Origin of the sequence: Paenibacillus sp. SN-8-1 (genome assembly GCF_050995535.1) — a bacterium.
GTDB lineage: Bacteria > Bacillota > Bacilli > Paenibacillales > Paenibacillaceae > Fontibacillus.
Genome location: NZ_CP194782.1, coordinates 2,785,344 through 3,016,029 on the forward strand (window position 1 = coordinate 2,785,344; position 230,686 = coordinate 3,016,029).

The 230,686-nt window shown below is 46.6% G+C and carries 240 protein-coding genes and 1 riboswitch (2 of these 241 only partly in view); of the genes, 24 read left to right on the forward strand and 216 right to left on the reverse strand.

The annotated features are described in order from the left end of the window. From ACRRNK_RS13235 to ACRRNK_RS13300, 14 genes are all read right to left on the reverse strand, one after another. Positions 1–1,152 carry the 5' portion of an ABC transporter ATP-binding protein gene (locus tag ACRRNK_RS13235; RefSeq protein WP_433946892.1) on the reverse strand. 633 nt of this gene lie to the left of the window's left edge, so only the first 1,152 of its 1,785 coding nucleotides appear in the window; it begins with the start codon at positions 1,150–1,152; its stop codon lies beyond the left edge, outside the window. A gap of 112 nt (positions 1,153–1,264) precedes the next feature. Next, positions 1,265–1,981 carry an MgtC/SapB family protein gene (locus ACRRNK_RS13240; RefSeq protein ID WP_433946893.1) on the reverse strand — a complete coding sequence of 239 codons (717 nt, stop codon included), beginning with the start codon at positions 1,979–1,981 and terminating at the stop codon, positions 1,265–1,267. Between the two features lie 145 nt (positions 1,982–2,126). Beyond that, positions 2,127–2,753 (reverse strand): FMN-dependent NADH-azoreductase, encoded by a 627-nt coding sequence (locus ACRRNK_RS13245; protein WP_433943209.1) that lies wholly within the window; start codon positions 2,751–2,753, stop codon positions 2,127–2,129. Positions 2,754–3,023: 270 nt separating this feature from the next. Further along, on the reverse strand, positions 3,024–5,315 hold the full coding sequence (gene metE / locus ACRRNK_RS13250) for a 5-methyltetrahydropteroyltriglutamate--homocysteine S-methyltransferase (RefSeq protein ID WP_433943210.1): 2,292 nt from the start codon (positions 5,313–5,315) through the stop codon (positions 3,024–3,026). 135 nt (positions 5,316–5,450) lie between these two features. Next, positions 5,451–5,651: riboswitch (cobalamin riboswitch) on the reverse strand. A gap of 61 nt (positions 5,652–5,712) precedes the next feature. Then, the gene (locus ACRRNK_RS13255) at positions 5,713–6,939 is read right to left on the reverse strand and encodes a voltage-gated chloride channel family protein (protein ID WP_433946894.1); all 1,227 of its coding nucleotides are present in this window, start codon (positions 6,937–6,939) and stop codon (positions 5,713–5,715) included. Positions 6,940–7,091: 152 nt separating this feature from the next. Further along, positions 7,092–7,460 carry a helix-turn-helix transcriptional regulator gene (locus tag ACRRNK_RS13260; protein ID WP_433943211.1) on the reverse strand — a complete coding sequence of 123 codons (369 nt, stop codon included), beginning with the start codon at positions 7,458–7,460 and terminating at the stop codon, positions 7,092–7,094. Between the two features lie 675 nt (positions 7,461–8,135). Next, positions 8,136–11,528: a DUF5704 domain-containing protein gene (locus ACRRNK_RS13265; protein ID WP_433943212.1), complete on the reverse strand. Its 3,393-nt coding sequence runs from the start codon at positions 11,526–11,528 to the stop codon at positions 8,136–8,138. Between the two features lie 31 nt (positions 11,529–11,559). Beyond that, positions 11,560–12,819, reverse strand: coding sequence for an S-layer homology domain-containing protein (locus ACRRNK_RS13270; protein WP_433943213.1), 1,260 nt, complete (start codon positions 12,817–12,819; stop codon positions 11,560–11,562). A gap of 190 nt (positions 12,820–13,009) precedes the next feature. Next, complete coding sequence (locus ACRRNK_RS13275) at positions 13,010–13,666, reverse strand: response regulator (protein ID WP_433943214.1); 657 nt, start codon at positions 13,664–13,666, stop codon at positions 13,010–13,012. Then, positions 13,641–14,501, reverse strand: a complete 861-nt coding sequence (locus tag ACRRNK_RS13280; RefSeq protein WP_433943215.1) for a sensor histidine kinase — start codon at positions 14,499–14,501, stop codon at positions 13,641–13,643. Before ACRRNK_RS13280 ends, ACRRNK_RS13275 begins: the two co-directional genes overlap by 26 nt. A gap of 197 nt (positions 14,502–14,698) precedes the next feature. After that, positions 14,699–16,159, reverse strand: a complete 1,461-nt coding sequence (nagE, locus tag ACRRNK_RS13285; RefSeq protein ID WP_433943216.1) for an N-acetylglucosamine-specific PTS transporter subunit IIBC — start codon at positions 16,157–16,159, stop codon at positions 14,699–14,701. A 28-nt stretch (positions 16,160–16,187) separates the two neighbouring features. Next, positions 16,188–16,688: a PTS sugar transporter subunit IIA gene (locus tag ACRRNK_RS13290; RefSeq protein ID WP_433943217.1), complete on the reverse strand. Its 501-nt coding sequence runs from the start codon at positions 16,686–16,688 to the stop codon at positions 16,188–16,190. Between the two features lie 31 nt (positions 16,689–16,719). Then, entirely contained in the window at positions 16,720–17,580 is an 861-nt protein-coding gene (locus ACRRNK_RS13295; protein ID WP_433943218.1) for a PRD domain-containing protein, read from the reverse strand. A gap of 180 nt (positions 17,581–17,760) precedes the next feature. Further along, the gene (locus tag ACRRNK_RS13300; protein WP_433943219.1) at positions 17,761–19,095 is read right to left on the reverse strand and encodes a PQQ-binding-like beta-propeller repeat protein; all 1,335 of its coding nucleotides are present in this window, start codon (positions 19,093–19,095) and stop codon (positions 17,761–17,763) included. Between the two features lie 108 nt (positions 19,096–19,203). On the opposite strand from ACRRNK_RS13300, the gene ACRRNK_RS13305 reads away from it, so the two are divergent. After that, positions 19,204–21,348 (forward strand): YhgE/Pip family protein, encoded by a 2,145-nt coding sequence (locus ACRRNK_RS13305; RefSeq protein ID WP_433943220.1) that lies wholly within the window; start codon positions 19,204–19,206, stop codon positions 21,346–21,348. A gap of 86 nt (positions 21,349–21,434) precedes the next feature. On the opposite strand, the gene ACRRNK_RS13310 is transcribed toward ACRRNK_RS13305, so the two are convergent. The 12 genes from ACRRNK_RS13310 to ACRRNK_RS13365 form a co-directional block, all read right to left on the reverse strand. Continuing rightward, complete coding sequence (locus tag ACRRNK_RS13310) at positions 21,435–21,950, reverse strand: general stress protein (protein WP_433943221.1); 516 nt, start codon at positions 21,948–21,950, stop codon at positions 21,435–21,437. A 75-nt stretch (positions 21,951–22,025) separates the two neighbouring features. Further along, a complete protein-coding gene (gene hrpB, locus ACRRNK_RS13315) occupies positions 22,026–24,560 on the reverse strand; it encodes an ATP-dependent helicase HrpB (RefSeq protein ID WP_433943222.1) in 2,535 nt (844 codons plus the stop codon). Positions 24,561–24,718: 158 nt separating this feature from the next. Then, complete coding sequence (locus ACRRNK_RS13320; protein ID WP_433943223.1) at positions 24,719–25,084, reverse strand: DnaJ family domain-containing protein; 366 nt, start codon at positions 25,082–25,084, stop codon at positions 24,719–24,721. 31 nt (positions 25,085–25,115) lie between these two features. Next, positions 25,116–25,922, reverse strand: coding sequence for an SDR family oxidoreductase (locus ACRRNK_RS13325; RefSeq protein ID WP_433943224.1), 807 nt, complete (start codon positions 25,920–25,922; stop codon positions 25,116–25,118). A gap of 149 nt (positions 25,923–26,071) precedes the next feature. Next, a complete protein-coding gene (locus ACRRNK_RS13330) occupies positions 26,072–26,896 on the reverse strand; it encodes a hypothetical protein (RefSeq protein ID WP_433943225.1) in 825 nt (274 codons plus the stop codon). A gap of 10 nt (positions 26,897–26,906) precedes the next feature. After that, positions 26,907–27,659 carry a vWA domain-containing protein gene (locus ACRRNK_RS13335; RefSeq protein ID WP_433943226.1) on the reverse strand — a complete coding sequence of 251 codons (753 nt, stop codon included), beginning with the start codon at positions 27,657–27,659 and terminating at the stop codon, positions 26,907–26,909. A 42-nt stretch (positions 27,660–27,701) separates the two neighbouring features. Continuing rightward, positions 27,702–29,690, reverse strand: a complete 1,989-nt coding sequence (locus ACRRNK_RS13340; protein WP_433943227.1) for a hypothetical protein — start codon at positions 29,688–29,690, stop codon at positions 27,702–27,704. A gap of 41 nt (positions 29,691–29,731) precedes the next feature. Beyond that, positions 29,732–30,010, reverse strand: a complete 279-nt coding sequence (locus ACRRNK_RS13345) for a WXG100 family type VII secretion target (RefSeq protein ID WP_433943228.1) — start codon at positions 30,008–30,010, stop codon at positions 29,732–29,734. Between the two features lie 38 nt (positions 30,011–30,048). Further along, positions 30,049–30,807, reverse strand: a complete 759-nt coding sequence (locus ACRRNK_RS13350; protein WP_433943229.1) for a WXG100 family type VII secretion target — start codon at positions 30,805–30,807, stop codon at positions 30,049–30,051. 2 nt (positions 30,808–30,809) lie between these two features. Further along, positions 30,810–31,640 carry a hypothetical protein gene (locus tag ACRRNK_RS13355; RefSeq protein ID WP_433943230.1) on the reverse strand — a complete coding sequence of 277 codons (831 nt, stop codon included), beginning with the start codon at positions 31,638–31,640 and terminating at the stop codon, positions 30,810–30,812. Next, entirely contained in the window at positions 31,641–35,615 is a 3,975-nt protein-coding gene (gene essC, locus ACRRNK_RS13360; RefSeq protein WP_433943231.1) for a type VII secretion protein EssC, read from the reverse strand. It abuts the gene before it with no gap. A 30-nt stretch (positions 35,616–35,645) separates the two neighbouring features. After that, positions 35,646–35,927: a hypothetical protein gene (locus tag ACRRNK_RS13365; RefSeq protein WP_433943232.1), complete on the reverse strand. Its 282-nt coding sequence runs from the start codon at positions 35,925–35,927 to the stop codon at positions 35,646–35,648. A 354-nt stretch (positions 35,928–36,281) separates the two neighbouring features. Here ACRRNK_RS13365 and ACRRNK_RS13370 point away from each other — a divergent pair, with 354 nt between their 5' ends. Further along, the gene (locus ACRRNK_RS13370) at positions 36,282–36,521 is read left to right on the forward strand and encodes a hypothetical protein (protein WP_127199767.1); all 240 of its coding nucleotides are present in this window, start codon (positions 36,282–36,284) and stop codon (positions 36,519–36,521) included. 67 nt (positions 36,522–36,588) lie between these two features. On the opposite strand, the gene ACRRNK_RS13375 is transcribed toward ACRRNK_RS13370, so the two are convergent. From ACRRNK_RS13375 to ACRRNK_RS13405, 7 genes are all read right to left on the reverse strand, one after another. Then, positions 36,589–36,729 (reverse strand): hypothetical protein, encoded by a 141-nt coding sequence (locus ACRRNK_RS13375; protein WP_433943233.1) that lies wholly within the window; start codon positions 36,727–36,729, stop codon positions 36,589–36,591. Positions 36,730–36,842: 113 nt separating this feature from the next. Then, complete coding sequence (locus ACRRNK_RS13380) at positions 36,843–37,406, reverse strand: ferric reductase-like transmembrane domain-containing protein (RefSeq protein ID WP_433943234.1); 564 nt, start codon at positions 37,404–37,406, stop codon at positions 36,843–36,845. 35 nt (positions 37,407–37,441) lie between these two features. Further along, positions 37,442–38,452 (reverse strand): FAD:protein FMN transferase, encoded by a 1,011-nt coding sequence (locus tag ACRRNK_RS13385; RefSeq protein ID WP_433943235.1) that lies wholly within the window; start codon positions 38,450–38,452, stop codon positions 37,442–37,444. Then, positions 38,449–38,874 carry a hypothetical protein gene (locus tag ACRRNK_RS13390; protein WP_433943236.1) on the reverse strand — a complete coding sequence of 142 codons (426 nt, stop codon included), beginning with the start codon at positions 38,872–38,874 and terminating at the stop codon, positions 38,449–38,451. The genes ACRRNK_RS13385 and ACRRNK_RS13390 overlap by 4 nt, the downstream gene beginning before the upstream one ends. 213 nt (positions 38,875–39,087) lie before the next feature. Next, the gene (locus ACRRNK_RS13395) at positions 39,088–40,299 is read right to left on the reverse strand and encodes an MFS transporter (protein ID WP_433943237.1); all 1,212 of its coding nucleotides are present in this window, start codon (positions 40,297–40,299) and stop codon (positions 39,088–39,090) included. A 367-nt stretch (positions 40,300–40,666) separates the two neighbouring features. Next, entirely contained in the window at positions 40,667–41,170 is a 504-nt protein-coding gene (locus ACRRNK_RS13400; protein ID WP_433943238.1) for a DUF3939 domain-containing protein, read from the reverse strand. 121 nt (positions 41,171–41,291) lie between these two features. Then, positions 41,292–41,888: a metalloregulator ArsR/SmtB family transcription factor gene (locus ACRRNK_RS13405; RefSeq protein WP_433943239.1), complete on the reverse strand. Its 597-nt coding sequence runs from the start codon at positions 41,886–41,888 to the stop codon at positions 41,292–41,294. Positions 41,889–42,074: 186 nt separating this feature from the next. Here ACRRNK_RS13405 and ACRRNK_RS13410 point away from each other — a divergent pair, with 186 nt between their 5' ends. Beyond that, positions 42,075–43,067 carry a YpdA family putative bacillithiol disulfide reductase gene (locus tag ACRRNK_RS13410; RefSeq protein WP_433943240.1) on the forward strand — a complete coding sequence of 331 codons (993 nt, stop codon included), beginning with the start codon at positions 42,075–42,077 and terminating at the stop codon, positions 43,065–43,067. A 5-nt stretch (positions 43,068–43,072) separates the two neighbouring features. Further along, positions 43,073–43,525, forward strand: coding sequence for a DUF441 domain-containing protein (locus ACRRNK_RS13415; protein ID WP_433946895.1), 453 nt, complete (start codon positions 43,073–43,075; stop codon positions 43,523–43,525). Positions 43,526–43,601: 76 nt separating this feature from the next. On the opposite strand, the gene ACRRNK_RS13420 is transcribed toward ACRRNK_RS13415, so the two are convergent. Then, positions 43,602–45,347: an ABC transporter ATP-binding protein gene (locus ACRRNK_RS13420; RefSeq protein WP_433943241.1), complete on the reverse strand. Its 1,746-nt coding sequence runs from the start codon at positions 45,345–45,347 to the stop codon at positions 43,602–43,604. Between the two features lie 124 nt (positions 45,348–45,471). Between ACRRNK_RS13420 and ACRRNK_RS13425 the strand changes: the two genes are divergently transcribed. Then, a complete protein-coding gene (locus ACRRNK_RS13425) occupies positions 45,472–45,990 on the forward strand; it encodes an ADP-heptose synthase (RefSeq protein ID WP_433943242.1) in 519 nt (172 codons plus the stop codon). Positions 45,991–46,039: 49 nt separating this feature from the next. Here ACRRNK_RS13425 and ACRRNK_RS13430 read toward each other — a convergent pair whose 3' ends face one another. Then, positions 46,040–46,348 (reverse strand): HesB/YadR/YfhF family protein, encoded by a 309-nt coding sequence (locus tag ACRRNK_RS13430; protein WP_433946896.1) that lies wholly within the window; start codon positions 46,346–46,348, stop codon positions 46,040–46,042. Positions 46,349–46,857: 509 nt separating this feature from the next. Here ACRRNK_RS13430 and ACRRNK_RS13435 point away from each other — a divergent pair. From ACRRNK_RS13435 to ACRRNK_RS13450, 4 genes are all read left to right on the forward strand, one after another. After that, positions 46,858–48,615, forward strand: coding sequence for an ABC transporter ATP-binding protein (locus ACRRNK_RS13435; RefSeq protein WP_433943243.1), 1,758 nt, complete (start codon positions 46,858–46,860; stop codon positions 48,613–48,615). Continuing rightward, positions 48,616–50,694, forward strand: coding sequence for an ABC transporter ATP-binding protein (locus ACRRNK_RS13440; RefSeq protein ID WP_433943244.1), 2,079 nt, complete (start codon positions 48,616–48,618; stop codon positions 50,692–50,694). 101 nt (positions 50,695–50,795) lie between these two features. After that, on the forward strand, positions 50,796–51,485 hold the full coding sequence (locus ACRRNK_RS13445; protein WP_433943245.1) for a helix-turn-helix domain-containing protein: 690 nt from the start codon (positions 50,796–50,798) through the stop codon (positions 51,483–51,485). Further along, positions 51,419–52,360, forward strand: coding sequence for an IS3 family transposase (locus ACRRNK_RS13450; RefSeq protein ID WP_433946783.1), 942 nt, complete (start codon positions 51,419–51,421; stop codon positions 52,358–52,360). The genes ACRRNK_RS13445 and ACRRNK_RS13450 overlap by 67 nt, the downstream gene beginning before the upstream one ends. A gap of 111 nt (positions 52,361–52,471) precedes the next feature. Here ACRRNK_RS13450 and ACRRNK_RS13455 read toward each other — a convergent pair whose 3' ends face one another. From ACRRNK_RS13455 to ACRRNK_RS13465, 3 genes are all read right to left on the reverse strand, one after another. Next, positions 52,472–53,341 (reverse strand): S-layer homology domain-containing protein, encoded by an 870-nt coding sequence (locus ACRRNK_RS13455; RefSeq protein ID WP_433943246.1) that lies wholly within the window; start codon positions 53,339–53,341, stop codon positions 52,472–52,474. Between the two features lie 50 nt (positions 53,342–53,391). After that, positions 53,392–53,844 carry a hypothetical protein gene (locus ACRRNK_RS13460; protein WP_433943247.1) on the reverse strand — a complete coding sequence of 151 codons (453 nt, stop codon included), beginning with the start codon at positions 53,842–53,844 and terminating at the stop codon, positions 53,392–53,394. Between the two features lie 178 nt (positions 53,845–54,022). Further along, on the reverse strand, positions 54,023–55,099 hold the full coding sequence (locus ACRRNK_RS13465) for a branched-chain amino acid aminotransferase (RefSeq protein ID WP_433943248.1): 1,077 nt from the start codon (positions 55,097–55,099) through the stop codon (positions 54,023–54,025). A 123-nt stretch (positions 55,100–55,222) separates the two neighbouring features. Here ACRRNK_RS13465 and ACRRNK_RS13470 point away from each other — a divergent pair, with 123 nt between their 5' ends. After that, complete coding sequence (locus ACRRNK_RS13470; RefSeq protein WP_433943249.1) at positions 55,223–56,122, forward strand: LysR family transcriptional regulator; 900 nt, start codon at positions 55,223–55,225, stop codon at positions 56,120–56,122. A gap of 106 nt (positions 56,123–56,228) precedes the next feature. Here the strand turns inward: ACRRNK_RS13470 and ACRRNK_RS13475 are convergent, their stop codons facing one another. From ACRRNK_RS13475 to ACRRNK_RS13485, 3 genes are all read right to left on the reverse strand, one after another. Further along, positions 56,229–56,405 (reverse strand): hypothetical protein, encoded by a 177-nt coding sequence (locus tag ACRRNK_RS13475; protein ID WP_433943250.1) that lies wholly within the window; start codon positions 56,403–56,405, stop codon positions 56,229–56,231. A gap of 288 nt (positions 56,406–56,693) precedes the next feature. Next, entirely contained in the window at positions 56,694–57,026 is a 333-nt protein-coding gene (locus ACRRNK_RS13480; RefSeq protein ID WP_433943251.1) for a four-helix bundle copper-binding protein, read from the reverse strand. A gap of 101 nt (positions 57,027–57,127) precedes the next feature. Further along, positions 57,128–58,219 carry a CobW family GTP-binding protein gene (locus ACRRNK_RS13485; protein ID WP_433943252.1) on the reverse strand — a complete coding sequence of 364 codons (1,092 nt, stop codon included), beginning with the start codon at positions 58,217–58,219 and terminating at the stop codon, positions 57,128–57,130. Positions 58,220–58,412: 193 nt separating this feature from the next. Between ACRRNK_RS13485 and ACRRNK_RS13490 the strand changes: the two genes are divergently transcribed. Next, positions 58,413–58,928 (forward strand): MogA/MoaB family molybdenum cofactor biosynthesis protein, encoded by a 516-nt coding sequence (locus ACRRNK_RS13490; RefSeq protein ID WP_433943253.1) that lies wholly within the window; start codon positions 58,413–58,415, stop codon positions 58,926–58,928. A gap of 59 nt (positions 58,929–58,987) precedes the next feature. Here ACRRNK_RS13490 and ACRRNK_RS13495 read toward each other — a convergent pair whose 3' ends face one another. The 9 genes from ACRRNK_RS13495 to ACRRNK_RS13535 all read right to left on the reverse strand — a co-directional run bounded on the left by ACRRNK_RS13495 (position 58,988) and on the right by ACRRNK_RS13535 (position 66,746). Then, complete coding sequence (locus ACRRNK_RS13495) at positions 58,988–59,506, reverse strand: hypothetical protein (protein ID WP_433943254.1); 519 nt, start codon at positions 59,504–59,506, stop codon at positions 58,988–58,990. 126 nt (positions 59,507–59,632) lie between these two features. Continuing rightward, the gene (locus tag ACRRNK_RS13500; RefSeq protein ID WP_433943255.1) at positions 59,633–60,631 is read right to left on the reverse strand and encodes an acrylyl-CoA reductase family protein; all 999 of its coding nucleotides are present in this window, start codon (positions 60,629–60,631) and stop codon (positions 59,633–59,635) included. A gap of 138 nt (positions 60,632–60,769) precedes the next feature. Next, the gene (locus tag ACRRNK_RS13505; protein ID WP_433943256.1) at positions 60,770–62,227 is read right to left on the reverse strand and encodes a nicotinate phosphoribosyltransferase; all 1,458 of its coding nucleotides are present in this window, start codon (positions 62,225–62,227) and stop codon (positions 60,770–60,772) included. Positions 62,228–62,270: 43 nt separating this feature from the next. Then, positions 62,271–62,819, reverse strand: a complete 549-nt coding sequence (locus ACRRNK_RS13510) for a cysteine hydrolase family protein (protein ID WP_433943257.1) — start codon at positions 62,817–62,819, stop codon at positions 62,271–62,273. Positions 62,820–62,859: 40 nt separating this feature from the next. Beyond that, positions 62,860–63,639: an NUDIX domain-containing protein gene (locus ACRRNK_RS13515; RefSeq protein ID WP_433943258.1), complete on the reverse strand. Its 780-nt coding sequence runs from the start codon at positions 63,637–63,639 to the stop codon at positions 62,860–62,862. 94 nt (positions 63,640–63,733) lie between these two features. Continuing rightward, entirely contained in the window at positions 63,734–64,150 is a 417-nt protein-coding gene (locus tag ACRRNK_RS13520; protein ID WP_433943259.1) for a PaaI family thioesterase, read from the reverse strand. Between the two features lie 96 nt (positions 64,151–64,246). After that, complete coding sequence (locus ACRRNK_RS13525) at positions 64,247–64,699, reverse strand: RicAFT regulatory complex protein RicA family protein (protein WP_433943260.1); 453 nt, start codon at positions 64,697–64,699, stop codon at positions 64,247–64,249. Positions 64,700–64,716: 17 nt separating this feature from the next. Beyond that, positions 64,717–66,297 (reverse strand): tRNA (N6-isopentenyl adenosine(37)-C2)-methylthiotransferase MiaB, encoded by a 1,581-nt coding sequence (gene miaB / locus ACRRNK_RS13530; protein WP_433943261.1) that lies wholly within the window; start codon positions 66,295–66,297, stop codon positions 64,717–64,719. Between the two features lie 242 nt (positions 66,298–66,539). After that, the gene (locus ACRRNK_RS13535; RefSeq protein ID WP_433943262.1) at positions 66,540–66,746 is read right to left on the reverse strand and encodes a DUF1657 domain-containing protein; all 207 of its coding nucleotides are present in this window, start codon (positions 66,744–66,746) and stop codon (positions 66,540–66,542) included. A 173-nt stretch (positions 66,747–66,919) separates the two neighbouring features. Here ACRRNK_RS13535 and ACRRNK_RS13540 point away from each other — a divergent pair, with 173 nt between their 5' ends. From ACRRNK_RS13540 to spoVAD, 3 genes are read left to right on the forward strand one after another with little or no spacing between them, the layout of a single operon-like run. Next, the gene (locus ACRRNK_RS13540; RefSeq protein WP_433943263.1) at positions 66,920–67,780 is read left to right on the forward strand and encodes a DUF421 domain-containing protein; all 861 of its coding nucleotides are present in this window, start codon (positions 66,920–66,922) and stop codon (positions 67,778–67,780) included. A gap of 12 nt (positions 67,781–67,792) precedes the next feature. Then, the gene (gene spoVAC / locus ACRRNK_RS13545) at positions 67,793–68,299 is read left to right on the forward strand and encodes a stage V sporulation protein AC (protein ID WP_433943264.1); all 507 of its coding nucleotides are present in this window, start codon (positions 67,793–67,795) and stop codon (positions 68,297–68,299) included. A gap of 1 nt (position 68,300) precedes the next feature. Then, positions 68,301–69,320, forward strand: a complete 1,020-nt coding sequence (gene spoVAD / locus ACRRNK_RS13550) for a stage V sporulation protein AD (protein ID WP_433943265.1) — start codon at positions 68,301–68,303, stop codon at positions 69,318–69,320. Positions 69,321–69,827: 507 nt separating this feature from the next. On the opposite strand, the gene pduL is transcribed toward spoVAD, so the two are convergent. From pduL to sucC, 96 genes are all read right to left on the reverse strand, one after another. Next, on the reverse strand, positions 69,828–70,400 hold the full coding sequence (gene pduL / locus ACRRNK_RS13555) for a phosphate propanoyltransferase (protein ID WP_433943266.1): 573 nt from the start codon (positions 70,398–70,400) through the stop codon (positions 69,828–69,830). 117 nt (positions 70,401–70,517) lie between these two features. Beyond that, complete coding sequence (locus tag ACRRNK_RS13560; protein ID WP_433943267.1) at positions 70,518–71,384, reverse strand: 2-oxoacid:ferredoxin oxidoreductase subunit beta; 867 nt, start codon at positions 71,382–71,384, stop codon at positions 70,518–70,520. Between the two features lies 1 nt (position 71,385). Next, on the reverse strand, positions 71,386–73,161 hold the full coding sequence (locus ACRRNK_RS13565) for a 2-oxoacid:acceptor oxidoreductase subunit alpha (protein WP_433943268.1): 1,776 nt from the start codon (positions 73,159–73,161) through the stop codon (positions 71,386–71,388). Positions 73,162–73,377: 216 nt separating this feature from the next. Then, positions 73,378–74,337, reverse strand: coding sequence for a dipeptidase (locus tag ACRRNK_RS13570; protein WP_433943269.1), 960 nt, complete (start codon positions 74,335–74,337; stop codon positions 73,378–73,380). A gap of 105 nt (positions 74,338–74,442) precedes the next feature. Beyond that, positions 74,443–74,703, reverse strand: a complete 261-nt coding sequence (locus tag ACRRNK_RS13575) for a stage V sporulation protein S (protein WP_006286829.1) — start codon at positions 74,701–74,703, stop codon at positions 74,443–74,445. Between the two features lie 125 nt (positions 74,704–74,828). Beyond that, positions 74,829–75,623, reverse strand: a complete 795-nt coding sequence (locus ACRRNK_RS13580) for a TIGR00282 family metallophosphoesterase (protein ID WP_433943270.1) — start codon at positions 75,621–75,623, stop codon at positions 74,829–74,831. Between the two features lie 103 nt (positions 75,624–75,726). After that, positions 75,727–77,268: a ribonuclease Y gene (gene rny / locus ACRRNK_RS13585; RefSeq protein ID WP_127199730.1), complete on the reverse strand. Its 1,542-nt coding sequence runs from the start codon at positions 77,266–77,268 to the stop codon at positions 75,727–75,729. A gap of 312 nt (positions 77,269–77,580) precedes the next feature. Beyond that, positions 77,581–78,408 carry a regulatory protein RecX gene (locus ACRRNK_RS13590; protein WP_433943271.1) on the reverse strand — a complete coding sequence of 276 codons (828 nt, stop codon included), beginning with the start codon at positions 78,406–78,408 and terminating at the stop codon, positions 77,581–77,583. Between the two features lie 78 nt (positions 78,409–78,486). Continuing rightward, positions 78,487–79,548 carry a recombinase RecA gene (gene recA / locus ACRRNK_RS13595; RefSeq protein WP_433943272.1) on the reverse strand — a complete coding sequence of 354 codons (1,062 nt, stop codon included), beginning with the start codon at positions 79,546–79,548 and terminating at the stop codon, positions 78,487–78,489. A 275-nt stretch (positions 79,549–79,823) separates the two neighbouring features. After that, positions 79,824–81,092: a competence/damage-inducible protein A gene (locus ACRRNK_RS13600; protein ID WP_433943273.1), complete on the reverse strand. Its 1,269-nt coding sequence runs from the start codon at positions 81,090–81,092 to the stop codon at positions 79,824–79,826. A gap of 56 nt (positions 81,093–81,148) precedes the next feature. Then, on the reverse strand, positions 81,149–81,742 hold the full coding sequence (pgsA, locus tag ACRRNK_RS13605) for a CDP-diacylglycerol--glycerol-3-phosphate 3-phosphatidyltransferase (RefSeq protein WP_433943274.1): 594 nt from the start codon (positions 81,740–81,742) through the stop codon (positions 81,149–81,151). 228 nt (positions 81,743–81,970) lie between these two features. Continuing rightward, entirely contained in the window at positions 81,971–82,462 is a 492-nt protein-coding gene (locus ACRRNK_RS13610; protein ID WP_127199725.1) for a YajQ family cyclic di-GMP-binding protein, read from the reverse strand. 207 nt (positions 82,463–82,669) lie between these two features. Further along, positions 82,670–83,746, reverse strand: coding sequence for a helix-turn-helix domain-containing protein (locus tag ACRRNK_RS13615; protein WP_433943275.1), 1,077 nt, complete (start codon positions 83,744–83,746; stop codon positions 82,670–82,672). 30 nt (positions 83,747–83,776) lie between these two features. Further along, positions 83,777–84,544, reverse strand: coding sequence for a DUF3388 domain-containing protein (locus tag ACRRNK_RS13620; protein ID WP_433943276.1), 768 nt, complete (start codon positions 84,542–84,544; stop codon positions 83,777–83,779). Positions 84,545–84,766: 222 nt separating this feature from the next. Then, positions 84,767–85,021 carry a DUF3243 domain-containing protein gene (locus ACRRNK_RS13625; RefSeq protein ID WP_127199722.1) on the reverse strand — a complete coding sequence of 85 codons (255 nt, stop codon included), beginning with the start codon at positions 85,019–85,021 and terminating at the stop codon, positions 84,767–84,769. Between the two features lie 96 nt (positions 85,022–85,117). Beyond that, positions 85,118–85,885 carry an elongation factor P 5-aminopentanone reductase gene (gene ymfI / locus ACRRNK_RS13630; protein ID WP_433943277.1) on the reverse strand — a complete coding sequence of 256 codons (768 nt, stop codon included), beginning with the start codon at positions 85,883–85,885 and terminating at the stop codon, positions 85,118–85,120. Continuing rightward, positions 85,882–87,165 carry an EF-P 5-aminopentanol modification-associated protein YfmH gene (gene yfmH, locus ACRRNK_RS13635; protein WP_433943278.1) on the reverse strand — a complete coding sequence of 428 codons (1,284 nt, stop codon included), beginning with the start codon at positions 87,163–87,165 and terminating at the stop codon, positions 85,882–85,884. Before yfmH ends, ymfI begins: the two co-directional genes overlap by 4 nt. 3 nt (positions 87,166–87,168) lie before the next feature. After that, complete coding sequence (gene yfmF / locus ACRRNK_RS13640; RefSeq protein WP_433943279.1) at positions 87,169–88,449, reverse strand: EF-P 5-aminopentanol modification-associated protein YfmF; 1,281 nt, start codon at positions 88,447–88,449, stop codon at positions 87,169–87,171. 153 nt (positions 88,450–88,602) lie between these two features. Then, the gene (gene sleB / locus ACRRNK_RS13645) at positions 88,603–89,484 is read right to left on the reverse strand and encodes a spore cortex-lytic enzyme (RefSeq protein ID WP_433943280.1); all 882 of its coding nucleotides are present in this window, start codon (positions 89,482–89,484) and stop codon (positions 88,603–88,605) included. 151 nt (positions 89,485–89,635) lie between these two features. Then, positions 89,636–92,251 (reverse strand): DNA translocase FtsK, encoded by a 2,616-nt coding sequence (locus tag ACRRNK_RS13650; RefSeq protein WP_433943281.1) that lies wholly within the window; start codon positions 92,249–92,251, stop codon positions 89,636–89,638. Positions 92,252–92,317: 66 nt separating this feature from the next. After that, entirely contained in the window at positions 92,318–92,548 is a 231-nt protein-coding gene (locus ACRRNK_RS13655; RefSeq protein WP_433943282.1) for a YlzJ-like family protein, read from the reverse strand. Then, positions 92,545–93,306, reverse strand: coding sequence for a ClpP family protease (locus tag ACRRNK_RS13660; RefSeq protein WP_433946897.1), 762 nt, complete (start codon positions 93,304–93,306; stop codon positions 92,545–92,547). The genes ACRRNK_RS13655 and ACRRNK_RS13660 overlap by 4 nt, the downstream gene beginning before the upstream one ends. A gap of 192 nt (positions 93,307–93,498) precedes the next feature. Then, the gene (locus tag ACRRNK_RS13665; RefSeq protein WP_433943283.1) at positions 93,499–95,178 is read right to left on the reverse strand and encodes a ribonuclease J; all 1,680 of its coding nucleotides are present in this window, start codon (positions 95,176–95,178) and stop codon (positions 93,499–93,501) included. Positions 95,179–95,475: 297 nt separating this feature from the next. Beyond that, positions 95,476–96,339, reverse strand: a complete 864-nt coding sequence (dapA, locus tag ACRRNK_RS13670; RefSeq protein ID WP_433943284.1) for a 4-hydroxy-tetrahydrodipicolinate synthase — start codon at positions 96,337–96,339, stop codon at positions 95,476–95,478. Positions 96,340–96,399: 60 nt separating this feature from the next. Then, a complete protein-coding gene (gene dapG, locus ACRRNK_RS13675) occupies positions 96,400–97,617 on the reverse strand; it encodes an aspartate kinase (RefSeq protein WP_433943285.1) in 1,218 nt (405 codons plus the stop codon). Positions 97,618–97,692: 75 nt separating this feature from the next. Next, positions 97,693–98,733, reverse strand: coding sequence for an aspartate-semialdehyde dehydrogenase (locus tag ACRRNK_RS13680; protein WP_433943286.1), 1,041 nt, complete (start codon positions 98,731–98,733; stop codon positions 97,693–97,695). Positions 98,734–98,792: 59 nt separating this feature from the next. After that, entirely contained in the window at positions 98,793–99,389 is a 597-nt protein-coding gene (locus tag ACRRNK_RS13685) for a dipicolinate synthase subunit B (RefSeq protein WP_433943287.1), read from the reverse strand. Further along, positions 99,386–100,285, reverse strand: a complete 900-nt coding sequence (gene dpsA, locus ACRRNK_RS13690; protein ID WP_433943288.1) for a dipicolinate synthase subunit DpsA — start codon at positions 100,283–100,285, stop codon at positions 99,386–99,388. Before dpsA ends, ACRRNK_RS13685 begins: the two co-directional genes overlap by 4 nt. A 135-nt stretch (positions 100,286–100,420) precedes the next feature. Continuing rightward, on the reverse strand, positions 100,421–100,870 hold the full coding sequence (dut, locus tag ACRRNK_RS13695) for a dUTP diphosphatase (protein WP_433943289.1): 450 nt from the start codon (positions 100,868–100,870) through the stop codon (positions 100,421–100,423). Further along, the gene (locus ACRRNK_RS13700; RefSeq protein ID WP_433943290.1) at positions 100,848–102,113 is read right to left on the reverse strand and encodes a M16 family metallopeptidase; all 1,266 of its coding nucleotides are present in this window, start codon (positions 102,111–102,113) and stop codon (positions 100,848–100,850) included. The genes dut and ACRRNK_RS13700 overlap by 23 nt, the downstream gene beginning before the upstream one ends. 101 nt (positions 102,114–102,214) lie before the next feature. Continuing rightward, positions 102,215–103,219 carry a polysaccharide deacetylase family protein gene (locus ACRRNK_RS13705; protein ID WP_433943291.1) on the reverse strand — a complete coding sequence of 335 codons (1,005 nt, stop codon included), beginning with the start codon at positions 103,217–103,219 and terminating at the stop codon, positions 102,215–102,217. 163 nt (positions 103,220–103,382) lie between these two features. Then, entirely contained in the window at positions 103,383–105,479 is a 2,097-nt protein-coding gene (gene pnp, locus ACRRNK_RS13710) for a polyribonucleotide nucleotidyltransferase (protein ID WP_433943292.1), read from the reverse strand. A 242-nt stretch (positions 105,480–105,721) separates the two neighbouring features. Then, entirely contained in the window at positions 105,722–105,991 is a 270-nt protein-coding gene (gene rpsO / locus ACRRNK_RS13715) for a 30S ribosomal protein S15 (RefSeq protein WP_127199705.1), read from the reverse strand. A gap of 159 nt (positions 105,992–106,150) precedes the next feature. Then, complete coding sequence (locus ACRRNK_RS13720) at positions 106,151–107,098, reverse strand: bifunctional riboflavin kinase/FAD synthetase (RefSeq protein ID WP_433946898.1); 948 nt, start codon at positions 107,096–107,098, stop codon at positions 106,151–106,153. Between the two features lie 43 nt (positions 107,099–107,141). Then, positions 107,142–108,062, reverse strand: coding sequence for a tRNA pseudouridine(55) synthase TruB (gene truB / locus ACRRNK_RS13725; RefSeq protein WP_433943293.1), 921 nt, complete (start codon positions 108,060–108,062; stop codon positions 107,142–107,144). After that, positions 108,059–109,036, reverse strand: coding sequence for a DHH family phosphoesterase (locus tag ACRRNK_RS13730; RefSeq protein ID WP_433946899.1), 978 nt, complete (start codon positions 109,034–109,036; stop codon positions 108,059–108,061). The genes truB and ACRRNK_RS13730 overlap by 4 nt, the downstream gene beginning before the upstream one ends. Positions 109,037–109,049: 13 nt before the next feature. Beyond that, entirely contained in the window at positions 109,050–109,397 is a 348-nt protein-coding gene (gene rbfA / locus ACRRNK_RS13735) for a 30S ribosome-binding factor RbfA (protein ID WP_433943294.1), read from the reverse strand. A gap of 15 nt (positions 109,398–109,412) precedes the next feature. Then, complete coding sequence (infB, locus tag ACRRNK_RS13740) at positions 109,413–111,983, reverse strand: translation initiation factor IF-2 (RefSeq protein WP_433943295.1); 2,571 nt, start codon at positions 111,981–111,983, stop codon at positions 109,413–109,415. Beyond that, a complete protein-coding gene (locus tag ACRRNK_RS13745) occupies positions 111,976–112,299 on the reverse strand; it encodes a L7Ae/L30e/S12e/Gadd45 family ribosomal protein (RefSeq protein WP_127199699.1) in 324 nt (107 codons plus the stop codon). Before ACRRNK_RS13745 ends, infB begins: the two co-directional genes overlap by 8 nt. Continuing rightward, positions 112,292–112,606, reverse strand: a complete 315-nt coding sequence (rnpM, locus tag ACRRNK_RS13750) for an RNase P modulator RnpM (RefSeq protein WP_433943296.1) — start codon at positions 112,604–112,606, stop codon at positions 112,292–112,294. The genes ACRRNK_RS13745 and rnpM overlap by 8 nt, the downstream gene beginning before the upstream one ends. Before the next feature lie 21 nt (positions 112,607–112,627). Then, the gene (nusA, locus tag ACRRNK_RS13755) at positions 112,628–113,725 is read right to left on the reverse strand and encodes a transcription termination factor NusA (protein ID WP_433943297.1); all 1,098 of its coding nucleotides are present in this window, start codon (positions 113,723–113,725) and stop codon (positions 112,628–112,630) included. 45 nt (positions 113,726–113,770) lie between these two features. Then, the gene (rimP, locus tag ACRRNK_RS13760; RefSeq protein ID WP_251375619.1) at positions 113,771–114,232 is read right to left on the reverse strand and encodes a ribosome maturation factor RimP; all 462 of its coding nucleotides are present in this window, start codon (positions 114,230–114,232) and stop codon (positions 113,771–113,773) included. A gap of 233 nt (positions 114,233–114,465) precedes the next feature. Beyond that, complete coding sequence (locus tag ACRRNK_RS13765) at positions 114,466–118,782, reverse strand: PolC-type DNA polymerase III (RefSeq protein WP_433943298.1); 4,317 nt, start codon at positions 118,780–118,782, stop codon at positions 114,466–114,468. 231 nt (positions 118,783–119,013) lie between these two features. After that, positions 119,014–120,465 carry a proline--tRNA ligase gene (proS, locus tag ACRRNK_RS13770; protein WP_433943299.1) on the reverse strand — a complete coding sequence of 484 codons (1,452 nt, stop codon included), beginning with the start codon at positions 120,463–120,465 and terminating at the stop codon, positions 119,014–119,016. A 93-nt stretch (positions 120,466–120,558) separates the two neighbouring features. After that, entirely contained in the window at positions 120,559–121,830 is a 1,272-nt protein-coding gene (gene rseP / locus ACRRNK_RS13775) for an RIP metalloprotease RseP (protein ID WP_433943300.1), read from the reverse strand. A gap of 116 nt (positions 121,831–121,946) precedes the next feature. Then, entirely contained in the window at positions 121,947–123,086 is a 1,140-nt protein-coding gene (locus ACRRNK_RS13780) for a 1-deoxy-D-xylulose-5-phosphate reductoisomerase (protein WP_433943301.1), read from the reverse strand. Positions 123,087–123,125: 39 nt separating this feature from the next. Then, positions 123,126–123,929 (reverse strand): phosphatidate cytidylyltransferase, encoded by an 804-nt coding sequence (locus ACRRNK_RS13785; RefSeq protein ID WP_433943302.1) that lies wholly within the window; start codon positions 123,927–123,929, stop codon positions 123,126–123,128. Positions 123,930–123,950: 21 nt separating this feature from the next. Then, complete coding sequence (locus tag ACRRNK_RS13790) at positions 123,951–124,718, reverse strand: isoprenyl transferase (RefSeq protein WP_433943303.1); 768 nt, start codon at positions 124,716–124,718, stop codon at positions 123,951–123,953. A gap of 69 nt (positions 124,719–124,787) precedes the next feature. Then, a complete protein-coding gene (frr, locus tag ACRRNK_RS13795) occupies positions 124,788–125,342 on the reverse strand; it encodes a ribosome recycling factor (protein WP_433943304.1) in 555 nt (184 codons plus the stop codon). Next, on the reverse strand, positions 125,342–126,070 hold the full coding sequence (pyrH, locus tag ACRRNK_RS13800; protein ID WP_068619280.1) for a UMP kinase: 729 nt from the start codon (positions 126,068–126,070) through the stop codon (positions 125,342–125,344). The genes frr and pyrH overlap by 1 nt, the downstream gene beginning before the upstream one ends. A gap of 179 nt (positions 126,071–126,249) precedes the next feature. Continuing rightward, positions 126,250–126,900, reverse strand: a complete 651-nt coding sequence (gene tsf / locus ACRRNK_RS13805) for a translation elongation factor Ts (protein ID WP_433943305.1) — start codon at positions 126,898–126,900, stop codon at positions 126,250–126,252. Positions 126,901–127,025: 125 nt separating this feature from the next. Continuing rightward, positions 127,026–127,724: a 30S ribosomal protein S2 gene (gene rpsB, locus ACRRNK_RS13810; RefSeq protein WP_127199687.1), complete on the reverse strand. Its 699-nt coding sequence runs from the start codon at positions 127,722–127,724 to the stop codon at positions 127,026–127,028. 192 nt (positions 127,725–127,916) lie between these two features. Next, complete coding sequence (locus ACRRNK_RS13815; protein WP_433943306.1) at positions 127,917–128,552, reverse strand: hypothetical protein; 636 nt, start codon at positions 128,550–128,552, stop codon at positions 127,917–127,919. Further along, positions 128,549–129,103, reverse strand: coding sequence for a DUF6115 domain-containing protein (locus ACRRNK_RS13820; protein WP_433943307.1), 555 nt, complete (start codon positions 129,101–129,103; stop codon positions 128,549–128,551). The genes ACRRNK_RS13815 and ACRRNK_RS13820 overlap by 4 nt, the downstream gene beginning before the upstream one ends. A 98-nt stretch (positions 129,104–129,201) precedes the next feature. Then, on the reverse strand, positions 129,202–129,516 hold the full coding sequence (locus ACRRNK_RS13825; RefSeq protein ID WP_433943308.1) for a hypothetical protein: 315 nt from the start codon (positions 129,514–129,516) through the stop codon (positions 129,202–129,204). Between the two features lie 30 nt (positions 129,517–129,546). Beyond that, positions 129,547–130,953: a DUF342 domain-containing protein gene (locus ACRRNK_RS13830; RefSeq protein ID WP_433943309.1), complete on the reverse strand. Its 1,407-nt coding sequence runs from the start codon at positions 130,951–130,953 to the stop codon at positions 129,547–129,549. A 36-nt stretch (positions 130,954–130,989) separates the two neighbouring features. Beyond that, on the reverse strand, positions 130,990–131,778 hold the full coding sequence (locus ACRRNK_RS13835) for a FliA/WhiG family RNA polymerase sigma factor (RefSeq protein ID WP_433943310.1): 789 nt from the start codon (positions 131,776–131,778) through the stop codon (positions 130,990–130,992). 14 nt (positions 131,779–131,792) lie between these two features. After that, on the reverse strand, positions 131,793–132,092 hold the full coding sequence (locus ACRRNK_RS13840; protein WP_433943311.1) for a hypothetical protein: 300 nt from the start codon (positions 132,090–132,092) through the stop codon (positions 131,793–131,795). 122 nt (positions 132,093–132,214) lie between these two features. Continuing rightward, positions 132,215–132,712 carry a chemotaxis protein CheD gene (locus tag ACRRNK_RS13845; RefSeq protein WP_433943312.1) on the reverse strand — a complete coding sequence of 166 codons (498 nt, stop codon included), beginning with the start codon at positions 132,710–132,712 and terminating at the stop codon, positions 132,215–132,217. Then, positions 132,705–133,298, reverse strand: coding sequence for a chemotaxis protein CheC (locus ACRRNK_RS13850; RefSeq protein WP_433946900.1), 594 nt, complete (start codon positions 133,296–133,298; stop codon positions 132,705–132,707). Before ACRRNK_RS13850 ends, ACRRNK_RS13845 begins: the two co-directional genes overlap by 8 nt. A 36-nt stretch (positions 133,299–133,334) precedes the next feature. After that, the gene (locus ACRRNK_RS13855) at positions 133,335–133,796 is read right to left on the reverse strand and encodes a chemotaxis protein CheW (RefSeq protein WP_433943313.1); all 462 of its coding nucleotides are present in this window, start codon (positions 133,794–133,796) and stop codon (positions 133,335–133,337) included. Between the two features lie 49 nt (positions 133,797–133,845). Next, positions 133,846–135,915, reverse strand: a complete 2,070-nt coding sequence (locus ACRRNK_RS13860) for a chemotaxis protein CheW (RefSeq protein ID WP_433943314.1) — start codon at positions 135,913–135,915, stop codon at positions 133,846–133,848. A 31-nt stretch (positions 135,916–135,946) separates the two neighbouring features. Continuing rightward, complete coding sequence (locus ACRRNK_RS13865) at positions 135,947–137,410, reverse strand: protein-glutamate methylesterase/protein-glutamine glutaminase (RefSeq protein WP_433943315.1); 1,464 nt, start codon at positions 137,408–137,410, stop codon at positions 135,947–135,949. 30 nt (positions 137,411–137,440) lie between these two features. Continuing rightward, positions 137,441–138,325, reverse strand: a complete 885-nt coding sequence (locus ACRRNK_RS13870; protein ID WP_433943316.1) for a MinD/ParA family protein — start codon at positions 138,323–138,325, stop codon at positions 137,441–137,443. After that, positions 138,322–139,698, reverse strand: a complete 1,377-nt coding sequence (flhF, locus tag ACRRNK_RS13875) for a flagellar biosynthesis protein FlhF (RefSeq protein ID WP_433943317.1) — start codon at positions 139,696–139,698, stop codon at positions 138,322–138,324. The genes ACRRNK_RS13870 and flhF overlap by 4 nt, the downstream gene beginning before the upstream one ends. Further along, on the reverse strand, positions 139,695–141,728 hold the full coding sequence (gene flhA / locus ACRRNK_RS13880; RefSeq protein WP_433943318.1) for a flagellar biosynthesis protein FlhA: 2,034 nt from the start codon (positions 141,726–141,728) through the stop codon (positions 139,695–139,697). The genes flhF and flhA overlap by 4 nt, the downstream gene beginning before the upstream one ends. Before the next feature lie 24 nt (positions 141,729–141,752). Then, positions 141,753–142,841 (reverse strand): flagellar biosynthesis protein FlhB, encoded by a 1,089-nt coding sequence (gene flhB, locus ACRRNK_RS13885; protein WP_433943319.1) that lies wholly within the window; start codon positions 142,839–142,841, stop codon positions 141,753–141,755. A 16-nt stretch (positions 142,842–142,857) separates the two neighbouring features. After that, positions 142,858–143,646, reverse strand: coding sequence for a flagellar biosynthetic protein FliR (fliR, locus tag ACRRNK_RS13890; RefSeq protein ID WP_433946901.1), 789 nt, complete (start codon positions 143,644–143,646; stop codon positions 142,858–142,860). Positions 143,647–143,657: 11 nt separating this feature from the next. After that, positions 143,658–143,927, reverse strand: coding sequence for a flagellar biosynthesis protein FliQ (gene fliQ, locus ACRRNK_RS13895; protein ID WP_127199671.1), 270 nt, complete (start codon positions 143,925–143,927; stop codon positions 143,658–143,660). A gap of 55 nt (positions 143,928–143,982) precedes the next feature. Further along, positions 143,983–144,741: a flagellar type III secretion system pore protein FliP gene (gene fliP / locus ACRRNK_RS13900; RefSeq protein ID WP_433943320.1), complete on the reverse strand. Its 759-nt coding sequence runs from the start codon at positions 144,739–144,741 to the stop codon at positions 143,983–143,985. An 8-nt stretch (positions 144,742–144,749) separates the two neighbouring features. Then, positions 144,750–145,268: a flagellar biosynthetic protein FliO gene (locus ACRRNK_RS13905; protein WP_433943321.1), complete on the reverse strand. Its 519-nt coding sequence runs from the start codon at positions 145,266–145,268 to the stop codon at positions 144,750–144,752. 9 nt (positions 145,269–145,277) lie between these two features. Then, positions 145,278–145,643 carry a response regulator gene (locus tag ACRRNK_RS13910; RefSeq protein WP_068619324.1) on the reverse strand — a complete coding sequence of 122 codons (366 nt, stop codon included), beginning with the start codon at positions 145,641–145,643 and terminating at the stop codon, positions 145,278–145,280. A 25-nt stretch (positions 145,644–145,668) separates the two neighbouring features. Continuing rightward, on the reverse strand, positions 145,669–146,949 hold the full coding sequence (gene fliY, locus ACRRNK_RS13915) for a flagellar motor switch phosphatase FliY (RefSeq protein ID WP_433943322.1): 1,281 nt from the start codon (positions 146,947–146,949) through the stop codon (positions 145,669–145,671). After that, the gene (gene fliM / locus ACRRNK_RS13920; RefSeq protein ID WP_433943323.1) at positions 146,939–147,937 is read right to left on the reverse strand and encodes a flagellar motor switch protein FliM; all 999 of its coding nucleotides are present in this window, start codon (positions 147,935–147,937) and stop codon (positions 146,939–146,941) included. Before fliM ends, fliY begins: the two co-directional genes overlap by 11 nt. 43 nt (positions 147,938–147,980) lie before the next feature. Beyond that, positions 147,981–148,442, reverse strand: a complete 462-nt coding sequence (locus ACRRNK_RS13925) for a flagellar basal body-associated FliL family protein (protein WP_433943324.1) — start codon at positions 148,440–148,442, stop codon at positions 147,981–147,983. Further along, a complete protein-coding gene (locus ACRRNK_RS13930) occupies positions 148,439–148,663 on the reverse strand; it encodes a flagellar FlbD family protein (RefSeq protein WP_433943325.1) in 225 nt (74 codons plus the stop codon). The genes ACRRNK_RS13925 and ACRRNK_RS13930 overlap by 4 nt, the downstream gene beginning before the upstream one ends. A 54-nt stretch (positions 148,664–148,717) precedes the next feature. Then, positions 148,718–149,533 carry a flagellar basal body rod protein FlgG gene (gene flgG, locus ACRRNK_RS13935; RefSeq protein WP_433943326.1) on the reverse strand — a complete coding sequence of 272 codons (816 nt, stop codon included), beginning with the start codon at positions 149,531–149,533 and terminating at the stop codon, positions 148,718–148,720. 96 nt (positions 149,534–149,629) lie between these two features. Further along, the gene (locus ACRRNK_RS13940) at positions 149,630–150,013 is read right to left on the reverse strand and encodes a TIGR02530 family flagellar biosynthesis protein (RefSeq protein ID WP_433943327.1); all 384 of its coding nucleotides are present in this window, start codon (positions 150,011–150,013) and stop codon (positions 149,630–149,632) included. Next, the gene (locus ACRRNK_RS13945; RefSeq protein ID WP_433943328.1) at positions 150,010–150,519 is read right to left on the reverse strand and encodes a flagellar hook capping FlgD N-terminal domain-containing protein; all 510 of its coding nucleotides are present in this window, start codon (positions 150,517–150,519) and stop codon (positions 150,010–150,012) included. Before ACRRNK_RS13945 ends, ACRRNK_RS13940 begins: the two co-directional genes overlap by 4 nt. A 38-nt stretch (positions 150,520–150,557) precedes the next feature. Continuing rightward, positions 150,558–152,051, reverse strand: a complete 1,494-nt coding sequence (locus tag ACRRNK_RS13950) for a flagellar hook-length control protein FliK (RefSeq protein ID WP_433943329.1) — start codon at positions 152,049–152,051, stop codon at positions 150,558–150,560. A 38-nt stretch (positions 152,052–152,089) separates the two neighbouring features. Next, a complete protein-coding gene (locus ACRRNK_RS13955) occupies positions 152,090–153,004 on the reverse strand; it encodes a MotE family protein (protein WP_433943330.1) in 915 nt (304 codons plus the stop codon). A 36-nt stretch (positions 153,005–153,040) separates the two neighbouring features. Then, positions 153,041–153,484, reverse strand: coding sequence for a flagellar export protein FliJ (gene fliJ / locus ACRRNK_RS13960; RefSeq protein WP_433943331.1), 444 nt, complete (start codon positions 153,482–153,484; stop codon positions 153,041–153,043). Between the two features lie 9 nt (positions 153,485–153,493). Continuing rightward, positions 153,494–154,813, reverse strand: coding sequence for a flagellar protein export ATPase FliI (gene fliI, locus ACRRNK_RS13965; protein ID WP_433943332.1), 1,320 nt, complete (start codon positions 154,811–154,813; stop codon positions 153,494–153,496). Beyond that, on the reverse strand, positions 154,800–155,654 hold the full coding sequence (locus ACRRNK_RS13970) for a FliH/SctL family protein (protein WP_433943333.1): 855 nt from the start codon (positions 155,652–155,654) through the stop codon (positions 154,800–154,802). The genes fliI and ACRRNK_RS13970 overlap by 14 nt, the downstream gene beginning before the upstream one ends. Beyond that, on the reverse strand, positions 155,647–156,663 hold the full coding sequence (gene fliG, locus ACRRNK_RS13975) for a flagellar motor switch protein FliG (protein ID WP_433943334.1): 1,017 nt from the start codon (positions 156,661–156,663) through the stop codon (positions 155,647–155,649). Before fliG ends, ACRRNK_RS13970 begins: the two co-directional genes overlap by 8 nt. An 11-nt stretch (positions 156,664–156,674) precedes the next feature. Then, positions 156,675–158,270 (reverse strand): flagellar basal-body MS-ring/collar protein FliF, encoded by a 1,596-nt coding sequence (fliF, locus tag ACRRNK_RS13980; RefSeq protein WP_433943335.1) that lies wholly within the window; start codon positions 158,268–158,270, stop codon positions 156,675–156,677. Between the two features lie 35 nt (positions 158,271–158,305). Then, complete coding sequence (gene fliE, locus ACRRNK_RS13985) at positions 158,306–158,614, reverse strand: flagellar hook-basal body complex protein FliE (protein ID WP_433943336.1); 309 nt, start codon at positions 158,612–158,614, stop codon at positions 158,306–158,308. Between the two features lie 30 nt (positions 158,615–158,644). Continuing rightward, on the reverse strand, positions 158,645–159,097 hold the full coding sequence (flgC, locus tag ACRRNK_RS13990; RefSeq protein WP_433943337.1) for a flagellar basal body rod protein FlgC: 453 nt from the start codon (positions 159,095–159,097) through the stop codon (positions 158,645–158,647). 2 nt (positions 159,098–159,099) lie between these two features. Then, positions 159,100–159,510 (reverse strand): flagellar basal body rod protein FlgB, encoded by a 411-nt coding sequence (gene flgB / locus ACRRNK_RS13995; protein WP_433943338.1) that lies wholly within the window; start codon positions 159,508–159,510, stop codon positions 159,100–159,102. A 378-nt stretch (positions 159,511–159,888) separates the two neighbouring features. Beyond that, positions 159,889–161,295: an ATP-dependent protease ATPase subunit HslU gene (hslU, locus tag ACRRNK_RS14000; protein WP_433943339.1), complete on the reverse strand. Its 1,407-nt coding sequence runs from the start codon at positions 161,293–161,295 to the stop codon at positions 159,889–159,891. A 30-nt stretch (positions 161,296–161,325) separates the two neighbouring features. Further along, the gene (gene hslV, locus ACRRNK_RS14005) at positions 161,326–161,868 is read right to left on the reverse strand and encodes an ATP-dependent protease subunit HslV (protein WP_433943340.1); all 543 of its coding nucleotides are present in this window, start codon (positions 161,866–161,868) and stop codon (positions 161,326–161,328) included. Positions 161,869–161,964: 96 nt separating this feature from the next. Next, the gene (gene trmFO, locus ACRRNK_RS14010; RefSeq protein ID WP_433943341.1) at positions 161,965–163,290 is read right to left on the reverse strand and encodes a methylenetetrahydrofolate--tRNA-(uracil(54)-C(5))-methyltransferase (FADH(2)-oxidizing) TrmFO; all 1,326 of its coding nucleotides are present in this window, start codon (positions 163,288–163,290) and stop codon (positions 161,965–161,967) included. Between the two features lie 40 nt (positions 163,291–163,330). Further along, on the reverse strand, positions 163,331–165,430 hold the full coding sequence (topA, locus tag ACRRNK_RS14015) for a type I DNA topoisomerase (RefSeq protein WP_433943342.1): 2,100 nt from the start codon (positions 165,428–165,430) through the stop codon (positions 163,331–163,333). Between the two features lie 88 nt (positions 165,431–165,518). Next, on the reverse strand, positions 165,519–166,601 hold the full coding sequence (gene dprA, locus ACRRNK_RS14020; RefSeq protein ID WP_433946902.1) for a DNA-processing protein DprA: 1,083 nt from the start codon (positions 166,599–166,601) through the stop codon (positions 165,519–165,521). Positions 166,602–166,820: 219 nt separating this feature from the next. Further along, on the reverse strand, positions 166,821–167,750 hold the full coding sequence (gene sucD, locus ACRRNK_RS14025) for a succinate--CoA ligase subunit alpha (RefSeq protein ID WP_433943343.1): 930 nt from the start codon (positions 167,748–167,750) through the stop codon (positions 166,821–166,823). 27 nt (positions 167,751–167,777) lie between these two features. Then, entirely contained in the window at positions 167,778–168,938 is a 1,161-nt protein-coding gene (gene sucC, locus ACRRNK_RS14030) for an ADP-forming succinate--CoA ligase subunit beta (protein ID WP_127199646.1), read from the reverse strand. 496 nt (positions 168,939–169,434) lie between these two features. Between sucC and ACRRNK_RS14035 the strand changes: the two genes are divergently transcribed. The 3 genes from ACRRNK_RS14035 to ACRRNK_RS14045 all read left to right on the forward strand — a co-directional run bounded on the left by ACRRNK_RS14035 (position 169,435) and on the right by ACRRNK_RS14045 (position 171,605). Continuing rightward, entirely contained in the window at positions 169,435–169,923 is a 489-nt protein-coding gene (locus ACRRNK_RS14035) for an RDD family protein (RefSeq protein ID WP_433946903.1), read from the forward strand. Positions 169,924–170,077: 154 nt separating this feature from the next. After that, positions 170,078–171,139, forward strand: a complete 1,062-nt coding sequence (locus tag ACRRNK_RS14040; RefSeq protein ID WP_433943344.1) for a YifB family Mg chelatase-like AAA ATPase — start codon at positions 170,078–170,080, stop codon at positions 171,137–171,139. Positions 171,140–171,227: 88 nt separating this feature from the next. After that, positions 171,228–171,605 (forward strand): helix-turn-helix domain-containing protein, encoded by a 378-nt coding sequence (locus tag ACRRNK_RS14045; protein ID WP_433943345.1) that lies wholly within the window; start codon positions 171,228–171,230, stop codon positions 171,603–171,605. Here ACRRNK_RS14045 and ACRRNK_RS14050 read toward each other — a convergent pair. The 4 genes from ACRRNK_RS14050 to ACRRNK_RS14065 all read right to left on the reverse strand — a co-directional run bounded on the left by ACRRNK_RS14050 (position 171,602) and on the right by ACRRNK_RS14065 (position 172,914). Beyond that, positions 171,602–171,883 carry a hypothetical protein gene (locus ACRRNK_RS14050; RefSeq protein ID WP_433943346.1) on the reverse strand — a complete coding sequence of 94 codons (282 nt, stop codon included), beginning with the start codon at positions 171,881–171,883 and terminating at the stop codon, positions 171,602–171,604. The two genes, ACRRNK_RS14045 and ACRRNK_RS14050, sit on opposite strands and share 4 nt — an antisense overlap. Then, complete coding sequence (locus tag ACRRNK_RS14055) at positions 171,873–172,076, reverse strand: hypothetical protein (RefSeq protein WP_433943347.1); 204 nt, start codon at positions 172,074–172,076, stop codon at positions 171,873–171,875. Before ACRRNK_RS14055 ends, ACRRNK_RS14050 begins: the two co-directional genes overlap by 11 nt. A 111-nt stretch (positions 172,077–172,187) precedes the next feature. Continuing rightward, positions 172,188–172,616 carry a type II toxin-antitoxin system HicB family antitoxin gene (locus ACRRNK_RS14060; protein ID WP_433943348.1) on the reverse strand — a complete coding sequence of 143 codons (429 nt, stop codon included), beginning with the start codon at positions 172,614–172,616 and terminating at the stop codon, positions 172,188–172,190. An 82-nt stretch (positions 172,617–172,698) separates the two neighbouring features. Then, a complete protein-coding gene (locus tag ACRRNK_RS14065) occupies positions 172,699–172,914 on the reverse strand; it encodes a type II toxin-antitoxin system HicA family toxin (RefSeq protein WP_433943349.1) in 216 nt (71 codons plus the stop codon). Between the two features lie 133 nt (positions 172,915–173,047). On the opposite strand from ACRRNK_RS14065, the gene ACRRNK_RS14070 reads away from it, so the two are divergent. Beyond that, the gene (locus ACRRNK_RS14070; protein ID WP_433943350.1) at positions 173,048–173,281 is read left to right on the forward strand and encodes a hypothetical protein; all 234 of its coding nucleotides are present in this window, start codon (positions 173,048–173,050) and stop codon (positions 173,279–173,281) included. Between the two features lie 100 nt (positions 173,282–173,381). On the opposite strand, the gene ACRRNK_RS14075 is transcribed toward ACRRNK_RS14070, so the two are convergent. From ACRRNK_RS14075 to ACRRNK_RS14370, 60 genes are all read right to left on the reverse strand, one after another. Beyond that, positions 173,382–175,913, reverse strand: coding sequence for a hypothetical protein (locus ACRRNK_RS14075; protein WP_433943351.1), 2,532 nt, complete (start codon positions 175,911–175,913; stop codon positions 173,382–173,384). 52 nt (positions 175,914–175,965) lie between these two features. Then, on the reverse strand, positions 175,966–176,466 hold the full coding sequence (locus tag ACRRNK_RS14080) for a hypothetical protein (RefSeq protein WP_433943352.1): 501 nt from the start codon (positions 176,464–176,466) through the stop codon (positions 175,966–175,968). A gap of 355 nt (positions 176,467–176,821) precedes the next feature. Continuing rightward, a complete protein-coding gene (locus ACRRNK_RS14085; RefSeq protein ID WP_433943353.1) occupies positions 176,822–177,010 on the reverse strand; it encodes a hypothetical protein in 189 nt (62 codons plus the stop codon). A 105-nt stretch (positions 177,011–177,115) separates the two neighbouring features. After that, entirely contained in the window at positions 177,116–177,223 is a 108-nt protein-coding gene (locus ACRRNK_RS14090; protein ID WP_433943354.1) for a YjcZ family sporulation protein, read from the reverse strand. Positions 177,224–177,376: 153 nt separating this feature from the next. Beyond that, positions 177,377–177,640 carry a holin gene (locus tag ACRRNK_RS14095; protein WP_433946904.1) on the reverse strand — a complete coding sequence of 88 codons (264 nt, stop codon included), beginning with the start codon at positions 177,638–177,640 and terminating at the stop codon, positions 177,377–177,379. A 25-nt stretch (positions 177,641–177,665) separates the two neighbouring features. Then, on the reverse strand, positions 177,666–178,592 hold the full coding sequence (locus tag ACRRNK_RS14100; RefSeq protein ID WP_433943355.1) for a peptidoglycan recognition protein family protein: 927 nt from the start codon (positions 178,590–178,592) through the stop codon (positions 177,666–177,668). Positions 178,593–178,607: 15 nt separating this feature from the next. Next, positions 178,608–178,985 carry a hypothetical protein gene (locus tag ACRRNK_RS14105; protein WP_433943356.1) on the reverse strand — a complete coding sequence of 126 codons (378 nt, stop codon included), beginning with the start codon at positions 178,983–178,985 and terminating at the stop codon, positions 178,608–178,610. Between the two features lie 107 nt (positions 178,986–179,092). Next, positions 179,093–182,434, reverse strand: coding sequence for a peptidase G2 autoproteolytic cleavage domain-containing protein (locus tag ACRRNK_RS14110; protein WP_433943357.1), 3,342 nt, complete (start codon positions 182,432–182,434; stop codon positions 179,093–179,095). Next, entirely contained in the window at positions 182,424–182,915 is a 492-nt protein-coding gene (locus tag ACRRNK_RS14115; RefSeq protein WP_433943358.1) for a hypothetical protein, read from the reverse strand. The genes ACRRNK_RS14110 and ACRRNK_RS14115 overlap by 11 nt, the downstream gene beginning before the upstream one ends. A 50-nt stretch (positions 182,916–182,965) precedes the next feature. Then, positions 182,966–183,784 carry a baseplate J/gp47 family protein gene (locus ACRRNK_RS14120; protein ID WP_433943359.1) on the reverse strand — a complete coding sequence of 273 codons (819 nt, stop codon included), beginning with the start codon at positions 183,782–183,784 and terminating at the stop codon, positions 182,966–182,968. Beyond that, positions 183,781–184,227 (reverse strand): DUF2634 domain-containing protein, encoded by a 447-nt coding sequence (locus tag ACRRNK_RS14125; RefSeq protein ID WP_433943360.1) that lies wholly within the window; start codon positions 184,225–184,227, stop codon positions 183,781–183,783. The genes ACRRNK_RS14120 and ACRRNK_RS14125 overlap by 4 nt, the downstream gene beginning before the upstream one ends. A 5-nt stretch (positions 184,228–184,232) precedes the next feature. Next, positions 184,233–184,553 carry a hypothetical protein gene (locus tag ACRRNK_RS14130; RefSeq protein ID WP_433943361.1) on the reverse strand — a complete coding sequence of 107 codons (321 nt, stop codon included), beginning with the start codon at positions 184,551–184,553 and terminating at the stop codon, positions 184,233–184,235. Positions 184,554–184,555: 2 nt separating this feature from the next. After that, positions 184,556–185,533, reverse strand: a complete 978-nt coding sequence (locus ACRRNK_RS14135) for an XkdQ/YqbQ family protein (RefSeq protein ID WP_433943362.1) — start codon at positions 185,531–185,533, stop codon at positions 184,556–184,558. Beyond that, positions 185,534–186,178, reverse strand: a complete 645-nt coding sequence (locus ACRRNK_RS14140) for a hypothetical protein (protein WP_433943363.1) — start codon at positions 186,176–186,178, stop codon at positions 185,534–185,536. A gap of 3 nt (positions 186,179–186,181) precedes the next feature. Then, complete coding sequence (locus ACRRNK_RS14145; protein ID WP_433943364.1) at positions 186,182–189,502, reverse strand: tail tape measure protein; 3,321 nt, start codon at positions 189,500–189,502, stop codon at positions 186,182–186,184. Between the two features lie 159 nt (positions 189,503–189,661). Continuing rightward, on the reverse strand, positions 189,662–190,072 hold the full coding sequence (locus tag ACRRNK_RS14150; RefSeq protein ID WP_433943365.1) for a hypothetical protein: 411 nt from the start codon (positions 190,070–190,072) through the stop codon (positions 189,662–189,664). Between the two features lie 67 nt (positions 190,073–190,139). Beyond that, positions 190,140–190,583, reverse strand: a complete 444-nt coding sequence (locus ACRRNK_RS14155) for a phage tail tube protein (protein WP_433943366.1) — start codon at positions 190,581–190,583, stop codon at positions 190,140–190,142. A gap of 3 nt (positions 190,584–190,586) precedes the next feature. Next, on the reverse strand, positions 190,587–191,939 hold the full coding sequence (locus tag ACRRNK_RS14160; protein WP_433943367.1) for a phage tail sheath subtilisin-like domain-containing protein: 1,353 nt from the start codon (positions 191,937–191,939) through the stop codon (positions 190,587–190,589). After that, positions 191,920–192,177, reverse strand: coding sequence for a hypothetical protein (locus ACRRNK_RS14165; protein WP_433943368.1), 258 nt, complete (start codon positions 192,175–192,177; stop codon positions 191,920–191,922). The genes ACRRNK_RS14160 and ACRRNK_RS14165 overlap by 20 nt, the downstream gene beginning before the upstream one ends. Then, a complete protein-coding gene (locus ACRRNK_RS14170) occupies positions 192,174–192,644 on the reverse strand; it encodes a hypothetical protein (RefSeq protein ID WP_433943369.1) in 471 nt (156 codons plus the stop codon). The genes ACRRNK_RS14165 and ACRRNK_RS14170 overlap by 4 nt, the downstream gene beginning before the upstream one ends. Then, a complete protein-coding gene (locus tag ACRRNK_RS14175) occupies positions 192,641–193,165 on the reverse strand; it encodes an HK97 gp10 family phage protein (protein WP_433943370.1) in 525 nt (174 codons plus the stop codon). The genes ACRRNK_RS14170 and ACRRNK_RS14175 overlap by 4 nt, the downstream gene beginning before the upstream one ends. After that, complete coding sequence (locus ACRRNK_RS14180; protein ID WP_433943371.1) at positions 193,152–193,478, reverse strand: hypothetical protein; 327 nt, start codon at positions 193,476–193,478, stop codon at positions 193,152–193,154. Before ACRRNK_RS14180 ends, ACRRNK_RS14175 begins: the two co-directional genes overlap by 14 nt. Further along, positions 193,475–193,861: a hypothetical protein gene (locus ACRRNK_RS14185; RefSeq protein ID WP_433943372.1), complete on the reverse strand. Its 387-nt coding sequence runs from the start codon at positions 193,859–193,861 to the stop codon at positions 193,475–193,477. Before ACRRNK_RS14185 ends, ACRRNK_RS14180 begins: the two co-directional genes overlap by 4 nt. Further along, the gene (locus tag ACRRNK_RS14190; RefSeq protein ID WP_433943373.1) at positions 193,830–194,084 is read right to left on the reverse strand and encodes a hypothetical protein; all 255 of its coding nucleotides are present in this window, start codon (positions 194,082–194,084) and stop codon (positions 193,830–193,832) included. The genes ACRRNK_RS14185 and ACRRNK_RS14190 overlap by 32 nt, the downstream gene beginning before the upstream one ends. Continuing rightward, entirely contained in the window at positions 194,084–195,031 is a 948-nt protein-coding gene (locus ACRRNK_RS14195; RefSeq protein ID WP_433943374.1) for a major capsid protein, read from the reverse strand. Before ACRRNK_RS14195 ends, ACRRNK_RS14190 begins: the two co-directional genes overlap by 1 nt. A 23-nt stretch (positions 195,032–195,054) precedes the next feature. Next, a complete protein-coding gene (locus ACRRNK_RS14200) occupies positions 195,055–196,281 on the reverse strand; it encodes an XkdF-like putative serine protease domain-containing protein (RefSeq protein ID WP_433943375.1) in 1,227 nt (408 codons plus the stop codon). Positions 196,282–196,344: 63 nt separating this feature from the next. After that, positions 196,345–196,626 (reverse strand): hypothetical protein, encoded by a 282-nt coding sequence (locus ACRRNK_RS14205; protein WP_433943376.1) that lies wholly within the window; start codon positions 196,624–196,626, stop codon positions 196,345–196,347. 73 nt (positions 196,627–196,699) lie between these two features. Beyond that, complete coding sequence (locus tag ACRRNK_RS14210; protein WP_433943377.1) at positions 196,700–197,530, reverse strand: phage minor head protein; 831 nt, start codon at positions 197,528–197,530, stop codon at positions 196,700–196,702. Continuing rightward, positions 197,523–199,001: a phage portal protein gene (locus ACRRNK_RS14215; protein WP_433943378.1), complete on the reverse strand. Its 1,479-nt coding sequence runs from the start codon at positions 198,999–199,001 to the stop codon at positions 197,523–197,525. The genes ACRRNK_RS14210 and ACRRNK_RS14215 overlap by 8 nt, the downstream gene beginning before the upstream one ends. A 3-nt stretch (positions 199,002–199,004) precedes the next feature. Continuing rightward, a complete protein-coding gene (locus ACRRNK_RS14220) occupies positions 199,005–200,693 on the reverse strand; it encodes a DNA packaging protein (RefSeq protein WP_433943379.1) in 1,689 nt (562 codons plus the stop codon). Then, positions 200,687–201,541 carry a phage terminase small subunit-related protein gene (locus tag ACRRNK_RS14225; RefSeq protein ID WP_433943380.1) on the reverse strand — a complete coding sequence of 285 codons (855 nt, stop codon included), beginning with the start codon at positions 201,539–201,541 and terminating at the stop codon, positions 200,687–200,689. Before ACRRNK_RS14225 ends, ACRRNK_RS14220 begins: the two co-directional genes overlap by 7 nt. Before the next feature lie 49 nt (positions 201,542–201,590). Then, positions 201,591–201,821 (reverse strand): hypothetical protein, encoded by a 231-nt coding sequence (locus ACRRNK_RS14230; RefSeq protein ID WP_433943381.1) that lies wholly within the window; start codon positions 201,819–201,821, stop codon positions 201,591–201,593. A gap of 89 nt (positions 201,822–201,910) precedes the next feature. Continuing rightward, a complete protein-coding gene (locus ACRRNK_RS14235; protein WP_433943382.1) occupies positions 201,911–202,126 on the reverse strand; it encodes a hypothetical protein in 216 nt (71 codons plus the stop codon). A gap of 135 nt (positions 202,127–202,261) precedes the next feature. Beyond that, on the reverse strand, positions 202,262–203,560 hold the full coding sequence (locus tag ACRRNK_RS14240; RefSeq protein WP_433943383.1) for a site-specific DNA-methyltransferase: 1,299 nt from the start codon (positions 203,558–203,560) through the stop codon (positions 202,262–202,264). Positions 203,561–203,732: 172 nt separating this feature from the next. After that, the gene (locus ACRRNK_RS14245) at positions 203,733–204,866 is read right to left on the reverse strand and encodes an SEC-C domain-containing protein (RefSeq protein WP_433943384.1); all 1,134 of its coding nucleotides are present in this window, start codon (positions 204,864–204,866) and stop codon (positions 203,733–203,735) included. Between the two features lie 554 nt (positions 204,867–205,420). After that, positions 205,421–206,410 (reverse strand): AlbA family DNA-binding domain-containing protein, encoded by a 990-nt coding sequence (locus ACRRNK_RS14250; protein ID WP_433943385.1) that lies wholly within the window; start codon positions 206,408–206,410, stop codon positions 205,421–205,423. Positions 206,411–206,630: 220 nt separating this feature from the next. Further along, positions 206,631–207,464, reverse strand: coding sequence for a hypothetical protein (locus tag ACRRNK_RS14255; protein WP_433943386.1), 834 nt, complete (start codon positions 207,462–207,464; stop codon positions 206,631–206,633). 168 nt (positions 207,465–207,632) lie between these two features. Further along, the gene (locus tag ACRRNK_RS14260) at positions 207,633–208,124 is read right to left on the reverse strand and encodes a hypothetical protein (protein ID WP_433943387.1); all 492 of its coding nucleotides are present in this window, start codon (positions 208,122–208,124) and stop codon (positions 207,633–207,635) included. A 666-nt stretch (positions 208,125–208,790) separates the two neighbouring features. Beyond that, positions 208,791–209,606 (reverse strand): hypothetical protein, encoded by an 816-nt coding sequence (locus ACRRNK_RS14265; RefSeq protein ID WP_433943388.1) that lies wholly within the window; start codon positions 209,604–209,606, stop codon positions 208,791–208,793. A gap of 5 nt (positions 209,607–209,611) precedes the next feature. Next, complete coding sequence (locus ACRRNK_RS14270) at positions 209,612–210,160, reverse strand: hypothetical protein (protein WP_433943389.1); 549 nt, start codon at positions 210,158–210,160, stop codon at positions 209,612–209,614. Continuing rightward, positions 210,157–210,288, reverse strand: coding sequence for a hypothetical protein (locus ACRRNK_RS14275; protein ID WP_433943390.1), 132 nt, complete (start codon positions 210,286–210,288; stop codon positions 210,157–210,159). Before ACRRNK_RS14275 ends, ACRRNK_RS14270 begins: the two co-directional genes overlap by 4 nt. Before the next feature lie 131 nt (positions 210,289–210,419). Further along, entirely contained in the window at positions 210,420–210,608 is a 189-nt protein-coding gene (locus tag ACRRNK_RS14280; protein WP_433943391.1) for a hypothetical protein, read from the reverse strand. Continuing rightward, complete coding sequence (locus ACRRNK_RS14285) at positions 210,605–210,763, reverse strand: DUF6906 family protein (RefSeq protein ID WP_433943392.1); 159 nt, start codon at positions 210,761–210,763, stop codon at positions 210,605–210,607. Before ACRRNK_RS14285 ends, ACRRNK_RS14280 begins: the two co-directional genes overlap by 4 nt. Before the next feature lie 12 nt (positions 210,764–210,775). Next, positions 210,776–212,206, reverse strand: a complete 1,431-nt coding sequence (dnaB, locus tag ACRRNK_RS14290) for a replicative DNA helicase (RefSeq protein WP_433943393.1) — start codon at positions 212,204–212,206, stop codon at positions 210,776–210,778. Continuing rightward, positions 212,184–212,519 (reverse strand): hypothetical protein, encoded by a 336-nt coding sequence (locus ACRRNK_RS14295; protein ID WP_433943394.1) that lies wholly within the window; start codon positions 212,517–212,519, stop codon positions 212,184–212,186. Before ACRRNK_RS14295 ends, dnaB begins: the two co-directional genes overlap by 23 nt. Then, positions 212,497–213,264 (reverse strand): hypothetical protein, encoded by a 768-nt coding sequence (locus tag ACRRNK_RS14300; RefSeq protein ID WP_433943395.1) that lies wholly within the window; start codon positions 213,262–213,264, stop codon positions 212,497–212,499. The genes ACRRNK_RS14295 and ACRRNK_RS14300 overlap by 23 nt, the downstream gene beginning before the upstream one ends. A gap of 186 nt (positions 213,265–213,450) precedes the next feature. Next, a complete protein-coding gene (locus ACRRNK_RS14305; RefSeq protein ID WP_433943396.1) occupies positions 213,451–213,732 on the reverse strand; it encodes a hypothetical protein in 282 nt (93 codons plus the stop codon). Positions 213,733–213,934: 202 nt separating this feature from the next. Continuing rightward, positions 213,935–214,642: an MBL fold metallo-hydrolase gene (locus ACRRNK_RS14310; protein ID WP_433943397.1), complete on the reverse strand. Its 708-nt coding sequence runs from the start codon at positions 214,640–214,642 to the stop codon at positions 213,935–213,937. Beyond that, a complete protein-coding gene (locus ACRRNK_RS14315; protein ID WP_433943398.1) occupies positions 214,642–215,688 on the reverse strand; it encodes a recombinational DNA repair protein (RecE pathway) in 1,047 nt (348 codons plus the stop codon). The genes ACRRNK_RS14310 and ACRRNK_RS14315 overlap by 1 nt, the downstream gene beginning before the upstream one ends. Before the next feature lie 12 nt (positions 215,689–215,700). Next, complete coding sequence (locus ACRRNK_RS14320) at positions 215,701–217,683, reverse strand: hypothetical protein (protein ID WP_433943399.1); 1,983 nt, start codon at positions 217,681–217,683, stop codon at positions 215,701–215,703. After that, the gene (locus ACRRNK_RS14325; protein ID WP_433943400.1) at positions 217,680–217,916 is read right to left on the reverse strand and encodes a hypothetical protein; all 237 of its coding nucleotides are present in this window, start codon (positions 217,914–217,916) and stop codon (positions 217,680–217,682) included. Before ACRRNK_RS14325 ends, ACRRNK_RS14320 begins: the two co-directional genes overlap by 4 nt. A gap of 60 nt (positions 217,917–217,976) precedes the next feature. Next, a complete protein-coding gene (locus ACRRNK_RS14330; RefSeq protein WP_433943401.1) occupies positions 217,977–218,234 on the reverse strand; it encodes a hypothetical protein in 258 nt (85 codons plus the stop codon). A gap of 117 nt (positions 218,235–218,351) precedes the next feature. Then, the gene (locus ACRRNK_RS14335) at positions 218,352–218,606 is read right to left on the reverse strand and encodes an AbrB/MazE/SpoVT family DNA-binding domain-containing protein (protein ID WP_433943402.1); all 255 of its coding nucleotides are present in this window, start codon (positions 218,604–218,606) and stop codon (positions 218,352–218,354) included. 34 nt (positions 218,607–218,640) lie between these two features. After that, positions 218,641–218,919, reverse strand: coding sequence for a hypothetical protein (locus ACRRNK_RS14340; protein ID WP_433946905.1), 279 nt, complete (start codon positions 218,917–218,919; stop codon positions 218,641–218,643). After that, positions 218,919–219,200: a hypothetical protein gene (locus ACRRNK_RS14345; RefSeq protein ID WP_433943403.1), complete on the reverse strand. Its 282-nt coding sequence runs from the start codon at positions 219,198–219,200 to the stop codon at positions 218,919–218,921. Before ACRRNK_RS14345 ends, ACRRNK_RS14340 begins: the two co-directional genes overlap by 1 nt. Before the next feature lie 9 nt (positions 219,201–219,209). Further along, positions 219,210–219,725, reverse strand: coding sequence for an XRE family transcriptional regulator (locus ACRRNK_RS14350; RefSeq protein ID WP_433943404.1), 516 nt, complete (start codon positions 219,723–219,725; stop codon positions 219,210–219,212). Positions 219,726–219,819: 94 nt separating this feature from the next. After that, a complete protein-coding gene (locus tag ACRRNK_RS14355; RefSeq protein ID WP_433943405.1) occupies positions 219,820–220,065 on the reverse strand; it encodes a hypothetical protein in 246 nt (81 codons plus the stop codon). 1 nt (position 220,066) lies between these two features. Beyond that, positions 220,067–220,213 (reverse strand): hypothetical protein, encoded by a 147-nt coding sequence (locus ACRRNK_RS14360; protein ID WP_433943406.1) that lies wholly within the window; start codon positions 220,211–220,213, stop codon positions 220,067–220,069. A gap of 18 nt (positions 220,214–220,231) precedes the next feature. Beyond that, on the reverse strand, positions 220,232–220,375 hold the full coding sequence (locus ACRRNK_RS14365) for a hypothetical protein (RefSeq protein ID WP_433943407.1): 144 nt from the start codon (positions 220,373–220,375) through the stop codon (positions 220,232–220,234). Then, positions 220,376–220,633 (reverse strand): helix-turn-helix domain-containing protein, encoded by a 258-nt coding sequence (locus tag ACRRNK_RS14370; protein ID WP_433943408.1) that lies wholly within the window; start codon positions 220,631–220,633, stop codon positions 220,376–220,378. Between the two features lie 164 nt (positions 220,634–220,797). Between ACRRNK_RS14370 and ACRRNK_RS14375 the strand changes: the two genes are divergently transcribed. The 6 genes from ACRRNK_RS14375 to ACRRNK_RS14400 all read left to right on the forward strand — a co-directional run bounded on the left by ACRRNK_RS14375 (position 220,798) and on the right by ACRRNK_RS14400 (position 225,816). Continuing rightward, positions 220,798–221,205 carry a helix-turn-helix domain-containing protein gene (locus ACRRNK_RS14375; RefSeq protein WP_433943409.1) on the forward strand — a complete coding sequence of 136 codons (408 nt, stop codon included), beginning with the start codon at positions 220,798–220,800 and terminating at the stop codon, positions 221,203–221,205. Positions 221,206–221,246: 41 nt separating this feature from the next. Further along, the gene (locus ACRRNK_RS14380) at positions 221,247–221,621 is read left to right on the forward strand and encodes a hypothetical protein (protein ID WP_433943410.1); all 375 of its coding nucleotides are present in this window, start codon (positions 221,247–221,249) and stop codon (positions 221,619–221,621) included. A gap of 154 nt (positions 221,622–221,775) precedes the next feature. Further along, positions 221,776–222,645 (forward strand): ImmA/IrrE family metallo-endopeptidase, encoded by an 870-nt coding sequence (locus ACRRNK_RS14385; RefSeq protein ID WP_433943411.1) that lies wholly within the window; start codon positions 221,776–221,778, stop codon positions 222,643–222,645. Between the two features lie 24 nt (positions 222,646–222,669). Then, positions 222,670–224,313, forward strand: coding sequence for a recombinase family protein (locus ACRRNK_RS14390; protein WP_433943412.1), 1,644 nt, complete (start codon positions 222,670–222,672; stop codon positions 224,311–224,313). A 161-nt stretch (positions 224,314–224,474) separates the two neighbouring features. Next, positions 224,475–224,783, forward strand: a complete 309-nt coding sequence (locus tag ACRRNK_RS14395; RefSeq protein WP_433943413.1) for a hypothetical protein — start codon at positions 224,475–224,477, stop codon at positions 224,781–224,783. Between the two features lie 340 nt (positions 224,784–225,123). Next, positions 225,124–225,816, forward strand: coding sequence for a SurA N-terminal domain-containing protein (locus ACRRNK_RS14400; protein WP_433943414.1), 693 nt, complete (start codon positions 225,124–225,126; stop codon positions 225,814–225,816). Between the two features lie 103 nt (positions 225,817–225,919). Here ACRRNK_RS14400 and ACRRNK_RS14405 read toward each other — a convergent pair whose 3' ends face one another. The 6 genes from ACRRNK_RS14405 to ACRRNK_RS14430 form a co-directional block, all read right to left on the reverse strand. Then, positions 225,920–226,423, reverse strand: a complete 504-nt coding sequence (locus tag ACRRNK_RS14405) for a DinB family protein (protein WP_433943415.1) — start codon at positions 226,421–226,423, stop codon at positions 225,920–225,922. Positions 226,424–226,455: 32 nt separating this feature from the next. Continuing rightward, positions 226,456–226,854 carry a YraN family protein gene (locus tag ACRRNK_RS14410; protein WP_433943416.1) on the reverse strand — a complete coding sequence of 133 codons (399 nt, stop codon included), beginning with the start codon at positions 226,852–226,854 and terminating at the stop codon, positions 226,456–226,458. Then, the gene (locus tag ACRRNK_RS14415) at positions 226,844–227,149 is read right to left on the reverse strand and encodes an EscU/YscU/HrcU family type III secretion system export apparatus switch protein (protein WP_433943417.1); all 306 of its coding nucleotides are present in this window, start codon (positions 227,147–227,149) and stop codon (positions 226,844–226,846) included. Before ACRRNK_RS14415 ends, ACRRNK_RS14410 begins: the two co-directional genes overlap by 11 nt. Continuing rightward, the gene (locus ACRRNK_RS14420; RefSeq protein ID WP_433943418.1) at positions 227,146–229,317 is read right to left on the reverse strand and encodes a flagellar hook-length control protein FliK; all 2,172 of its coding nucleotides are present in this window, start codon (positions 229,315–229,317) and stop codon (positions 227,146–227,148) included. The genes ACRRNK_RS14415 and ACRRNK_RS14420 overlap by 4 nt, the downstream gene beginning before the upstream one ends. 168 nt (positions 229,318–229,485) lie before the next feature. Beyond that, positions 229,486–230,106: a ribonuclease HII gene (locus ACRRNK_RS14425; protein WP_433943419.1), complete on the reverse strand. Its 621-nt coding sequence runs from the start codon at positions 230,104–230,106 to the stop codon at positions 229,486–229,488. Beyond that, on the reverse strand, positions 230,103–230,686 hold the 3' portion of the coding sequence (locus ACRRNK_RS14430; protein ID WP_433943420.1) for a polysaccharide deacetylase family protein. 580 nt of this gene lie beyond the right edge of the window; 584 of the gene's 1,164 nt are visible here — the last part of the coding sequence; its start codon lies beyond the right edge, outside the window — the gene reads right to left on this strand; it ends in the stop codon at positions 230,103–230,105. Before ACRRNK_RS14430 ends, ACRRNK_RS14425 begins: the two co-directional genes overlap by 4 nt.

Consider the following 230,686-nt stretch of genomic DNA (forward strand, 5'->3'; position numbering starts at 1 on the left):
AGAGAAAAGGGTTGTCTTACCGCTTCCGCTCGGTCCCACAATAGCAGTGACTTTACCCGGCTCCATCTCAAAAGAAATCTGATGAAGAATCTGCTCCTCACGGTTATAGCTAAAGGACACGTTCTCAATACGAATGGGCTGATTCGCTGCAAAAGACTCTGATCCCCCTGCATATTCTTCCTCTTCCGCATTCAGCGTCTCAATCATACGCTCAGTGGCTCCCTTGGCCTTCTGGAATTGAGTGAAGAAAGTTGTCAGCTGCGTCATAGGCATCACGATCTGAATAAGGTACAGGATATATGCGACCAGTTCCCCGGCAGTGAATACACCACTGGATACCTGCATCCCCCCGTAACCGATAATAATAACCAGCAGCATCATAAGAACAAGAGACATCACGGGACCAATCCAGGCACTTACCTTCCCTTCCCGAACACCGAAGCGGAAGAGGCTTGTAATCCCCTCTTTTCCTTTTATATATTCCTTGCTTTCGGCATTGGATGCCTTAACTAACCTGATCTCGGAGAGTACCTGATTGATTGTTGCCGCGAACTTAGCCGTCTCATCCTGCATACCTAAGGAGATCTTATACATCTGGCGTCCCAGTGGAACAAGGATAAGCGCCGCTATGGGGATCACTGTGAACATGATCAGGGTCATCCGCCAGTTCAGATACAGCAGAACTGCTATAGAACCTACAATGGAGATGACTCCACTAAAAAATGCAGTTGCATGATCGGAAATCAGAGTTTTCAGTATCAGCGTATCATTCGTCATCCGGCTGCTGGTCTCCCCGGTCCGATTATGGTCGTAGTAGGATACCGGCAGGACAAGCAGCTTCTTCCACAGGCGGTCACGCAGGGAAGCCACCACCTTCTGACCGGCATAGTTGAGCAGATAGATCGATACTCCACCCGCGATTGTCTGAGAAATAAAAGCCGCGGCTATAAGCACAATCTGTGTGGAGCTTATCGAAGACAAGGAGAAGCCATCAACCAGAGTCTTCGTGAACATAGGTATAACAAGACCGACCAACGTGGAGATGACACTCAGGACAATCGCGAAGGCGAGTGCAGGAATCGAAGGCCGAGTTTCACGAATTAAGGTGAACAGCGAACCTGATTTGGAGGTTTTCTTGTTATTTAGCAGCATATCATTCATAAGTTTCTCTTCCTTCCTTACCGCTTCTTCGGCACTACCAAATATCCGTAAGAGAATAATAACTTATAAATGTGAACTGAACTTAAACCTGAACGATTTAGGGCTACAGCTGCTCGATCTCTACACTGTGCACATGGTCAATCTTTTTGATAAAATAATAAATCTCCGTAGTGTATTCCTTCTCAGGAGCTGCAATCACCATATCAATTCGCTGCCTGCCATCGTCGAGGTCTTTGATTCTCAAACGGCGAATCTTGTGAACGGGTCCCGCGGAAGGCTGGCCGGGTATTCTCTTCCGTTCAATGTGACGAATTAAATCGGTCATATAATCATTCGTCTCCATCACAATCTTCACAGAGACATCTCGTTGATTGAGCTTCTCAGGCCCAATCGATTTAATAAGGTAGGGTACAAAATTAACGGCGATGATTAGCAGTACAACCGCTACTACAGCTTCAATATAGAATCCTGCCCCGATCGCAATTCCAAGTCCGGAAGCCGCCCAGATCATTGCGGCCGAAGTAAGTCCCGAAATAGCGTCATTACTCCTTCTTAAAATCACACCGGCTCCCAGAAAACCTATACCGCTGACGATTTGCGCGGCAAGCCGCATCGGATCCATGTTCGGATGATTCGGTCCAGCAAAGCGGGCAAAGGACTCAATCGATACAAGGGTGACCAGACAGCTTGCGACGCAGATCACCATACTTGTCTTAATGCCTAGCGGCTTCTGCTTCAGCTGCCTGTCGATTCCGATGAACAGACCGAATAGAAGCGCGAGACACATTTTAATAACCATTTCAAGTTCCATCATGTGCATTCCCTTCGTATGTATAGTGTGAGTATAATTGTAATTCTCCTTTTTTGGCAAATTAACACGTATCCATCAAATTTGAAACACAAAAAAAGAGCCTTACGGCTCTTCTTTAGCTTAGTAATACAATATGAAGCTGGAACAAATATTATTAGAATTTAGCCGCGAGTTCAGCAGCTCTCTTCACGCCATCTTCAATGATAGAAGCGGCACGGTCTGGGAACTGGTTGTGACCTTCTACAACTACCACCTCAGGATTAGTAATTCCCCAGAAAGCAAGTGTAGTCTTCACATAGTTAAGGGACATTTCCATAGCACTCATTGGAGCTTCGGAGTATACACCGCCGCGGGCCTGAAGCAGAGCAACTTGCTTGTTGTTAACAAGGCCAACAGGACCTTCAGCTGTATATTTGAACGTCTTGCCTGCTTGGTTCAGGTAGAACAGATAAGTCAGAAGCTGAGCCGGAATCGTGAAGTTCCAGAGCGGGAACGCGAATACGACTTTATCAGCACCAAGAAATTGATCCAGGTAAGTATTAGCCAGATCAGCCAGACGCTGTTCTTCAGGCGTTGTTTCGATACCGTTACCAAGCTTGTACAAGCCTGTCATCATGTCGTTATCGAAGTATGGCAGATCTGCTTCGAACAAGTTAAGTTCAGTAACCAGATCGTCCGGGTGAGTTTCTTTATAAGTCTTCAAAAAGCTCTCATACAATTTCACAGTCACGGCTTGCTCAGCCGGTCTGTTGTTTGCTTTCACAAATAATACGTGTGCCATTAGGAAAAACCTCCTGTAGTTGTTTATTTAATCAGAGAAAGAACTTATATAATGTAACTTTCTTTAGTATAGTATCTGTTATTTTTATTTTTGTCAACTTCTTATTTAAGCCGCCATCATAATCAACCAACTGGAATGGTATCGGAGCACCCTCTTTGGTAATTTGCCCTTAACACCGAAGTGTATTCACACTTAATCTTCAATTGCGACTTCAATGTAAAATAGCACAGCTCTAACGAGCTGTGCTTTGTCCTACAGTATAACTGATGCCTATACGTTAACCTTCACATGGGCTTCACGGAATTTCTCGGCAGCTGCGACCATGTTGCGGAGTGAATCCACAGTCTCCTGAACACCTCTTGTCTTGAGTCCGCAGTCCGGATTAATCCAGAATAATTTCGGATCCAGCACCTGAAGCGCGCGTTCAATCATAGAGACCATTTCGTCCACCGAAGGGACACGCGGGCTGTGAATATCATACACTCCAAGACCAATACCAAGCGGGTAAGTATGTTCCTCGAAGCTGTGAACCAATTCGCCGTGGCTCCGGGACGTTTCAATGGAGATGACATCTGCATCAAGAGCTGTAATGGAATCGATAATGTCATGGAATTCACAGTAGCACATATGGGTATGGATTTGGGTTGTATCACGGACAGTAGAAGTGCTGAGACGGAATGCCAATACCGCCCACTCCAGGTAATTGTCCCAATCTGCTCTCTTCAGGGGCAGACCTTCTCTCAAGGCAGGCTCATCCACTTGAATCATCTCAATACCCGCACGCTCAAGTGCTTCCACTTCCTGGCGCAAGGCAAGAGCAATTTGATATGAAACGTTCTCACGGCTGAGATCGCTGCGGACAAAGGACCAGTTCAGAATTGTGATCGGACCGGTAAGCATTCCTTTTACAGGCTTCTTCGTTAAAGATTGCGCATATACCGTCTCTTCTACTGTCATCGGCTCGATAAAGTCAACATCACCATAAATAATCGGCGGCTTCACACAACGGGAACCATAGGATTGAACCCAGCCTCCGCTAGTGAACGCAAATCCGGCGAGCTTCTCTCCGAAGAATTCTACCATATCTGTGCGTTCGAACTCTCCGTGTACCAGTACATCGATGCCAATCTCCTCTTGCTTGCTGATCCAGTCACGGATTTGCTCTTTAACGAACTCTCCATACTGGCTGCCGGACCATTCTCCTTTGCGCCACTTCTGACGCGCGGCCCGAATTTCTGTTGTCTGTGGAAAGCTTCCGATCGTTGTAGTTGGCAGGAAAGGGAGCTTCCACTTCTTCTCTTGAGCCACTTGTCTAATGGAGAAATCATGCTCGCGATGAGACGGCTGTTCAGCGATATGCTCTACGAGACTTCTGACATTCTGACGGTTTCTAGCTGGAGAAGCAGATAGAGCTGACAAGGCTTCACGGCTCTCAAGGAACTCACTGGCCACCTGTTCGCCATTTGCTTGCTTCGTCAACAGGACGAGTTCATTCAGCTTCTCTTCCGCAAAAGCTAGCGCATTCTTCAGAACAGGCTCTAGCTTGGTCTCTGTGCGGACAGTGACTGGCACGTGCAGAAGACTGCTTGATGGCTGCACAACAACTTCAGCACCACCTACGAGCTTCACAATATCACTGAGAAGAGCCGACTGGGCATCAAGGTCGGCACGCCAAATATTTCGGCCGTCTATTACTCCGGCTCCCAAGGTCTTACCCTGCGGGAAACCATACTGCCGCAGAGCTTCCAGGTTACGTCCTTCGTCATGTACGAAATCTAGTCCGATGCCCTGTACTGGCAGCGCAACTACCTCAGAGTAGAATTCTACGGAACCGAAGTAGGTTTGCAGTTGAACTGAGAGATTCGTTAACTCCGAATTAATAGCTTCATAAATGTACTTGATATGCTTCAAATCCTGCTCATTAACCGATGTTACAAGGATAGGTTCGTCAATTTGTACCCACTTTACGCCTTCCTGCTCAAGTTCTTTGAGTACACGGACGTATAAAGGAAGGAAGGAGTCTATCACTTCGGTAAGCTTCGAAGGTTCATAGCCTTTAGAGAGTTTGAGGAACGTATATAGACCAACAAGCACAGGACGCCCCTCAATACCTAGCTTCTCCTTAGCTTCACGGTATGCAGCAAGAGGACGGTTCACTGTGAGCTCAGGTGTAACCCCTGATAACTCAGGAACGATATAGTGATAGTTCGTATTGAACCATTTCGTCATTTCACTAGCTGTTGCTTCTTTATTTCCACGTGCAACTCCGTAGTAAGTTGTTAGAGGGACTTCTCCACCTTCATAGCTAAAGCGGGTAGGAATGACTCCAAACATGGAAGCCGTGTCCAAAATATGATCATAGTAGGTGAAATCATTTACAGGAATAATCTCAATCCCTTTATCTCTCTGCAACTTCAAATTACCAAGGCGGATAACTTCGAGCTGTTGATGAAGCTCATCTTCTTGAATTTTACCTGCCCAAAATGCTTCAATCGCTTTCTTCCACTCCCGATTCTCTCCAATACGTGGGAAACCAAGGTTACCGCTTCTTACGTTACTCATTTCCTACCCCCATCACGAATTTGTAGTTAAACATAATTAAAAAGAGCCTTCTCTAACCTCGGTAGGTTAAAGAAGGCCCCGTAAGTGCACGTAAGGGTGGCAATCTCTAACACCTCCCTATCTCCCGTAGGTACATCAGTGCTGTCAGAACAGGCAGGTCTCCTGGCTTCAGGATCAACGTCATTACAGCCTTCCCAGCTTAAGTTAGTTAAGCCAGTGGCATGGATCGTAATTAACTCCTCTGATACAGTGGCGGGACCGCGCCGGCTTCACACCGGACTTCCCTATTAAGTCTGAGCCCTTCTGGGCTGAGACACCTGTTCCCACTTTATACAATTATGTTTATAGGAATAATTATACATCAAGAGTAATAATAATACAATTGAATTTTCACGGCTCATTTCTTTTTTAAATTCGCAAGAGTCTCTCGTCCGGCGATAACGAATAGCTTCGACTTGGATGCTCCAAGCTGCTGGGACGTATATATTCCCGTATGGCCGGAGAATAAATAACCAATTACGCAAGCCATCAGCATATAGACGGCTGCCTGCGAGCCGAATAATTCAATCCCCATAATAAAACAGGCAAGCGGTGTATTCGCAGCTCCACTAAATACGGCTATGAACCCTAGAGCCGCGAAGAAGCCAACTGGCTCATGGAGCCATATCCCAAGCGTACTGCCAAGTGTGGCACCGATCACGAACAATGGCGTAACCTCTCCGCCCAGGAAACCCGCTCCCAGGGTAAAGGCCGTAAAAAGAAGTTTTATCAGAAACGCAAAGTCCGGCACGTCCCCGGAAAAGGCACGTTCAATCAAAGGAATTCCCAGTCCCAAGTAGTCTCTTGTCCCGAAAATGAACACAAGGAGAATGATGACCACACCTCCAACAAAACTACGCACAGAAGGATGTGCGATAAGCTTTGTGTATGTTCCCTTGAGGTAATGGGTCAACGAACTGAACAGAAGGGCCGTCAGACCAAAGGCAATCGAAGCCGCCATTACTTTGAGTATGGTCGCCAATGACAGATCAGGAACCGCGCCCATTTGAAATTGAACATGATGAATTCCCCATGCCGTAGTGACCACATTCCCTACCACGCTGGCAATAAAACAAGGAAGAAGAGCTTCATACCGCAGCATTCCAATTACCAGCACTTCAAGAGCAAATACGGTTCCGGCAAGCGGTGTGCCGAAGACCGAACCAAAGCCACCACTTATGCCGCACATTAGAATAATCCGCGTGTCTGCCGCATCCAGCCTCAGAAGCTTGCCTAGACGCGCTGCAAGGCTGCCCCCCATCTGAATCGCAGTTCCTTCCCTACCTGCGGAGCCGCCGAATAAATGGGTGATTATTGTACCCCCAAGTACCAAGGGAGCCATTCGCAGCGGAATGCTCTCCCTACCCTGGTGAATGGTCTCCAGGATCAGGTTATTGCCTTTGCCGGAATTCTTCCCGATCGTCAGATATAAGTAACTCATAAAGGCTCCGCCCAGCGGAAGCAAATACAGCAGCCAAGCATGGTTCATCCTGCTGTCTGTTGCCCATTCCAGGCCTGCCAGGAAGAGTGCCGAAGCACTTCCTGACAATACCCCTACTGCACCGGCAATCAATATCCACTTCATCAAAAAAATAACCAAAGCAGCCTGCAAATGCCTGCTTGAGAATCCATGTATCCGGTCACGGATCAGGGAGAGTTTGTTCACGTTCACGATGAATTTCCCCTTACTTAATACAATAGACATAGCAGATAATGCCTGGTCTTATTTTTATATTTCTAACTATAACCGAAATTGTCGTGCTCTGCTTTATGCAGGATGCCTAGACATCTGTCTAGATCAACCTTTACCTGCTTGCGATAGAGCTCGGCCTTTTCTTTGCCATCACTCGTAAAGTGATATAGGACAATCTCCTGAAAATCAACGCTGGGGTCATTTCCCTTCAGTTTCTTGGTTCTGTACAGAACCCCTTCTTGTACTAACTCATGAAGTGCCCGGTAAATCTCACTTTGCGGCGGCAAATAGCCATGAGGTTTGAATTCAGCCTTAAGATCCTCAAGCATTTGATACCCGTATCCTCTTCGTTCTTCTACCATTTTGATCAAGTATAATTTCAAAAATGCCCGCTGTGCAATCATAAATGCCATATTCTTAACCTCCCGGTCTATTTTTTGTTCTCTTTCTACTTCTATTATATGAAAATTTCATAATAGTGGTCAATTCACCATTTTTAACTAGATGGTGTAGATGGATATATGGAGATGTTGGGGGCGTGTGGGTGTAGATAGGTACGTGTATTTTTGGGGGTTTATTATTGTGAATTTTTCATATGTTGAAATTTTAATTATTTGGTGCGTTTATGGTTAGGTTTGCGGTATATGGTTATTTTTTAGGCATTTCTCGGTTGGTGGGTTGATGGATTTTCTCAGACCTATGAGCAGGTTGTTGATTTTGTTGATTTTGTTGATTTTGTTGATTTTGTTGATTTGTTGGTTTCATTTGGTGGGTTGGTGGAGTTGCATGAGCTGGACTGAGTTACAGGAGCTATGAATGAGTTGCAGGAGTTGCGTGGGTTGCGAGGTTTGCGAGGGTTGGTGGAATTTATTACGAAGCATAGTGTTGATCGCAAAGAGACTCAAAACTGTAAGATTTAGTTAGATATTGCCTGCTTTTCGGCACAGGTAACCTGATTAGCAGCCTTTATTCTATTAGAATAGGCTTAACTGGGCGGCTTTTTAAAACAAGCCCAGCCCCAACTTTTGAGAAGGGGGCTGGGCAGAGGTTATCTCCACGGGGCATAATCGGGAATAATTCGATTTTCATTAATGCGTTACGCTTGATCTGAAGTCGTCACGACTTGATTTGTCAGTATGATAGAATACGACATCCCCATCTTGAAGAGTATAGGTGCGCCCATAAGGATTCATGAAGTTATTATTGAACCCCTCAAGTTTCCATTGATTCATTAATGGAGCATGAATATATTGCAGATGGGGCTCCTTCAAATTCCCTTGATCGATAGTCTCCAGGTTGAAATTAACAATAAAATACCCATTTTTCAAAAACACGGGACTTCGGTCCGTTAAACCTTGATGGGTTCTACCATACTCAGCCAGATTCGTACCTGCAACTACCCCATAGATATCTGCTGGCAAGCTATACTCTCCATACCATTTCTGGATAGAGGCGTTTGCTCTTTGCACGTCTACACCATAGGGAATGCCCTCCTTAGGTCCAACAAAAGTGCGAACAGCTTCAGGCAGCTGTAATAGTTTTAATCCGCCAACCGGAGTCTTTTTCATGGAAAGCTTGTCGATATAGCTCTGTAAAAACGTGTCCCGGCTAATCTCTCCAACTTGGCCAAAATTATAATACTGATCATACTTGTACAATGCCGTATCCTGTAATTCCTCCAAAGGGATATTTCGGAGTCTGTCATTCAGAACTACATACCGCTGATCCGTATCCTCAGCTGATCCAATTCGGACAAAACCCTTGTCACCCGCTTTATAATAAATATCAATCGGGGTGCGTATCTTCCCGTCCTCGCTCGTATAATAAAAACTTGGAGTAATACGAATGGAGTCTTGAACATCATACATATTCCCTTTTGTCTTTAGGTCGAATTTAAAGTGATACCCTGTCTTGACCGCAACATTCTTGTATCCCGGATCCGGATGGCTACCAGGATGTATCGGCAGCGTGTACGGGTGAATATTTCCCCTCTGCGCCCCATCAATCCCTTGAAGACCAGCCCAATAGGAGCGCCCGGAAGATGTAGAGGTCATTTTATGAGTCCGGAATACGGTCTCCCATAAATAATCCGCTATATCGGTCACATGAAAATCATACATTCTTCCAATAACCTCAATAGGGATGGTATCGACAGCTGCATGATTAGTTAGATTCATATTCGCATTAGACTGCTCTCCAAACGAAGATGGCGCATTTTCGGCTATGCTGCGAAACTCCACGTCGTAATTTCCTTCATTTACCCAGACTGGTATAAAAAAGGTGGTGTAATCCTGTGTTATAGGGATATCCACCCAGGTACCTTTGTATATGTATTGTGTTCGGTCTGCATTGTATACATCGAACGGAAACTTCACCTGCTTATAACGTAAATACTTCGCATAGTCACGATTCCCATAACCCGGATTGTTCGTGTGCTGACCCGAGGTAGGTATGTGAATTACAAAAGGTCTATCCAGAATTACTGCTGATCGACCCTGAGCTGGCTTCGTTTTCTGATTATGCTCGGCATCATCCGATACAGAGGAATAATTCACTACTGGCGTATGTACAGTTACGTTGTTTATATTGCTTATTGGAAACTCTTTATCGCTGCTTCCGTTCAAGCTTTCGGGAAGAAGATCATAATACAAGCTACCTGTACTTGGTGTGTCGGCACTATTTACCAAGGAGCTGCTGATCAATTGTTGATCTTCATAGAGCATTTTGTCCGGGATCCGCGTTGGCGCCGGGATTGAAGTTGGAGCTGGGCCTGAGCTGCTTACCGTATTGTCATACATAATCGTTAATCCATTAAAGGTCAGCCTATCGTTCTTCACATCCGGAGGCATCGTTTGGGCTTCTCCTAGCCCTTTCAATATCGCCGTATGGTTCGGAATTTCCAGCGGAGCGTAACCACTGGTAGCCAGGACTGGCGGTGTGAAACTAATCGTACCTGTGTCCTTAGGGAATACATGATCGTTCACATCACTGCTGTTATCCACGTCAATATCAGGAGGCGTATAACCTTGAGGTGTCATATATACATTGCCGCCCGGTAGAGCATAGTTCTGCATTTCAGCATGATTAATGCCGTACACCTCCAGCTGCTTGATCTCCCAATACGAATAATGCCGTGGTTCCAGGTTGAAGCTGTATGGTATGGTCACAGTATCAGACTTATCGAGATCCGGATGCTTGACAGGCTTCCCATCTGGATCGGTGGTGTCCGGCTGCTTCTCTTTCCAAGTGCGTGTATACGTCACGTCTACCTTGCAGCGGTAATCAATCGTACCCTTCATGTTGGCAAAAGTATGCTGGAACAAGTAGTTCATTCCCCACGCTTGACCATACAGGTTCTCACTGGTTGGAATGGCCTTCACTGCGTCAAAATGCCGGCCATTCGCCGCATCATCCCCTAGAATCTCGCCCTTTGCATTCGGGTTCATGAACGAAGTAACCGGGCTTGCTGCAGCATAAGGTGGATTGATGGTTGGGATACAGGAGCCAATAGAAGGTTGATTAGTGATTTTGGTATCTACGGTAACAACCTCCTCAGTATGGAGCCAATACTTGTCCTTCTTCCAATCAACGCTGATAATAGAACTCCCCTTGGAGACCCCGGTAACAACCCCGGCGGCACTTACCGTGGCTATGCTTGGATTACTGGACTTCCACACCACGTCACTTCGAGTCGTTACGTCTGCTGGAGTGCCGTAGGCTTTCTTCGCTTCCGAGGTAGCTACGGTTGCTGTAAAATTAGCGACTTCATTCACTGTGATCTTGGCCTTGCCGGTCATGGCTATCTTTTTCTTCTCTACATAGTTGGCACGCCAGGTGACGTGAACCTGTGTGGTGTATCCTACGCTCCACTTGTTGCCGGAGAATTTTTCGTGCTTGTTCCAGATATACGCATCAGGTGGGCTGGAGCTTTCGATGTCACCGCCAATGACCGATGTAATAATCAGGTTGGCGCTGTCTGGGATATGCAAAGCTCGTGTGGTACTGGTTTTGTTTTCAAGAGGAGTCTCATTATTGGCCCCAATGATTTTAGGATCCGTCATTAATGAAGAAGCTCTTTGTACCCCATCTAATAATTTATAATCCTCCTTTGGTAGATACTCTGGCTTTGTCATATTAATCTTGTTTTCGAATAAAGGACCTTTCTCCGGATAGGGAGAGGCAGGCGAACCTACCGAGTTATATAGCACCGTGCCCCGATACGTTTCTGCGACCCACTTTTTGTCATCACGTTGGTAGATATAAACGCCTGGATTTGCGAGTGAATCCACTTGCCCTTCCCGGATCCAGGTTTGTTCCGCTTTCCCTCCCTCCGTGATTGTCTCTTTCATAGGCTTTACGTCTGGTAGCGTGGCACTAACGTAGCCGCCCGCATTGGCGATTAGAGAACCGATCCACAGAAGATTAGGAAGTAGGATTACACAACTCAAGCCAATCATGATATTTCGTCGTAAACGACCCATCTAGTAGCTCCTTAATTATTGATCTCATAGTCTAATCTAATTTGTAAATACTGAACGATTTACCCTCGCTAACTGTAATGGATGCGCCATTATGCGTATCGTAGATAGGAAGATTTGACCTCACAAACCCATTTCCCCAGAACTTGACTTCAACACCTTTCTTAAAGAATTTATCTTTAGCAATCGTCCCCATAAGATATGGCATTGTTTTAATTCCATATTTATCTATGGTCCCACTTTTAAAGCCAGTCAGAGTCAGGTATGTAGAGGTAGTTGAGTTAAGGTAGGTCATTACATCCATATTTTCAATATTGGATGTGAACGCATACTCGACAAAGACTTCGTATCGGTCTTTTTGCATCTTAAAAGCTGAATCATAGCTTTTATCGACAAACATTTTACCGTAAAGGTTTTTTACATCATTTGCCTTCGATGCGTTGACCAGAATAAAGCGGTTTACCTTGGTCTTAGCAACATTATTTCTAAGAGTAACAGGCACGTTCCGTATACTTGTAAAAGTAGCTTCCCTGACATCATCATATTTACTGTACTTAAACCCCAAACTTATCGCATTCGTCCCGGTCAGCCCCACTTCCCGCATTTCTTTCAGATCCTGAAACGCATCGGCCTTCTTGTCCTGAATCGACTCGAAGCGGCGCAGGATTACCGCAGCCTCCGCCCTCGTGGTGGTCTGGGCTGGGCCGAAGCGGCCGTCCGGGTATCCACCCATAAGTCCGGTTCCGAGCGCAACCGACACATATGGATAATCGGCCTTATTCAGACCGCCCTTGTAATACTCCGCGACCGGCACAAGAGTATCCGCAGTATCGGACAAAGCCTTCTTGAAGTCGTCGTCCTTGGCCGCCAACCCCGACGCCACCCACTTGGCCAGCTCTCTGCGTGTCAACGGTGCGTTCGGATTGAATCCATTTGGATAGTCGCCTGGCGAGATAAAGCCCTTGCTCACCGCAATATTGACCTCATCTTGGCTCCAACCGGGTATGTTACCAAAACCGGTTCTCCCAGCATCATGAGCATTGTTCGATGCTCGTGCCAGGATGGCTGCGAACTCTGCCCGGCTGATCGTGGCATTCGGATTGAATTTCCCACTTTCATCCCCTTTCATGTATCCTTTTGCTGCCACGTACATAATATCCGACTTCGCCCAAGCAGGTAGTTGATCTTTGAAATTAATTACTCCCTCTGCTGATGCTGACCCTGAAGCACCGAACAAACACCCCGCAGCGACCACACTTGCCATTAATGTGTTCATCATAGACTTACTTGTCATATAACCTTCACTCCCCCACTTTGTATGTATTGCTTCCCCTCACCACTTGGATGGTAAAATCTAGAATATAGTCCTATTAACTTCTATGGAATAGGTATACAGTCCTCCTTTATTATGTAAAAACACAAAAAAAGCCGCCACCTTATACCTAAGGCAACGACTTGATGCTTTCAAGTCTCTAATATCCGTATTAATGATCAGTGCGCTTTGTATCTACCCAGCCCTGCTCCAGTGCATATCTGGTCAGCTGCACCCGATTCTCCAATTGTAACTTATGTAAAATATTTTTCAAGTGATTTTTAACAGTCTGATCAGAAATTAGCAGTTCTCCCGCAATCTCCCTATTAGTCATCCCTTTAGCAACCCAATTGAGAATCTCCCTTTCACGACCGGTGAGCGGATGATCCTGCGTCTCCTGCTTTGGAGCAGAAGGGAACTCCTTAAGAATCTGATGGGCCAGTTCGCTGGAAAGCGGGGCCTCATCAATCATGATCGAACGCAGGTACTCCACCCATGTTGAAGGTGACAGATTCTTCAGCAGAAAGCCTTGCGCCCCCTGCTTCAGTGCTTCAAATAGATGCGCAGCATCATCGGAGACCGTAATCAGCACAATTTTGACATACGGAAATCTAAGCTTAATAATCCGGGTAGCTTCCAATCCATCCATCCCCGGCATATGTATATCCATCACAATCAAATCCGGCATGAATTTCTCAGTCAATTCGATGGCTTCTGCCCCGCTCGAGGCAACCCCTATGACTTCAAAGGACGGGTCCTCCGCCAAAATATCACAGATACCTTCTCTTGCATAAGCATGATCATCAACGACCAATACGCGGGCTTTCAATGCCAAGTCCCTCCCTGCTCTCAATCATAACTATCGTCATTCCGTCTTCTGAGCCAACAGACAATGCCCAGCCCATCTCTTCAGCTCGCTCTCTCATAATCTTCAGCCCGTATTTATCCCGTACATCTGTATACATGTAGGCACCAAAGCCTGGCCCGTTATCCTTCACGCTCACCGTCCAGAATGGTCTACTCCCCTCACCTAGTAAAGTGATGTGGCTGGCAGGAGCATGCTTCTTCGCATTAACTAAGGCTTCACGAATACATGCAAGCAGTTCAACCTGTTCTTTAGGCGTAAATTCTGTATCATCCAGGGTCCATTTCATTTGAACTTGAACCTGAATCTCATCCACCATTTGAGTAATCCGATGACGTAATGTCTTCTTCCCGTCAGGACTTGCCGCCGGCGGATATTTCAGATTGGAGATCGATTGCCGCACATACCGGTTAACTTCGTGCACCGTCTTCCGCAGCTCATCCAGATTCAGTTCGGCTCCTGTCTGACTCTGACGGCGCTCCGCTTTGTCAATTTTGACTGATAACAGAAATAAGGACTGTGCAATTCCATCATGCAGTTCTCTGGCCAGCTGCTCCCTTGCGACGAGCTCTGCCTTCTGAGCGCGCTCTTCATTCAACTCATTCTGCACCCGTTCGAGCATGGTGAACAATCGATACAGCAGTGTGATACTTACCACGAACAAAATGATCGGGGTTATAAAGTTCCCTAGCCCCATAGATATATATGAAATAAGAAATTGATGTCTTACAAACTCCCAAAGTCCCACAATTATTGAGGGTACGATCAGAATCATCCACTTAATTTGCCGATATGACACTTTATCCTTCGCCTCTTTCTCCAAAGAAGTATGCTCACGTCCGAATATACGCCAAGAATTATGCCGAAGCAAGGCAAATAAATGAACCTTCTGGGTAGATTATATGAATTCTAGAGTAAGAGTTAATTTAGATTCAAATGAAAACAGGACGGATAAATATCCGCCCTGAGCTTGTAACTTCTCACTTCTTATTCGGTTCACATCAATTTCTTGATGTCATCTTTGATGGATTCAGACTGAGGTCCGAATACGACCTGGACAACTCCTCTGCCCTGACGCATAACACCCGATGCTCCAAGATTTTTGAGTGCGGGATCATTCACGGCTTTATCGTCTTTCACAACCAGACGCAGTCGCGTGATACATGCATCAATGGATTGAATGTTATCTGAACCACCGATGTTAGCTAGAATCTTCGCAGCTTTACTGTCCCCTGCTGCAACAGCACTGCTGCCGTTGCCAACTGCAGGTTGATCGTCAGCAATAAAATCATCTTCACGTCCTGGTGTCTTCAGGTTCAACTTCACAATAAGAACGCGGAAGAGGAAGTAATACACCACAGCAAACACAAGACCTACAGGAATCAAGAGCAGCGGCTTCGTCGCCAATTGATAGTTGATGGCATAGTCGATGAAACCCGCGGAGAAACCAAATCCAAGCTTAACCCCCAGCGCATACATTACATAACCCGCTACCCCTGACAATATGGCATGGATACCATACAAGACAGGTGCCACGAACATAAAAGCGAACTCGAGCGGTTCTGTAATCCCTGTCAAGAAAGAAGCAAGGGCTGCACCAATGAAGATCGAAGCGACAGCTTTCTTTCTCTCCGGCTTGGCAGTGTGAATAATCGCAAATGCGGCTGCTGGAAGAGCGAACATCATGATCGGGAAGAATCCAGTCATGAACATCCCCGCGGTTTTATCCCCGGCGAAGAAACGATAAAGGTCACCATGGATGACTTTACCCGCAGCATCTGTGAAGTCACCAATTTGGAACCAAACAATAGAGTTAATGATGTGATGAAGACCGAATGGAACGAGTAACCGGTTCGCAATCATGTGGATGGCACTACCGATACCTCCCAGACCGACAATCCAGTTGCCGAATGTATCCAGAGCGGCTTGCACGGGTCCCCAGATCAGACCAAATATAATCCCGGTAATTACCATGGTCAGTGCGGTAACCATAGGTACAAACCGTTTGCCTCCAAAGAATCCAAGCCAATCCGGCAGTTTGATATTGTGGTACTTCTTATACAGGAATGCAGCGATACAACCCACAATGATACCGCCTAATACACCCATGTCCAGCTTCGCATCTTTACTCATCAGCGTATCAAAGACAAGTGGCACTTTAGTAAGCACACGTACCAGGATCAGATAGCCAATCGCTGCGGACAGAGCTGCAACAGCATCTCCCGCGAGTCCGATAGCCACCCCGATCGCAAAGATCAGTGGCAAATTATCAAATATTGTAGTTCCACCCGCATCCAGGAACGGGGCAATATACTTGTTAATGAACTCCCCTGCAGAGCCCATGTGGAAATCTTTGACGTAGTCAATGTTACCGAACCGCATAAGAATCGCGGCTGCTGGAAGAGTTGCGACTGGGAGCATCAAGGATTTCCCAATTTTTTGTAGAAATGACAACATCACTTTTCACCCTTTCAAATATATTGGCCTAAGCCTTAAATATCGCCGTAAGAATGACATCTTTGCCGGATTGGACCGGGCCGAGGTTGGTCTCGATGCCTGATGTCAATTCTTCAGCGTTTGTTACTATGACTGGGGTAATAACCGGGTAACCTGCTCCCTTGATCTTTTCGATGTCGAATTCAATCAAAGTCTGCCCTGCTTTCACAGAATCACCTGTCTGTACATGACTTATGAAACCTTCTCCCTTTAGGGACACGGTGTTGATTCCAATGTGAAATAACAGCTGTAATCCGGACGGGTGCTCCAGCATGACGGCATGCTTGGATTTAATGACATGGGAGACTGTGCCGTCAAATGGGGCAGTGAGCTTACCCTCGCTAGGCATAATGGCAATTCCTTTACCCATGAATCCTCCCGCGAAAGCATCGTCCGGTACAGTTTCAAGGGCTACAGCTTCTCCAGTCACAGGGGCATATATTTCAACATTCTTCTGCTCAGCTGGTTTCTTTCTCCATTTAGAAAACATAATCAATCCCCTACCTTTTTATTTAGTGTGTTCAATTCGTGGTCCGGTATAGGCGATATAGGTGCATGGCAATATAACAGATTTCTTCTTCAGGCACAGGCTTGCCGAGCTCACTTTCCATTACTTTTCCCAATCGCTTGGCTAATAAATACTCTTCCCTGTACTCAAGCCTGATATGGTTCACAAAAGGATTATCCACCTTAGTATCCTGCAGGATTCTTTCCAGAGAATACCTTAGATGAAGCATCAATCTCACATGACTCATGCTCCCCTGTCTAAAAGTGACTTTCTTCTCTTGCTGAATCAGCTCCAGCAGCTGATTAACGATATTGGAAGCTTTGACAAGCTGACCAACCGGCACATTGCTTACAGCCGAATACACATGGTAAGTAAGAAAGCCAACTTCGTCCTCAGGGACATGAACTGAGAATGCCTCACTGATCATCTCAGCCGCTTTGGAAGCGATTTCAAATTCTTCGGGAAAACATAGCTTTGTCTCTTGTAAGAAGGGATTAATAATATCCATTCCGTTGCGAAGCCGATAGACCGTGAATTGAATATGGCTTGGCAGGGCTAGATAAATTTTATCGTTAAGCTTTCCAGGCTTACTTGCTGAAATATACGAAATGATCTCATCGGTAATATGCATTACCTTAGGATCAAAGTCCTCCATCAAGCTTTCATATTGACTCCACTGTTCACGATCCTCCAGCTTGAAGCGCTTCTCAATTCTCGGATCGTTTGCCTCAATCGTACCTGATCCTTTCACTGCAAAACCAATACCCTTCCCCAATAGAACGTATTCTTTGCCGTTCGTCCCCCCCTGAGCCATAACGACATTGTTACCGATTACACGTTGGACTTGGAGTAGTTCCACTTCTTTCATTTCCATTGGCCCCCTCCTTATTATGAAAAATCAAAAAGAGCCAAGGAAAAGCAACCATATTAAATAGGTTAACTTTCCTTGGCTCATGCCCGTTACGGTAACACGCCATAAAGTGTTTTCATTTATGAGCCAATCATAAATCAATCACTTTTAACCGTCAACAGGAAAATTCTGAATACACCTTTCTCATTTAAGATTCCCAGGTATAGCTACCCCTATTAGTTTATTATCCGCCTGAACGACTGCCATACCCTGTTCAAATTCGGTCGGTCCATAATTTCGGGCTCCTGATCTAATGGCAAAAGCCTCTTTGCCCGCAGACAGCTCAAAAGCGCGGAAGATCCCGTCCGTCTGACCGATATATACTCCATTCCCAAAGACATCAATCTGAGCAGCAGGGTTATCATTTCCATAGCTCACCGTATGCTGATCAGACAAGTTGATTGATTTCAGTATGGAGTATGGCAGCTCTGAACGCTCCTGATAAAATATCAGATTTTTGTACACCTTCATCAATGGGTTCTCCAAATCATGATTCGATCCCGTAATTCTATATTCAGGCTGGTCCGAAATGCTCGAATACTTGGTTAGATCATATTGTACCCATTCATGATTGTTATACGCATATAATTTATTACCCTCAATCATGGCATTATCCGTATAACCACGAATATAAGAAGCCGGATTATTCGACCACTGATACAGATAGTTCGCTTTCTCTTTGCCTGTCTTCAGGTCAAATTCTTTAAGTGTCAATTCAGCTTTCGGCTCCTCAAAAAGATTCGGTTCATACACAGAATAAACCGATCCATTCTTGACCTGGATAGGGAGGTGCTGTTGGCTTTGCTCCCAGAGCTTTGTACCCGTTGCCGCATCAAAAGCTTTAAGTGTCACCGTGAAATTAGCGATCCCGGCATACGTCCGAAAAACAACGCCATCTTGTTCAGTAAGCTCCTTAGAACCGGTTAATGCAAATGTGTCATGATACTCCCAATTCAACGCTCCATTCTTGGCATTAAATGCAAATATATCGATCCCTCTCAGGATGTAAAGAGTATCTTGGATGGAGACCAGCCTTTCCGCTTTCGTAACGGTCCTGCTCGATACCCATTTGATCGTCCCGTCCGTATTCAGCGCATAGACCCTTCCATCTTCATAGGTGCCATACAAAGTACCTTGATTGTATTCGATTCCTGGGCTAAGCTCGCTTCCAAAACTCCAGGTTATCCTGCCGTTTGTGATATCTCGAGCGATCAGCTTTCCTTGATCCACAACAAAGACTTGTCCCTCACCAGTGGCCATACGAGACTGGGCCCCCTGATCTTTTTCTGTGAGAGATGTGGACAGAGACACCGTCCAGGCTGGATAAATGAAATCCGTGGATGAAGGCTCAGTCCACTGAGTAAAGGATAGTGGAGCTTTCTCCGCTGACACGGAAGATGACCCTACCCATAGAGTTGAAGTTCCGACAGCAAGCAAGGCCAACGCGGCTGAACTTATGAATTTAACAAGTTTATTCATCTTTTGATCTCCTTTATCTGGCCTATTTAGCTGCACTTTAGTCAGCCAGAATGATCTATACCCAAACCAGTCATACTAAAGCAAAATTCTGTTAGGCGGTAATTGAAGATGACGAAGCTAGGTTCCATTTATATTCAAGATATTCGAAATATTGCAACCAACTGGGCAGCATCCGTCGTTATCCTTGGTCTCATCCTTCTTCCGTCTCTTTATGCCTGGTTCAATATTGAGGCCTCCTGGGACCCGTATAGTTCGACTCAAGGCATTCAAATTGCGGTTACGAATCTCGATCAGGGGACGCAAATTCAGGGCAAGCAAATAAATCTCGGACTTGAAATCAAGAAGTCTCTGGAGGCTAACCCCAAAATTGGCTGGACCTTCGTCTCCCATGAAGCCGCTCAAAGCGGACTTAAGCATGGCAATTATTACGCGGCGATTGAGATTCCTCCGGAATTCTCACAGCACATTGCGAGCGTACTCACTCCAAATCCAGTAAAAGCAGAAATTCGTTATACCGTAAACGAAAAGATCAATGCCGTCGCTCCAAAGATCACATCCAAAGGAGCCAGTTCAATTACCCAGGAAGTAAATCGTAATTTCGTTAAAACGGCAAACGGCGCTATTTTCAAAATATTCAATGAGATCGGGGTGGAACTTAAGCAGCAGCTTCCTCTGCTCAATAAAATGAAGGGGCTGCTCTACAAGCTAGAGATGCTATTTCCAGAAATCAATAAGGCCGCTGACATTGCAGTTAAGGACCTTAAAGAGAGCAATCGGATAGTAAAAGAAGTCCAGTCCCGAATCCCAGCAGCAGCTGAGCTCGCCGCCAAAGGAACTGAGTTCAGTACCGATTTGATTCAATTTCTGGATCAAAGCAGCTCGGCTTTAGCCAATGCGGCTCCCCATATCAAACAGAGTCTGATTCAAATCAGACAGTCGCTTGAGACTGCCGAGCTCGGTATCACAGCGGCAGAGAGCTTGGCGGATAATAAATCTCCAGAAGCTATACAATCAGAACTGGCTCGTGCACAGCAGAGTTTAGCTGAGGCCGCGGCAGCTGCCAGTACATTTCAATCCCTGATTAACAATCTTAATACTGTTGCCCCATCAAGTTCTCTAACCGGGATATCCACTCAAATGAAGGGAATCGCCGCAAAAATAGAAACACTTCAGAACACGCTGTTACAAGCTTCCAAACAAGGCGCCGAGCCAAACAGCTCACTACTGGACACCACTAAGAAAATGGTTAGCACAGTTGGTTCTGACCTGGATCGGATGATCGACAGCTATGATCGTGAAATTCTCCCGGGTCTGCAAGAAGCCCTCGCTCAGGCAAAGCATACGGCTGCCCAAACCCGTACAGCACTGACGGAGGCACAGCGTTCACTTCCTAAGGTCCAGCAGATTCTAAATGATGCATCTAAGGGACTCACACTTGGCTTGACAGAAGCCGAGCATATAAGAGGGCAGCTGCCTGAAGCAGAAGCTAATGTCAGATCGATCGGAGACAGACTGCGCGCTTTTGAAAAGGAAGGTCATCTGGAAGATCTCATTAAGCTGCTTCAGCTCAATTATCAGAAGGAAAGTGAATTCTTCGCCGAGCCCGTGATTCTGGTGGAAAATAGGTTATTTCCAATTCCAAACTACGGCTCCGCCATGTCTCCATTCTTCACCACCTTATCCCTCTGGGTGGGAGGCCTGCTGCTCGTATCCATGCTGACAGTTGAGGTTCACTCCGATGAAGAGTATTCAAGCTACCAAGTGTACTTTGGCCGATTTCTTACATTTGGTACGCTGGGCTTGCTGCAATCGGTTTTTGTATCCACAGGAGACCTCTTTATACTTGGTACTTATGCCAAAGAAAAACTCCTCTTCATCCTGTTCAGCTTGCTGATCAGCCTGGTATTTATGCTCATGATCTACACCTTGGTCTCCGTATTCGGTAACGTTGGAAAAGCCTTGGCCATTGTGCTGCTGGTGCTGCAGCTGGCCGGCTCCGGCGGAACCTTCCCAATCCAGGTCACGCCGCCCTTCTTCCAGATGATCTACCCATTCCTACCATTCACTTATGGAATCGGTCTTCTTAGGGAAGCTGTGGGCGGAATCGTTCCCGAGCTTGTGATCCGCGATATCCTCCTGCTCATCCTCTATGGGGCGCTTGCTCTCCTGCTTGGTCTGGCACTTAAACCAGGCATCAATCGAATTGCCGCGCCCCTGGTTCAGAAAGCTCGAAAAAGTGGGCTTATTCATTAACAAGCAAAGAGAGTCCGCCGAAACTCAGCTGGACTCTCTTTGCTTGTTATGAGTACCGGTTAAACCGGATTATTCGTGTAGTCAGATTAGAGTCTTGGATTCGTATCTGAATAACGGGATGCGTTCAAAGACCGATTAGTCCGGAATGTATCATAGACGGCAGGTGTGCGATCATCTTCATCTACCAGAACAAGGATCTTCCCATTATCTACATAAGCTCCGTATTCGTTCGCTTCGTCCTCAGGAATACCGAGGCCAATCAATCCGCCAACCAGACCGCCGGCTCCTGCGCCGACTGCGGCGCCCGTAAGTGTGGCAGCAATTGGGCCAGCTGCGAGAATAGGGCCAACACCCGGAATCGCAAGAAGTCCAAGCCCTGCAAGCAGTCCTGTTACACCGCCGACAACACCACCTGTTGCCGCGCCTGTAGCCACGCCCTCTGGTGCTTTGGAACCTGTCTCATCCGAGATTGCCGCCTGATCATCGCGGTTCTTGGTAATGACTGAGATTTCATCAGCACGGAATCCCTGGTTCTGAAGAGACTCAATCGCTGCGGTTGCCTCACGGTCGGTATCAAATACACCCACTATTTTCTTAGCCATAACAATTACCTCCTTTGATTGACTGTTCCCTCCATCATTACCCCGATCAGGAAGCAATTAACCATAGGACCCATCTTATTTCCGGTCACCCGGGGGACGAACCCGCTTTGTAGCTGTGGCTTCCAGTGGGTTATCAGGCCAGTAGTGCTTGGGATAACGGCCTTTCAGATCTTTTTTTACATCAAAATAGGTACTCTCCCAAAAGCTCCGCAAGTCAGAAGTAACCTGAACCGGGCGCGAAGCCGGGGACAGAATATGCAGGGTAACCGCTGCACGCCCATAGGCTAGACGAGGAGTATCCATGAGGCCGAATAATTCCTGAAGCCGTACGGAGATATAGGGAGCCTGGGGACCCTCATAATTTACAGGTATCCTGGAACCGCTCGGGACGGTGATATGGGTTGGAGCTTGCTGTTCCAGCTCCTGCTTCTGACTCCAATTCAGCAGATGATCCAGAATTTGATAAAGCTTCAGTGATCTGAAATCCGACTTTCTCTTAAAGCCTTCAAGATAAGGAGACAACCACTGCCCTGCGCTCTGCTGAAGTGTGACGTCCGACACATCCGGCCACTCCCCGCCGCAGCACTCTCTCATAAACTGGATTCTTGCTTGAAGCTGCCTGGATTTCACATCCCAGGGAAGCAGGTGAAGCCCGTCTGCTCTAATGGTCTCCAATAGAGCCAACTGAATTTGTTCTTCCGTAGGCCTTATATTAGGTGTCTCCTTAAACACAATAGCTCCTAGCTTAAGCATGCTCTTGGCCCTTACCGTGCCTGTTCCTTCATCCCATTTAATCTCAACCTCTTCATTCATTTCCTTCCTGTAATGTTGCTCTAGCTGGCTCTCCGTTAACGGAGCAGCAAGCAAAATCCTCGCTTCTGTACCTTCATCATCCACTTCTGCAGCGACAATATATCTCTCCTGAGACAGCTGTTCTCCGTTAAGCATCTCTGCTCCCCGGCCGCTTCGCAGCAAGTAACGTCCATCCATTCTCCGCTGACCTATCCGGTCTGGGAAGGCGAAGGAAAGCAGCAAGCCGCACAGCTGGTCCGCAGCTTCGATTGTTGGTTCGTGCTGTACACTGCCGGTGGCGTCAGGAAGTCTGGAAATCCACTGTCTGCCCTGACTCAGTAGACGCTCGACATCAGCTCTATGCGCTCCGCCAAGGTCCGTGCGGCCCGTTCCCTCACGGGCTGCCCTGGTCATTACTACAAGTCTTGCCCGCAGGTCAATGTTCAGGACGCCTGAGGAATACCTTGGAAAGATGTCTCTTTCTTCAAGAAGTGCGGCCATAAGGCAGGCCAGACCGCCCTGTCCCATCCGTGACGACTCTAGGATCATATGCGAAAGCCTGGGATGCAGGCCGAGTCCAGCCATCTGCTGACCATGTTCCGTTATATTCCCGTCTGAGTCCAGGGCTCGAAGCTGGTTAAGCAGCCGCTGCGCCTGACGAAATGCCGCCATTCCAGGCAGATCCAGCCACTGCAGCTCAGCAGGGTCCTTCACTCCCCATACAGCCAGTTCCAATACTAACCCTGAAAGATCAGCCTCAAGAATCTCAGGGGTTGTCCTTTCAGGCAGCTGACGATCCTCTTGCTCAGTCCATAGCCTGTAACAAACACCTGGAGCTGTTCGTCCTGCCCGTCCTCTCCGCTGGTCGGCCGAGTCCCTGGCGGCCCGTATTGTAACCAGCCTACCCATGCCCGTTCGGGGAGAGAACTGCTGTGTCCGTCTGAGTCCGCTGTCAATAACAACCCGGATGCCCTCTACCGTCAAGCTGGATTCAGCGATTGAGGTAGCCAGCACGATCTTGCGATGCCCTGCTCGAGGTGCCCGGATTGCCTCAAGCTGATCTTGCTGAGACATGCTTCCATAGAGAGGCACTACATCAACATTTGGAGCGAGACCCTGCAGCAGACTCATCTGAACCCGGCGTATCTCCCGAATTCCGGGAAGAAACGCAAGAATGCTTCCCTCGTGCCTGGCCAAGGCTGAACGAATGGCACCAGCCATCAATTGTTCGAGCGGCTGATTGCTCGTCTCTGTTAAATATTGGGTCTCAACCGGAAAAGTCCTCCCCTGGCTTTGCAGTACAGGAGCATCGTTCATCAGGCGGGCAACCGGTTCCGCGGCCAGGGTAGCCGACATGACCAATATACGCAGGTCCTCTCTAAGAATCCCCTGACTTTGCAGAGATAGAGCCAGACCCAGGTCCGCTTGAAGGCTTCGTTCATGATATTCGTCGAATATCACAAGTCCGATTCCCTCAAGTGAAGGGTCTGCCTGCAGCATCCGGGTAAGAATACCTTCCGTAACCACCGTAATCCGTGTTCGGGGGCTTGTTCTGCTGTCCATGCGAATTTTGTAGCCTACCGTTTCCCCTACTTCCTCTCCAAGCTGAGCGGCCATAAAAGCAGCAGCAGATCTGGCCGCTAATCGCCGGGGTTCTAGCATGATAATGCCCTGATCTTCCAGCCAGGGCTCCCCTAATAGGGCAAGTGGTGTACGGGTCGTCTTCCCCGCCCCGGGTTCAGCCAGTAGAACTGCACAATTGCTCGTATTCAGAGTTTCTTTCAAATCCGGAATAATCTCATCTATAGGCAAACTCATTAATTACACTTCCCCTTGCAATGCTTTCTTGGCCAATGGCTGCTATTGTGACCTAATCATAAATGGAGGATATTTCTCTGTCAAAACTCATACAAAAAAGAGGCCGCTAATCGTGCCCGCCGGCATGACTAGTGACCTCTCCGATATTAAGAATGTAATTATTTGAACCTTTCACTTAGAACCGGTTCATATTGCTGGAATGCCGTGTTCTCTGCCAGCCTCCGCTCTGCAATCATCATTCGCAGCTTAACGGTCTTCTCATTCAACTGCTTATACAAGCGCTGCTTCTCATTCGGGTCACCGCAAGCTTGCAGTAGATCCTCCAGCTGCAGACACTCACCTCTCAAGGTTAACTCTTCAGGGACATAACCTGCATTTTTCATCACTTTGTACGCAATACGAAGATCTTCAGGGATATGTGAGAGGTCCTCTAGTTGCAAAGGCTCGCCCTTGCCGGGTAAATCCTCTAGCTCCCCCCTGTCGATTGCTTCCGTTATTCTCTGTTCAGCCAGCCAGGTGAACATGCAGCTCCACAGCTCCTCTCTAAATTTAAGGTTACAGTAATGATTCTGCTCCATCAATAACGATTCTTGCTCCAGTAATATGCTTCGATTCTGACGAGGCCAAGAAAGCGACCAGGTCAGCAACATCCTCCGGTTGTCCGGGTCCATCAGCCAGAGGCTGACTTCCTTCAGGGTATTCGACTGGTATAACGATTTCTTTCAGCTCTTCGCTTGGCTCCGAGGTCTGGTCAATATTGGTGGCAATGGCACCAGGACAGATCACATTCACTCTGATTTTGAATTTGGCCAGCTCAAGTGCAGCCATCTTCGCAAAACCAACCTGTCCGGCTTTAGTCGTGCTGTATGCAGACATACCGAACCCGGCAAACCGGTCACTTCCGTTAATAGAACTTGTGATGATGATACTGCCCTCCCCTTTTTCTTTCAAATAAGGGAGCGTATACTTCACGGTCAAGAAGGTACCATTCAGATTAATGCGCAGCGTTCTTTCCCAATCCTCAAAACTCATTTCTCCAATGGGTGCCAGCACACCATTAATGCCCGCATTAGCAAAAACAATGTCGATTCCTCCAAAATAGGAGGCAGCATCATGCACCGCCTTCTCCATCCGCTCCGGATCCGAGACGTCTACATCAAATGAGCGGGAGACACCCCGAAAAATATTGTTGATTTCATGCTCCGTTGAACTGGTGCGGTCATTCTGCAGATCAAACAACGCCACTTTAGCCCCTTCTTGAGCAAGCCTTATTGCTGCTGCTTTCCCAATTCCAGAGCCCGCACCTGTTACTATAGCTGTTTTTCCTTGAAAACGTTGTCGATTGATCTGATTATTGGGCATGATTTATACACTCCTTCTCTCTATTTATAGGATTTGACTTAGTTAGCATTCTGTTCTAAACAAGATTACCCATAAAATGATACTGTTTAATCAAAAAGTCATTTATTTCTAGATAAAAAAAACGCCAAATAAATTTGGCGTTGCTTGCATCACGTATCCCATGATAACTCAAGCCAAGAGGCGTCATCCTCCAGATGCGCTTCTTTTGCTTGATTTACAAAGATTCGATTCAATATAGAGATCATTTCGGGTGGATCCTCACAGCGGTCGAGTATCTTAAATCCATCCGTGTAGATCATAATTCGATGCTTCTCGTTCTGCTGCGTAAAATCTTCCGTATACACATGGGGAGAGCCTCCTACGGCTCCATGTCGAACGGACCAGCGCTCTTTGGTGACAAACGAACCGGGCTCTGTTATTAGCTCTTCGTTATCTACCCATCTCCTGAGCCGGCAGTCCCCTTGCCAAGCCAGCCATATCCTGCCCTGGGTCCGTCCAGGTTCAGGCAGGTCGATTCTTCCGCACAAATACATGGTTTCTGCTCCACGAGAGCGTTTCTCCTCAAGTACATCCTTTAGGAGAAGCGGCATATCGGAGGGTATTTCTAAATTGTCAACGGTCTCCGACGCGTCTGGAACAAGGTCGCACAAGAACTGCTCAAACCCCTGTCCGGAAAGCTCCTTGGTATGGCCTAACCAGTTAAACATGCGCTGGCCGAGGAAGCTCGCGGCAAAATCCCCGCGATAGGACAAAGACACACCATCACAAATGACAAACCTGCAGGTATGACCCTCGACCCCTACTGCCAGAAAATCCTGACTGGCCTCCCCGGATTCGATTGTTTCATCCGAAGGGCTGTATGTATACCGACAGGTGAACCGGCTGGTAACCTTCTCGGATAAGGGATAGACGTAATTCTGATGACTTGTCCATTCGAAATCAGACGGCACTGTGCGCGTAAATTTACTTTTCACCTTAGCTGCCTCACCTTACCGGTGTCGCGGCAGACATTTGGAATCCAATGGAGACAAGCTCAGCGCAGTTGCCGGGAAGCAGCATTAATGCTCCAGGAGCCAATTGGTAATCAGCTTCCGCCAGCATTTCCCTGTAGCTCTCAGGAAGCACTGAGGACATTTCACGAAGCTTAAGGCCAGCGCCTTCCTTCAGCGGAGTTTCGAGATTGATTCCTTTCCATCTTCGCGGCTCATGAATTGGCTCATCAAGTACATGGTCTGAAATAAATATATTCTCAACCAGGACATTTCCATCCTCGACGCCCATAGCCATAATCCGCTTCACAATTGGCTCCGGGTCCTCCCCTGTTGTGACCCCGTCTGTCATATGACAGATCAAGGGAGCAGGGCACCCTTGCATATCTGGAAGCTCATCTTTTAGAATTTTCTCCGCTTGGGCAAAAGCCTTAGCTGAATCTGAGAATCTCTTCGGTGTCAGATCGGGCAGCTTCCCAAGCTGGGCGACCTCGTCGATTCCCTTAACACCGCCAAGCAGGTCATACACTTCATCGCTGTATGCCAGCAGGGCAATACGGTAGCGGGGAGTCAATCGATTCCCCTTGGTCGATCTGAACACCATCTGTCTAACCGCCAGGGAGAGGGCATCGTATACAATATCAATTCGTCTACGCCCTTCCATCAGCAGGTTCATCGAAGCACTAATATCAATTAAATAAATTATCAGGGCCGGTGTTCGTTGCGAGGCCTGAACGGTGTACTTCATGCAGCTTCTGTCTCCTTTAACTCTTCTAAATCAATCCTGCTTCTAAATATCGGGCAGTCCAACACTATTCTTGGCCAGAAACTTTTTGAGGCTTGCGGCTCGTTTGGCCAGTTTAGCATTCTTGCTGAAATATCCAGAGTCCTGACTGTATATATCCAGGAACTGCCATGCATAGGCTTTAGCTACATCATTGCTGCCAGTTTTCAGCGCATTATAGGCTTGGTTAAAAGAAGCATTGAGCTTAATAATCTGCTCATCACGCTTGGCAGCCAGAATCCGTGCTTTTTGTTCATTTTCACGTTTCTGCTGTTCAAGCTTTGCTTTGCGGGCTGCGTCAGCTTTCTTTTTCTCGGCGGCTTCCTTGGCCAGCCGTTCGTCCCGCTCTTTTTTCCATATCAAGTACTTCTCGTATTGCAGCTGCCGGTCATACTTTTCTTGAGCTTCCTTCTGCTTCTCGAGCTCGGCCTTCTTCTTGGCTTCTTCCTGCTTTTTTCGTTCCTCTTCAAGCTTTGCGGCTTTGGCTTCCGCCTCTGCCTTAGCCTGCTCAGCCTGTTGATCCTGGTTAACCGCAGGAGACTTAACCGGAATTTGGACAGGGATCGTCGTCTTCGGAGTCGCTGCTGCCGCAGGCTGCTTGACAGGTTCTAAGCTATGAGCGATGCTGGCATCCCCGGGCTTGGAATTTCCAGGCAAAGCATAGACAAGAATGGCGCAGGTAAGCAGGACAAGTAAAGCTGCTCCGGCATAAAGCCACAATCTACGCTTTGGAACTCTTCTTAGAGATGAGACCGGTGCCTTGGGTTCCTCTGTGGTCAGCGGCGCTTGAACTGCTATCAAGCCCTGCACAGCAACCGAGAGCTCTGTATATAAATCTCCCCCTGGAGGAGAGTCAGCAAGCGCCTTCCTGTAACCTTCCAATGCCAATTCTTTATTTCCCGCTTCTTCTTGCCCCCTTGCCCATTCCACCAATTCGTGGGCAGTCAGGAACGCAGGAATTTCATATACCTGATGATCTTCTGTTGCAATAGACGGTATCACAGGAATAGACTGAACAGGGTCTGGAGTTGATAGCTTCTTCGGGTCTTCAGGAGCAGCCATCGAAATTACGACCAGCCACTCTCCAAAGGTAGGACAGTTGCGGACATCATCACTGTGCCACGCCCGAACAAATAATTCGGCTGCACCTTTTCCCCAGTTCGCTTCCAGACTTGAGGCCATGAGCTCGTATCTCGTACTCTGGGTCTGCATTTCATCAGGATCGAAGTAGCTCTCTCCCCATGCCTCAGCCAGAATACGAGGATCTGACCAACTCAGCATTTCTGCAAGAATGATAGCTCCAGCAAATCGATCCGCATAAGCGTGCCATGGTCCGCCGGAGCTGCGATGTACTGGCTGCCCAGATGCATAGCCCGGAGATCCAGTGAAGTTAATATCCGGCGGATCTAGTCTTGGACTATAAAGCTGCTCCACATCCACCAGCTCGATAGATGAGCTGCCATCCGCAGCATAGTTCGGGTTACGCCAACCTGGCAGCAGAACATTTGGCGAAGATAAATCACAATGGGCCAGTCCTTTCTGCTCCATCGATGATCCTACCGCTGCAAGCCCCCTTGCCAACTCCCAGCTCTCCACAAGGGTTAGTTGATCACGGTGAGCAAGAACATCCATCCAGGTCGAACCATCCACCCATGGCATAAGCACCGCGTACAGCATATCCGGATACTGTGCGATCAGTGCCCCGTTCGTCTCAGGTGTAATCACCAGGCGGGAGCACACCTTAAGGCCGGGCAGTGAGCTGAAGACCTCCATAATCTCAGACTGATAGACCAATGCAGGATTCCGGTATTTGGGGTAAAAGATCTTCAGTGCCTTTGCCTCATCCTCATCCCCATGTTCAGGGATCAACTTGTACACGGTGCCCTGTCTTCCGGCTTGGGCATAAGCCATACCCGGCGCTGCTGGATGCTGTCCGACCAGATATTTCTGCCTGCTAATATTGATCTCATCCCCCGGGTTAGGCTGAAATGACATTAATACTCCCTCTTTCTTGAGCAAAAATAAATAAATCCGAATCAGCTATGACTCTGGTCAATGGACCGAAACTTCTGAGAGATCGATAATAACTCTTCACTGATGGAATCCAGGATTTGAACAAAGGACTGCATCTGTTTATCGGCCTCCTGAAATTCCTTAATGAAACGTTGTTTAGTAACACCTTCCCATTCATTCTCCATCCCTTGGACTGCATTTGTTAAGTTAGACACAATTTGTCTGCTTTCCTCACTACTCATTTTAAATTGCTTGGCGATTTGCTCTACATGTTCCGGGCTGATTGTAATACGTCCTGCCATCTGTGTCTTCCTCCTTGCCTATTAATGTAGATTTCATCTCAATCCAGAATGGTGTCGCTGTCAGACGGTTTATGCCTGTTAAACAGTTTATCTAAATGCCGCATATCTGAAGGTTTCTTCCCCCCTGGAATTACTCGGATTCTGCGAAGCTTCAAGGGACGCTGAACAACTGCCGAAGGATTGGTAAACTTCCATGCGGGCGGATTGTTCACAGCTACCTGTAGGATCTCTCGCTCATCCGCCTCTGCTCCAATGTTGTCAGAACTTGAATGCTGAATGCCGCTTGACCGGAGCTTGTTCGAAGTTCTGAAACCAAGTACATTGGACGCGGATGTATGCACTTCCCATTTCTGCTTCGGCCCTGCGCCCTTCTCATTCCTCACGGCCTGAACAGCCGATTCAGGGTTGGAGATTACGCCATGCATCTTATAGCTTCCCGGTAGTATTACAGGATTCCGAACAGCCAGCAGACCGGCATAGAGAGCCGCTGCATTTCCCACGGCAGCAATGGGTGTTCCTTTCTGATAGGATGCAGGCTCATGCTCTAGAGCTTGGAAAGCATCTGCCCTCGTCTCAACAAACCTGCCAATTCGGTGAAGTTCGGTATGAAGCTGCTCAGACAAACGATGGGCTTGCTGCCACTGTTCGGTTACTGAGCCAAGAGGTCCGCTCTCCTGGATAAGGGAATGCAGCAACTGATTGAGGCCTGTCGCCATTTGGCGCAGCTGTTCTGCCGATTGCTGCAGATTTTTGCTCAGCGTCCGCATTTGCTCGGGTTCCATTCTTATACGCATCATAATCACCTTTCCTCTGCTTCAGAAGGTCTCTCCAACCACAGCAGCAGCATTGTGTGAAATTGCTCTCTAGTCGTCGGGGTAGCAATTAACCAGTCTTCTTCATCTTTTGTGCTCATACGAATTAACCAATTCATAGATTCATTTACTATAAAAGCCGCGCCCTGGGTCTCCCAGTCCGTTCCGCTCCATACGGACAATTGAAGTTCTCCGTCGGAAATTCTAGTCTTGATGCACCTGGCCAGGGCCAGAGCCCCTTCATGATCATCGGTAGATTCCGCAAGCTCTGTGCTGATCTCATCCACGCTCATATGCTCGCTGTTCTCATACAGCTCGTTGAATTGTTTTCGGGATAATAGCAGAGCAGGCATATTCTCAGGAGATTTGGAATTCCATCTCATCCTGTTCACCAACACCTCACTAGCCTGTCTCACCGTACCGATCTCCAGGAGCTGATATTCGCGGGAGGAATCATAGAGCTTTCTCACCTCTACGACCTTCTCATCCGTCACATGCAGATATCCCTCAAAGCTCTCTTCCACATTTGTGTATCTTACCCAGCATGCGCGCTCAGCCAGACCCGCTATAGCAACCTGCGAGAATACCTGCGGTGACATCTCCAGTTCAACCCCATTGTTCACTTGGGTTAAATATCCTTTACTTAGGAGTGAATTCTTGGCACTTTCCCATTCCTCGGCAATTTCTTCTGACAGATATCCACGGAACGGATCGTCTATCCCAAGCAGACGGTCCGAACCGAGAATCCCTGCCAGGAAGAAGAGTTCCTTCGTTTCCAGAGTGATGATTGCTTTTTCTGAGGCATTCGCCGTCACCATTTATCCCACCTCCTCTCCGACTAACACCTTCCATTTATCGCTAATTCTCATGATCCATTCATTTCTTGCTTCTACAGTATCAAACGGTAATGCTGCTTTAATTTTATCGTATTTACGTCTTATATAATAACCTTGCCCTGGCGGCAGGACGGGCAGCTCACCATTTCCTGATTGAGTCTCTGACATAGGAATCCGGAAGAAGCTCAGGTCATTCGCATCTCGGCTTCCGAGTAAAAACCCACTTTGACAATTTCGAATCTCGCTGAACCAGTCAACTCCAAAGGTTGGAAAGTCTGACGGGACTCCCGAGATAATGACATGTACACCAAGCTCTCGTGAGTTCCTGATCAGACTCGCAAGCTTATCCTTGAGGGCGAAATCCTGCATTTGACGAGCAAGTATATCCGCATCATCAATCATCAGCAGCTTGGTGGTTCGCTCTTGATAGATCATTCCGCCAGAATCGGCAGAATTCGCCTGTCTGTCTAAGAGAACCTCAAGTATTCCGGCAAGTCCCTTGTCTCCGAAGGAGCTGCCCTTGATATGTGGAATCCCTTGAAGTCCCCCCAGCTCATTCGCGGAGTGGCGGTTATCCACAGTGAAGATCTCTAGCTGCTCCGGTGGATAATTCCAGGCAAGTGAGAGAAGCCAGCTTGTCAGAAATGACGTCTTGCCCGCCTCCATAGGTGCACCGACTAGAAAATGCGGCCCGAGCTCTAGATCAGCTCCAAAAGGCTTAAGATCCTCGACCCTAATTCCCAGCGGGGCCAGAACCCCAGTGCTATCACGATCCTGAATTACTTGATCCAGGGTTAAGGAGATCGGCAGTTCACGAATCGATTCAGGGCGGGAGCCCCTCCAGCTCCGGTCTAACTCAAATATCTGTTGCCGCAGCAGTTCTGCTCTCTCTACCTCACTCTCTCCTGGCGATGGAAGCGATGCCTGGAATTCCAGTACACGGGACTCCCACTTGATATATCCGCGTCCCGGAGGCTGGTGAATATCTGCTCCGCCGGCCGCGCGTAGGCCCATGTAATAATAATCTCCCGGATCAGCAATCTGAAAGGCTATGGATCTCGGGATGCTGCTGCGTACTTTCTCAATAATATCACCAACACGATTTGCGCTGATAATCACTCGTATTCCCGCCGCCGCACCTTCACGCAGAATGAAATCCAGCTTATCATTCTCCGCAGGGAATGAGCCTTTGAAGAGGTAATAATCATCAATGACAACCACGATCTCCGGAAGGTTCGGATCTACAGACCTGCGGTATTCTGCGGCTGTCTTCACTCCGGCTTGTACAAAACGTTGTCTGCGTTCATTCGAGGTAAGCAGCAGGTAACGAAACAATCGGGACATACGATCATGATCTTCAGGCAAAATGACATTCCCGATATGAGGAAGGCTTGCGAATTCCTTCATCGTTCTCCCCATATCCACCACATACCCGGACCAGGCCTCAGGAGTATAACGTTTAGCAAGTGACATAAGTATGGTTTGAATCAATGTGGTCTTCCCTGAACCGGGCATACCATAGATAAGTAAGTGTCCATCATCCAAGGAAATTTGAAGTGGGAGCTGCTGCTGTTCCGTAATATCGTCAGCCAATCCGGCAACTGCAACCAATCCTTCGCTAGCCTCAACCTCATCATAAATTTCCAAAGGACCGATAAGCCCGGGAAGCGGCGGAAGCCAAGGTCCCTTCAGCTGGTTAATCCCCAGATTCTCAGCTGTCTGCTTAACGGCACTGATTACAGCTTGCAGCTGTTTGGTGTGTGGATTGGCTGATATGTCCATGGAATCACTTAAAGCTAAAGGCACTCGTTCTCCACCAAGTCCAAGCTTATAAATCGTAGTAAGGGGCTTTCCTTCATCGAAATAAGGAGCACTGCTCCAAGCGAATTGCAGCTGCTCGAACAATTCACCGCTGCCCACCTGGAAATAACCCCGCCCGGAATTGGTTATCCAGGCCGCATCCGGCACTTTAAGCATATCCTTGCTGTCGCTCTCCTCCTGAACTCGAAGACAGATCCTGAATCTGGCGTTGCTCCAGATCTTGTCATCGACTACACCGGAAGGCTTCTGTGTCGCAAGAATTAAATGTAACCCCAGTGTTCTGCCAATTGAAGCTATACTAATTAACTCATCCATGAAATCCGGATGATCCCGTTTCAGTTCCGCGAACTCATCAATCATCACAATTAAGTGCGGAAGGGGTTCACCTGTTTTAAGCAGATAATATTCATCAATATGCTGAAGATTTCCAGCATCCTTGAGCATCTGCTGCCTCCGGACCAACTCGGCCCGAAGAGAGACCTTAGCCCGGTGAATCATTTGTTTATCCAAATTTGTCAGGGAACCTACGACATGCGGGAAAGCCTCCAGTGCATTCGACATGCCTCCACCTTTGTAGTCAATGAGCAGGAAGTTAACATCATGAGGATGGTATTCCATAGCCACACTGGCAACCAAGGATTGAAGAAGTTCACTTTTACCCGATCCCGTAGTTCCTGCTATAAGGCCATGTGGCCCATGGCCCTGGCGTTCAATCTTGTCATGAAGCTGCAAGTGCATCGTTTTGCCACCGGCCTTCACTCCGATTGGCACCGGCAGCATTTGAGGGAATCGATTCCGTTCCCAAGATGCTTCAATGTCATAATCCCCGATATGCTTAATTCCAAGCAATTCTAGTAGAGATAGTACCGGCGGAATGTCACCGGCTGAAGATTTCTTCAGCTCGATAGGCGCCATTCTCCGGGCTAATGAATCCACTTGCTGGAGAGAAATGTGGTCCACCGTCATTTGCCGGGTTACAGCTATACCGTTCTCTTGTCTAGAGATATAAGACGCACTCATTCCTTCACAATCTACAATGATCCGGCATTGTCTTGGCAGATTCTCTGTAGAGTCAGCCAGGACCAGAACACTGGCATTCAGGCCTTCCTCCTGATCCATTAACAGCGTATATAGAGCCTCATCCTCAATAAGGCTGCTTTGAGTCAGAACCGTAACGTAGTACGGATAATCAACTTTTTGCTGCTGGCCATAGGCACGCTCCAGCCTTGTAACACGCGGAATAAGATGCTGGTACAGCCACTCCGCGAGCTCCCTGCTCTTAACCGGATTGCCGGCCATGAACCTGCGATCCTTCCCCTCATCCCATACGTGGGGAAAGTAGCGCATCCAATCCCACTGCTCCCGCTCGGACTCGCCAAAGAACGCGGCAACTTTCACCTCGTCTGGAGAATGGTTGATCGTAACTTGCGCAATTAGAGCGCGAACCAGATTACGGACAGCCTCACCGCCGCCGACAACGCCAATAACTCCTCCGTCTGCTAGAGGAAGGGTTACAGGACAATCCGGCACGAATTGATATTTATCCTGCAGCCGTAGAGCCTCATTAATGAGCGGATCATCCATAAAATCATTTTTTCTGGGTGCTATGATATTTACATGAAAAGGAACACTTCCTGTGCCAGCTCTGATATCGAGGAAGTCCGTATCCCCTGCAGATCTCTCCCACAAGGCTGCCGATCGCTCCGCGGCAATAGGAATGGCCATCTCGGGATGACGGTGCACGGAGAGAAGCAGCTCTCTTTGTAGCGAAGCTTTGGCCTCGAACTCTTCCTTATATTTATCAAGGATCATATGGTATTTGAGTTCCCTATCCTTCAGCTTCTGATCAAAATCTCTGTTCTTGATCCAATAAATTACGAATGGCAATGTATAAGTCAAGAGTACCACGACCATGGCAATTGCTTCATACAGCGTAAAATGTGGACTTAGCTTATCTGCAGTTACGTTCAAATATATGATGGCCCCTGCTGTAACCACTGTTAAGAGCGATGGCCATACAAAAAGCAAAGGCGAGAATACAGGTCTAGAGGGCGCATCTGGCGGCTTTAAAATTTCTGTCTGAGCAGACTCAATTGACTTTTTTATTCTAGGTGATCTTTGATAGAGAATACTCACCGAACCCCTCCTAGCTCCTAATTACTAGTTTCATATTCCTTCATCAATTGTACTATAGGTACGCTGTATTCTGACAAATGAACCCTCCATAAGTCCACTTTCTCCTACTTCAATAGGATTCGGAATATGGAACCAAGGACCCTCCGGCAGCCTGCCTTCAAGAATATATCTAACACTTTCTTCATCTATTAACGGTTGATACCCGAATTCATGCTGAAGCAGTCTAAGCAGGTCAAAGGCCTTAGTCTTAGCACAAAGTTCAATGTCAAACCACTCTGACTGATCCCTGCCTTTACATACGGTTACAATCACGAATCCTACCCAGCCTTTCGATTCAAACTATATAAAATATATCTATTTTATTAATCATATCACTGTTGACCACTAGATGGCTTGCTGCACTAACTTCATTTGTTACAATATGCCCATAAAAATGGGTAATTTCTCTTAGTTTCAATCAAGATTGTTACTATTAACCTGTCCTATTCGTATCTAAATAAGAGGATAGCGTGTCAGCCACATCTTTTAAGGGTAAACAGCAAAAAGAGACAGCTGAGTGTCTCTCTATTCTTGATTTATTTAGTAAGTTATAAGGTTATTTTAAGCTTATTTTAATAATTGTGTTTTAGTATTGTACTATGAAACCACTGTATAGAGGTGATTAAGTTGAGAATCCTGATTAAATTTCAAAACAACACCGTTCCTGTTTACTTTGCGGCAGAGAGCAAACAACCTATTCAACGGACAATTAAACTTTTGACAAGCGCACTTGAGAAGAAGTTCACAACCGGTAAGAGAGCACTTAAGAAATGTCTAACGTCACTGATCAGTATTGAAATTGAAGGCTCTGAAGCGATTCTTCATAGCAAGAGTGAATTTGATTCCCTGGCTCTGTCTTTATATTAATATTTACTAGTATTGATTATTAATGAATCACACATATAAAGACAGCCGAGGTCCATGGATAGCCGGGTTAACCCGCCATTCTATGGGCCTCTTCCTCATGCCATGCTTTCTCCACCCGAATGAGAAATAAAGCCAGCAGATTACGGCGGACTAGTTCATGATCACATTTCTCCAGTTTACTTATAATAAAACGGTCAATAGCCATCATGCCCACCTCCTTATAGTGAGATAAAACCGGGTAAAGGAACTTTTTTCCTTTCGCCCGGTTATTGTTTATTTAACCCTTATATTTGGTTTTAAACGCAATTGTATTGCTGCTGGTTATTTCGATAATCTCACGCGTCCTGCCCGGTTCCCTTTCAGGGTCATACGGTAGACTGAAATACCGATCAAGCCTATTCCTGTCAATGCATACATAAGCTTTGCCGCCGCGGTTCCCGTGTCGCTTCCTGTGAATAAACCGTGGAACAAAGCCATAATAAATATGGGATAAGATAGCAGATGAACGGCGTACCAAAGCGGTTTTTTTATTTTATTTCTTAGATCGCTGGTCAACAGCAGAATAAACATGCCGTATACCGCCAGTGTCCCTACCCCATACGCGACCGGATGAGTGGGCGTAGTGAATGGAATCCAGATCTCCTTCCAACTGAACGGGCTGTACTGGTCAACATAAATGATCATTCCATGCGCGATTCCGATGAGGAACCCCGTCCAGGTTGAGCGGGTATGCCATTTATATAATGCTGCTTTGGTCTTCCCCGCAAAGGCAGGCATTCCATGTATGATCCCAAGCATCATTCCTGTGAACAGAAGCAGATACGATACAATCCCTGATACCCTTATAACCCCCCATAGAGGCAAACTCATTAACCAATCCGACATCAAGATTCCTCCTTGTTACCGCTGTTCTATTAAAACTAAATATAATGCATAATATCCGGCTTGAGCTTGGCCGAGAGTTGGTTCAGCTGATCTTCATGTCCCCGGTAATGAATCCGGCAGTCCTTGTCCACCCAGATCATCGTGTGGGTCAAACTTTGACGGTTAAGCCAGGCCAAACCATCCGTCTCACCAAAAATACACATGCTCTTCGATATGACCTCACATTTAGATAGGTTACTTCCGAGTACAGTGCATTGTATAATATCTCCTACCGCCGACTTTCCGGTGCGTGGGTCGATGATATGATGAGCCTGCTCTCCATCTGGTCCAATCCATCTTCTCTTGGAGCGGCTTGACGTGGCCGCAGTGCTGTTAAGCAGCTCTAAACTGGCTATGTTCTTATCCTGCTCGAAGGGGTGCTCAATATGGATGGTCCACCTATTCCCTGGAGCGTGGCGATTCCACACTGCCAAGTCCCCCCCTGCATTCACGCGAGCCGCTTCCACTAATGGCTGAGTGCGAAGCCAATTACTGATCTCCTGGACACACCAGCTCTTCACAATTCCTCCTAGATCCAGCGTTGTCCCTGTATCCCTTCTGAACATACGAGTCTTTGAATCGAACAACCATTTTCTTGATGAGATGGGCTCTCCTGAACATGTGCCGGATATGCCAATCGTCTTGCCCCCCGGATGATTCTCAAGCTCTTCAAAAGTCCGGTCGTATCCCTGCCGTTCCAATTCAGGCAGAACAGCGGGCTCAAAAGCTCCTTCACTAAGTCTGCTGAACCGCAGCGATAAATTCAGCACCTCCGACATGGCGGCGGATACTCTCACCCATCCACCGGAGGCGTTCAGGGTACAAAGCTCGCTGGTAGGGATGAACCGGCTGAATCGTCTCTCCTGGACCTCGAACCAATTCTGTACCTTGAAGGCGAGTGTTCTGAACTGGCTCAGCTCGGGTACCGATAAATGAACTTCAATCCCTGTATTCATTGCCCGAAACTCGGCTGTCCAGGTAGGTGATATGGCTCCGGCCGCACTCATGACCCACCTGTCCGGGTCTCAAAGGAGGAAGAAGGGGCCTGCTCTGAGAAGCCGCCACTGGAACTGTCATCATAAGAGCCATTCCCTGAATTATCATTCGAGCTGCTATCATTCAAACTGTTATAGGAGTCACTATTGCTATCGTTATATTGAAAGTCCCTTTGGCGACCATGACGACTGTTCCCGCCTTGGAATTGATTCTGATCCATATTGTTCTGCCAATCATTTATAGCACTATCGGAATTTGTATTATTTGTATTATTCGTCTGATCGACGGCTCCACTTGCGCTGTCAAGAGCAGCCACCTGCTGGGATGCTGTTTCAAAAGCAGGGGTCGACTTCAGCCACTGTAATGCCAGACCTGCTGCAAGAATGCCTGCCGCACTCACTTTCCATTTACGCCATTTATCTTTTTTTGCCATATATCATTTCTCCTCTCTTATGCGGCTCTGTTACTATAAATATTGTAGTGATCTTAACTGAAGAAACGCTGAATGCAAGCTGAGAAAACGCCCAAAATCGGCAGCCTATAACAAAAAAAAAGAAACCGTTCCTTACAGGCAGCCATGGCATGGGCAACCTACCTATAAGGCAGTTTCTTTGACAATGTAAATTCATTTAAAATTGCTGGAAAATCAGGATTTGGGAGCCGTACGCTTCCCCAGCATCATTCTTCTTAAAGGGTTAAGCCTCAGCACCGAGGCTGTAAGCAGGAGCAGCAGCCCGTTAAGAACAAAGACGATAGAAATAGGAATAAACCCGGCCGCGGCCCCTCCCGCAATCGGTCCGGCCATACCTCCAAGCTGATTGGCTGACTGGTTCAAGCTGAATGCCCGTCCTCTAAATTCCGGCGCGGTTGTTTTAACAATCAAGGCATTCAAGGACGGATATACCGCTGCGAAGAATAAACCATACACGAAACGAAGGATGCCAAACCCATATAAATTGTGAAAAATCAGCTGCAGCAGGTTACCTAATCCACCGCCGACCAGTCCAATAATCAACGTATTCTGGTAACCGATTCGCTGTCCTATTTTCCCCCAGATTGGCGCCGCGATAACCGTTGCGATACCTACGGCCGAGAAGATGATCCCAGAGCTAAGCGAAGCATCGCCCATAGACGCGCCCAGATCCACAACATAGAGCGTCAAAAGGGGCTCCAGTACCATAACCGAAGTTGTTACGATAAGCACTACGGTCAGATGCCGGATCAATGGACGATTCGCGATGGCCTCCTTGAAATCATCAAGCACATGGGATCTGGCTTGATCCCGGTGGAAGTTCTCCTCTTTGACAAAAAACAAGGCGATCAGGGCGGAGATCAATACGACGCCCCCCGCGGCAAGAAAGCACTCCCGGTAACCAATGTACTTGCTTAGAACCCCGCCGATCATCGGCCCGACAATACTGCCCGCAGCTCCCGCCGTTGACATAATCCCAAGTGAATAACCGACATTTCTCTCCGGGGTGTTGGTTGCCACAAGCGCAATGGCTGAAGGCACATAACCGGCCAGCAGGCCTGAAAGTATGCGTACACCCAGGAGCTGATAAGGATCTTGTACGAGTGAGGTCAGAATATAGACTCCGCATAGACAGAAACCCGAACGCAACAGCATGGGCTTACGTCCGTATTTATCTGAGAGTGACCCCCAATATGGGGCAATCAAGGCTCCAGCGAGAAAGGTAATCCCGAAGGTCAGTCCAGACCACAAGGTTACATTCTTACTCACACCCAAGTCATGGCTAATAAACAAGGAGAGAAATGGAATCACCATTGAATATGCCATACTGCAAAAAAATACACCGCTCCAGAGAACATATAGATTTTTTCTCCACGAAAATTCCATTTCGTTCACCTCTGTCTCTCTTCCCTCACTGCATGGGAGACTTGATCATGTCTTGCTGTCCCTATCCAATCCGCAATCAATCTCTCTATTACATTTGAAATTGATTATTTTCTATATTTCTATATACTAAAACTTTTTTATAGTTTTTCACAGCCTTACATAATATTTTCACAAAATATTACAAGAAGTCCTTGGCTACCATAACTGGAAATACTGCAGGGATGCATGCATTCAGGACGTTTTGGCTTGGCTGCTCATCAAGCAGCGACAACTTAGTATCTACACGCTGAACAGGGCGCCCTTAGCAGAATCATCTGCCAGAAGGGCGCCCTATTCTATATTCATTGGATTTTAAAGTCAACAACAATCACAATTCAAGAATCATAACCGAGGAATCCAACTGAACGCCATTCATTCCCGCTCTTTCGGGGCGGTGCGTCAGCATTACCTCCTGCTCAGTCACATAAAGCGGAATCGTTGGAAGCTCGTTCAGGTAATGCTCATTCATCAGCACATGGACATCCACCTCGAACTCCCGGGATCCTTCGACTACAGGCATTCTCCCCGTCTCATTCACATAGTCGTCCACGGCAACCTGCACTAAATCCAGATAGTATGGGATGTGCCGCTCTTCCTCGGGAAAAATCTCATACGTCTCTCTGGACAGGTAGAATTTCTGATCGGATACACCGCCAAGATACCTCTTCAGTCTGGACAGATCTATCGTACCATCACTTTGTAAAAGTGACATTCGGTTAATGGGTGCCGGCATCTCATCCTCATACTTGAGCACGGCTCTTCTCACGTCTTCTAGTGTTACATGTATGGCGGCACGATGCGCGTTACTGCGTTTATTTTTCCAGAACAACATAATGGATACCTCCCTGTTATTCATCTTCACCAGGAAGCGCTTACATTATTATTGTATCCTGAAATTTATTTTTTGCATATGGTTAATCGCTAACTTTATTCATTTTTCGCAATTTTTATTTTTACTTCAGTACTCGCCAGTCAGTCCACATTTCCCGTGGATTCAGCTCGTACTCCTCATTCTCCCTGTACATGAATTGGTGCATAATCAGCTCCCGCCGCAGTGTGGCGTAATCCTCGTGGATAGGCTTGATGAATTCGTTAATCTCACGCTCAGCATATTTATGCCCGGGTTCAAGCTTCGATACCATATATTCCAGTACAATCAGCTTCTTCTTAAGCTGTGCGGGAATCTGCTTCAGGTGTCCGTCTTTCGTCAAAAAGTTGCGAAGCACGGACTCCTTCAAGGAATCATTCTTATCCTCCATCTCTTCTCCCTCCTCCTTCTTCCTAAATATAAATTGCTGTGTAGCCAAGGCATTGTTCTCGATAAAATATTGATTGATCGAGAAGTACACCGTATTCTTCTCTCTGCGCTCATTTAATAAGGAGGCCTGCCGAAGCTTTGCCGCATGATGTGTGATTGTCGGCTGGGATAAATTCAGCCGCTCAGCCAGTTCCTGGCCACTGGCCTCACCTTCGGAGAGCAGCATTAACATGCGTAGCCGCGTCGGATCACCTAATGCTTTGTGATAGGCAACAAGCTTATCCAGTTGCAATTTATTCACCTCTTTTGTGTTTAGACAATTATCTAATTAGATATTAATCAAATTAATAGCTATCTGTCAACTCTGGAAATTGCGATTCAATTGCTGTAGGATTAGAGTGTTTCGTTCTAAAGGGTACCAGGTACCTATCGTGCCAAGACTGCGACTAATTAGAGATACAAGAAGGAGGGCTTCCATTTGGAAGATGTAATTATTATTGGCGCCGGACCCTGCGGGCTGTCCGCCGCCATCGAATGCCAGCTTCAAGGCTTGTCTGTAAAAGTAATAGAGAAATATAACATCGTTCACTCTATTTATTTATATCCCACCCATATGCAGTTCTTCAGTACGTCTGAGATGCTTGAGATCGGTGATATTCCGTTCGTAACTCCAGGAGACAAGCCCTTCCGCCATGAGGCGCTTGCTTATTATCGCAGGGTAGCTTCACATTATAATCTTCAGGTGAATTGTTATGAAGAGGCTCTTAGCATAGACCGCCAACCAGGCGGAACCTTCATCGTACGAACAAGAACCTCTTCGGGAGAAGAACTGGAGTATTCGGCTCGTCATGTTGTATTGTCTTCCGGTTATTTCGACCACCCGAATCTCCTTGGAATACCTGGTGAAGATATGGAGAAAGTCACCCACTACTTCCGCGAAGCCCATCCATATACCGGGATGAAAGTAGCGATCATCGGAGGCAGCAACTCGGCTGTGGATGCCGCGATGGAGCTGGTTCGTGTTGATGCGCAAGTTACGATTGTATATCGAGGCGAAGGCATTTCCTCACATATCAAGCCGTGGGTCAAGCCTTTGTTTGAATCTATGATCGACAAAGGACGCATTCAAATGCTTACTTCATCCCGTGTAATTTCTATTCTTGATGATCGTGTGGTTACTCAATCTCTAACGGATGGAACAACCGATGAGCTTGAGAATGACTTCGTGCTGGCCCTGACAGGCTTCCGGCCAGACCGCAAGCTGTTAGCATCGGCCGGGGTCCAAATGTCAGATGACATGGATAAGCCTGTCTTTAACCCAGAGACGATGGAGAGCAATATCCCAGGGCTGTATATCGCTGGGGTAGTAGCTTCGGGACGTAATGCGAATGAAGTATTTATTGAGTCTGGCCGCGGACATGGTAAGCTCATCGCCAGCCATATTGCGAACACCGCAGCTTCGGAGTCCTAAGCATGATGTCCCAGATTGATATTACTGCACTTCTGCTGTTATTCATGGCGGCGCTCGGTATCTTCAGCGGTAACATGCCTATCACGGTAGCCATGATTGTACTGCTGCTTCTAAGGGTGACCAAAGTGAACCAGGTCTTCCCTTGGCTGGACAAATACGGACTGACCCTGGGCATCATCATACTGACGATCGGGGTAATGTCACCCGTAGCCAGTGGTAAGCTCTCCCCTCAAATGCTGTGGGCATCCTTCTTCCACTGGAAGTCACTATGTGCCATTGCCGTGGGTATACTCGTAGCCTATCTGGGCGGTCGGGGAGCCTCCTTGATGACCAATCAGCCGACAGTCGTTGCCGGCCTGCTGATCGGTACTGTAATCGGCGTCGCCTTCTTCAAAGGCGTACCCGTTGGCCCGCTCATCGCAGCAGGGCTACTGTCCATATTAATCGGCCGCAGCTAAGCCATAACAAGAAGAGCCTTCACAGCCCCTTTCAAGCGGCTGTGAAGGCTCTTCTTGTTGTTAGTAACACTCCATCTTACTGAAGATTCTGAATACTGTATAAACCTGCGTACACTCCCTCTTCCGCCATCAACTCATCATGTGTGCCTGACTCGACTACTGCCCCATCCTTCATGACATAGATCCGGTCAGCATGGGTTATCGTAGACAGGCGATGCGCCACGACAAGCGTAGTCCGATTCGTCGAGAGATCCCTAAGGGATTGCTGAATCAGATGCTCGGACTCCAGATCCAGCGCAGAAGTCGCTTCGTCCAGAATAAGAATCGGAGGATCCTTCAGAAATACCCGTGCTATGGCAATCCGCTGCTTTTGTCCTCCAGACAACTTCACGCCCCTTTCACCGACCTCGGTATCATAACCTTGAGGAAGCTTCATAATAAAGTCGTGTGCATTCGCTGCCTTGGCGGCCTCAATGACCGCTTCCTCATCCCCATCCGGATTACCCAGAATGATGTTATCTCTTACCGAACCGCTGAATAGAAAGTTATCCTGGAGCACCATCCCCACATGACTTCGCAGACTCTGCATTGTGTAATGCCGGACATCCTGACCGTTCACCAAGACAGAACCCTGCTGAATATCATAGAATCTGGGGATCAGGCCTACCAGGGAGGATTTCCCCCCGCCGCTCATACCGACAAAGGCAATCGTCTCTCCTGGCTGGACACTAAGAGAAATATCTCTGAGCACCCACCCTCCAGAGTCCTGATACTTGAACCATACCTTCTCCAAGGAGACACTGCAGGAGTCTGCCTGAAGAATCTCGGAATGAGGCTCGTCTTTCATATCATAGGGTTCCTTTAACAGTTCGTGTACCCGTTCCCAGGAAGCCGTAGCCTGTGTTAGTGTGGTTGATGAATTGATCAACCGTTTCAGCGGCGCGTACAGCCGGTCAAGATAGCCGAAGAAGGCTACAAAGGTCCCGAGTGTAAGGTGTCCCTGAATGACTTGATAGCCCCCGTAGCCAATAACCATCAGCGGGGCAAGGTCAGTCAGCGTATTGATAATGGCGAATGTCCACGCGTTCCAGCGGCTCTGAGCCAATCCTTTTTGAAGAAAGGCTTCATTCGTCCTTCCGAACAGCTTGCGGTCATATCCTTCGAGGGCGAAGCTTCGAATAACCGAGATGCCTTGAATCCGCTCATGCAGATAAGCCTGGATTCCCGCCAAAGCTGCTGAACGATCCTTAGTGAGTTTCTTCAGACGCTTGTACAATATTTTTACCGAAAGAGCATATAAAGGCATAATGGCAACTGACACCACGGTCAGCACAGGGTCAAGATAGACCATAAATCCAAGCACAAAGACAAGGGTGAACAGATCCAGCCAGACGTTCATCATCCCGACTTCAACGATATTCTTGGTCTGCTCCGCATCGTTAATGAACCGGGATATAATCTCCCCTACCTTGGTGTTCTGGTAATAACGAAGTGACAGCCGCTGAAGATGCTCGTAGAGCCTGTTACGCAGATCGAACAGGATCTTAGCCGTGATATACTGGGCAAAATATTGCCGGGCATACTCGACAGGCCCCCGGACAATCACGAACAGGAAGAATGTAACCCCTAGCACCAGCATGAGGTGCTGAATTTGCTGCTGTACGGTCAAGCTGTGATTTAGCATAAGATCATCTACCACATACTTAAGTACAAGCGGGAGCAAGGAAGGAATTCCGAATTTCAGAACCCCGATAAGAACAGTAATAATGATCCATTTCGTATACGGTTTTACAAACACAAAATAAGCTTTCCATTGACTCAATAGATGTGCACTTCCCTTGGTTGACATATTTATAATAATTGCCTGGATTTGGCATTCGCACGTTTTTTTAGCCGCACAGTTATGGTATACTCTACTGCATAATTTGAAGAATGCGAGGAAATTCATGCCACGTCGATTTATTATTGAAGCTGTGATGCTAGCTATATACGGGGAGATTACGGCTCCAGCCGCACCCGTTGAATATATTGTACCGTATCCCACCATCATGGAGTTGTATGAATTCCAGAATAGTCCTGAACCTTTGATGAGTGACCCGGACGACGATCTTTATGTCAAAAGCAAAATTAACGAGCTAATCGCCTATTTGGAGGAGCCTCTTAACCGCAAAAAGCTGGAGCGGGCATTAAGCATTCCTTGGTCAAAAAGCCCATCTATCCTGTTAGGCAACTCCGTTTCACTTACAATTGTCAATGCTCTGGATAATGAACAATACGGTGAATTCCTGGACCCAATAGAGACCGTAATGGTGCTTTCTTCGCTAAAGGACACCACTCCGATTCTTACGGATCAGCCGGAGTTGATCAGCCGGATTATTGAAGCCGAAATCCCCGTACAAATCTTCAGCATTCAAGACTTTCATTACGCTATGGAGGCCGGTATCCTGGACTCGGAGCAAACATAGTAACAGGCCCGCGGTTAGCGGGCCTGTTACTATGTTTGGATAGCACGGATTAAGCTGTCTTCACTTTGGCCTTCACATATTCATAAGCAATATCATCGGACGATTCTTCGTACGTCACCTTCAAATCGTAGCCTTCCAGATACCACATATCCTGTTCTTCCATATAGAACTTAATCCCTTCCGCATCCGTCTGATATCCGGGTGAACCGGGATCCTCTACACCAATACCGAGGGAAAATCCGGGATGAATATGGCCGCCGGCACTGTAGCGAACGAAAAATCGGATCGCCTGCCCCTCCTGAAGCTCCAACTCCTTTTTATACCACTTTGCTGCTGAATCGGTTACGTGGATCATCAGTTCATCTCCTTCGTTTTCTCTCTGAAGTGGAACGTTCTTTCGTTCCTCATCGCCCTTCATACTCTATTTTAGACCATGAGCCTCCGAATGCCAAACGTCCTTTTTTGGATAAAAAACAAATTAAAGTTTGACAATTTTCCGAACAGGGTGATAAAATCGTCAGCGTACGAACATTTTATTGAACAATTTTCCAAAGGAAAGGGTGAACAACGGTGTTTAAAGATCATCTCATGACCTCAATTGAGTATGCGGCATTGTCACAACAACTGAATACCGGAGGTAACCCTCCAATTCTCGGAATTGGCTTGTAGCTGAACTGGATCTTGCTCCTGGAGCATCATGCTTTGTTCTGCGGGGTTACTTGTGATCAAGTAACGTACGCGTGCTATGTGACCTTAGATAGGAAGGCATATCGTTGACGGACGATATGCCTTTTTTGTTTTTCCGTAATTTTTGCAGTGTTGCTTTTAGGTAAATGAAACAAATGATAAACCAAAGGAGGGACATCTATGTTCTCTGTTCTTAAAAATCTGGGCTGGTTTTTCCGAAGGGAAAAAAGGCGTTATACCGTGGGCCTTGTACTGTTGATCGTAGCAGGGGTTGCCGAGCTGGCACCGCCCCGTCTTCTGGGTAATGCGATTGACGAAATTGTCAACGGATCTATCTCTTGGACTTCATTGACCTATTATATTCTCATGATCCTCGGTATGCTTGTCTTTATTTATTTCATTACGTACATATGGATGCGCGAGCTATTCGGAGGATCTAACCTGGTGGAACGACTGCTGCGGTCCAGATTCATGGCCCACCTGCTTCGGATGACCCCGCCTTTCTTTGAACGCAATCGGACCGGGGACCTGATGGCCCGGGCAACGAACGATCTTCGGTCCGTAGCACAGACAGCGGGCTTCGGTATGCTTACGCTAACCGATTCAACCATCTTCTTGGCGGTTATCTTCGTTGCGATGAGCACCGTCATCAGTCTGAAGCTGACACTCGCCGCAATTATCCCCCTCCCTTTCATCGCACTTGCCATGAGCATTTACGGAAAAGTCATTCACCAGCGTTATACTGTCGCGCAGGATGCCTTTGGGGATATGAATGACCAGGTGCTTGAATCGGTAGCCGGTATTCGTGTAATCCGGGCATATGTACAAGAACGTAATGATGAGAAACGCTTTGAATCCATTACGAATGATGTCTATGAAAAGAACTTGGCCGTAGCCAGAGTCGATGCATTTTTTGAGCCTACCATCCGTTTATGTGTCGGCGTCAGTTATGCTATAGGTCTCGCATATGGGATTTATCTTGTGTTTCATAATGAGCTTACACTTGGAGAACTCGTCTCCTTTAATATGTACCTCGGGATGATGATCTGGCCTATGTTCGCCATTGGTGAGCTAATCAACGTCATGCAGCGGGGCGGGGCTTCTCTTGACCGGGTAAATGAGATTCTGTACACCAAGCCGGATGTGGAGGATACACCTGTACCTGCGCAGGTCACACAGCCTGAACGCATTGAATTCAAGAATGTGACCTTCCGCTATCCTACATCAGCCGCGGATAATCTGAAGATGATCAATCTTAATCTCCACCCAGGGGAAACGCTCGGCGTTGTTGGAAGAACCGGCAGCGGGAAGTCTACCCTGCTTAAGCAGCTCCTTCATGAATATCCGCTGGGCACTGGCGAGATTCTGATCTCTGGCATGCCACTTGAGAATATCCCTGCCGAGAAGCTGCATTCCTGGATTGGTTATGTACCCCAGGAGCAGATCCTCTTCTCAAAGACCGTCCGCCAGAACATCCAGTTCGGTCTTAAGGATGCATCTGACGAGACCATCCTGGAAGCGATACACACTGCTGCATTCGATCAGGATCTTCAGACTTTGTCTGACGGGCTGGATACGCTCGTGGGAGAGAAAGGGGTGGCTCTGTCCGGTGGACAGAAGCAGCGGGTCTCGCTGTCCCGTGCCTTCATCGCTGATCCGGAGATCTTGATTCTTGACGATGCTTTGTCAGCGGTCGATGCGCGCACTGAGGCCAGAATCATTGAGAATATCCGAAGCAAGCGTTCCGGCAAGACAACACTTATCTCAACTCACCGACTCTCTGCAATCGAACATGCGGATCACATTATTGTCCTGGAGAAAGGACAGATCATTGAACAAGGAACCCACGAAGAGCTGTTATCCCAAAACGGTTGGTACCGTGAACAGTACGACAGACAGCAGGTGGAATCCAATCTTACAGATGGGGAGGTGTCTTAATTGCATACCAGCACGGGGAAATCCTTATTTAAATACGCTCTCACCGCCAAGAAAACATTTATTCTGGCCTTGATCATGCTCGCGATCGGAGTGGCCGCAGATCTTGTAGGACCTTTCATCGCAAGGACCATGATCGATGATCATGTTCTAGCCATTGAGAAGTCATACTTCAAGACCCTGACTAAGGACGATTACACAGTCTCGTACAATAACGAACTCTATAAGCGGGAAGACCGGTTTAGCCCTGGCGAGCAGAAGGGGCAGGAAATCCGCATTCTTCAGGTTGGGAGCGGTTATGTCATGGCGCTCGGACCTGTTACATCCAAAGACGGCGAGAGAGCCTATCAGGATGGGAAGCTAACCATTACTCACGGATCTCAGACTGATACCTACTCAGCCAAACAGCTCAGCAATGCCGAGATTTACTCATTCTACAAGCCTGAGTTCCCTGGCATCGTTCAGCTGCTGGGCTGGTATCTCGGCTTCCTGTCCATTGCTATTGTAATGGAATTCGGCAAGACGTACTGGCTACAATCTTCAGCCAACCGGGTTATTCAGAAGCTTCGTCTTGATGTCTATGCGCACATCCAGCGGCTGCCGGTGAACTTCTTCGACAATTTGCCTGCGGGCAAGGTCGTCTCCAGGGTCACGAATGACACAGAAGCCGTAAAAGATTTATTTATCGCGGTACTTTCGAACTTTTTTACAGGAATTATCAATATCATCGGAGTCTATGTCGCACTGTTCCTGCTCGATGCCAGGCTTGGGCTTACCTGTCTGTTCATTGTGCCGATCCTGGTCCTCTGGGTAGTGCTGTATCGGAAATTTGCTACCCGCTACAATACCATTATTCGTTCCAGATTGAGTGAAATTAATGCCATCATTAATGAATCCATTCAGGGGATGTCCATTATTCGTGTATTCCGAAGACAGAAGCAGACCAGAGAAGAATTCGAATCCCTGAACGATGACTACATGAAGCACCAGAACAAGATGCTGAATCTGAATGCATTTACCTCTCACAACCTGGTTAATGTGCTGCGCAGCGGAACCTTTGCGATTATTCTTTGGTATTTCGGTTCCTCGGCGCTAGGAGGATCAAGCGCGGTGTCCCTCGGGGTTCTGTATGCCTTTGTGGATATTTTGGGACGCTTGTTCCATCCGATCACGGGTATGGTCAATCAACTTGCTGCGCTTGATTCATCCATGGTGTCCGCGGGGCGGGTATTCACGTTAATGAATGAACCTGGCGAGCAGGTAACGGACGGCTCCATGCCGCGTTACAAGGGGAATGTTGAATTTAAAGATGTTTCCTTTGCTTACAAACGGGATTATGTACTGAAAAATATTAATTTTACGGCTGAGCAAGGTCAGACTGTAGCCTTGGTAGGTCACACCGGCTCGGGGAAAAGTTCCATTATTAACCTGCTGTTCCGATTCTACGATCCTCAGAAGGGCGTAATCACGATTGACGGAACTCCCGTTACCGAATTACCAAAACAGTGGATTCGGCAGCACATGGGGATCGTACTGCAGGACCCCTACCTATTCACAGGAACCATTGCCACTAACGTCAGTCTCGGGGATGAACGAATTTCGAGAGAGACTGTAGAGAAAGCATTACGCGATGTGGGCGCTGAGCGCATCTTGTCCCACCTTCCTGGCGGTATTGATGAGCCGGTCATTGAGAAAGGAAGCACCTTATCCGCCGGGGAACGCCAGCTGATCTCCTTCGCTAGAGCGCTCGCCTTCGATCCAGCCATTCTCATTCTGGATGAGGCGACCGCGAACATCGACACCGAGACCGAAGCACTGATTCAATCCGCGCTTGAGGTGTTGAAGAAGGGCCGCACGACCTTCATTATCGCGCACCGTCTCTCCACCATTCGCAGTGCAGATCAAATTCTGGTGCTGCACCGAGGTGAAATTGTGGAGCAGGGAACCCATGACGAGCTACTGGCCATGGGCGGCAAGTATCATCAAATGTATCAGCTTCAGCTTGGAGCCGCTGCCGACATCCCCGCTGCGCAGATCTCTCAGGCTTCAATCGCTTTAGACCCGGTTCCAAGGCGATCATAATCCAGATCTAAAAAAGCCGCTCCTCTACTGATATGCTCCCATCATAGTAGACAGTAGAAAAAACAAAAACTTCTACTGCTACAATGATGGGAGTTTTTCTAATGTCAAAAAGAAGTCCTATTTCTTTAGAAGTAAAATTACATGCCGTACAGCGGTGTCTTGAGCATAAGTCTAATCCAAACTATGAAGCGAAACAGCTTAGAGTTTGTAAGAGTACGGTTAAGGATTGGATAAGAAAGTATAAAGCAGATGGTTTGGATGGATTAAAGGAATCGAATACATGGAAATCATACTCAAAGGAATTGAAGCTTGCGGCTATTAAAGACGTGTTGTCTGGTCATTGCTCCGTAGAAGAGGCAACAAAGAAGCATCGTATTTCGAGTAGAAGTGTTTTGGGAAAATGGATTTCCAAGTATACTAATGAGATAGAATTGAAACCTACACCTAAGGGAAAAGGACTGTCTCATATGAACAAAGGACGTAAAACAACTTTCAAGGAACGCATTGAAATTGCACAATATACAATCGCTAATGGTTTGGATTATCAGAAGGCGATCGAAAAGTACGATGTATCCTATCAGCAGGTGTACGCATGGGTTCGGAAATACCGAGCTGGTAGTGAAGATGCCCTCAAGGACAACCGAGGTCGTAAAAAGCCTGCAGAGGAACTAGATGAGCATGAACGGCTTAAGCTACGGATCAAGGAATTAGAAGCTCGAAACGAATACCTGGAAATGGAGAATGCCCTCGCAAAAAAGTTGGCGGAGATCAAGCGACGAAATACACGCTAACCCTTGTTCGACAAGCAGACTTGTATCAAGCGATTCAAGAACTGAACAAAGAAAAAGGTTATGCAATTACGAAATTGTGTGCGTTAGCCGGAGTTGCTCGATCTGCCTATTATAAGGGGTTAAAATGGATGCCATCCGCCAGAGAACTTGAGAATTATACGCTAGCTAAAGAAGTGAAGCTTCGCTATGACAAGCGAAAGGGGATACTTGGCTATCGCCAAATGCGCACCCAATTAAACCGAAAGCTCAAGAAGAAGTACAATAAAAAGCGGTATTACCGAATTATGCGTGCTCTTGGATTAAAGGCGGTAATTCGTAGGAAACGGCCGAACTACGTGAAAGTCTCTGAGATGCATGTAGCTCAAAATGTAATGAACCGTGAATTTCAGGCAGTTGCTCCTAATATGAAGTGGTGTACAGACGTTACAGAATTGAAGTACGGAAACGGCCGTAAAGCCTACCTGAGTGCAATTCTTGATGTATACGATAACTCTATCGTTTCATGGGTGTTAAGCCCCTCCAACAACAATAAACTCGTCATGGATACGCTAAAGAAGGCTTATGAGAAGAACCCCGGTGTAACCCCGCTTATTCAAAGTGACAGAGGCTTCCAGTATACGTCTCATGAGTATAATCGACTCCATGTAAAATACGGATTTATGAAAAGCATGTCTCGTGTGAGCCGATGCTTGGACAACCAACCTATTGAACGATTTTGGGGCACTTACAAATCAGAGAGCTATTATCTTACAAAGTATGATACCTATGAAGATGTCCTCAAAGACGTTAGCGAATATATTCGTTATTACAACAACTACCGGTATACAGAGTGTTTGGATGGTTTGTCACCTAACGAATACCGAAGAGCTGCATAATGAAAAAATCTCAGCTCTGTTAAAACGAGCTGAGGAAAATAAACGAATCGTTTTTGTTTTATTCACTGTCCACTTGACAGGGAGCACTTCACTACCGGGGAGCGGCTTTGCTTATTTCGATAATGCAATCTCGACTTTATATTTACTGCTGAGATAAGTCTCTGCCTTCGTATCCGTTATAACTTGTGGATACACCTTACCTGGATCAGGTGATCCAAGCTTGTAATAGACAACGGCTGTCCCTTCTGAAGTGAAATCGACTTTCTCAACCGAGATGCCATATCCGGGATTTGGCTGCTGTGCCCGGGTAAGGACTACCTTATTAACTTGATCGTTAACCTTCTCGACCACGAAGGTAACCTGCTCATCTTCGTTCTTCGCTGTCTTATAATTGTTCACGTACTCAGCGGCTTTATAGACCATCAAAGCAGCTTCCATACGCGTGATTTTATCCTTGGGATGGAATTTCCAGCTGCTGTCCAGTGAAGCAATCTTCATGAGCAGCAGGTTCTGAATACTGCCCTGGTAATCTGGTGTCCCCTCACCTTCATCTGCCACGGGGATGAACATCTTGATCAGTGGATAGTTCCCAGTTGCCCGAATTCCCTTGTACAAAATATGGGCAAATTGTTCCTTCGTTAGTTCCGTAGATGGATTAGCTGCCAAATCTACCGGGATTCCATTCGCCTTGGCAATCTCAACCGATTCAGCGTACCAGGCTTCACCCCCCCCCGGCTGTACAGCGGAGTCCGATTTCAACTGCAATGCTTTCACTACCAAATGAATGCCCTGAGCGCTTGTCAACTTGCCCTGAGGTGCGAACTTATCCTTCGTTATTCCTTGAATAATATTCTTGCTCTGCAGTGAGTTGATCACCTCGGAGTCCTGTCCCTTAACATCCGTGAATGCGGAAGCCGAGGAGACAGCCATTAAAGAACCAGTCAAGACCAATGCCGCTACAGCTTTACTCTTATTTATCATAACCTGTACACCTCCACCCTCTTAACGGTTCCCCATAAGAAAATGTTGCATTAATCTTCCACTCTCACCTGATCGTACAGCTGACGCGAATAGTGCTGAAGCTTCATTTCGAGCGCCTGGGCCTCATCCTTGAAAGCTTTAAGCTCATTAATCATGGCAGATCTCCCAGCCGGGGTAAAAGTCTCGTGGATACGTTCTTTGAAATAATCATGGACTATGTAATTTCTTTGCTTCCATAATCGGGTTAACTGTTCGGTCTCTTCCTCGGAAAAAGAAAAGTTATGCTGGATCTCCCGTACCAGCTGACCAAGTGAACTACTGAGCTTAAGCTGGAACAGCTCCGCAAAATCCTCCTCAGTCGGCACCTTTCCATCAGCCACCTTCATCAGCATAATCAGGTTCGCAAGCTGCTGTTCCAGAGCCTGAGAGTAATATACGGCCAAGCCGAAATAAGAAAAGAGTTCCTTGGCTTGTCCACTGTCCATTCCCTTCATATCTTTCATTAACGAACCATCCTTCAAATTACATTTACCTAATGCTATGGATTGAACTTCTTTATTTCATTCCATAATCATAACAGGATGTGACTGGCAAGCAAACCATTTTGGAACAGATATCAAAAGAGGTGTCCCAAGCAGCCATGAAATAGCTGCAAGGAACACCCCGCATAAGTATCATAGATTAAGACTTGGGCAGTTCCACAACCCAACCCTCAGGACCTTCAATCCGGCCAAGCTGGATAGAAGTGAGCGTCTCATACAGCTTGCCTGCAAGCTCACCCGTCTCGCCTTGATTAATGATCAGATCTTGATCCCGCCAATGCAGTTCACCAATTGGCGAGATAACTGCGGCAGTACCTGTACCAAAGGCTTCTTCCAAAGTCCCTTCCTGATGAGCAGCATACACCTCTTCCATGGAGATCTGCCGTTCTTCAACGGTAATTTCCATCCGCTTAAGCAGCTCAATGATGGAGTTCCGTGTAATACCGTCCAGGATACTTCCATTCAGAGCAGGTGTAACCACCTTGCCATTAATCTTGAAGAATACATTCATGCTTCCAACTTCTTCAATGTACTTCTTATGAACGCCATCGAGCCACAGAACTTGAGAGTATCCTTTCGCGGATGCTTCTTCTTGGGCTTTCAGTCCTGCCGCATAATTCCCGGCCGTCTTGGCATTCCCAACGCCTCCGGTAACGGCGCGAACATATCCGGATTCCACATATATCTTAACAGGATGAATTCCCTCATCGTAGTAAGACCCCACCGGCGAAAGAATAATCATGAATTTATACTGGGTAGAAGGCGCTACACCGAGCGCGGCCTCTGTTGCTATAATAAATGGCCGGATATAGAGCGAAGTTCCTTCGGATGAAGGAATCCAGTCCTGGTCCACAGTAAGCAGCTTCAACAGGGCTTCTAGAGCAAGCTCTTCATCCAGCTCCGGGATGCTGAGTCTGGCATTGGACAGATTCAGACGCTTGAAGTTCCGGTCCGGACGGAACAGTAAGATACGGCCATCCTCCGTACGATAGGCTTTTAGCCCCTCAAAGACACTTTGTCCGTAGTGAAAAATTTTGGCTGCAGGGTCAAGTGTGATGGGCTGATAAGGAATAACCCGCGGGGAATGCCATCCTTTACCTTTGTCATAATCGAGAATGAACATATGATCCGTGTAATATTTACCGAATCCAAGTTCATTGTCGGCTGGCTTCTGCTTCTTGCTGCTGCTTTCTTCAATCGTGATTGTATAGGTCATTTCTTAACGCTCCTTCACTGCTGCACTTTAATTAATTAGATGGTATCATTACTTCATACATATTGAAAAGGATTAATTTTATTGGATTTCCATACTTTTTAAGTATACATGGAGGTGAACCCTATGGATTTAAGACAAATGCGTTATTTTCTCGCTATTGCTAAGGAAGGACAAATTACTAAGGCAGCCAAACAGCTAAATATGGAACAGCCTCCGCTAAGCAGACAGCTGAAGCTGATGGAGCTAGAGCTCGGTGTTACCCTTTTTGATCGCAGTGGAAAGACCTTGCGCCTAACGCCATCCGGAGAATTGTTAAGAGAACGCTCGGAATCTCTCCTGCTCCAATTTAACGAGACGATTAAGGAAGTGAAGGAGCACAATGAGGGGATCCAGGGTTCCCTTTCCATCGGTTCAGTGGTGTCTTGTATTTCACTACTTCCCCGGCCTATTGAATTATTCCGCGAGGAGTATCCCTTGGTCACCTTCAAAATTATGGAGGGAGATCACTTTCTGCTCGGTGACCAGCTGGTGAAAGGCATGATTGAACTCATCGTTGCCCGGCTTCCTTTTGAAGCAAATTTAAATGAACAGTTCGAGGTACTGCCCCTTCCTTCAGATCCTTATGTCGCTGTCGTTCCCAGCGCATCATTCCCAATAGATGGCGCCGACACAATGAATATGCGTGAGTTGGCGAACCTGCCCTTTCTAACCCTGAAGACAGATCAAACGACACGCATGCATGAACAAGTACTGCAGGAATGTAGAAGGCATGGATTTGAGCCCAATATCATATGCGAATGCTCCAGTGTAGCCATTATTATTGCCCTTGTTGCTGCCGGAATTGGTGCTACGGTACTCCCGGAGTCCGTAATGAGCGCATTCCCTATCCCCCAGATCAGGACCATGCAATTATCAGATGCCCACTTCCAATCGGACGTAGGTCTTGTATGGCTGAAGGAACGTTACCTGACCAAGAGTGCGCGCCGGTTCATCGAGCGTTTCGCCATGGAGGCTCTATCATGATTAAGATGGACAATAACTGTGAATTTATGAAAGATTTATTATTCTCCTATGAAAATAATCCAGGCCGGCAAATCGTGTATCATCACGATCTGCCGGCCTGGCTCATTTAATTCAATGTCTTACCGTTCATTTCGAACTCGGTTTGGTGCCATTCCCGAATCATACGCTGTAGAAAATGACCCTCTTGATTTCCTAATCCATATTGGTTCTCCTTGACGATCATCTCGCCAATCCGTCGTCTCAACATTTCACTTCGGCGTTCCAACACTTCATCATAAGCCAAATAAGCCATCTCCTCTTTTGTTCTTTGCGAGCTGTTACCCTCAAAATTAAGTATAAAGATTGTTCCCCTATTGGTAAAACAGGTTATGCCGTCATCAGAGCAGCTGTAGTTGGCTAGGTTAAGCTTATAGCAATATATAAAACCTTATTTATAGATCTCCTTACATATCCTCGCATATCTTCCTGATTACTTCCATTCCATGGAAGCTGTAGGTTCGGGAAGTATAAAAGCCGGGAGTTCCCAGGCTAGGCAAAGGTCCGGGCTTCTCTAAACGTTCTGTTCGTACATTTAGGCAGGAAGTACACAGCTAAGCTCGACCATCCGCTTGCATGCTTCCGCACACTTTTGGCAGTGATCGTGCTCGTGCTGGGAACACTCCTTCGCACATGCCTCGCATGCTTTGGCGCACAGCTCCATAATCTCTTTTGCAAAAATGGTTCCACGTGACAGCGCATCTGCTGCAAACATACAAATATCAGCACATTCCCTCACAAGACGGATACAGTCTCTAAGCGCGGCTAGCTCATACTCCTTCAAGCTCGAGACATAGCAGTAATTACAAGCATTCATACACTCCAGGCTGGCTTCTATATATTCGCGATATTGCAAATCGTGAGTCATAGTATCAATTCCTCCTGAACATTTATTTCTCGAGGTTGCTCGATTTCTTACTATGTAATTACCGTGATCGGTCCCGGTTGAAACGAGGCTAAACCAAATTATCAGATACTACCAGAAAGGGTACCACCGTTTTCCAACTGAGTAAGCCGGCTCGCAAGCAGCTGTTTATCAAAATGCTCCCCGATAAATACCGCGACGTCCGGTATATCTCCCTGAGGAGTAATCCTCATATAATCCGATTCACGGTAGGCATATTGAAATAAAAAACGGCTCGAAGTATCCGAGAATGTCAGAACACCCTTGCCCCGGTACACATCTCGCGGGAGATCCTTGATGAACTGCTCAAATAATTCACTATTTACGGGAGAACGGAAGTAATGGGTGTACACCGTTACATGATTATGCGAAGCATGACTGTGGCTGCGGCCGTGGCTGTGATCCTCCTCCATGTGACCGGAATCCTCTTGATCGCTGGAGCTTAAGCCCCGTGCCTGATCTTCCATGATATATGGCCCTTTTGCACGGGAATGATCGTCTTCATGTGTTCGAGTTACCTGGAGATGGAGCGGGTCACTTTTAAGCTGGGGCAGCTCAGAAAGATTAACCTGGCACTTCACAGCTGGAATAATCTTGGCAAAAGAGTTCCAGCTCGCAAGCTGCTTACCAAGCTCGTCCACCTCATCATGATCCACTCTGTCGATTTTGTTCAGGATCAGTACCGACCCGCAGCGAATCTGGTCCTGCATCAACCGATAGGTCTTCCCTTTCTGTGTTCTCGACAGCTCCAATAAATGCGGCGCATCCACGACCGTAATCATCGGCATGATCTCCAGCTTCTGATAAAGCGCGACCTCTGCAACCGCATCCAGCACTTCCATGGGATTGGCCGCACCCGTAGCTTCAATGACCACCACATCCGGCTGCTCCCGTGCGATCAGCTCAGACATCTCACTGCTTAAGTCCGCGCGAATAGAACAGCAGATACATCCGCTAAGCATCTCTGCCATGGGGACCTGCTCTTCAACCAGGAGACCATCCAGGTTCACGTCCCCGATTTCATTCATAACTACGGCAGGTCTGAGGCCTTGATTCTTCCAGTAAGTAATCAGCTGCTGAAGAAGCGTTGTCTTGCCGCTGCCCAGAAACCCCGACAATATATATACAGGTATGACTCTTTGTTGTTCCAAATTCATGATATCTCCTCCACCTTGTTCCACTAACCTTGAAAGGGAGTTTACTATATGCGGATCGTTCATGCAAGCCGGTGGAATGGTGATTAGATGTGCAAGTTGCTTATTCTCATGAGGCAACTCTAAGTTTTGTGATAAAATAATATACAATCTATAACTCCCTTATATTCTCTAATAGGAAAGTGAGACAATTACTATGCTCAGATCTGTAGATGAACATCGCAGTGAAGCCCCAAGCTCGGTCAGATGTATGGTTATTACGGTATCAGATACCCGAACCCCGGAGACGGATAGCAGCGGCGCCCTGATGAAGAAGCTGCTTGAAGAACACGGTTATGGAATTGAGAGCTACAAGATCGTTCAGGATGACTATGATGATATACGCCAGCTGCTCAGAGAAGCAGCCGCCAATCCGGCTATTGAAGCTGTTCTGCTTACAGGTGGGACCGGGATTGCCCCCCGGGATACGACTTATGAAGCAGTCCGAAGCCTTTTGAGCAAAGAATTGCCCGGATTCGGGGAGATCTTCAGATACTTGAGCTTCACCGAGGATATTGGTTCTGCGGCTATCTTAAGCCGAGCTATTGCCGGTACGATCGGTACTACTGCCGTGTTCTCGATGCCAGGATCTAAAGGTGCAGTGAAGCTTGCCATGGAGCGAATCATTCTTCCCGAGCTGCGCCATGTCATGCGTGAAATATATAAGAAATAACTAAGGTCAAACAAAAAACACTTCTGTCCATAGAGACAAAAGTGTTTTTGTTGGTTTACTTATTGACCGAGAAGATGATGAAATATCCTCTCTACTTTACTAGTGTATGGGCCTTTCTTTTGCCCCTGTGAGGCATAGACTAAGGCCGTATTGGAGCGAGCGTGAATTACAGCTGCATTGGAAGCCTTGCGATGAGTATTCCCTTGCCCCTCAAGATTGCTGTACATCTCTTGCATTTCCTTAACGCGCTGCTGCTCTGACGAGAAGGCATGCGCGATGATATAGTGCCCCGGATGTCCATGAATGAAATAACTATAGCTGATATGACCGGCTGGTCCCTCTGCATAAGTCTCATGCGTGAGCGTGAGCCCCTGTCTGCTGAATTCATCCTTCAGCTGCTTGAGAAACCCGCTGTTAAGCCCGTGGCCCTCGCTCTTGGCCCTGAGGTTACCTGTATGATAACTGGTCATATCATAACGGTTATTCTCGCTCTGGGCGATGTTCTTGGTCTTTTGACTGCACCCGGAAGCCGTGAGCAGAACGAGGGTAAGAAGTGTGCTGATGATGATAGACCTCATAGGGTGTCCTTCCTTTCATCCCGGGAATCTTTGCGAAATCCAAGTTGAAATTAGGATGAACACCGGCTCACGGAATTATTCCACCAAATAACAAGACAAGTTCAGAATCCGCCTGCATTACTTGTGTTAGCCGAGCCTTACCACTTGTCTTCCTACGGATTTCCCAGCCAGAATGGTCGCAAGCGCGTGAGGCAGCTCTTCCAGCTCGAATTCGCGAATTGCCCCCTTAAGGACCCGTTCCGGCTTCCATTCCCCGGAGAGCTGATTCCACAGCTTCTGTCGCAGAGGCATTGGACACATGACGGAGTCTACCCCCAGCAGCTGAATCCCGCGCAGAATAAAAGGAAACACGGTGGCATCAAACTTGCCGCCACCGGTCATTCCGGATAAGGCGATAGCCCCGCCGTACCGGATCACCTTGAGCAGCTCACCGGTGCCCGGTCCGCCGACAGGATCGACCACGGCGGCCCACTTCTCGCGGCCAAGCGCGCCTTTGGCCGCGCTTCCCGCAAGCTCGTCGCGCGAGATCACGCTCGACGCGCCCAGATCCCGCAGCATCGCCTCCTGCGCGGCTTTGCCTGTGCTGGCCGTCACCTCGAAGCCCAGCTTCGAGAGGATGTCGACGGCCATGCTGCCCACACCGCCGGTGGCCCCGGTTACGAGAACGGGGCCTTTCTCCGGCGTCAGCCCGCTGCGCAGCAGCAGCTCCGCCGAAAGCGCCGCCGTGAAGCCGGCCGTGCCGATGGCCATGGCCTCCTTCGCCGAGAGACCCGCCGGCCGCCGAACCAGCCAATCGGCGGGCAGCCTTGCGTATTCGGCATAGCCCCCCTCATGGGACACGCCAAGCCCATATCCCGTGCAGAGCACCTGGTCTCCTCGGCTGAACTCGCTATTGCCTGGCTCGATTACCTCCCCGGCCAGGTCAATCCCCGGAATGAACGGATATCTCTGCACGATCTTGCCCTCAGGAATGCTTGCCAGACCATCTTTGTAGTTCACACTGGAATACTGTACTCTGACCAGGACTTCTCCCTGCGGCAGATCTTGCTGCCCGATCTCTTCTACAAGAGCACGGAACCCCTGCTCATCCTGGTGTACTCGAAACGCGCGAAATGAAGTATCCATGTGATCTCCTCCCGAACAGCTCACTCAATTTTATGACAAATGCTTTCCTATTCCTCTGCTCTTCTCTTGATTCTTGTCGAGTTAAGCCGGATTTCCGAATTTCCTGCGCTTTCCCGAGAAATAATCGGGAACACCATCCTATTCCTCCAGATCAGTATCCGGCTCCAAATAAGCCTCCAGTAATCTTTGCTTCATATCCAGGGTCTCTTGGCTTAAGCTCACCCGGTATATTTCCGGGTTCAACTTCCGAAGATATTCCGGCCAGAACAATTGAAGCTGCTCCTTATGATACTCCCGGATCTGCTGCAGCTCTGGCAACTCATAGACAAGCTCTCCTTCTACAAAGATCGGCTCCAAGAGCTTAATGGCATTATAGTGCTTGACGGTCTTCTGAATATACGGGTGCAGCGGATTAATCAATTTCAGCTTGCCGCTGGGATTCTCTTCATGAGGCAGGTTAATATAGTCGGCAATGGCCTTGTTGCTTCCACTGCTGATAATGCGATAGACTTCCTTTTTGCCCGGTGTAGTGACCTTCTCCGGATTCCCCGAGATCTTGATTGTCGGCTCCATCTTGCCGTCCTTCTCTCGTTCCACAAGCTTGTATACCCCGCCAAGAGCAGGCTGGTCAGCGGCCGTAATCAACTGGGTTCCTACACCCCAGATATCAATTTTGGCCCCTTGAGCTTTAAGGTTGAAGATAGTGTTCTCATCCAGGTCATTTGAAGCCACTATTTTGACATAGTCCAGACCTGCTTCGTCCAGCATTTTGCGGGCTTGAATGGACAAGTAGGCTAAGTCCCCGCTGTCCAGTCTGATTCCCACCATTTTTTTGCCGATGGATTCCAGATACTTCGCGGTTTGAATCGCATGCGGTACACCGCTCTTCAGAGTATCGAAAGTATCGACCAACAGGGTCACCTGATCTGGCATTGCCTTCGCATACATCTCAAAGGCTTCCTGCTCATTATCGAACAGCTGAACCCAGGAATGGGCATGGGTTCCCTTGGTCGGGATCCCGAACAACTCTCCCGCGAGCATATTCGATGTTGCATCGAATCCGGATATGTATGAAGCACGCGCTCCCCAGACTGCCGCATCCGCTTCCTGGGCTCTCCGGGTTCCGAACTCAAGCAGCACATCCTCCTCAGCCACCTGTTTGATTCGGGAAGCTTTGGTTGCTATCAGAGTCTGATAGTTCATGAAGTTAAGTATCGCGGTCTCTACGAGCTGAGTCTCCATAATATTGCCTTCAACCCGGATTAATGGTTCATTCGGGAATACCAGCGCTCCTTCACGCATGGAGGAGATGTTCCCCCGGAATTTGAAATTGCGGAGCAGCTCCAAAAACTCCGGCTTGTAATTCTCTTCCTGCTTGGCTAAGTAGCTTAGATCCTGCTCGGTGAAGTGCAGATTGTTAATATAGCTAACAATCCGCTCAAGTCCAGCAAATACAGCGTATCCGTTCCCGAACGGCAGCTTGCGGAAATACGCCTCAAAGACAGCCTTTCTTAAATGTGTTCCGTTCATCCAATGAGCATAAATCATATTGATCTGATATTTATCGGTATGCAGCGCTAAGCTGTTTGTTTGCATGTCTCTCGTCCTCTCGCTTCCTGCAGCTTGTGCAGGCAGTTAATTAGGCTTGTTCACTGCGTTTGACTTCGGCACCTAGACTTCCCTGGAAATGCCCCAATGCCCAGATATGTCCCGCTTCATTAAAGCTCGCGACAGCATCCTCAAACACAGTGATCTTGAATCCTTTATTATAAGCATCTACTGCGGTATGCAGCACACAGATATCTGTACATACCCCGATCAGATGAACCTCATCAATTCCCCGCTCACGAAGCCTGATCTCAAGGTCTGTCCCGCAAAATGCACTGTATCTCGTCTTGTCCATCCAATAAATCTGCTGCTTATGTCCCTCGTAGACCCGCTTCAGTGAACCAAACAGTTCACGTCCTTCTGTTCCCCGGATATTATGAGGCGGAAAGAGCTTGGTCTCCGGGTGATAAGGATCGCTTGCTTCATGCAAATCGACTGCCATAACCACGTAATCGCCCTGGTGAACATATTGTTCGGTAAGCCTGGATACCACAGGCTCAATCTCGACTGCCGGCTCTCCTACGGGGAGACTGCCATTCACAAAATCATTAGTGAAATCAATCACGATTAAGGCTTTCATAGGTCTAGGTCATCTCCTTAAGGTAGTTTATCCCTAAATTTTAAGTGTAAATAGACAACTGCGGAGTGAAATCCGTAAATCGGTACAGCTGCGCAGGCCGCTGGGAATACTGGTTAGACAACATAGGCTGTCCGTGCTCATCTCTTGCTTCCTCCAGAATCCCTTGCCTGCTGCGGGTTGAGGTGATTTTTCGAATAAAATTAAGCTCTGCAAAATCAGGAACAACCGTCTGAATGACCTGATAAAGTTCACTGAGAGTGAAATGCTCGGGCAGGAACTGCTTCGCAATCGTGGTTTGAAGCATTTGCTGCTGAATTCTTTTGTATGCGTCCTTCAGGATTTCACGATGGTCAAAAGCAAGTTCAAGCTCTTCAAGTGCCTCCTTCATTGTGAAGAGGCCCACTTTCTGAGCATCGTCAGCCGCCTGTCTCTTCTCAAGCACCCATTCTTCCACGAAGGCAAAAAAAGCGTGAGAGATAATCCAGCCTCTGGGGTCTCTTCCTGGCTTGCTGTATACGCCCAGATATTCCAGATGTCTTCCTTCAACACCCGTCTCTTCCATCAATTCTCTTCTGGCTGTCTCATATAAAGATTCGTCTTCCTGGGAGAAGCCTCCCGGAAGAGCCCAAGCACCAGCGAACGGCCAGCTCTTACGCCGGATCAGCATGACCTTGAGATCGAATATCGGCAGCGATTTGGTTGCCGCCCGCCGTTCCTGCTTCGTTAAGGTGAACATAACGATATCGGCAGGAATCCCATCCGGGGTCCTATACTTCTTCGCATCATAGGGTGGCCTATTCTGTTCCTGTTCATTTGTCATCCTACATCACCACGTCAATTTATTAGTCTGAAGATTAATCCATATTATGTTCCCTAAGGTATCCTGTTGTCCATACCTGCTGTCCGCTATTGACTTAACTTTGTGAGCTGCTCCGCTTCTCACTCGGTAATCGAAAAGTAGCCGTTGCCATACAGCCTAAGACATCCTTCTCATTTCTTATTTCAGCGTGAAGGGTAAGAGTCCGATAAGTCTCGTGCACGGGATACGCCGTCACATAGAGTTCTCCGAGGCCCATCGGAGCAAGAAAGTTGACATTCAGATGAGTCGTAACCCCCTGACGTCCATCCTTGGCTGCAATCACCGCAAAGCCCATCACCTGATCCATGAGCGAGGAGAGAACTCCGCCGTGAACAATTCCCATCGAATTCAGGTGTTTAGACTCAATCGTCAGCGCAGCCTCAACCTTGTTTTTATCTATACTCAGTACGCGCCCGCCAAGATAGCCCCAAAATGAATGATTACTTCGGTCCATGATCTCTGCCCAATCCATCCTGTAATTCCTCCTAAGCTGTCTTATTTGAGCATTTCATTTTTTTCATTAAATTAATAAAAAAAGTGCGGAAGAAAGCCCCCGCACATCATTCCATTAATCGCAGCTGCTTGGAGCCGCTTCGGTTCCAGCTTCTACATTCACTTTCTGCGATACCGTGTCACGGATCACGGACACGACAAGCTGAAGCAGATAGTTAATATCGCTTTGACTTTGCTGGAATTCGGTCACAAGCGGAATACTGTCGATTTCATCCTGAAGCTCTTCAATTTCTTTCTCAATCTTGGCAACCATCGCTTTGTTCTCGAATGACTCGAAGGCTACAATCTCCTTCTGCTTCTTCTTAATGGTCTGGATAAGACCTTGAACGCGCTCATGGTTTTGAATTTTTTGTTCGGCTTTCTTAAAGTGTTCCACTTCTTCGCTCGTTCCAATCAATTCGGCAAGTTCCTTCGCTTTAGCCATAATGTCTTCACGAATAACCAAATCTTTAGTATCAAAAGTAGGCATTCCGCAATCATTATACTGCACGTTATCAAGCTGTCCCATGGTACAATTCCCCCAATTTATAGTTTGGCCATTTCTGCCTGACTTATTATATCGCCGGGTACCGGCTCTGGAACGATATTCCCCTTAATGTACCAAGTCATTGGATCTGTAATCTCCACATGTACGAACGTACCGATTAGATCCGGAGATCCCTCAAAATGCACCAGCTTGTTGCTCCGAGTTCTTCCGGCTAGAACATGCTCATTATTCTTACTTTCGCCTTCAACCAATACTTCGACAACTGAACCAACAACTTTATCGTTGCTTTGGCGGCTGTTCTCGTTAATCGCATCATTAAGACGCTGCAAGCGGGCTTTCTTCACTTCCATCGGAACGTTATCCTCCATCACCGCAGCAGGCGTTCCTGCCCTTGGAGAATAAATGAACGTATACGCCGAGTCATAGCCTACTTCTTTGACCAGAGAAAGGGTATCCTCAAATTGCTCGTCCGTCTCCCCCGGGAAGCCTACGATAATATCCGTAGTAAGAACTACATTCGGAATCGCTGTCTTGATCTTGCGGGCAAGCTCCAGATAATGCTCCCTGGAATATTTGCGGCTCATTCTCTTCAGGATCTCCGTGCTTCCGGATTGAACCGGGAGATGGATATGCTCTACCAGATTTCCGCCTTTAGCCAGCACCTCAATGAGTTCATCATCAAAATCACGAGGATGCGAGGTCATAAACCGGACTCGGGGAATGTCTATCAGTCGAAGATCATCCATCAGGTTCGCGAAGGAATAATCAATATCTGTGAAGTCCTTGCCATATGCATTGACATTTTGGCCGAGAAGGGTAATCTCCTTAAATCCTTGACGCGCCAGATCACGCACTTCAGCTATGACATCTTCAGGTCTGCGGCTGCGTTCTTTGCCCCGTGTAAAAGGTACGATGCAATAGGTGCAAAACTTATCACATCCATACATGATGTTCACCCAGGCCCGCATGCCTTCTCTTTTCTTTGGCAAATTCTCAATAATATCGCCCTCTTTGGACCATACCTCGACTACCAGCTCTTTGCTGAAGAGCGCCTCTTGAATCAAATGCGGCAGACGGTGAATGTTATGCGTACCGAAGATCATGTCGACAAAGCTATGCTTCTGCATAATTCGGTTCACGACCGTTTCTTCCTGAGACATGCAGCCGCATACGCCTAGCAGCAGACCAGGCTTTTCAAGCTTAAGCGTCTTCAGATGACCAAGCTCACCGAATACCTTATCCTCGGCATTTTCCCTAATCGCACAAGTGTTCAGAAGAATCAAATCTGCCTCTTTGCGGTCTTCTGTTGACTCGTAACCCATTTGCTCAAGCAGGCCTTTGATGGTCTCCGTATCATGCTCATTCATTTGACAGCCAAAAGTATATACGATGTAGCGCTTGCCAAGCCCCAGCTCTTTAAGGCCTTCCGGAACCGTATTCTCATACAGCACCTTCACATCTTCCTTACCGCGCTGCTTCTCCTGTCTATGATTGGGTTCAGACATAATATGAATTTCCCGGCCGCGAATCCGGATTTTCTTACCGGTCTCGTCCTCAGAGATAACTTTGGCATCAGAGAAATCAAAATATTTGGAGTAATCCTTCTTATTCTCCGTCATACTTCCGGTTCACTCCTTCAAATCATCTATCGACTCCCATCTAAGGGAGATTTATTGTAAAAAAGCATTACATCAAATTATACCATACCTAAATCGGCTTATCTATACAGATTGAACTATGGCAAACTCCAAAGCCCATATTCGTTTTTGGCATAGTTGAACATTAAAACTAAGAAAGCCGTTCCCGAGTCTGGGAACGGCTTTCTTAGTTTTAATGCATATTGTTTAGCGGCTTAATCTGCTTAGAAGCCTTTATATTGAGGCTCTTCATTTTCAAGCTGCTGCACACGGCCTTCAACCTGGTTAACAATCTGCTGAGTTTGTGCTGCAGCGTCTGTGAACAAAGTTTTAGCCTCTTGGTTTTGGGTGCTTAGCGCAAATGCCTCAAGGCTGGCTTGTGCACTTTTCAGAGAAGCAACAGTAGTCTTTACTTGTGATGCTACGGTCATCGGAAATCACCTCCTTATCGTTCTAGGAACATAATTTAACCCGCACCTTTTGATTTCATCAGTGGAAAAGGATTGCTTTTATTCCAAATGATATTTTATTAAAACTTGATGCTTGAACAAATAATTCAAAGGATAAGTTCACAGCTGAGTAAACAGGAAGGGGATATTCTGTAATGCCTGATTGGTTAGAAGTTATTGTAAGGACACTTGCCGCCGTAGTTTTCCTGTTCATCCTTACCCGACTGCTCGGCAAGCGACAAATTTCCCAGCTATCTTTCTTTGAATACATCACGGGTATCACAATCGGGGACCTGGCTGCCACCATATCCTTGGAGCTGGACGGTCACTGGTACCTTGGTGTTATATCCTTGGCAGTATGGGTCGCTGTGTCCCTGTGCATAGAATACTTACAGATGAAGAGTAAGAAGGCCCGTGGAATTATCGACAGCAGCGGTACTGTCTTGATCAAAGACGGTAAGGTTATGGAAGACAATTTAAAGAAAGAAAAGCTCTCCAATGAAGAGCTGCTTGAGCAGCTGCGGAAGAAAAGCGTCTTTAAAGCAGCCGAAGTTGAATTTGCCGTGATGGAACCCAATGGGGAGATCAATGTACTGCTGAAAAAGGAGAATCTTCCACTAACCCCGGCAATGCTTGGCATCAAAGTAGCTCCCGAGGTTGAGCCCCAGACTGTCATTCTTGACGGGGTTGCCATGCTGGAGCCGCTTGCCACTATAGGCAAAAATATGGCATGGCTGAATACCGAGCTGGATAAGCTTGGAGTCTCCCTGGACAATGTGTATTTAGGACAAGTGGATGCCTACGGCGGTCTGTACGTCGATTTATATGATGATCAGATAAAAGTCCCTCAGCCTCAGGAACGCGCGGTACTCTTGGCCAATTTAAAAAAATGCGAAGCCGATCTCGAAATGTACTCGTTATCCACTCAGGATAAACAGGCCAAACAAATGTTTGAACAAAGCTCTAAGCAGCTGGACAAAGTTATAGGCAGTATCAAACCCCTGCTAAAAAGATAGGAGGCAGACGTCTTGGCTAACACTAAGAAAAACAAACAAAAAAATCAAAATAAAAAGCTGACTCCGGTCCAGCAGGATTACAAGGAACTGTCTCAAAAGCACGAACCCAAGCGTCCTGTGGTCCTGAACTGTATCCGCGCCTTTATTAGCGGAGGTATCATCTGTCTGATCGGGGAATGTATCCGGCAATTCTTCATCCATTATGGAGGATTTGATGAGAAAAGGGCCGGCGATCCTACAGTTGCTGTTCTTATCCTCATCTCTGTCATTATCACCAGTCTCGGATTCTACGATAAGATTGCCCAGTGGGCCGGGGCCGGATCAGCTGTTCCCGTAACGGGATTTGCCAACTCCATGGCCTCGGCAGCAATAGAGCATCGGCGCGAAGGTATCGTGCTGGGGATAGGAACAAATATGTTCAAGCTAGCTGGATCTGTTATCGTCTTCGGGACTGTGGCCGCATTTGTCATAGCCTTGTTCCATTTTTTATTTATACCTGGATCATCGGGAGGTTCTTGATATGTTAAAAGGTCATCAAAGCTGGGTGTTCGAGAATAAGCCGCGGATTATATCCACGGCCACCATTGTCGGTCCATTTGAAGGAGAGGGACCATTAGCTGCGGATTTCGACATTATTCATGGAGATCTCTATCTAGGACAAGACAGCTGGGAAAAGGCCGAAAAGACATTGATTGAGGAATCCTGCAAGCTTGCAATTGAACATGCGGGTCTAACCAAAGAGGACATTCAATTTCACTTTGGCGGCGACCTGATGAATCAGATCATCAGCAGCAGTTTTGCCGCACGCACACTTGCCATTCCCTACTTCGGTCTATTCGGTGCCTGCTCCACCTCCATGGAGGGACTTGCTCTTGCAGCCCTTGTAGCCAATAGCGGAGGTGCTAATTATGTCCTGGCAGGCACCTGCAGTCATAACGCCAGTGCCGAGAAGCAGTTCCGCTATCCCACCGAGTATGGTTCGCAGAAGCCGCCTACAGCTCAGTATACCGTGACGGGCGCGGGGGCAGCTGTTGTTTCTCCTACAGGGAATGGTCCTGTCATTACTTCAGCAACCATCGGCCGGATTGTCGATATGGGGATAAGTGATCCATTTAATATGGGTGCCGCAATGGCACCTGCCGCCGTGGATACAATTGAAGCTCACTTTCGCGACCTCGAAATTGAACCCAGCTACTACGATCTTATTGTGACCGGAGACTTATCCAAGGTTGGGTATGCGATTGCCAATGATTTATTCAAGAAGCATAACTTCCCTATAGAGCAAACCACTTATAAAGATTGCGGAATGATGATCTATAACTATGACAAGCAAAATGTTCAGTCTGGCGCCAGTGGGTGTGCCTGTTCTGCTGTTGTCACCTATGGCCATCTCTTGAGACGTATTCGCAAAGGTGATCTTCGCCGCATTCTGGTTGTCGCAACCGGCGCCCTGATGTCCCCAATCTCCTATCAGCAAAAAGAGACTATTCCATGTATCGCGCATGCTGTCTCCATCGAGCGGCAGGAGTTCCAAGGTTGAGGAACAGTACCTCTCGAGATTTTGATTTGTATCGCAGTGCGGCCAAAATCCCAAGAAAAAAAGTAGCCGTTTTCGATCCAGCACAGAGTTTCCCCTTCCTTGCACTTCAGTACATGCGTTTTTTAAGTTCGTTTAAATAACACTAAGCCTACATTGGTTAAGAAGCCTCCTATTCAAGAGGCTTCTACCTACATACACAGTCACCAAAAAGACGGGACATAACTGGTCATACTCCTGACTACTTAGCAGGGGTATGACCAGTTCCTCCCGACTTTTTAAGTTGTACCTGGTGATCCAAAGTCATGGAGAGGAGTTTTTGGGACTGAAGAAGCGCCAGCGTTCGCCTTTATCCTCCGATTTCATCATCCTAAGAATAAAACCAGGAAATCGGAGGATAACAGCGATCGTAAGCCCAAACACTACTCGCAATGACGGCGCGAAATCACCATCACGGTTCAAAAAATAAAAAAGACGGGACCCCAAGGTCCCGTCTCTCCCCACACATTTCTATTCAATAATTTCTGCTGTATCCCCTGTTTTGGCTCCAGCAGCATTAGCTTCATCTGTGTCGATGTGCATATCCAGAGCGTAAGATTCTGACACACGCGCAATTACATTCTCAAGGATTAAGCCGCGCTCGCCGCCAAGGCGAACTTTAAGCAACTGCTGGTCCTTAATGTCCCATTTAGCTGCATCCGAGGTATGGAAGTGAATGTGACGGGCTGCAACAATGACACCCTGTTCTAATTCAACTTCGCCGGCTGGTCCTTTTACCTTAATTCCTGGAGTTCCATCGATCTTGCCTGACTCACGCACAGGAGCTTTGACTCCAATAGCAAATGAATCTGTACGAGAAATTTCAAGCTGGGAAGCAGGACGCGCAGGTCCCAGTATACGTACTTTGTCAAATTGGCCTTTAGAACCAATTACCGCTACAGTTTCATTCGCAGCAAACTGGCCCGGCTGGGACAATGGCTTAAATTCAGTCAATTGATAACCTTGTCCAAACAAAGCTTCAATATGCTCTTGGGTCAAATGGATGTGACGTGCTGATACACCTACAGGTACAGTTTTACTCATGATAGAGTGTCAACTCCTCTTTTTTCTCTATAGTCTTTCAAACCGTTAACCATTATACTCCTTTCCGAATCAAAAGGAAAAGACAGTAGGAGCTTTCCCTACTGTCTTTGGATCAAATTATCTAAATTCTGCTACAAGTTTGTCAAATTCATTCTCGGTCAATGACAGGTTCTGGTTAACGAGAGGCTCCTCACGGAAACCAGGTACCAGATTCTCATAGCTCTTCTTCGCCTTATTCTGGTAAATAAGACCTGTAATCATACTGTTAGTCTCCATCAGCTTGGTCATCGCCATAACCCGGTTGCTTGGATCATAATCAGGCACAGTTTCCAAATTCACGATGTTCTCTTTAAACCAATCATAAGTGTTCACCTTGTTGAACGTTACGCAAGGACTGAAAACGTTGATCAAGGAGAAGCCTTCATGCTGGATTCCTTGCTCGATCAAGGAAGTTAACTGTTTGAGATCACTTGAGAAAGATTGAGCTACAAAGGTGGCACCTGCAGACAGTGCAATCTCCAGAGGTGACAATGTTGTCTCAATGGAACCCTCAGGAGTGCTCTTAGTCTTGAAGCCCTCACCACTCCGAGGTGAGGTTTGACCTTTTGTCAATCCATAAATTTGGTTATCCATAACAATGTAAGTCATATTGATATTCCGGCGAATCGCATGAACGGTATGTCCCATGCCGATAGCAAAACCGTCTCCGTCACCGCCAGAAGCCACTACTGTAAGATCGCGGTTAGCAAGCTTAACCCCTTGAGCAATTGGAAGGGCGCGTCCATGGATACCATGTAGGCCGTAGGCATTAATGTAACCGGAAATCCGTCCAGAGCATCCGATACCGGAAATTACAGCAAGCTGCTCAGGCTCCAAACCAACGTTGGCTGCCGCACGTTGAATGGCTGCTTGTACGGAGAAGTCGCCGCATCCTGGGCACCAGTTCGGTTTGACGTTGTTGCGGAATTCTTTAAAAGTTGCCATCTTACACCAGCTCCTCACTTAGTCTCTGAGCAGATGGGCCATCGCTCAGCACTTTCTTGCTTTCCGAGTATACTTCTGAAGGTAAGAACGGGTTACCGTCGTACTTCAGGACACTGTTGATTTTCTCATGCAGGCCAACATTCAGCTTAATCAGGCTGGCAAGTTGTCCAGTCGCATTATTTTCAAGAACGACTACGTTCTTAGCTTTTTGTATATGTGGAAGCACTTCTTGTACCGGGAAAGGATGCAGCAGGCGAACCGTCATATGACTCGTCTTCACACCTTCGGCTTCAAGATGTACACGGGCCTGATCAATCGTTCCACCCGTTGAACCCATGCCGATAATCAATAGATCCGGCTCTTCATGAGTACCTTGAATATGGATTGGGTTCTCAACTTCAATGTTATCCATCTTGCCAAGACGTTTATCCATCATTTTGATCCGGTTAACCGGGCTTTCGGATGGACGACCCGTCTCGTCATGCTCTACGCCAGTTACATGGTGAATCCCGTTCTTAGTACCTGGGAGGGCACGGCTGGATATACCATTCTCTGTAAGCTCGTAACGTTTGAAGAGTGAACCGTCTTCCCGATCAGGAATCTCGGTTGCGATGTTGCCACGATCGATCACAATCTTACTGTAGTCGAGCTCTTCACAAGACTGTTTACCCAAGGACAACTGAAGGTCAGTCGCCAAAATGACTGGCACTTGATACTTCTCAGCCAGGTTGAACGCCTGAACCGTATCATAGAAGCACTCTTCAATTGAACTAGGAGAAAGAACAATCTTAGGAATCTCACCATGTGTTCCGTAGATCAGGGCATGAATGTCACTCTGCTCCTGCTTGGTAGGAAGACCTGTACTTGGTCCCCCACGCTGGGTATCTACTATAACTACAGGGGTCTCGGTCATTCCCGCAAGGCCAATAGCCTCCATCATCAGAGACAGACCAGGACCGGCGGAAGCCGTCATTGTTCTTACACCCGCGTAATTGGAACCAATTGCCATGGTAATGGCTGCGATTTCATCTTCAGTCTGAACAACAGTTCCGCCAAACTTTGGCAGCTTCTTGATCAGGTATTCCATAATTTCAGATGCAGGTGTAATTGGATAAGCGCTCATAATCCGGCAGCCGGCTGCGAGTGCGCCCAGTGCAATTGCATCGTTACCGATCATGAACAGCTTTTGTTTGCCATCGGCAGGCTGAAGCTTGAACTCTTCAAGCGGTCCGCCCGCAAGCTCAAGCACGTATTCCGCACCGCGGCGTACTGCTTCAATATTCTTCTCTACAATAGCCGGACCTTTACGTCCGAATTCTTCTTCAACTGCTTTATTAAATACTTCAAGAGGAAGTCCGAGCAGTGCCCAAGAAGCCCCAGAAGCAACCATATTCTTCATTAGGGAAGTACCAAGCTCCTCCGCAATCGCCGTAATTGGCACCGCGAACAAGGTAGCTTTCGTTCCTTCCGGAATTACTGGATTAAATTTAGCATCTGCTACAACGACTCCGCCTTCACGTAGCTCGTGTGCATTAAAATCAATACTTTCTTGGTCAAAAGCAACCAAAATATCCAGATCATCAGAAATTGCCCGAATCGGGTTTGTACTGATACGAATTTTATTGTTTGTGTGTCCGCCTTTAATCCGTGAGGAGAAATGACGGTATCCATACAAATAGTAACCTAGTCTGTTCAATGCTGTAGAGAAAATACGGTCTGTACTTTCTACACCTTCACCTTGCTGTCCACCGATCTTCCATGATAATTGATTAATCAAGATCGCCCACCCCTTCAATCGTATCCCATTAGGAGATATCAACTTACATAATTAGAGAGTTAAAGAGACATTGGTATATCTAAAGACCTATGCCGATTATGACTATCTATTGTCATAACCATGTCAATTTTATGTCTATACAGACTAAAAAGCAAGCGTTTTCTCGAGATTTTCATATAGTTGTTTGCGATTGGAACGATCTCTACACAAGATTGATTAAAGCGTTTTCTTTCTTTTTGGGAGATGGATTCTTAAAAACGATTCCGCATTTCCAAAAAGCCATCTTTTTACCAGCGCTTCCGGATAGTGCTTGAGTAACTCCGACACCAGATATGGATAGCTGGCTGCGTCCTCAAGCCCGGATATATAGGCATCAATCCCATCAAAATCTGATCCGAACATGAGATGCTGTTCTCCTCCCAACGAACAGATATGTTCAATATGTCTTAATAGATCAGATAATTGAACTGGCCCATTTGTTTTCACAAAGTTAGGAAAAAACGTTATTCCTATTCTGCCCCCCAGACTGATGATCGCCTGGATCTGTTCATCATGTAGATTCCGTGGATGCGGACAAATGCGGTATGCATTGGAGTGTGAGGCAATGAAAGGTCTATCTGCCTGCTTGGCCTGTGTGACAAGCTCCCAAAAGCCTTTTACCGATAAATGTGACACATCCAGAATGATCCCTAGATGATGACAAGCTTGAACTAGCTCCAGTCCTTTCTTGGTGAAACCACCATTTCTCGGCTCCAGGACCCCGTCCGCAGCCCAGTTCGCATAGTTCCAAGTGATCCCTAGGAATCGAATTCCCTGCTCAAAGCTGATCCTTAAATATTGCAGATTAGCTTCCAGCCCATCTGCACCCTCCAATGAGAGCAGTCCCCATGGCTGCCCCTTAGTCTGTTGATCCATTTCCTCCTGCCAGCATAGAGGTCTTATACCGCTTTTCACTACTTTCTCCTGATAAATCTGGATTTGATCCAGCACATGGCTGAATCTGGGGCTACCCAGCCTTTCGGATAGATATATGGCAAAAACTTGCAAACTTACATTCCCTTGCTTCAGCTTCTCCAAATCCACATCCAGTCTACTGTCTTTCTGAAAATTAATATGGTCGTTGAACTGCATCTTGCTTAGTGCGTCACAGTGAAAATCTATCACCTCATATTTCATAGCTCACTCACCTTTCTCGGGGTAAGGGTACTTAAGTTCTACTGAGAAAATCACATGCAAAAAAGCCCGTCTACAAGTGTAAACAGGCAGAGTAATTATCCTTATTTATCTTGGCTCTACGATCAGCTTTATTGCCGTCCGGTCCTCTCCATCAATAACAATATCCGTGAAAGCAGGAATGCAAATCAAATCCACTCCGCTAGGAGCTACGAATCCCCGGGCAATCGCGACTGCTTTGATGGCTTGATTAAGAGCACCTGCCCCAATAGCCTGAAGTTCAGCAGCCCCACGTTCTCTTAGTACTCCTGCTAACGCACCGGCAACGGAGTTTGGATTGGATTTTGCTGAAACTTTTAATACCTCCATGGTAAGTACCTCCTGGGAATGATGGTTTGATTCCACTAATTAATTCTATTCGTGAAAAGTGAAATAATTCCTTCTTTTACCCATCTTTACATTTCCACAAGATACTTACCCGGCTAGCATTGCTTCTAATCCATAATCCACTCATCTTCGAGAAGTCTTATTTTCTTAATACTCTTGGCACGCCCAGTGCCATCCTCAATGTCAACCAGAACAGCATGGAACTGCCATTTGCCCGAATCCACCTGGAATCTTACCGGAAGCTGAGTTTTGAATTTCCTTAACACCGCATCCTTTTCCATTCCCAAAATACCTTCACGTGAGCCGACCATGCCAACATCGGTAATATAGGCTGTGCCTCCCGGGAGCACGATATCATCATTGCTTTGCACATGTGTATGCGTACCCACTACCATAGAAGCCCTGCCTTCCAGATGCCAGCCCATGGCAATTTTCTCGGACGTTGCCTCGGCATGGAAATCTACCAGGATGTTTTTGTGCTTTTGCCTAAGCCGGTCAACAATTTCATCAGCTGCTCTGAAAGGACAGTCAATTGCCGGAAGAAACGTTCTTCCCTGCAGATTAACAATAGCTAACTCCTTGCCATTCGCTTTGATAAGCGTACTTCCGAGTCCAGGAGTCCCTGGAGGGAAATTCGCGGGACGAATCATCCTAGGCTCATCATCGATGAAATCAAAAATCTCTTTGTTATCCCAGGTGTGATTTCCCATGGTAAGACCATGAATACCCATATCGAAAAAATCTTTAGCAATTGCTTCGGTTATTCCCCGACCAGCCGCCGCATTCTCCCCGTTCGCAATAATAATATGGGGATTATGCTTTGTTTTGAGCAAAGGAAGCGTCTCTTTTAACGCTTTCCTGCCTGTATTCCCTACGATGTCTCCGATAAACAAGACCTTCATGTACGTTCATTCCCTTCTATTCTGCGGAACCTCTTACATTAAGTCACAATTCCACTCAATGAAAAAGCGGCCCCCCTTAAGGGGCCACTTCTCAGCATTTCCTTTACTTTGCGTATTCAACCGCCCGAGTCTCCCGGATGACAGTAACTTTGATATGACCTGGATAATCCAGTTCACTTTCTATCATCTTCGTGATATCTCTTGCCAAGCGGAAGCTTTCCGCGTCATCAATTTTCTCAGGCTGCACCATAACCCGAACTTCCCGTCCGGCTTGAATTGCGTAAGATTTCTCGACACCTTCGAAAGATTCTGAGATTTCCTCTAACTTCTCAAGTCGACGAATATACGTTTCAAGTGTTTCGCGGCGGGCTCCCGGTCTTGCCGCGGACAGTGCATCGGCTGCACCTACCAGCATGGCAATAACAGAAGTAGCTTCAACATCACCATGGTGAGAAGCTATACTATTAATAACGACCGGATGCTCCTTGTATTTCTTCGCGAGCTCTACGCCAATTTCAACATGAGAGCCTTCCACTTCATGATCAAGCGCTTTACCAATATCATGCAAAAGTCCGGCACGTTTCGCGAGTACGATATCTTCTCCAAGTTCTCCAGCCATAAGCCCGGTAAGATAAGCCACTTCCATCGAATGCTTCAGAACATTCTGACCGTAGCTTGTCCGGAACTTCAGGCGACCGAGAATCTTAATCAGATCCGGATGGAGGGCGTGTACACCCACCTCGAATGTAGCTTGTTCCCCGTACTCACGGATACGTTCATCCACTTCTCTGCGTGATTTCTCAACCATTTCTTCAATTCTGGCAGGGTGAATCCGGCCATCTGCCACCAATTTCTCGAGTGCAGTTCTTGCAATTTCACGGCGAATAGGATCGAAACCTGACAGAATAACCGCTTCCGGCGTATCGTCGATGATCAGATCTATACCTGTAAGCGTCTCAAGAGCACGGATGTTACGTCCCTCTCGTCCGATAATCCGTCCTTTCATTTCCTCGTTCGGCAGCGTTACCACAGACACGGTAGTCTCGGCCACGTGATCAGCAGCACAGCGCTGAATCGCCAAGGTAATGATTTCTCTGGATTTCTTATCCGCTTCCTCTTTAGCCTGCTGTTCGATATCTTTGATCAGTTGAGCCGATTCGTGTCTTACTTCCTGTTCTACGTTTGTCAGAATAATGCTTCGCGCATCTTCCATAGTCAGGTTGGAAATACGTTCAAGCTCGGAGACCTGGTTTTTGTAAATTAAATCGATTTGCTGTTGAGTTTCCTCAATTCGTTTCTCTTTGTTGGCCACTTGCTCTTCTTTGCGTTCCAGTGATTCTAATTTTTTATCCAGCGACTCTTCTTTTTGCAACAGACGTCTTTCCTGCCGTTGGGTTTCATTCCGACGTTCACGAATGTCTTTATCAGCTTCGGCTCTTAGCTTATGAATCTCATCCTTCGCTTCGAGAACCGTTTCTTTCTTCAGTGCCTCTGCATCTTTCTTCGCATTATCCAGGATTTGACTGGCAGCATGTTCAGCACTGGAAATTTTAGCTTCAGCAAGAGATTTGCGAATAAAATATCCGATCACGAACCCAAAGAATAGTGCGGCTACAACGAGAATAATCGAAATCCAAGGTTCCATTTCTGTTCACCTCCTCGTTGATTAGTCCAAGGTATTCCCTGGGATGTGTGCAGTTGTCAATAATGTTACATCCATCATCATACAAATAAAACGATGTACACATGCCAATTCAGTAAGCTGCTCAAGTAGATTCTGCGAAAGTACACAGAAATTGACAGGCAGTATACCTTCATAGTTGGTGATAAGAATCTAAATATAGAAGTCGCATTCTTTGGAAGGAAAAAGGGACTCTATCGATACAGATTCAAGTTCATTTTATTATTTGATGAAAGAAATTGTCAAGCATATGACCGTGTTCTCTCTACAAGTGGTTCAATCAAATTCAGCATAGTCCATTTCACCATCTATGGAGTCCTGTTGTTCCTGTACTAAGGATCGGAGGACTCGCGACACAAGCAAGCCAGGGAAGCCGCGTCTCATCAGATAAGACCCTGTCTTGCGCTTTCTGTCCATTATCTCTCCGCTGGTCTGACGCCACTTCTTCGCGCCCATATCTAATGCGCTACGGAATTCCTCTTCCTCTGATACACTCCCAAGTGCTTCCTCAATCAGAGGCTTAGAAACGCCCTTCTGACGCAGTTCCTGTCTAACCCACATCTTACCCTTACCCCGGTTCTTAATACGCTGGCCAGCCCATTCCTGAGCGTACAATGCATCGTTAACAAGCCCTTCTTTCTCAAGTCTTGCAACAGTCTCTATTATAACCTGATCTTCCCTGCCTTTTTCCTTCAAGCGATGAGATATTTCCCGGGTAGTTCGGGGCTTACGGCCCAGGTAATTCAAGGCATCAACATAAGCCTGCTGCTTCTCATCAGCGGCTATGATTTCAAGCAGATCCGACTTGGTAAATGAATTCCCCTTAATCATCCTATACTTGATCATTACATCTTCATGAACTTGAACATGATGCGGGCCAAAATGAATGAGGTATCGAAACTTTGGCCGCTTCAGACTTTCCACAGCAGTAATGCTTAAAGCCTCATCTTCTGGAAAATCCGCCAAGCCGTCAAAATCTTCTTCATCCTGCTCGTACTGTTCCGAAATATCGTAAATTCCCCGCTCCTGTAGCTGCTTATTCGATCGCGAACTTACATACTTCTCCCGTCCATTTGAAGTTTTTCTATACTTTCCCTCATCCATTGTAATATTCTCCGCTATATAATAAGAAGACGCTCCGTCTCCGGTAAACACCTTCGATAGAGCGCCACACTAAATTATTTATTCATCTGCAAAAAGAGCAAGCTCTTCTTTGCTTTCTTCTTCAATTTCACTTGCAGAAGCTGCTGGGACAACAGTAGTCAAATTGCTGGCTTCGCGAATCTTATTCTCAATAACATCCGCAACTTCCGGGTGCTCTTTAAGAAACTGCTTCGCATTCTCACGTCCTTGCCCCAAACGCTCACCAGAGAATGAATACCAAGCGCCACTCTTATCAACAATATCCTGCTCAACTCCGATATCAATCAGACTTCCTTCCTTGGAAATCCCTTCACCATACATGATATCAATCTCAGCCTGTTTGAATGGAGGAGCCACTTTGTTCTTAACTACCTTGATTCTTGTACGGTTACCTACCATATCGTTACCCATTTTGATAGTTTCGATACGACGTACATCCAGTCGAACAGTTGAATAGAACTTCAATGCCCGGCCACCAGGTGTAGTCTCGGGATTACCGAACATAACTCCCACTTTCTCGCGCAGCTGGTTAATGAAAATCGCAATCGTCTTGGATTTGCTGATTGCCCCGGACAACTTACGCAAGGCTTGGGACATCAATCTTGCTTGAAGGCCCACATGGGAATCTCCCATCTCGCCTTCAATTTCCGCTTTAGGAACAAGAGCGGCAACAGAGTCAATAACGATAATATCTACAGCTCCACTGCGAACCAGTGCTTCCGCAATCTCCAAAGCTTGTTCGCCCGTATCCGGCTGGGACAGAAGCAATTCATCAATGTTAACACCAAGCTTACCCGCATAAGATGGGTCAAGCGCATGCTCTGCATCAATAAATGCAGCTTGTCCGCCTACCTTCTGTACCTCAGCTATGGCGTGTAATGCAACAGTTGTCTTACCGGAAGATTCCGGTCCATATACTTCAATAATACGGCCACGGGGTAATCCGCCAGTACCAAGAGCTATATCCAATGCTATAGAACCACTGGGAACAATTTCCACCTGCATATGAGTGGATTCCCCAAGCTTCATAATTGATCCTTTACCGAACTGCTTTTCTATTTGACGAAGCGCCATATCCAGCGCTGCACGACGATCTGACATTAGCTCACATCCTTCAAAATGATAAATACAGGAAAGCCTTACATTTATAATTGTACCTTGTTTAGAAGCGTTTGCCAAGCATTTTTTAGAACATACATTCGTTTTTTTCTGAGCGGACACCTCTCTTCTGCGGTGCCGCGATTTCCAAATATTAACACAAAAGAACCGCAGCAACACTTTAGTTTGCTACGGTTCTTCCGTCTCTTAATTATACCTTAGTATATTCCCAGCTGCAAGTTTAGCATTTGGCGCTAGAGTTCTACGGGCTAAATACACTATTCATGTTGTGACCGCAATTCCTTAAGGCGTAGCCAAAGTCGATAAAGAATGGCTTTGGCAGATCTAAGACGAATCGTCTCACGATTGCCTTTAAGATTCAATTCAAACGAGCTGGTTGCTCCATTCCGCTCAGAAATCCCGATATATACGAGGCCAACCGGTTTCCTTTCTGAGTATGCTGGGCCTGCCACACCTGTAATAGACAATCCGAAGTCCGTGTCCGTAATAATACGAACCTGTTCAGCCAATACTTCAGCTGTTTCCTTGCTAACGGCTCCCGGTGCCTCTTCTCCTTCAAGAAGATGCGCAGGTACATTTAAGAGCTTTTTCTTCATTTCATTGGAGTAACATACAAGTCCGCCCATGAATACTGTAGCACTTCCGGGAATAGATGTGATCCCCTGCATTAATAGTCCGCCAGTACAGCTTTCGGCAGCACTGACCGTTAAGTTCATCTCGGTCATCATTTCCACAATAACCTGTTCAATAGGTACGTCCCGATTAGCGTATAAGTAATCAGATAAACGCTGCTCAATAACCTTCTCCATGCCATCAAGCTTAGCAAGGGCTTCGCTTTCAAGCGGAGCCTTGGTAGACAGCCGGATTGTCACTTCACTTTCCTTGGCATAAGGAGCAATAGTCAAATCACTCTGCGATTCAATTAAATCCAGCAGCTTCGTCTCCAGTGCGGATTCCCCGATTCCAGCAAACTTCAGCATTTTGGAGTAGAGCGGTGTTTCTCCTGTGAGCACATGACTCATAATCCATGGCTTAGCCTGGTTCTCGAACATCGGCATCAGCTCTTTAGGCGGACCAGGCAGGACGATATAATGCTTTTCCCCTTGGGTGATTGCATTACCCACAGCGAGTCCTGTCTCATTGGGCAGTGGAGTTCCGCCATCGATCGCCAAGGCCTGACGCCGGTTGTTCTCCGTCATTGGCTGCTCCCGATCCTTAAAGAAACGGTCAATGTTATCCATCGCTTGGCGGTCGATATGGAGCTCACGTCCAAGACTTGCTGCCAAAGCTTCTTTCGTGAGATCGTCCTGAGTAGGCCCAATGCCGCCTGAGAAAATAATTAGATCAGCCCGCTCCTCCGCTATCTTGATTGCCTGCTGGAGCCGTATCAGATTATCTCCGACCACAGTTTGAAAATAAACATCGATTCCAAGTGCTGCTAATTCCACTGATAAATAGCGGGCATTTGTATTTACAATTTGACCAAGCAAAAGCTCTGTCCCTACGGCAATAATTTCAGCTTTCATTTGCTATCACAACTCCCTCGTTAAGAAGGGCAAATGGCATCCTCTTCTAGTAAAATTCAAACTTTGGAGAAAGAAAGTATGTTCTTGTTCTTAATGAAATAGTCAATTCCAGAGTAAATCGTAATCAGAGCCGCAACCCAAATCGCAATATCGTCAAAGGGGAACTGTACCCAGGCAAAGGGAAAATTATTCAAAAGCAGGGCTGAGATTGCAACAATTTGAGTGATTGTTTTAATTTTACCCCATTTACTGGCCGCAATAACAGAACCCTCAAGCAGGGCTACCTCACGTAATCCGGTTACAGCAAATTCACGGCTGATGATAACAACAGCAATCCATGCATCACATTTGCCTAGTGCAACAAGAGAGACCAGCACCGCAGCGACCAGGAGCTTATCTGCCAATGGATCCAGCAATTTCCCCAAATTAGTCACCATGTTATTTTTGCGTGCTAGATAGCCATCAATCCCGTCCGTACTAGCTGCAATAATAAACAGTAGAGCTCCAATCAAATGATTGAGCGGAAGCGTGTAGGTTCCCCAAGTCAAAGGATATGACCACCAGTCCATGTTCAGGTTCACAAGCAGGAACACCAACATTACCGGAATCATAAATATGCGGGCTAATGTAATTCGGTTGGGCAAATTCATCGAACACCCTCCCCTGACAAATCATGAATAGAATATGTAAAAAAATGAACTAAATTATACTGCTTAAGAACTATGACGTAATCGTTAGCTGTCATCTTGTACCCCCAGTGATCTGCTGCCGTTCCCCGTTTTATCCCTACAAGTATAATATACGGCTTATACCGTGTCAAAATGAAGCAAGGTCTCGATAGATATGCATTTCGGAGCATATCAAGAGACCCTACGGTATTATTTAAGATTCGTAAATTGAAGGTCAACAGACAAATCCGCTTTGCGAAGAAGTTGAATAACACTCTGCAGATCATCCCGGCTTTTCCCGGTTACACGGACCTGATCTCCCTGAATCTGACTCTTCACCTTAAGCTTGGAATCACGGATGAGGATATTGATCTTCTTAGCATTATCCTGGTCAATGCCTGACTTCAAAGTAATACGTTGACGAACACTGCCTAATGAGGCAGGTTCCACTTTACCGTACTCCAGGTTCTTGATCGGCAGTCCCCGCTTGATCATCTTCGACTGCAGAATATCAATAACTGAGGTCAGTTTGTACTCATCATCCGAGGTTACAACCAGAACATCCTTTTCGACTTTAATCGAACTCTTGCTGTTCTTAAAGTCATAACGAGTCTCTAGCTCACGCTCTGTCTGCTGTATCGCATTGGTTAATTCCTGCATGTCTACTTTCGACACGATATCAAAAGAACTTTCACTACTCATCTTGTCACAATCCCTTCGTTCGTCTTATGTTTTATTATTATATGAAAAACTTTCTTGTAACACAAACAGACAGACGTCAAACCGCTTCAAACCGGTATAGACGCCTGTCATGAGTGTTGGTATATCTGCTTAATTGTACCTATAGCCTCAAGCCCTTGTTATTCGGGTAAAAGCCAAACACAGACGCAGTAATCCAAGGACTGTAACCTAATTGGTGCTTGTGCCAGTGGTATCCGTTCCCGTAGTACTAGAGTCCGTCGTCTCACTCGTTGAATCGCTAGAACCGGAGTCAGTTGTACTTTGAGCTGAAGTGCCGTCATCCAAATTCAGCTGGATTTTGGTTGTATTTTTTCCATCAGTCACAACCTTACCCCCAACCGTAATTACAGTGTTATTTGAATTTCCTGATTTAATGTACAGCCCTTCAGGCCCAAGATCATAACTTTGGGTTTCCCCGTCCTCAATATTCTGGTAGAACAACTTCTCACCTCGTGAGGTTCCTTTCCGCACTTCCACCCAGCTTTTGCCGGAAGCCTTAATTTCGACTTTGACCGGTGTAGCACCACTGCTGGTTACTTTGAACTTGGTCGTGCTGCCCTTCTTCCCATCAGGCGTTACCGTAGCCGTACCTGAATCCACAGTACCGGTTCCTGTTGCATCTGTACCTGTCCCGGGCTGGGTACCTTCAGCAGTACCAGAATTCGGGTCCGTTGTTCCTGTTCCCGGTACCGTTGTCTGTCCTTGGCTATCTGTACCGGTCTGCCCGCCCCCAGTATTTTGGTCCCCGCCTTGTGCAGGAGGTGAAGTAGTCTCTGTCTTAGATGGAGTTGTTGTGACTGGTGCTTTGGTATCTGTAACCGGAGTCGGATCAGGTGTCTTATTGCTGTCAGATCCATGATTTCTCGAGACAACAATGTAAATCACAATCACAATCAGCGCTGCAAAAGACCACATTAGCGTTGTTGACAGCCATTTCGAATTCCGCTCGGTAGCAGCATGGCTGCTTCTTCTCTTCTGAATTACGGGCTCCATGGTAGGTTCCGGCTCAGATACCGGAACATCCTTCCGATGCTCCTCAAGCAGGCCATCTGAATCCACACCAACAGCCTCTGCATATGTCTTAATAAAAGCTCGCACATAAAAGCTTCCTGGGAGCACTTTGTAATCTCCCGCCTCGATGGCTTCTAAATATCTTTTACGAATTTTTGTCATTTCCTGAACATCGTCCAGCGACAAACCTCTCTGAAGTCTGGCCTCCTTCAATTGCTGGCCCAGATCCGACATACCATCACCTCCTGTCAATATTCAGCGCAGTTATACATCTTCTGTGTAAAGCGTAGTAAACGTATCATAAACGATTTCCTCGTCCGGATTGTTACGAAGTTCAATAATAATATCAAAGTCACTGTACTCGTACTTCGACTCCTTAATGAAAATATCAGGATGCTCAATGACCTTAGTTGAAGGCATAGTCATAATATCTTCAAGAAGCTGGTAATGCTTCTCATTCGAACGAATCGTACTAATGATTCCATCAATGATAAATACATTGTTCGGGTTGTACTCTTCTTCAGATAACTGACTGCGGACGGTTTGTCTTAATAACGTAGAGGACACAAAAGTCCATCTCTTCATGGAGCAGACACTGCCTGCAATAATGGATTCCGTCTTCCCTACCCGCGGCATACCTCGAAGGCCAATCACCTGATGACCCTCTCTTTTAAATAATTCACCCAAAAAGTCTACAAGCAACCCAAGCTCATCGCGTGTGAATCGAAACGTTTTGCGGTCATCAGAATCTCTATTTATATAACGACCATGTCTGACAGCCAAAATATCCACGAGCCGTGGGCTGCGCAGCGCTAGAACCGTAATATTATCAACTTTGCTGAGCATTTGGCCCAGAAGAGCAATCTTCTCATCATCTTCACATTCCAGCAGCATGCCGCGGGTTTGTCCTTCAACCCCATTAATGGTTAGAATATTAACCCCAAGCATACCGAACATGGAAGCGATATCCCCCAGAAGTCCCGGCCGGTTTCTATGTATTTTGTACTCCATGTACCACTGTGTTTGCTTCAACCGGTTCACCTCTTCCATCCAGCTTTCTTTGTATAAATTTCAACAAAAAATCCGATTAATTTTGCATAAATCTAATATTTTGGTGGATTAACGCAAATTAATGTTATTTTTATTCAAATCAACATTACCTGTTAATGATATATAAAATAATTTTGAAAGGCAAGTCCACCTCAGAATATGGCAGAAAAGCTCCCAAAAAGGGAGCTTTTCCAGGGTGTTGATCTAGGCGTACTTCTTAGCCAGCTTCACCATCAGCTTCGCAATGGTTCTGCGTTCTTCCTCATTGCCCACATCCCAGATCTCTTTGAGAGCCCGGTTTGAGGCGTTCTGAGGATCAACCTTGTCGTCTAGAAACCCGCCGATTTCGTAGGCTAAATTGGAAATGCTTTCTTCACTCATACCCGCATTTTCCGCATGTTTCACCCGGTCTCCAAGGAACTTCTTCCAAGAATCGAAATTATTCAGCACTGTTGACATGATAAATCCTCCTTCGCATGGCGCTAAGATTTAAGATCAACAGTTGTAATATGTGATTATTGGAATCAGATTATACAGCGGGATAATTTGGGTGACCTACGTAATCCAGCCGCCGTTTGGGCTAATAATCTGACCCGTGATGTAGCCAGATTCAGGCAGGGCCAAAAAGTAAACCAGTGACGCGACTTCTTCGGGGGTAGCTAGTCTTCCGGCAGGAATCTCTTCCTCCAGCCGGCGCAGCTCCGCCTCCTCAAAGCTGGCCATCATATCCGTGTGAACCGCCCCTGGGGCCACGGCGTTAACCGTGACCAGAGAGGGAGCCAATTCCTTGGCGAGTGCCTTGGTAAATGCGTTAACTCCGCCCTTGGCGGCAGAATAGGCAACTTCGCATGAAGCCCCCGACATCCCCCAAATGGAGGAGACGTTAATAATTCGTCCAAAACGCCTACGGACCATATAGGGCATAAATGTCTGTGTACAAAGGAATACACCCTTCAGATTCACATTCATTACATCGTCCCATTGCTCTTCAGTTAAATCCTCCAGCATCCCGTAACTGGCAATTCCCGCATTATTCACCAGAATATCTGGGAATAATCCGTGTAATTCTAATTTCTCTTTCATGCGGATAATATCATCCCTAACTCTTAAGTCCGCACTAATGGTAAGCACTTTGGCACCATATGCCATGCATCTGCGGGCCGCCTCATTAGCCTTCTCATGGGAGCTGCTATAGTGAATGATCACATTTAGTCCCTCTCTGGCGAACCTTTCAGCAATGGATGCCCCTATTCCCCTGCTTGCTCCCGTAATTAATACGGTCATATTCTTGATATTCTTCTCTCTCCCACTTTCAAAACTCATTCAGGGCTCACCACAAGAGACACTGCCATTTGATCCCAATTAATATGCTCTTTGAGACGCTGATTGACATCATCAAGGGTGATTGACTCATATACCTGAAGAACCTCGAATAGATCGCCGCCCCTAAATTTGTACCTGGTGAACTCATGAGCAATATTCTCAGGTGAATTCATCATGCGCAGGTATCCACCAATCTTCTTCTTCCGCGCACGTTCAAAATTTTCCGGCTTAAAGCCCGTTTGAATAAGGGCATTTACTTCTTCCGCGATCACTCTTAGCAGCTCTTCCGGGTCACGGGTGTCTCCACCTATGGCCGAGAAAGCATAATTGGGATCACTGTTATATTCATGGCCGAATCCATCCGATATCAAATCCTGGTCGTACAGCTTCTGATATAGCTCGGTACTTGAGCCGAATAGCAAATCAAGGGCAAGCTTGGTCGTCAGATCAAGCTTAATCCGCTCCACACCCGTAATTCCAAGCTTCGTCTCCTTGAAGCCGAATAAACACTTAGGAAGGGATACGGGCAATCCGGTAGTGCGTCTGCGTTCATTAACAGATGTGGGCTCATCATCGAACAAACGCTCAATTCTACCTTGTGGCTTATAGTCCTTACGGGCCTGATTTGCTCTTACCAGATTAAATACTTCTTCAGGCTTCACCCCGCCTACAACGAACAGAAGCATATTACTTGGATGATAGAAAGCATTGTAGCAGGTGTAAAGTGTCTCTTTGGTAATCGTACCAATCGATTCCACGGTTCCCGCGATATCTATATGGACCGGATGAACCTTGTATAAGGCCTCAATTAAGCCAAAATACACTCGCCAATCCGGATTATCCGCATACATGCCAATTTCTTGCCCAATAATACCTTTTTCTTTGTCCACATTCTGATCCGTAAAATAAGGGTTCTGCACGAAATTAATCAGTGTCTCCAAATTGGCTTCAATGTTCTCGGTTGACGAGAACAGGTATGTTGTCTGATCGAAGCTCGTAAAAGCGTTCGCGGAAGCGCCTTGAGAAGCAAATGTCGCGAAAATGTCACCTTCGGGCTCCTCAAACATTTTATGCTCGAGAAAATGAGCAATTCCATCCGGCACAGAGATTTCTTCCTGGCCTTCAACACGGAAGTGGTTATCAACTGAGCCATATTTAGTGGTGAATGTTGCGTATGTCTTTTGGAAACCCGGCTTGGGAAGAACGTAAACTTGAAGTCCGTTATCCATCACTTCATGGTACAGGGTTTCCTGAAGTTTCTCGTACTGAAATTTCTCCACCGGTTATTCCCCCTTCTCGCCTTTCAAAAAGTAAACGGTATTTAAATGGAACGTCTGGGCAGCATCCGTTACCTCTTTGGAAGTAATCTGCTCAACCTGCTCAAGAAGCTCTTCCGCTGTTCGTTCCTTACCTGAAATAACCCGGTTAAAGTCGTAAGCGATCATCTCAAATGCGGAATCCTGCATCTCAACTACATGGTTGCGAATCATCGCTTTAGTCTGACTAAGCTCAAGGTCACTGATTTCACCTTGGCGCATAGCCTCAAGCTGATTCTTAATAATCTCAAGCGCCTTCTCATAGTTGGCAATCTCAATTCCGGACTGAATGGTTGCCATTCCTTTGTGTCCGTCGTATCTTGAGGAAGCATAATACGCAAGACTTTCTTTCTCACGCACATTAATGAACAGCTTGGAATGTGGGTAGCTGCCCAAAATACCATTATAAACCAGCGCCGAAGCATACTCGTCACTGCCATAATTGATCGAGGTTCGAAGACCAAGGTTGAGCTTGCCTTGATTCACGTTCAGGCTCTCCTCAACGGTGCGCACATCACCGGTCTCAAAGCTAATATTCGTCTTGGCATATTGCTTCTCATGGGGACGTTCAATCTTGAAGCTCTTCTCCACAAGACGGGTGACTTCATCCAGAGAAGTATCCCCAACCACATACAAATCCAGATTCACCTCTTGCAGCCAGCTTTCGTAAGCACGATATAGACCTTCTGGAGTAATACCGCTTAGCGCAGCTTGGCTTCCAAGTGGATGAAGACGGTAAGGATCGTTTCGGAACATCTCTTCTAGGCATCGCTCAGCTGCATAGCGGATTTTATCGTTAATAATCGATTCCAGTTTTTTGCGGACCGTTTCCTTTTCTGCTGCAACATATGAGGCACGGAAGGTTCCATTCTCGGTCACTGGCTGGGTGAGGACCTCCCCGAGGAAAGAGAAGGATTGCTCCAGTAGTGATTCCTCACTACTCACAAAGGAGTCATTAATAGTGTCCATTCGCAATTGTACGATTTGGTAATCGCCTCTTTTATAAATATCAAAGCCAAATCCAGCCCCATACAGCTGCTCAAGCTGTTCCCTGAACTTGGTTGTCTCCGGATAGGAAACAGTACCTCTACGCAGAACGAACGGGATTAACCCTGTTGTTGCTACCGTTTCTTCCTGGAGGGGAATTCCGGCATATACAGAAATCGCAAAAGTTTTAAACCTTTTGGTCGGCAGTACGTGAATTCGGATATTGTTTACGCTTCCGCGTTCAAACAAAGACTTGTTCAAGGACAAAACCCCTTTACGAGAGACTATTGTTAAGTATATTCAATCAGTTGCTTTTTCATAATTCAGCCAAATTTAAATCCATTCTATACCATTCCAAAGTAAAGAAGCAACCGGGGGGAGCCCCTGGGTTGCTTCTTCTACCAGACTTCACTTTTACATACAGAAGATATGCTTCCCAATGGTCTTAACCTGCGGTCTTGTCCAGATCCATTTCGATGTCGCTGTCTCCGGATTAAAGTAGTACAGGCATCCCCCGGAAGGATCCATGCCGTTTAATGCTTCTCTGACTGCCTTTCGTGAAGATTCATTCGGCTCCAGCCAGATCTGGCCATCAGCTACGGCCGTAAATGCACCAGGTTGAAAGATAACACCTGAGACCGTTTTCGGGAAGCTAGGTGATTTAACGCGGTTCAATATGACCGCCGCTACTGCGACTTGCCCTTCAAATGGCTCACCCCGTGCCTCACCGTTTACCGCATTGGCCATAATCTTAAGATCATTCTCGGAAAGACCAAGCGGATTCGAGGCATCAAGCTCGCCTGAGTTATTATTAGATTCTTTATTATTAGATTTGTTATTCTCGGCTGCTGTATTCTGTCCTTCACCTTTCCCTGACTCCGTTGTTTCAGTTTCGGCATTCTGATCAGGGTTTGGGTTATAAGAGGATGCTTTGGGCTGCCAGTCCTTGGTGGCGTTATAGAGCCTTAACTTAGTCTGGGCGCCAGCAAGACCGTCCGGTGTCATTCCGAATTCTGACTGGAACCATTTCAAAGACTTTTGGGTGCTCTCCCCAAAATGGCTATCAAGCTTTCCATGATAAAATCCAAGATAGGCTAGTCTTCCTTGAAGCTCGTATACATCCTGTCCGAAAGAACCCATCTTAATGACCTGAGAACTGAATACGGGTAACGCATTATCGTGACTCTCTTTTGTGGCTGGCGTGATTTTTGTCTTACTCAGATGGAAAGTTCCAAGTAGTGTACAGACCAATAATAAGGCCAATCCGGCAGCCAACCAGATTTTCTTGTTGTTCATACGTCAAGTCCTGCCTTTCTCTTGTGTGTTGAGATGGTAACTTTAGTATGACAACCCCTGCCTCTTCCTATTCACTGGTATGAAAGATCACAGCCAATCAAAAAAAAAGAGCCCGCGCAGCAAAGTGCGGGGCATTTGTCAATGCTAGAAATTAAGAACTTACTCTACTCTGTCTATATTGCTCAATCGAAGTAAGAACTTCTCTTGGTTTACTGCCTTCATATGGACCCACTATGCCTCGGGCTTCCATAGAATCAATAAGCCGGGCAGCACGGGTGTAGCCAACTCTCATCCGGCGCTGCAGCAGGGATACGGATGCCTGCTTCGCTTCAAGCACAATCTGGACAGCCTGATCATACAGCTCATCGAGCTGTTCCTCTGGCTCTTGTGCAGTATCATCGATTTCAGGTATTAAGGTCTCGTCATATTCGGCCTGAGCTTGTCCACGCACATAATCCACAATGGATTCCACTTCCTGGTCACTCATGAATGCCCCCTGCACACGTACGGGCTTGGAAGCTCCCATAGGCATAAAGAGCATATCCCCCCGGCCAAGCAGCTTCTCGGCTCCAGCCATGTCCAGTATTGTGCGGGAATCGACCTGGGAAGACACACCAAAGGCGATACGCGATGGGATATTAGCTTTAATAACCCCTGTAATTACGTCGACCGATGGCCGCTGAGTTGCTATGATCAGATGGATTCCCGCTGCGCGGGCCATTTGAGCAAGACGCGCAATCGCATCCTCCACATCATTAGCTGCAACCATCATCAGATCCGCAAGCTCATCCACGATCACGACAATGTAGGGAAGAACGGCAGCCGGGTTATCCTTCATCATGTTGTTATAACCTTCCACATTACGTGCCCCTGATTTGGAGAACATCTCATATCGCTTCTCCATCTCCACGACAATCTTCTTCAGAGCCAATGAAGCCCTTCTAGGGTCTGTCACAACAGGAGCAAGCAAATGCGGAATTCCGTTATACATATTAAGCTCAACCATTTTAGGGTCCACCATCAGAAACTTAACTTCATCTGGCTTGGCCTTATATAGAATGCTTGTAATAATTCCGTTGATGCACACAGATTTACCCGAACCCGTAGCTCCGGCAACGAGCAGATGGGGCATCTTGGCCAAATTCCCCACAATAGTTTGTCCAGAAATGTCTCTTCCGAAGGCGATAGACAGCTTGGACTCGGCATCCTGAAACGTTGGAGTCTCCATGACTTCACGCATGGTAACTACAGAGACTTCACTATTCGGCACCTCGATTCCAATGGCCGATTTGCCGGGAATAGGAGCCTCCATCCGGATGTCCTTGGCCGCAAGCGCAAGTGCAATATCATCGGTCAAATTCACGACTCGGCTAACCTTAACCCCTATATCAGGCTGAATCTCGTATCTAGTAACAGCAGGTCCGCGTACTACCTCCAGCACTTTGGCCCGAACTCCGAAGCTCTCCAGCGTTGCTTCCAGCTTACGTGCGGTCTGCATATAATCTGCCTGATCACCTGCTTTAGCACCACTGGTCCCTTTCGACAATAATTTGAAAGAAGGAAGCCTGTACGGTTTTGGCGCGGGCTTAGGAGGAAGGACAGGCAAGCTGTCGATAAGCTCATCTGAACCGGACAACTCTGCTTCTCCCGGCGGGGTAATCCCGTCTTGAGCAACTTGGGATATATCAACTGGATCACCTAAATCTTCTTGTGAGACGAAGGCTGAAGGTGAGTCCTCATCCTGATGTATTCCAGAATCATCCTTCTCATCTTCGATTCGATCCTCACGCTGAATCTGGTCGAAGAAATCACGAATGATCAGACTAGGTTCATTCCGCTGGGGCTCAGTTCCGAATTCCGTATGTAATTCCTCCTGGTTCCAATTACCATCTGCGTAATCATCTTCACGATCTTCTTGTAATGGTGCTCCCTGCTGTAACTGTTCGCTCTTGTCTTTAAATCCAAGAAGCTGGAAGAAGACGGGTTTAGTCCGCGCTCTTTCCTGTACGGGTGGGCGCTCTTCGAGATCCTCATCTTCATAATCATAATCATCTGTTTCTGGAATAGGCTTGATTTTAACATCCTTGGCCTTTCCTTTAGTCTTCCCTTCCGTTACTACAGGAGAAGGACGAAGCAGCCGGTACTTACGGCTTAACTGAGCTGCCAATTTGCCTGTACGATTCTTAAGGATACTAAACAATTCCACATAGGACAGATTTGTTATTAGCATAAAGCTGATTGCGAACATCACAATCATCATGAGCTTGGCACCCGTAATTCCGAACAATACATAGAAAAGGATAAATTCCAGCGCACCTACATAGCCGCCGCTGATGTCCAGATTGAACATGGACGCTACACCGGTTGAACCGACCTTAGTCAGAGCGAACTGCAGATCATGATGAATTTGCATTAAAATATTGCTTGGTGTAATCGGCAGCACAGGAGCAAGCTTATACTGCATCGCTGATATCGTACTCATGAGTGCAAGTGCACACACGATCATAACTACACCTGTTCTTCTGGAGCTCCATTTGGAGGGCCATTTGCGGTGAATCATAACGGTCAAGCCCACATATATTCCCACAAGGGGAATGACGAAGTAGAACTTGCCCAGGATCATGGCAGACATCTTAAACAAAGTGTGTCCCACGGCCGCCTCACCAGCCAGAGCAATTATGGATAATGTGATCAGGATGATCCCGTAAATTTCGTATTTAAGCACATTGCCTAATGTGGCTTTTTTCTTCTTTCGCTTCCCGGCCAATAGGACCACCCCCAGAAGAATATTATAACATATTCCAAGGGGGCAACCTATAGGATAACCCGTCGTTTAACGTCGATTTTGGAGGGAGGGCAGATAGACAATCTCCTGACCGGGCGCATAGCTTGGATTCAAATAATCTTCCAGCTCCCCTCTAAGCATCCGAACAATCGTTGCCTTGTTCCCCTGCTCAAGACGAACCTGCAGAAGTACCCCGCCCACTTCAACTTCTCCGTATGTCTCCTCGATATCCGAGCTCTCCCATATTAACTCCCACGGAATTATGGTGTAATGGGTCATTGAGTCAAGCCCCCTGTCTGCGAACCCTTTCTTTCGCTAATCAAACGATTCAAGTAAGTCAGGGCTTCTCCAATCCCGCCCAGTCCATCAATGAGACCGTAATTTACCGCATCGGCTCCGCCTACAGCTGTTCCTATATCCCGGTTCAGATCACCCGTCTTGAACATTAGCTCTTTGAATAATTCCGATGAAATTCTAGAGTGGGAGGTTACAAAGCGGACCACCCTTTCCTGCATCTTCTCAATATATTCAAAAGTCTGGGGAACACCGATCACGAGACCCGTCATGCGGATTGGATGTATGGTCATCGTTGCGCTTTCCGCAATGAAGGAATAGTCCGAGGATACGGCAATCGGCACACCAATACTGTGACCTCCGCCAATAACTACTGTTACAGTTGGCTTAGTAAGTGAAGCGATCATCTCAGCTATAGCCAGACCTGCTTCAACATCTCCTCCTACCGTATTCAGAATAATCAGGATTCCCTCGATTTGCTTATTCTGCTCAGCAGCAACAAGCTGGGGAATTAAATGCTCATACTTCGTAGTTTTGTTCTGAGGCGGAAGAACGATGTGTCCTTCGATCTGTCCTATAATGGTCAGACAGTACAGATTGGATATATCGGCTGCTGGCACTGAAGTTTGACCTAGCTGCTGAATGTAATCCACTACCGGTGGCTTTTTCTCAGCGGGTGCTTCAGGTGGAGGTAATTCTGAGTGAAAACTTGTACTACCTGGCGATAATTGCTGATTATTCATCATGCCCATCCTTCCACTTTACGCTTATTCTGCAAATTTTGCAGTCACCTGGTTAGTATGCCGTGAACCTTCACCGCGCTATGCATAAGTTAAATAAAGCTTCAGGATATAGAAATGCCCCCTATCCTGCCTGGAACCGTCCAATTCCGGCAGGATAGAGGGCGACTGTGTGCCCAATTTATATAAGCTGCATTATACTTCCATAATAATTGGAAGGATCATTGGTCTACGACGAGTCTGCTCATACAAGAAGCGTCCAAGCGCATCCTTAACATTCGTCTTCAAGGAAGCCCATTCATTTACATTCTCACTCATCAATCGAACCAGAGTGCTGGTAACAATACGGTTAGCTTCTTCCAGAAGCCCTTCCGATTCTCTTACGTACACGAAACCACGAGAAATGATGTCTGGACCGGATACAATCGTGCCGTCCTGCTTGCTCAGCGTAACTACTACGACCAGAATACCATCCTGGGAGAGCAGCTTACGGTCGCGAAGTACAATGTTACCGACATCCCCTACGCCTAGTCCATCAATAAGAACATTTCCGGCAGGGACTTTACCCGCTTTGCGTGCGACACCATTCTGAATCTCAATGGTATCCCCGATCTCAATCAGGAAGATGTCTTCCGGCTGAATTCCTACGGATTCACCCAACAGAGCATGCTTGCGCAGCATACGATATTCGCCATGAATCGGGATGAAGTATTTCGGCTTCATCAAGTTCAGCATCAACTTCAATTCTTCTTGGCTTCCGTGTCCGGATACGTGTACACCGGAATTGGAACCGCTGTATATGACTTCAGCTCCTAGACGGAACAATTCGTCAATCGTACGACCCACATATTTCTCATTACCAGGTACTGGAGTAGCAGCAATAATTACAGTATCCCCTGGTAAAATATCTACTTTACGGTGAGTAGAACGTGCCATCCGCGTAAGCGCAGACATTGGCTCGCCTTGGCTGCCAGTAGAGAGAATAACCACACGGTCGCTGGCCATTTTGTTCACTTCTTCCGGCTCGATCAGGATACCATCCGGTACATCCAGATAACCAAGCTCCGAAGCAATAGACACAACGTTGACCATGCTGCGACCAATTACGGTTACTTTACGTCCTGTAGCAAAAGCCGCATCGAATACTTGTTGAATACGATGTACGTTGGAAGCAAAGGTAGCAACAACTACACGCTGCTGAGCTTTACGGAAAATATCTCCAAGTACTACGCCGACATTTTTCTCAGATGGCGTGAATCCTGGCTTCTCGGCATTCGTACTATCCGATAGCAAGGCAAGAACGCCTTTCTGTCCAATTTCAGCCATACGCTGCAGATCTGCAAATTGACCATTGACTGGAGTATGATCAAACTTGAAGTCACCCGTGTGTACTACGTTACCTTCAGGTGTTTCGATGCAGACGCCGACAGAATCAGGAATACTATGGTTTGTCTTGAAGAATGTAGCTTTAAGTGAAGCTCCAAGCTGGATCTCCGAATCCGCATTAATCAGAATGCGTTTGGTATCGCCGAGCAAATTGGCTTCTTTCAGCTTGTTCTCCACAAGTCCCAAAGTCAATTTGGTTCCATAGACCGGGACATTAAGATGTCTCAAAACATAAGGCAGGCCACCAATGTGGTCTTCGTGCCCGTGAGTCAGGACAATGCCTCTTACTTTATCACGGTTCTCCGTTAAGTAAGTAATATCAGGGATAACAATGTCGATACCAAGCATGTCCTCTTCCGGGAATTTAAGACCGGAATCAATGACAACGATGTCATTGGCATACTGAATTACGTACATGTTCTTCCCGATTTCTGCGACGCCGCCCAGTGCAAAGATCGTTAGTTTATCAATGTTATTTTTTTTGGACAAGTGAATCTAACCCTCCTAAATGTATTGGACGTCGTTATCATTTCGATTATACGGAGTGAACTAACACACCACAAAGGCCACTCTATAGTCAACCCGTATATAGTAAAATTTCAAAAATATACCGCACCCAGTCACTTGACCTCATTATACATGATCAATTTGGCAAAAAACAAGTCAATCACTGATCACCCGATATAGTTACCTTGCACCACAATGAAAAAACCGATGCCTTGAACAGGACATCGGTTTTTAGCAGATCAGCCTTAATTTGACTTTCACCCTGATAAATCAACCATTTTAGTCAAACAATTTCCGAATCGAACCAGCCTCTTCCTCAGAAGGTGGAACAAGCGGGAGCCGTACGGAACCTACCTTGATTCCCCGCTCATTTAACGCGAATTTGACGGCTACTGGATTCGGGCATTCGAACAATCCTTTAAAAACAGGGAGAAGCTGTTGATGAAGCTTGGCAGCCTCCACCACATGACCCTCCAGATAAGCCTGAATCATTTGTTTCATAGGTTCACCGATAAAATGGCTGGCTACACTTACGATTCCATACGCACCTACCGCAAGTGCGGGCAGGGCAGCAGCATCATCTCCAGAGTATACGACAAAGCCTTCCGGCGCCTGATTAGCAACTTGTGCTACCTGGTCCAGCGCCGCGCACTCCTTGATAGATGTAATATTAGGAATTTGAGCAAGCCGCAGAATGGTGTCTGTACTCATACTGATCACAGTACGACCAGGAACGTTATACAGCATTACCGGCAGCTTAGTTGAATTCGCGATAGCTTCGAAATGGCGGTACAAGCCTTCCTGGCTTGGCTTATTATAATAAGGAACAACAATTAGAACACCGTCCACGCCCAGCTTCTCAGCTTCTGCAGTAAGATGGATGGAATGTGCAGTATTATTGCTGCCGGTTCCGGCGATAATTTTGCATCGGCCGGAGGTGTGCTTAACTGCAAAATCGAACAGCTGCAGCTTCTCCTCATCACTTAATGTAGGAGACTCGCCCGTAGTTCCACATACGACCAAGGCGTCTGACTTTTGTTCATCAATGAGGTAATCTATAAGCTTCGCTGCCTGTTCCCAATCGATGTGTCCCTGCTCGTCGAACGGGGTGACCATGGCAGTTATTAATCTTCCGAATTCCACCTTAACTCCTCCTCAAAAAAGTATGGTTAAGCCGTTCTTTCTATATTCGAAGGCAAATGATCACCGATGTAGCTCAAATTTGGTATGCAACGCACGAAGTGCCTGAACCATATCTTCTTTGTTCACAAGAACCCATATCGTTGTATTCGAATCTGCCGATTGCAGAATTTGGATATTATGCTCACTTAGCGCTTCAACGATCCTGGCCATGATTCCCGGTACTCCATTTATTCCTCCGCCAATCACGGACACTTTAGCACATCCATTTAGGATCTGCGGATTGAAACCGAGCTCTTCTAGCGCCGCAACTGCTTTGACACTATCGCTGTCGAACACCGTATAAACGACTCCAGCGGGGGTTACATTAATAAAATCAACACTGATAGCATTCTCCGCCATGGCTTTGAAGACTTCAAGCTGCAGCTGATGCCCCTTACCAGCCGAATGCACCGTAATCTGGGTTACATTGCTTACATAGGCAATCCCAGTCACGAAACGATCCACAATGCCTGTCTGAACATCTTGAAAGCCTTCTGGGTTAGCTACCAGCGTACCGACACTATCCGAGAAGGTAGAGCGAACCCGGACCGGAACACTTGACTGCATGGCAATTTCAACCGCTCTAGGGTGTATAACTTTAGCCCCTTGATGAGCCATGTTGCAAATCTCCGCATAACTAACATACGATAAGGGCCGTGCGTCCTCAACTATACGGGGATCCGCGGTCAGTATGCCATTTACATCGGTATAGATATCTACAATTTCAGCATGTAAAGCGGCTCCAAGCGCAGTTGCCGAAGTATCACTACCGCCTCTGCCCAAAGTTGTAAAATCACCGTTCAAGCTTTGCCCTTGAAAGCCAGTCACAATTACAACGTCCTTCGTGCCAAGCTCGTCAAGCACTCTTGCTGGAACAACGTCCAGAATTCGGGCATTTCCGAACTGCTCATCCGTACGGAATCCAGCCTGAGCTCCTGTTAATACGACAGACGAAATCGATTCCTGTTCAAGCAGCCCACAAAGAGTTGTAGCAGAAATGATTTCACCACAGACCAGCAGTAAATCCTTTTCGCGAGCAGGCAGTAATCCTCCATTAACGGCAGCCCAATCCAGCAGTGTGTCCGTGGCATATGGGTCACCTTTTCTTCCCATTGCTGAGACAACGACGACCAGCCGATAACCTGCCGCAAGCTCTCTGCGGATATGACGTACGACATGTTCCCTTGCCTCAGGTGTAGCAAGAGATGTGCCTCCAAATTTCTGCACCATGATGCGCATTGCTATTCCTCCAGTATGTTGTCAAAAGAAGACATACGCCGCCTTTCTGCTAAGAAAGGAGCGTATGACCAAGGGTTACTTCGATTTATTAGCTGCGATAATCTCCGCAATTTGTACCGCATTCCAAGCGGCACCTTTAAGCAGGTTATCAGATACAATCCACAAATTCAGGCCGCGTTCATTCGTAAGATCACGACGAAGACGTCCCACAAATACATCATTCTTTCCAGCCGCATCCGTTGCAAGAGGATAGAGCTGATTAGCCGGATCATCCACAACAGTAACCCCAGGCGCATCAGACAGCAAACTGCGCACATCCTCCAAATTGTAATCTTCCTTCAATTCGACGTACACAGATTCGGAATGGCCATAGACAACCGGGATACGAACACATGTCGCAGTAACTAGAACCGACTCATCATCCAGAATTTTCTTCGTTTCACGAACCATTTTCAACTCTTCGAGTGTATATCCATTGTCTTGAAATTTATCAATTTGCGGAATCGCATTAAAGGCAATTTGATGTTTGACCGGTAGTGAGCCAACAGGAAGAATATCAGGATTCGAATCGTTACCTTCCAATACTTCCTTGGTCTGCCGCTTCATTTCATCGATCGCACGGGCACCAGCGCCAGATACCGCCTGATAAGTTGATACAATAATCCGGGAAATTCCATAGCGGTCATACAGCGGTTTGAGCGCAGCTACCATCTGGATCGTAGAGCAGTTCGGATTGGCAATAATCCCCTGATGTTCGTTGATCTTGGACTCATTTACTTCTGGAACCACAAGCGGTGTATTCGGATCCATACGGAACGCATTGGTATTATCAATACACACGGCTCCATGACGCACCGCGTGAGGCGCAAGCTCCTTGCTTATATCTCCGCCTGCACTGAACAAAGCGATATCAATACCTTCAAAACTGTCCGGGCCAGCTTCTTCAACGGTAATTTCCTGTCCCTTAAAAGTAACGCGGGTTCCTGCAGAACGGGCCGAAGATAAGAGCTTCAGCTTATCGATCGGGAAATCTCTCTTCTCCAATAATCCGATAATTTGTTCTCCTACAGCTCCCGTCGCTCCTACTACCGCGACATTCAATTTCGTTTTACTCATCTGGCTCGTCTCCCCTTCTCTAATCGGTACTATATATAATAAGTTTATTATTACTATGGTTAAGCTTGCTGGGCATGTTCAATAATCACGGGCTGGATCTGCTGCCCTTGTAAAGCGGCATAGCAGGTTTCCGGGATTAGATCCATACGGGACACTAATGAATTTGGCTTTCCAGTAGGATTATCCTGCCCGAAAGGAACGAAATAGATATTCTTCGCCACTACCAGCTTTGCAATATTGGCCAGGTTAAAGCCAAGCCCGTCGTTGGTAGAGATCGCGATGACTACCGGTCTCCCTGTGCGAAGCTGTGCTTTAGCAGCCATGAGCACAGGACTGTCTGTCATCGCATTCGCAAGCTTGCTGGTCGTATTTCCCGTACAAGGCGCGATGGCCAGCACATTCAACCGCTTGGAAGGACCGAGCGGCTCAGCTTCAACAATTGTAGAAATGATATCATTACCTGTAATATCTTTCAACTGTTTCTGCCAATCCTGAGAACTGCCGAAACGTGTGTCTGTCGTTAATACCGACTGTGAAATAATCGGTACAACCTCTGCTCCCCCATCCACAAAGCGCTGGATTTGAGGCATCACTTCGGCAAATGTACAATGCGAACCTGTTATCGCATACCCAACTGTAATTCCTTTCCAGTTCACTCAGCATCCCCCCGTATCTTCTGTTCCAATATCGACTGACAAATACAATTTGCCATAATAATTCCAGCCGTTTTGGGAGCGACGATACCGGGTAAGCCAGGAGCTAGCAGCGCCTTAACGCCTCTCTTCTCCGCATAACGAAAATCCGTTCCGCCTGGAGATGAGGCAAGGTCGATAATAACGGCCTGACGGGGCATTTTTGCGATGATTTGCGCTGTGACTATCATAGTCGGAATTGTATTAAAAATCAAGTCAATATCAGAGGCCTGATCGGCCAAATCCGTTGTCATAAAAGGCTTCCAGCCCATTTCTGCAGCCCTGGCGAAATGATCCTTCCGTCTAACTCCCGCCTTCACCGAAGCTCCGAGTGCCTGAAGATTTCTGGCCAAGGTGAACCCGGTCCGGCCTAGTCCCAAGACCACACAAGTTGAACCATGAATCGTGATATCCGTATTCTGAATGGCCATCATGAGAGCACCTTCAGCTGTAGGGATCGAATTATAAATCGCGACATCATCTCGTTCCAACAATTCCATAAGTTCAAGCTTATATTTTGCAGTCAACCTTCGAATGAAGTCTTTAGCCATTCCTGTGTAAATGAGTACGTCCTTCGGTAACGACGCAAAATGCTCTTCGTGCAATATAATCGGCTCTGAGGAAAACTGCACAGGTACTGAGCCTTTATCATCACTGGCTACGACGGGCAGAACTAGCACATCAGCTGAAGCAAGAAGCTCCGTCGTCAATTTTTCCGATGATACTCCAGCAGCAGGAGGCTCCTCAAGCTGATCGAAGCCGACAATCCTTACGTTTGCATCAAGTTCCGCACATTTGCGAATGACCTCGATCTGGCGCGCGTCTCCGCCGAGAAACACAATGGTCATACCCGTAAGCATTGCAGGAGATCACCCCTTTCCTAACAGCACATATAGAGCATCTTATGCATTTGCCCCTGAAGGGGTGATGGCCTTCCTCGCGATATAACAAAAAAAGCTTGCAACCCCCGAATATACGGAGATGCAAGCTTATTTTTATTTTCTGCCGGTGTGACCGAATCCGCCTGAACCGCGAACTGTATCACTGAGTTTATCGACCTGCTCCAGTTCAACTTCAGGAACCTCTTGAAATACCATCTGAGCGATCCGCTCGTTCCGGACAATGGTGAATGGTTCATTCCCAAGATTGATTAACAGTACTTTGATTTCACCGCGGTAATCCGCATCAATTGTTCCAGGCGTATTTAAACAGGTTATTCCATGCTTGAAAGCAAGTCCGCTTCGAGGACGAATTTGGGCTTCAAGACCAGCCGGCATTGCAATAGCAAAGCCTGTAGGGATGAGCCCGCGTGCACCCGGCTCCAAAATTACTTCCTGCTCAACTGCTGCATACAAATCAAACCCAGACGCAAGCTCAGACATTTTCCTTGGAAGCTCAATATCTTCGTTTCCCGGAAGTCTGTTAATTTGAACCAGATATGACAAGTTCATCTCTCCTTAAACCATTAATCACTTTATCCGATGAACCTACCATAGCCAGCGAGAAGGGACGCTCAAACATTGTGCCGAGCACATATCTAATGTCTTCCATCTGTACGGCCTCGATCCGTTCAATCATCTGATCAAGCGTGTAGTGCTTGCCTAGCATCAACTCGTTCTTACCAAGCCGGTTCATCCGGCTTCCTGTGCTTTCAAGACTGAGAATAAGACTGCCCTTAAGCTGTTCCTTCCCTTTCCTCAGTTCGCTTTCGCTCAATCCCTTTACAGCCGTCTCATGAAGAATTTCTTGAGTCAGCTCAAGGACCTCCTTGGTCTGCTTAGGTGCTGTCCCCGCATATACCGTGAATAGTCCGCTGTCCGCATGAGAGCTATGGTAAGAATAGACCGAATAGGCAAGTCCTCTCTTCTCCCGGATCTCCTGGAAAAGCCTTGAGCTCATTCCACCACCTAGCGCATTGTTTAGCAGCACCATGGCATACTGGCGCTCGTCGTCAATTGGCAGCCCTTGGAAGGACAGACAAATATGATTTTGCTCCGTCTTCTTGCGGTGGTATCTCAGCCCACCGAGGAAATCCGGCGCTTCCAGAAGACTTTCGTTTCCTTCAACCCTGAATTCGCCAAAATAACGCTCAAGCAGCTCCATGATACTGTCATCTATATTGCCGGCTACACTTATCACGGTATTCTGAATAGTATATTTCTCATTCATATACTTGTTAAGATCATCAGCTCCCATTCCTTGCAGCTTCTCTTCCGTTCCAAGAATCGGATAAGCCAAGGGATGTCTGCCATATGCCGCTTCTGTGACCAGGTCATGCACCATATCATCAGGAGTATCCTCATACATGGAGATTTCCTCCAAGATCACATTCTTCTCTTTAGCAAGTTCATTCTTGTCCATTAAAGAACGGAAGAACATATCCGCCAGTACATCTACCGCGATGGGAAGATGCTCATCAAGCACCTTGGCATAATAGCAGGTATATTCCTTGGATGTAAAAGCGTTCACATTACCGCCAATCGCATCGAATTGTTCCGCAATCTCTTTAGCGCTATAACGCTCCGTCCCCTTGAACAGCATATGTTCAATGAAATGAGATATCCCGTTGATCTCAATACTCTCATTGCGGGATCCAGTCTTAACCCAAATGCCAAATGAGACCGAGCGGCAAGTAGGTATTTTTTCCAAAACCACCCGAAGGCCGTTTTTCAGCTGTATTCTCCTCACTAAAGGCCCTCCTAAACTTCCATGCCAATTATCTACACGGTGAGATATCAAGATCAATAAATGCACCATTATCCTATCAAAAAAAGCCAATTTCCTCAACTCTATGGCTCCTGAATTCTCGAAGGGGATAGCGTTTCCTCCACCGTACCCAGCTTTAGACCTTTCCGCTGCACGGCAGCAATCATCCCTTTAAGAGCTTCCTTGGAGGCCTTGGTAGGATGCATAAGGATGAGTGAGCCGGCTTCTACGCGTTTGCTGATCTTGGCCACCACACTTTCTGGCGACGGTTTCATCCAGTCCACGGTATCCAGTGTCCATAGTACGGTCCTCAGACCCTGCCCAGCCGCAATCTGGACCGTCTTCTGGTTAAAATCTCCTGATGGAGGTGCGAACCACTTATTATCGACTCCCAGCGTTTCCTTGAGCAGATCCTTCGTTTTGCTAATCTCAAGAATTGCCCTGCTCTCACTCAATTGACTCATATTTGGATGGGAATAAGCGTGGTTCTCCATCTGGTGACCTCTCTTCTGAATTTCCTTGGCAAGCTCCGGATTCTTTTTGAGCCAGCTCCCATCCAAGAAAAAGGTTGCTTTTACTTTAGCCGCATCCAGCGTATCCAGCATCGGAATGATGTACTCATTCCCCCATGCGACATTAATCATGAACGAAACCACTTTTTTGTTCGGGTTCCCGCGGTAAATCGGCAATGCGCCCAGCTGGTCAAGCCCAACTTTAGCGGGCAGCTCACGGTAGACAAAAGGGATTTCGTCCACGTTCCAATCCGTGGATTCCGAGCCTTTCTTTAGAGCCAGCGCGCGCTGATAAGTCTTGTCTACATCCACTTCAAGTCCGTTATAGCCAGGGATCGCTTTCCATATCCGGTCATTAACAGCGTCAATAGGCTCGACCTTTCGCTTAACCGCCTCTTCCTTGATCTTCAGAAGCAACTTGTTATCTTCAGAACTGCTGCCAAAGAGCTCAAATGCATACTGACCTTCGGCAGCCTGTCCGCGGGAATCTACAAATGTCCGCACTCCGCTCAGCTGGCCAACCAGAAGTATAGCGCTGAGGGTTACCACAATAATAGTTAATTTTCTCCGATCCATCTCCAGGACTCATCCTTCCAAACCAGTTTTGTCCTCATCATATGTCTATGTGTGCAGGTTTATGCACTTCGGAGATGTTCTATAGAAAGCAAAAAAAGAGCCAGAAGGTTAACCACTCTGCCTCTTTTTTTCTTTTCCCATAAAGCGGGTAATCTGTTAGGTGTTACTTGGATGTCTCTGCTGTAAGCACAGCTTTGCGGGACAGGTTCACACGGCCTTGCTGGTCGATCTCAGTTACTTTGACAGTAATCACATCACCGATAGCAAGAACGTCTTCCACCTTAGCTACACGCTCTGTGGAGACCTGAGAAATATGAACCAATCCGTCTTTACCCGGAAGGATTTCTACAAATGCACCAAATTTCTCAATGCGTTTCACCGTACCTGTATATATTTCACCTACAACCACTTCTTTTACGATACCTTCAATAATGGAACGAGCTTTATCGTTCATCTCCTGATTTGAAGAAGCGATAAATACGCGTCCATCCTGCTCGATATCGATCTTAACGCCAGTCTCTTCAATAATCTTATTGATAATTTTGCCACCGGCGCCAATAACATCACGGATCTTGTCCGGATTAATGTTCATAGTCAAGATCTTAGGAGCATACTGGGATAAAGTTTCTTTAGGCTTCTGGATCACTTCCATCATCTTGGAGAGGATGAACATCCGGCCTTCTTTGGCTTGTCCAAGTGCATCCTGAAGAATCGAACGGTCAATTCCATCAATCTTGATATCCATCTGAATTGCGGTAACCCCTTCAGCAGTACCCGCAACCTTAAAGTCCATATCACCCAGGTGGTCTTCCATGCCTTGGATATCGGTCAAAATAGATACGTGCTCGCCATCTTTGATCAGACCCATAGCTACACCGGCAACAGGCGCTTTAATCGGCACACCCGCGTCCATCATTGCAAGGGTACTTGCGCAAATACTTGCTTGTGATGTCGATCCGTTCGACTCAAGAACCTCGGACACAAGGCGAATCGTGTATGGGAACTCTACTTCAGACGGAATAACCTTCATCAAGGCTCTTTCCCCTAGCGCTCCGTGACCAATCTCCCGGCGGCCTGGTGCACGAAGCGGACGAGCTTCACCCACACTGAACGGAGGGAAGTTATAGTGGTGCATGAAACGCTTGGACTCTTCGAGATCAATGCCATCAAGAATCTGGACATCGCCAAGTGCACCCAAGGTACAAACGCTAAGCGCTTGAGTCTGGCCACGTGTGAACAGACCGGAGCCGTGGGTACGCGGCAGCAGGTTAATGTCACATTCAATTGGACGGATCTCGTCAAGCTTACGTCCGTCAGGACGCACTTTGTCATGCGTAATCAGACGGCGAACTTCTTCTTTCACAATGTCATGCAGCACTTCTTTAACATCCTTCAAGAGCTCCAGCGATTCTATGTACTTTTGCTCAAAAAAGGCCACGGTCTCATCGTTAATCGCATCAATGGCATCTTGACGAGCGTGCTTCTCTACAATCCTAACAGCTTCAACAAGACGGTCAGCCGCATACTCCCGAACTTCCTTATTCACGGTTTCGTCAACCGCATGGAGCTTCACTTCCATCTTCGGCTTGCCGGCAATTTGAACCAGCTCTTCGATTGTATCTACAATTTTCTTAATCTCATCATGTCCGAACATAATCGCTTCGAGCATTACTTCTTCCGGCACTTCATTAGCTTCAGCTTCTACCATCATGATAGCATCTCTGGTTCCTGCCACCACAAGATATAGGTCGCTTGCTTCCTGCTGGGCAATGTCCGGGTTAATGACAAACTCTCCGTTCACGCGTCCAACCGCTACGCCGCCAATAGGACCGCTAAATGGAACATCCGAAATGCTAAGCGCTGCAGATGTACCAATCATAGCTGCGATTTCAGGCTCGCAATCCTGATCCACACTCATGACATAGTTCACAATTTGCACATCGTTACGGAAGCCTTCCGGGAACAATGGACGAATTGGACGGTCAGTCAGACGGCTTGCAAGAATTGCCTTCTCACTAGGTCTGCCTTCACGTTTAATAAATCCGCCTGGAATTTTACCCACCGCATAGAGTTTCTCCTCATAGTTAACGGTCAATGGGAAGAAGTCCAAATCCTTCGGTTGAGTCGATGCGGTCACTGTACACAGAACCACGGTATCACCGTAACGAACAGTAACTGCAGCATTTGCCTGTTTCGCAAGCCTTCCTGTTTCGAGGATCAGCGTTCTTCCTCCGAGCTGCATTTTCACATGGTTTTCCATGAGATCCCTCCTTGTTTCATCTAAAAATTATATGTTCGGTATCTATTTCATTATCTCCTGCTTGTCCCATATTCATAATGTTATAGAGCACAAAAGCTCCACTGCAAGCGAATCGCCTTGCGATCAGGAGTTGATTCTACAAAAAAGGCGCTATCGTAAAAAGCAACCAGGCAGCCACCGTTCGCTTTGATCAAGCGCATCCGGCGGCAACCAGGCTGCTTTGGGTGTTGAACAAGATTAAATTAACGACGCAGGCCGAGTTTTTCAATCAGCGCGCTGTAACGTTGAACGTCTTTGTTCTTCAAGTAAGCAAGAAGCTTACGACGTTGTCCTACCATCTTCAAAAGACCACGACGTGAATGGTGATCTTTCTTGTGGGAACGGAAATGGTTCGTCAAATTGACGATGTTCTCCGTAAGGATAGCAATTTGCACCTCAGGTGATCCAGTGTCGGATTCATGAGTTTTGTGCTCGTCGATCAATTGTTGCTTACGTTCTTGAGTCAATGCCATCCTGATTCACCTCCTTCATTATAATCGCCATCAGCCTCGTTGCCGCCGGTGAGAACGAACAACCAAGCTAAGGTTGCAGTTACCCGCGTGAATATGTTCTCGCGAATACCGTTAGTTAGTATAGCATATTTCATAATTAAAAGTAAACTTTTTACTTCATTATTTCAAACTTTTTAGCAGACTGCGGGCCGTCTCCGCATCTTTGGAGATCTGCGAGATTAACTCTTCAATCGATTGAAACTTCCGTTCCTCACGAATATAACTTATAAGCTCAACCCGCAAATCGTGGCCATAGAGATTACCACTGAAATCGAACACGTGCACCTCGAACCAGCGTTTGCTTACGCCACTATGGAAGGTTGGCTTCACACCAATATTCATCACACCGTGCAGCTCATCTTCACCGTGCTTCACAACGACCGCGTAAACTCCGTTCTTTGGAAGCACATAAGGTTCAGTAAGCTCTACATTTGCTGTAGGAAAGCCAATGGTCCGACCTCTCTTCTCCCCATGGATGACGGTGCCTGAAAGTGTATAAGGCCGTCCTAGCCACTCATTAGCAAGAGCAATATTGCCTTCCAGAAGATACTTACGAATTCCGGAGCTGCTGACCTTCTCGTCATTAATGACAAAAGGCGGAACAGTATAAGTCTGAAAGTGACCTTCGCCAAGGGTCTTAAGCATGTCCGCTTCACCTTCACCCTTATGGCCGAATCTGAAATCAAACCCCACAATCGCGGTATGAATTTGCAGCGGAAGCAGCATCTCCGTTACAAATTCCTTGGGACTGATCCGGGAGAAGTCCTGATTAAATTCAACGACATATAAGAAATCAACACCGGCCAAGCGCAAAAGCTCTTCCTTCTCCTTGGCCGGCGTCAAGTAACCATCATAATCCCCTTTCTTCATTACTTCCTTCGGATGAGGATAGAAGGTCATTAACGAAGTAGGAACTTTATGAGCAGCCCCTTCCTTAATCGCAGCCTGAATCACACTGACATGTCCAAGATGCAGACCGTCAAATTGTCCAAGAGCCAGAATTTGCGGCTTGGCGAAACGTTCGATAATTTCCTTATTTAAAGGATAGGATATGTGTACAGTTTCCAAATTTCTCACCTGCAATTTCCGCTAAATTACTATCACTGCTGCTCTAGTCTTCCGGTAGGAACACTTTGATTGCAGCGATTGCACCTGTCTCCCTTTCCCGGTGAAAGATCCCAAGAAACCTTTCATCTGGACCATATAAGCGAATTGGCTCCTCGCTCTTAACCTCTGGCTGCACCGCAGACCCAGAAAGACGCTGCCCTTGAAGAGCAGCTTTCACTTTCTCAGGAATTACCTGATGGGAAGCAAGGTGTGAGATCGCTTGGTCAACGGGAATCAAATATTGATTCAAGGTTCCGTTCTGAACACAGGCCTCTACTTCTTCGAATGTCAGACAACGAGCCAGAGGAATTCCTGCGGACATCGTCCGCTTAAGCTCTGACATACAAGCTGGTACTCCCAGTGCCTTACCTATATCTACACAGAGTGTACGAATATAGGTCCCTTTGGAGCAAAGAGCCCGAAATGAAATTGTAGGATTGGGACCCTGCGGATCGAATGACATTAATTCAAGCTGGTGGATGGTGACCTCCCGTGACTTACGCTCCACGGTCTTCCCTTCACGGGCGAGCTCATAAAGGCGTTTGCCGTCCTGCTTCAAAGCAGAGAACATGGGAGGAACCTGGGAGATTGTTCCCACGAACTGTTCAAGCACTTCAAGCACCTGCTCCTTGCTAACTTCAATATGCTCGGCGCGCTCAGTAATAGAACCGGTCATATCTTCCGTATCTGTGGCAATCCCAAGGACTAGAGTAGCCTCGTACTCCTTGGGCATTTCCTGCATATACTCGACAACCCGAGTCGCACGTCCGAGACATAGTGGAAGCACACCCGTTACTTGAGGATCAAGTGTACCTGTGTGCCCGATCCGTTTCATTTTTAGCATCCCCCGGGCTTTAGCCACCACATCATGTGAAGTAAAGCCCGCAGGTTTATGGATCGGTAAAACACCTTCATAACCACTCATAGCTGCTCTTTCACCCGTTCTACGACCTGCTTGATAATCTGATCGAGATTTCCTTCAATTCGTGCGCCGGCAGCACGAACATGCCCGCCTCCTCCGAAGCTCTGGGCAACGGCGGCAACATCTACCTTACCCGCGGAACGCAAGCTGACTTTGACGGCATTATCATGGATCACTTTGAACAGCATACCAACTTCGACACCCTGAATATTACGGGGGTAGTTAACAATGCCCTCCAAATCCTCATTAGCCGCACCAGTCTCTATCATATCCTCCGGCGTGATACTAACCCAGCCAATCGTACCATCCTCACTAAGCTGAAGCTTATTAAGGGCTTTTGTCAGGACACGAAGCTGCGGATAGGTCAGCTGTTCAAGCAGCAGTTCGGATAAGCCCGGTCCATCCACCCCATACTGCAGGAGCTTGGAGGCTGCTGCCATCACTTTAGGTGTTGTATTGGAATAGCGGAAGCCTCCCGTGTCAGTCAGCAGTCCTGTATACAAAGCCGTTGCGATATCTTTAGTCAACTCAGTACCCATATATTCGATCAAATCGAACAGGATTTCAGCCGTTGCGGCAGCCTTTGGATGAATAAGATTTACACTTCCATAAGCATCATTCGTGGGATGGTGATCAATATTCAGGATAAGTACATTCTCCGCAAAATACTTCTGCGTCTGTCCAACACGCTGAAAATCAGCGCAATCCACACAGATTACATGCTTGTATGTAGTCTCAAGGGGATTGTCCGACAAATCAATAATTTGATCTGCATGCCACAAATAAGACATTCTGCGCGGAATAGGCCCTTCATTGACCATAGTGTAATTTTTACCCAGACATGAGAGAAGCCAGCCCACCGCTAGGGTGGAACTGACTGCGTCTCCGTCCGGCTGTACATGCGATACTACCAAGAAGTCATTATGCTCCATAAGAAATGCCTTCGCATCTTGGAGCTCCCGTTCATTGGTCTGCATTGCCGTCTCCTTCTTATTTGTCTTCGTGAATCTCTCCAAGCAGCTTCTCGATATGGCTGCCATAAGCAATCGATTCATCAATTTTGAAAATAAGTTCCGGGGTATGCCGAAGCATAACCCGCTTGCCTAGCTCTGACCGAAGAAAGCCCTTGGCCTTCTCCAAACCTTTCAGTGAGTTCTCCTTCTGCTCGGCATCCCCAAATACACTGAGGTATACTTTGGCTTGGGATAAATCACTTGTTACATCAACGCCGGTTACGGTGATAAATCCAATCCGAGGATCTTTCATTTCCGTTTGAATCAGAACGCTGAGTTCCTTTTTTATCTGTTCGCCTACGCGACCTGTACGATTCTTAGCCATGACTACACCTCACAATTACTTGCGTTCTACAGTCTCCATAATAAAGGCTTCAATAACGTCGCCTTCCTTGAGATCATTGTAACCTTCAACGGTAATCCCGCACTCATAGCCTTGTGCTACTTCCTTGGCATCGTCCTTGAAACGTTTCAAGGAATCGATCTTGCCTTCAAATACGACAATACCTTCGCGGATCAAACGGATCTCAGCCGAGCGGGTAATCTTACCGTCTGTAACCATACATCCGGCAATTGTACCGACTTTGCTGATCTTGAACGTGTTACGAACTTCAGCATGACCGATAACACTTTCTTTATAGATCGGATCAAGCATTCCTTTCATAGCCTGTTCAATCTCTTCAATTGCATTATAGATAATCCGGTGTAGACGAATATCCACTTTCTCTTCATCGGCCACCGCTTTGGCGCGTGGCTCTGGACGGACGTTAAAGCCGATCACGATCGCATTAGATGCCGCCGCCAGAATAATATCCGACTCTGTAATGGCACCAGCGCTGCTGTGAAGGATCTTAACACGAACGCCTTCAACTTCAATCTTCTGAAGGGAGCCTTTAAGAGCTTCCACAGAACCTTGAACGTCACCTTTGATGATCACGTTGAGGTCTTTAATTTCTCCATCTTTGATGTGCTTGAACAAATCATCCAAGGTAACACGGGTATTGGAGCCCATTTCAGATTGACGCTGGGTAATCGACCGTTTCTCGGCAATGGAACGAGCCTTGCGCTCATCTTCAAATACCATAAGCGGATCGCCGGCTTGCGGCACTTCGGTCAATCCCGTAATTTCGACCGGAGTTGAAGGGCCAGCTTCTTTCAGACGGCGTCCTTTATCATTAACCATCGCACGGACACGACCGAAACAGTTACCTGCTACAAAAGCATCTCCGACTTTGAGGGTACCATGCTGAACGAGTACGCGCGCCACCGGTCCGCGTCCTTTATCAAGCTCGGCTTCAATTACAGTTCCGCGTGCACGTTTGTCCGGGTTAGCCTTATATTCATTAACTTCGGCAACCAGAAGAATCATTTCAAGCAAACCTTCCAGTCCGATTCTTTGCTTAGCCGATACATTGACAAAGATCGTATCTCCGCCCCACTCTTCAGGGACCAGTTCATAGTTCGTCAACTCTTGTTTTACTCTATCTGGATCAGCATCTGGTTTGTCGATCTTGTTCACCGCAACGATAATCGGGACCCCTGCTGCTTTGGCATGGCTGATCGCCTCCACAGTTTGTGGCATAACACCGTCATCTGCGGCAACAACGATAATGGTAATATCCGTTACCTGCGCACCGCGGGCACGCATCGTTGTGAACGCTTCGTGACCCGGGGTATCGAGGAATGTAATCTTCTTGTGATTAATCTCAACCTGATACGCGCCGATATGCTGGGTAATCCCGCCCGCTTCACCGCCGGTTACGTTAGTAGAACGGATGGCATCAAGCAGGGTCGTTTTACCATGGTCAACGTGACCCATAATCGTAACAACCGGAGGACGTTCTTTCAGATCTGCTTCATCGTCCGTTTCCTCCAGTGTTTCAAACCGGTCATCTTCAACATGGATTTTGATTTCAACTTCAACGCCATAGTCTCCTGCCAGAAGCTGAATGGTATCCAGATCAAGCTCTTGGTTAATGGTTGCCATTACACCTAGGGAGATCAGCTTCTTAATAACTTCAGAAGCGTCCTTATGAAGCAGCTTCGCTGTCTCACCTACAGTCATTTCACCGCGAACGATGATTTTCTTAGGTGTATTGTCAATTTTCTCGCGGCGTTCCTGAGGCTGAGCATTTCTGCCACGATTATTCTTCCCGCCACGGTTATTCTTATAACCGCCTGGTTTGTTGTCATCAAACCGTTTTTGTCCCGGTCTTCCATTGTTGTTATTGCCATTTCTCTTCTGACCTTGGCCTTGACCACCACGGTTAGAAGAGTAATTGTCGTTACCTGAAGAAGCGGTTCTGGCCTGCGGCTGAGAACTACGGTTCTGTTGGTTGTGTGGACGCGGCGTGCTGGATGCATGCTGTCCTCCGCCTTGAGGACGTCCATTGCTGCTGGAAGCAGTGTTGCTGCGGCTTCCATTATTTTGGCCTGAGCGGCCTTGGCCTTGCTGGCTTCCGCCAGCTGACTGGTTACTGCGAACCTGGTTATTCGATTGATTTTGGGGTTTATTATTATTCATGCGTACCTGCTTTTCCTGTTGATTTTTGTTTGAATCCTGATTATTTAGTGAGGCAGCTTGTTCAGAACTTCCGTGATCTGCGCGCTGTCCACCCTGATCTTGAACTTGGCTCTTCGGTTTGTGGTCTCCTCCTGCGGAGACCGAAGCCGGCGATTTAACATGCGCGTCCTTGGACTCTGAACCATCTCTTTTGGCTGCGGCATTGCTTCTGATATCTTTGAAGAAATTCTCCACACGGGATACCGCATCATTCTCCATCACACTCATGTGATTATTAACGGGGATATCTAAACGTTTAAGAATGGTAATGATTTCTTTGCTGCTCATATTAAGTGACTTTGCATATTCGTATACTCTGAGCTTATCCTTGTTATCTTGTTTACTCAATATACTCCACCTCCGACAAATTACTCACTGTTTTTCGAATCATCGCTGCGAAACCCTGATCCGTCAAAGCCAGTACAATCCTCTCCGGTTTGCCTATGCTTGTACCCAGCTGCTCCCGTTTAAATCCGATTATCAAAGGGACTTTATACGTCCCGCATTTGTCGCGGAATTTCTTCTGTGTGTTCGGGGAAGCATCCCCTGCAAGAATGACTAGTTTAGCTTCGGAAGAACGAATGGCCTTTAATACAATCTCGTCTCCGGTGACAATTTTCCCCGCCCGCATGGCCAATCCGAGCTGGGAATACGCCTTATTCATCGTCATCACTTTCCTGTTTAGCCATTGCAGTAAACTCATCTTCCACCGCAATGAAGTCACGAGCAAGCTGTTCATAAATTTCAGGCTTCACTGTCGTCTTTAGTGCCCGGTCTAGCGCCCGGTTCTTATGTGCCAGCTTGAAGCAGGAGACCTGCCCGCACAGATAAGCGCCCCGTCCTGATTTTTTTCCGGATAAATCAATCATGACTTCGTCTTCAGGTGTTCTTACTACACGGATCAACTGCTTCTTAGGCATCATCTGCTGGCAGGCGACGCATTTACGAAGCGGTATTTTTCTTGGCTTCATCTGTATGCCCCCGCCTTTGCATTAATCTATAGAAATTGAATCTTGCGGAAGTTCTTCAGTTGCTGTTCTTGGTCTTCCATATTCTTGCTCGGCCTGGCTCTCGCTCTTGATATCGATCTTCCAGCCGGTAAGCTTTGCAGCAAGACGGGCATTTTGTCCCTTGATCCCAATAGCCAGAGAGAGCTGGTAATCCGGAACAATAACACGTGCCATTTTCTCGCTTTCGAACACTTCGACTTCAAGCACTTTAGAAGGACTTAGTGCATTAGCGACATATTCCTGTACTTCTTCCGAGAAGCGGACGATATCAATCTTCTCACCGCGAAGCTCGTTCACAATCGTCTGTACGCGCAGCCCTTTCGGACCTACGCATGACCCAACCGGATCCACTTCCGGGTTCCGGGAATAGACCGCGATCTTGGAGCGGAATCCAGCCTCACGAGCGACAGAACGGATTTCTACAACGCCGTCAAAAATCTCAGGAACTTCGAGCTCAAACAACCGTTTGAGGAGACCCGGATGTGTGCGGGAGAGTAGGATCTGTGGCCCTTTGGTCGTATTCTCGACCTTGGTGATGAAGGCTTTGATCCGGTCTCCGTGCTTGAACTTCTCATTCGGCATAAGCTCATTAAGCGGAAGATGGGCTTCTACTTTACCAAGGTCCACGTAAATGTTACGGGCATCTTGGCGCTGTACAATCCCGGTCACGATATCTTCTTCTTTGTCTACAAAAGCATTATAGATCAAGCCCCGCTCCGCCTCGCGGATACGTTGGGTAACAACCTGCTTCGCTGTTTGGGCCGCGATACGTCCGAAATCGCGCGGTGTGACTTCAATTTCAGCAATATCGTCCAATTGAAAATGCGGGTTAATCTCCCGCGCTGCCGGAAGCGAAATCTCGGTCCGCAGATCAAGCACTTCTTCCACAATAAGCTTGCGGGCGAACACTTTGATTGCTCCAGTATGACGGTTCATGTCAACACGTACATTTTGCGCGGTATTAAAGTTGCGTTTATAACTGGAGATTAAAGCAGCTTCAATCGCTTCAAACAAAATATCTTTACTGATTCCTTTTTCTCTTTCCAATTCATTCATAGCTTCGATAAAATCCATACTCATTTGCTTCAAGCTCCCCCTTTCATAATTCACCGTTCTTGTCTTCAGTTAGAAAATAATAGCCAGTCTGGCACTGGCGACTTTCGAATACGGGATGGTATGCTGCTTCTTTCCCGAAACCACGAGCAGTTCGTCATTCTCAAATGAAAGAAGCCGGCCTTCGAATTCCTTAAGGCCATCAATCTGCTCGTATGTAGTCACAAATACGTCTTTGCCAACAGCCTTGATTACGTCCTCCGGCTTCTTCAGCGGCCGCTCGGCCCCAGGAGATGACACCTCAAGGAAATACGCAGTCGAAATCGGGTCATTGGCATCAAGCTGTTCACTTAAGTACTCACTGATCCGTCCGCAGTCATCGATGTCGATGCCGCCATCTTTATCAACGAATACGCGCAGAAACCAGTTATTGCCTTCTTTCACATACTCAATGTCTACTAATTCAAAGCCGTTATCCGCTAAAAAAGGCTGGGCCAATTGTTCAACATGTGCTTTGATTTTAGGTGTGCTCAAGCGTTCATACCTCCAAAAGAAACTTCATTCCTATATACCAAAGAGTAAAGAGTGGGTTTCCCCACTCTTTACACAACGGTTCTATCTCCATGATTACCAAAAAAATTATAACATAGTCCAGTAACACTGACAAGTAAGAGACCCTGACTACACTAGCGCTGAACCCTTATCCCATGAGGACTTGGGCAGCCTAACACAAGCTCTGGAGGCGGTCTAATAAGGCTGCCCTTTACTTAAAACAAGGATAACTGATTGCTCTCAGGCAACCCCCTGAATACCCCCATTTGGCTCAAGAGCTCAATAACCGTCTTACTTGCTTTGGACTTCTGCTGGAAGTCCTCGATCGAGAGAAACTCACCTTGATCCTTCGCTGCGGCAATGTTACGGGCAGCATTATCCCCGATCCCTGCAAGGGCTGAGAATGGAGGGATCAATGAATCCCCATCGACGGTAAATTTCAGTGCATCCGAACGATACAAGTCGATATTTTGGAACCGGAGTCCACGGGCCGTCATTTCAAGCGCCATTTCCAGCATCGGGAGCATATTCTTCTCCTTAGGCAGCGCCTGGAAGCCCTTTTGCTCGATCTCCTCAATTCTCCGGTAGATTGCTTCATACCCTTGACAGCAAAGCTCGATATCGAAATCCTCTACACGAACCGAGAAGTAGGTGGCATAAAATTCAATCGGATGATAAAGCTTAAAGTAAGCCGTACGAACAGCCGAGATAACGTAGGCCGCCGCGTGGGCTTTCGGGAACATGTACTGGATTTTGAGACAGGAGTCAATGTACCACTGAGGTACCTTGCATTTCTTCATCTCTTCTATCCACTCGGGCGGCAGACCCTTACCCTTACGCACGCTTTCCGTAATTTTGAAGGCAAGCCCCGCATCCATACCCGCTTTGTAGATCAGGAAGAGCATGATGTCATCGCGGCACCCGATTACGGTCTTGATGTTACATGTATTATTCTTGATTAATTCTTGTGCATTACCGAGCCACACGCCAGTACCGTGAGACAGTCCCGAGATCTGCAATAAGTCGGCAAAAGAGGACGGCTGTGATTCCACAAGCATCTGACGTACAAATTTCGTACCCATCTCCGGCACCCCGTAGGTGGCTACAGGGGTTCGAATTTGCTGCGGCGATACACCAAGCGCCTCCGTTGAGTTGAACATGCTCATAACCTTCGGATCATTCATGGGGATCGTCGTAGGATCAACCCCCGTCAAATCCTGCAGCATTCTCATCATGGTCGGATCATCGTGACCCAGAATATCAAGCTTGAGCAGATTCGCGTCAAAGGCGTGATAATCAAAGTGGGTGGTCTTCCATTCAGAGGATGTGTCATCAGCCGGATATTGAACTGGAGTAATATCATCCACTTCCATATAATCGGGAACGACTACGATACCACCCGGGTGCTGACCGGTGCTGCGCTTAACGCCTGTACATCCTGAAGCCAGACGGCTCAGCTCGGCTGCACGCCACTTTTTACCATGATCCTCTTCATATTTCTTCGCGAATCCAAAGGCGGTCTTCTCGGCAACCGTACCGATGGTTCCGGCACGAAATACGCTCTTCTCTCCGAACAACTCTTTGGTATAGTTGTGGGCATGTGGCTGGTATTCTCCGGAGAAGTTAAGGTCGATATCGGGAACCTTATCCCCTTTAAATCCAAGGAACGTCTCGAACGGGATATCCTGACCTTCACCCTTCAATTTCTCACCGCATTTAGGGCAGGGCTTGTCCGGAAGGTCAAAACCGCTGGGAATACTACCATCAAGGAACCATTCACTATATTTGCACTCTTTGTTCAGACACAGGTAGTGGGCAGGCAGCGGATTAACCTCAGAGATTCCGAGGAACGTAGCTACTACAGACGAACCAACCGAACCCCGGGAACCTACCAGGTAGCCGTCTTGATTGGATTTCTTAACAAGACGCTCGGAGATCAGATAGTTGGCGGAGAACCCGTATTTGATGATAGGCTCAAGCTCTTTCTCCAACCTTGCGACCACTACTTCCGGCAGCTCCTCCCCATAAAGGGACTTGGCCGTATCATAACAAGTCTGCCGAATCTCCTCGTCAGCCCCGTCAATGATAGGCGTGAACAGCTTATCCGGGAAGAGTTCCAACTCCTCAAAGGATTCAGCCAGCTCCGATGTGTTCTTCACTACAACCTCGTGGGCTTTCTCACTTCCAAGGAACTCAAATTCCTTCAGCATCTCTTCCGTCGTACGGAAGTGGGCATCCGGCTTGCGGATATCCTTGAGTGGGCTAAACCCGGTAATCCCGTGAATCGCAATGTCCCTGTACAGCTTATCGCGGGGCTCCAGGTAATGCACGTTACCTGTGGCAATAACCGGCTTGCTGAGCTTCATCCCGATTTCACATACTTTACGAACTGCAGTCTCGAGTTCGGCAGGGCTGCCTACAAGACCTTTCTCCACGAGATGCATATACATGGTTAGCGGCTGAATCTCCAGTACGTCATAGAACTGAGCCACTTCCTCGGCTTCCTCCACCGACTTATTAAGCACGGCTTCGAAGAACTCGCCCTTCTCACATCCGGATATAACGAGAAGACCCTCGCGCATCTCCACCAGCTTGGATTTCGGGATGCAAGGCACACGTTTGAAATATTCGGTATGGGACATGGAGATCAGCTTGAACAAATTCTTCTTGCCCACAGGATTAAGCGCATAAATACTACAGTGGAACGGACGAACATTGGACAAGTCTTTACCAACATGATCGTTCAGTCGATCCAGCATGGTGATCCCCTGAATCTTGGCGGCATCTTCAAGCAGGCCGTTCAAGATCTCACCGAGGGCAACGGTATCATCAATAGCCCGGTGATGATTTTCAAGGGAGACTTTATATTTGGCCGCCAGAGTATTCAGACGGTGATTTTTCAAAGTTGGATACAGCAATCTTGCAAGTTCCAGTGTGTCCAGCACAGAGTTGCTGAGGGGCTCCATATTCAAATCTTTAAGCTTGGCGTTGACAAAACCAACGTCGAACCTGGCATTATGAGCCACTAGAACACCGTCCCCGGCAAACTCGATAAATTCCTTCAGCACAGGCTCAACATCCGGTGCGTCCTTGACCATGTCATCATTGATGTTAGTCAGCTGCTGGATGTTATAAGGAATACGTTCATGAGGGTTGACGAACGTAGCGTAACGGTCAATTTCCTTACCTTCCACCATTTTGATTGCGGCGATCTCGATAATGTTGTTCTGAGTAACTGACAACCCTGTTGTCTCGATGTCAAAGACAATATACGTCGCAGTCTTCAGTTCTAGTGGCCTTGGTTCAAGCACAACAGCCACATTATCATTGACTACGTTAGCTTCTACACCGTAGATCATCTTGATTCCGTTCTTCTTCGCCGCTTTGGCGGCATCAGGATAACACTGAACTCCGCCGTGATCGGTAACGGCTATGGCTTTGTGGCCCCATTTTGCAGCCATTTTGACATATTGATCAATCGGGGTTACCGCATCCATGGTGCTCATGGTCGTGTGCAGATGGAATTCAACCCGCTTCTCGGGAGCATTATCCTTGCGTCCAGCAGGCGCTCCAACTTCTGTCAGATCCGAAGGAATCATAACAAGCTCGGGGATCTGCATGAAGCGATCATATTCGATACGTCCGCGAGCCTTCACCCATTTACCATTTGCAAGCTGATTCATGATCTTGAGATCTTCCTTGTTCTTGGCGAACATCTTCATTTGCAAAGAATCACTGAAATCAGTCAGGTAGTACGTAAAGAGTGTGCTTCCGTTACGAAGCTCTTTGCTCTCAAGACCAAAGATCGTTCCTTGAATCGTAATCTTCTTCTCTTCATCCTGAATATCCTTGAGCGGTGTTGGCTGTTCCTTGATTTCATAGCCTACCTGAAGCTTAACTACTTCCCCGCTATCATCTTCAGGCTCTGGCTCTGGCTCCATGCTGGTCATCATCTGCTGAATAACTTCACGTTCTTCCTCGACAATCCGCTGCTGGAATTCTTCAAACGCTTCATTACGGCCTTCACCCGTCTGGAGCTTTACCCTTAAAGGAAGTGCGAAGTAGGTTTCATAAAAAGTTACTACCGCCCGATCTATGCCCTTCTTCTTGGCAAGCTCAAGCGACGTCGCATCGCTCATGGAAATAACAACCAGGTCCTGCTCGACTTCAAAGGTCGCCCTTGTCATCCATCCGTTGACGGAAGGAACCTCACGCTGAACCCATTCCAGAAACAGCTTCCAATATTCCGAAACGATCTGGGTGCTGGTGATCCCACTCGCGTATTTAAATTCAAAACTGATTTTTGAGATGTGCTGCATTCTCTCCTGAACCTGGAGACAAAAAGTCCTATAAACCTGGCCAGGCACCAGTGTTTCTTTATGAATAACGATCTTCCATTCTTTATTGCTTCGACTTACTTCTACCTTCTCAATCCATCCATCCAGGAAATGGGCATCAATTAAAGCGCCCGGAATTTCCGTCTGCTTCATTAAGAGCTCAAACCGTGTTCTCTTGTCCCCCGCTTGGCTCATGTTCCCCTCCCCTTCTTACCTCAAATACGTTAATTCTTATATGCTGACACTTATAAAGCTCGAATTCGTGCTATCTCCATCAGTTTCATTTGCCTGAAATAAAAAAGGCTTCCAGACCGAGAGTTGCGGGCATTCTTGCCCAATCAACATACTGCCGGAAGCCCCCTCTGTACTATGTGTAATGCAGGTTACCTGCTAACTTTACATGACGTTTCTGATCGGGGCGCTATTTTAGTAGGCTCTGGCAAATAACACGGTGTGCTTAGCCTGTTCGCCACACACGAGACAAGTGTGCTTCTCCACCTCAGCACGGAATGGAATGTTCCGGCTTGTTGCGCCAGTCTCGCTCTTCACGGTGTCCTCACAAGCATCAGAACCGCACCAGCCAGCAAGGGTGAAGCCGCGTTGTTCTTCGACTTTGGCTTTCATCTCATCCAGAGTATCCACGGAATAGAAATTCTCTTCGCGGAAGGATTTAGCGCGAGCATACATCTCTTGATGAACCTGCTCCAGCATTGCCTGAACCTCTTGAACAAGATTAGCCTGCTCAACGACCTTCTTCTCTCCGCTAATTCTGGATACCAGAACACATACACCGTTCTCCATATCCCGAGGTCCAATCTCAAGACGGATCGGAACTCCGCGCATTTCATATTCGTTGAATTTCCAGCCAGGACGTACATCTGCACGGTCGTCAATACCTACACGGACACCGGCCTTCTTCAGCTCACTGAACAATTCATCTGCTCTACCTACAACCAAATCACGAGTTTTAGGAGGGCCGATCGGAATAATCATGACCTGCTTAGGAGCCACTTTAGGTGGGAGAGCCAGACCTCGGTCATCCCCATGGACCATGATCAGAGAACCGATCAGACGTGTGCTGACACCCCATGAAGTGGTGTGAACATACTCCTGTACATTTTCACGATTCAGGTATTTGATTTCGAAAGCTTTGGCAAAATTAGTTCCGAGATAATGAGAGGTTCCCGCCTGTACGGCGCGGCCATCTTTCATCATAGCTTCAATCGAGAAAGTATCCACAGCACCCGCAAATTTCTCAGACGGGGTCTTCTGACCCACAATAACAGGGATCGCAAGATAATTCTCAACAAAGTCACGATAGATCTCCAGAATCTTCATCGTTTCCTCGCGTGCTTCCTCTTCATTCTCATGTGCAGTGTGCCCTTCCTGCCAGAGGAATTCACTTGTGCGTAGGAATGGGAGAGTCCGTTTCTCCCAGCGGACCACGTTCGCCCACTGATTAATCAGAACCGGAAGATCACGATAGGACTGAATCCATCTTTCGTACATATGCCCGATCATGGTCTCAGAAGTCGGACGAACGGCAAGACGCTCTTCCAGCTTCTCACCAGCTGCTTCAGTTACCCAAGGGAGCTCAGGATTAAATCCTTCCACATGCTCTTTCTCTTTCTGGAAAAAGCTCTCCGGGATGAACAAGGGGAAGTATGCATTCCGGTGTCCAGTCTCTTTGAAACGCCGATCCAGCTCTTGCTGGATATGTTCCCAGATCTCATACCCGTCAGGCTTAAACACGATACAGCCCCGAACAGGTGAATAGTCCATTAGATCCGCTTTTTTGATTACATCAATATACCAGCGCGAGAAATCCTCCTGCTGGGGTGTAATTTCGGTCACAAACTGTTTGTCTTCGTTCGCCATAAGAAACGTTGTCCTCCCATTAAATAACCCTGAATTTCTATATGAATTGAACTAAAGACTGCATGATCGATTCCTTTAGTTCATTCCATCTTTTTATCCGTTAATCAAACGCAATATATCATTGTACGTTACTGCAATCATAAGCAGGAATAGCATCGCAAATCCGATGAAATGTACCATGCCCTCCCGGCCTGGATCGACCGGCTTGCCGCGGAGTGCCTCCACACCCAGGAAGACAAGACGGCTGCCATCAAGTGCTGGAATCGGAAGAAGGTTAAAGATCCCCAGATATAAGCTAAGAATGGCCGCCCAGTAAGTCAACTGTACAATCCCCTGCTTGGCGATTTGACCTGTAACTTCGAATGTACGAACGGGTCCGCCAAGATCGTTCATGTTGAATTTATTAATCAGCTGCTTGAAGCCTAGAAAAATAGCGTCTGTTGTATTGACCATGTCGTGTCCGGCTGTCGTGAAAGTCTCTCCAAACCCGGCACTCCGCGTAGGAAACACAGGGGTTACCCCCACCTTTCCACCTTCTTGACCCGCCATTTCCCTAGGCGTAAGAGTCACCTGTAGCGGCTGACCGTTTCTGATTACTGTCCAATCCATAGGCTTGTCTTTGGAAGCGGAGATCAGCTTAATCATGTTATCACGATCTGCCCCGACCTTAACTCCATTGATCGTATCTATGATATCGCCCTTTTGCAAATGAGCCTCATCTGCTGGCATTCCTTTTGAAATTTCACCAATTTCCAGATAAGTTGGATTTTCAATTTGAATTCCCGCCATTTGTGTATGCAGAGCGAACAAAATAAAAGCCAAAATAAAATTCATCAAGGGTCCAGCGAATATGGAAAGTGCACGCTGTCCAACGGTTTTGCTTCCGTATTGGCGATCCCTTGGGGCAATCTGAATTTCCTTGCCTTTCGCAATTAACACAGCCTTGGGATCAACCGGAAAGGTCTGACTATCCCCGTCAACATCAAGAATAATCTGAAGCTTATCTTCCAGATCCGCAGACTGAACTTCACCGCGAATTACATTCTTCCGGTTATCCAGCCGGTCCAGATAAATCTTGGTAACCGTAGGACCCGAAAGCCGGAGCGCTACCGTCTGGCCAGGCTGTACTCCTACAAGTTCAGGATCTTCTCCTGCCATGCGGGCGTATCCGCCAAAGGGCAGTAGTCTAAGTGTGAATTGAGTCTCATCCCGTTTGTAAGAAAACAATTTTGGACCAAAGCCAATTGCAAATTCACGTACCAGAATACCGGCGCGTTTCGCAAAGTAATAGTGTCCCCATTCATGGACAGTTACGATGAGAAAAAACATCAGCACCGTCAGAAATATAATCTGCAGCATTTCCAATCGAGAGCATCCTCCTTTGTTATCAGGTCGCTGTGTATGATTACCCTGCTAATTCTTCACCATTCATACTATTTCCGGACCGGAGTATTCAAGGATCTCTACTTCCGGACCAGTCCCTACAAAAGGGAAGCTGTCTCCCTGGCCCAACCATCAGCCTCATGGATCGCTTCAAGATCAGGGCTTGCCACAACCGTATGACGAGACAAGGTCTCTTCTATGATAGATTCAATCTTCAGAAACGATATCTCCCGGTTCAAAAAGCGGGCAACCGCAACCTCATTTGCTGCATTAAATACAGATGGAGCCGTACCACCTATTTTACCACATTCAAAGGCTAGTCTTAAACATGGGAACCGATTGAAATCCATCTCTCGGAAGTTCAGGCTGCCAATTTGTGCGAGCGATAACCGCGGTGTCTTGGAAATCCACCGATCGGGATAGGTGAGTGCATACTGAATGGGTACGCGCATATCCGGATTACCGAGCTGTGCAATAATGCTGCTATCCTGAAATTCTACATAGGAATGAATGATGCTTTCCGGATGAAGCAAAACGCCGATCTTCTCATAAGGGAGATCAAATAACCAGTGAGCCTCAATCACTTCAAGCCCTTTATTGACCATGGTTGCTGAATCAATTGTGATTTTAGCTCCCATGGACCAATTCGGATGCTTAAGGGCATCCTCAACGGTTACATTGGTTAGCTGTTCCCTTGTCATATCACGAAATGAGCCGCCCGAAGCGGTTAGCGTGATTTGTGCAATATCCGACTTATTCTCCCCGCCTAGACATTGAAAAATAGCCGAATGTTCGCTGTCGATCGGAAGCAGAGAGACTCCCTTGTCTCTTGCTAACGAGGTAACCAAGTGACCTGCTGTGACAAGAGTCTCCTTGTTAGCAAGCCCAATTGTCTTCCCCTCTTGAATAGCAGCAATTGTAGCCGGAAGACCTGTACTGCCAACAACTGCAGTGATTACCATGTCCGCATCTGTTCCAGCCGCGACTTCGATAAGCCCTTCGGGACCATAGAACAGCTGCACGCCTTGAGGCAAGTAAGGCCTAATCTCATCTGCTAGCGCTTTGCTTCCAACAGAAGCCTTCTTCGGATTGAACTGCTTTACCTGGCTAAGGAACAGCTCCAGGTTAGTACCGGCAGCCAAACCTTCAATTTGAAAATGATCCGGGTATGCCGAAACGACATCCAGTGTTTGTGTACCTATAGAACCGGTTGAACCGATGATTGCCAGTTTCTTCATAACATACCTCTCATCTCATATCTCTGCCCGATACCAACTTTAGTTGAAGGGAAGCAGCATTAGAATATGTACAAAGGGAAACACCGTGATCCAGCTGTCACACCTGTCCAATATCCCGCCGTGCCCAGGAAGCAATGTACCTGAATCCTTAATCCCGTATACTCTCTTGTAAGCGGATTGCACCAAATCACCCAACTGACCAACCACAGCTGCTGAAGCGCCAATCAAGACAGCAAGCGGGATTGATAACAGTCCACCGGAGAAAATGGCGAATACGGAAGCCGTTACGATCGCAATAAGGACACCCCCAAGTGCCCCTTCCACCGTTTTGTTGGGACTGATCGCCGGCCATAACTTATTCTTCCCCCATTTGCGTCCTGTAAAATAGGCTCCCGCATCACTTGCCCAAATGGAGAACAGGAGAAGAAAGGTCCAGAACAACCCATGTCCATCCGGTGTATTACGGGATTCTGCAATATAGGAGAACCCAATCCCCACATAGATAGCACCCAAGAAGTGCATCGCCACATGGTTAATATTCGTAGCATTCTTTGTAAAAACAGTAACAAACAAAAATAGAAGCATTAACAACCATATGATTTGGAGCGGCTCAGGCAGGAAAGGACTACCCAGCAGCTTCCACGGAAATACGAGCATGATGACACCGATGAAGCCAAGTAATGCAGTGCCGCTCCAGGGCGGCGTCTTGGTCATACGAATAAATTCATAATAACCGATCAGTGACATGATCAGAATTAAACCATGATACCATAGACCGCCTGCTAGGCAAGGCCCAAGGAATAACACGCCCGCTATAAGTCCTGTAATGATACGTTGCTTCAAAGATGTCCACCTCCGTCCTGCTTAAGATAATCCGCCATACCGCCGTGTTCTCCTCTGAAACTCAGCGACAGCTTGAAACAAATGATCTCTCGAGAACTCCGGCCAGTATATATCCGTAAACCAAAGTTCACTGTATGCGAGCTGCCATAACATGAAGTTACTGAGTCTGAGTTCGCCGCTTGTGCGAATCAGCAGATCCGGATCAGGAAGCTCTGAGGAATGAAGATGGGACCCTATCCACTCTTCTGTGAGATCTTCAGGTGAAAGTGATCCCGCGGCAATTTGCCGTCCTGCCTCCTTGAATACTTCTTTAATTTCACGCCGGCTACCGTAGTTCAAGGCGAAGTTCAGAACCAGACCTGTATTATGCTTGGTACGTCTGATGGCTTCTTCCATAGCCGCAATCGTATGCTTGGGAAGCTCTTCGGGATGTCCCATCATTTGAATCCGCACATTCTTCTCAATTAGTTCTTCCAGCTCAATCGCCAGAAACTCCTCAGGAAGACGCATCAAGAAATCGACTTCATCTTTGGGTCTTTTCCAGTTTTCCGTAGAAAAAGCATAAAGCGTTAAATATTTAATACCTATCTCGTCCGCTGCGATCGCCGTGCGTTTGACAGCTTTCATTCCGTTCTGGTGTCCAACAATTCGCGGTAAGCCGCGGCGATTGGCCCAACGTCCGTTGCCGTCCATAATGATTGCAACATGGCTCGGAACATTGTCCTTTGACAAGCTCGGAAGAGTCTGCTTTTGTTCTTTTTTCCACCAGGATTGAAATACTTTAATCATTCCTTTTCCTCCAAGCGGTGATGAAAAAGAGACAAACCCCACCATATAAGGAGGGGCCGCTTACGTCTCTTAAACTTCCATAATCTCTTTTTCTTTCGCAGCGAGCACTTTGTCAACTTCCGCGATAAATTTATCAGTCGTTTTTTGAATATCATCTTGATGACGACGGGATTCGTCCTCAGAGATATCTGTCTTCTCTAGCTTCTTAATATCGTCATTGGCATCACGGCGGATATTCCGAATAGCCACCTTAGCTTCTTCACCGTATTTCTTCGTTGTCTTTACAAGCTCAATCCGGCGTTCTTCCGTAAGAGGAGGAATAGACAGACGAATGGTCGCACCGTCATTAGCCGGTGTAAGACCCAGATCAGACTTTTGAATAGCACGCTCAATATCAGCCAAAGACGACTTGTCCCAAGGTTGAATGAGCAATGTACGGGAATCTGGCGTGTTAATGTTAGCCAATTGATTGAGTGGAGTAGATGCGCCGTAATATTCCACATGCACCCGATCAAGCAGAGCTGGAGTAGCACGTCCGGCACGAAGAGTCAGCAAATCTCTCTTCAAGGATTGAATGGCTTTGTCCATGCGTTCTTCGGCATTTTTCTTAACCGATTGTGGCATTAGTCTACACTCCCTTTAACGATTGTGCCAATTCTTTCACCAAGAACGACACGTTTAATGTTGCCTTGCTCTGTTATTGCGAACACGATAAGCGGGATATTATTGTCCATACACAGCGAGGATGCCGTCGAATCCATTACACCCAGGTTCTTGCTGAGTACTTCCATATAAGTCAGCTGCTCAAATTTCTCAGCAGTCGGATCTACGAATGGATCAGCAGAGTAGACACCGTCTACCTTATTCTTAGCCATTAGAATTACTTCGGCTTCAATTTCTGCTGCACGAAGAGCTGCAGTCGTATCAGTTGAGAAGAACGGATTCCCTGTTCCTGCTGCAAAAATAACGACACGCCCTTTTTCAAGATGACGGATTGCTCTCCGTCTGATATATGGTTCAGCAATCTGTTGCATCGCAATAGACGTCTGAACCCGTGTTGGCACATCAATTTGTTCTAATGCGTCCTGCAGGGCAAGCGAGTTCATCAGAGTAGCCAGCATCCCCATGTAGTCCGCAGTTGCGCGGTCAATACCTTTAGCGCTGCCTGCAATACCTCTCCAGATGTTACCGCCTCCGCAGACAATTGCAACTTCCACACCAAGCTCAACGACCTCTTTGACCTGCTCTGCAATGGAGGTAATGGTTTCGGCATCTATACCGTAACCGTTCTGTCCGGCTAAAGACTCTCCGCTGACCTTTAAGACAACACGTTTAAATACAGGCTGTTCCAAATGCAAACCCTCCACTTTAAATCACCGATTTCTATAGGCCTCTTAGTTAAACTTTTAGTTAAAAAAGAAGGAACACGGCGTGTTCCAGTCTTTTCTAGATTCCATTTAGTTATATTATACGCTCTTGCGTAAGGATCTAAAATCTAAATATTTCAGATCCTCATGCAAAGATAGACTGTTTAGTTCTTAACTTGGGACAATACTTCTTCTACGAAGTTGTCAACTTTCTTCTCAAGGCCTTCGCCCAGCTCGTAACGGGCAAAACGGCGGATGGAGATGTTCTCTCCGATTGTGCTGATCTTCTCGTTAAGCAATTGGGAAATAGTTTTGTCCGGGTCTTTAACGAAAGATTGCTCAAGCAGGCAATATTCTTCGTAGTATTTACCGATACGTCCTTCGACCATTTTCTCAACGATTTTCTCAGGCTTACCTTCGTTAAGCGCTTGAGCCTTAAGAATTTCTTTCTCTTTCTCGATATCGCCAGCAGGAACTTCTTCACGGCGAACATATTTAGGGTTCGAAGCCGCGATGTGCATAGCGATGTCGCGAGCGAATTCTTTGAACTGCTCTGTCATAGCCACGAAGTCAGTCTCACAGTTGATTTCAACAAGAACGCCGATACGTCCGCCAGCGTGGATGTAAGATTGAACCACACCTTCTGTTGCAACACGTCCAGCTTTGTTGCTTGCCGCGGAAAGACCTTTCTCGCGAAGCAGTTCAGCCGCTTTCGTCAAATCTCCGTTTGCTTCTTCCAAAGCCTTTTTGCAATCAAGCATACCCGCGCCTGTTTTTTCGCGTAGTTCTTTTACCGCTTTTGCATCTACTGCCATGAGTATAACCTCCATCAATTTTAGTGGGAGTAAAGCTTAATTTTATCCTTTAAAAAAAGGGTAGTGAGAGGTTTTAGCACCTACCAACCACCCTTTTCATTTAATTCAACATATACCTAAGCTAATTAAGCTGTAGTTTGTTCGCCTTGGTTCGCTTCGATCACAGCATCAGCCATTTTACCTGTCAGCAATTTAACAGCGCGGATCGCGTCATCATTACCTGGGATAACATAGTCGATTTCGTCTGGATCACAGTTCGTATCAACGATACCAACGATTGGGATACCCAACTTGCGGGCTTCAGCAACCGCGATACGCTCTTTGCGAGGATCAATGATAAAGAGTGCGCTAGGCAGACCCTTCATATTTTTAATACCGCCGAGGAATTTCTCAAGACGATCTTTCTCCTTGCGAAGAATGATAACTTCTTTCTTAGGAAGAACTGCGAAAGTACCGTCCTCTTCCCATCTTTCCAAAGTCTTCAAACGATCGATACGTTTTTGAATAGTTTGGAAGTTAGTCAGAGTACCTCCGAGCCAACGTTGGTTAATGTAGAATTGACCAGCGCGCTCAGCTTCTTCTTTTACAGAATCTTGAGCTTGTTTCTTAGTGCCGACAAAAAGAATTGTTCCATTCTCTTCAGCCACACTTTTCACAAAGTTGTACGCTTCCTCTACCTTTTTGACTGTTTTTTGCAAGTCAATAATGTAAATACCGTTTCTTTCAGTGAAGATATAACGATCCATTTTCGGGTTCCAGCGACGTGTCTGGTGACCGAAATGAACGCCTGCCTCAAGCAGTTGTTTCATGGAGATAACTCCCATCTTCACACACCTCCTAATTGGTTTTTTGTATGATGCCCTCCGCCGATGTCATCTTTCGTTAAAACTCCCGTAATGGTAAGCACCCTTAACGAAATCAGTCAGCGTGTGTTTTAACACCGTCATTTAATATAACACAATTGAATTGTCCTTGCAATATAATCTCCATAATCAAAAAAAGCCGCTCCAGGGGGGTTATTTCCCGGACGGCTTCGAAGTAATCTTAGAAATAATTGAAGACAGGCTTTCGCCTGGTTTGAAGGTATAAGTACCTGTCTGCAGGCTGTAATTCGCTTTACTGTCTATGGCAGTCTGAATGAAGGCACTCTTGTCAGAGATGATCCCCGCGCTCTTAAGGCCCTCTGCCACCTTGGTGAGGTTCTCGCCGGAGGAGATCTTAAACGAGATCTGTTCCGGCTTCTTAGGTTCAGATGTCTTACTGGTCTCAGGCGTGCTTACTTGGGGAGCGCTTGGCTTGCTCGCAGAATTAGTACGATCCGGAGCCGCTGGTGATTTCGGTGACGAAGTGGATTCAGGGGCTGCCGGGGTCTTAGTCGAAGAAGGAGCTTTAGGTTCAGCTGGAGTCTCCGTCTTAGCCTGATCTTTCTTCTGGCTCTCTTCTTTGGCTTTGGCTTCCCATTCCTGCGCAGTTAGAACTTGCTCAGTCCCTTCATAGACCTTCATACCGAGACGCTCAGCGGCCTGCTGAACCTGCTGCTTAGTCAGAAGCTGACTAGACTCATTCCCTTGTCCGATTAGCATAATTTGAAGCAAGAGGGCGCCTAGAATTAACCCCACACCCAAACCAATCATAAAAGTGCGGTTCTTCATGCCGGAGATTCCTCCTTGCTTGCAAGCTGCAGGATAAGCTGCACTTCGCCGCGCTGCAAATTCAGAACCTTGGCTATGCCATCAATCGATTTACCCTGATCATATAATTTAAATAGCTCTGGGTATCGGTCTCTTACCGTATTTCTCCGAGCAACAGGCTCTTCCTCGGCGGGCTGTTCCACTACCTGAGCAGCAGCAGCTAGCTTGTCGCTCTCCAGCTGTGCAGAATTGGATACGAGCGTTCCCACCCTAGCTTCCTGCAAAGATGTCAATTTCTCCACTTCCAGCAATCTGGTGCGCAGTTCGGCAACCTGTTCCTGCAGGGAAAGCTGCTTGACAGCCGTGTCCTGTTTGAGTTCGGCCATAAGTTCAATAATTTCTGTGTTTTCTCTTTCAATTTCGGTCATATAGTGTTCTAATGTAGCTTCCACATCAGCCGCCCCACTAGATACTTGCTCTCTACCCGGCTTGCGTGATGGAAGAAAAAAGGCATAGCCGATAACGGCCGCTCCCAGTAGGACAATATAAAACCATGGACTTCCTATTGGCATATTTTTCACCCAATTTACTGTTTGTAGTTATAAGAAAAGCACCTACAGGTGCTTTCTGTTAATGAAGGAATTCAAAGTGTGCGAAACCTCACCCTGCTTTATAAAGAAAGATCCAGATGATGTCCTTTGAAAGGATGCTCAGCCGCCTTATCCTTCTCCTGCTCTTGGGTATCTTCCATCTGCTGGTGATTACCCTCGTGGTGGTTGGGATGCCGATGCTCATTTTTAATGGAAGCATGAGAGGATTCATCCACCTGCGCACTACGCTTCCGTTCCCGGTCGCTGTTCTTGATGTTCTGATTCTCTAATGAGTGCTGATGGTGCATTGGCCTGTGCATCGCATCCTGCTGGATCCGGCCGGCTTCGCTCGTTCGTGGTACTGCAATTTGCAACTCAACCGATTTGAAATCCATTAGATCCCCACCATTTCGAGAAAAGGTATGTTAGATATATGCAGACATAGATATATCACCTTCACTATAATAGAAGGTCATTCGGGATATCGGGTCTTTAATAAATTTTGTATAGCGTCCGATCACTATCTTGGAACCGCCATAAATCATTTTAAGCACATGGACCTTTGCCTTGCTGGTGTCCTCCAGGGATTTCTCAATTTCAAGCATTCGCTCTTTGATCTCAGACTGCTCCCTCAGATGCTGCTTCCTGGTTAAACCAAGCTTCGCTCTCATCTGCATCTTTTCCATATTCAGCTTACCCACTGACGCCAGCTGATCAAGCAAGGTCAGAGCTTTATCGGTCTTATCCAGATTCCCTAAATTCTCTTTGAAGTGATTTCTAAGTTCAGCCAGCTCGTTACGCAGCTCAGGCAGGACACCTACTTCCACAGTCGTGGTCGTAGACATGGGATTACCAATAATGCGGGCGATCACTTTCTCTCCAGCTTGAATATTACCGCCAACTATCAGACCCTTGGTACCGCTGCAGATCACATCCCGGCCTGCTCTAATGTTGGAATGCATAATGCTTTGGGTTACCAATATATCTTCACCGGCGTAGACATTTCCATCTTGAATAAAGCCGCTCTTCACATTATGGCCGGCTTTGACATGCCCTTTGTTATAGCCGATAATCCCACCAGTAATTTCAATTGAGCCGCCAGCTTCTAACTCAGCTCCCTCTACACCGCCAACTACACGAATATCTCCTGCAGCCGAAATCCGGAATCCTGTCAGCACATTTCCACGAACAATGACGGTACCTACAAAGTTAATGTTACCTATGTTGTAATCAACGTCACCGTTAATTTCATAAATGGGAAAAACATTAATCTTCCCTCTGTCCGTCCTGGTTACTAATCCGTCAATCGCGGCATATAAAGCGTTTTGTTCCGGGTTAAGAACAACGTTCTTACCGATCTTGAATCTAGCCTCTTTACCAGGCTTAAAAGGAATCTCTTCCCCGGTAACGGCCAATCCCGCCTTGCCAGGCACAGGAGGAACAAGCTCTGCAATCAGCTGTCCTCTATGCATATTGTTCAGGCGAACCACATCTTTGTAATCCACACTTCCGTCTTCATTCTCGTTAGGTCCATGCTGCTCATCATCAAGAGGTATCGCATAACGAACAAATCCATCCTCACCCTTGACAGGAGCTACCCCTTCAGCAATTTGAATAGGCTGGAATGCGGAATCAGCAGGATTCGCCACAAAGCGATTCAAAGCATCAGGCTGAATCCCGTGAGTAATTCCGTTAGCCGATAAAAAGTTCTGCAGCTGTTCAATGCTGCAATTAAAGCCTTCTTCATCCTTAATTAATTTGAGGTAGGCCGAACTCTTATCTTCTGAAAGCGCTATACTTAAATATTGCTTTAAATCTACGTGCTCACCCATCCCATACTCCCTCATTCCTCTAATTCGTCTAATACTCTAGTCATCTTGCATTAACAGATCCCGCTGTTTATCCAAGCTGCCACGAAGCCTTAGGATCGCTTTGGAATGTAACTGAGAAATTCTCGAAGGGGATAATGACATGACCTCCGCAATTTCGCTCAGTGATAAATCTTCATAATAAAGTAAAGAAACGACTGTACGTTCTTTTTCAGTCAATTTCTCGATTCCCTTAGTCAGTGATTCTTTTAAATGAAACTCGCGGACTTTATAGTCCGGATTCTTGGCTTTGTCATCAACGAGAAGAGAGAGTCTTGTCTCTGAATCTTCTTCCCGTATCGGGTCCTCCAAGGAACAGAGGGTCATTACGGCAACTTCCTGTAGCATGTGCTGAAACTCTTTTACCGAGACATCTAAATGTTTGCTCATTTCCTCATCGGAAACTGTACGAAGATACTGCTGTTCCAATTGCTGGTAGCCTTCTTCGATTTTCTTTGCTTTCTCTCTTACGGAACGCGGAACCCAGTCACCCTGGCGAAGCCCGTCCAATATAGCACCGCGGACTCTCCAAGACGCATAGGTCTCAAATTGCAGTCCGCGTTTATAATCAAATTTCTCCACAGCATCAATTAGCCCCATTACACCATTGCTGGCTAAATCATCCTTGGATACATTTTTGGGAAGTCCCACAGCCAACCTGCCTGACACATAGTCCACGATCGGAAGATGCTTCTCAATCAGTGTCTTTTTTGCCTCGATATCGCCGTGTTCCTTCCATCTTTCCCAGACATCGGCGTAATTAAGAGGCATTGATTTACGCTCGTTCAATTACCTCACCCTCCTTATTTTTCTGTCAGGTGACGAAGGGCTTTAACCATCTCTTCAGGATCCTGCTCGGATGTCTTGACAAGTTTCGGCGGATTGAGCGGTGAGAATCCACTTGGCTCGCTGGGTACATCAGGTTTTTGCTTCAAAAGATCGTTCAATTCTTCAGTCTCATCCGGCGTTGTCAAATCCAGCATAGTTCCCAGGTCCTCATCATCCGCAGCAGCTTCGATCTCGGAAATACTAGGTTCCGAGGGAGAAGTGCGCAGGAATCCGAGCAACCATCTGAGGGCAAAAGCCAATATAAACCAAACCACAAATGCTATACAGCTTCGTATAAAGCTTGTCGTTAATATATTATTGCTGAAAGATACTATGAAAGTAATTATAAAACCAATTGCTCCAAACAACCAGTTAAACCCTATTTTTCCAGCCATGGCTACAATTCCTTTTTACCCATTTGTACACTGCGTATGAATAATATACCCGTTTCACAATCCATTTCTATCGTGCGACCGTAATTACCTCCCGTATCTTCGCCAATGAGAGGCACGCCGAGCTCTTCAAGCTTCACCTTGCAGGACTCGACATTTCTGGGTCCAATTCGGAGGGCATCCCCTTTCCCCGCAAAGCTGAACATCTGGGAACCGCCAGCCATCTTGGCCACGAGGCGTTTGGGAGATGCTCCAAGAGCCAACACTTTCTGATAGATTGCAGGAACAGCCGTATCCGCATATTTTGCTATATTGAGAGCTCCCTCACGGGCAATATCTGAGGAAGGAAGCATGACGTGAGCCAGCCCCCCGATCTTAACGTATGGATCGTAGAGAGTTATCCCTACACAGGAACCGAGTCCTATTGTACGTATGAGCCCTTCTTTCTCAATAACATCAAGCTCGGCCATTCCTACTTTAATAACGCGCTGTTGATCAATCATGATTCTTCGGCACTCCCAGGGCGGTGAAAATTTGGTCAAAGGATTCAGGATCAGGAATAAGGAAAAATTGACCCTCCACTTCCTGTTGTCCCTCAATGAAAGTCGTATCTATTAGTAGAGCATCATCGCCCATTTCACCAAACTGTAGAAGTCCGTAGCTTAGAATCGCTCCTGCCATATCAATTGCAAGCGCCGGCACCGTAGGAGACATGGATAGACGTGTAAAATCAGCGAGAGAGGATAGATAGGAACCCGCCAGAATATTTCCGATTTCCGACAAGGCCGACCATTCCATTTCTGTGAACTCTTCCTCATTCTCCACAGTAAGATAAGCGAATCTTCTAAGCAGCTTCTTCGCCGCTTCTGGACTCAATATGAAGAACAGGTTGCCTGGGGCATCTCCTTCCACACGAAAGAAGATTGCGAGCACGATTTTCTCTGCACCGCCGACTTTGTCGGCAATAGCTTCGAATGGGAGCATTTGTACCTTTGGCACCGCCATGTCAATCGGCTTGTCCAGTAGACAAGACAATGCGGTAGCGGCGTTACCAGCCCCGATATTGCCGATCTCTTTCAAAATATCCATTTTAAATTCCGCATAGTCCTTGAAAAAGTCCACGGCTTAGCCCTCTAAACTTTCCAGTTGAATAATCTCGTTCTTATTCAGCACTTCAGATAGATTAAGCATGATCAAGAGTCGTTCATCAGAGATACGTGCAACGCCATCCAGGTACTTAGCTTTAATTCCTCCAACTACTTCTGGTGGAGAATCAATAATATCCGTATTCAAATCGATAACATCGTTAGCGGAATCCACAATGAATCCGACTTCCAATTCCTCGGCGGCCACGATGATAATCCGGCTTTGCTCCGTAAATTCTGCTTCAGGAAGACCAAAGCGTCCACGCAGATCGATTACAGGAATGACTACACCACGAAGGTTAATAACCCCTTTCACAAATGCAAATGTTTTAGGAACCCGGGTAATCGGCAAAATCCGTTCAATTGTCTGCACTTTATCTACTTCAATTCCGTACTCTTCTTCCCCAAGTTTGAACACAATCACTTTGATGTCTTGTCCCATTGTAATTCCTCCTTAATGGTTATGCGCTAGTACTCAAGCTAACTTCCTACTACTTAATGAAAGTATTAGGATCTATGATAAGAGCAACCTGTCCATCACCCAAAATGGTTGCACCGGCAACACCCGGGATGGAAGGAAGATAGTTCCCAAGATTTTTGATTACAATCTCGTTCTGGCCGATAAACTCGTCTACCGTCAATGCAGCCAGCCGTTCACCCTTACGAATTACAACAATCTCGGTTTCTTCTTCTCCAGCCTCATCAAAGTCAGCTACATCGAATATATTCGCCAATGAGAGGAGTGGAATATGAGCATCCCGGTACGGTACCATGGTGTATCCATGCAGCGTGCGTATTTGATTGCGCTTGATAATTCCCGTCTCTACTATTGAGGATAGAGGAATTGCATATTTCTCGCTTCCGAGCTTAATCAGCATCGCTGAAATAATCGAGAGTGTGAGCGGAAGCTGCACCGAGAACTTCGTCCCTTGTCCCCACTTGGAAGTAATGAGCACCGTACCGCCGAGCGATTCAATTTTGGTCTTGACGACATCCAGCCCAACTCCGCGGCCCGAAATATCGGAAATCACCTCTGCTGTACTAAAGCCTGGGGCAAATAACAGCTGTGCCACTTCATCATCGGTAAGTGAATTTGCCTCATCAGATGAGATAACCCCGTTCTTGACCGCTTTCGCAGCAACCTTCTCCCGGTTAACCCCATATCCGTCATCTTCAATTTCAATAAATACATGGTTACCACTATGGAAGGCGCGGAGCTGCACCGTACCTGTCTCTGACTTTCCAGCAGCAATACGGTCAGCGGTTGTCTCAACACCGTGGTCAACGGCATTACGCAAAAGGTGAACCAGCGGATCGCCGATCTCATCAATAACCGTGCGATCCAGTTCCGTTTCTGCGCCAAGAATTACAAGATCAATCTTCTTGTTAAGTGACTTAGCCAAGTCTCTTACCATCCGGGGGAATCGATTGAATACAGTGTCAACCGGAACCATCCGCAGCTTAAGAACAATATTCTGCAGGTCAGTACTAACCCGGCTCATATGCTCTACTGTCTCGGTCAATTCTGTTCTCTTAATCTCTCCAGCAAGCTGCTCTAATCGAACTCGGTCAATCAGAAGCTCGCTGAACAGATTCATAAGCACATCAAGTCTGTCGATATCTACACGAATTGTTCTCGAAGGTGCCGCTGCTTTCCGTGCTGGGCCATCCCCGGAAGCTGCTGGCTTGGGAGCCGGTGCAGCAGGTGCGGCTGGTGCAGAAGTAACGGCTGCTGGTGCTGGTGGGGCTTCCACAGTCACAGCTGCTTCAGAGGCACCACTCTGAGAGATTTGTTTGAGAGATTCTGCATCAAGGGCAATGACCTTGGCACTACCAATTTCAGAAACATTCAAAATCATACTTTCCAGCTCAGATGCATCTTTTTGTGTTATGTAATAGAGCGAGAAACTACGATCGAACTTCTCTTGTTCGATATCCTGTACGGTTGGGTGCGATTTCACCACTTCACCAAAGCGTTCAAGAAGGTCAAATACCATATAAGCTCTAACCGCTTTAAGCTGGCAATCCTCACGGACTCCCACCTCGATATAGAGAACTTGATGGCCTTCTGCTATCGATTGTTCCAATACGGAATACTGGAATTCATCCAGCTGGAGCGAATTCTCCCCAGCGCTGTTCTTAGCGGCTGACGCGGCAGCAGGTGCAGCAGCCAAGGGGTTCTCCCCTCTGACTATGGCTTGAAGGTTAGCAACAATCGATGTAACGTCCGCTTTACCTTCCCCGCCCTGGGTTATATCCTGAACCATGGATTGTAACGCATCCAAGCCTTTGAACAAGGTATCAAAAATAAAATCCTGCATCTTCAGCTTGTCATTACGCACGAGGTCAAGCACGTTCTCCATTTGGTGTGTAAGGGATGCGAGATCCTCGAAACCCATGGTTGCAGCCATACCCTTCAGGGTATGAGCAGATCTGAAGATAACCTGAACGATAGAAATATCCTCCGGATTGTCCTCCAATTCCAGCATTTTCTCATTTAGCGATTGCAGATGATCATTTGACTCATCAATAAACATGGATAAATATTGATTCATGTCCATGGTGAGACACCTCCTCAAGGATAACTTCCCGTTATTTCACTACTTGTACTAGTTTTGGCGCAATTTCATGAAGCGGTAATACATGACTCACACATTTCAACTCCACCGCGGATCGCGGCATTCCATACACCACACAGGTCTCTTCACTCTCCGCAAAGGTGGAGGTCACTCCCGCATCATACAACCGCTTCATGACTCTTGCTCCATCGCTTCCCATACCCGTCAGCAGAACAATATGCCGCTTGAGGGACTCCAGTGGCTGGAGTGACTCGTACAGAACATCAGCAGAAGGTCTGTGACCATTGCGGAGCTCGTCTTTGTTCAAGGCCACCCGGTACCCACCGCTAGATGGTTTGACTGTAATGTGATAGCCTCCAGGGGCTATATAGGCCCATCCCCGTTTAATTTCCATTCCTTCCTCAGCTTCAACTACTTGAAGCGGGCTCAGGCTGTTTAGGCGCTGTGCCAAAGAATGTGTGAAATTTGGCGGCATATGCTGAACGATCACAATAGGTGCCGGAAAGTCTGCCGGGATCATTTCAAGCAGCGTTTTGAGCGCCTTCGGACCACCGGTTGAGCTTCCAATAGCAACGATATCGGTATAACTGCTGGAACGATCGTGGCTTGTTGGTCTGTTATCTTGTCTTCCAGCCACTTCGTGCCCTAACGTCTTGCCGTTATGAGAATCCGTATTCCCTCTAACGTGTGCCCCATCGCCTTCAGCTGGTGGCCTGCTGTATGTCGGTACGCGCTCCTCTGTGTCTTTTTTTGGCAAGATCCTTGAGATTTGAGCTGGCTCTGGAACCGTTCCGCCAGACAATCCGCCTTTATCTTTGACCTGAGGTCTACCATATTGTTCTGACGCTCCCGGCATACTTCGAAGCGGCTTGTTCTGGATCTTATCCGTGGGCTTCTCCAGCGGCTTAACCTTGGCCAGTTCCAAACTATCTTTAGGCTTCTTCTCTACAATATCATTGTTCTCCCGCACAGCTTTACCCGGTGATGAGATCGGAAGCTTTAAAGGTTCAGGGATTGTTCTAGCTTTCGCCAAGGCTGCTAACTCTGCCTCTATTCTCGCTTCCCTTCGTTCCTGGGCTTGCATAGCGGTAACAATCTGCTCCCGAAGCGCCTTTCCAACTTCATCAATACCTTGTGAGCTTGTCGTCAACGAAGGTTTGCGAATGAAATCGAACGCACCAAGTTCAAGAGCCATGATGGTCTCCCGCATACCTTCTTCATTAATGCCTGACAGCATAATAACCGGAATCGGCTTGTCCGCCATAATTTGCCGAAGTGCTTCAAGACCATTCATCTCCGGCATTTCCACATCCATCGTTACTAGATCAGGCTTTAATTGTGCAATGCGTTTAATTGCCTCTTTCCCGTTTTGAGCTGTCCCCTCTACTTTGAGCATAGGGTCCTGCTCAATCAAATCTGAGATAATCTTTCGCATAAACGCCGAATCGTCAACTACTAAAATGCGATAAGGGCTCATGTCTTGTTCCTCCTGTCCTATCATGAAGAATCATTTTGTCCGTTTTAGCCATTTGTGTAAAAATCCTTTGATTCCCGTCAAGGTACCTGCTTCTTGCGTCATACCATTCGCTATATAATTGGCGGATAGCCTTTGTATATCGCGTGAGGCATTACAGTTAGGATAAGCTACAGTAAAAGGAACTTGTTTTTTTACAGCTTGTACCACATGATTATCATCACTCATGAACCCTAGCATCGGTATTTCTATATCCAGAAACTTACGAGCGACCAGAGATATTTTGTCGGCGACCTGCCTTGCTTCTTTCTCATTCTCAACCCGATTAATCATTAGCTGGAACGGAACGACGTCCTCCATACCGCCAACCACTTTAATGAGTGCGTATGCATCAGTAATTGAAGTTGGCTCTGGAGTTGTTACAACTAGGCACTCATCTGCAGCGGTAATAAACTTCAAAGTTTCTTTCGATAAACCCGCGCCAGTATCAAAGATAATGTAGTCCATTTCACTTGAGATTTCTTCAATTTGCTCTGTAAAATAGTTCAGGTCCGATTCCGACAGCGTGAACAGATCAGCCAAGCCGGAACCTCCCGGGATAAAAGGAAGAGAACCAACCCCATGCTCAATAATCTCACGTATATTTTTCTCGCCTTTTAATAAATGATAGAGATTATATCTGGGCCTTACCCCCATCAACACATCAATATTCGCCATTCCGATGTCTGCATCAAATAGTAGAACTTTCTTGTTAAGAGCCTTAAGGGCGAGGGCGAAGTTCAATGTGAAATTGGACTTGCCAACTCCCCCTTTTCCGCTGCTGACTGTAATAACTCGCGCACTCCTTGGGGGCCTCTGATATTCCTGCTGTTCCATGGACGATACTAATTGTCTGAGAGATTCGGCCTGATCGTTCATTCTGTTCGCTCTCCCAGGAGCTCTTGAATCAACAAGTCTGGTGTAGCGGTAAGCAGGTCATCCGGAACATTTTGCCCATTGGTCAAGTATGTCAGCTCAAGCGGATACTCACGAATCAAGTTAAATAAAGGACCGCAAGTATCTGTTTCATCCAATTTTGTAAAGATAACTTTATCTAATCCATATCGGCTGAAGTTTTCTGTGATTTTCTTCATATCCCTGCTCTTGGAAGTAAGACTCAGCACCAGGTAGGTTTCACTTTGTTCATCCCGGTTAAGCAGGCTATGCAGTTCAGCCACGAACAGCTCATTTAAGTAATTACGTCCCGCGGTATCCATAAAAATAAGATCACAGTGCTGGAAGCGCTGAACAGCTCGGTGCACATCTCCAGGAGATTGAACCACTTCAATAGGCACATTCAGAATCGAGGCATATGTCCTAAGCTGCTCGATAGCGGAGATCCGATAGGTATCTGCTGTTATAAATCCTACTTTCTTTTGTTTGCGGAAAATCTGATCAGCTGCAAGCTTCGCAATCGTGGTCGTCTTCCCTACCCCGGTAGGGCCGGCGATATATACAATTCGGCTGCTGTCTGATATGCCTGTTCCAATTCTACCCCTTAAAAAGTTATGAATCTGCTCCTGAACGAGTCTTAATGCATTCTCTTCATCTATTGGCCTGTCGTCCGTCCATTGCAGATACGCATTAGAAATCCATTCCTCAACTAATTCAGATGAGATTCCCTGCTCTGTGAGACGATGCTGGATTTCGATAAATGATGTTGGAAGCTCCGGTTCCCCGTTATTGCGAGAAGCCAGCTTAGTCATCATAGCTTTCATCTGCTGTATTTCCTCAAATAGACGATCATCCTTGTAACCTGTGGCAGCGATCTCTCTGGCGCCAGCAGGTGTTACTCGCTTAGTATTATTAGTAGATAAATCCTCAGCCACAGCGCCAATCTTCCGGTTATCTACAATTAACTCTTGTGTTGTTGTGGCTTCCTGTCTATCCATCTGAGTCCGTTCAGGGGAAGAGGCAGCCGAGTGAGCCGGTGCGGGTACATTAGCATTCGTCGGCTGATCTTTCCGTTCATCCTCTATAATCTGTGCGGATTTGCGGTAAGCTGCCGGTACGCTTGCTCTCGCTACAGGCGCAGGATAAGCGGTTTGGCGGGGCTTGCTATCCGGCTGCTGAGCCGTTTCGCCCGACTCAGTAGCCGCAATAACCTCGATTCTTTTCTTCTGAAACATTCCAAGGAACCCGCCTATCTTCATCTCCTTGGTACTTAAGATCACTGCATCCTTGCCAAGCTCGGTTCTAATCTTCTGCATCGCATCGGGCATTGTTTCGACGATATATCTCTTTACTCTCATAGATTCACCACTCCGACACTTTGAATTTCAACATTCGGCTCCAGTTCGCTGTATGACAGGACCGGAATGTCCTGCATCGTCCGCTCAATAACCTGGCGCAAATACATTCGAATCGTTGGAGATGTTAGAACAATCGGCTGCTGACCTGATTGAATAAGTCTATTAATCTGCTCAGTCAGCTTCTGATATACCGTCTGCGTGGATACAGGATCCAGCGCCAGGTAACTGCCTTGATCCGATTGTTGTACACTTTCAGCAATCTTCTTCTCAAGCGTAGGGCCCACGGTGATCACTCGCATGGTCTCCCCATTCTGAGTGAACTGCTGCGTGATCTGCCTGGAGAGCGCCTGTCTTACATATTCTGTGAGTACATCAGGATCCTTTGTGTAGGTACCGTAATCTGCAAGAGTCTCAAATATCGTCACCATATCACGAATAGAGATCTTCTCCCGAAGTAGCTTGGCCAGAACCTTCTGCACATCCCCCACAGAGAGTACAGATGGGATAAGGTCATCCACAAGAATTGGATAGTTGTCCTTGAGATTATCAATGAGTGTCTTCGTCTCCTGACGGCCAAGCAGCTCATGAGCATGTCTCTTAATCATTTCGGTTAAGTGAGTAGCGACGACAGAAGGCGGATCGACGACGGTATATCCGGATAATTCGGCACGTTCCTTAGTAGGCTCATCTATCCAAAGAGCCGGCAGCCCAAACGCTGGCTCCTGTGTCTCTATTCCCGTGATGGAATCATCGTCATATCCAGGGCTCATTGCCAGGTAATGGTTAAGCAGCAGCTCGCCGCCGCCCACGGTATTCCCTTTAATCTTAATCACATATTCATTCGGTCTAAGCTGGATATTGTCGCGTATCCGAATAACCGGTACCACGAGTCCCATTTCCAGCGCACACTGCCTACGAATCATAATAATCCGGTCAAGCAAATCCCCGCCCTGCTGTGTGTCAGCCAGCGGTATAAGACCATACCCGAATTCAAATTCAATTGGATCTACCTGAAGTAGGTTAATCACACTTTCAGGACTACGCACCTCTTCGATCTGTTGTTCCTCCTCCTGCTGTTCTTGAGCAACCTGGCGCTGATTCATATTGTTCTGCATCCGCCAAGCCGCATAAGCCAAGAGGGCCGCAAGTGGCAGTGTGGAAAGGATACCAATTGGTGTAAATATCCCAAGCGCGGTGATCGTACCTGCGACAATGTAGATTAATTTCGGATAAATAAAGAGCTGTCCAGTAATGTCATCTGCCAAATTCCCTTCCGAAGAAGCACGGGTTACAATTAGACCCGCTGATGTCGAAATAAGCAGAGCCGGGATTTGACTGACAAGACCATCCCCGATCGTAAGCAGGGAATAGGTTGAGAGAGCGTCCATAAAAGGCATTCCGTGCATGGCAACCCCAATAATGAATCCACCAATGAGATTAATCACGAGAATAATAATGCCCGCAATCGCGTCCCCTTTTACAAACTTACTCGCTCCGTCCATGGCCCCGTAAAAGTCAGCTTCACGTTCTATTTTGCGGCGGCGTTCTCTGGCCTGCTGTTCATTGATAAGACCCGCATTCAAATCGGCATCAATACTCATCTGCTTCCCTGGCATCGCATCCAGGGTGAAGCGTGCGCCAACTTCCGCAACACGTTCAGAGCCTTTCGTAATAACAATAAACTGAACGACCACGAGGATCAGAAAGACGATAAAGCCGACTACAGGCTGTCCTTGCGACACCCAGCTCCCGAATGTAGCTACAACATGTCCCGCCTCAGCTTGTCCCAGGATCAACTTGGTTGTTGAAACGTTAAGTGCCAAACGGAACAACGTCGTGATAAGCAGCATTGCTGGAAAAATGGAGAATTGCAAAGCCTCTTTGGTATTCATAGCTACAAGAAGAATCATCATAGCCAGTGAAATATTAATTACCAGAAGGACATCCAGCAGCCAGGTAGGGATCGGGAGGATCATCATCAGTACAATGCCGATAATTCCGAGCAATATCGAAATATCTTTTATTTTCATACGTTCCCCGCCTCCCATCCCGAATTATTTGACTTTACCTTTGAGCTTATATACATAGGCCAATACTTCAGCAACGGCTTGGAACAAATCCGCGGGGATGCTGTCCCCGATCTCTGATCGTTGAAATAATGCGCGTGCCAGTGGCTTGTTTTCCATAATTGTAACCCCATTATCTTTCGCAATCTCCCTGATTCGAAGAGCGACAAAATCCTGTCCTTTAGCAACAACTTGAGGCGCCTCCATCTGAGTACCGTCATACTTCAACGCTACCGCGAAGTGAGTCGGGTTCGTAATAATAACGTCCGCCTTGGGTACTTCCTGCATCATACGCTGCATGGCCATATGACGCTGTCTTTCACGGATTTTCCCTTTAATCTGCGGATCGCCTTCCATTTTTTTATACTCATCCTTGATGTCCTGTTTTGACATCTTCAAGCTTTTCTCATGCTCGTATTTCTGATATAAGAAGTCCAATATTGCCAGAATGAACAACCCGGCTGCCGTCTTAATTCCTAGTTCAAACGTTAATTTTACCGCAAAAGAAAACGTATCTTCCACAGGAAGCTGGCCAAGCTTGGCAATATCGCCTCTTGCTCCCCAGATCGTTGTGTATACCAGAAAGCAGATTACGGTAAGTTTAAGTACTGATTTCAGAAATTCTACGAATGATTTCATAGAAAAAATATTTTTGAAGCCTTTAATTGGATCCAGCTTGCTAAACTTCAACTTCAAGCCTTCACCGTTAAGCATGAAGCCGATTTGAGCATAGTTCGCGACTAATCCTACTATGATGACTACTACAAACAACGGCGCAAGCATTAGCAGAATCTGCAGTGCATAATTGCCGAATAGAGCCATTACATTCTCTTTTGTCACATCCATGGACAATCGATTAATGAATACATCCGTATACAGGGATATTATTCTAGTTTTTAGAAATCCTCCAAAGGCCATTAAACATAGAAAGGAAGTAAGCAGGATCAGCGCTCCCGAAATATCCATGCTTTTAGCTACCTGACCTTTTTTGCGGGCATCCTGCCGTTTCTTCGGCGTCGCCTTCTCTGTTTTATCGTCAGCGAATAGCTGCAGGTCGAGTGCATATCTGAACTGCAAATAACTCCCTCCTTGCTTAACCCGGTCTTTGACCCATTGCCCCCATCAGGTTCTCAAGAGACTTGAACAACACCTGAAATAAATATTCAAACGCATAGATAAGACTTGGCATAAGAAGTATAAGCAGAAGCAATCCCACAATAATCTTCAAGGGTACGCCAATTACAAATACGTTAAATTGCGGCGCTGTTCTCGCCAAGAATCCTAAGGCCACATCTGTTAAAAACAAGGCGACTACAAGCGGTGCCGACATCTGAAATGCTAGAACAAACGACTCGCTAAACGTCCTCAGCAAAAACTCAGATAAGTTACCACTGTTTATCCGGCTAAAAAAATCATTGTTCAGCGGAATCCAATTATAACTGCGCATGATGGCTTGAAGCAGATAATGGTGTCCGTTGATACTTAGAAACAGCAGCGTGGCCACCATATATTTGAAATTACTGATCATCGGGGCAGAAGCCCCTGTCATCGGGTCAATAACATTGGCTATACTGAACCCAATCTGAATATCGATAAATGCCCCGGCCATTTGAATGACCGAAAACATAAGAGTAGCAACATATCCCATCAATAACCCAATCAGTATTTCCCGGACAATGAACAGAAAATAAGTTAAGTCCACTGGAACAGTCTCGTTAATTCCACTAACCAAATAGACAATCAGTGCAATCATGGCGGATAATCCAATTTTGAACGTTGCCGGTACCGATCGCGAAGCAAAGATAGGGGCTACCACAAAAAACGATGCAATTCGACAAAAGATAAGCAAAAAAACAGAAAACCCCTGCAGCAACATATCCATGTTCATGCTGGCTAACCGATATAACTGGATAAGTTACTTAGTATTCCAGAGGTAAAATCAACCAGTGTAGTTAAAATCCACGGACCGAACAACAAGAGAGCCAACAGGACAGCAACTATTTTGGGTACGAATGCTAGTGTCTGCTCTTGGATCTGGGTGGTTGCTTGAAATATACTGATAATCAAACCTACCACCAGGCCTAAAATCAGCATCGGTGCACTGACTTCCAATACGGTATAAACGGCTTGTCCGGCCAACCCTATAATAAACTCCGAACTCATAACCGTCCCCCTTGTTCTCTTAGTGTGATACACGCCTGTGATGCTGCAACGCTTGTCATGTGCCAAAACTCACTAGCAGAGATTTGACGACCAAATACCAGCCGTCAACAAGCACAAACAGCAGGATCTTAAACGGCAGTGAAATCATTACCGGAGGGAGCATCATCATTCCCATCGCCATAAGCGTACTTGCAACTACCATATCAATAATTAGAAAAGGTATAAATATCATGAATCCCATTTGAAACGCAGTCTTCAGTTCACTGATCGCATAAGCCGGAACAAGTACTGTTATCGGGAGATCCTCGTAGCTTTTAGGCTTTTCTGTCTTCGTATAGCTCATGAACAGCTGCAAATCCTTATTTCGGGTGTGAGAATACATGAACTTCTTCATCGGCACAGCCGCTTTCTCAAGCGCTGCGGTCTGAGTAATCTCACCCTTCAGATATGGCTGAAGAGCTACATCATTAATCTGAGAAAGTGTTGGGCTCATTACGAACAACGTCAAGAATAACGCAAGACCCACAAGCACCTGGTTGGGAGGCATCTGCTGAGTACCTAACGCACTTCTCACAAAGCCAAGAACTATGACGATCCGGGTGAAGCTTGTCATTAATACCAGTATGGCCGGAGCCACACTGAGTATAGTAATGAGCAATAAGATGGATAGTGAGCTCGTGCTAGGCTTGCTCCCATCTGAATCCCCGACTTGTACACTAATGTTCGGTATCGGATCAGCTGCTGAAGCTATAGTTGTGGAAAAAACGCTTAATAGCATCATAAGTAAAGCGACAATAACGACCTTTTTCTTCATTGAACCCTCTACCGATCTTTAGTTTGTTCGTCCTGCAGCAACTCTTCCATTTGCTGCTTCCGATTGGGCAGTTTGCGAAGCTTGGATTCGAACACCTCATGGAAAGGAGTCTCTACCAGTTCCTCACCCTCGGGTGGAGGCTCCTTACGGAACCGGGATACTAAGCCGGACAGAGCGGATGTGAGGTTTCCGAATTCCGGCGCCTCTTCTTCAAAGGATTTAATCAGAACTTCAACCTCATCAGGATCAGAAATCTTATCGAGTAGGGAAATATCTTCGCCTACACCGATAAGATAAACGGTATTCCCGATCTCAATTACCTGAAGAGATTTATTAGGTCCAAGTCCTACAGCTCCTACCGTTCTAATAGAGCGAGTTTTTGAGAAAAAGCGGTTGCGTCTTCCTAAAAAGCGGATTAATAGAACGATCAGAACAATAATGACAGCTAGAACAACAATAACTGTAATTAGACTTGAGTAGAAATTACCGCTATCGAACCCTGTCTGATCTGAAATGGCCAGGTTCATGGGCCTGTCCTACACACCCAGCGTTTTGTTGATGGCTTCAACAACACGGTCCGATTGGAAAGGCTTAACGATAAAGTCCTTTGCACCCGCTTGGATAGCATCGATAACCATGGCCTGTTGACCCATCGCGGAACACATAATCACTTTAGCTCCAGCATCCATTTTCTTGATTTCCTTAAGTGCTGCAATTCCATCCATTTCTGGCATGGTAATATCCATAGTAATCAGATCAGGACGAAGTTCTTTATATTTTTCAATCGCTTGGGCTCCATCTTGTGCTTCCCCTACTACCTCAAAACCATTTTTAGTCAGAATGTCTCTGATCATCATACGCATAAATGCAGCATCGTCCACGATAAGAATTCGATTTGCCATTGATTTAAATCCTCCCTAACCTTCTCTATTGTAATTTTTGAATGCGGTCCCACTGGCTTACGATATCTGTGACGCGTACGCCGAAATTTTCATCAATTACGACTACCTCACCCTTGGCAATCAATTTGTTATTTACCAGGATGTCGACAGGTTCACCAGCTAGTTTGTCTAGTTCGATAATGGATCCTTGAGAAAGTTCTAAGATATCCTTTATTTGTTTTTGGGTCCTACCTAATTCTACGGTGACTTTAAGGGGAATGTCCATCAGTAAGTTCAAATTATTTTCATCTACATGCGCCATTGAAGGGGCTTGGAGATTTGAAAATTGAACTGGCTGCACATTATAATTCCGATTCGGTACACCGCCATAATGCTGAGGCTCCGCATAAGGTCTCTCCTGCGGGTAATTCGGACCTGGATAGTAATCCTGCTGCTGGTGCCCTCCCGGCGGATATGGAGCCTGGTAAGGCGGCTGAACCGGCGGCTGCGCTGCAGGTGGTTGCTGCTGTACAGGTGGCTGCTGCTGTGCAGGCGGCTGATAACTAGCTGGCGCTTCCTGAACAGGTGCAGATACTGATTCTGCGACCGGTGCGCTTTCCTTATGCGCAGGTGTAGGTGCAGGTTCAGGCGCGCCGCCACCGATAAGGCTGTTAACCATATCTTTGGCAAATTGTACCGGAAGAAGCTGCATGATCGTCGAATCAATCAAATCTCCGATGGTTAGTCTAAATGATATTTTAATAAGTGTTTCATCGGACGGAAGGTTGCTTACCCCATCTCCACTTTCCATGTTCAAGATGTCGATACCCGGCGGCGAAATATTAACAAACCGGTTGAAAATCGTCGACATGGAAGTCGCTGAAGAGCCCATCATTTGATTCATCGCTTCTTGCACGGCACTGACATGAATCTCGTTAAGCTCCTCGTCGGCAGGATTTCCGCTGCCTCCAAGCATGAGATCAGCAATGACCTGAGCATCTCTCGTCTTGATAACCAATGAGTTAATTCCTTCAAATCCAGCCACATAAGTGACATGAATCGCTACATGAGGCTTAGGAAACTCGGCTTCAAAACGTTCTCTGGTAATAATCGAGACTTTCGGGGTCGTGATATCTACTTTCATACTGAGGAGCGTGGACAACGCGGTTGCGGCACTGCCGAAAGTGATATTTCCGATCTCTCCCAAAGCGTCCTGTTCCAGTGCGGACAGGTAATCATCAACCGTCTTCTCTTCAGATCCACTCTGACCAGCCTGTTTCAGCAAGGCATCGATTTCTTCCTGGGACAAATAGTCTTTACTCGTCAAATCCTTCAACTCCTTCATTGACAATTTCATCAATTTGAACGGCGACACGGTCTTTCATCGTACCCGGGCTGCCTATATACTTCAATTTCTCACCAACCCGGATGGAAAGTCCCTCCTGCACCGGCTTGTTCAGTGCGATAACGTCACCTACCGTAAGTCCCAGGAACTCGCGGATGGATAACTGAGATTCCCCAAGTTCTGCAATGATTGGCAGCTTCGCTTTGTTAACACGATGCTTCAGCGCCTCCACTTCTTCCGGTGCTCTGGATTTCTTCTGAGAGACGAACCAGTGATGAACGGATAGTTTTGGCATTATCGGTTCGATAACCACATGAGGAATACAGAGGTTAATCATTCCTGAGGTATCCCCGATTTTGGTGCTTAGCGATATAAGAGCTATGGTCTCGTTGGGAGACACGATTTGCATAAACTGCGGGTTAGTCTCCAGTGCTTCCATTCGCGGAGAAATATCGATTACCGTCTTCCAAGCCTCCTGCAGACTTTCAAAAGCTCTGCTGAATATTCGCTCCATTATGATCGTCTCAATCTCTGTTAAATTCGCGATCTTGGTTGGAGCGGTGCCAATTCCACCAAGCAGCCTGTCCAGCATGGCAAATGCCACGTTGGGATGAACCTCCAGAACCATCCTGCCTTCAAGTGGCTCTGCCTCGAAAATGTTAAGAATCGTCATTTTCGGAATGGAACGAATGAATTCGTCATAAGGCAGCTGCTCAACCTGCACGACATTAATCTGAACAAAGGTTCTTAGCTGGGCGGAGAAATAGGTGGTAAGGTACCTGGCAAAGTTCTCATGGATTCTTGTTAAACTCCGGATATGATCTTTGGAGAACCTGACGGCCCTTTTAAAATCGTAAGCCCTGATCTTCTTCTGTGTTTCCTCTTTTTTGAGTTCTTCCGCATCCATCTCCCCGGAAGAGAGTGCCGCAAGAAGGGCATCAATTTCATTCTGCGATAGTACATCTACCAACTATCTCACCCCCTTAAAAGGATCTATATTCTCTCTCGATATGCTAAATGGTAGACATAATGAAGTTAGTAATATCGATCTGAACAATATTCCCTTCCGGGAGTGTCTGATTAATCAGATTCTTCAGCTTGTTGGCCAGCTGGTCCTTGCCTTTGGCTCCAGTTAATTCGTTAGGCTTTGTATCCGCAAGGGTTTTGATAATGATCGATTTTGCGTTAAAATTCATGATCTTATCAAAGGCCTCTTTGGATGAGGAATCATTAAATTGAAAGGCAAAATCCATAATCACGACATAGTTCGGATCCGACAGGTTTGTCTTTACCTGTTCCATGGTGCTTGTCACTTTCACGAGTTCATCCGCACTCAGCTTTTTCTCTTCAACCTTTGGAGTAGCACTTGTTGTTGAACCACTCTTGTTATTCATTGTCATTACCAGGTAGGCGGCCATCACGACTAGGATTAATGCCAGCAGAATCGTGATTATCCATGGCGCCATTTTCTTCATAATAATTCCTCCGTTTGTTGCACTTTAATAGTTGCCGCATGAATGCCGATTTCTGTGTAATAATGTTTCACCTGCATCATGATCTCGGCGGACTTTTCCAATACGATGAACCGTTTCCCTGTAACCAGAGTTATATAAGTGTCCGGGGTTTCCTCAACGGTCTCGATTAGCAGTGCATTAAGCCACATCGGTGAACCGTTCAAACGCGTGACAGCAATCATGGCGACCCTCCAGTAAAAGTACCGGAGGAGGGCTACCTCCCCCGGTTCTTAAGATTAACGTTTCAAGTTAACAACTTCCTGTAGAACTTCGTCAGAAGTTGTGATAATCCGTGAGTTAGCTTGGAAACCACGCTGAGCCACGATCATCTCTGTAAATTCTCCTGTCAAGTCGACATTTGACATTTCAAGCTGCCCGGAGACCATTGCGCCTGTACCATCGGTCACATTGTTCGCTGTTGTATATACAAGATCATCCAAGTTTGCATTTGGTGTGGAGCGATACAGGCTGCCCCCGACTTTCTCAAGACCTTCAGGGTTCGTCACCTTCACTACTCCGATTTTGACATCGGAGTTTGTGGTTCCATCTCCAAGCTTTTGAATGATCGTACCATCTTGCGAAATAGTAAACGCCGTAGTTTCAGCATCAAGCGTAATAGGAGCCCCTTCGGAACTCAGCACCAGCATTCCGTCGGAAGTAACTAGATTGCGTGCTGCGTCCATATGAAAGTCACCAGCGCGTGTAAGGAAAGGAGATTCCTGGTCTGGAGATAGTTTGACAGCGAAGAATCCGTCGCCGTCGATACGCAGATCTAGCGGATTGTTCGTTGTCATCGCACTACCGCCTGTGTGCAGTGTATCCACCGAACCAATTGAAGTACCCAGACCGATTTGTTTGGAGTTAACCCCCCCGTTAGTGCCTTCAACAGGTGTAGTTACCCCGGATACGGTTTGGCTCATAATGTCCTTGAACATAACGCGTCCTGACTTAAAACCAACCGTATTCACGTTAGCTATATTGTTACCAATGACATCAAGCTTGGTTTGAAAACCGCGCATACCTGACACACCCGAATACATGGATCTTAACATTGAATAATTCCTCCTTAAGTGTTGAACCTAGTAAGCTGCTTCAGTCGATCGGCAGCTAAGCTTGGCTTCCGAATCCGGGCCAGCCAAGAAATACAATTATTGAATCACTACGGCACTATCAATTTGAGTAAAGACATTGTTCTGCATACTGCTGCCATCCATTGCGGTGACTACAGTTCTGTTATTTACATTGACAATCAGCGCCATGTCTTTCATTAAGATTAATGAATCCTTGGAGCCTTTGGCTGCTGCACTGTCGATAGCCGAACCGATCTTCTTAAGCTGATCCGGTTTAAGCTGAATTCCTCTCTGCTCCAGCCTTTTCACAGCGTGATTACTGAATTTCACCAGCTGATCATTCAGAATATTCTGAAAGGAAGCTCCCTTTTGTCCGCCTTGCACAGTTGGGTTGCTTCGTTGGCCAGTAGCAGGTGGTATTTTTCCAGGAAATAAGCGGCCTACGGAGATTGGATCATTCATACCGTTCCAGCCCCATTGGCATCTGCTGCTGCCTTGGTATCTTCTGCGTTGTTAATCTGCGTAATTTTATCAATTGCAATTTCTCTCTGACCAACCTTGGCGTATTGAACACCACCGCGGATGACAATAGAATCAACGATTCCATTAGCACTTGTAGTTGTGGTAACCGGCTTTCCAGTCGTAAAATCAAATCCACTGGTTTCTGTAGTATCTATCCAAGATACCTGTTTACCGATAAGGCCGGAGAGGTTCCCGAGATTCTGATTCATCGTTGTCAATTGACCCGATATGTTCATTAATTGCTCTACAGAAGTGAACTGCGCCATCTGAGCAATAAATTCCTTATCTTCAAGCGGCTGCATTGGGTCTTGATTACCGAGCTGGGTAACAAGGATTTTTAGAAACTGATCCTTCCCCATTGTCTGATTATTTTTAGCAGCGGCTTTTGTCACATTCTCTGTGGAGTAATTGGGCCAAGTTACATTTGTTGGAGTAATATCCGCCATGTTTATGCCTCCTTCCTCTTTAGTTAGGTAGAATTACACTAAGCTCTGGCTACAAAAGAACTTCCGTAATCCTCTTCCTTCGCACGAACTTCACGTATCCACTCATTCCATTCCTCAGTCATATCCGCCGCGGCTACCGCATCGTCACCACTGAGTTCACGCTGTCTCCCATTTTGCTTTTGCTGGCCTTGACCAGCCCCACTTCCTGGTTGGCGTCCATCATGATACATATGCGAGGACAACGATGTATTCTGCGTCACTTCGAGTCTCTCAACTTGGATACCTTGGGATTGAAGCGCTGTACGAAGCTGATTCATTTGCTGTTCAAGTGAATCCTTCGCAAAAGCATGTTCTGTAGCAAATTGTGCGATCAAATGCCCGTTTTGCATCGTAATTTTGACATCAACTTGTCCCAGGTGTTCCGGGAAAAGAGAGATTGTGGCTTCTGTCATGCCATGAAGCTTAACAATATCCAACTTGCTTACTACAAAACCGCTCATTTCCTTAGCAAACTGCTCTACCGGTACTGCTGTCTGAAGCGGTTTGGCGGCAACTAGACCAGCATCTCTGATTTGAAGCTGTCCAACCGTCACAATCAAGCTTGAATCCGCGGGTTTGCCAGCCGTATCCTGTCCAGCAACTTCATCTGTTGTCTCAGCAGACTGGAATATACTACTTGTTGACCTCACATTATTCAATGGACTATATTGATCTTTACTCATTTTGGCTACTAGGATTGGAGCTGTCTGAGCGTTATCTTCAGATAATGTTTGAGATTGTGTCTGCGTGTGTACCCGATTACCAGCCAATTTCAGAAGATCCTTAAGTAGTCCAGCTTGCACACCTGATTCTGAATCAACTGAGGTTGCCACTTGGTCATCTGTCATATCGCTAAACTGCTTGCCTGATGTGCTAGGAGCGATTTCAGTTTGTAAAGACTGAAGAAGCTGGGCAATCTGTGGCAGGTTCTGAGCAGCTTGGGAAGGCTGAGCTTGAAGCTGACTAAGCAGCTGCTGAACTCCATCCTGAACCGCGAATCTGAGTGTTTCAGCATGCTGAGCAATTAGCGGAAGGTCCTGACTCATGCCCTCAGTCGCTTGACCTGCTTCGTCTCCAGCTGTAGATTGAGCTTGATTCAGAAAAGCCTGTACCTGCTGAAGCCAATTCTGCAGTACTGCGATTAAAGATGGATCTGCAGCGATTGCATTATCCAGAGCACTCACTCCCTGTACTAAATCCTCTAATGCGGAGGGGGTTTGGGAGTCAGCCGAATCTGCGGCAGCTTCCTCTATAGTTGGCCCGGTACCAGTTCCAGCTAATGTAGTCTGACCATTAGATGTAGTTGTAGTTGCCTGAGCTGGATTCGCTTGACCTCCTAAAGTACTTAACAGCATTTGGACCAAGGTCTGATTGAAAGCAGGTACAGTTCCTTGAACTGTCTGGGGAGTTGTCGTTTGGGCTGTTTTGCTGCTTGGGTTCGCTGATACAGCGGATGTTCCATTCCCTGCTGATGAGTTCACAATTAGGCTCATTTTCTTTTCACCTCCTTCATAGAATCATCGTTCTGCATTTATTTGCTGAGCATCTTGTTGAGAATCTTGGCTGCCGTAGCGGAATCCACATCATTCATTGCTGATAAGATTTTCGAGCGGGAAGTATCATCAACTGATTTCAGTATTTTAAGCGTTTTGTCCGGGCTCGTCTTATTAGTCTCTAGAAGCAGCTTGGCCGCACTATCTGGAGTCATTGACGCAAAGGTCTGCCCAATCTCCTTATCGCTAAGCCCGGTTGCCGAGCTCGTCGTTGCCGGGGTGGCCGCTCCATCTTTGTTTAGCCTAGATTGCAGGGCTGCGATAGCCATATCCTCAGAAGGTTTGGCATCTTTAAGCAGGATAGACACATCCGCTGCTTTCTTCGGGTCCATTTTCTCTAAAATAGCCGCTTTGCTGTCGTTACTCATCGCATTCAGCATCTGAACCGTTTCTTCCGTGGTCAAGTTACCCAGGATTGCTGCCGCCTTACCTGGATTCATTGAGCCATACAGGTTAGCTAATTTCTTCACTTCTTTTTGATAATCGCTTTCCTGGTTCACTGCATCTTGGGACTTCTGATCACTGACAGCCTTGTTCGCTTCATCAAGCTTGGTCTGAAGTTCCTTTGCTTTGTCTGCTTCAGCCTTGGTTGCTTCATTAGCCTTCTTAAGACTCGCTTCCTGCTTAGAGACTTGCTCCTTCAAGCCTTTGATTGTCGCTTCCGAGCTTTCTGCCTGTTTGGTTGTACCTGCCGGCTCTGGAAGCCAATTCTTCACAATCGGAATGTTATTACCGATCTTAAGAAATTCATTTTTGAAATTGACGTTAAACAGCGTAAGCAGCACGCCAACGAGTACTACAGTGAACAAGATGGGGGTAACTATAAACAAGAAGCGCGCAAATCCTTTGCCACTGGACTCTTTTTCCTCTTCCTCGATAATTGTTTTTGCCAATTCTAACCCTCCTTCACCTTAAAACAGCCAGCCCCTCTATGCTCTTTGGGCCCTCATGGCAAACCGGATCGTAGCCATCTCATCCAGCTCATTTTGTTCGCGGAGAAGTATTTGCTGCTCAAAGCCTGCTTTTGCTTTCTCTTTTGCCTTCAACCAGACTTTCTCATCCAGCATTCTGGTATTCAAATGAGATTGCTTATGCTCCACATTCAGTTCTGCACTTTCAATATCACTAAGCTTTCTTTTGATACAGCGATCCAGATGGTCCACATAACGTTGAAGTTCCTGAAGTCTAAGCAAGGATGAGGCGCCCTCGGAGAGCATAGCTTCACTTGCTCTGGCTTTATCTTCAATCAAGTTCTCCAAAGTACGCTGCTCTGCCTGCAGCTCACCTATTGCTGCAGAAAGCATCCACTCCGCTTGAGTCTTCTCATTCGATTTCAAATCGACCACTTTCTGATACATATACTTGAACTTCATTCTCTAAGGTCAGCTCCCCATAAACTCTGAAATCAAATACTCTTTAGATTCCTCAAGCGTTGCCTTCTCATGAACCTTTTGTTTAGTGAAATTCCATATGCGCCCGATCGCCTCAATTGACTCATCGATTTCGGGATTCGATCCCTTTTGGTAAGCACCGATATTAATCAAATCTTCAGAGTCCTTGTATACAGACATTAAGCGTTTCAAGTTGTCTGCCGCTTCGATCTGATCCTCTGGAGCAATATCCTTCATCACACGGCTGATACTCGCAAGAATATCAATTGCCGGGAAATGTCCCTTGTTCGCGATATTACGGTTCAGAACGATGTGACCATCCAGAATCCCTCGAACCGCATCCGCAATCGGCTCATTCATATCGTCACCATCGACGAGAACGGTATAAAAGGCGGTGATTGAGCCAACTGGACCAGTACCAGCTCGTTCTAACAGCTTAGGCAGCGCCGCGAACACGGAAGGCGTATATCCTCTCATGGCAGGGGGCTCGCCTACAGCAAGTCCAACCTCGCGAAGGGCCATCGCGTACCTCGTTACTGAGTCCATCATCAGCATGACATTCAAGCCTCTGTCCCGGAAGTATTCCGCGATCGTAGTGGCAATTAAAGCTCCCTTCATCCGTATGAGCGCTGGCTGGTCCGAAGTGGCCACGATGACAACGGATCTCTCAAGGCCTTCCGGACCGAGATCCCTCTCAATAAAGTCCAGCACTTCCCGCCCGCGTTCACCGATCAAGGCAATGACGTTGACATCCGCGGATGTATTTCTTGCGATCATCCCCATCAAGGTACTCTTCCCTACGCCTGATCCGGCAAAAATACCAACCCGCTGACCTTTACCTATAGTCAATAGTCCATCTATTGCACGAACCCCTATGCTGATAGGTTCTTTGACCCTCGGTTTGCTGAGCGGGTTCATCGGCTTGTTATAGGTGGAGTAATGTCCCATCCGGGATGGAAGCATGGACCCGTCAAGCGGCTGACCCAGTCCATCAAGCACTTTCCCAAGGAGTTCCGAGCCCACCTGTACACTAAGCGGCTTACCCGTACCCACCACATCGCAGCCCGGTCCAATCGATTGAAGCTCTCCAAGAGGCATTAGTAGAACTTTGTTATCTCTAAATCCCACAACCTCTGCTTGTAAAGGCATCGACGACTTGGTCGGATAGATGTAGCAGACATCCCCTATGCTCGCATCAGGGCCTTCCGATTCCACCATGAGGCCAATGACCTGAGTTACTTTTCCATTTACTCTAACCGGATCCAGATGTCTCAGATGCTCAAGATAACGTTCAGAGTCAAGCTTCTTCATTGTTTTGTCCCCGCTCTTCGCCTTGGAGCGAAATCCTCATTAATTCCTTCTTAATCTCAGTAAGCTGAGTATCGATTCTCGCATCAATGCTTCCAAAGGAAGAACGGATAACACATCCGCGATCCTTCACGGTTGAATCGGGAAGAATCTGAAGCTCTGCCTGTGAGTCAATGACAAGACTCAGTTCTTCTCTCGCTCCTTGCACAAAACTGAACTGCGAAGGAGCCACACAAAGCGTCAAAATGCTTTGGTCTCTTTTTCTTGCCAAATTCCGTTTAATCAAATCAAGGGTATACTCTGGCTCAAGAGTAAGCTGTTGATCTATTACTTTCTCCGCTATCGAAGTACTTAGATCAACCAGAAACGGCTCTGCTTCCTGAATGATCTGATCTTTAGCTTGATAGGCTTGTTCAAGAACTACCCTTGCTTCCTGCATCATCTCATCTATCTCAATCTGGAGCGTACGAAGAGCTTCCTCCTTGCCTTCCTCATATCCCTGATTGAACCCTTCGGATTTCACGGCCTCGATCAGATGTTCATCCTGCTCTCTCCGCTCCTGCCACCACTGCTCGATCTGCTCCCTGGCCTCAGCCAGGATTCGTTCCGCTTCTTCAGAAGCATCCCTAACCTGTCTCTCCGCAAAATCTTTCGCATCATTAAGCATCTGACGTCTGGTCTCTTCCGCTTCTTCATTCTTCAACCGGTTTTGTTCAGCCGCATAAGAGTATGGCTGCTGATCCCCAGAATCTTGATCTACAGTTGAAGGATAATGCTTAGATAAATCCAGCTGTTTGAGTAAATCGACAGGAACGTATTGAGTAGATTTGATCAGATTAGACAATGATGTCATCTCCTCCGCCACGGGCAATAATTATTTCACCAGATTCTTCCAGTCTGCGGATCGTTGCAACAATTCGGGTCTGAGCTTCCTCAACATCACGAAGCCTTACAGGACCCATGTATTCCATTTCTTCTTTAAAGGTATCGGACATCCGCTTCGACATATTGCGGAATACGGCCTCACGAACTTCTTCACTTGCCACCTTAAGCGCAAGCTGAAGGTCCGCGTTCTCGATATCCCGGATAATACGTTGAATCGAACGATTGTCCACGTTGACAATATCCTCGAAAACAAACATCCGTTTCTTGATTTCTTCGGCAAGCTCGGGATCCTGAATTTCCAGGGAATCAAGAATTGTACGTTCTGTCCCGCGGTCTACACCGTTCAAGATTTGGACAATCGACTCGATACCACCCGCACTTGTGTAGTCCTGGGTTACTGTCGCGGACAGCTTCTGTTCAAGCACTCTTTCGACCTGAGAGATAACCTCAGGGGAAGTACTATCCATCACGGCAATTCTTCTGGCAACTTCCGCTTGCTTCTCTTGAGGCAGGGAAGATAGAATTACGGCAGCTTGTTCAAATTGCAGATAAGATAACACTAATGCGATAGTCTGAGCGTTCTCATTTTGTATAAAGTTTAGAATCTGATTCGGGTCTGCCTTACGGGCAAAATCAAATGGTCTCACCTGCAGCGTAGCCGTCAGTCTGTTAATAATATCGTAAGCCTTCTGTGTACCCAGGGCTTTCTCCAATATTTCTTTGGCGTAATTGATACCGCCTTGGGAAATGTACTCCTGCGCCATACAGATTTGGTGGAACTCGGCAAGAATCATTTCCTTCTCGGTACTGTTCACGTTACGAACGTTCGCAATTTCTAGTGTGAGCTGTTCGATCTCGTCATCACGAAGGTGCTTGAATATTTGAGCCGAGACCTCAGGTCCGAGCGAGATCAGCAAGAGCGCTGCTTTTTGCCTGCCGCTCAATCCCTGATTAAGTGCTTTTGACAATACGTTCACCTCTATTCATCAGCCAGCCAAGTCCGAAGCAGATTAACGAACTCATCCGGTTTTTTCTTAGCCAACGTCTCCAGTTGCTTGCGTACTTGATTCTCATTGGTAACCGAATCCAGGTTAATGGACGGATACTCTGTTGGCATGGCAAGAGGAATATCTTCTTCGATCTCTTCATCTTGATTGCGGCGGCGCCGATAAATTAAGTAACCAATACCTGCTCCGGCTAGCAACAACGCTGCGCCGATTCCCCAGACTATTGGACTGGACAGGCTCAAACCACTTTGAGATGCATTGTCTGCCTGGAAGGCTTGAGAGAAGACCGAAACTTTCTTGACCAGATCAGCGTCTGTATATGTAGTTCCAGAATCAGCCAAATATGAGGCGACAATATTCTTCAGTACGTTTTGAATTGCATCTTGTGTAACCTGATCCAAAGAATTTTTTCCTGCAGGTGGTTCAACCATAACGTTTATGGTTAAATCTTTTACAGTATAGGGACTTTGCACAATTTCCTTGCTAATTCGGTTAACCTCGTAATTGATTGTCGAAGTACTCTCATCCGAGGTTGTGTTCGATGAAGAAGTGGATCCCGGATAGCCCGGTACATCTGATTGACCTGTACCTGTGACACCGCCGCTAGCAGGAGTACCTTGTCCCGTGTAGCTTTTCTGGATCTTTTGAGCACTGATCTCGATCCCTTTCATGTTCTCAGTGTCAACCGGCGTTACCAGATTTTCCTTTTGGCTCACCTGATCGAAATTGAGCTTGGAGGCAACCAGGACATTCACTTTGTCCGGACCAGTCAGCTTCAAGAGAAACTGCTGAACACTCTGACGCACATCATTCTCGAACTTCTTCTGAAGCGCCATATTCTCCGAAACAGCACCTGTCAGACTTCCTGCCTTTCCACCATTCTTCCCTGTTGCAAGCAACTCATTGTCATCGCTGCTACTGATTGTAATATTCTCAACTGGAAGATTAGGAACAGCGGTTTTAATCAGGTTATAGTAACCATCAACGGCCCCTTGATCCGGACGAAACCCCGGTTTGAAGCTCAGAACTACGGAAGCCGAAGCCTTCTCTTGTTCATCCGGACTTGCGAACACATTCTCAGCAGGCAGATTGATGAGCACCTTCGCTCCGCTGACACCCTGCATGTTTGTAAGCAGCTGCTCGACTTCTCCATTCAGTGCCGTCTTATATTTCACATTGAATTCATTATCTGTCATTCCGATGGGAGAAGACGTCGTACCGAATGTTCCTGCGAAACCAATAGAGCCATTTTTAACGATCCCCTGGGAACCCACATCTACTTTCGCTCTGGCAGCCTGTGTACTCGGTACCGAGATGCTTTTTCCATCCGCACTTAATTGATATGGAATATTACCTGTCTCCAGATAGTTAATAATTCCAGCAGCATCCGTAGAATCCAGGTTAGTAAAAGCTACTTCGTATTGTGTCTTGGAGAACTGTATCGTTAATAGAATGATGGCAAGCAGAATGATAGAAACTGTGGATATTAATAACGTTTTTTGTTTTTTCGTAAAATGGTTCCAGTACTGGGTTATTTTTTCTCTATACTGGGCAATTCTCTCATTCACATTGTCACCTCATCCGAAACTTTTGCTAAATTGAATTACATTTGCGTTCGCATAATCTCCTGGTAAGCTTCAATTACCTTGTTACGGACTTGCGAAGTGAGCTGCAAACTCAATAAAGCTTGTTCAGAAGCGACCATGACCTGATCCATATCAACCTGGCCAGTGAGAAACTTATCACCCATACTTTGGGCGTTCTGTTCTTGATTTGCAACGCCGTCAATAGCGTCTTTGAGGAAGGACCCAAAGTCTTTAATCGTCTCCGATGGAGTCGCTGGAGTTGATTTGACTTGAGGTTGAACCAATTCAAGGGGCTTTATTGTACTTGCGGCTGTACTCTGAATCATAAGTCACTCTCCTTACTTCTACTTTTTAGTCTATTTCCCTATCTGCAATGCTTTGGATTCCATAGATTTAGATGCGTTAAGTGCTGTGACGTTAGCTTCATAAGAACGGGTTGCCGAGATCATGTCCACCATTTCTTTGAGCACATCGACGTTTGGCATATAAACATACCCATCTTTGTCAGCATCAGGACTTGTTGGATTATATACGGGCTTGAAAGCTGTCTGATCCTCCTGAATCGCGCTAACCTTCACACCCTGTCCAACCGGTTCTTGTCCATTCACAGCAGAATTCAACATTTTACCGAACTCGGTTTCGTTTGGCGTCATTACGACCATCTTCCGTCTGTACGGTACGGCCTGTCCATTCTCCACTTTCGCCCGGGTTGTCTCGGCATTGGCAATGTTAGAGGAAATAACATCCATGCGCAGCCTTTGAGCAGTTAGTGCTGAAGAACTAATATCAAAACTGCTGTTAAGTCTCATATCTATGATCTCCCTTCTACTGCTATCCGCATCATTTTGATCCGGCTGTTCATCTGCTCAATATAGGCGTTATATCTAAGTTGATTTTCTGCTAGTGACGACATCTCGGAGTCTATATCAACGTTGTTCATATTGTTATTCATTGAAGTTGATTGATCAGTGGTAATCGAGGTATCCGGCACGTTGTTTACGGGCCCGATAGCAAAATGCTTGGGGTCTGTTTGCCTCCCCCGAAGTACTATTGTACCGTCATCCATTTGACTTTGCAGCAAGCTCTCGAAAGAAACTTCTGATCTTTTAAAATATGGAGTGTCTACATTCGCGATATTATTGGCAATTACGCTTTGTCTGGTATTTGCAGCCTTCAATGCGCCTTCCAATCTATCAAAACCTACCCCATTTAGTAACTGCACATCGAAGCCCCCCAAAAAGATGAATTATGACCTAGTTTTTTTGTTATACTCTTTTCATATCTTACTCTAAAATTCCTCTATTTTCGACATTTTTTTCTATTTTCTTTCTCTTTCTATTGGCCTATTATAGCAAAATCACCAATAATGTCATATATCCTAAGTTTCGTAGAGAATGGCCTATATTACAATGAGAAAAAAGCCCTATTTTTTTAAAAAATATGGTAATTTATTATAATTATAGCTAAAAACTAATTTATTTCTTTTTAAAATGCTAAAAATCGACATGCAGCTTCCTTTGTATTTCGGCAAAAGAAAAAACCGACCTTTAGTCCCGGAATACAGGACCTTGGTCGGTAACTAACTTCGTGCATGTCGAATCTATAAAATATATTGGCTTAAATCCCGGTCTTTAGCGATATCGCCCAATTTCTCTGTAACATATTGCGGAGTAATTACCATTTTATCAAGGGTAAGCTCGGGAGCCTCAAATGATAAATCCTCAAGGAGCTTCTCCAGTATCGTGTGAAGTCTTCTGGCTCCAATATTCTCCGTATTCGCATTCACCGCAGCGGCAATATTGGCAATCTCGCGAATCGCCTCATTCGAGAATTCGATTTCGATATCTTCAGTTCTCAGAAGATCAATATACTGTTTGGTTAATGCATTCTGTGGTTCGGTCAATATCGATACAAAATCATCAAGAGTCAGGCTGCTAAGCTCAACCCGAATCGGAAACCGGCCCTGAAGCTCAGGTATCAAATCCGAAGGCTTAGATACATGGAATGCCCCCGCAGCAATGAATAGAACATAATCCGTCTTGACCGGACCATATTTGGTCATAATGGTTGAGCCTTCCACAATAGGCAGGATATCACGCTGAACGCCTTCTCTGGATACATCCGGACCAGATCCCTGTCCCCGGCTTGCTACTTTATCAATCTCATCGATAAAGATAATCCCCGACTGCTCCGCTCTATTGATTGACTCCTGTACAACATCGTCGTGATCAATCAGCTTGTTCGCCTCTTCCTGAGTAAGCACCTTACGCGCTTCCTTAACCGTAAGCTTCCGTTTCTTCGTCCGCTTCGGCATAAGGCTTCCGAACATCTCCTGCATATTCATACCGAGCTGATCATTACCTTGCCCCGCGAACATGTCGAGCATATTCGGCGCATTGTCCTCTACATCGATTTCTACTGTCTCATTCTCAAGCTGCCCCGCAAGCAAATTGAATCTAACCTTTCGGCGCTTCTCGGTAATCGTACTATCTTGTTCCTTGTCCTCATCATTCATCTGCTGTGCTTGCTGATTCTGATTCCCAAAGAGCATTTCAAATGGATTACGCTGATTCTTATTCTTGCTAGGGGAGGGCACGAGGATCTGGACAAGGCGCTCATTGGCAAGCTCTTCCGCTTTATCCTTCACTTTCTCTGTGCGCTCCAGCTTGACCATACGGATTGCTGTCTCTACCAGATCACGAACCATGGATTCTACATCGCGTCCCACATACCCTACTTCTGTGAACTTCGTCGCCTCGACTTTGACAAAAGGCGCACCAACCAGTTTGGCTAACCTGCGAGCAATTTCGGTCTTACCCACCCCTGTCGGTCCAATCATCAGAATATTTTTAGGTACAATTTCATCACGAACCTCGTCACCAAGAAGATTACGCCGGTAACGGTTACGCAGCGCGACAGCTACCGATTTCTTCGCCTGCTTTTGACCCACAATATATTTGTCTAGTTCAGCAACAATCTGTCTGGGGGTTAATGCCTGATTTGTCATCTAAGTCCCTCCTTGGCTCTCTAAGTCCTCTTACAACTCTTCTACTATAATATTCCCGTTCGTGTATACACAGATCTCTGAGGCTACCTTGAGCGCTTCTCTGGCCATATCCTTCGCATCCAGATTGGATGCGTGACGTTTGAGTGCTCTTGCGGCCGACAAGGCAAAATTACCACCCGAGCCAATGGCTAGAACATCGTCATCCGGTTCAATAATTTCCCCACCGCCCGAAATGAGCAGCATCCCTGTCTTATCCATAACAATCATCAGCGCTTCTAATTTGCGCAGCACCCTATCCTGACGCCAATCCTTAGCCAGTTCAACCGCCGCCCGCTGAAGATTCCCATGATGCTCTTCCAGCTTGCCTTCAAATTTCTCAAATAAGGTAATGGCATCCGCCACAGATCCAGCAAACCCGGCAACGACCTGTCCTCTGTACAACCTTCTAACTTTCTTAGCCGTCTGCTTCATGATGACACTCTCACCAAAGGTAACTTGACCATCACCTGCGATGGCTCCCTTACCGTTATGACGAACTGCACAAATTGTTGTAGCATGAAAAGACATTTCCATCGTTATCACCTCATCTTACTTTATGATTGAACATATATTTTCTAGACTGAAAACAGATTCACCGTCCTAAGGGGTTAGGACGGCAACTGGTTGTTGTTATATAGATTCACTGGTTATGAACTTCTCAAGGCTGTTCAGCGCTCGCCGGGCAAGTGCCTCGTTCTTCTCGCTTTTCTTCCTGTACCTTTCTTCAAGCTTAGGGAAAAGTCCGAAGTTCGCATTCATTGGTTGAAAGTGCTTAAAGTCAGCCGTTGTAATATAACGGGCCATACTCCCAAGTGTCGTATCTTCCGGGAACACAATCCCATCCTGCTCCCTTGCCGCTCTCGCAGCATTAATACCGGCAATCAGCCCCGAGGCTGCCGACTCGACATAGCCTTCCACCCCAGTCATTTGACCAGCAAAAAACAGCTTTGGACGCTTCTTGGTCTGATATGTAGGCTCAAGCAGTGTAGGAGAATTAATGAACGTATTGCGGTGCATAACTCCGTAACGAACAAATTCCGCGTTCTCAAGTCCCGGAATCATGGAGAAGACCCGCTTCTGCTCTCCCCACTTCAGATGCGTCTGGAAACCGACCAGGTTATACAGAGTCCCGGCAGCATTATCCTGGCGCAGCTGTACTACCGCATGCGGCAATGTGCCCGTGTGAGGGTTCAGTAGACCGACCGGCTTCATCGGCCCGAATAAGGCAGTCTGCTTGCCGCGTCTCATCATAATCTCAATCGGCATGCAGCCTTCAAAATAAATTTCTTTCTCAAACTCCTTAACCTGGGCTACTTCCGCTGTAATCAGAGCCTCATAAAAGGCATCGAATTCCTGCTCTGTCATCGGACAGTTAAGGTAAGCAGCCTCGCCCTTGTCATACCTGGAGGCCAGATAGACCTTCTCCATATCTATGGAGTCTTTCTCTACAATCGGCGCAGCCGCATCATAGAAATAGAAATATTCTTCTCCAGTCAACTCTTTAATTTGTTCCGAGAGAGCCGGGGAGGTTAGAGGTCCGGTAGCAATGACAACGATCCCCTCTGAAGGTATCTCCTTCAATTCTTCATTAACTACCGTAACCATTGGGTGCGAGTGAAGCGTTCTTGTGATATCCCCTGAGAATCCGTCACGGTCTACCGCAAGAGCTCCCCCTGCCGGCACGGCGTTCTTATCTGCTGAACTGAGCACCAGAGAGTTCAGCCGGCGCATTTCCTCTTTCAGTACACCGACCGCGTTAGTAAGACCGTTCGCCCGAAGTGAGTTGCTGCACACCAGTTCAGCGAATTTGTCAGTATGGTGCGCAGGCGTCTTCACGACCGGCCGCATTTCATATAAAGTCACCGGGATACCGCGGCTTGCGATCTGCCAGGCAGCCTCACTGCCTGCCAGTCCCGCTCCGATTACGGTAACCCTTGCCTGATCTGTCAATTTCATAACCTCCTACAATATTGCCAAGCCATTCAGGAATGAATGTTTACTCGGATGCATCGTCATCATTTTCTTCTACTGCTTCTGTATAGTCGCACCCCGTACACTGGAGCTTCGTTCCTTGCTTACTGCGCTTCTCAACAAGCATCGAACCACATTGCGGACATGGCTTAGGTGATGGCTTATCCCAGGATACGAAATCGCATTCCGGATAACGGTCACACCCGTAGAACACGCGGCCCTTTTTGCTGCGGCGTTCCACTACATGCCCCTCCTTGCATTTCGGACAAGTCACGCCAATATCTTTGATGATCGGTTTCGTATTCCGGCAATCCGGAAATCCGGAGCAGGCCAGGAATTTACCAAATCTTCCGAGCTTGTAGACAAGCGGCTTCCCGCATTTCTCACAAATCTCGTCAGATACCTCATCCTCGATCTCAATTTCTTTCATTTCTTCTTCGGCTACCTCAAGGCGCTTCTCGAAGGATTCATAGAATTCACTCAGAACCTTGACCCAATCTTCCTCGCCCTCTTCCACATGGTCGAGATCACCTTCCATATGTGCGGTGAATTCCACATCGAGAATTTCAGGGAAGAACTGCTCCATTTGTTCAATTACAAGCTCTCCAAGTTCTGTAGGCATGAATTTCTTCTCTTCAATAGCTACATAACCACGCTTTTGGATCGTTTCCAGAGTAGGCGCATACGTACTTGGACGTCCTATGCCCAGCTCCTCAAGTGTCTTAACCAATCGGGCTTCCGTATACCTTGGAGGCGGCTGGGTGAAATGCTGCTTCGGATCAATATGTTCCGTCTCCAGCATATCACCAGCCTTAAGTGGAGGAAGGAACTTGTCGTCATCTGTGGTACCATCGTCATTCCCTTCCACGTAGACCTTCATGAATCCATGAAATCTCACCTTGGAGCCGACTGCACGGAAAGTCACATCTCCAGCGGCAATATCCACAGAAAGCGTATCCAGAATGGCAGAAGCCATTTGACTGGCCATGAATCGTTCCCATACCAGCTTGTAGAGTCTGTATTGATCACGGCTTAGGAAAGATTTAATGGAATCAGGATCACGTAGTGCAGAAGTTGGACGGATGGCCTCGTGAGCCTCCTGGGCGTTAGCTGCTTTCTTGGAATACTGGCGCGGTGATTCAGGCACAAATTTATCGCCGTATTTATCCATAATATAGCTCTTGGCCTCTTCCTGGGCAGAGGTTGCAATCCTCGTGGAGTCTGTACGCATGTAAGTGATTAGACCTACCGTGCCCTCCTTGCCAAGCTCAACGCCCTCATACAACTGCTGAGCGACCGACATAGTCTTGGCTGCGCGGAAATTAAGCTTTCTTGCAGCTTCCTGCTGCATTGAACTCGTTGTAAATGGAGCAGAAGGATGACGAAGACGCTCCTTCTCCTTCACATCACTTACCTGGAATGATGCACCCTCAATCGCCTGTAACACCTGCTTGACCGCATCTTCATTCGGCAGCTCCATCTTCTCGCCCTTAAGCCTATGGAATTTAGCCTCGAAAGAGGTGTCCCCAATCTTCAATGCTGCCGTAATGCTCCAGTACTCTTCAGGAACAAACTCGGAGATTTCATTCTCCCGGTCCAGAATAATTTTGACCGCCACAGACTGAACACGACCGGCGGACAATCCTTTCTTAACCTTTTTCCATAAGAGGGGGCTGATCTTGTATCCTACCAAACGGTCTAATATACGCCGGGCCTGCTGGGCATTAACAAGATCCATATTAATTTTACGAGGGGTCTTGAATGCATCCTTAACCGCATCCTTGGTAATTTCGTTAAATACCACCCGGCAGCTCTTGCTGGCATCCACATCAAGCAGATGAGCCAGATGCCAGGCAATCGCTTCACCTTCACGATCAGGGTCAGCCGCCAGGTAAATGTTCTTAACCTTCTTGCTCGCACTTTTCAGTTCCTTCAATATAGAACCCTTGCCGCGGATGGTTATATATTTGGGATTGAAGTCGTTCTCCACTTCAACTCCAATTTGACTCTTTGGCAAATCGCGAATGTGACCCATTGACGCCTTCACGATATATTTACTGCCCAGATATTTGCCGATCGTCTTTGCTTTCGCAGGAGACTCGACAATAACTAGTGAATCCGCCACAGGTTCATCCTCCTCTCAAAACACTTTACAGAATACTCTATTAAGTAATTTATAGTTTGATTTCTCACTTATCTAACCCATGTCTGTACTATATTATTTTGTAAATAGAACCAGGTAATTGCACGACCTGCTTTTTTATGATTAAAGATAACAGAACTGAATGCAAAAGTCCAAAATCCCATCTGGTTCGTGAGAGCAATCCATCAAAGCTTAGGGTGCTCTGCTCCAACATATGGTATATGTGCCGCTCCTGTTCTGTCAACTTGTTTCCTTCGGGCAATATTTCTCGCTCATTTGAACCTGGCTCGTTCTGTATCCCGTATTCTTCCAATATATCCGCAGCCGAAGTCACAAGCTTAGCCCCCTGCTTTATTAATCCGAGAGTGCCGCTGCTCTTGGGTGAGGTAATTTGCCCTGGAACCGCGAACACATCTCGATTGGCTTCCATAGCTGAATCGGCAGTAATTAATGATCCGCTCCGGACATCCGCTTCAACCACCAAAGTCCCCCGGGTTAAGCCAGCAATAATTCGATTTCTTTGGGGAAATAAGCCCGGATGAGGAGGTGTCCCGATAGGGTATTCTGATACCACAAGCCCATCAACGGCAATCTGACGGTATAGAGACGTATGTTCAGATGGATACGCTGTGTCGATTGCAGTTCCAAGAACAGCAATGGTTGCCCCGCCACAGCGTAGGGCTGCCTCATGACAGACCCCGTCAATCCCCCTGGCCATCCCGCTCACGATCGTCACATTGTGCCTGCAGAGTTCGGTGGTCAGCTGCTCAGCCACTTTCCGTCCATAGGCTGTAGGCACCCTAGTTCCAACCATGGCTATGGAGAATGAATTCAGCAGCTTTCTGTGTCCTTTTAGATATATTACCCAGGGAGGTCTAACAGATTCCTTCATTAATAGAGGGTAATCCTCGTCCAGCCGTGTCATCACCTCTATTCCTTTGCTATGAATCAACTCCTCTCTTTGCTCCAGCCAATCTTCGGTGAAATGAGCTGCCATTTTGGACGCTTGCATCTCGGTTAATCCACAGTTCACCCAATCTGTTGATGAGAATTCGGTGGCATTCTCCCAGTACTCGGTTTCAAGAATCCGCTCCATACTTCTCCACCCGATCCCCGCACTTTCGTGAAGCCCAATTAATACTCTCCTCTTCATCTTATCCAACTTCGTTTCCTCCTTTTAATTAACACACCAGCAAGCATGTAACTGGCATGTAGACTAAGACACCATAGGTCATTGCTAATCTCGATAGAAACAACAAAAAAAGCAACCTTCTTCCCGTAATCGAGAAAGAAGGTTGCTTACCTTTACAAAAAGTATAGCATATATTGGAAGTTCTATACTATTTCAAATTACACATGGGACGTGGATGTCCTAATGTGTCGTACATTGGCTAAGAATGCCGCGCTCTTCAAGTACACTCACCAGCGTTGAACCCATCTCAGCCGGAGTTGGAGCTACTTTAATACCGCAGGACTCAAGCTTGGCGATCTTTTCTTTGGCAGTACCTTTACCACCTGAAATAATGGCGCCCGCATGACCCATACGTTTGCCTGGAGGTGCAGTTACGCCGCCAATGAAGCCAACGACCGGCTTCTTCATGTTATCACGTACCCATTCTGCCGCCTCTTCTTCCGCTGTACCGCCAATTTCACCGATCATAATGACCGCATGAGTATCCGGATCTTCGTTAAATCTGGACAGAATGTCGATGAATTCGGAGCCTTTAACCGGGTCCCCCCCGATACCGACAGCAGAGGACTGGCCAATACCGCGAGTTGTCAATTGATGAACCGCTTCATAGGTGAGTGTACCACTACGGGAGACAACACCTACATGACCTGGAGCATGAATGTATCCAGGCATAATACCAATCTTACATTCGCCTGGTGTAATTACGCCAGGACAGTTCGGTCCGATCAGAACGGTATCTTTGCCTTCCATGTAGCGTTTCACTTTCACCATATCGAGTACAGGAATACCCTCTGTAACACAGATAACGAGCTCCATCCCTGCATCCACGGCTTCCATAATCGAGTCCGCGGCATATGCTGGTGGAACGTAGATTACGTGCGCTGTCGCTCCTGTTGCTTCCTTGGCTTCACGAATCGAGTTGAAGATCGGCAGAGTTACGGTCTCGCCGTTCTCAAGTGTAATATCCAGACTGGTACCGCCCTTGCCCGGGGTCACACCGCCGACCATTTGCGTGCCATATTCAAGCCCGCCTCTAGTATGATACAGTCCGGTTGCTCCCGTAATACCTGAGGTGGTGACTTTCGTATTTTTATCGACCAAAATACTCATATCCAAAGCCTCCTTCTAAATTCCGTATTATGATACGAGCTCTACGATCTTGCGGGCGCCATCAGCCATGGAATCCGCAGAGACAATAGCAAGTCCCGATTCAGCCAAGATATTCTTACCTAATTCGACATTTGTCCCTTCGAGTCGAACCACGAGCGGACGGTCAAGCGACACCTGCTTGGCGGCTTCAACAATCCCTTCGGCGATAACATCACAACGCATGATTCCACCGAATATATTAACGAAAATACCTTTTACCTTGCTGTCGGAAAGGATGATCTTGAACGCTTCAGTTACTTTCTCTGCTGTTGCGCCGCCCCCTACGTCGAGGAAGTTGGCTGGGTCGCCGCCATAATATTTGATGATATCCATCGTTGCCATCGCAAGGCCAGCGCCATTAACCATACAGCCGATATTCCCATCAAGTGCGATGTAGCTAAGATCAAATTTGGACGCTTCAATCTCCTTCGCATCCTCTTCTTCCAGATCGCGAAGTTCAAGAATATCCTTATGGCGGAATAGAGCATTGGAGTCAAAATTAAGCTTGGCATCCAGCGCCATAACCTCACCATCGCCTGTAACTACAAGAGGATTAATCTCTGCAATAGAGCAGTCCTTCTCAATGAATGCGGTATATAGGGCCAGCATGAACTTCACAGCTTTGTTCACAAGTTCATTCGGAATGTTGATCGCGTATGCTAATCTGCGGGCTTGGAATACCTGAAGCCCTACAGCCGGATCCACAACTTCTTTGAAAATTTTCTCTGGCGTTGCTGCCGCAACCTCTTCAATCTCCGTGCCGCCTTCCTCAGAAGCCATAAGCACGACACGTCCAGTTGCGCGGTCAACAACCACACCGACGTAATATTCCTTACGGATGTCACAACCCTGCTCGATCAGCAGGCGCTTCACTTCTTTGCCTTCAGGTCCAGTCTGGTGTGTTACCAGTACCTTGCCGAGAATTTCATTTGCATAGTTACGAACTTCATCCAAATTCTTCGCTACTTTGACGCCGCCAGCTTTACCGCGGCCACCTGCATGTATTTGGGCCTTTACTACGACCACTGGGCTGCCCAGTGCTTCAGCTGCTTCCACGGCTTCATCCACCGTAAATGCCACCCGTCCTTGCGGAACGGTCACTCCATATTGCTTCAGGACTTCTTTTCCTTGATATTCATGGATATTCACTCTAGAATCCTCCTATCAACGGGCGGTTATTAAGGGTATAAGAAATTCCATATAATTTCAAACCCACAATATTGTATCATGTTTTTAAAACGCTTTCCTTAAAAAGTTCGGTAATTCTACACTTTTTTTGATATCGTTTTCATCGCGGGATGAGAATGATCCTCCTTAAGCATCTATCATTTGGGATATTTTTCTACCCACTTGCATTATTACATAGTACAAGGGGCTCAGTTCATAGTTTTTAAATTCCTACTAGGAGATTAAGTAATGATCAGATGCCCGGAATGCGGTGTTCAAAACGATGATTCCAATGATTTATGTATGATTTGCGCTACACTTTTAGATCTGCTCCCTGCAGAGGAGGCCCCGCTCCCAGTTCCACCACCTAAGGAGCGAGATCAACGGGTTCAGAAGCCACAACAGCCACCTGCCAAGCCTGAGAAAAAAGCATAATGCAGCAAAATTGAAACCGAGCAGCCTTAATGATTCAGCGAAAGTGTCTCGTCCCAAGGTTAGCCAACCTAAAAAACGTAAGAGTATTTACGCTGGATTCTGGAGAAGGTTCATAGCCAGGATTCTAGATTACGTTCTGCTCTCGTATCCCTTGAACTTTCTACTTAGCTACTTCAAAGATTCGTCTTCTCAGGCTACTGGTATTTTCACGTTCGATCAATATACACTTATCCAGATGATTATTCTGTTCCTGTACGAAATCCTTATGATCACTTCGTCATGGCAGGGCACTCTAGGTAAAATGATAATGTTCATTAAAATTACCAATGTAGAGGGCAGGCCAATCTCAATTAACAGAGCCATTGGCAGACACTTCTCCATGCTCTTATCTGTAGCTACACTCGGGATTGGGGCATTAATGTGCGCCTGGACCCCACAAAAACAAGCTCTTCACGATATGGCAGCTGGAACACTAGTTATTAAGAAGCCTCGCACGGACCTTGACTTATCAAAAAAATCATCTAATATTTAAATCATACTGAAATGAATATTAAGGAATTTATAAGGAAGCACCTTTTTCCTCACGGTACCTGGCTCTAGTATGCCAATACTCCAAAGTGAAAGGGTGTTTTTTTGTTATGTACGGAAAATTATTTAGTTCGTGTTTGTATGGGATAGACGGTGTAATGATCGAAGTAGAAGTGGATCTGTCCAGCGGAATTCCGCAGACTTCTATTATTGGCCTGCCCGATTCAGCCGTCAGGGAATCCATAGAACGAGTACGCTCAGCCATCAAAAACTGTGGTTATACCTTTCCCCTTCAGCGAGTCACGATTAATTTGGCTCCCGCAGATTTGCGAAAGGAAGGCTCCGCATTTGACCTGGCTATTGCTTTGGGTCTCCTGACCGCAAGTGGGCAGATCACTCTACCCAAAGAAGAGAAAATTCTTATAATTGGGGAATTATCACTCGAAGGAGGATTGCGCCCCGTCTCTGGCGTACTGTCCATGGTAGATTTAGCAAAGAGACAAGGTTTCACCTCCGTTCTGCTGCCTAAATGCAATGCGGAGGAAGCCCTCCTTCTAGAAGGAATGAAGGTGTATGGACTGAGTCATCTGAAGGAGCTTGCACCCGAGGACGAGCAGTCAAAGGGTAATCAAGGAGGTCCCCTTCATATTGATTCCTTCCAGCACTTAAGCGTGCAGCCCTCCGGCAAGGAGGTATCGGCGGATCACTTCTCCACAGCTCAGGAAGATTACAGTGATGTTCTCGGCCAGCTGCATGTTAAGCGCGCCCTCACGATTGCTGCCGCCGGCATGCACAACATCATACTGATCGGCCCTCCTGGAACTGGCAAAACCATGCTAATCCGACGTCTTCCCACCATCCTGCCGCCTCTGTCCCAGGATGAGTCACTCGAAGTGACGAAGATCTTCAGTGCGGCCGGCAAGCTTAAGGAACCAGAGGCCGGCCTGATCCGTGCCAGGCCTTTTCGCTCTCCGCACCATACGATCTCGGCCGCAGGCATCGTCGGCGGAGGAACCATACCCAAGCCCGGTGAAGTCAGCCTCGCCCATAAGGGTATTTTGTTCCTGGACGAACTCCCCGAATTCTCGCGCGGGGCGCTTGAAGTGCTTAGGCAGCCACTCGAAGACCGCGCCGTAACCATAAGCCGCACGAAGGCGGCTTTTACCTTCCCGGCTCATTTCATCCTGGCGGCATCGATGAATCCATGTCCGTGCAGATAGTACCTTGGGTATTCATATAATAAGACAGAAAGTCTTAACTCTTGTGAAATCTAGAGATGAATTACTCACTACTACCCCTGGAGATCGGATGAAACAAGCCAGGCTGCTAATGGATATTACAATTAAGGAGCTCGCCCTTCGAAGTGGAATGACACCTGAATCTATAAGCAATATTGAGCGGCATAAACAAATCCCTTCATTAAAGAAGCTAAAAATCCTATCCGAAGTTCTCAACATGCCCATCTATTATCTTGGATGCTACGAAGCTCTACCTGAGAACACTCTTGGCCAGAAAATAAAAAAAGCCCGTTTCTTTAACGGACTTACTGCAATAGAATTGGCTGAAATGTTCAACGTAGATGTTAAAACGATTTTTAACTGGGAATCTGATAATGCGAAACCTTCTGAACGTCATATTAATGAAGTAAATAAGTTCATTACGAATATTAATGAGACTTCCACCTAGTAATCAGTCCAATAATCAGTATTCTGACTGTTTGTCGCCATTTTTGGCTGGTGTGATTGACCTCGTTCCCAACCTTCCAAAATGACGATACCCTGAAGAGCAGGCTTGTTCTGCCAGGTGATGTAGGCAGTCTGTTCTAGTGTGTTGATTCCTTTTAGTATGTCGCCCTTCTGCCTTCCCGTAAGTCGCTGCAACTCGGACATTTCGGGCATATGCCGGTACTTCAGTGAGTAATTCCATAGAATGCGCAGTAGCTTCCGCTCAAGATCAGACAACATGGCGAACACCGCCTTGTACCAGCTGCACGGCTAATATGTTATCCTCGCGAAACGCCCTCGGCTGCCCAGTAAGCATACATTGTGCCCTGACTAGCCCATTACGTATACCACGGATCTCGATCTTTCGCTGAGTGATCTTGCCGGCAGCATCCTGATAGATGATCTCAACGATCTTCCCTATGTATTTCTTCACGTTGAACGCCTCCAGAATAAGAACATTCGTTTGCATTATAACCGAACGTGTGTTCTTAAATCAATGTAAAAAGTACCCTGCCTTGTTCGACAGAGTACTTTCTTTGCATTCTTATTTCAGTTTGGTTAAATCCTCATTTCTTATACCCAAAGCTTCTTTGGTAGCATTCTGGAGAAGCTGGGAAAAGTTAAGACCGGCAGCTTTACCGGCATCCCGTAGCCAGAGTGGAGCTGTACAGTTGATGGTCACTGCTTTGTTTGCTGCAGCATCTCGGTATGGAGGCAAGAATACCTCAACAAAAACAATGCGATCAGATGAATCGTTTAATTCGATGTTATCAATCTCTGATGGTTGCGGAATGGATTGTTTGCTATCCTCCAGTTCCAAGATGCGATCAACAAGCATATTCTTTGCTTCTTTAATTGCTGTCTGGATATCAGGCGCAAGTACAGCAGTCCCGGCAATGTCGGGGAAGTACAATGCGACTCCATTGTCAGACTTCTCTACGACAACAGGGTATATATGGTGATCTTTAGACATTAAAGCAACTCCTTTCAAAATTGAATTATGAATTTCAATTTTTTGGATAGAGGTAAGCCTTTGGGGAGAAGAAGAGAGGGGGTTAAAACTTAACCCCTGTTGTCTTCTCAATGCTTTTCAGTGTTCCAATCGGTATCGTCTGGCCGCTGTTGTGGAAGCTGATATCAGCATACCGTGTAGGATCACTTTTGTGTTTCCACCTTTTGTGACTCCCGCCGCCAGTGTGAGAAGGTGAAGGTTCAAACCCTTCTTTCCTCAACCGTTGTAGCACTTCCCGAACTGTGATTTGTTTCCCCATGGCTTACCTCCTTTCTGATTTAATCATAACACGCATAATAACACGCGTCAACAATAAATGATATTTTCATGCGTGTTTTGATTTCTAATAATTCTTGGTTAAAATCCGAAAATAATAACAGGAGGGGAGTACATTGGATTACAACAAGCAGGGGAGATTGTATATTGAAAAGGCCATAAAAAATTCAAAAAAAGTAACTATAAAGCTTATAACTGGGGAATCTGTAGTAGGGGTCCCTTCGTGGGGAACGAATAAAATGAGGATATGTATAAGATCGGAAAACGAAACTGTTTGGATCCCTGTGTCAGATGTGATTAGGGTGTACTGGTTAGACTCATTAACGCAAAAAAATAACCCTACTGATTGATTCAGCAGGGCGAATAATATTAAGATCTTTTAAGTAGCCCAGCCAAGTACTGGGCTATTGCTATAAAACCTATCGTTTTTAGAAGCATTAATATTTAGTTTTAGACTCGAATGGATATTATTTTTTCTCGGATATTCTCACTAATATTATAAAGAGGGCTATCAAGATTTGGACAGGCACGTTCATCCAAATTTAACATTTCTTCTTTTTCAGATTCAACTAGATAATTTATAAAAGATTCTGCCATGTCTTCATATCTTTTATTTTTTTGATACTCACTTTGTGTTGTTTTGGATTTTTTGTATAAGTCATCTATACGTTCTGCTACAGAACTATCTGCTATCGGAGTGTCTATAGACACTAGGGCTAAATATTGTGGGTTGTTTATTAGGTGGTTCAAATAATAATATCCTGTAGGGCCAAGAGATATAAAGTCAGCATTATTTAAATCTGATATAGTTCCTTTTAAATTGATCAATGCACCTTCCTTCTGGAGGTAAAGACAAATATCATTAAAAGATTCTATATTCTTTACTGTATATCTAAAGACTTCATCGTACATATTTTTTAATCTAAAAAAACCTTTTGGTAAAGTGCCTACTGTCAATGAAAGATTAGTTTCGGCATAACGTAAAATCCTTAATTTGGTAAAGTGCGAAAAAAAACCATCATTATTTATATCGAAAATATTAATAATTTTTGATTTGGAACTAGAGTAATGAACTCTATTATCTAAAGCCAGTGCTCTTAATAGTTCTTCATTCTTTAATCTTTTATCTATTGAAGTTTTTACTGAATGCCCTCCTGCAGCAGATAGAAGATCATCATAATTAACATTTGATGAGGATATTATTCTTTTGAACAATTTAAGTGATTCTCGCACATCACCATTTGTTAACATCTCAATTAATAAAGTATTTTCGGTATTTCCTAAAAAAGTTTGGGTTAACACTTCTATTATGTCTAACTTCTTCAAAATAACTGAAATGCCTTTGCTATTTTTTATATCGAATAGCATTTCGTCTTCATCAAATTCTTCTTTGGCTGCTCTAAGCCTTTTTGCAAGGACATTGTATACCTTTGGAGCAGGTATATGGAATACTTCACAGTCCGAAAAATTAAAAGTTTTATCATTTTCGTGCTGATAGTATACTTCCTCTCTTAGAGATAGTATTAAGGTTGTTCTCAAACGCTCCTTTACTGCATTGCCATGAAGAAATAATCTTTTTTGCAGCTCTGTATCAAGTTGATCAACATTGTCATAGACAATACAAGTTGAGTAACCTGTCTTTTGTAAATATTCAAAGATCCTTTTGATATATGTCTCTTTATCTTTATTTATTATATCTTGAATTATCTCAAATTTTTTAGTATCTTGCTGCTCTTTCGGCAATAGTGTTAATAGAGCCTTCTTTTTATTTAGATCATTTGAGAATATGCTTAATAATACATTCTGTTCTTCAAACAAATTAAGGTCACTGTATTTATCATATAATTCATCTTCTACTTTTTGATAAATAAAGGTATCTAAATTTGTATCATTGGCACATTCTTTACAGTCCAAGTAAATCCAAACTGTTGATTCCTTATCTTCCTGAGAGAGTATAAAATTAAAAAATCTATGAATAAAGGTTGTCTTACCAACCCCAGCACCTCCAATAAGAAGGAACATTTTTGATTTATTTCGAGATTCTGTGAAATGATCATCAAAAATATCAGCAGTTTTTTTTGTTGTTCTTATATCAGTAATATTTTCTGCTTCTTTAACTGAAAGCTCTAATCTTTCTTCTTCAAATAACGTCACATCCTCAACTACCCTACTCAAACGAGGAGCCCTATCTCTAAGAATAAATTCTATATTTTTCTCATATTGATGTGCACCATCGTAATCGCAGTAACATTTTTTCAAAAGTTCCCAATCATTTATAATTTCGGTGAAATATCTATCGTGTATAGAACCCAAGAAGGTTGCTAAGTTATTATTCGGTAGTACATCGGATGGATTATCTTGTTTCATACTAATTTTATGAGAAAATGCAGGTCTATTTCTAAGTAAAAGATTCTCCTCTGAACTCAACAATTTAACTAAGCTATTCTCTATATTTTGAAATGGAGAGAACAAATTATAAAAATTTATAAAATCATGAAATATTTTCTCATGACCTTGGAATAGATAAGTATCATTACCGGGAGTATGAAAATAAGGGACAAAGGTAACTGCAATTTGCGAACCATTGGATACCACAACTACCTTAATATTTCGTGGGACAGCATAATTAACACCTTGGTTTATTGCCTCTTTTAATCTAGAGTATTTACTCTTAAGAGAACTTGCAGTAACAAAATTTGAATTTGGCATAGAAAATTCAACAAATTCTCTTTTGGCCTCTAAAATGAATGTATTATTATTACATCTAAATTCATAATCATAGTATCCAATTTCATTGATGTAGTCTTCTCGAGAAATCTGCTTTTCACTCCAACCCATAACTTGTTTGAATAAAGGATCTATTATTTTGTTTCTAGTTTCTGTTTCATTCAAATTTTTATTCAAAAATTCCGAAGATTCAGAAATCCAATTATTTAGTCTATCTAATGCTGCACTGTACCCGAAATCAATTTTATCATTCATCGTCTGGCCACCTAAAAAAAGGATTTTACATGAATTATATCACGTAAAATCCTTAGTTAAGAATAGAATTATTCATAATTTTCCAAGACTTATAAATATCATCTTTATAAGGTAACAAAAAAGGCTTTCTCTTAAGTAATATTACAGATAAAAAATCTATTTCAGTAGTTGTAAATTCTTTGCTAAGGAATTTTAGGGAAGCGCATATTTCAAGCCATATTAAAACCGAACAGTTTGTTGGTCTCAAATTTATTAATTTCTTCAAGTGATCTAATTTGGGTATGATTACATCATAAATTTTCACTCGAGAACAATCTATAATAAAACTTTCCTTATTCACTTCAAAATATCTTAGTGCTGAGGCAAGCGTTCTTGAATATGGACCTCGCTTGTGCCAGAAAAAGTTCATTTCACCAAGATAAACACCCATATCTTGAACAAGATACCCAATTTTTTGTGCAATTATTCGATCGTCATAATCATTCGAATTTGGAAGTTCCCCCAATATATGTTCGTATACTTTGGAATATGCAATTAAACTTTTAGTATCCATATTCACACTCCATAGTACAAAATTAGACATATTAGAATAATCATGCCCCAAAAAAACGTATCTTACACTAATATGGTATTATATTCTTACAAGAATAAATTGACAATGGTTATTTATGTTAAAATAGTTTTTGGCTTAATTTAATCGAACTACTATATGTTTATTTTCCACATAATGTTTTAAATTCCTTTTTTCAAAAATAATTTTTAGTGATCTTGATAATTTAACTTACTCCCTTTTTCAATCTCCCGGAGCCGCTTATCCAAATCTGAGATTGTACCTCCATTTATTGAAATAAGCTGAAGGAAGTTCTTCCGCATCCGATTGATCACTATAGCTGCCTCTTCACGCGTGATTACAGCGCCCGGCCGGGTTCGTCAAAGTATCCGTTATTTGTTACCTCTTCCCAGGCCGCTTCGGCCCATGAACTCACCTTTCTGATACCGCGTTCTGCCAACTTGCCGTCAACCTTAATAGAAACTGAAACTCGAACCTGGTTAATTGCTTCAGTAAACATTTCAATATCACTATGTATTATTCTCATGGCAATACAATTCGATAGCTTAACCCCTAATTCCTTCCACAAAAAAAAGGACCCTGCCGTAATAAGCAGGGTCTTCGCTAATTTTCTCTATTGGGTAAAAAGAAATTAAATGAAACAGGCTGAAAGTATAATAACAAGCAGAATAAAAAGAACCAATATTTCTCCTGTAGATGTAAAAGGTCGGCATGAAACGGGTTTAATACAATCACTCATATTTATTCCTCCTTTTTTTTAAGTACAGTGCAATTTATATATTTGTGTCATGATAGGTAACGGCAAATGACCCGAACGAATTGTAAGTTCAAAAGTGCAATATAGATAAAAAAAAGACCCTGCCAGCACAGCACATACAGCAGGGTCATAGCTTTATTCCTTCGTAGTACCTTCCCTATTCTTGAACCCCAGCTCAAACATTCCGGTAGCCGAGAGACCTGCCAATCCCCCAGCCCATAATCTCAACGTTAGATCAAGGTCAGTAAATGGGTAGGCCGCAGCTCCCACAAGCAAGCCGATCACCAGGCCGACCACCGGTACAAGGTTTTTAGGGATATTGACCGTAGTCTTAACGAGTTGATTAACTGCCAGAACAAAAACAGCGATCAGTGATGCAAAGGCCAATACATTATTCAGGATTTCCACGATATATTCTCCTCTCTTATTCAGCCGGAATCCCGGCTGCTTTACGCAGATAATTTGCCAGGTTGTTAAAGTGTGTCATGGCCATCTGATCTCCTGCAGCCCGAGACTTGAACCATGCCGAGGATAGCCAACGGAATATAATTTCCTGGGCATTGCTCTTCGGTAGCTTCTGAGGAGGCAATGCAGCTTTTCCAGCTTCCAGAGGTATGCCTGCTGCCATCCTGAGGTTGTTTGCAAGCCTATGGAAATGATCAGCCCCCTCTTTATCCCCTGCTGCCGTAGAAGCTCCCCAGGCTACCGTCACATAGTTATCAATGATTGACTGAGCAATATCAGACGGTAGTGCGGTAAGAGCCTTAGGAACAACCTGAGCAGGCGTGAGTTTCATTTCAGCAGCTACATCATAGATCAGGTCCTTAAGTGTCTTACCGCCCTTCGCCAGAGCCTGGTCACAGTCGAACTTCCGAGCGGGATCCAGCTGCTTATGCGAGGCAATATAGATTAGTGGGTTCTTGTTGAATTTGTAGCAACAATACGCCAGGTACCAGACAAAGCGCTTGTATGCCTCGTCAAAATTGATCTTGCCGCCGTAACAAAGTTCAATCCCGAGCGCAATATCATTTGCATCGTCCCCAAAACGGTCATTGTCCGTCTGGACGTTATAAAGAACATGATAAGCCCTTTCCGCTGGATCGGATCCGGTGCCGGTTGGGATGATCTCCAGGATGGTCTTGTCGTCGATAAAGGTCTGCGCCGAAGCGCTGCGCTCAGTCTGAGTGTTGAAGTACCTATAATGCGCATCGGCATCAGCTCCCGCGTTACCTGTATCATGGGCAACAAAAAAGCCCGGGGTACCGGATGTTAACCGGGTGCCAGGCCGAACCTTTGGACGCTTGTTAATATAGCGCCGCTCAATTTTATATTTATTTAAGTCCAACTTCATCGCCTACTTTCCTAATTAATGAACACCTGTAAGCCTAACAGCTGCCCATACAGCTGCCACAACTCCGCCGGCAACGCCAGTAATGATTGCTCCGTAGAATGTCCGCTTGAACCATTTCTGGTCTTCCGACTGTGCCTTCTGTTCTGCGATAGCTGCCTGTGCAGTCCTCAGTGCTTCGTCGGCTACCTCTTTGGCTGTTTGCAGCAAGTCCAATCTGTGATGCGCTGATTTGGCAGATTGATCGGCATTTCGGGCGATCTCTCTAAGTGTCTCCACGGCCGCCGCCAAAGTGGGTACAACCTCTAGCGTCTTCTCGATCCTAGCTAGTTGGATTTGTATATCAACAAGCAACTTTGAGTTGTCATCGGACACTGGGATCATCCCTTCATTCATTTTCTACACCTCCCCCTGGTGCTTGTTACAAAAAAAGGCCCTTGGGATCCCGAGGGCAAAATAAAAACGCCTTGCGGGCGCTTTACGGATGTGTGCTCTCTCTAAAATCACTTAACTAAAATACGTATTATATTTTCAGTAACTCGTTCCATCACTCGATAGCCTCTGTCACTTGCTGTAGCAATGCCATCATCGTTACTCTGACAATAGCCATTAACTTCACAAGTTCCATCATCCCTCACTAACAACTTACCCATCATACCTACAGCATTCCATTCTGGACGCAATTCACGTCTAGCATAGTATTCATCAGGGTTCCAGTCGGGGTTAATCATTGGTTGGCGTACTGTTTTAGCTGGAATTTCAACCATCTCAATAATTGGATTATTTCCTTCGTCATATCCAACAACTGTTTCTACTGTTTGAGCAGGAACTTCTTCATAATGATACTTAACTCTTCCCCACTCATCCCGTAGATATCTACCTTTCCAGTTTAAATCGTGGTTATCTCCTATGACTGATGGGTTAGAACTAACAACTCCTAGAATGTAATCATCATTTGAAGTTGCCTTTCTAATCATTTCGCCGTCTAGAGTGACGAAGTAACCTACTCTATCCTCATTTTCATAATTGAAATCTGACCACTCGAACATCTCTGCATAGTCCGCACCCGCTGATGAATATGCTCCATCTGCAAACATTTGACCATTCGACAGTATCTTAGCGGCTAACCCTCTAGCTGTGTTTGTTCCGTTTGCCAAGAACCACCCACCAGCCGAAGAAGCATCGCCATACTGTCCCATGACATGTGAATAATCATATCCGGCAGTAGTATTGTAGCCTTGTGCATGGGAATACATGCCTGATGCCACTGCACCATAACCTTCTGCATGAGCGCACATACCAGATGCAGTTGTGCTACCACCTTCGGCATGTGATGCCTGTCCTGACGCTATAGTAGAAGTACCCTCAGCGTGGGCGTAGTTATTAGATGCCACTGATCTACTACCCTCTGCGTGCGAATACCCTCCAGAAGCTTCAGTCAGTTGACCTTCAGCATGGGCAGCAAATCCCGAAGCTACTGTCTCTGTACCCTCAGAGTGAGAATATTGACCTGATGCAAGCGTGTACCCACCCTCAGCATGAGAATTGTATGATCCATTAGTTGAAAGTTTTACTAGATGGGTCATATTAGTTCCCAAGAAGTATCCTGTGACTATAGTCAATACATTGCCATTTATGGCCGTGATAGTAGCGCTAAACGAACTACCAGTTTTGTTTCTAATCCATACCACATCATTGACAGCTAAACCTGACACTGAAGCTACGGTTATGGTTTTATCCGTTGAGTTACTGTAGGCAGTAATTGGAACAGTAGTGCCTGCCGCTGCCAAAGTGCCCACTCCCTCTGCATGGGCTGAGTTGTTAGCAGCAATAGAGTTTGTTCCCTCTGCGTGTGATGCCTGTCCTGATGCAATTGTTTGGGAACCTTGTGCATGGGCGTATTGACCTGATGCTATAGCTCCGTAACCCTCAGCATGTGAAGTGGTCCCGGTCGCCTGTGAACCGTCCCCCTCTGCATGGGAAGATGAACCACTGGCTTTTGTTGAATTTCCTTCGGAGTGTGAATATGATCCACTCGCATTAGTGTAGTACCCTTCTGTGTGAGAATATGATCCAAACGCTAACGTATAGCCTCCCTCTGCATGGGCACCAATGTTAGTGGCATTAGAACAATAACCCTCTGCATGAGCACCGGATGCTGTAGAAGACGACTTTATGAGTAACAGAAAACTCAAAGTCGATTTAATCTGCAACGAAGCATTCGCTAGTGTGACTGAGTTAGTTGTAAGATCCGTTACTGTCGTGGTTACCGTGGAACCATTAGTGGCTGTGTACACAACAGTATCTCCCACAGACAAAGTCCCAGTAGTGTTTGTGGACAAAGTCATGAAACCAGTAGCTGGATCGTGGGTAGTTACGTTGTAGGCTTGGGCAGTGTAGGTTAAATTACCTTCTGTATGAGAATTAATTCCGTATGCCTTAGTGTTGCTTCCCTCTGCATGTGATGCAGTCGCCCCAGCTAGGGAACCCGACCCCTCTGAGTGTGAACTTCTTCCAATCGCATTTGTGGAACTGCCCTCAGCATGGGAGGATTGTCCACTTGCCTTGTTTGAAATACCTTCTGCATGGGACGCTACCCCAGTAGATTGGTTATCAAACCCCTCCGCATAGGCTGTGTTGACAGACATGCTTGTTGTACCCAGCACATCAGTGTTATTAACTGGTGTTAGTGAAATGGCCGCACTAGTCTTAGCCATATTCCCTAAGCCTTGCGTGAATGAATTATCAGTCGAAGCTGTATTTCTATCACCAATGGCTGTAGAATTCGCTCCAGATGCTGTGTTGGAAACACCTTGAACTGATGAGTTGGATCCATCACCCTGCTTAGATGCGCCCGCACTCGCCATAATCTGATTAATCGTCTTACCGCCAACCATCTCTGCATTCAGATTAGTGACAAGTGTAGAAGATGCCACCTGTAAAGGAGCTGTCCCATTTTCAATGTTTGAGATGATTACTGGAGCAGTAACATTTCCCGTCAATGTTCCACCTGTCTTATCAAGTTTTTCATTCCAAGCAGTGCGCTCGGCTGCGGTTATCCCGGATTGCACCCAAGAGGACCAGGTTGTACCGCTGTTTCTTGTTCGTGTATAGATCTTGCCAGATAAGACAGCCAGCGCTGTTTGGGAAATATACGAACTTGCGGATGCTCCTACATGAACAGTGAGGATCGTCGAATCCTCCGGAGGTGCGTTAGTGTAACTGGCTGCTGTTGAAGTCAATTGCCAAACACCAGGAGTAGTCAATGTATTAACATCTGTACCCGTTGGGAGAACCCCTTTTTGTAAGGGTGCGGTGCTAATGAGTGAATTCAAGGTGTTATAGTCCGTCTGTTCAAGTTGCTTTTCCCATGACTGCCACGAAGCCACCCCAGTCCCCCAGACCCTATTATAAGTTGTGTTCCCTGCTTGAGTAGTTCCAGTTCCTGTATAAATTTCGACGTACTCCTGATGGCCAATGTTCCCGGCCTTAGTTGTCCGCACAATACCCACTGCTTGGGAGGATCCAGTTGCGTTCTTCCAGGCAGTCCCGTTTGTTCCACTCCCCGCGTCAATCACCAAGAATATCGTGATCCCTTCCGGATACTTGGATAGGACATCTCCTGGAGATGCAAAGTTATCACTCAGTTTATTAACGGACACACTGTCAACTTTGATGTTTTTGATCCGTACATCCTGATCGGTTAAAGAACTACGAATACTCCCCACTTCACCGTCGATCTTATCCCAGTTTGCATTTAGCATCGTGTCAAAATTAAAGGTTTGGTCCCCATCTGTGATGGGATCTACCTTCAATAACTTTAAATTCGTGGTATTACTCGACAATCGCTTCACCTCCAGCAAAATTCCTCAGTTTGGTTGACTGTAAGTCGGAAATTTTTATCACCTGATGCATTTCTCTAACTAACAGATACTTAAACGTCACTCTAAATTGCTTAATATGAATTGGCCTGATGTACTCAAAGTCCGCTGCCAGCCCTAATTCATCGACTTCAGCGCGACTAGCATAAACAAAGATGATTTCTTTATTCGCGAAATCCTCTTTGATATCAACCAACGTCCCATACTGCGCTCCAATCAGCCTAAGCGCAGACAGCTTGAATGACTTCTTGGCCATACGCTTACGGCGAATCGCTTCCCTTCGCTGCTCGAAGCTGCCGGACTGTTCCTTTCGGAAGTAAATCCACTCCCAGACAGAAAGCGCCCAAGAGGCGCGTTGTAATATAAACTGATCTCTCATTTCATTCGCGGTTTGCTCTCGGCCGCTCATCACTTCCTCCATTAACGCGAAGTGCTGTTCGGCCATCTCATTCTCATACCAAAAAGGAGGGAGTGTTTCTCGATATCTTAACGGAATCACGAGAGCATCACATCCACGATAACGATGGACATGGGAGGAACATCAAGGTCGCTGGTTCCCCCATTCATCTTGAAGCCACTATAATTCTCAACCCCTGGAGCCAGGAGGAGAGCGGCGACATAGTTATACACCAGCTGTGTTCGACCTTCAGCGTAGTCTATGACACGCTGCTTAATGCTTTGAGCAAGAGCAGACAGATCTTCTTTGGTCATCAATGCAGCTTCAATAAGCACGTTGAATACAGGCGCTGGATGCGTAGCTAAGTCGTGACCGACAATCCGCTTGTCCTCCCACATAAGTTCCTTCACTTTGGCTGCAAATTCTTCCGTAACAGGCTGGTTGTGCATGTCCGTAAGATAAAGGTCAATGGAGTTATCGTTTCGCTCCCCCTCTCTAGCAAAGGCTTGTCCAACTCCTTCAATTTCCTTGGCCCAGGTCTCATAATCCTTACGTCTTCCGCTGCCTTCTTCGGTAAATGCGCGGTCCAGTAGTCGGATCCGGAAGGCATCATCTTCTTCCCCCGTTTTTCTCTTCATACCATCTGCCCAGCCGTGAGCTTCTAAGAAAACATCATCAGCCCAGATTGGGAAAGCCTGAATAAAACCATAGGTCCAAAGTTCTTGCTGCTCAGCATATTCCTGAGCAAGAGGATACCATAGGTCATAAAAGTATTCCCCGGGATCCGTCGGCGGCGGTGGAAGACCGCGCTCGGAAGCAAGAGAGACCGCTCGATTCACCCATCGTTGATAGATGTCATCCGCGGTCTCTTCTAAAATAGGCATGTCGGGGAGCTTAGGTAAATCCGATAACTTCATAGAACAACAGCCTCCTCCAAATCTACTGCGCCAGCCAGGCCGGTTAATCTGATCTTCAAATGCATCTCAGGTGGTTCGCGGTCCAAATAAAGGACCTCGGCAGCCTGTATTTCTGGATGAGCTACCAAAGCTTCCTCAATGTCCCGCTTAATCTCATTGTCTTCCCAGTTTGACCACTCAGACTTCTCAACCCCAACGTCCTCATCGTACACAACATACTGAAATCGCTCGGTGTTTAAAATTTTCAAAGCTGTCTGCATGAGGTACTCCTCATAAGTTCTTGTTTTCCGTGGCCGACCAGAGTCATCCAAGACTGCTCGGCGGTTACGAAAATCAATCATGTAAGTCCATTTATCTTCCGACACGGCGGTGCTCTCAAGTTGAATATCCTCCATGCCTTCCAGTGCCAAATCCGGAAAAAATCCGGTTGTCTCGTCTGCCATGACCCTTAGCCCTTTCCGTGAACATAGTATCGTTGATCCGATAGGCGAGAGACGATAAGCCGATCTCCAGCCTTTAACGGGCTCGGAATGACCAAGGTCCCCTGCAAGGTGGATACAGCAGGCTGCTCTACCTCAAAAGTAACCGGCACTCTCCGGTCCTGCAGATAATCCGCAATCACCAACTTGTCAGATTCATACGGTACTGGATCGCCGTCAACCTGAACTCTGGCATTCGGCCAGTTGAGAAGTGTTCCTCTCTCCGTATCCCGAGAATCAATGTGTCCGGACATTTTATCCTTAAGGAGTTTGAGTGCTTCGTTCATCAAACCTACTCTCTCCTTTCGAGAACTAATTGAACGGTGTACATACCATTCTTAAAATTGGTCTGACTGCTGCCGACAATCCACTTTGATATATGATCTGTCTGCAGTAAAACCATCCAGCCCGCTCTGAGCCCGGCTAGGGTATGATCCTCATGCTTTACCGTAATTTTCTTTGTCCGTTTTGCTAGCGATAGCGACTTTAACCGTTGAGAGGCGACGGTGGCCGGGTCCTCATTCTCCTCTACCTCAATAATCTCCTCCATACGTCCATACGTGTTAATTGCACTAGCATCTGCTTTGGTCACGGAGGAAACAAGTTTATCATCCTTCCACTTCTGAGCCGTCACAACGGTATAGGTTTCCTCGATTGAAGATCCGTCTGAACTTGCCTCCATCTGTTCGGGAATAAAAATAGGCACCCTGCTATTGGTGCCTTCCCGCTTTACCTCTAGATAAAAGCTCGTCTCCGTCCGGATTACTTCGACATAATAACGGTATCCGGTATGCTCATATGCTTTTTGCAGCACGTCCAGGATCAGATCGGAGTGGTACATAGAGCCATACCGTTCATCCAGATTAAAACCTAATGCAGCACATCGGAAGTCAATTCCCGTTGTTCGAATATAACGCTGCAGCTCCGCCCCTGCCTCCCCCTTTAAATAAGGACGTGTACCTTTATTCTTCGCTAGATACCAGCTAATCTCCCGAGTCTCCATTTCCCATTCGTTCGAGAACTCATTCTGCTCGTAATTGATGACGGACCCGTGGAAGAATTGGTTCTTCGCATGAAGAAGAGCTGCACTTGTGAGTTGCGAAAAGCACATCAGCATACCGCCCGCCTTAATATCAGATGCATTCTTCATACGCACTGTCATGGTTCGAGTAAGCTGGTCCTTTTCGGAAGACCAGCTCAGATCAAGGATGGCATCTGTAAGCATCTGGCGGACGTTCTGCTTGCCGTAGATTACAGCAAAACCATCCATTTAGTTCACTCCGATCTTAACGCTCCTGTTCTTGGTTTCAATCTTCGATTTTTGAGCTGTATAGTCGAAGGCACCCTTTTGATTGGGATTGGCCTTTTTCTTTGTTGTCTTTTTCTTAGTTGTTTTTTTCTTCTTCTGGTTTTTCTTCGATGTCTTGCTGCTCGTGTTAGGCCTAGACTTGGAAGCTTTGGTAATAATCACTCCTGGCTTAAGCAGCTGCTTCGTATTTGAATAACTCACGATCTTGACCGGCTTGTTTTCAACGAAGGTGAAGTTAGTGTGGAGGTTGCCCTGGCCATCCTTATATGTTCCATCAATGTTCTCCAAGAGCATGGTTTTCGCAATAAGGTCTTCAAATAAAACACCGACGTGATCGCCCTTCCACTTCTCCAGCAACTTCAGTGCTTGTTCAGGAGATTGATAGGCGATGGATGGTATGGACCCGCTATTTTCCCATATCTCTTCCCATGCTCTTGGAAAAATGGCCAAAAAAGAAACTCGCTTCGCTTTGGAAGTGAGTTTCCCTGTCCTCTCGTCACCTGTAATGACGGTGAAGGTATCAATCTGATTACCACTTTGAATCTGAATCTCTGTAGGGGTGATGGGAAACGTGAATCGTTGTCCCTTCTGGGTTAACGCTAGCATCCCTTACCCTCCATTCTCAAGCGTTTTGTAAATTTCCTCGCCGAGTACCTTTCTAATCAAGGCTCGTCCTTCTGGACTGGTCATCATTTTAGCGAATTCAGTAAAGTTCGTTACTTGCTTAGCCAGTTCGCCGAAGTTCAAACTCACATTCCCGATGGTTACACTCCCAGGAGCCTTTGTCACAGGAGAGCTAAGTGTACTGGCCATCGAGATCGCCCCGCTCTCCGGCATAGGTACGCCAGATGTCCCACTACGCATGGTTCCTGCAATCAAATCCATGCGTTGCTTAATCGGATCTGATTTAAGACCACCCGCAAACATGGAGACGAAATTCCCAGCCCAGCGATCCGAGTCACTAGCCGGCCCTTCTTTGGTTGGAGAATGGAAGCCCAGGAAGTTCTTAATCACGCCAGCAGCTTGAGTTACTGCAGAAGTGAGTGCTGGATACTTGCTGCGGATCCCGCTTGCCATCATAGACATTAGGTTACTTCCCCAGCTACTCCCCTGGCTTGATATGCTACTTAGGGAGAACAAATGCTGCCTTGCCTGATCGACCGCATTCTTTACAGAAGAACTCACGCCGGCAAAACTTTGACCTGCTTGTCTTGCCCCTTGAACCACTTCTTGAGTAGAACTCTTGGTGGTCTCGCCAAGTTGCTTAGCTTGGACCGCTGCCTTCAGTGCCTCAGTCCCTACGGCTTTAATATTGCTCTGAGCTTGCTTAGAATCCGTGCTTTTGAACATCCCAACAAACTGATCTTTCAGGACCTTGACCGTCTCAGTAACACCGCTCTTGTCCATCGCATTGGTTAATGCTTGCTTCATCCCGTTCTGCGCGATATCTTTGCTGAAGTCATTGAACGTCTTCTTGAGTTTCTCTTGTTTTTCAGGCGTAGCATTGGCAAACGTAACTTTGGACTCCGTAGAGATAACTGGAGGAGCTGGCTTCTCTTCTTTCTTACTGGTAAACCATCCTACAGCAGTATCTGTCCAGGATCCCAGTGTGTTAAGCGCATTACTCGTTAAATTCGATACCGATTCGCCAATAGACGACATGGTATCTACTACTTTACCGGTAAAACCACTTGCATCGGCTAAGCCGCCTAGTTTGCTTCCTATCCAATTACCTGCAGTCGCTCCGAGCATAGAGCCTAATGGACCACCAATCGAGCCCAGAATCCCGCCTATTGTTCCGCCTGCTGCTCCTCCAATAACCGAGCCGCCTTGATTTGAGATGGCTTCCTTCCAACCTGACTCTTTGGAAGCTTCGTACAGGTTGTAGATACCATATCCCGCGGATACTACCCCACCGATTACGCCGGCTGCCTTAGCAATCCCTTTGGTCGTAGAGATCAGCCCAGATTCCTTAATACTATCCTTAAGTCCACTCACCAATCCACGCTTAGTTGTTTTGGATTCAGTTGCTGGTGTGCTAGCTTGTGGGCGACCTCCTCCCCCTTTAGTCTGACGATATCCGCCAGTGCTACGGGTTCCTGATGATCCACGCCCCTTTCCTTTACGGCTGCCCCCTCGTTTCCTCTTCCCCTTCTTATCATCGCCGGTATCATAGCCACCATCGTATCCATTACCACCGATAGAACCAGTAATATAGACATTGGAGGCTTGAACGGTCATTGCAGATAGGCGGGGACCATTCCCTAAAGCAGTACCCTGTTTGTTACCACCAAAGGGAATTCTATCTTTAACCCAATTCCCTGCACGTTTAATATCCTTTACCGTGTTAACGACACCTGTAACCGTGTTGATCCCCTTTTTGATTATCAGTCCACCAAGCACGACTCCTAGTAGGCTATTAATAAGCATAAAGTGGTCTTTATAAATCTTTGTTGCTCCCCCAACAAAATCAGCAATGCCCTTACCAAGCGCCTGAATCCCATCTTTATTTTGTGTTAGCAGCTCATTGAATTGCTTCAAAGCAGGCAAAGCTGCTGATGTTATGTTTGTCCCGATCTCCTGTACTTGGAGGTCAATCTCTCTACGGGTTTTGGTCGCTTCTAGCAAGGGATTCGCTTTTTGTTGGGCAGTGACTAACCGATCAGTTGTTCCTGCGACATTACTCGGAGGCTGTTCAAAGGTAGTGGCAAAATTTTTAAGTACAGAATTCCCATTATCCTCAGCCGTTGCCGAGCCCATGGTGACTAAAGACTGTTTCAACTGATTAGGACTCTGACTCGCCAAGTCTCCTACCAAAGCCATGAGCGCCCCTTTAGCACGCTGAGCATCGCCCGAGTTAATGTCTCCAGTGAAAGCATTAGCTTGACGTTCTGCTTCGTCCTTGCCAGCTCCCCGAAGCACAAAATAATTGGCCATGTCACTGGTACTGAGGGCTTTAACACCAAACATTTCTTTGAAGAAGTCCGCAGGCTTGTCGAAATTGAAGCTGCCGTCTTGAACGCTCTTGACCAAGAAGTTAGACATCTGAGCAGAGCTAGCTCCTGTATTTTTGAAATAACCGGAATACTCCCAGAAGGTATCAAATAGATCCTGCTGTCGATCTCCTACTTCTTGATAGGCATACATCATGCTATCCGCAGTTTGACCATAGGTTTCTTTAAACGTATCAGAAGCCTGCGTCAAGGCCCGGTAAATCTCTTCAACTCCAGAATCCGGGCGAATATGCTGAATTTTTGCAGATTCTGTTAACAATTCGCCGACTTTGGACTTATCCTTTGAGAGCGGGGCGACATCTGCTAACTGCTTTGCCCCTTCAGCTCTGCTCGTGAAGAACCCTTGCTTATACAGGTTGTCAACACTAGTAAGCCCCTGCGCTCTTACATCAGCAGGAAGAAGAGCCGCGCTCCTGGATGACTCAGCATAATAATCGCCAATGTCTCCGAACATGGCGTCCTTTATACTGCCTCCAATGATAATTCCGCTGGCCATACTAGCTAGTGCAGTGATTCTTGATGAAATACCTTCCAAAGCTGGACTCACTTCATCACGGGCACGGATATGCACACGCGCGTCACTGAGCCCTCGGATCTCCGCATCTGCTCGACCTGCAGAACGTCTTAATTCATCCGCCCCACTCCGCGCATGATGAAAGACATCATCTACTTGTTCGCGGCCAAGCCTACGCACTTCGTCTGCAGCATCATTTACGCTATTTCCAAAATCATCAGCTGCGCTCCTCGCACGGCGGCTGCTGGAAACAAAGTCATCATTCATCTGACCAGAAGCTCTGCGGAAATCTATGAGATCATCCGTTGCGGATTGTAATGAAGAACGGATATTGCGTATCGCGCCTGATATCAGATCCTTCGCTTCAAAGGGAACTGTTATCCTTGTCGTAGCTGATGCCATTCTTTCATTCACCCCCTCTCTTTTACTTCTTAGCTAGACGCCTAGCTTCCTCATCAGCGATCATACTCGCCGCCAGGCAAAAGAGATATTGCCTCTGCTTATCTACTTCATATGGCAAGACTTCGGCAGGTAGCCTCTTCTGGTTAATCCACCAGGAGGCTAGCCAGCTTGCTTCTCCGTCTTGCTTGATGAGTTTTTTGCTTCTTTAAGCAGTCCATCCTTCGTTTCTTGGAAGTTGCGTACCGCCTTACTCAAGACTGCATAATCATCTGGATTGGCCAGCAGACGCGGCGGCAGTTCGAACTTCTCCACGCAGCTGAAGGCCTTTAGAAGCTCTAGGTTGTTCCAATCAAATTCATGCTCTGTCGCTTTAACGATCATGACATCGATCTCGTTAAAGGTAGGCTTTGCTGAGCCATCCTCTTCATAGGCCAGCTCGTAAGAGCGGCGAACATCCATCGTTGTAAGCCGGCGAACCGACCAATCTTCCCCATCTGCCTGGACTGTAATCGTCTCAGGCTTATTTCCTTCTTTGGCTGAAGCCAGATACTTTTGTAATTTGTCGCTCACGATTAATTCCTCCTACGAAATAGATATACGGTTTTGTAAAAAAAGAAGAGGACGGTGATCCGTCCTCCTAAGCCATGTAATCAGGGAACTTCGAAACGAATTCGAAGTCTGTGGCAGTACCCGACAACGTAATATCAATACCCTTGTTCTCGTCAGTTTTGGCTGTAATGATATCCATATCATCGTGGATGTGAATGCCGGTTATTAGGACACGCTCCGTGTTTCCCGTCTGTTTGTCTTCAAGCGCACCAGTGATGCGATCTAAGTGCATCGTTTTTCCTAATTTAAAATTATCAAGAAGCCTGTACCGTAAGCGAGACTCTAATTTTGACATTGTAAGTTTAACCGGAATTTCGTAACCGACGATTTGCTTTGTCTTAGACATTCGGCCGGCCCGGATGATATCCAATGTCTCCGGCTTAAGAGTGACCTCAATTTCTTTAATCGTTTGGATCGGATCTCCGTTGTCATCTTGAACAGACATGTTTCGGCCAATCAACTCGCGTTCCATCTATTACGCCACCTCCCAAGTGATATAGAATGCTTCGATCGCATCAAGCGGTTTGGCGTACAGCTTAAAGTAGGCGTAATCGAAGTCACTTACCTTCGCCTCGTTCTCGGAGAATGCAAAATCTGAAGCAATGGCCTTTTGTTGAGCTCGGATCTTCAAGTATTCCACGACAGCAGCAATGAACATGCCCCGGCCGTCTTTATCGTTGTCCAGCTGAGCTTTCAGTTTTTTAGCTGTCCCATAAATATCATTCAATACTTGGTCGATGGTCATTGATACACGGATTTTCCCAAAGTCCTCTCGCTCACCTGGACCAAGACTCGTCAAGGTATTCACCGCTGACTCGACAATGTAATCGTAACCGTCTCGGGTCGCCATCAAAGTACCCTCGGCCAGTCCTTTCATGACTTCGCTATGGCTCCAATCCACCTTTGCAAGTGCCAAAGGCACCTTAATACCCGTAAAAGATTTGTTTGCTGGTGTTCCTGCCACAAGTCCAGCCACCCAAGCAGCCCACTCCACTGATGTATAGGTCTTTCCGTTTGTGTGCTGGCCAGCAATCGAATTATTAATAATGTAACGAGCATTCATCCCACGGGAGCGCTGGTTATGTGACTCAATGTCCCCATCTTTAGAAGGATCTCCCGCAATAACCAACTGTGCCAGCTTGCGCGCCTTGGCGCGGCGGTCCAAAAGCCATTGCTTCGCTGCTGCCTGCACGGCCGGATCCGTGGAAGGAAGGTAGAATACATCAAATTGCAAACCATCCACACGGTTGAAGATGCGGCTCCAATCTGACGCGGTTAGCGTGGCCGTGCCGGAAAGCCCATCTTTCAATCGGGTATAAGCAACATCGGTCCAAGCTGTACTGCCCAGCTCTTTAAATCGGACCATATTCGACTTCCGTAGAGCATCTGCCGCGGCAGCCTTATCCGCGACCAAGTAAATCTCAGTGTCGTAAACGCCTCGAGTGTCCCGAATCAGGATTTCCTTCTTCGTGGCATCCACAACACTTGTCCGGATCATATACTCGAAGTCATTCCCCCGTGCTCCAGGGTACCGCGCTTCAATAGAGTAACTATCAGCAACCGTAAATTTAGCCGGAGCCTCTAACTCATTCGTGCAGCGATAACCGACCACAGTGGCGCCGCTCTCTGCTGCCAGTTCAAGCGCATCGACCTGAAGACCGGTTTCTTTAAAACGCTCTTCCTGCACTGCCATATCGACAGCCCGGTTGGGGTCTCCCCACTCAGCTTGGTAAGGTACCAGGACCCGCCCGGATACCGGGGTAACCCGTGTCTTTGCCAGCGCCTGAAGTTCTACATAGGCACCTGCTCTATTCCGCTGAATCGACATTAATTTTTTCCTCCTCTGTGTCCGGACGTAAATATGCATCCAGCCTGAATTGTACTTCCTGCTGTGAAAGCAGAAGGTCTGCGCTGCAATTAAAAAGAGCGCCAGCAATCTCAAAGCGTTCCGCTTTAAAGATGCCTGCGCTCTCAATCCACTCCTGCTTGGTCCGTCTGTTTAAATCTTCTGAGTTTTTCAACTCTTCGAGACCAGGCTGGATCTTTCTCGGATTCCTTGCACTCATACTTCCAGCTCCTCTCCAATAAAATCAATATGAATATCATTCAACTTCTCCACCGGCTCCTTACTGACATGAAGCAAATAGGAATACCTAAACGTGAATTCCATGCGGTCAGTCAAGGACCTGGTCCGTGGCGGCTCAATGACGAGCATCACACCAAACCGTTTAGAAGCATAGCAAAAGCGTTTCCGGCGGAGAAATAGCAGGAAAGGGTCCAGGTCCAATGGAACAGGCTCCCCACCGTTCTCTTCATCGTTTGCAGTCGGGTAATGGAATACCAGCCCTACATCCTCGATGATCCGGTCAGCCTGCGGCGTATGCACCTTATCGGATACAAGATCCGTCTCAATAAACACGCTGGGCCGCTGAAACTGACCAGCAAGCCACTGTGATTTGTCCCTAAGTAAGGAGAGGTCTGGATAGACTGTTCGAACAATCTCGGCCCAAACCTTTAAACCTGTGTCCATCATGCCAGCACTCTCCCCAGTTCCTTCTCTAGTCGGTCCAGAATCAACGCATTCATACCGCCTTCCAGGTGTTCCACCGCTATGTCAAAGTAGTGACGGCCAATAAACGTGCGGGGCTTAGCTAGAAATCCACCCTTTGCCCTCGGATCGTATACAAATGACCCACCACTGTTCCAATAACCCGGAACGAAATGTGCTTTGTGAATCGTATACCCTTCATTGACCAGCCGAGGATAAGCCCATCCATCCGGATCTCCCTCACGATCACCAAGATTTGAACCGACTTCCAAAGTGATCGTATTCCGATCCACATCCCACTCCCATACGTTGCCGTTACCGCCTCGCGTAAAGGAGTTCCACATAGCTCCGGTATCCACTAACTCCTGCCGATCAATCTCATCCATGATAAAGTTTAGGAACGTCTCCCCGACAGCTTCAGCAATGTTTTGCAGTATCCTCTTCATGCCTTCCTCATTGAGTCTCTCGAATTTTCGGATAAGGCCATCAAAATCAAGAACGCTCACTGCCCTTCACCTCACAGGTTATCTGAATCTCTGTCCAATATCTCCGTGGAATGACATCAATCACCAGGTAGCGCCGGCCGAGCAAGGAGACTTCATCCCCCAGCTGCACATTTGCATGCTTGGCCACACCGACCTGCTTCTTGATGAGGAACAGGATCGGCTTTTCGTCCGTCTTCTCGCTGGTCTCTGTCTTAATGACGAAGCATTTGAGCTCCGCTGTCTTGCTGGGCTTACGATCACTGAATAAGTCGTCAGCATCCTTCTTCGCCGAGATCCGATAGACGATCAGGGGAGTCTTAAACCGATGATTCACAGCAAATAAGCCGTGATGTTACCATCGACCGGCCCCTCTTGCTGCTTCTTAACCCACAGATACAATATCGCATCTACATCGGCGTTTCCGGTAGTCATCCCTGCGACCGCCTGCCGGGTGTATATCCACGCACCATCGCTCTCAGATGCATAGCCACGCGCCACAGAAGCCAAATATTCCTCACTGTCCTGCAGAGCAAGGGACTCAGCTAGTTTGACCCAGGCAAGCATAATCTGCTTGTCTGGGAACTCCGGGAAGGCCAACGGAAGGTAAAGCTCAATACGAATCTGAGAGTCATCAATATATTGCTGCAGTAACTCCGTGGCGGCCTCCTGGACTGGGCTGACTCGACTACGCTGTTGGAGGATTGTCGGCGTCAGCATCTGCTTTCTCCTTACTTGAGTTATTGTCATCCTTCTCGGTAGCCTTGCTGCTCTTAGAAGAGGATTTTTTACCGCCTTCCTCTTCTTGGATTTCAAAGTCAGATCGATCCCTAAGCTTCTTCACAATAGAATCATCTTCGATCAATGCAGGTTTCCCCGGTTCAAACCGTACACCATGCAACGTGATCGAAGCATTAGTTCCCGTAAAAGTAACTTGTGCCATTAGAATTGCACCCCTTCCACATAAGCCACCGCGTTCGGCTCCTCAAAGATCGAGTCAAAATCTGAGTGAATCGCATAGAACCGTTTATCTGCATAGATGGCCTCTTTGCCCTCAGTTGTTTTACGAATCTGCATGTCATATGTGTGGACCATCGCAAAGTTAGACTGGTAAGTGAAGAGGATCGCACCTTCAGGCATATGAGGAACTTCTTCGACGTCATAGGCATTAATTTTCTTAACACCGCCGGTAATTTGTAATTGAATAGAAGCGCTGGTGTCCATTTCAGCCAACTTTTGTAGCCTCTTCGAAAATGTGTTAGGGTGCATGAAATACTTGAATACACCACCGGAACGGTACCGAGTAGCAATAGCTCGTTCGACCTCAAAAAGGACCCCACTCTTTTGAGCCGCTGTCATTGTAGCGAAATCAAGGAAGTTTCCTGTTGTACGAGCCAATTTCAACCATCCATCATTGATCTTCAAAAAGTCATAGTCTGAATTACTTGCTGATGTCGCCGTGTCCCCGTTAAAACCAATGTCTTGCATGTTTTCCCCGAAGTTATTAGCCATGGCACGCATGATAATGTCTTCTGCATTCTGGTTACGAACTCGTTGGGTCTGACGAATGAACTCTTCCGTAATCTCAAAAGGTAGTACCACCGGCTCCACAGCATACGGCACCTGAGGAAACTGAGGAGTTGCCGTATTGGATGCCATGATGTTCTCCTTCTTGCTACGAAGGTTCCGGCCTGTCACTCCAATCTTGTCAATAGTACCTTTTGCACTCAGTTTATTGATGTGCCGGATACCCTTAAGAAATGCTGTTGACTCATAAGCCATTTCTGTAAAAGCCTCTACCTGTTCATAGTTAAGCGCCGTGTTATCCATTCCAGTCACAATGGTAGACTTTCGAATGCTGTTATTTACGATCTGTCCGTTTAGTTTCATATAGGTTAATCCCCCTCTTGGTATTAAAGCAGGCCGGCAAAGCTTACGCCGCCGCCTGCCTTGCTGATTTCTTCTTCCTCATCGCTTTGAGCTGAGCCCCCGCGGCTATTCTTAACGAGTTGCACATCAGTAGCCAATGTTTGCATTTGCTCAGTAAGCGGGGCAAGTGCCTTGGCAATAGCTTCAGCAACGCTATCGGACTTCGGATCAGGGGCGGCTTCTACCACGTCAGGCTGCTCGGTCTCCAGTCCTTCATCTTTCTTCAATTGGGTTAATTCTGCTGTTAGGCCTTCCACTTGCTTAGCGATAGGAGCCACAGCCGCAGCTACAGCCTTTGCAATATCTTCTGGTTTCAAATCGTCTTCCTCCTCTTGCTCCTCATCTGCAGGAGCTGTTTTGTTTTTCAATTCAATGAGCGCTGCGATTGCGTCGTCTACATGCTTCAGGTTCCCTGCGGAAATCTTCTTCCCAGCCTTAGCGATTTGCTTGGGCGGTTGCCCAATGGCTTTCACAATATCCTCTTGGATCAGTACAGATTGAGCGATATCAACAAAGTCTTGAAGCGCCTCCCGGATTACATCCGCATCTGTTTCCATCCCAGACTCCCATTGATCCCATCGAAAAAGAACCGAGTTCAAGGCATCTTGCGCGGCCCAGAATTCCCGGTTCTTTCGGTTCTTGTTATATTTGTCAGCGACAGCACCTTTTTCAATGAGTCCCAAGGCCTTCCCGATTCGTCTAAGCAGCCCTTTTGAGAGCTCCTCTTCCTCCTCAATCTCTTCCCGCTTACCGACTCCCCACATAGAGAAGCCCGTGATCTCGCCTTTCTTGATATCCTCCCAGGTTGCATCATCCGTCACTTTAACAGCAGCAACCCATGAGCCCTTAGCGATCTGCTGATCTCCAAGTTCCATTTCGCATGGAGCGACATACGACTCAATGACAAAGCCCTTATCAGTATCCAAGTCATGCTGCTTGTCGATGTTATACGTATGCTGGTTCTCCATGAAAAGGTGAGCGGCTTTCTCGATCTCTCCCTCATCCATTTGGTCTTCATGAGCATCTGCAATGTTAGGCTGGTAGACTACCCCCTTCACGATACGCTTCTCATCGTCAATCTTTGCAATCTGGACCTGTTTCTGAATGGCTTTACCCTTGTTAGCTTTAACGATGGCAAAGGGCACTCCGTTCGCTCCCTTATCTACGAGCGAAATATGTGTAATCTTTGCATCCTTCAATTTGTATCCCATGTTCTTGTTCACCTCCCTTCAAAATAAAAAGGATGCCGAATATGGCACCCTTTTCTTCTTCTATTACTTGTTCTTTTCCGGCACTCCGATAAGATACTGTGATACAGGCCATTTGTGCTTAGGGTCATTTTTTCTCTCATGCAACACAAAACATTGGTGCTGAACAATCTCATCAAGCGGCACTCCTTTATTTCTCAAATAGTTACCAATTAATTGTCGTGCATGCTTCAATCCATCTTTGTGATTGTCAGTTATTTTATTGATTTCAACCCTTGAACCATTCACAATTTCATAAACAATATACTCACCGATACTTCTCGTGCCTAAAGTATGAAATTCTTTCAATCTTCTATCCCCTTTCCTCAGCTCTCTTTATAGTATAAATGAAATTCCGAGCTATTTTAGAAAGGTTTCAACCTTAATCCAATACAGACTGCACGGTGCAGCGACAGTTTACAATCTCCTTAGCCTCACCAGAAGGATCTCCAGGATACATCAACTTACTGTCTCCAACGATGAATGGCTCATCCAACAGGACTACTTGGTGATTGGCCTTCCGGTGGCTCTTCCGTGTGCGGCTGCCGGCAGCTGAACGCCACTTCTTGCTCTTAACAACCTCAGACTGCTTCCAACCTTCCACCTTCCCGCCGTTGGCCGCTGCGGTGCTCATTGTCCTGGAAATGGTTTGTGCACGCTTCATGCTGAACGGTCCTTCCTCACCATCGGCAGCCGTGCGGCTGACCTCCTGAACGAGCAGCGCCCGCTCAGAGGGTGTTTCTCCCTCGGCAATTGCGCGTTCAAAGGAGCGGAGCATCACACTCTTGGTCGTGTCATTCATGGAAGGAACCAAGTCTTCCAGTTGATGGGTAAAGCGGGCGGCTGAGGTGTTTTTCACGGCCCATACCTTGGTTTCATCCAGCGCCTGCAGCTCGGTCTCACCGGCGTATTGAAAAAGCGGTGTAAATGCATCTTGAACCGCTTCTATGAATTTTCCTTGAAACAGGTCGCTTAGCTGAACCTCCTCGATTACCTTGGACAATTCATCGGGATCCACTTGCAGTTCCTCGCTCAGCTCAAGAATGGCCGCCAGCAGCTCTTTCCCCTGCAGCTCAAGAATCCCGTTCACCTTACTTTCTCCCTGCTTGTAAAGTTCCTCGAGAACCGCCCGCTCTGTGTGGTTAAGATCCAGGCTGTCCAAAAAATCATCATCGTCAGCTTTCACGATCAATGCCCAGCAGGACTCACACATGGACGCCTGTCTCCTGCTCGCTGTGTCTTAATAATCGCTTAGCTATGCTGACCATCCGGTCCTGCAGGTTATCCATAGCGTTTCCGTTTTCGGGGTCCAGCAGTGCCGGCTGGTTACCGGCCAGCTGCGCAATCGGAGTATCCAAGTATTCCTGACTGTACTTGGTTTCATCGATCGTCGTAGCAAGAACTTCTTCTGCGATCGGAATCAGATCCCGAACCAGCATAATACCGCGGTCCGCGATAAAGTCGAGCATAGACTTATGATCCGCTGGGTCAATGATTTGAGGTCCGCGTAGGGTAGCCTTGACCCGAAAAATTCCCATGGCCGAGAACAATCGCTTATTGAACACTTCATCCATGATCCAGTTCCGATAAGGCTGAAAGACTTGCTCCTCAGCGAACCGCAGCGCAGCATCAGCGGTCGCCCGGTTATAGTCAGAGCTTTGGCCGACTAGGATAGGCGGAAGCCGGAATGCGGACAAAATATCTGCCTTCTTCTCCTTACCATACTCGAGGAACAAGGCGTCCTGCTGCAGCAGATCATTCAGCTTGTCCAGCTTAATGGCCACCTTTTCAACCTTCTCATCCATCGGCCCGCCGGTCTCTTCCCCCTTGGCTTCTAGGTATAAGATGCCTCCCTGGGATTGAGAACCCTTAACGTTCTTCAGCAGTTCCATAGATTGCTTCGTGAGTCTACCGTTAGTCACCGTTAAGATCATGGAGAGCATACGGCCATTAGAGAAATAAGAGACATTAAGCTCCTCCGCCTCTCGGCTACCAATGACACCTGGAGCATTCCCAAACCACCGCGGCTCTCCATATGGCCCGTCATTGCCGATCCGAAGTGGGATAATCTGATTCTCATTACCCTCCGTCCCAAACAGCCGGAACCATACAACACCTGTACCTCGTTTCATCGCATACTTGCGAGTGTAGATCTCTTGAGAAAACTCTTCGATCTGCTTTGTCGACTTAATCCGGCGCTTGCGCTTGATCGTCGCCCGGGTGCTTTCGCGAGTACACCTTATAAATTGCGGTTTCATACGGTAGATCGTCGGGAACTCACTCCCTTTTGGCCAGGCAACCTCAATGTCAGCCATCCCACAGCTCTCCAAGTCCTCGATTAGCTGCCCGATGATTTCCTCAGGGGAATCTTCTAGGTTGCAGGTCTCAAGGAATTTCTCTGCACGGTTCCAATCCTCTAGAGCTGTCTCGTCGCTCTCCCCCGGCACGTATTCTAAAGCTATCCCATATCCCGCGATGTTCCGCCGGTATGCCTCAATACATTGAGGAATGATGTTACTATTCTTAACCAGCAGCTTGCAAGAAGCGGGGTCATTTCCAGCTTGAAAAGGTAGCAGCCCGTGCATGTCGTAGAGGTCCTCAAAGCTATCTGGTAATTGAGCGCTCGAGGGAATGTGCTTTGTATCTTCTTTCGAAATCGAAAACCACTGTGCTTCCTCACTCATGTTCTATATCCACCCCGCTTCCTCGTGTGAGTCTTCTTCATATTGCTTCCTTAATTTCTTCTCGTACCAGTCAAACCACTTACCGGCCACCTGTCTTAGTTGCAGGGCGATGGAGTAAGCCATGATACAGTCATCATTGCACCCGGTGTCCGCCTCAGACTTACCGTTCTTATCAATGAACGTCAGACATTCCTTATAAAGCATTCGACAATAGATCGGGAATAGCTGGTCCCGAATGGCCTCTTTGAAGTCACTCACCATGACCGGCCGAGTCGCGCTATTGGTGTTCCATCCGAGGTCCCCCTTCTTCCACATGTACAGCAGCGGATAGCGACAAGTGTTAAACAGCGTATTCAACACCGATTCACCAGTGTTGTTGTTCTCAACACCAAGCAAGGCCATGTTATAGAACCGGCCAAGCCGATCCAGCTTCTTCCCGTAAAGGTCCGTATCCCAATGGCCTCGGATCACAGCACAAGTTTCCCCGGTGCGCTTCTCGAGGACATAAGCGACGTCATAGTCGCCACCTTCCTTACCTTTGGCCGTATCCGCCCCGATGACGTAGCGTTTCCCCTCTTCAGGCAGCTTAAAAACGCGCAGCTCGCCGGAGTCTGCACGTTTCACAGTTCCTTTAATATGGTCAATCTCATACCGCTCACCAGGGCCAGGATTGCCGAGGGCATCCAGCAGCTTCTGAATGTACTCATTATCAAAGACACCCTCACCCGAAAGGAGGAATGCTTCCATCGGTTCGCTTGGATACTCCTGACGGAACGTCCTTGAGTCACCGCTACAGTCGTTCCGGATCGTAAACCGCCGCCACTGTAGCTGCTCATCATCAAGGTTGTATTTTTTCTTCAGCTCCCGCTCCTCGTCCGTCAGTTCAAAGTCGTCCGGCACCGGTTTGCGGTAATCCGGCATTTCAAACCAAGCGAAGAACAAGGGTGTGAAATCATTTTCCCCTTCTATGGCAGCATCCCAAATCGTTTTGAATTCATCCATACCGTTGGCCGTGGATTCTACTACCCCAACTGTCCCAGGCTCCTTAGATAGAGCTGCGAAAAGAGAGAGCAGATGCTTCTTCTTTTTTTTAGCCGGCCAGAAGGCAACCTCGGAAGCATGAAGATAGTGAATCGTATCCGAACGGGCCAAGACCCGGCTCTCTGCAGATTGAACTGTAATTTTCGACTTTAGACCGGGGTCGCGCCGGAGCTCCAACTTTCTCTGAGACGGATTCTCGAAGGTAAGCCGCTTGGTGTTGTTCTTCTTATTCATGGGCTGAATGATCTCGGGCACATTCTCGAAGTAGAGTTGGAACATATCATACAGGTTGCCTGATGCATCCGATGACTGAGCGACAATGAAGGCATTCTTAGCTTCCTGCAGGGACGTAAGGTAATAGATAATAGCCTCGGTCACCGTCGAGAATCCCATTTGCCGGGCTTTCAGGATAATGATCCGGACTGGCTTACCTGCAAGGATATCTTGAAACACCTGGTTAGCAAAAGTAACCTGGGCTGTATTCAAGATCAGCGGTTTGATTTCCCCGTCCTTGGTCTTAATCTTCAGCATTCGGAAGCAGAACAGTTCAAAGTTTGATAGGACATTTTTAAGCTCGGCCAGCTTCTCCGGCCGCTTCTGTAGCCTACGCTTAATGCGCCTCCTATGCTCCCTTGCCAGAGCAATCACCATTCTAAATCATCTCCGTCATCGTCCTCATCGTCATCACCCTTACCTTCAGATCCATATACCTTGTATTTCTCGATTTCAAGCCGCTCCTTAGCGATCGCAAGCTTCTCTTCTTCCTGCTGAAGACTGGCGATCAAATTGATCACTCGAAGCTTCTTGTCCCTTGTTTTCACTAGGGCTTCTTCTTGCTTGAGGATCTTGTCTAGCTTGGATGTGATCAGAGTTGTAATCTCAGTCACCTTCATGCCTTCAGTCACAATCGGCACCGCGATTTCCTTCCCCGTCTTTGGACTCGTGAATGGCACCTTATCCTTCCGCTGCATGAGTTCTTGCTTGGTCTTACGTTCCTCATCAGTCAGACCCGCCTCAAGCAGCTTGACCCGTTTCATGTGCCGGCGTTCCTGGAGAGATAGCATGATGAGCTGTTCGTTGAGCTGAACGAGGGGTGACGTGTCGATCTGATCAAACAAATCTTGTTCGTCAGGTTCCAAAGCATCCAGGAAGATTGTTTCATACATACCCGTCTTCAGCGCCTTCTTATTTCTGTATGGACCACCTTGGCCACCGCTGTTCCCCAATGCGTTCTTGTTACCAGGTGGAGCGCCGCCGCGATTACCGACAGCGTTTTTGTTACCTTTCGGCGGCCCCCTCCGTTTAGTAACGTTACCATTGGTTTCATTAGTAACGTTACTATTCAAATCAGCTACCCAGTTGTCCTGGGACTTCCATTTGCGGATCTGCGTTTCTCCAACAGAAAGAGCGGCAGCGATGTCCTTTAGCTTCATCGTCCCGCCGCTCTCGAGCCACATCAGTTTAGCTTTGTCCCGCTCGGGACTTCGTTCTCTGGCCATGTTACACCATCACCACCCCCAACAATGCTAATTCTCCGTTCTTACTCACTTAGCACAAAACGGAGTCTGTCGTGTACCTATACCCAAACCGGTCTTGATACTCCTGTATAAGGGTATTGACGGACTTCGGAGAAGGAAGCCCATAGACATCGGCTCCCATACTTTGTCTTTCTTCAATCTTACGATTCCAAACCCCGACATTCCCAATGCCTTCAATGACATTGAACAGTTTATTACTGCGGTCAACCACTACAAAACATGAGACTTTTCTTTTTTTCATATAAAACGCTCCTAATAAGATGTAAAGCCCCTAAAGGCTTCCGATAACATTATAAGAAGCAGCATTGATTTTTTAACGAGTTTCAATGGTTAAAGTTCATCCTTTTGAAGCTCGATATCTATCTCAATAAGTTTCTTAAGATCGTCTACAGTTTTAATCTCGATACGACCATCCTGAAAGTCCTTAACCCACTTGGCTATTCCCGCCTTGACGATCTTACGATACTGTTCCTTGGATTCAAGGATTCCGGCCATTATTTCGAGCTCATGCTGAAGCAAGATTTCCTGATTGTCAGGTGTTCCCATTGTTGTTCCCCTCGGCTTCCATGTAGAATGGTGTCGAGATAGCGGATGTCTGCAAAATGCCGCGCGCGGCGGGCCGCTATCTCAGCCGGGGGATACCCTGGTCAGTGGGAGGACGTTGCTGCGTCCTCCTTTTATTTATGCTGCGGGATCAACACGGGAAATAAGCACAGGTTCAATGCCTGTAGCCTCGTGGAACCGCTTCTTGATCACGTCACAGAACTTTGGATCAAGCTCAAGGGTAAGACATACTCGGCCTATCTGGTCACATGTCATCATAGTGCTACCGGATCCTCCAAAGAAATCAAGTACCAGGTCACCTATCTGGCTGCTGTTCTTAAGCGGTATTGCCAGCAGCTCGAGCGGCTTCTGTGTTGGGTGGACATACTTCGAAACATCGCCGCGGGACACTTCCCAAACAGTCTCAGGCAGATGCTCATCTCCAGGAAGTCCAGCCTTCCAGACCGTTGTCTGCGTGCGGTCACCATACCAAGCCGGGGCCTTTCCCTTCAAGTGAGCATAAAAGACCGGCTCATGCTTCCACCGATACTGCGACCAGCCGAACGAAGCGGCATTCTTCACCCAAACACACTGACTTCTGACGACAATACCCGCCGCATTCATGGCGTCCTCAAACTCCCGCTGATACGAAGAAGGATGGAAGACATAGATCGCTGCTGTAGGCTCCATATGCTCCGCGTATCTCTTAAACACCGCATGCAAAAAGCCCGCAAATTCCTCGGCGGGCATGTCGTCGTTCATAATACTACTGCGGCCATCGGCGGCCAGGCGCTCCGAATCACTCTCGACAGCTACATTGTAAGGTGGGTCCGTGACAACCAGAGCCGCCTTAGCTCCGTCCATTAGCCGGGCAACGTCTTCCGGATCCGTTGCATCACCACAAACCAAGCGGTGCGGGCCGAGCTGCCACACATCACCGCGGCGGGTCTCAGGTTCCTTTATCTGCTCGAGCGCCCGCCCAACATCGAAGTCATCCTCTACGACCGGCTCCTCTATATCAGGAACATTCGGAAGGGATCCGATCAGGTCCACAATCTCCTCATGGTCGAAACCAGAAAGAGAAACCTCTGCCCCGCTTACCTGCAGATCATCCAGCAACCTGGCCAACGCCTCATCATCCCAGCCCCCAGACACCTTATTCAAAGCCAGGTTGAGTAACTTCTCCTGCTTATCATCCAGGTCGACAACGGATACAGCCAGCTCCTGCTGCTGGAACTCATTCACCAGTATCTTATATCTCTGATGCCCACCGACCATGTACCCGGTACGCTCGTTCCAGATGATCGGGTCTACATAGCCAAACTCTTCAATGGACCTCTTAAGCTTCTCGTACTCCGGATCGCCAGGCTGAAGATCTACCCGCGGGTTGTAGGCAGCAGCGTTAATCTGTTCTATGGGAAGAACTCTAATTTCCATCCGAATCACTCCTATTTGAGTTGTGTTGGTTTCTTTTATAAGGACATTGTAAAAAGCTCTCACACGAACTCATGCTGTCGAGCCCCTAGAATGCCGGGTCAATCTACTTATTGATACTTGTGAGAAATAATAATAATACATCTTTTTACCCCATAGAAAAAAGAAAACCGCCTTAATCGGCGTTATTAGTAAACAAATTAAATTTAAAGTAGTTATTTTCACTTATCAGATCCATTGCTTCAAGTGGTTGTATTGATGAGTGGAAACTTTTTAATAAGGAAGCTTGCTGCTTTGTAGTTAAGTTATCAATAAAGGATGGATTAAAAAATACATTTTCTGTGTACTGTATAATCAAATAATTCAAATATTTCATTAATTGTCCTTCAGATAGTAGTTCCAGTTGATCAAAATACTTTTTATAAACTGGATCTTCATTCAAATGATAAGACAACAAAATGTTAGTTCCATTAACAGTTGGATAAACATTTATATATATTGATGGCATTTTTCCAGACCCTATGCCATAAATATCATTAATCTGTTCACCATTCAAATCTTTTTCTACAGTAAATGCTGAACTTGTTGCAAAATCAACTTCAAAATCCAGAGTCCGATAGATTGTTCTGAAGTTTGTGAAGTTATTATTACAATATTCCGATTTGAAAGTCTTATAATCTAATTCAAAATCTCTTACATCAAGTTGAGCTACCCTATAAACATATATATATTCTTCATCCAACAGAGTATGGGGTTGAATAGTAAACATTTTTTTTATAGAACTTAGTTTTCTGAGTTTTTTATGATATTCAATGGCCATTGCTCTGAAAGCAAATAGAAAGTTTTGAATTTGTTCTCCGTTATATTCTTGTAATTCTATCGGTTTAAATAAATCGGTATCATGAAAATCACAGAAACCGAAAAATGCACTTGCTTTGTTTTTACTTATTAACTCTAATGTAGGAACTACACCTTCTCTTGTCGCTTTGGGCTTAATGCTATATAAATGAGATTCCTTGCTGATTCTATTTAAAATTCTATTATTTTGAATAGAGTGAGCATTTTTTATAGGATTTACACATTCATCTTTTTTAAATCCAAAACATGTTTCAAAGTTTGTTTCCTCCCACATTTTCGAAGTTATATGGTTTATTCTTCTATCTGAATAACTTAGATCAATCAATTTTTTTGGCTCAAACTGTTTTGCTTTTGCGTAACAACAAAACTTGAATTTAGCACCCGAATCACATGGACATAATTCATACGGTTCAATTTTAAAGCTCTTGGCTCTACTAGTCGTAAAAATCATAAAGTCCCCTCCCTAACTATTAAATTATTTCGACATCAGGAAGGATATTCCTGCCTAACACACTGCTGCTTACTGCAGAACTGTTTTGCCCCGGTCCAAGCACCCCAGATACATCCTTTGCACCTCTTAGGCTGCTTTGACTCAGAAATAGCAACCATGAGTTTACTTCGTTTTCCGGCCATGGCGACGTTCACTCCTATTCCTTGGAGGGTCTGATCATCCATAGGTGACTTTTACCAACCATTCAATGATTCTCAAAATGACCACGCTCCTATCAAAATAAAAAGCCGCTCCCGGATAGGAACGACTTTGGTTATATATATTGAATTGTTGTGCAAAGAGATCAGTTAGATTATGCGACCGTACACGGCCGCCGCAAAAACGCTGTGCTCTTTGCTTAAAGGCATATGTACTTAGTAACTAGAGAGGAAGAACAAGACCATTTTACCGGGCAGCTGGAAATGGAGTCAACTCATTCCACATCTTATAAAAGCAAGTTTGCCATTCTTTTCTCATGATATTAACGTTTTTCTCCCTAATTCATAATATACGTTTTATATATTTAAAAAATCCATTACTTGTTCTGCATCGATTGTATATACTCCAACTTTTGACCTGCATCCCTCAGCAAATATCTCATATTCAAATTTCAATAAGTGGTTTTCAGCAGCCATAGAAATTAGATTTGATCTATCAAACCAACGTTTTTTTGGATTTAATCGTGTTACTTCTAAATATGTCCCAGGGTGAATAGCATCATTGATTCCTCCCGAAAAAAGAACCCCTTCCTTATCCATCTTATAATTTGAGGCTGTTACTGCTATCAAGTTTATATTTACAAAATCTTGGGTACCTGATAATTTTGCGTACTCCAGTTCCTTCAAACTTTTAATCCTTAACGCTGGATAAGTCGCCAAATATTTACCATCGTTCTTTATCCCTAAAACCAAAGTAAATTGATTGGGTCCATATTTATGAAGATCACAAAAAATATCCAAATTCGGTTTTTGACGCTTTCCAAAGCTATCCTCCAGCATATAATGTTCCATCTTAAAAAAACTATCACCTGCACGTGAATAGTAATGATTGTCTCCCAACATCGCCCTATGAGGAGTCAGTTCACTTTCAGGAACGTAAGTAATGATAAATCCTTCGTTCTTTTCCTCTTCATCGTTTAAATAAATTGCATGATTCCTTATCCCAGTGTTCAGTGGGATAATAGCTTCATTAATTAATCCGTTAAGATCCGTCAAAAAAATTTTTAGATGCTTTATTGGTTTAAATTCAATAGCAACATCCGCAGCACTGTCTCCTTGTTTTCTCGCATTAATTCCCCAGACGATAACACCACCTGATGAATTTGAAAAACCAGAAAGAGCTTTAGCGTATGTGCCTCTGTCGCTTTTTTCCGCTCCGGCTTTATCCTGATTTGACTTCTCTTTGAAATCTAAAAATAAATTTTCCTCTCTGTGACCAATCATCGAGTGTAATCCCATATAACCATCTTCAATAATTTTTTTAAATACTGAGTATGCATTATCCAAAATACTCACCTTCCAAATGCTGTAATCTATCATACATAGATTAGTTAATTGGCTGTTATTAGTCAAATAAAAAAGCAGGAAGAGGTACGCCCCGGTTTAACGCTGCATGTGCAGCCGTGCGTGTCATTCCCGCTATTTCTACGTTACCAATATATCATGGAAAAACCGTCATATGGTGTTCAACTTAGGGTCAAGTTGTGTTCACTTTTAAAGCAATAAATCAACTCAGCTTCCATACGCTAAGTTGCTCCAAAGAAATGGAATTGTTTATTAATGCTTCACTTGGGACCAGATATTTATTATCACCATTAATGATTTCATAATCAACTCCAGAAAAAGATGCCTCTATTGGGTGGAGTTCATGAGGATTTTGGATAGTAAGCTTATTGCCACTCCAATCTATTCTTACCGGCTGTGGACGATAACGTCGTCCATATTTAAACGATAAGTTGTTGCTGATAACATGATCCAAACTATTGTTTTCATCATTAAATTTTTTTATTTCTTTACGAAGATCAGTGAGTAAACTTACTCTAAGAGCATCAGAATACTTAGTAGATCTTGATTCAAAAGGAGAAATGAATTCAAAAGTAATACTATTCAAAAGTTGCAGTCCTTTAGGGGTAATTTCTAAATCATATTTTGTGTCATTGAAGCGATACTGAATAAATATATTACCTTTCTCATCGATGTCGATACTTCCTGCATTATGAATTGTTGCATTACGGATAACCTTATAAATTCGATACACCTCTCTTAGGACTATTTCTGATATAGACACCTTAGGCATCCGGCGAAGCTTTCTAGCAAAATTTCCTCCAACCAAAGCAGGGTACTTATTGTCAACATATGCATCTAACATACTAAAGAACATAAGTACATTTAAAATGAAATTATTACTAATTTGCGCAGAATTATAATGGTCAGATAAATATATATTGTGAGTGCGGGTACCGTCTTCATTGTTCTCTACAGGTATACTGCTTGGAATTATTAATGATATGTCAGACCTTGAAATTAAACTTCGGGTTTGGTTAATGAAAGCCTTGATCACGGTTATTATCTTCCTCTCTGTTTTAGTAATATCTCATAAAAGCTTTTATGAATTGGTTATTCTGTGTTCTCCTGTAAACTTTCATCGACAATCTAACTTTATCATAACTAGTAAAAAGCTGATGATGTAAAAATCAACAGCTCTTTCGAAAATTGTTCAGTTACTATTTCAAAACTCAACATCTGTTTGCTCAAAAAATCCCATCAATTTAAGTGTATTACCCATACTCACTGTTCCCTCGATGATTTTACGACGAACTGTACTGTCGCTGGTGCTACGTCTAAAGAACAGCAATGTCTCTTTATATGAATGACCCAGAATAAATCGATACTCGACTGCCCTCTTGGCTTCCTCGTTCTGGATTAACCGCCATGCCCTGAACAGCTGGTGTGTATAGAACTGGTACCGTTGATACACCCAGCGCTGCTTCTCGATCAAGATGGCCGCATTCGCAGTTTTATCCGCATGTAAGTCGTCCTCATCGATACGACGAGCTGCTTCCCCATCGACAGCTACCTGCTTTAAATCTTTCTCAAACTTCTCGAAGTCGCTCATTAGAGAGAGCATACTCGTATATTTGCTGAGCAGGAACTTTGTCCGTTGGATTTCTTCTTTAGATGCTTGAGCGAAAAGCTCCCCTTGTCCCCATGCCATCGCCATTCCCCTCATTCCCCTTTGTGTTATAATTTAAAGAGGAATGTCTTTCCATTTGACCCCCGCGCCCGGCCAGGTATTGGGGGTCTTAATGTTACACAATTTTTTTTAATAACGAAGGGCTATCTACCCTTAGTATCCTGGGGTGATTTGACCGGTTCGTTGGCTTTCGGTCTGGTGCATACTTTTCAGCCAACCCTTCCAGTTTAATGATCCTCAACTCGGATTCCTTTCACACTTAACTGAATCTATAAACCTATTCACCCGTAATATAATTTGAGGTGATTTCATGAATATCAATAATTTGAAACGTGGGGCTCGAATTACTTTTGGATTACTGTTCATAATTTCTGTGCTGGCTTTTTTTGGACTTCTCGGTCTAATGATTTATTTGGCATTTATTGATAATCAAGTTGTTACAAACACAGCAATAATGAATAGATTTGCGTTGATACTTGGCGGCATATCATTGCCTGGTTTCATGATTCAATTTTTATCATTCCTCAATATAAATGAGAAAAAGACATTTACATTGACTACCAAGTGCCCTAAGTGTAAGCACTTAGTAGACTTTAAACTAACTGAAGATTGATAAAAACTATCTTATGTTTGGTCAGCCGGCCGAGAACGAACTACCAGATCCGGTTAATCCTAGTATGGAAAGGAAGCGGCTTACGCCGCTCCTCCGCCCTTCATCATTTCAGCTACACGCTCTTTGTAGGTCCGATACTTCGAGCTGATCTGTGTACTCGGAACCCCTTCAGACTTCGCAATCTGCAGCCAGGTCATTCCACCGTTACGCTGCTCAAGGAATTTAGGGAAATCGAAAGGAATATCCTCGAAGATCGGTTTCTCCTTAAGAATAAACTGCTCCAGTTCTTCTTTATCAACTGTTGGGTCCTTCTTGTCGGTTTCACTCATTTCACCCTGCTCTTCGGCCTGAGCCGCATCCGGTGTGTCTTCTTGTATTTCGGAAGTGTCTCCTTCAAAAAAGACTTCGTCCTGACCTTCAGCGGCCCCCTCCCTCATCCAGTCGGGCAGGTCAGAGTCAGACGTGGGTCGGTCGGCAGCATCTTGTGTTTCCTCATGAGAACCAGCTTCCTGTTCACCGCCTTCAGTTTCACCAGCTCCATCCTGCTGGCCATCCTGGTCTTCCTCTGACTCCTTCAGCTCATCTTCAAATAACTTGGCCTGATTCTTGTCTTCTTCGGGATCCGAGACACTTGTCACCACGCCTGAACTATCCGCCGTCACAAAGCGCCCCGTGTGCTTCTGGTACATCGGATCATCATCTTCCTCATCAAAGTCGAAAGCCACTTGCGGATTTCCCAAGGCGACATTCACCTTCTCAGCTTGGCTATTACTCAGGAACTCCAGGTGGGGAATGGCTGCCTTCAGCGGAATGAAGAGCTTCACTTCAACATGCGTATCCTTGATGCTAATTCCTTTACCGACCTCTGCTGTGAATCTTGCAAAATCTTTTCCCATATTGTTCACTTTCCTCTCTTCGCCTTTTTAGATTTATTAGCTTTTGTCTGAAGCGGTGGATGTAAGAGATTATGAATAACTTCCTGCTGCGGCTTTATTAGCGGTACCTGCTCATGCATAGCTCTGATTACTTGGGCCAGGACGTAAGCGTCCCGAACGTTGTCGCTTGAGTGTTCAAATCCCCAGCGTTTATAAATCGGGAGGATTAGCTCCTCTTTAGTCCCTCTGCCTACCCCCATAACAAATTTCTTAAGCTGTGTCGGGGCTACCTCAACGTAAGGCTGCTTACGTACATACAGCCCGATACGAATTGCCCAACCAATCGCATACTGCTGTCCAACGAAAGCGCCTGTGGATCCATAGGAAAAACCCTCAATTGCAACTCTGTCCATCGGTTGAATTAACCGGAGTGTCCGAATTACCACGTCATTGATTATCGCTTCGTCTCTTTGACCTTCCCCCTGGATCTCGACAGCCTTTAGGACGTTCCCGTCTGGATCAAGGATGGTTACTCCTGTTTTAGTGGACTGATCAATCCCCACATAACGGATCATTTACCCACCTTCTTGAGCTCGTCGGCAGCATACCGATAGGCAGCCGCGGCTGCCTCAAGCACTTCAGTTTCGGCCTTTGTTTCCAGGTCATCAATAATCCTTTCGATTTCGTCTCGATTTACTCCCACGCTGCTTCGCTCCTCTTGATCGTTTCGGATTAAGCCATCCGGGCAGCAGATATACCTCCGCAATCTGCTGGCCATCATTGTTATAAATGATCTCCCAGGGTATCTCTTGAAAAATTGGATCTATCCGCGCCTCACTGCGCATGACGCCCGCCCCCAATCCTTAAGGTCAGGTTGAACTCGTCAATACCTTCCTTGATCTCCCCAAGCGGTACCTCGGGGAAGCTTTCGATAAGCTCCGGCAAATCCGGTATGCGGCCCGAATGCATGAAGGTATGCCGCATATACTCGTACACGCTCCACTTGCTCCAGGGTGTGCTCATGCTCCCCTCCGGATGGTTCGAGGCTTCCCGGAGAAGCGGTGAATGATCACAAGCTCCGAGGGAGTATCGCGTTCTACCAGCCAGTTCTCCGAGTTCAGGCCCGACCCTCTAATTTCATCTTTCTGCCGTCGTGTTGGCTTCTTCCCGTTCTTCATACCTGTTCCTCCTCAGTTCGCCCAGCGGCGTTTATTTATATCACTGACTTTGTTTGGCTGCGGTGGTGGTTGTTTCGGTGGTTCCGCGTGCATCCGTTCGTAATTGACAAATTTATTGAACTGCTTCAAGAATACGAGTTCGACCGTTCCGACCGGGCCATTCCGCTGCTTAGCAATAATAATCTCGATGATGTTCTTCTTCTCGGTCTCTTTGTCGTAGTAGTCGTCTCGGTACAGGAAGGCGACAATATCGGCATCCTGCTCAATGGAACCGGACTCCCGAAGGTCGGACATCATTGGACGCTTGTCCTGGCGCTGCTCTACTCCCCGGCTGAGCTGGGACAGAGCAATCACGGGAACATCCAATTCCCGAGCCAAGTGTTTCAGCGTCCGGGAAATTTCCGATACTTCCTGCTGCCGGTTCTCCGATCCGCGTCCCTTTTTGGCGCTTGCGATCAGCTGCAGGTAGTCGATAACGATCAATCCAAGACTCTCCTGCTTCTTAAGCCGGCGGCATTTGGCGCGGATATCATGGACAGTGATGCCTGGCGAGTCGTCAATGACGATATTTGCTGCACCTAAGACTCCCGCTGCATTCGCCAACTTGGACCAGTCATCCTCGCCCATGTCTCCGACTCTTAAGCGGGTGGCTTCGAGATTCCCCTCCGCGCTGACCATCCGGGTTACGAGTTGGGAAGCAGACATTTCCAAACTGAAAACCGCCACGGTCTCTCCCGAACTCACGGCGACGTTTTGCGCCACATTTAGGGCGAAGGCCGTCTTCCCAACCGATGGACGAGCCGCGACGATGATCAAATCGCTTCGTTGAAGTCCGGCAGTCATCCCGTCCAAATCGTTAAAGCCCGTACGGATGCCGGTCACTTTACCTGTCTTAAAAGCTTCAGACTTGGCCTCTGTCGTTTCGACAACGTCCACCAATACATCCCTGATTCGCTTGAAATCCTGCGGCGGAGCAGCGCGGTCCGTCAATTTGGCAGTGGATGACTGCATCTCTGTGAGCAGTGCCTGAATGTTTCCCCCGGTGGATGCCGCGGCGATCTGTGCTTGAGCCGTTTTAATAATTTCCCTGAGCAGATACTTGTCCTGGACAACCGCAACGTAGCTCTCAATGTTGGCCGTTGTCGGCACGGCATGGGCTAACTTGGAGAGATAGCTCACATTCCCGATATCCTGCAGCTCCCCATGGTCCTGCAGTCGGGAAGACAACGTCACCATGTCAATTGGCAGGGACTCCTCGACCAGCTCTGTCATTCGCTCAAAGATGATCTGATGCTCTTTACGGAAAAATGCTTTAGGATCTAAAGCCTGTGCGTGTTCAAAGGTATCCGGATCAATGAGGATGGCCCCAATAACGGAACACTCAGCAGCTAAGTCATGCGGCAGGTCCGACAGCATGCTGCTAACTCCATCCGAGCTTTGCATATAGCTCCTCCTTCCAACCTGGAGGCGGTGGGCAAGCTTGTTTCCGAGCCTCATCACGTGCCGCGAAATACTCCGCAGTCTGTGCCTTCATGCGATCCCGTTCGATCTGTTCCCCCAGGCTCCCGCGGATCTCTGCGATGTTCGGTGGATATTTGCTTGTCCGGATGTGTTCATCAACATTCTGCACGGCCCGGTCGAAGGGAAAATCATGCAGATACTTGAAGTGACGATCAACACTATCAGCACTGGAGTCAAAGGTCGGATAGTTCTCCTTGATGATGATGAGCAAGTCAATAATTTCTGCTCTGTTCACGTTCTCGTTCCTCCTTGGCGCGTCTTCGTAATTCTTCAAGCTCACGCTGTTGCTTGGTCATACGCTTGGGTTGCTCAGATGACTGATATCCTGGCTTTGGTCTCTCTGGCTTGTCCAACGTGGTCAGATGATTCTGCCAGGCTTCTTGAATGCCCTCCACGTAATACAAAAAGCTCTTCGGTAATTTGAAATTGTCTCCCTCACGAATTCGCTTGGCCTCGAGCAGGCTCTCCATAGTTCGGATGGTAAAAGGGTTAGGCGTACCTCCGGCGACCATCTTACCCATGGCTTCGCGTTCGTTTGCAGAAACGTGAATATCAAATTTTTTATGCATTTTGCAATAAGCGTTTAAAATTTGGATCATGCCGTCATCAGATGATTCCTCAGGTTCGAGGTCATATACAGCAGTAGTAGTAGTAAGATCTTTAATATCTTTTAGATCAGACATATTTGTCCGATCACTCGGTATAATTTCATTCTGATCAGACATATTTGTCTTATCACTACCAGACTGATCGGACATTTTTGTCTGTTCACTGCTACCCTGATCGGACAAATCTGTCTTATCACTCACTTGTGATCGGACATTCTTGTCCACTCTCTTCTTCGAGTTTTTGACCCAAAGGATCAAACCTCTGGGAGCCCTGGTCACTTTTATGTAGTGATGTTCCTCTAAGGTGTCTAACCAGCGGCTCACAGTCTTGTCATTGACTCCAAATCTCTCAGATAACTCTGAAAGTTTCATAGGCTTATTCCCAAGGACTTTGCCCCAGACCGTCCCTTCCTCAAGTATCTCGGTTGTCGTGGAGCTCACGCACCAAAGGAAAAGCCATATCGCGGTGCCTATTTTCTTGTAGTGTTCTGGCTCCAGTAGACCGGAGTATATTGGAAAAGGGTAACTGCCTTCGGGCATTTGCTCATCCCCTAATTCTTAATCACGTACGACTTTTACGAAGGTGGCATTTACACCCTTCTCGGTAGCTGCATGCTGCAGGCCATCAGTTATGGCCTCAAGTAACATTCTTAACGCGGGTCCATATCCCGCCGGCTTAAGATCAAAACCAACGAGAGACCCCATGGTAAAAGCGACGCTTGTAAGAAATTGAGCGTGCTGCTCTAACCCTGCTTCAATTGCCTGCTGGTTCTTGTCAGAGAGAAAATCCACAATTTCCTTTGAACGCTGCATTACCTCTTCCTTCGTCATCGCACCCATATCACACGCTCCTTAATAATTTTTCATTACGTTCTGTCATCCCTTAAAAAAACAATGGGGTACTTGACCCTCACAACCGACCATCCAGGATAGCCTCGAGCAAAATAGGCCCGTGTCTCCTTTTTGAATGCATCCGGATCCGACTGCAGCAGCCGCCAAATTCGGTCACCCATCATGCTGCGCATCAAGGGCTTGTTCTCGATCATCGATCAGCGACCCGGACTAGCTTGCCCGTGGTTTCTTGAATCTCCCTCTTAAATCTCTCCGCATCAGAGTTGCTATCTGATAGATGTAGAAGCCAGATCTCCTCTACCTTTCTGATGTCGTTGGCCCTTAGGAAACCCTTAACATGCTCAAGGCCGAAGTGAGAGCGCAGTAGCCGTTTCTTTTGGCCTGGATGCAACTCTCCGGCAGCCACTCGGCGGTTAACGATATCTATGGAATAATTGCATTCGACCATAATGTGAGTCAGTCCGGCGAAGCGATACTGACAGTAATAGGTGTCCGTTAAAAAGACCAGCTTGTCTCCCGCCGTGTTGGCTAAAAGGAAGCCCAGGGGCTCCGCAGCATCGTGCTCAATTTCAAAGGGCCTAATGGTCCATGTGCCAATCTCAAACTGCTGATGTGCTTTAACCAGCTTCAGCCGATGCCCGGTGAGCTCCAGGGCATCCGACGTGCCCTGGCTGGTGTAAATGTCAATCCCAGACTTCATAACATCCTTGGCGGCCTTACTATGGTCACCATGCTCATGACTGATCAAGCAGCCGGCAATATCCGACATCCGGAAGTTGAGCGTCCGCTGTAGAGCCTTATAAGGGAAACCAGCTTCCAGCAGGAGAGCGGTATGCCCATCGGTAATCCGATAAGCATTGCCCGCGCTGCTGGAGCCAAGACATTGAATATCGATCATTAGAAATCAGGCCCTTCGGTACCACCGGTTGGAGGAATGTCATTTGGATTGATCTCGAAGTCCATTTCCCCTTGGCTGGATGGCTCCTCAATCTTTGGATCTGGATCGGCACCTGCAGGTGGAGTGACATCAATGATTTTCCCATTGGCATTGGCTCCGATTTCCCGCTCAACCTCAGCTTCAGCGAAGTCGCTCTCCATCTGTTTTAAGCGAAGGTAATCATCATCGATCTTCTGGCTGTCGATGGTAATATCGCTATGCGCTGCACGGTACACCGTCTTCCAGCACATCTTGTCGTACCAACCTTCGACTGTTTCAGTACCCTGCTTAACATTCTTTTTTGCCTTTTCATCCCACACCCACTTATCCTTCTCGCCACCCCAGAATTCAGGGCTTGCGTGATCAGGCTTTCGCTTCTCGATTTCTTTGATGGTCATCATAACCAACTTGTTCTTCTCAGGGGTTTTGGTGTAGGAGTGGAAGTAGAATCCCCCAAGAATTGTGCCCCGATCAAATGGATTCTTGATTTCAAACTCGTAACTCTCATACGGGTGATTCGCATCTCTTTTAATCGGAGCGAAATAATCATTGGAGTAAACTAACTCAACCGTCACGAAATCTGGAACATCCAATCCGTATTTGACGGACTTAAGTTCAAGTCCCCGATACCCCTCGATAAACCCGATATCATACTTGCCTGTGTTATTATTTTTGAAGGGAATCAAGTTAATATGATTGGGTTGAGATGGATCAAATCCAATTCTTGCATAGGCCACGACATCTCTGGCCAGCTTATCCATATTCACGTTCGACCAGATTACCGGTAAAGGATCGCGGTATCTCTCCGATTTCTTCAGCCGTTTTTCTTCTGTAGTTCTTAGCACACTATCCAAGGCAACAAAGTAATTCTGGGCAAGTCGTTTCTGGAAGTTCGTAAGAGCTACTTCGCCAACGCTGGAACCAAACTCAGAAACTACCTTAGACATGAAGCGTTCAGATTGGGTCGGTTCTTTCTTTTCAAGTGCCTGCTGGTTTGGGTTAGTCAATTAAATCGCCTCCTACATCTTAGGTTCAATCCGGAGTTTCCTATCGGCCTCAGACACGATCAGGCGTATGATCTGGGCGTCCGTATCGATCAATTTGGTGACCGCCTCGGCATTGTCGATGAATATTGGAGCAGAAAACCCGTAATGTTCGGAAAGTGTGTTGATGATGTCCAGCCCAACATTGATCCGAGCTGCATTATTGAGCCCGCCATCGTAAGGCACGCCATTGTATAGCGTCTTGCAGACATCATTGAACCCGCCATTAAGTTGCTCCTCGAACAATCGGAATCGGGCATATTTGAACTTGCTACTGATCTTGGCTTCAAGCCTAGAAACCTTTGTCCTGGTGAATTCTTCAGTCAGGAAGAGTTCGTGCTCAAGTCTTTCGTATTCAGCGGCCAGCTCGCGCTCCTGCTCGGACAATTCTTTAATTCGTTTCTCTGTTGCTGCTACCGATACGAATTTAGCCTTGTCTGCTTCGAGTTCCTCGAGTTGGTAGCGAAGTGATCTGATTTCTGTCTTGACTTTAGTAATCGCATCAGCACTATTTGAGCGGAGCTGCTCAATCTCAGCATGTACATTGGCCGCTTCCTGCAGCTTAGCCTGGTATTTAGGATTCTCATTCGGGTCAGCCACAGCGGCTTGCAATTGTGCTAAACGGTGCTCAGCAGAGAAGGTTTGAGCTTGCTTCTCATTGAGATGTCGGCACAGCTCTGCAAGCTTCTCTTCCAAATCAAGCATGGAATGTTTGAGCTTCTTAACCTCTTCCGCAGCGGCCTTGCCATCTGCAGAGATCCGTTCGAGTCTTTTAGACTTGTCACGATTAAACTCAACTAGCGCTTTGTCCCTCGCTGCTTGCACCTGATCAGCAGGAAGGGCCTGTCCGCAAGAAGGACAGTTGTCGTCATGCGGGTGTTCATGGACTGGAAGCTCCAAGTCATTAGCAGCATGCCACTCTTCCCGCAAACGCGCCGCTTGATTCTCAGCTCGGCTGATTTGGCGCTTATATTGCTCAACCTCCCGCTCACCTGCAGAAATTTGCGACTGCAGTTCGGATGCCTCGCCTCGCAGTTTCATCAACAACTCACGCTGATCGCTCACTGCCTGAATACCGTTAGCCTGGATGCTACGCTTAATTTCCATGAGCTCAGCATTAATTTCCCGAAGCCGGATTTCCTTGCCTGATAGCTCTCCGCCTGATTGGATCCGTTGAAGCTCCGCATTCTTACCATCTATCCGACCGCGCAGAGCATCGATGTCCTCCAGAAGAAGTTCTTCGTCAAGCTCAGAAACGTCCGGCATGCTGCGGCGAGCTTCGTCGATCCGAACCGGGATCTTCTCCAGCTCTTTGTTTATCTCGGTGCGCCGGACCGCAATAGCCTTCTTGTGACCATCAATACTTCGACCATCAAGGATGCTGGCAAGCGGAGCCAACTGCTCATTACTTGCAATGATTTCGGCGTCTGTCAGATCACCACATATCTCTAACAGCACTTTGCGGCGGGCTTCAGGCTTCAGTACCTCATTGAAATAGGAGGGGCTGGTTAAAAGTCTGAAGATGTCCTCACTGATTAGCGAATCGACCTCTGCCTTGTATTCCGCTTGCTTCACCGGTACTCCATCCACATAGTAAGCAGTGGTATGACCAGTAAACTCCGAAGTTGCAGATCCGCGCTTCCTGGTCCATTTCTCAGAGAATACTTTCCGGAAAGTCCGGCGACGCTTATCTACCATCAGCACCCCCTCAACTTCATGGTCCAAACCGTGCTGAAGGACCTTTCCTGCAGAATCAAGTTCTTTGATTTCAAAGGACTGTTCAGATCGGTTTAAGCTATCCTTGCCGAACAGATGCCAGGTGAAAGCATCAAATAGAGTTGTCTTACCGGTACCGTTGTCCCCGTAGGCATCAATGTTCCCGCCGTTAGTGGCAAGGACGAAGTCACGGAATCCTTTGAAATTACGAACCGTCAAACGTTCAAGGATGATTTTCTTCAAGCGATTACCTCCTCTGCTGGCGGATTTTCCTTAGGATATGGAATACCGTTCATGTGTTCTTTAAGAGCGAACTCAATTTCAGCTAGCTGCTCATATTCAACAGCAATTTGGATAGAACCAAAGGATCCGCTAATCACCAAAATGGGCGAATTATAAGGTGTTTTTGGCAGGACACTGGTTTCAATACGCTGTTCCGTAAGATCAACCGTGTAAGCGGAATGCGCGCCTTTCATATAACCACTCCCTCTTGTGTAGTGCGCCCCCATCTGGTATAGTGGGGGCAAGAAATTTCATTATGCTTTGGATTGGACCCGTGGCTGCGGGTCTTTTTCAATTTCATCGTGTTCAGCAATTTGCTGCCACTCCACGATTACCGGGCAATTCTCGATGCTAGCAATTACCTTCTCGTTCTGATCGATAACCCAAAACTCGGAAAAGTCCGATGTTCCTACTTGTTTGATCTCGATAACTTCCCGGCCGTTAACCTCGTTACCAACTTCGAACATCCGGGTCGGATTGCTAACAACCGTCAATTTCTGAATGACTTGCATATCTCGCACTCCTTTCATATATAGTGTGATGCGTCAGCCGCATCTCCCGGAGCCAGACAGGAGTAAGGTTAGGATACTGTCCGACGCCGGGAGACAGGGCCGAAGCACTGTCTCTTTCTATTTAATACCTGCAGAATCCATCAATTCACGGAGAGCAGCCTTACTTACGAGCTTGCCTTTGAAACTGATCAAATCCGTCTCCTCACCAGTAAAGATGCATCCAGGAGTATACTTTTTCAAAATCAATCTTTCTCTGTCCGTAAATATCTCCAGCGGGTCCTTCTCGCCAATGCCAAGCGTCCGGCGCAGTTCCATCGGTATTACAATCCGGCCAAGCTCGTCCACTTTTCTTACAATTCCAGTCGATTTCATAGTTCAGTTCTCCTTTTTTAAAAATTAGCAAGTTCTATTTGAAGCGAATCTGCATGGCTTGAAATGCAAGATCAAGATTCATATGATCCAGGTGATCCATACCCGACAAGTTCACTTTGTTCCGCTCATTAAATAGGTGAAGTGCTAGGTTGAGCATGAACTTCTCAGACTGTGACCAGGGCTTCGCAGTCTCTTGTAATTTCCGAATGTGAACAATCCGCTTATCCAAATCAAAATATTTCGTTGTCAAACAACCATTTAACCGAGCATTATTCTGGAACAGGAATAACATACTTCTCCAATGCTTATCCATCACGCCGTTTCCCCCTTGCTCTTCCGGCGCTCATCAGTTAAAATGGACGACAAGAGACTCTTAAGACGTGTTCTCAGTGAGAGCGTCCGGCCTGCCCGCCGGGCGTTTTTTTGTGCTTTCAGATCTGCTTTGTGCAAGCGGATCATCATTTCTAGGTAGGCGATGTTTCCTTCCAGCTTCTCCGGAGTGACGATTTCCGGTGTCTTCCGGATCACCTGTAGGTTACGAGCTGCATGACGAGCCACAAACCGCGCTTCTGCTTCCAATTGTTCAATCTTCATTTCAATTCCTCATTTCATATAATTTTTTGATTTCATTTCAGCTCGATGAGCTCTAAACATTGCGGCAAAAGAAAAATCATAGGACCTACAAAGCATGGTAATGTTGTGCAGAAGGGCCGTTACTGCTTCAATCTGCTCTTTAATCGAAATTTCGATCTTCTGACGATCCTTGTCACTCAGCTGATCCCGCCGCTTCGTAATTGGCGCTTGATGTAAAGCCAACTGAGCCTCCTCAATCTCTTCGAGTGTTTTCAATGTTGTTGTTGAGGTATGTAAGTCGGCGGCGTTCAACCAGGGAATGAATGCGCCACCTGTTACTTCTGCGGCAGCGCCGAGGAACAACTCTCCGTCATCGTAGTAGTCAGCCGTAGCTGCCATAAGCTCTTTTGATGGATTCCTTGATCCTTTCACAATCTTGCCGATTAACGATGCATCAACGTGCGCCACAGCACCTGCTTGCTCACGAGTATTACCTGTTCTCTTCAGCGCTTCCTCGAGCGCAGGACCAAATTGTCCGATTGCCATTCTTTCATGTCCCCCTTTGTCCGATTCAAGGGATGCTTACGGACTGGAGAGCGTTGTATGATTAATTTGTGAGCAAGATCTTTTCCCCTATCGTTCATCCCCTCATCCGCCGGCGGCCGGTACCGTCCCGGCGGGTTTCTTCTATCCTTTTAAGTTCTATCTGCGCATCACGCAGGATCCGCTTCCGTTCCAACTGTGACAGGGCTTCTGAATTAACCGAATAATGCGGTAACGATGTGTCCAAGGCAGCTTCCAATGATAATCCTTTAAGCATCATCCGAGTGCCGATCGCAGAGATCAGCGCGGCTCGAGATGTTGACCTTATCCAGCGAAATCGCATTCTAAGCCCCCTCCTGAAGCTTGTCCTTCTTCGGAACATCTTCCTTAACTTGTAATGGAGCGTCCTTAATGATCTGCAGCGCTTTAACCATTCGTTCCATATCAGGTTTATATTCAGCCTGGTAGGTAATGCCCTTCGGGGTCTCCATACATAGCGCTCCGTTCTATTAAAATTTGATTAATACATAACGCGTACGGCTTGGCTCATGCTGGCGGTAATCAAGAACCCATCCATCCTTCTGAAGCCGATTAACTTCATCTGGATCCCGAGTTTCACGAACCTCTTTTGCTTCTTGCAGGTTGTGCTCCAATTAGATCACCTCCTCCTCTATCGAAGACTGCTTTTTGTTTGCTAAATCAGCAAAACTATCAGTAAAAAAATTTCCGATTTTACAATTCAGTTTAGCTGCTAGCTGTGGTAAGTGATTAGCTTTAAATGAATACGTACCTTCTTCATATTTCATATAGGTGGACGCATTTTTAAAGCCTAGTGATTCCGCCATTTCTTGAAGAGAAAGATCCAGCTTTTGACGACGTTTTTTTATAAATTCCAAATCAAGTAGTCCCATATAAACACCCCAATTCTTTGCTGAATTAGCAAATCCGTTGAATTAAATATACATTGCTATTTTAGCAAAGTCAATACCATTTTTGTTAATTTAGCAAAATTATTTTTTCTGATTTAGAAAAGTGTTACACTGTTGTTGCTAATATAGAAAATAGGTGGTGAAATATGTCGGTCACTGGTAATCGAATAAAAGAACTTCGAGAAAAAAGAAAGATAACCCAATTAGAATTAGCATCTAGATTAGGAATGAACAATAGTGTCCTTTCGAGAATTGAAGCTGGTAAGCGACCAGTTGAAGATAATGAATTAATTAAAATAGCTGATTTCTTCGATGTCGATACAGACTTTATTCTTGGTCGTACAGATAGCCCTCGCAGAAGTGGATACATTGATGAAATAGATACAAGAGGACTCTCTGAGTTTGAAGAATTTATTAACAACCCCGAGCACGGCATTTTCTTCAAGGATTATTTAAGCGCACCTGAAGAACGTAAAGAGGAAATGCGCCAGATCTTTAAGATATTGCAAGAGAAAGAAAAAGGACGTAAGCCAGGGGACGAACAAGGAGAATAGACAAATCCTCCAACCGATGGAGAAGTTTAAGGTGATCAAAGATGAACAATAATAACGACAATACAGAGCCGCTTTATAAAGAAATTAGCAGAGGAATAATACATGCGGAGAATCACGGTAATGGCGCTGGTGGAACAATATTAGAGGGACTTTCCATTTCGGGGTTTCTCGGCATTTACTATACATCTTGGTGGCTGTTTGGTGGAGCGCTCATAGCATTTGCTGTTCTAATGTTTTTTAATATCACGAGAATCGTGTTATTTGCACTTTTTACTATCGGATGGGTATTTATAGCTTGGATCATCGGCCATCTGTTCGGAAGTTTAGGAGCATCAGTTGTATTGTCATGCCTGACCTTATTGATCTCGGGGGGACTTCACTTAAAAGCCTATCAAGAATGGAATGAAGGATGGTAAAAACGATGAACCAGGATCGTTTCTAGAACCATCTACTTGAAAACCCTGAAATTGAAGTAAAAAAACAACATATCGTAATTTTAAAGCAGCCAGCAATGGCTTTTCTTTTTCACTAATAACAGAACATATATTCCCGCACTAGGAGGTTTCCACCATGTTTAAACATTATAGAATGACACGCTTGGAGAAATTTTTAGAGGATACATATTCTAGAATCGGGATTCGGAAATATCACCAAATCACTGTTAGCGAAATCTCCAAGAAACTCAAAGTCTGGATTCACTACCTTCCAGCTGGAAGTAGGGCCGTAGAAGCAAAACAAGGTGTATATAGTATGATTCTAGATTGCCGAATTAGTTCTATACAGCAGAGGTTAGATTTCTTTCATGAACTCTGCCATCTACTTCAGCATGCCGGAAACCAAACGCTACTACCTGAGCTGTTTACTCAAGCCCAAGAAGAGGAAGCCGAGCGTTTTGTTATGTATGCATCTATGCCATTTTCGATAATCTCCCAGTTAACTCTTCCTAATAAAAGAGATCAAGCAATCGAATACATATCAACAATCTTTGATGTCCCAATCGATTTAGCAAGAAAGCGATTTGAACAAATCGAACGAAGGGATCTACAAGGGAAGTTAGATGCAGCTCTGGCGCAAAAAATGGGGATCAATGAGTCAGCTGCTGCAGAGGAAATATCTGTAGAAGGAACTGGCATTTATGCGTACTACGACTCTACAGCTGATATCCCTGGTCCCTCTCAACTCGTAATAGAAGCTGACGAAGCTGCCATGGATTCAGGAAAAGACTTTCTGTTCCCAATCGATGGCCCTTTAAAGCGACTAGAACTCGAGGATTTTTATGGTTACAAATGCACTAAGCTTTCGGCCCAAGATATCAGATTTAAAAAAGGACATTTATGTGTAAATTTTTCGATAATTAGTATGAAGTACGGTAAATCGGCGAAACGTTTTGTCATACAAATGAAAGATGTTGAGCGATTGGTTAGGTTCTATATTTATTGAAGAATATGAAAGGAGCTCTGGGAGATGTTTAATCTTGCTGAACAAATTAATAAGGATGTAGTCGTCTATCCACGGGTCTCTTCGGATGATCAACAAGAAAGAGAAACCATTGAAACCCAAATCGAGTTCGCTACAAAATACTGTGAACTCCATGGGCTTAATATAAATGATTGGTACAAAGATGATGGTGTTTCGGGGACCATACCGTTAGATCAGCGCCCTGAGGGGTCACGGTTATTGGAAGATGCAAAGGCTGGGAAGTTTAAAACGGTGTTAATTTATAACATGAAGCGTCTTGGCCGGAAGGCTCGGGTCACACTTGATGCAATCTACCAACTCGAAGAATATGGTGTAACCATAAAATCAATGACAGAACCGTTTGATACCAGTACACCAATGGGCAGATTCGTCATTACCCTTTTGGCCGGACAAGCTGAGTTTGACCGTGATACGTTGCTTGAAACGTTTTGGCACGGAGCAAACCGCGTTGCCCGCCTGGGTCAATGGCTAGGCGGTATTGTACCTTATGGTTACCAGGTCATAGAAAAGTTCCTGCAAATCAATGAAGATCCTCTACCGGGCAAAGAAGATTTGTCTGAAGCTGGAGTGATCCGTCTTATGTATCACCTAGTCGGCGATGAAGAATGGTCCACAATTAAAGTAGCTGATTACTTTAACTCCCTTAAGATTCCTCCCTCTTACGTAAAGGACGGTCGGAAAATCAAGAAGGGCAAGCGTAAGGAAAATACAGCAGGTGTCTGGACCCCAGGAAGGATTCGTAACATGATCGTCAATACAACATATAAAGGGCTTCATATTTACGGTAAGCGATCAAAAAAGGTCCGGGAACTAATAAACCGTGAGGTCCCCGCTATTGTATCAGAAGAATTGTGGCATCAGGCCCAACAATCCCTACGTGATAATCAAATCGAGGCATTTCGGAACCAAAAGCGTCAATATCTATTACGTGGCTTAATTAAGTGTGGCTGCTGCGGCCTCACTTATCATGGAACCGCATATAATGGGCGAGGAAACAAACTCACAGCGTATTATGTGTGTGGTGGCAAGACAGCTTACAAAGGCCCCTTGCAAGGCAAATGCAGATCTAAGAATGTACCGGCTATTTGGCTCGAGGAGATGGTGTGGGATGAATGTGTTAACTTCATTCATAATCCTGGGGATGCTCTTATGGAAATTAATGCCGGGATGGAGATCAGGAAATCTCAGTTATCTGATTGGCTACAAGAGAAAGAGATTGTTCTCAAAAGCATCAAGGAAAAGGAACCGGAACGGCAAAGTATTCTATCGTTATACCGTCAGAAAATGATAAAGGCAACTGATGTTGAAATGCAGCTGCAGGAAATCCTTACTGAAACCATCTCTTTAGAGCGTCGTATCAAGGAGCTAGATCAATTAATGCAGGCGGAGCAAGACCTCTCCTACCAATTCGACTCTGCTGAAGCATTACTAATAGAGCTCAGGACTAAAATTGAGAACGAACCTTCATATGAAGTTCGCCGTCAAATCGTTAAGACCCTCGTGGATAAAATTGTGGTTGAGACAAAAACCCCACCAGAAGGCGGAAAACCTAAGGCCAATATCAAAGTTCACTATTCCTTCAATCGCTCCAAGGATGCTCTTTACACGGGTGTCCGTGCGGGTACTTAGGGACTGAGCCGCCGCTCCCTCCGTGCACGTGTGGACCAGGACGTATTCTGCGCTACCGTGACAAAATATCCGGTCCCCTGCTGGACCGGATTGATCTTCAGGTTGAAGTTCCCCGACCCGGGGACTGGCCGCATGATCCGGCGCCCCTCTCTTCAGTTTCTATGAGAGAGAAGGTTCAGGCTGCCCAAGCCCGGCAGCAGGAGCGTTACCGTAATCACACTATTTCCTGGAATAGTGAATTGTCTGGAAGAACCTTGCGCAAGTTCACTCAGCTCAGCGAGGACGCCGAGGCGTTGATGCGGTCGACCTTTGAAGCTTTGGGACTGAGCATGCGGGCCTATGACCGTATTTTGAAATTGGCGCGGACTATTGCTGATATGGAGGGTTCTGATGAGATTACTTCTGCTCATGTGGCAGAGGCGATTCAGTATAGACAGCTTGACCGGCGGAGCCGGGATTTGATGGGGTAGTGGATCGGCATTAAGGCGGAAGAAAGGTGATGTAAAAGAAGAAAGGACTACAGCACCCAAACTTGCTCATTCGGTCACCTAGAAACGTTAATCCCTCACTGTCAAACGCCTTTTGATTTTGTAATTATGGCATACTAAATTACTAGTATATACCATTAAATGATAAAAATTGATACAATTGGATGGATAGTAATTGCTTGAGTGGATAAATCCGGCGAAATCCCATTTTCGATTAGTGTTGAAAATTCAAGATTTGTGGCTTCTCATTTTGTAATTTTGAACTAATGGAAGCACGGTGTACAAGAAATTTTCAATAGAACACAAATAGGGGATGAGTTACATGAAGATAAGATACATTTTTGCACTTACCGCATCTCTAGTAATCATCGCAACCACCTCTTCAATTATTTACTCCCGTTCAAATAATGTATGGGTTCCTAAGGAAAAGATAAAACAGGGATTTAACGAAATAAAAAAGAGCCTTGATGAGACACAAGACTCTAAAACAATGTCTAAATCAGCTTTTGGCAAGGACATCGAAATCAGTAAAAAACAATTTATCTTATATAAAAAAAATTATGAACTAACAAATGAACTCACAAGTAATCAGCAAGGGGTGGCCTCCCAGTCTAAGTTAAGTGATACTGATCTTATTGACAATCTAGTTAAAGAAGAGCTTGCAGTAAATTACGCTAAAAAACTAGGTATAACTGTTTCTGAAGAAGAGATCAGTAAGGAAGTTTCTCGAAATCAGGAGGCTATAGAAAATCCTGATACAGATAAAGGAAATGAACTAGTCAAAGAACTAATGAAAAACCGAATAAGAATAACTGGTTTAACAAAAGAACAATTTTGGAAAAGCAAAGAAACAAGATATGAATATGAAAAAGCAATCTTTCTCGGTAAACTCGGTACAAAGTTAGTTGAGGAAAAGAAAATTAATGATCTGTCTGAATTGAATGCATTTGAAGACTCCATTTTAGCTGAGTATAAGAAACAAAACACCATTAACTATGATGCTTTTATTAAATAATCCATTTGATAAGAGGCTATCATAATTTAAAAAGAGACCCTAAAGCTATACACTTCTTTAGGGTCTCTTTGATATCTCGTTATGTACCTTGCTTCTTGCTGAACTACACCTCAGGCGGCTGCATCCCAATGGAGCTCCATTCCTCCAATGAAGGACCATAAACGCCCGGAACCGGCAGACCTGCCTGACGCATCAATACAGTCATCTGTCCCCGGTGATGAATCTGATGTCTGATCAGCACCGTAAGCGTGAGCCCTTTTGGCCATATGTCACCATACATCTCGTTCGTTTCTGCCAGGGTGCTGTCGGTCCACTGCTGCTTAATGGCTTCGCTCAATGCGTTGCTGGCTTGGCGGTAGCTTTCGGCAATGACGCTTGCGGAGGCTGGAACCGGCGCATCGTCATGCGGAGCTTCGAACACAAGACCTGTCCGCGATAACATCTCATGCAGACTGGTGACGATATGCCATGCAATCCGCCCTATGGTCCGATGATTCGAAACTATGGCTTGGGACAAGGATTCATCTGTTAACCCATCCAGAATTTTCTGAGTCAATGCACTTTCATGTTTCCAGCTTTCCTCAAACGATTTAAGCGTTGTGAACACGAGCAACCATCTCCCTAATTAAAGTTTGTTCGTCAAAAGGCATTTTCCACATGCTCCAGGGATTCAACCTGTCCGTCAGGTCCCAGCTGAACCGCGATTACATCGAACCTAACGGGCGAATCAGAGCGATTACGGCTATGAAGATATACCGCAGCCGTCGATCTGACCTGCCCCACTTTACGGGGGGTGATCGATTCCATCGCAGTTCCGTAAGCTAGAGATCTGCTGCTGCGGCTTCGAACCTCAACAAAAATAATAACATAATTCAGCTCGGCAATCACATCAATCTCGCCCGTTCGGCAGCGCCAGTTCCTGTGTATAATCCGGTAACCTTTATCTATTAAATAGGAAGCAGCCTGATCCTCAGCGTAACTTCCCCTTTCCTTCCGTAAATCCTTATGCTTTCCCTTAATCCTCGGGTTACTCTCCACGACGTAGTCCCTTCTCGGCAGCCCGGTCCGAACGGTAGATAAAGCTGAGAATTTCGGCTACCAGCGCATACAGCTCAGGCGGAATTTGCTGGTCCAAATCCAGCTTGGACAGCACTTCCACCAAGGCTGCATCCTCCTGAACCGGAATACCGTGCTCCTTCGCCTTCTCCAAAATCCGCTCAGCCAAGTGACCCGTCCCTTTGGCAGCAATGACGGGAGCTTCATGTTCCGACGGCTCGTATTTCAATGCCACTGCCCGTTTCATAGAGAGGTTTCGCCCTGACTTCTCATTCATATCCGGAAATCCACTCCTTTATAGGCCGGAGGCACATAAAGTGGCGGTACGCTGTCCGCCCCTTGCCTCTTGGATGAGGTATCCATGGGCTCCGCCTTCAAGGACAACAACCGGTATCCGGCCGCTTCAACGGCGTCTTTGATCTCTTCCTGCCTATTCTCGATAAAAGCACCCACAGCCTCCTGCTCACTGTGTATCTTTAGGATAACTTTCTTGTCAGCAACTTGAACGTCGACCATCACCTGTCCGAGATGCTTCATCTGCAGATCGAACCAGAGCCGGCAGTTCGAAGCATCCAGCTCTCCTCGTCTCCCGCGTCTGGACTGGATATGCACGGAAGCGGTCTGATCCCCATCCGGGCCGGTAAAGGGCAGAAACATTGTCATTTGTGCGAAAGGAGCCGTGCGATCCGTATTCATCAGCAGCTGCTGCCCGGTAAGCTGGTTCACGAGCTGCTTCGCGGTATCCTGCAGCTGCGGTGGCAGGTCGCTAGAATCAAGCACCTGCATGAGCACGCTTTTAAGCGTCTCCCTGATCGCCGCGGCGGGCTCTGCAGCCGCTGCGGGAACTTCCGGCAGCGCCGCGGGGCCTGCTACCGCGGCGTGCCGCTCATGCTGCCCGGCAGGCACAGCCGTCCCGGGCAGCGCCGTAGCCGCACCGCTGCGCGCTGGTGCGGCGGGCTCTCCCGGCGCGGCCTGCGGCACGCTGCCGGCAGGCACTTCGCCGCTGGGCGCTGCCGCGCCGCCCGCAGCGGCGGAAGCCGCGCGCGCCGGTGACGCACCCAGCGTCACCGTGCGCGCCGTCTGCTGCTCGTGCTCCGCACCGAGCAGCTTCAGCACCCGCGCCACCCACGGCTCTGCCGCGTGGGTGCGAGCCGGCGAAGATGCCGCAGGCTCTTCGCCAGTGCCCCGCGGTGCTGCGGCCGAAGGCGCAGCACCGGGCTCCTCAGGCGCGGAGGCTGCCGCGCCTGAGGAGGTTCCCGCAGGATCAGCTGCCCGTTGAGCAGCTGGTCCTGTGGAAGCAGCAGGGCCGCTGGCTGCTGCCTTTGCGGGATTTACGACACTTCCGTCTGCTTCAGGTTCTGCATCGTTCAACCCGCTGCCGCCATTCGCGGCTCCATCCATCACTTGGCTTACAGCTCCATTTGAACTTCTATTCGTACTGGAACTTCCACTTAATACTGTTTCATAATTATCCAGTCCCGCACCATTTCCATTCTCAACAGCCAAGCTCCCCAATGACCCCATCCCTTGTCCATTCACTGTTTCGTTCATTCCTGTAGCTGACAAAGTATTTGCTGTAGCGGATGGGGATGCTGCACTTTGTGATCCCAGATTACGAAGCTCCTCCAGCAGGCCCTGGATTTTTAGCAGGAGTTCACTCCCTTTAGAGGGTATGGCTGCTGCTGTCGCTCCAGTCTGTCCAGATCTGCTTGGACCTATTGAATCTGGATTGCTCGATCCCTCAGGATTATTAGATTGGGCAGCTGCAGAATTCGCTGAATTCAATCCGGCTGTAGAACTTGCCGAGCTTCCAGAACTAGAGCGAGCTACACTCTCCAGGTCTGGGAGCTCCGATAACAAGGAGGCAACCTGGTCTCCAAGTGTGGAGAGCAGATCCTGTACCGAGGTTCCGAACACGGCTTGATTCAGACCTGACACGCTTGCTGCCGTTATCGGCAATCCCCGGTGAAAAGCAATCGCGGCCGACTCCACCCACTGTTCCAGCGGAACCCCTTTCGGCCTACTGGCTAAAGACTGCTGTAGAACAGAGGCCTGATCTTTCGTCAAAGGGATTCCTTGGGCCTGCATCAGCTTCAGCATTTCGCGATTCTCGGTAGTATTCTCAATTCCGAAGCTGTCCAGCATTTCAGCCAGTGACTGATCCGTAAGTGATGCCGCCGATGTTAAGTTAAGGGGCTTTAAGACCGCCATACCATCCTTGCCTGGAGGCTGAACCTGAAGCAGGGCCGTTTGTCCTTTTTGCAGTGGAGTCTCCAGCACAGCTCTCAATTGAACTCCCTGAACTTGAACCACTGCCTCGTGACCGTTATCGGATACACTCAGTACAACCCCGCGGATAACTTGGCCCATCTTTAATTCCAATTCCTTAGGCTGGCCAGCCCTGTTCTCACCAAGAAGCCCCCGCACGATGGGTCCGATGTTCATCCTTATTGCCCCCCTTTATTAAGCCTGGTCGTCTTATCTCGAATGAATATAAAGAAAGCGCCGATTGGTGCCCTTTTTAGTAAACCCTTATCTCTTTTATCGGAAGCTCTCCTTAAATATTTGAACTTCCCACAAGAAAGAAAAACCCGCCTTTTAGCGGCGGGGTTGTCAGAACAGCTCCTGCTGGCGTACGAACAAATTACGCATGAAGCTTTTTCGATGCATAGGTGTTGCACCCAAAGCGAGGATTTGTTCTCTGTGCAGCTTGGTCGCATATCCTTTATGTACAGCAATTCCATATTCCGGGAACATCGCTTCCCATTCCCCCTGGCAGAGCCGGTCTCGGGTGACCTTAGCTACAATCGAAGCAGCTGCTATAGATTGACTTAGTGAATCCCCTTTAATCACAGCCATCTGCGGGATGTCTGAATCCACCTTTTCCGCATCAATCAGCAGGTAGTCCGGTGTAACGGACAACTGCTCCAAGGCGTCTTTCATGGCGAGCCGGGTAGCTTGCTTTATATTAATTCTGTCGATGGTTTCTGCATCCGCAAATCCCACACCTACAGCCACGGCTTTCTCCATAATGGTCTCGTAGAGCATCTCCCGCTTCTTCTCGCTGAGCTTCTTTGAGTCTGTTACCCCTTCAATCAGGGTATCTTGAGGAAGGATAACGGCGGCGGCAACTACATCTCCGAATAAACAGCCGCGGCCCACCTCATCAATTCCAGCAATATGGCGGAAGTTCTCCCGCCAATATTGCTTTTCATAAGTTAACATATCTGTCACGCTGCTTCTCCACTCCCCACCACGTTAACGGCCGGAGTTTGAGACTTAGTATTCTTAACTGCAACTGACTTGCGATGCTTATCAGGTTCTGGTATCACTTGCTCCAGAGTCTTCAGTGGACCCTGATTCAGCAAATCAAATGGACTGCTAAGCTTCTTCGCCTTCTGCTCCGCGCCGTTCTTCATTAATTTGATAAGTTCGTCGGGGTTATTCTTGACTCCCCCGGCATTAACCCGGTATCCATTCAACTGCCCTTTTTTGTTGATCCCCGGTTTAACCGTAAATGTAATCTTGATGCCCAGCTCGCGGCAGACTTCAAGAGTAGACTTCGTATAGGCGCCATAAGGGAACGCAAGGACATCAATATCGTTATTCAACTTTTCTTTTAGCATCGCTTGTGCCTTAGAAAGATCAGTCTTCACCCGGGACTTAAATTCAGCATTGGTCTCTTTACGCTTCAGCTTCTCCAAATACATAGGACCTGCGAGAACTGCTCTTGTTGCCTTGTGAGAGGCGTCAGTCGGCGCAAGAATATGGGAGTCGTACGTATGATTATAGAAGTCAATTCCGTTCTGATGCA

What these genes read in the sequence shown, in the direction of transcription:
- ACRRNK_RS14100 (WP_433943355.1), bottom strand. Translation starts at nt 178,592, where the DNA reads ATGAAGTTGGACTTAAATAAATATAAAATTGAGCGGCGCTATATTAAC.
- ACRRNK_RS14415 (WP_433943417.1), bottom strand. Translation starts at nt 227,149, where the DNA reads ATGAATGAGAAGTCAGGGCGAAACCTCTCTATGAAACGGGCAGTGGCA.
- ACRRNK_RS13460 (WP_433943247.1), bottom strand. Translation starts at nt 53,844, where the DNA reads ATGAAAGATATGAAGGGAATGGACAGTGGACAAGCCAAGGAACTCTTT.
- ACRRNK_RS13870 (WP_433943316.1), bottom strand. Translation starts at nt 138,325, where the DNA reads ATGAACGATCAGGCCGAATCTCTCAGACAATTAGTATCGTCCATGGAA.
- ACRRNK_RS13270 (WP_433943213.1), bottom strand. Translation starts at nt 12,819, where the DNA reads ATGACAAGTAAGTCTATGATGAACACATTAATGGCAAGTGTGGTCGCT.
- ACRRNK_RS13350 (WP_433943229.1), bottom strand. Translation starts at nt 30,807, where the DNA reads ATGATGCGTATAAGAATGGAACCCGAGCAAATGCGGACGCTGAGCAAA.
- trmFO (WP_433943341.1), bottom strand. Translation starts at nt 163,290, where the DNA reads ATGAAATTGACAGATCAGGCAAGGGTTACCGTAATCGGAGCGGGACTG.
- ACRRNK_RS13265 (WP_433943212.1), bottom strand. Translation starts at nt 11,528, where the DNA reads ATGGGTCGTTTACGACGAAATATCATGATTGGCTTGAGTTGTGTAATC.
- ACRRNK_RS14045 (WP_433943345.1), top strand. Translation starts at nt 171,228, where the DNA reads ATGAAACAAGCCAGGCTGCTAATGGATATTACAATTAAGGAGCTCGCC.
- ACRRNK_RS13820 (WP_433943307.1), bottom strand. Translation starts at nt 129,103, where the DNA reads ATGCCAATAGGAAGTCCATGGTTTTATATTGTCCTACTGGGAGCGGCC.
- rpsB (WP_127199687.1), bottom strand. Translation starts at nt 127,724, where the DNA reads ATGGGAGTTATCTCCATGAAACAACTGCTTGAGGCAGGCGTTCATTTC.
- hslU (WP_433943339.1), bottom strand. Translation starts at nt 161,295, where the DNA reads ATGACAAATCAGGCATTAACCCCCAGACAGATTGTTGCTGAACTAGAC.
- ACRRNK_RS13395 (WP_433943237.1), bottom strand. Translation starts at nt 40,299, where the DNA reads ATGGAATTTTCGTGGAGAAAAAATCTATATGTTCTCTGGAGCGGTGTA.
- ACRRNK_RS14360 (WP_433943406.1), bottom strand. Translation starts at nt 220,213, where the DNA reads ATGGAGACCCCGAAGGGCATTACCTACCAGGCTGAATATAAACCTGAT.
- ACRRNK_RS13590 (WP_433943271.1), bottom strand. Translation starts at nt 78,408, where the DNA reads ATGGATGAGGGAAAGTATAGAAAAACTTCAAATGGACGGGAGAAGTAT.
- ACRRNK_RS13515 (WP_433943258.1), bottom strand. Translation starts at nt 63,639, where the DNA reads ATGACAAATGAACAGGAACAGAATAGGCCACCCTATGATGCGAAGAAG.
- ACRRNK_RS13905 (WP_433943321.1), bottom strand. Translation starts at nt 145,268, where the DNA reads ATGAACCTGGCCATTTCAGATCAGACAGGGTTCGATAGCGGTAATTTC.
- ACRRNK_RS13745 (WP_127199699.1), bottom strand. Translation starts at nt 112,299, where the DNA reads ATGAATAAGGCGTATTCCCAGCTCGGATTGGCCATGCGGGCGGGGAAA.
- ACRRNK_RS14230 (WP_433943381.1), bottom strand. Translation starts at nt 201,821, where the DNA reads ATGAAAAAAAGAAAAGTCTCATGTTTTGTAGTGGTTGACCGCAGTAAT.
- ACRRNK_RS13855 (WP_433943313.1), bottom strand. Translation starts at nt 133,796, where the DNA reads ATGGGACAAGACATCAAAGTGATTGTGTTCAAACTTGGGGAAGAAGAG.
- flhF (WP_433943317.1), bottom strand. Translation starts at nt 139,698, where the DNA reads ATGAGAGTAAAGAGATATATCGTCGAAACAATGCCCGATGCGATGCAG.
- ACRRNK_RS13580 (WP_433943270.1), bottom strand. Translation starts at nt 75,623, where the DNA reads ATGAAGGTCTTGTTTATCGGAGACATCGTAGGGAATACAGGCAGGAAA.
- ACRRNK_RS14115 (WP_433943358.1), bottom strand. Translation starts at nt 182,915, where the DNA reads ATGGCCGAACAGCACTTCGCGTTAATGGAGGAAGTGATGAGCGGCCGA.
- frr (WP_433943304.1), bottom strand. Translation starts at nt 125,342, where the DNA reads ATGCCACAATCGGTTAAGAAAAATGCCGAAGAACGCATGGACAAAGCC.
- ACRRNK_RS14375 (WP_433943409.1), top strand. Translation starts at nt 220,798, where the DNA reads ATGTCGGTCACTGGTAATCGAATAAAAGAACTTCGAGAAAAAAGAAAG.
- recA (WP_433943272.1), bottom strand. Translation starts at nt 79,548, where the DNA reads ATGTCAGATCGTCGTGCAGCGCTGGATATGGCGCTTCGTCAAATAGAA.
- ACRRNK_RS13305 (WP_433943220.1), top strand. Translation starts at nt 19,204, where the DNA reads ATGACGAAGCTAGGTTCCATTTATATTCAAGATATTCGAAATATTGCA.
- ACRRNK_RS13945 (WP_433943328.1), bottom strand. Translation starts at nt 150,519, where the DNA reads ATGGCGGATATTACTCCAACAAATGTAACTTGGCCCAATTACTCCACA.
- ACRRNK_RS13380 (WP_433943234.1), bottom strand. Translation starts at nt 37,406, where the DNA reads ATGTCGGATTGGTTAATGAGTTTGCCTCTATGGGGGGTTATAAGGGTA.
- fliI (WP_433943332.1), bottom strand. Translation starts at nt 154,813, where the DNA reads ATGAAGAAGCTTGACTCTGAACGTTATCTTGAGCATCTGAGACATCTG.
- ACRRNK_RS13455 (WP_433943246.1), bottom strand. Translation starts at nt 53,341, where the DNA reads ATGATAAATAAGAGTAAAGCTGTAGCGGCATTGGTCTTGACTGGTTCT.
- ACRRNK_RS13320 (WP_433943223.1), bottom strand. Translation starts at nt 25,084, where the DNA reads ATGTTCACCTGGCTGGCTGAACAGAGAATAACGGAAGCAATCGACAGG.
- ACRRNK_RS13825 (WP_433943308.1), bottom strand. Translation starts at nt 129,516, where the DNA reads ATGGATTTCAAATCGGTTGAGTTGCAAATTGCAGTACCACGAACGAGC.
- rbfA (WP_433943294.1), bottom strand. Translation starts at nt 109,397, where the DNA reads ATGGCTAAGAATCGTACAGGTCGCGTAGGCGAACAGATAAAAAAGGAA.
- ACRRNK_RS13830 (WP_433943309.1), bottom strand. Translation starts at nt 130,953, where the DNA reads ATGGGTGAGCACGTAGATTTAAAGCAATATTTAAGTATAGCGCTTTCA.
- ACRRNK_RS14325 (WP_433943400.1), bottom strand. Translation starts at nt 217,916, where the DNA reads ATGAAAGGCGCGCATTCCGCTTACACGGTTGATCTTACGGAACAGCGT.
- fliQ (WP_127199671.1), bottom strand. Translation starts at nt 143,927, where the DNA reads ATGAGTTCGGAGTTTATTATAGGGTTGGCCGGACAAGCCGTTTATACC.
- ACRRNK_RS13495 (WP_433943254.1), bottom strand. Translation starts at nt 59,506, where the DNA reads ATGAGGTCTATCATCATCAGCACACTTCTTACCCTCGTTCTGCTCACG.
- ACRRNK_RS13295 (WP_433943218.1), bottom strand. Translation starts at nt 17,580, where the DNA reads ATGGAAATGAAAGAAGTGGAACTACTCCAAGTCCAACGTGTAATCGGT.
- dprA (WP_433946902.1), bottom strand. Translation starts at nt 166,601, where the DNA reads ATGAAGAGGAGAGTATTAATTGGGCTTCACGAAAGTGCGGGGATCGGG.
- rnpM (WP_433943296.1), bottom strand. Translation starts at nt 112,606, where the DNA reads ATGAAGCCAAGAAAAATACCGCTTCGTAAATGCGTCGCCTGCCAGCAG.
- ACRRNK_RS13730 (WP_433946899.1), bottom strand. Translation starts at nt 109,036, where the DNA reads ATGCAGACCAATGAACGGGAGCTCCAAGATGCGAAGGCATTTCTTATG.
- ACRRNK_RS13260 (WP_433943211.1), bottom strand. Translation starts at nt 7,460, where the DNA reads ATGGCATTTATGATTGCACAGCGGGCATTTTTGAAATTATACTTGATC.
- ACRRNK_RS14050 (WP_433943346.1), bottom strand. Translation starts at nt 171,883, where the DNA reads ATGTTGTCTGATCTTGAGCGGAAGCTACTGCGCATTCTATGGAATTAC.
- ACRRNK_RS13510 (WP_433943257.1), bottom strand. Translation starts at nt 62,819, where the DNA reads ATGAAAGCCTTAATCGTGATTGATTTCACTAATGATTTTGTGAATGGC.
- ACRRNK_RS14305 (WP_433943396.1), bottom strand. Translation starts at nt 213,732, where the DNA reads ATGGGTGCGATGACGAAGGAAGAGGTAATGCAGCGTTCAAAGGAAATT.
- ACRRNK_RS14220 (WP_433943379.1), bottom strand. Translation starts at nt 200,693, where the DNA reads ATGGTGATTGCTCTGGCAAGGGAGCATAGGAGGCGCATTAAGCGTAGG.
- ACRRNK_RS14195 (WP_433943374.1), bottom strand. Translation starts at nt 195,031, where the DNA reads ATGAAACTAAACGGACAGATCGTAAATAACAGCATTCGAAAGTCTACC.
- ACRRNK_RS14340 (WP_433946905.1), bottom strand. Translation starts at nt 218,919, where the DNA reads ATGGATAAGCATTGGAGAAGTATGTTATTCCTGTTCCAGAATAATGCT.
- ACRRNK_RS13490 (WP_433943253.1), top strand. Translation starts at nt 58,413, where the DNA reads ATGCTCAGATCTGTAGATGAACATCGCAGTGAAGCCCCAAGCTCGGTC.
- hslV (WP_433943340.1), bottom strand. Translation starts at nt 161,868, where the DNA reads ATGGAAATGTCTTTTCATGCTACAACAATTTGTGCAGTTCGTCATAAC.
- ACRRNK_RS14225 (WP_433943380.1), bottom strand. Translation starts at nt 201,541, where the DNA reads ATGGCCAGAGAACGAAGTCCCGAGCGGGACAAAGCTAAACTGATGTGG.
- pgsA (WP_433943274.1), bottom strand. Translation starts at nt 81,742, where the DNA reads ATGAATTTGCCCAACCGAATTACATTAGCCCGCATATTTATGATTCCG.
- ACRRNK_RS13245 (WP_433943209.1), bottom strand. Translation starts at nt 2,753, where the DNA reads ATGGCACACGTATTATTTGTGAAAGCAAACAACAGACCGGCTGAGCAA.
- proS (WP_433943299.1), bottom strand. Translation starts at nt 120,465, where the DNA reads ATGGCGAACGAAGACAAACAGTTTGTGACCGAAATTACACCCCAGCAG.
- ACRRNK_RS13765 (WP_433943298.1), bottom strand. Translation starts at nt 118,782, where the DNA reads ATGAGCCAAGCGGGGGACAAGAGAACACGGTTTGAGCTCTTAATGAAG.
- dpsA (WP_433943288.1), bottom strand. Translation starts at nt 100,285, where the DNA reads ATGCTTACGGGTATGACCATTGTGTTTCTCGGCGGAGACGCGCGCCAG.
- ACRRNK_RS13470 (WP_433943249.1), top strand. Translation starts at nt 55,223, where the DNA reads ATGGATTTAAGACAAATGCGTTATTTTCTCGCTATTGCTAAGGAAGGA.
- dnaB (WP_433943393.1), bottom strand. Translation starts at nt 212,206, where the DNA reads ATGCAAAGCTCGGATGGAGTTAGCAGCATGCTGTCGGACCTGCCGCAT.
- ACRRNK_RS14145 (WP_433943364.1), bottom strand. Translation starts at nt 189,502, where the DNA reads ATGGCATCAGCTACGACAAGGATAACAGTTCCCTTTGAAGCGAAGGAT.
- ACRRNK_RS13385 (WP_433943235.1), bottom strand. Translation starts at nt 38,452, where the DNA reads ATGAGTGCGGCCGGAGCCATATCACCTACCTGGACAGCCGAGTTTCGG.
- ACRRNK_RS13525 (WP_433943260.1), bottom strand. Translation starts at nt 64,699, where the DNA reads ATGGGACAGCTTGATAACGTGCAGTATAATGATTGCGGAATGCCTACT.
- ACRRNK_RS14140 (WP_433943363.1), bottom strand. Translation starts at nt 186,178, where the DNA reads ATGCTAGCGTTAACCCAGAAGGGACAACGATTCACGTTTCCCATCACC.
- ACRRNK_RS14260 (WP_433943387.1), bottom strand. Translation starts at nt 208,124, where the DNA reads ATGGCGATGGCATGGGGACAAGGGGAGCTTTTCGCTCAAGCATCTAAA.
- ACRRNK_RS14330 (WP_433943401.1), bottom strand. Translation starts at nt 218,234, where the DNA reads ATGCAAGTCATTCAGAAATTGACGGTTGTTAGCAATCCGACCCGGATG.
- ACRRNK_RS13485 (WP_433943252.1), bottom strand. Translation starts at nt 58,219, where the DNA reads ATGAATTTGGAACAACAAAGAGTCATACCTGTATATATATTGTCGGGG.
- ACRRNK_RS14400 (WP_433943414.1), top strand. Translation starts at nt 225,124, where the DNA reads ATGAAGATAAGATACATTTTTGCACTTACCGCATCTCTAGTAATCATC.
- ACRRNK_RS13355 (WP_433943230.1), bottom strand. Translation starts at nt 31,640, where the DNA reads ATGGTGACGGCGAATGCCTCAGAAAAAGCAATCATCACTCTGGAAACG.
- ACRRNK_RS13535 (WP_433943262.1), bottom strand. Translation starts at nt 66,746, where the DNA reads ATGACCGTAGCATCACAAGTAAAGACTACTGTTGCTTCTCTGAAAAGT.
- nagE (WP_433943216.1), bottom strand. Translation starts at nt 16,159, where the DNA reads ATGTTGTCATTTCTACAAAAAATTGGGAAATCCTTGATGCTCCCAGTC.
- ACRRNK_RS14310 (WP_433943397.1), bottom strand. Translation starts at nt 214,642, where the DNA reads ATGATCGATATTCAATGTCTTGGCTCCAGCAGCGCGGGCAATGCTTAT.
- ACRRNK_RS14080 (WP_433943352.1), bottom strand. Translation starts at nt 176,466, where the DNA reads ATGGATACTAAAAGTTTAATTGCATATTCCAAAGTATACGAACATATA.
- ACRRNK_RS13865 (WP_433943315.1), bottom strand. Translation starts at nt 137,410, where the DNA reads ATGAGCCCTTATCGCATTTTAGTAGTTGACGATTCGGCGTTTATGCGA.
- spoVAD (WP_433943265.1), top strand. Translation starts at nt 68,301, where the DNA reads ATGTTAAAAGGTCATCAAAGCTGGGTGTTCGAGAATAAGCCGCGGATT.
- ACRRNK_RS13705 (WP_433943291.1), bottom strand. Translation starts at nt 103,219, where the DNA reads ATGGATCGGAGAAAATTAACTATTATTGTGGTAACCCTCAGCGCTATA.
- ACRRNK_RS13540 (WP_433943263.1), top strand. Translation starts at nt 66,920, where the DNA reads ATGCCTGATTGGTTAGAAGTTATTGTAAGGACACTTGCCGCCGTAGTT.
- ACRRNK_RS13625 (WP_127199722.1), bottom strand. Translation starts at nt 85,021, where the DNA reads ATGTCAACAGTGCTGAATAATTTCGATTCTTGGAAGAAGTTCCTTGGA.
- ACRRNK_RS13480 (WP_433943251.1), bottom strand. Translation starts at nt 57,026, where the DNA reads ATGACTCACGATTTGCAATATCGCGAATATATAGAAGCCAGCCTGGAG.
- ACRRNK_RS13780 (WP_433943301.1), bottom strand. Translation starts at nt 123,086, where the DNA reads ATGAAGAAACTGGCAATCATCGGTTCAACCGGTTCTATAGGTACACAA.
- flgG (WP_433943326.1), bottom strand. Translation starts at nt 149,533, where the DNA reads ATGTTAAGATCCATGTATTCGGGTGTGTCAGGTATGCGCGGTTTTCAA.
- tsf (WP_433943305.1), bottom strand. Translation starts at nt 126,900, where the DNA reads ATGGCAGTAGATGCAAAAGCGGTAAAAGAACTACGCGAAAAAACAGGC.
- sleB (WP_433943280.1), bottom strand. Translation starts at nt 89,484, where the DNA reads ATGAACAACAAGAAAATCTGGTTGGCTGCCGGATTGGCCTTATTATTG.
- ACRRNK_RS14165 (WP_433943368.1), bottom strand. Translation starts at nt 192,177, where the DNA reads ATGAGTGCAAGGAATCCGAGAAAGATCCAGCCTGGTCTCGAAGAGTTG.
- ACRRNK_RS14345 (WP_433943403.1), bottom strand. Translation starts at nt 219,200, where the DNA reads ATGAAGATTGAACAATTGGAAGCAGAAGCGCGGTTTGTGGCTCGTCAT.
- ACRRNK_RS13425 (WP_433943242.1), top strand. Translation starts at nt 45,472, where the DNA reads ATGCCACGTCGATTTATTATTGAAGCTGTGATGCTAGCTATATACGGG.
- ACRRNK_RS14390 (WP_433943412.1), top strand. Translation starts at nt 222,670, where the DNA reads ATGTTTAATCTTGCTGAACAAATTAATAAGGATGTAGTCGTCTATCCA.
- ACRRNK_RS14300 (WP_433943395.1), bottom strand. Translation starts at nt 213,264, where the DNA reads ATGAAACTTTCAGAGTTATCTGAGAGATTTGGAGTCAATGACAAGACT.
- ACRRNK_RS13375 (WP_433943233.1), bottom strand. Translation starts at nt 36,729, where the DNA reads ATGATGGCTATTGACCGTTTTATTATAAGTAAACTGGAGAAATGTGAT.
- ACRRNK_RS14265 (WP_433943388.1), bottom strand. Translation starts at nt 209,606, where the DNA reads ATGGGAAAAGATTTTGCAAGATTCACAGCAGAGGTCGGTAAAGGAATT.
- ACRRNK_RS13940 (WP_433943327.1), bottom strand. Translation starts at nt 150,013, where the DNA reads ATGAATGATCCAATCTCCGTAGGCCGCTTATTTCCTGGAAAAATACCA.
- ACRRNK_RS13615 (WP_433943275.1), bottom strand. Translation starts at nt 83,746, where the DNA reads ATGTCGGATCTGGGCCAGCAATTGAAGGAGGCCAGACTTCAGAGAGGT.
- ACRRNK_RS14350 (WP_433943404.1), bottom strand. Translation starts at nt 219,725, where the DNA reads ATGGCAATCGGACAATTTGGTCCTGCGCTCGAGGAAGCGCTGAAGAGA.
- ACRRNK_RS14125 (WP_433943360.1), bottom strand. Translation starts at nt 184,227, where the DNA reads ATGGCAGACGAGACAACCGGATTTTTTCCGGATTTGGCACTGGAAGGC.
- ACRRNK_RS14280 (WP_433943391.1), bottom strand. Translation starts at nt 210,608, where the DNA reads ATGAGCACACCCTGGAGCAAGTGGAGCGTGTACGAGTATATGCGGCAT.
- ACRRNK_RS13570 (WP_433943269.1), bottom strand. Translation starts at nt 74,337, where the DNA reads ATGAAATATGAGGTGATAGATTTTCACTGTGACGCACTAAGCAAGATG.
- pduL (WP_433943266.1), bottom strand. Translation starts at nt 70,400, where the DNA reads ATGAGTAAAACTGTACCTGTAGGTGTATCAGCACGTCACATCCATTTG.
- ACRRNK_RS14270 (WP_433943389.1), bottom strand. Translation starts at nt 210,160, where the DNA reads ATGATCCGTTATGTGGGGATTGATCAGTCCACTAAAACAGGAGTAACC.
- ACRRNK_RS13655 (WP_433943282.1), bottom strand. Translation starts at nt 92,548, where the DNA reads ATGACCCATTACACCATAATTCCGTGGGAGTTAATATGGGAGAGCTCG.
- flhA (WP_433943318.1), bottom strand. Translation starts at nt 141,728, where the DNA reads ATGAAAATAAAAGATATTTCGATATTGCTCGGAATTATCGGCATTGTA.
- pnp (WP_433943292.1), bottom strand. Translation starts at nt 105,479, where the DNA reads ATGGAAAACCATGTGAAAATGCAGCTCGGAGGAAGAACGCTGATCCTC.
- truB (WP_433943293.1), bottom strand. Translation starts at nt 108,062, where the DNA reads ATGAGTGGTTATGAAGGTGTTTTACCGATCCATAAACCTGCGGGCTTT.
- ACRRNK_RS13680 (WP_433943286.1), bottom strand. Translation starts at nt 98,733, where the DNA reads ATGAGTAAAACGAAATTGAATGTCGCGGTAGTAGGAGCGACGGGAGCT.
- ACRRNK_RS13465 (WP_433943248.1), bottom strand. Translation starts at nt 55,099, where the DNA reads ATGACCTATACAATCACGATTGAAGAAAGCAGCAGCAAGAAGCAGAAG.
- ACRRNK_RS13950 (WP_433943329.1), bottom strand. Translation starts at nt 152,051, where the DNA reads ATGAGCCTAATTGTGAACTCATCAGCAGGGAATGGAACATCCGCTGTA.
- ACRRNK_RS14385 (WP_433943411.1), top strand. Translation starts at nt 221,776, where the DNA reads ATGTTTAAACATTATAGAATGACACGCTTGGAGAAATTTTTAGAGGAT.
- ACRRNK_RS13845 (WP_433943312.1), bottom strand. Translation starts at nt 132,712, where the DNA reads ATGATTGATCAACAGCGCGTTATTAAAGTAGGAATGGCCGAGCTTGAT.
- ACRRNK_RS14245 (WP_433943384.1), bottom strand. Translation starts at nt 204,866, where the DNA reads ATGATTTTTACGACTAGTAGAGCCAAGAGCTTTAAAATTGAACCGTAT.
- ACRRNK_RS14200 (WP_433943375.1), bottom strand. Translation starts at nt 196,281, where the DNA reads ATGGGATACAAATTGAAGGATGCAAAGATTACACATATTTCGCTCGTA.
- ACRRNK_RS13610 (WP_127199725.1), bottom strand. Translation starts at nt 82,462, where the DNA reads ATGAGTAGTGAAAGTTCTTTTGATATCGTGTCGAAAGTAGACATGCAG.
- ACRRNK_RS14240 (WP_433943383.1), bottom strand. Translation starts at nt 203,560, where the DNA reads ATGGAAATTAGAGTTCTTCCCATAGAACAGATTAACGCTGCTGCCTAC.
- ACRRNK_RS14215 (WP_433943378.1), bottom strand. Translation starts at nt 199,001, where the DNA reads ATGAGTGAGGAAGCACAGTGGTTTTCGATTTCGAAAGAAGATACAAAG.
- ACRRNK_RS13435 (WP_433943243.1), top strand. Translation starts at nt 46,858, where the DNA reads ATGTTCTCTGTTCTTAAAAATCTGGGCTGGTTTTTCCGAAGGGAAAAA.
- ACRRNK_RS14335 (WP_433943402.1), bottom strand. Translation starts at nt 218,606, where the DNA reads ATGAAATCGACTGGAATTGTAAGAAAAGTGGACGAGCTTGGCCGGATT.
- ACRRNK_RS13415 (WP_433946895.1), top strand. Translation starts at nt 43,073, where the DNA reads ATGTCCCAGATTGATATTACTGCACTTCTGCTGTTATTCATGGCGGCG.
- ACRRNK_RS14105 (WP_433943356.1), bottom strand. Translation starts at nt 178,985, where the DNA reads ATGAATGAAGGGATGATCCCAGTGTCCGATGACAACTCAAAGTTGCTT.
- metE (WP_433943210.1), bottom strand. Translation starts at nt 5,315, where the DNA reads ATGAGTAACGTAAGAAGCGGTAACCTTGGTTTCCCACGTATTGGAGAG.
- ACRRNK_RS13790 (WP_433943303.1), bottom strand. Translation starts at nt 124,718, where the DNA reads ATGATTAAAGTATTTCAATCCTGGTGGAAAAAAGAACAAAAGCAGACT.
- ACRRNK_RS14060 (WP_433943348.1), bottom strand. Translation starts at nt 172,616, where the DNA reads ATGTCTAAAGATCACCATATATACCCTGTTGTCGTAGAGAAGTCTGAC.
- ACRRNK_RS13910 (WP_068619324.1), bottom strand. Translation starts at nt 145,643, where the DNA reads ATGGCAAATCGAATTCTTATCGTGGACGATGCTGCATTTATGCGTATG.
- ACRRNK_RS13925 (WP_433943324.1), bottom strand. Translation starts at nt 148,442, where the DNA reads ATGAAGAAAATGGCGCCATGGATAATCACGATTCTGCTGGCATTAATC.
- ACRRNK_RS13325 (WP_433943224.1), bottom strand. Translation starts at nt 25,922, where the DNA reads ATGCCCAATAATCAGATCAATCGACAACGTTTTCAAGGAAAAACAGCT.
- fliJ (WP_433943331.1), bottom strand. Translation starts at nt 153,484, where the DNA reads ATGAAGTTCAAGTATATGTATCAGAAAGTGGTCGATTTGAAATCGAAT.
- ACRRNK_RS14170 (WP_433943369.1), bottom strand. Translation starts at nt 192,644, where the DNA reads ATGATGGACACAGGTTTAAAGGTTTGGGCCGAGATTGTTCGAACAGTC.
- ACRRNK_RS13310 (WP_433943221.1), bottom strand. Translation starts at nt 21,950, where the DNA reads ATGGCTAAGAAAATAGTGGGTGTATTTGATACCGACCGTGAGGCAACC.
- miaB (WP_433943261.1), bottom strand. Translation starts at nt 66,297, where the DNA reads ATGACGGAGAATAAGAAGGATTACTCCAAATATTTTGATTTCTCTGAT.
- ACRRNK_RS14160 (WP_433943367.1), bottom strand. Translation starts at nt 191,939, where the DNA reads ATGTCGATTCAGCGGAATAGAGCAGGTGCCTATGTAGAACTTCAGGCG.
- dapG (WP_433943285.1), bottom strand. Translation starts at nt 97,617, where the DNA reads ATGCGCATCATGGTGCAGAAATTTGGAGGCACATCTCTTGCTACACCT.
- ACRRNK_RS14420 (WP_433943418.1), bottom strand. Translation starts at nt 229,317, where the DNA reads ATGAACATCGGACCCATCGTGCGGGGGCTTCTTGGTGAGAACAGGGCT.
- ACRRNK_RS14210 (WP_433943377.1), bottom strand. Translation starts at nt 197,530, where the DNA reads ATGTGTGAGTCCTGCTGGGCATTGATCGTGAAAGCTGACGATGATGAT.
- ACRRNK_RS13575 (WP_006286829.1), bottom strand. Translation starts at nt 74,703, where the DNA reads ATGGAGGTATTAAAAGTTTCAGCAAAATCCAATCCAAACTCCGTTGCC.
- ACRRNK_RS14155 (WP_433943366.1), bottom strand. Translation starts at nt 190,583, where the DNA reads ATGGAACGCGAGTTGATTGGCCGAAACATGTCTGTTCAAGATGACAAC.
- rny (WP_127199730.1), bottom strand. Translation starts at nt 77,268, where the DNA reads ATGGAACCTTGGATTTCGATTATTCTCGTTGTAGCCGCACTATTCTTT.
- ACRRNK_RS13240 (WP_433946893.1), bottom strand. Translation starts at nt 1,981, where the DNA reads ATGCACATGATGGAACTTGAAATGGTTATTAAAATGTGTCTCGCGCTT.
- nusA (WP_433943297.1), bottom strand. Translation starts at nt 113,725, where the DNA reads ATGAGTATGGATTTTATCGAAGCTATGAATGAATTGGAAAGAGAAAAA.
- ACRRNK_RS13660 (WP_433946897.1), bottom strand. Translation starts at nt 93,306, where the DNA reads ATGAATAATCAGCAATTATCGCCAGGTAGTACAAGTTTTCACTCAGAA.
- fliP (WP_433943320.1), bottom strand. Translation starts at nt 144,741, where the DNA reads ATGAAGAAAAAGGTCGTTATTGTCGCTTTACTTATGATGCTATTAAGC.
- ACRRNK_RS13390 (WP_433943236.1), bottom strand. Translation starts at nt 38,874, where the DNA reads ATGGCAAAAAAAGATAAATGGCGTAAATGGAAAGTGAGTGCGGCAGGC.
- ACRRNK_RS13345 (WP_433943228.1), bottom strand. Translation starts at nt 30,010, where the DNA reads ATGGCAGGACGTATTACAATCAGCCCGGAACATGTAGAGCAAATCGCC.
- ACRRNK_RS14120 (WP_433943359.1), bottom strand. Translation starts at nt 183,784, where the DNA reads ATGAAGTTATCGGATTTACCTAAGCTCCCCGACATGCCTATTTTAGAA.
- ACRRNK_RS14370 (WP_433943408.1), bottom strand. Translation starts at nt 220,633, where the DNA reads ATGGGACTACTTGATTTGGAATTTATAAAAAAACGTCGTCAAAAGCTG.
- ACRRNK_RS14090 (WP_433943354.1), bottom strand. Translation starts at nt 177,223, where the DNA reads ATGAGTGATTGTATTAAACCCGTTTCATGCCGACCTTTTACATCTACA.
- ACRRNK_RS14040 (WP_433943344.1), top strand. Translation starts at nt 170,078, where the DNA reads ATGATCGAAGTAGAAGTGGATCTGTCCAGCGGAATTCCGCAGACTTCT.
- ACRRNK_RS14235 (WP_433943382.1), bottom strand. Translation starts at nt 202,126, where the DNA reads ATGGGAACACCTGACAATCAGGAAATCTTGCTTCAGCATGAGCTCGAA.
- ACRRNK_RS13500 (WP_433943255.1), bottom strand. Translation starts at nt 60,631, where the DNA reads ATGGATACTTCATTTCGCGCGTTTCGAGTACACCAGGATGAGCAGGGG.
- ACRRNK_RS14380 (WP_433943410.1), top strand. Translation starts at nt 221,247, where the DNA reads ATGAACAATAATAACGACAATACAGAGCCGCTTTATAAAGAAATTAGC.
- ACRRNK_RS14075 (WP_433943351.1), bottom strand. Translation starts at nt 175,913, where the DNA reads ATGAATGATAAAATTGATTTCGGGTACAGTGCAGCATTAGATAGACTA.
- ACRRNK_RS13600 (WP_433943273.1), bottom strand. Translation starts at nt 81,092, where the DNA reads ATGAAAGCTGAAATTATTGCCGTAGGGACAGAGCTTTTGCTTGGTCAA.
- ACRRNK_RS13445 (WP_433943245.1), top strand. Translation starts at nt 50,796, where the DNA reads ATGTCAAAAAGAAGTCCTATTTCTTTAGAAGTAAAATTACATGCCGTA.
- ACRRNK_RS14355 (WP_433943405.1), bottom strand. Translation starts at nt 220,065, where the DNA reads ATGCGATTTCGCTGGATAAGGTCAACATCTCGAGCCGCGCTGATCTCT.
- ACRRNK_RS13255 (WP_433946894.1), bottom strand. Translation starts at nt 6,939, where the DNA reads ATGAAGTGGATATTGATTGCCGGTGCAGTAGGGGTATTGTCAGGAAGT.
- ACRRNK_RS13520 (WP_433943259.1), bottom strand. Translation starts at nt 64,150, where the DNA reads ATGGATTGGGCAGAGATCATGGACCGAAGTAATCATTCATTTTGGGGC.
- ACRRNK_RS13335 (WP_433943226.1), bottom strand. Translation starts at nt 27,659, where the DNA reads ATGAAGTACACCGTTCAGGCCTCGCAACGAACACCGGCCCTGATAATT.
- ACRRNK_RS14190 (WP_433943373.1), bottom strand. Translation starts at nt 194,084, where the DNA reads ATGGCACAAGTTACTTTTACGGGAACTAATGCTTCGATCACGTTGCAT.
- ymfI (WP_433943277.1), bottom strand. Translation starts at nt 85,885, where the DNA reads ATGAGTTTTGAAAGTGGGAGAGAGAAGAATATCAAGAATATGACCGTA.
- ACRRNK_RS13340 (WP_433943227.1), bottom strand. Translation starts at nt 29,690, where the DNA reads ATGTCATTTCAGCCTAACCCGGGGGATGAGATCAATATTAGCAGGCAG.
- ACRRNK_RS13290 (WP_433943217.1), bottom strand. Translation starts at nt 16,688, where the DNA reads ATGTTTTCTAAATGGAGAAAGAAACCAGCTGAGCAGAAGAATGTTGAA.
- sucD (WP_433943343.1), bottom strand. Translation starts at nt 167,750, where the DNA reads ATGAGTATTTTGGTCGATAAAAATACGAAAGTCACCACCTCAGGTATT.
- ACRRNK_RS13815 (WP_433943306.1), bottom strand. Translation starts at nt 128,552, where the DNA reads ATGAAGAACCGCACTTTTATGATTGGTTTGGGTGTGGGGTTAATTCTA.
- ACRRNK_RS13505 (WP_433943256.1), bottom strand. Translation starts at nt 62,227, where the DNA reads ATGCAAACAAACAGCTTAGCGCTGCATACCGATAAATATCAGATCAAT.
- ACRRNK_RS13930 (WP_433943325.1), bottom strand. Translation starts at nt 148,663, where the DNA reads ATGATTGCTGTCACGCGTTTGAACGGTTCACCGATGTGGCTTAATGCA.
- ACRRNK_RS14285 (WP_433943392.1), bottom strand. Translation starts at nt 210,763, where the DNA reads ATGAAGAACGGGAAGAAGCCAACACGACGGCAGAAAGATGAAATTAGA.
- ACRRNK_RS13560 (WP_433943267.1), bottom strand. Translation starts at nt 71,384, where the DNA reads ATGGCAACTTTTAAAGAATTCCGCAACAACGTCAAACCGAACTGGTGC.
- ACRRNK_RS13300 (WP_433943219.1), bottom strand. Translation starts at nt 19,095, where the DNA reads ATGAATAAACTTGTTAAATTCATAAGTTCAGCCGCGTTGGCCTTGCTT.
- ACRRNK_RS13860 (WP_433943314.1), bottom strand. Translation starts at nt 135,915, where the DNA reads ATGGACATGAATCAATATTTATCCATGTTTATTGATGAGTCAAATGAT.
- ACRRNK_RS14135 (WP_433943362.1), bottom strand. Translation starts at nt 185,533, where the DNA reads ATGGATGGTTTTGCTGTAATCTACGGCAAGCAGAACGTCCGCCAGATG.
- rpsO (WP_127199705.1), bottom strand. Translation starts at nt 105,991, where the DNA reads ATGGCATTGACTCAAGAACGTAAGCAACAATTGATCGACGAGCACAAA.
- ACRRNK_RS14065 (WP_433943349.1), bottom strand. Translation starts at nt 172,914, where the DNA reads ATGGGGAAACAAATCACAGTTCGGGAAGTGCTACAACGGTTGAGGAAA.
- ACRRNK_RS13400 (WP_433943238.1), bottom strand. Translation starts at nt 41,170, where the DNA reads ATGTTGTTCTGGAAAAATAAACGCAGTAACGCGCATCGTGCCGCCATA.
- fliR (WP_433946901.1), bottom strand. Translation starts at nt 143,646, where the DNA reads ATGGATATGTTGCTGCAGGGGTTTTCTGTTTTTTTGCTTATCTTTTGT.
- ACRRNK_RS14395 (WP_433943413.1), top strand. Translation starts at nt 224,475, where the DNA reads ATGAGAGAGAAGGTTCAGGCTGCCCAAGCCCGGCAGCAGGAGCGTTAC.
- fliE (WP_433943336.1), bottom strand. Translation starts at nt 158,614, where the DNA reads ATGATTCAGAGTACAGCCGCAAGTACAATAAAGCCCCTTGAATTGGTT.
- ACRRNK_RS14085 (WP_433943353.1), bottom strand. Translation starts at nt 177,010, where the DNA reads ATGAGAATAATACATAGTGATATTGAAATGTTTACTGAAGCAATTAAC.
- flgC (WP_433943337.1), bottom strand. Translation starts at nt 159,097, where the DNA reads ATGAGACTTAACAGCAGTTTTGATATTAGTTCTTCAGCACTAACTGCT.
- ACRRNK_RS13850 (WP_433946900.1), bottom strand. Translation starts at nt 133,298, where the DNA reads ATGGATATTTTGAAAGAGATCGGCAATATCGGGGCTGGTAACGCCGCT.
- ACRRNK_RS14185 (WP_433943372.1), bottom strand. Translation starts at nt 193,861, where the DNA reads ATGCTGACGCCGACAATCCTCCAACAGCGTAGTCGAGTCAGCCCAGTC.
- hrpB (WP_433943222.1), bottom strand. Translation starts at nt 24,560, where the DNA reads ATGAGTTTGCCTATAGATGAGATTATTCCGGATTTGAAAGAAACTCTG.